At 59.0% G+C, this 226,405-nt stretch carries 217 protein-coding genes, 5 tRNA genes and 3 pseudogenes (1 of these 225 running past the window's edge); 66 read left to right on the top strand and 159 right to left on the bottom strand.

Going from position 1 to position 226,405, the window contains the following annotated elements:
- Window positions 1-605 carry the 5' portion of a thiolase family protein gene (locus tag AC3ISI_RS07445; RefSeq protein ID WP_489336194.1) on the bottom strand. Its footprint begins 580 nt before the window's first position, so the window shows 605 of its 1,185 coding nt (coding positions 1-605); its start codon is at window positions 603-605; the stop codon falls past the left edge of the window.
- A 102-nt stretch (window positions 606-707) separates the two neighbouring features.
- The gene (gene pap / locus AC3ISI_RS07440) at window positions 708-2,222 is read right to left on the bottom strand and encodes a polyphosphate:AMP phosphotransferase (RefSeq protein ID WP_489336193.1); all 1,515 of its coding nucleotides are present in this window, start codon (window positions 2,220-2,222) and stop codon (window positions 708-710) included.
- A 129-nt stretch (window positions 2,223-2,351) separates the two neighbouring features.
- Between pap and mnmC the strand changes: the two genes are divergently transcribed.
- The 5 genes from mnmC to AC3ISI_RS07415 all read left to right on the top strand — a co-directional run bounded on the left by mnmC (window position 2,352) and on the right by AC3ISI_RS07415 (window position 9,744).
- The gene (gene mnmC / locus AC3ISI_RS07435) at window positions 2,352-4,331 is read left to right on the top strand and encodes a bifunctional tRNA (5-methylaminomethyl-2-thiouridine)(34)-methyltransferase MnmC2/FAD-dependent 5-carboxymethylaminomethyl-2-thiouridine(34) oxidoreductase MnmC1 (protein ID WP_489336192.1); all 1,980 of its coding nucleotides are present in this window, start codon (window positions 2,352-2,354) and stop codon (window positions 4,329-4,331) included.
- Window positions 4,332-4,520: 189 nt separating this feature from the next.
- On the top strand, window positions 4,521-6,293 hold the full coding sequence (locus AC3ISI_RS07430) for an N-acetylglutaminylglutamine amidotransferase (protein WP_489336190.1): 1,773 nt from the start codon (window positions 4,521-4,523) through the stop codon (window positions 6,291-6,293).
- A 3-nt stretch (window positions 6,294-6,296) separates the two neighbouring features.
- Window positions 6,297-8,045 (top strand): N-acetylglutaminylglutamine synthetase, encoded by a 1,749-nt coding sequence (gene ngg / locus AC3ISI_RS07425; RefSeq protein ID WP_489336189.1) that lies wholly within the window; start codon window positions 6,297-6,299, stop codon window positions 8,043-8,045.
- 161 nt (window positions 8,046-8,206) lie between these two features.
- On the top strand, window positions 8,207-9,397 hold the full coding sequence (locus tag AC3ISI_RS07420; protein WP_489336187.1) for an osmoprotectant NAGGN system M42 family peptidase: 1,191 nt from the start codon (window positions 8,207-8,209) through the stop codon (window positions 9,395-9,397).
- Window positions 9,398-9,516: 119 nt separating this feature from the next.
- Window positions 9,517-9,744, top strand: a complete 228-nt coding sequence (locus AC3ISI_RS07415; RefSeq protein ID WP_003199186.1) for a YheU family protein — start codon at window positions 9,517-9,519, stop codon at window positions 9,742-9,744.
- 5 nt (window positions 9,745-9,749) lie between these two features.
- Here AC3ISI_RS07415 and csrA read toward each other — a convergent pair whose 3' ends face one another.
- From csrA to AC3ISI_RS07400, 3 genes are all read right to left on the bottom strand, one after another.
- Window positions 9,750-9,935: a carbon storage regulator CsrA gene (gene csrA / locus AC3ISI_RS07410; RefSeq protein ID WP_489336186.1), complete on the bottom strand. Its 186-nt coding sequence runs from the start codon at window positions 9,933-9,935 to the stop codon at window positions 9,750-9,752.
- Between the two features lie 153 nt (window positions 9,936-10,088).
- The gene (locus tag AC3ISI_RS07405; protein ID WP_489336185.1) at window positions 10,089-10,421 is read right to left on the bottom strand and encodes a YnfA family protein; all 333 of its coding nucleotides are present in this window, start codon (window positions 10,419-10,421) and stop codon (window positions 10,089-10,091) included.
- Between the two features lie 64 nt (window positions 10,422-10,485).
- A complete protein-coding gene (locus AC3ISI_RS07400) occupies window positions 10,486-11,301 on the bottom strand; it encodes an SDR family oxidoreductase (protein WP_489336184.1) in 816 nt (271 codons plus the stop codon).
- A gap of 280 nt (window positions 11,302-11,581) precedes the next feature.
- Between AC3ISI_RS07400 and AC3ISI_RS07395 the strand changes: the two genes are divergently transcribed.
- Window positions 11,582-11,740: a DUF3309 family protein gene (locus AC3ISI_RS07395; protein ID WP_172825980.1), complete on the top strand. Its 159-nt coding sequence runs from the start codon at window positions 11,582-11,584 to the stop codon at window positions 11,738-11,740.
- Between the two features lie 71 nt (window positions 11,741-11,811).
- On the opposite strand, the gene AC3ISI_RS07390 is transcribed toward AC3ISI_RS07395, so the two are convergent.
- The 11 genes from AC3ISI_RS07390 to AC3ISI_RS07340 all read right to left on the bottom strand — a co-directional run bounded on the left by AC3ISI_RS07390 (window position 11,812) and on the right by AC3ISI_RS07340 (window position 23,175).
- Window positions 11,812-13,905, bottom strand: a complete 2,094-nt coding sequence (locus AC3ISI_RS07390; RefSeq protein ID WP_489336183.1) for an LTA synthase family protein — start codon at window positions 13,903-13,905, stop codon at window positions 11,812-11,814.
- 283 nt (window positions 13,906-14,188) lie between these two features.
- Window positions 14,189-14,794, bottom strand: a complete 606-nt coding sequence (locus AC3ISI_RS07385; protein WP_489336182.1) for an START domain-containing protein — start codon at window positions 14,792-14,794, stop codon at window positions 14,189-14,191.
- A gap of 41 nt (window positions 14,795-14,835) precedes the next feature.
- Window positions 14,836-15,090, bottom strand: coding sequence for a YkgJ family cysteine cluster protein (locus AC3ISI_RS07380; protein WP_489336181.1), 255 nt, complete (start codon window positions 15,088-15,090; stop codon window positions 14,836-14,838).
- 165 nt (window positions 15,091-15,255) lie between these two features.
- A complete protein-coding gene (locus AC3ISI_RS07375) occupies window positions 15,256-15,717 on the bottom strand; it encodes a translation initiation factor 2 (protein ID WP_489336180.1) in 462 nt (153 codons plus the stop codon).
- An 82-nt stretch (window positions 15,718-15,799) separates the two neighbouring features.
- Window positions 15,800-17,239, bottom strand: coding sequence for an aminotransferase-like domain-containing protein (locus AC3ISI_RS07370; RefSeq protein ID WP_123432724.1), 1,440 nt, complete (start codon window positions 17,237-17,239; stop codon window positions 15,800-15,802).
- A 212-nt stretch (window positions 17,240-17,451) separates the two neighbouring features.
- On the bottom strand, window positions 17,452-18,264 hold the full coding sequence (locus AC3ISI_RS07365; RefSeq protein ID WP_489336178.1) for an OmpA family protein: 813 nt from the start codon (window positions 18,262-18,264) through the stop codon (window positions 17,452-17,454).
- Window positions 18,261-18,617 carry a DUF4398 domain-containing protein gene (locus AC3ISI_RS07360; protein ID WP_489336177.1) on the bottom strand — a complete coding sequence of 119 codons (357 nt, stop codon included), beginning with the start codon at window positions 18,615-18,617 and terminating at the stop codon, window positions 18,261-18,263. Before AC3ISI_RS07360 ends, AC3ISI_RS07365 begins: the two co-directional genes overlap by 4 nt.
- A gap of 9 nt (window positions 18,618-18,626) precedes the next feature.
- Complete coding sequence (locus AC3ISI_RS07355) at window positions 18,627-19,454, bottom strand: substrate-binding periplasmic protein (protein WP_489336175.1); 828 nt, start codon at window positions 19,452-19,454, stop codon at window positions 18,627-18,629.
- A 243-nt stretch (window positions 19,455-19,697) separates the two neighbouring features.
- Window positions 19,698-20,990, bottom strand: a complete 1,293-nt coding sequence (ltrA, locus tag AC3ISI_RS07350; protein WP_489334740.1) for a group II intron reverse transcriptase/maturase — start codon at window positions 20,988-20,990, stop codon at window positions 19,698-19,700.
- A gap of 505 nt (window positions 20,991-21,495) precedes the next feature.
- Entirely contained in the window at window positions 21,496-22,425 is a 930-nt protein-coding gene (locus tag AC3ISI_RS07345; RefSeq protein WP_489336174.1) for an electron transfer flavoprotein subunit alpha/FixB family protein, read from the bottom strand.
- The gene (locus AC3ISI_RS07340; protein WP_007945693.1) at window positions 22,426-23,175 is read right to left on the bottom strand and encodes an electron transfer flavoprotein subunit beta/FixA family protein; all 750 of its coding nucleotides are present in this window, start codon (window positions 23,173-23,175) and stop codon (window positions 22,426-22,428) included. It lies immediately after the preceding gene.
- Window positions 23,176-23,725: 550 nt separating this feature from the next.
- Here AC3ISI_RS07340 and AC3ISI_RS07335 point away from each other — a divergent pair.
- Window positions 23,726-25,390 (top strand): electron transfer flavoprotein-ubiquinone oxidoreductase, encoded by a 1,665-nt coding sequence (locus tag AC3ISI_RS07335; protein WP_489336173.1) that lies wholly within the window; start codon window positions 23,726-23,728, stop codon window positions 25,388-25,390.
- A 110-nt stretch (window positions 25,391-25,500) separates the two neighbouring features.
- Here the strand turns inward: AC3ISI_RS07335 and AC3ISI_RS07330 are convergent, their stop codons facing one another.
- The 6 genes from AC3ISI_RS07330 to AC3ISI_RS07305 all read right to left on the bottom strand — a co-directional run bounded on the left by AC3ISI_RS07330 (window position 25,501) and on the right by AC3ISI_RS07305 (window position 31,330).
- Window positions 25,501-26,304, bottom strand: coding sequence for an IclR family transcriptional regulator (locus AC3ISI_RS07330; protein ID WP_489336172.1), 804 nt, complete (start codon window positions 26,302-26,304; stop codon window positions 25,501-25,503).
- Between the two features lie 60 nt (window positions 26,305-26,364).
- Window positions 26,365-27,675 (bottom strand): MFS transporter, encoded by a 1,311-nt coding sequence (locus tag AC3ISI_RS07325; RefSeq protein ID WP_489336171.1) that lies wholly within the window; start codon window positions 27,673-27,675, stop codon window positions 26,365-26,367.
- Window positions 27,676-27,865: 190 nt separating this feature from the next.
- Complete coding sequence (gene dgoD, locus AC3ISI_RS07320) at window positions 27,866-29,014, bottom strand: galactonate dehydratase (protein ID WP_007903915.1); 1,149 nt, start codon at window positions 29,012-29,014, stop codon at window positions 27,866-27,868.
- Between the two features lie 45 nt (window positions 29,015-29,059).
- Window positions 29,060-29,680, bottom strand: a complete 621-nt coding sequence (locus AC3ISI_RS07315; RefSeq protein WP_489336170.1) for a 2-dehydro-3-deoxy-6-phosphogalactonate aldolase — start codon at window positions 29,678-29,680, stop codon at window positions 29,060-29,062.
- Between the two features lie 19 nt (window positions 29,681-29,699).
- Window positions 29,700-30,692: a 2-dehydro-3-deoxygalactonokinase gene (locus AC3ISI_RS07310; RefSeq protein WP_489336169.1), complete on the bottom strand. Its 993-nt coding sequence runs from the start codon at window positions 30,690-30,692 to the stop codon at window positions 29,700-29,702.
- A gap of 155 nt (window positions 30,693-30,847) precedes the next feature.
- Window positions 30,848-31,330, bottom strand: a complete 483-nt coding sequence (locus AC3ISI_RS07305; protein WP_489336168.1) for a GNAT family N-acetyltransferase — start codon at window positions 31,328-31,330, stop codon at window positions 30,848-30,850.
- 115 nt (window positions 31,331-31,445) lie between these two features.
- Here AC3ISI_RS07305 and AC3ISI_RS07300 point away from each other — a divergent pair, with 115 nt between their 5' ends.
- The 4 genes from AC3ISI_RS07300 (at window position 31,446) to AC3ISI_RS07285 (ending at window position 34,138) form a co-directional block, all read left to right on the top strand.
- Window positions 31,446-32,099: an HD domain-containing protein gene (locus tag AC3ISI_RS07300; protein WP_489336167.1), complete on the top strand. Its 654-nt coding sequence runs from the start codon at window positions 31,446-31,448 to the stop codon at window positions 32,097-32,099.
- A gap of 112 nt (window positions 32,100-32,211) precedes the next feature.
- On the top strand, window positions 32,212-33,417 hold the full coding sequence (locus tag AC3ISI_RS07295; RefSeq protein WP_489336166.1) for an MFS transporter: 1,206 nt from the start codon (window positions 32,212-32,214) through the stop codon (window positions 33,415-33,417).
- Window positions 33,418-33,500: 83 nt separating this feature from the next.
- A complete protein-coding gene (locus AC3ISI_RS07290) occupies window positions 33,501-33,839 on the top strand; it encodes a hypothetical protein (RefSeq protein WP_489336165.1) in 339 nt (112 codons plus the stop codon).
- A 44-nt stretch (window positions 33,840-33,883) separates the two neighbouring features.
- Entirely contained in the window at window positions 33,884-34,138 is a 255-nt protein-coding gene (locus AC3ISI_RS07285) for a hypothetical protein (RefSeq protein ID WP_489336164.1), read from the top strand.
- Window positions 34,139-34,335: 197 nt separating this feature from the next.
- Here AC3ISI_RS07285 and araH read toward each other — a convergent pair whose 3' ends face one another.
- The 22 genes from araH to AC3ISI_RS07175 all read right to left on the bottom strand — a co-directional run bounded on the left by araH (window position 34,336) and on the right by AC3ISI_RS07175 (window position 54,379).
- Window positions 34,336-35,304, bottom strand: a complete 969-nt coding sequence (gene araH / locus AC3ISI_RS07280; RefSeq protein ID WP_489337645.1) for an L-arabinose ABC transporter permease AraH — start codon at window positions 35,302-35,304, stop codon at window positions 34,336-34,338.
- Between the two features lie 12 nt (window positions 35,305-35,316).
- Window positions 35,317-36,861: an L-arabinose ABC transporter ATP-binding protein AraG gene (gene araG / locus AC3ISI_RS07275; RefSeq protein ID WP_489336163.1), complete on the bottom strand. Its 1,545-nt coding sequence runs from the start codon at window positions 36,859-36,861 to the stop codon at window positions 35,317-35,319.
- A 64-nt stretch (window positions 36,862-36,925) separates the two neighbouring features.
- Window positions 36,926-37,930, bottom strand: a complete 1,005-nt coding sequence (locus AC3ISI_RS07270; protein ID WP_489336162.1) for a substrate-binding domain-containing protein — start codon at window positions 37,928-37,930, stop codon at window positions 36,926-36,928.
- Window positions 37,931-38,053: 123 nt separating this feature from the next.
- Window positions 38,054-38,872, bottom strand: coding sequence for an SDR family oxidoreductase (locus AC3ISI_RS07265; RefSeq protein WP_489336161.1), 819 nt, complete (start codon window positions 38,870-38,872; stop codon window positions 38,054-38,056).
- A gap of 196 nt (window positions 38,873-39,068) precedes the next feature.
- Window positions 39,069-39,944 carry an SMP-30/gluconolactonase/LRE family protein gene (locus tag AC3ISI_RS07260; protein WP_489336160.1) on the bottom strand — a complete coding sequence of 292 codons (876 nt, stop codon included), beginning with the start codon at window positions 39,942-39,944 and terminating at the stop codon, window positions 39,069-39,071.
- Between the two features lie 131 nt (window positions 39,945-40,075).
- Window positions 40,076-40,792 carry a FadR/GntR family transcriptional regulator gene (locus AC3ISI_RS07255; protein ID WP_489336159.1) on the bottom strand — a complete coding sequence of 239 codons (717 nt, stop codon included), beginning with the start codon at window positions 40,790-40,792 and terminating at the stop codon, window positions 40,076-40,078.
- Window positions 40,793-41,023: 231 nt separating this feature from the next.
- A complete protein-coding gene (locus AC3ISI_RS07250; RefSeq protein WP_489336158.1) occupies window positions 41,024-41,584 on the bottom strand; it encodes a DUF1285 domain-containing protein in 561 nt (186 codons plus the stop codon).
- 16 nt (window positions 41,585-41,600) lie between these two features.
- Entirely contained in the window at window positions 41,601-42,206 is a 606-nt protein-coding gene (locus tag AC3ISI_RS07245; protein WP_489336157.1) for a DUF4823 domain-containing protein, read from the bottom strand.
- 168 nt (window positions 42,207-42,374) lie between these two features.
- Window positions 42,375-43,343, bottom strand: coding sequence for a GTP 3',8-cyclase MoaA (locus AC3ISI_RS07240; RefSeq protein ID WP_489336156.1), 969 nt, complete (start codon window positions 43,341-43,343; stop codon window positions 42,375-42,377).
- A 139-nt stretch (window positions 43,344-43,482) separates the two neighbouring features.
- A complete protein-coding gene (locus tag AC3ISI_RS07235) occupies window positions 43,483-44,121 on the bottom strand; it encodes a TetR/AcrR family transcriptional regulator (RefSeq protein ID WP_489336155.1) in 639 nt (212 codons plus the stop codon).
- 342 nt (window positions 44,122-44,463) lie between these two features.
- Window positions 44,464-45,249, bottom strand: a complete 786-nt coding sequence (locus AC3ISI_RS07230; protein ID WP_489336154.1) for a TatD family hydrolase — start codon at window positions 45,247-45,249, stop codon at window positions 44,464-44,466.
- 94 nt (window positions 45,250-45,343) lie between these two features.
- Complete coding sequence (locus AC3ISI_RS07225; RefSeq protein ID WP_489336153.1) at window positions 45,344-46,330, bottom strand: DNA polymerase III subunit delta'; 987 nt, start codon at window positions 46,328-46,330, stop codon at window positions 45,344-45,346.
- Window positions 46,323-46,955 (bottom strand): dTMP kinase, encoded by a 633-nt coding sequence (gene tmk, locus AC3ISI_RS07220; protein WP_489336152.1) that lies wholly within the window; start codon window positions 46,953-46,955, stop codon window positions 46,323-46,325. Before tmk ends, AC3ISI_RS07225 begins: the two co-directional genes overlap by 8 nt.
- Before the next feature lie 19 nt (window positions 46,956-46,974).
- Window positions 46,975-48,216, bottom strand: a complete 1,242-nt coding sequence (mltG, locus tag AC3ISI_RS07215) for an endolytic transglycosylase MltG (RefSeq protein WP_489336151.1) — start codon at window positions 48,214-48,216, stop codon at window positions 46,975-46,977.
- Window positions 48,217-48,219: 3 nt separating this feature from the next.
- The gene (pabC, locus tag AC3ISI_RS07210) at window positions 48,220-49,035 is read right to left on the bottom strand and encodes an aminodeoxychorismate lyase (protein WP_489336150.1); all 816 of its coding nucleotides are present in this window, start codon (window positions 49,033-49,035) and stop codon (window positions 48,220-48,222) included.
- The gene (fabF, locus tag AC3ISI_RS07205; RefSeq protein WP_489336149.1) at window positions 49,035-50,279 is read right to left on the bottom strand and encodes a beta-ketoacyl-ACP synthase II; all 1,245 of its coding nucleotides are present in this window, start codon (window positions 50,277-50,279) and stop codon (window positions 49,035-49,037) included. The genes pabC and fabF overlap by 1 nt, the downstream gene beginning before the upstream one ends.
- Before the next feature lie 109 nt (window positions 50,280-50,388).
- A complete protein-coding gene (gene acpP / locus AC3ISI_RS07200; protein ID WP_003442511.1) occupies window positions 50,389-50,625 on the bottom strand; it encodes an acyl carrier protein in 237 nt (78 codons plus the stop codon).
- Between the two features lie 191 nt (window positions 50,626-50,816).
- Entirely contained in the window at window positions 50,817-51,560 is a 744-nt protein-coding gene (fabG, locus tag AC3ISI_RS07195) for a 3-oxoacyl-ACP reductase FabG (protein ID WP_223518981.1), read from the bottom strand.
- 16 nt (window positions 51,561-51,576) lie between these two features.
- The gene (gene fabD / locus AC3ISI_RS07190; RefSeq protein WP_489336148.1) at window positions 51,577-52,515 is read right to left on the bottom strand and encodes an ACP S-malonyltransferase; all 939 of its coding nucleotides are present in this window, start codon (window positions 52,513-52,515) and stop codon (window positions 51,577-51,579) included.
- A 125-nt stretch (window positions 52,516-52,640) separates the two neighbouring features.
- Window positions 52,641-53,651, bottom strand: a complete 1,011-nt coding sequence (gene plsX / locus AC3ISI_RS07185) for a phosphate acyltransferase PlsX (protein WP_489336147.1) — start codon at window positions 53,649-53,651, stop codon at window positions 52,641-52,643.
- A 4-nt stretch (window positions 53,652-53,655) separates the two neighbouring features.
- A complete protein-coding gene (gene rpmF / locus AC3ISI_RS07180; RefSeq protein ID WP_003179396.1) occupies window positions 53,656-53,838 on the bottom strand; it encodes a 50S ribosomal protein L32 in 183 nt (60 codons plus the stop codon).
- Window positions 53,839-53,851: 13 nt separating this feature from the next.
- The gene (locus AC3ISI_RS07175) at window positions 53,852-54,379 is read right to left on the bottom strand and encodes a YceD family protein (RefSeq protein WP_008152342.1); all 528 of its coding nucleotides are present in this window, start codon (window positions 54,377-54,379) and stop codon (window positions 53,852-53,854) included.
- Window positions 54,380-54,485: 106 nt separating this feature from the next.
- On the opposite strand from AC3ISI_RS07175, the gene AC3ISI_RS07170 reads away from it, so the two are divergent.
- Entirely contained in the window at window positions 54,486-55,064 is a 579-nt protein-coding gene (locus tag AC3ISI_RS07170; protein ID WP_489336146.1) for a Maf family protein, read from the top strand.
- Window positions 55,065-55,141: 77 nt separating this feature from the next.
- Here the strand turns inward: AC3ISI_RS07170 and AC3ISI_RS07165 are convergent, their stop codons facing one another.
- Genes AC3ISI_RS07165 through rluC form a run of 3 tightly spaced genes read right to left on the bottom strand, consistent with a single transcriptional unit; the run spans window position 55,142 to window position 57,767 of the window.
- Complete coding sequence (locus AC3ISI_RS07165) at window positions 55,142-56,131, bottom strand: S49 family peptidase (protein ID WP_489336144.1); 990 nt, start codon at window positions 56,129-56,131, stop codon at window positions 55,142-55,144.
- 24 nt (window positions 56,132-56,155) lie between these two features.
- Window positions 56,156-56,818 carry an HAD-IA family hydrolase gene (locus tag AC3ISI_RS07160; protein WP_489336143.1) on the bottom strand — a complete coding sequence of 221 codons (663 nt, stop codon included), beginning with the start codon at window positions 56,816-56,818 and terminating at the stop codon, window positions 56,156-56,158.
- On the bottom strand, window positions 56,805-57,767 hold the full coding sequence (gene rluC / locus AC3ISI_RS07155; protein ID WP_489336142.1) for a 23S rRNA pseudouridine(955/2504/2580) synthase RluC: 963 nt from the start codon (window positions 57,765-57,767) through the stop codon (window positions 56,805-56,807). Before rluC ends, AC3ISI_RS07160 begins: the two co-directional genes overlap by 14 nt.
- Before the next feature lie 699 nt (window positions 57,768-58,466).
- Here rluC and rne point away from each other — a divergent pair.
- Window positions 58,467-61,670, top strand: coding sequence for a ribonuclease E (rne, locus tag AC3ISI_RS07150; RefSeq protein ID WP_489336141.1), 3,204 nt, complete (start codon window positions 58,467-58,469; stop codon window positions 61,668-61,670).
- Between the two features lie 175 nt (window positions 61,671-61,845).
- On the opposite strand, the gene AC3ISI_RS07145 is transcribed toward rne, so the two are convergent.
- The 12 genes from AC3ISI_RS07145 to AC3ISI_RS07090 form a co-directional block, all read right to left on the bottom strand.
- Window positions 61,846-62,442 carry a nucleotidyltransferase family protein gene (locus AC3ISI_RS07145; protein WP_489336140.1) on the bottom strand — a complete coding sequence of 199 codons (597 nt, stop codon included), beginning with the start codon at window positions 62,440-62,442 and terminating at the stop codon, window positions 61,846-61,848.
- Window positions 62,439-63,422: an XdhC family protein gene (locus AC3ISI_RS07140; RefSeq protein ID WP_489336139.1), complete on the bottom strand. Its 984-nt coding sequence runs from the start codon at window positions 63,420-63,422 to the stop codon at window positions 62,439-62,441. Before AC3ISI_RS07140 ends, AC3ISI_RS07145 begins: the two co-directional genes overlap by 4 nt.
- Entirely contained in the window at window positions 63,422-65,752 is a 2,331-nt protein-coding gene (locus AC3ISI_RS07135; RefSeq protein ID WP_489336138.1) for a xanthine dehydrogenase family protein molybdopterin-binding subunit, read from the bottom strand. Before AC3ISI_RS07135 ends, AC3ISI_RS07140 begins: the two co-directional genes overlap by 1 nt.
- A complete protein-coding gene (locus tag AC3ISI_RS07130; RefSeq protein WP_489336137.1) occupies window positions 65,749-66,219 on the bottom strand; it encodes a (2Fe-2S)-binding protein in 471 nt (156 codons plus the stop codon). Before AC3ISI_RS07130 ends, AC3ISI_RS07135 begins: the two co-directional genes overlap by 4 nt.
- A gap of 240 nt (window positions 66,220-66,459) precedes the next feature.
- The gene (gene murB / locus AC3ISI_RS07125) at window positions 66,460-67,479 is read right to left on the bottom strand and encodes a UDP-N-acetylmuramate dehydrogenase (protein WP_489336136.1); all 1,020 of its coding nucleotides are present in this window, start codon (window positions 67,477-67,479) and stop codon (window positions 66,460-66,462) included.
- Window positions 67,476-67,940: a low molecular weight protein-tyrosine-phosphatase gene (locus AC3ISI_RS07120; protein WP_489336135.1), complete on the bottom strand. Its 465-nt coding sequence runs from the start codon at window positions 67,938-67,940 to the stop codon at window positions 67,476-67,478. The genes murB and AC3ISI_RS07120 overlap by 4 nt, the downstream gene beginning before the upstream one ends.
- Window positions 67,940-68,704, bottom strand: a complete 765-nt coding sequence (gene kdsB / locus AC3ISI_RS07115) for a 3-deoxy-manno-octulosonate cytidylyltransferase (RefSeq protein ID WP_489336134.1) — start codon at window positions 68,702-68,704, stop codon at window positions 67,940-67,942. The genes AC3ISI_RS07120 and kdsB overlap by 1 nt, the downstream gene beginning before the upstream one ends.
- Entirely contained in the window at window positions 68,701-68,886 is a 186-nt protein-coding gene (locus AC3ISI_RS07110) for a Trm112 family protein (RefSeq protein WP_007945752.1), read from the bottom strand. The genes kdsB and AC3ISI_RS07110 overlap by 4 nt, the downstream gene beginning before the upstream one ends.
- A gap of 25 nt (window positions 68,887-68,911) precedes the next feature.
- Window positions 68,912-69,922 carry a tetraacyldisaccharide 4'-kinase gene (gene lpxK / locus AC3ISI_RS07105; protein ID WP_489336133.1) on the bottom strand — a complete coding sequence of 337 codons (1,011 nt, stop codon included), beginning with the start codon at window positions 69,920-69,922 and terminating at the stop codon, window positions 68,912-68,914.
- Window positions 69,922-70,353 (bottom strand): ExbD/TolR family protein, encoded by a 432-nt coding sequence (locus AC3ISI_RS07100; protein WP_489336132.1) that lies wholly within the window; start codon window positions 70,351-70,353, stop codon window positions 69,922-69,924. The genes lpxK and AC3ISI_RS07100 overlap by 1 nt, the downstream gene beginning before the upstream one ends.
- On the bottom strand, window positions 70,350-70,985 hold the full coding sequence (locus tag AC3ISI_RS07095) for a MotA/TolQ/ExbB proton channel family protein (RefSeq protein WP_489336131.1): 636 nt from the start codon (window positions 70,983-70,985) through the stop codon (window positions 70,350-70,352). The genes AC3ISI_RS07100 and AC3ISI_RS07095 overlap by 4 nt, the downstream gene beginning before the upstream one ends.
- A gap of 97 nt (window positions 70,986-71,082) precedes the next feature.
- Window positions 71,083-73,317, bottom strand: coding sequence for a DNA internalization-related competence protein ComEC/Rec2 (locus AC3ISI_RS07090; protein WP_489336130.1), 2,235 nt, complete (start codon window positions 73,315-73,317; stop codon window positions 71,083-71,085).
- 135 nt (window positions 73,318-73,452) lie between these two features.
- On the opposite strand from AC3ISI_RS07090, the gene AC3ISI_RS07085 reads away from it, so the two are divergent.
- A complete protein-coding gene (locus AC3ISI_RS07085; RefSeq protein ID WP_489336129.1) occupies window positions 73,453-73,968 on the top strand; it encodes a DUF2062 domain-containing protein in 516 nt (171 codons plus the stop codon).
- 72 nt (window positions 73,969-74,040) lie between these two features.
- Here the strand turns inward: AC3ISI_RS07085 and AC3ISI_RS07080 are convergent, their stop codons facing one another.
- The 4 genes from AC3ISI_RS07080 to AC3ISI_RS07065 all read right to left on the bottom strand — a co-directional run bounded on the left by AC3ISI_RS07080 (window position 74,041) and on the right by AC3ISI_RS07065 (window position 77,207).
- Window positions 74,041-74,820: an ABC transporter permease gene (locus tag AC3ISI_RS07080; protein ID WP_489336128.1), complete on the bottom strand. Its 780-nt coding sequence runs from the start codon at window positions 74,818-74,820 to the stop codon at window positions 74,041-74,043.
- On the bottom strand, window positions 74,817-75,749 hold the full coding sequence (locus tag AC3ISI_RS07075; protein ID WP_489336127.1) for an ABC transporter ATP-binding protein: 933 nt from the start codon (window positions 75,747-75,749) through the stop codon (window positions 74,817-74,819). The genes AC3ISI_RS07080 and AC3ISI_RS07075 overlap by 4 nt, the downstream gene beginning before the upstream one ends.
- A 131-nt stretch (window positions 75,750-75,880) precedes the next feature.
- Window positions 75,881-76,504: a glutathione S-transferase gene (locus AC3ISI_RS07070; RefSeq protein ID WP_489336126.1), complete on the bottom strand. Its 624-nt coding sequence runs from the start codon at window positions 76,502-76,504 to the stop codon at window positions 75,881-75,883.
- 43 nt (window positions 76,505-76,547) lie between these two features.
- The gene (locus tag AC3ISI_RS07065; protein WP_489336125.1) at window positions 76,548-77,207 is read right to left on the bottom strand and encodes a transglutaminase-like domain-containing protein; all 660 of its coding nucleotides are present in this window, start codon (window positions 77,205-77,207) and stop codon (window positions 76,548-76,550) included.
- 248 nt (window positions 77,208-77,455) lie between these two features.
- On the opposite strand from AC3ISI_RS07065, the gene AC3ISI_RS07060 reads away from it, so the two are divergent.
- Window positions 77,456-79,903: an acyl-CoA dehydrogenase gene (locus AC3ISI_RS07060; protein WP_489336124.1), complete on the top strand. Its 2,448-nt coding sequence runs from the start codon at window positions 77,456-77,458 to the stop codon at window positions 79,901-79,903.
- A gap of 83 nt (window positions 79,904-79,986) precedes the next feature.
- Window positions 79,987-80,394 carry a PA2817 family protein gene (locus AC3ISI_RS07055; protein WP_027924016.1) on the top strand — a complete coding sequence of 136 codons (408 nt, stop codon included), beginning with the start codon at window positions 79,987-79,989 and terminating at the stop codon, window positions 80,392-80,394.
- 58 nt (window positions 80,395-80,452) lie between these two features.
- Here AC3ISI_RS07055 and AC3ISI_RS07050 read toward each other — a convergent pair whose 3' ends face one another.
- Complete coding sequence (locus AC3ISI_RS07050) at window positions 80,453-81,451, bottom strand: LysR family transcriptional regulator (protein ID WP_489336122.1); 999 nt, start codon at window positions 81,449-81,451, stop codon at window positions 80,453-80,455.
- Window positions 81,452-81,541: 90 nt separating this feature from the next.
- On the opposite strand from AC3ISI_RS07050, the gene AC3ISI_RS07045 reads away from it, so the two are divergent.
- From AC3ISI_RS07045 to AC3ISI_RS07035, 3 genes and pseudogenes are all read left to right on the top strand, one after another.
- A complete protein-coding gene (locus AC3ISI_RS07045; protein WP_489336121.1) occupies window positions 81,542-82,168 on the top strand; it encodes an alanyl-tRNA editing protein in 627 nt (208 codons plus the stop codon).
- Between the two features lie 92 nt (window positions 82,169-82,260).
- A pseudogene (locus AC3ISI_RS07040) lies at window positions 82,261-83,030 on the top strand (2OG-Fe(II) oxygenase).
- A gap of 1 nt (window position 83,031) precedes the next feature.
- Window positions 83,032-83,670 carry a LysE family translocator gene (locus tag AC3ISI_RS07035; RefSeq protein WP_489336120.1) on the top strand — a complete coding sequence of 213 codons (639 nt, stop codon included), beginning with the start codon at window positions 83,032-83,034 and terminating at the stop codon, window positions 83,668-83,670.
- A 116-nt stretch (window positions 83,671-83,786) separates the two neighbouring features.
- Here the strand turns inward: AC3ISI_RS07035 and AC3ISI_RS07030 are convergent.
- The 4 genes from AC3ISI_RS07030 to AC3ISI_RS07015 form a co-directional block, all read right to left on the bottom strand.
- Window positions 83,787-83,862, bottom strand: a tRNA-Gly gene (locus AC3ISI_RS07030).
- A gap of 3 nt (window positions 83,863-83,865) precedes the next feature.
- Window positions 83,866-83,941 (bottom strand) — tRNA-Glu (locus AC3ISI_RS07025).
- Between the two features lie 105 nt (window positions 83,942-84,046).
- Window positions 84,047-84,122, bottom strand: a tRNA-Gly gene (locus AC3ISI_RS07020).
- 2 nt (window positions 84,123-84,124) lie between these two features.
- Window positions 84,125-84,200, bottom strand: a tRNA-Glu gene (locus tag AC3ISI_RS07015).
- A gap of 379 nt (window positions 84,201-84,579) precedes the next feature.
- On the opposite strand from AC3ISI_RS07015, the gene AC3ISI_RS07010 reads away from it, so the two are divergent.
- Window positions 84,580-85,350, top strand: a complete 771-nt coding sequence (locus AC3ISI_RS07010; protein WP_489336118.1) for a hypothetical protein — start codon at window positions 84,580-84,582, stop codon at window positions 85,348-85,350.
- Between the two features lie 142 nt (window positions 85,351-85,492).
- On the opposite strand, the gene AC3ISI_RS07005 is transcribed toward AC3ISI_RS07010, so the two are convergent.
- The 4 genes and pseudogenes from AC3ISI_RS07005 to AC3ISI_RS06990 all read right to left on the bottom strand — a co-directional run bounded on the left by AC3ISI_RS07005 (window position 85,493) and on the right by AC3ISI_RS06990 (window position 89,905).
- Window positions 85,493-86,359 carry a methyl-accepting chemotaxis protein gene (locus AC3ISI_RS07005; protein ID WP_489337643.1) on the bottom strand — a complete coding sequence of 289 codons (867 nt, stop codon included), beginning with the start codon at window positions 86,357-86,359 and terminating at the stop codon, window positions 85,493-85,495.
- A pseudogene (locus AC3ISI_RS07000) lies at window positions 86,357-87,409 on the bottom strand (HAMP domain-containing protein); the annotation flags it as partial. The gene AC3ISI_RS07005 and the pseudogene AC3ISI_RS07000, both read right to left, overlap by 3 nt.
- Window positions 87,410-87,568: 159 nt before the next feature.
- On the bottom strand, window positions 87,569-88,960 hold the full coding sequence (locus AC3ISI_RS06995; protein ID WP_489336117.1) for an aminotransferase-like domain-containing protein: 1,392 nt from the start codon (window positions 88,958-88,960) through the stop codon (window positions 87,569-87,571).
- A 183-nt stretch (window positions 88,961-89,143) separates the two neighbouring features.
- Entirely contained in the window at window positions 89,144-89,905 is a 762-nt protein-coding gene (locus tag AC3ISI_RS06990) for an SDR family oxidoreductase (RefSeq protein ID WP_489336116.1), read from the bottom strand.
- 236 nt (window positions 89,906-90,141) lie between these two features.
- On the opposite strand from AC3ISI_RS06990, the gene AC3ISI_RS06985 reads away from it, so the two are divergent.
- Window positions 90,142-91,146: an NADP-dependent oxidoreductase gene (locus AC3ISI_RS06985; protein WP_489336115.1), complete on the top strand. Its 1,005-nt coding sequence runs from the start codon at window positions 90,142-90,144 to the stop codon at window positions 91,144-91,146.
- A 70-nt stretch (window positions 91,147-91,216) separates the two neighbouring features.
- Here the strand turns inward: AC3ISI_RS06985 and pyrF are convergent, their stop codons facing one another.
- The 11 genes from pyrF to AC3ISI_RS06930 all read right to left on the bottom strand — a co-directional run bounded on the left by pyrF (window position 91,217) and on the right by AC3ISI_RS06930 (window position 100,736).
- Window positions 91,217-91,915 (bottom strand): orotidine-5'-phosphate decarboxylase, encoded by a 699-nt coding sequence (gene pyrF, locus AC3ISI_RS06980; RefSeq protein ID WP_027924005.1) that lies wholly within the window; start codon window positions 91,913-91,915, stop codon window positions 91,217-91,219.
- 130 nt (window positions 91,916-92,045) lie between these two features.
- Entirely contained in the window at window positions 92,046-93,101 is a 1,056-nt protein-coding gene (locus tag AC3ISI_RS06975) for an AI-2E family transporter (protein WP_489336113.1), read from the bottom strand.
- A 68-nt stretch (window positions 93,102-93,169) separates the two neighbouring features.
- Complete coding sequence (locus AC3ISI_RS06970) at window positions 93,170-93,976, bottom strand: DUF4892 domain-containing protein (protein ID WP_489336112.1); 807 nt, start codon at window positions 93,974-93,976, stop codon at window positions 93,170-93,172.
- 8 nt (window positions 93,977-93,984) lie between these two features.
- Window positions 93,985-94,644 (bottom strand): glutathione S-transferase family protein, encoded by a 660-nt coding sequence (locus tag AC3ISI_RS06965; protein ID WP_489336111.1) that lies wholly within the window; start codon window positions 94,642-94,644, stop codon window positions 93,985-93,987.
- 50 nt (window positions 94,645-94,694) lie between these two features.
- Window positions 94,695-95,549, bottom strand: a complete 855-nt coding sequence (locus tag AC3ISI_RS06960) for an alpha/beta hydrolase (RefSeq protein WP_489336110.1) — start codon at window positions 95,547-95,549, stop codon at window positions 94,695-94,697.
- Window positions 95,546-96,352, bottom strand: a complete 807-nt coding sequence (locus AC3ISI_RS06955; protein WP_489336109.1) for an alpha/beta fold hydrolase — start codon at window positions 96,350-96,352, stop codon at window positions 95,546-95,548. Before AC3ISI_RS06955 ends, AC3ISI_RS06960 begins: the two co-directional genes overlap by 4 nt.
- A gap of 173 nt (window positions 96,353-96,525) precedes the next feature.
- Window positions 96,526-96,969 (bottom strand): hotdog fold thioesterase, encoded by a 444-nt coding sequence (locus AC3ISI_RS06950; RefSeq protein WP_489336108.1) that lies wholly within the window; start codon window positions 96,967-96,969, stop codon window positions 96,526-96,528.
- 32 nt (window positions 96,970-97,001) lie between these two features.
- Entirely contained in the window at window positions 97,002-98,669 is a 1,668-nt protein-coding gene (locus tag AC3ISI_RS06945) for an AMP-binding protein (protein ID WP_489336107.1), read from the bottom strand.
- Between the two features lie 212 nt (window positions 98,670-98,881).
- Window positions 98,882-99,334 (bottom strand): phosphohistidine phosphatase SixA, encoded by a 453-nt coding sequence (gene sixA, locus AC3ISI_RS06940; RefSeq protein ID WP_489336105.1) that lies wholly within the window; start codon window positions 99,332-99,334, stop codon window positions 98,882-98,884.
- Window positions 99,331-99,678 carry a DUF4389 domain-containing protein gene (locus AC3ISI_RS06935; protein WP_489336104.1) on the bottom strand — a complete coding sequence of 116 codons (348 nt, stop codon included), beginning with the start codon at window positions 99,676-99,678 and terminating at the stop codon, window positions 99,331-99,333. The genes sixA and AC3ISI_RS06935 overlap by 4 nt, the downstream gene beginning before the upstream one ends.
- 32 nt (window positions 99,679-99,710) lie before the next feature.
- Window positions 99,711-100,736, bottom strand: coding sequence for an NAD(P)H-dependent glycerol-3-phosphate dehydrogenase (locus tag AC3ISI_RS06930; RefSeq protein WP_489336103.1), 1,026 nt, complete (start codon window positions 100,734-100,736; stop codon window positions 99,711-99,713).
- A 406-nt stretch (window positions 100,737-101,142) separates the two neighbouring features.
- Between AC3ISI_RS06930 and AC3ISI_RS06925 the strand changes: the two genes are divergently transcribed.
- The 5 genes from AC3ISI_RS06925 (at window position 101,143) to AC3ISI_RS06905 (ending at window position 106,536) form a co-directional block, all read left to right on the top strand.
- Entirely contained in the window at window positions 101,143-102,075 is a 933-nt protein-coding gene (locus AC3ISI_RS06925; RefSeq protein ID WP_489336102.1) for an ABC transporter substrate-binding protein, read from the top strand.
- Window positions 102,072-103,973, top strand: a complete 1,902-nt coding sequence (locus tag AC3ISI_RS06920) for an ATP-binding protein (protein ID WP_489336101.1) — start codon at window positions 102,072-102,074, stop codon at window positions 103,971-103,973. Before AC3ISI_RS06925 ends, AC3ISI_RS06920 begins: the two co-directional genes overlap by 4 nt.
- Before the next feature lie 247 nt (window positions 103,974-104,220).
- Window positions 104,221-104,736, top strand: a complete 516-nt coding sequence (fabA, locus tag AC3ISI_RS06915) for a 3-hydroxyacyl-[acyl-carrier-protein] dehydratase FabA (RefSeq protein ID WP_223519708.1) — start codon at window positions 104,221-104,223, stop codon at window positions 104,734-104,736.
- Window positions 104,737-104,747: 11 nt separating this feature from the next.
- Window positions 104,748-105,968, top strand: a complete 1,221-nt coding sequence (fabB, locus tag AC3ISI_RS06910; RefSeq protein WP_489336099.1) for a beta-ketoacyl-ACP synthase I — start codon at window positions 104,748-104,750, stop codon at window positions 105,966-105,968.
- A 388-nt stretch (window positions 105,969-106,356) separates the two neighbouring features.
- Complete coding sequence (locus AC3ISI_RS06905) at window positions 106,357-106,536, top strand: hypothetical protein (RefSeq protein ID WP_489336098.1); 180 nt, start codon at window positions 106,357-106,359, stop codon at window positions 106,534-106,536.
- Between the two features lie 70 nt (window positions 106,537-106,606).
- On the opposite strand, the gene AC3ISI_RS06900 is transcribed toward AC3ISI_RS06905, so the two are convergent.
- The 8 genes from AC3ISI_RS06900 to AC3ISI_RS06865 all read right to left on the bottom strand — a co-directional run bounded on the left by AC3ISI_RS06900 (window position 106,607) and on the right by AC3ISI_RS06865 (window position 116,212).
- Window positions 106,607-107,149: a DUF2058 domain-containing protein gene (locus AC3ISI_RS06900; RefSeq protein ID WP_007949507.1), complete on the bottom strand. Its 543-nt coding sequence runs from the start codon at window positions 107,147-107,149 to the stop codon at window positions 106,607-106,609.
- 28 nt (window positions 107,150-107,177) lie between these two features.
- Window positions 107,178-108,011 (bottom strand): nucleoside triphosphate pyrophosphohydrolase, encoded by an 834-nt coding sequence (mazG, locus tag AC3ISI_RS06895; protein WP_489336097.1) that lies wholly within the window; start codon window positions 108,009-108,011, stop codon window positions 107,178-107,180.
- A gap of 139 nt (window positions 108,012-108,150) precedes the next feature.
- The gene (relA, locus tag AC3ISI_RS06890) at window positions 108,151-110,394 is read right to left on the bottom strand and encodes a GTP diphosphokinase (protein ID WP_489336096.1); all 2,244 of its coding nucleotides are present in this window, start codon (window positions 110,392-110,394) and stop codon (window positions 108,151-108,153) included.
- 123 nt (window positions 110,395-110,517) lie between these two features.
- Window positions 110,518-111,870 (bottom strand): 23S rRNA (uracil(1939)-C(5))-methyltransferase RlmD, encoded by a 1,353-nt coding sequence (gene rlmD, locus AC3ISI_RS06885; protein ID WP_489336095.1) that lies wholly within the window; start codon window positions 111,868-111,870, stop codon window positions 110,518-110,520.
- The gene (gene cysM / locus AC3ISI_RS06880; protein WP_489336094.1) at window positions 111,870-112,772 is read right to left on the bottom strand and encodes a cysteine synthase CysM; all 903 of its coding nucleotides are present in this window, start codon (window positions 112,770-112,772) and stop codon (window positions 111,870-111,872) included. The genes rlmD and cysM overlap by 1 nt, the downstream gene beginning before the upstream one ends.
- Window positions 112,773-112,880: 108 nt before the next feature.
- The gene (locus tag AC3ISI_RS06875; protein ID WP_489336093.1) at window positions 112,881-113,891 is read right to left on the bottom strand and encodes a PDDEXK nuclease domain-containing protein; all 1,011 of its coding nucleotides are present in this window, start codon (window positions 113,889-113,891) and stop codon (window positions 112,881-112,883) included.
- Between the two features lie 181 nt (window positions 113,892-114,072).
- The gene (locus tag AC3ISI_RS06870; protein WP_489336091.1) at window positions 114,073-115,503 is read right to left on the bottom strand and encodes a histidine kinase sensor domain-containing protein; all 1,431 of its coding nucleotides are present in this window, start codon (window positions 115,501-115,503) and stop codon (window positions 114,073-114,075) included.
- Window positions 115,490-116,212, bottom strand: a complete 723-nt coding sequence (locus tag AC3ISI_RS06865) for a response regulator transcription factor (protein WP_489336090.1) — start codon at window positions 116,210-116,212, stop codon at window positions 115,490-115,492. The genes AC3ISI_RS06870 and AC3ISI_RS06865 overlap by 14 nt, the downstream gene beginning before the upstream one ends.
- A gap of 203 nt (window positions 116,213-116,415) precedes the next feature.
- On the opposite strand from AC3ISI_RS06865, the gene AC3ISI_RS06860 reads away from it, so the two are divergent.
- From AC3ISI_RS06860 to AC3ISI_RS06845, 4 genes are all read left to right on the top strand, one after another.
- Window positions 116,416-119,169 carry a response regulator gene (locus tag AC3ISI_RS06860; protein WP_489336088.1) on the top strand — a complete coding sequence of 918 codons (2,754 nt, stop codon included), beginning with the start codon at window positions 116,416-116,418 and terminating at the stop codon, window positions 119,167-119,169.
- Between the two features lie 80 nt (window positions 119,170-119,249).
- Window positions 119,250-120,239, top strand: coding sequence for a 2-hydroxyacid dehydrogenase (locus AC3ISI_RS06855; protein ID WP_489336087.1), 990 nt, complete (start codon window positions 119,250-119,252; stop codon window positions 120,237-120,239).
- A 155-nt stretch (window positions 120,240-120,394) separates the two neighbouring features.
- On the top strand, window positions 120,395-120,829 hold the full coding sequence (locus AC3ISI_RS06850) for a hypothetical protein (RefSeq protein WP_477793060.1): 435 nt from the start codon (window positions 120,395-120,397) through the stop codon (window positions 120,827-120,829).
- Entirely contained in the window at window positions 120,829-121,233 is a 405-nt protein-coding gene (locus AC3ISI_RS06845; protein ID WP_489336086.1) for an META domain-containing protein, read from the top strand. The genes AC3ISI_RS06850 and AC3ISI_RS06845 overlap by 1 nt, the downstream gene beginning before the upstream one ends.
- 45 nt (window positions 121,234-121,278) lie before the next feature.
- On the opposite strand, the gene AC3ISI_RS06840 is transcribed toward AC3ISI_RS06845, so the two are convergent.
- On the bottom strand, window positions 121,279-121,746 hold the full coding sequence (locus AC3ISI_RS06840; RefSeq protein ID WP_489336085.1) for a TlpA disulfide reductase family protein: 468 nt from the start codon (window positions 121,744-121,746) through the stop codon (window positions 121,279-121,281).
- 114 nt (window positions 121,747-121,860) lie between these two features.
- On the opposite strand from AC3ISI_RS06840, the gene arsC reads away from it, so the two are divergent.
- Genes arsC through AC3ISI_RS06825 form a run of 3 tightly spaced genes read left to right on the top strand, consistent with a single transcriptional unit; the run spans window position 121,861 to window position 123,234 of the window.
- Entirely contained in the window at window positions 121,861-122,214 is a 354-nt protein-coding gene (gene arsC, locus AC3ISI_RS06835; RefSeq protein ID WP_489336084.1) for an arsenate reductase (glutaredoxin), read from the top strand.
- Complete coding sequence (gene wrbA, locus AC3ISI_RS06830; protein WP_489336083.1) at window positions 122,211-122,807, top strand: NAD(P)H:quinone oxidoreductase; 597 nt, start codon at window positions 122,211-122,213, stop codon at window positions 122,805-122,807. The genes arsC and wrbA overlap by 4 nt, the downstream gene beginning before the upstream one ends.
- Window position 122,808: 1 nt before the next feature.
- Window positions 122,809-123,234: a DUF2069 domain-containing protein gene (locus AC3ISI_RS06825; RefSeq protein ID WP_489336082.1), complete on the top strand. Its 426-nt coding sequence runs from the start codon at window positions 122,809-122,811 to the stop codon at window positions 123,232-123,234.
- A 90-nt stretch (window positions 123,235-123,324) separates the two neighbouring features.
- Here AC3ISI_RS06825 and AC3ISI_RS06820 read toward each other — a convergent pair whose 3' ends face one another.
- Entirely contained in the window at window positions 123,325-123,999 is a 675-nt protein-coding gene (locus AC3ISI_RS06820; RefSeq protein WP_489336081.1) for a DNA-3-methyladenine glycosylase I, read from the bottom strand.
- Between the two features lie 131 nt (window positions 124,000-124,130).
- The gene (gene ttcA, locus AC3ISI_RS06815; protein ID WP_489336080.1) at window positions 124,131-124,955 is read right to left on the bottom strand and encodes a tRNA 2-thiocytidine(32) synthetase TtcA; all 825 of its coding nucleotides are present in this window, start codon (window positions 124,953-124,955) and stop codon (window positions 124,131-124,133) included.
- A 288-nt stretch (window positions 124,956-125,243) separates the two neighbouring features.
- On the opposite strand from ttcA, the gene AC3ISI_RS06810 reads away from it, so the two are divergent.
- Complete coding sequence (locus tag AC3ISI_RS06810) at window positions 125,244-125,846, top strand: Yip1 family protein (RefSeq protein WP_489336079.1); 603 nt, start codon at window positions 125,244-125,246, stop codon at window positions 125,844-125,846.
- Between the two features lie 160 nt (window positions 125,847-126,006).
- Complete coding sequence (locus AC3ISI_RS06805) at window positions 126,007-126,501, top strand: SprT family zinc-dependent metalloprotease (protein ID WP_489336078.1); 495 nt, start codon at window positions 126,007-126,009, stop codon at window positions 126,499-126,501.
- Between the two features lie 113 nt (window positions 126,502-126,614).
- Here AC3ISI_RS06805 and AC3ISI_RS06800 read toward each other — a convergent pair whose 3' ends face one another.
- Together AC3ISI_RS06800 and AC3ISI_RS06795 are read right to left on the bottom strand one after the other, a co-directional pair.
- Window positions 126,615-127,796 (bottom strand): CaiB/BaiF CoA transferase family protein, encoded by a 1,182-nt coding sequence (locus tag AC3ISI_RS06800; RefSeq protein ID WP_489336077.1) that lies wholly within the window; start codon window positions 127,794-127,796, stop codon window positions 126,615-126,617.
- Window positions 127,797-127,939: 143 nt separating this feature from the next.
- Window positions 127,940-129,274, bottom strand: coding sequence for a dicarboxylate/amino acid:cation symporter (locus tag AC3ISI_RS06795; RefSeq protein WP_489336076.1), 1,335 nt, complete (start codon window positions 129,272-129,274; stop codon window positions 127,940-127,942).
- Window positions 129,275-129,615: 341 nt separating this feature from the next.
- Here AC3ISI_RS06795 and AC3ISI_RS06790 point away from each other — a divergent pair, with 341 nt between their 5' ends.
- Window positions 129,616-130,614: an AraC family transcriptional regulator gene (locus AC3ISI_RS06790; protein WP_489337641.1), complete on the top strand. Its 999-nt coding sequence runs from the start codon at window positions 129,616-129,618 to the stop codon at window positions 130,612-130,614.
- Between the two features lie 161 nt (window positions 130,615-130,775).
- Here AC3ISI_RS06790 and AC3ISI_RS06785 read toward each other — a convergent pair.
- The 5 genes and pseudogenes from AC3ISI_RS06785 to AC3ISI_RS06765 all read right to left on the bottom strand — a co-directional run bounded on the left by AC3ISI_RS06785 (window position 130,776) and on the right by AC3ISI_RS06765 (window position 136,517).
- A pseudogene (locus AC3ISI_RS06785) lies at window positions 130,776-131,132 on the bottom strand (DUF6124 family protein).
- Window positions 131,133-131,528: 396 nt separating this feature from the next.
- Window positions 131,529-133,967 (bottom strand): immunoglobulin-like domain-containing protein, encoded by a 2,439-nt coding sequence (locus tag AC3ISI_RS06780; protein ID WP_489336075.1) that lies wholly within the window; start codon window positions 133,965-133,967, stop codon window positions 131,529-131,531.
- Between the two features lie 169 nt (window positions 133,968-134,136).
- Entirely contained in the window at window positions 134,137-135,483 is a 1,347-nt protein-coding gene (locus tag AC3ISI_RS06775; protein ID WP_489336073.1) for an ATP-binding protein, read from the bottom strand.
- Window positions 135,480-136,157, bottom strand: a complete 678-nt coding sequence (locus tag AC3ISI_RS06770; protein ID WP_489336072.1) for a response regulator — start codon at window positions 136,155-136,157, stop codon at window positions 135,480-135,482. The genes AC3ISI_RS06775 and AC3ISI_RS06770 overlap by 4 nt, the downstream gene beginning before the upstream one ends.
- Window positions 136,158-136,211: 54 nt before the next feature.
- Complete coding sequence (locus AC3ISI_RS06765; RefSeq protein WP_489336071.1) at window positions 136,212-136,517, bottom strand: hypothetical protein; 306 nt, start codon at window positions 136,515-136,517, stop codon at window positions 136,212-136,214.
- Window positions 136,518-136,660: 143 nt separating this feature from the next.
- Here AC3ISI_RS06765 and AC3ISI_RS06760 point away from each other — a divergent pair, with 143 nt between their 5' ends.
- Window positions 136,661-137,452 carry a dienelactone hydrolase family protein gene (locus AC3ISI_RS06760; protein ID WP_489336070.1) on the top strand — a complete coding sequence of 264 codons (792 nt, stop codon included), beginning with the start codon at window positions 136,661-136,663 and terminating at the stop codon, window positions 137,450-137,452.
- A 75-nt stretch (window positions 137,453-137,527) separates the two neighbouring features.
- The gene (locus AC3ISI_RS06755) at window positions 137,528-138,253 is read left to right on the top strand and encodes a 4'-phosphopantetheinyl transferase family protein (RefSeq protein WP_489336069.1); all 726 of its coding nucleotides are present in this window, start codon (window positions 137,528-137,530) and stop codon (window positions 138,251-138,253) included.
- 126 nt (window positions 138,254-138,379) lie between these two features.
- On the opposite strand, the gene AC3ISI_RS06750 is transcribed toward AC3ISI_RS06755, so the two are convergent.
- Window positions 138,380-139,990, bottom strand: coding sequence for an ATP-binding protein (locus AC3ISI_RS06750; protein ID WP_489336068.1), 1,611 nt, complete (start codon window positions 139,988-139,990; stop codon window positions 138,380-138,382).
- Window positions 139,987-140,709, bottom strand: a complete 723-nt coding sequence (locus AC3ISI_RS06745; RefSeq protein ID WP_489336067.1) for a response regulator — start codon at window positions 140,707-140,709, stop codon at window positions 139,987-139,989. Before AC3ISI_RS06745 ends, AC3ISI_RS06750 begins: the two co-directional genes overlap by 4 nt.
- 734 nt (window positions 140,710-141,443) lie before the next feature.
- Here AC3ISI_RS06745 and AC3ISI_RS06740 point away from each other — a divergent pair.
- Window positions 141,444-144,338 (top strand): ribonucleoside-diphosphate reductase subunit alpha, encoded by a 2,895-nt coding sequence (locus AC3ISI_RS06740; protein WP_489336065.1) that lies wholly within the window; start codon window positions 141,444-141,446, stop codon window positions 144,336-144,338.
- A 138-nt stretch (window positions 144,339-144,476) separates the two neighbouring features.
- Here AC3ISI_RS06740 and AC3ISI_RS06735 read toward each other — a convergent pair whose 3' ends face one another.
- From AC3ISI_RS06735 to AC3ISI_RS06725, 3 genes are read right to left on the bottom strand one after another with little or no spacing between them, the layout of a single operon-like run.
- Complete coding sequence (locus AC3ISI_RS06735; protein WP_489336064.1) at window positions 144,477-145,481, bottom strand: 4-hydroxythreonine-4-phosphate dehydrogenase PdxA; 1,005 nt, start codon at window positions 145,479-145,481, stop codon at window positions 144,477-144,479.
- Window positions 145,478-146,434, bottom strand: coding sequence for an amidohydrolase family protein (locus AC3ISI_RS06730; protein WP_489336063.1), 957 nt, complete (start codon window positions 146,432-146,434; stop codon window positions 145,478-145,480). Before AC3ISI_RS06730 ends, AC3ISI_RS06735 begins: the two co-directional genes overlap by 4 nt.
- The gene (locus tag AC3ISI_RS06725; protein ID WP_489336062.1) at window positions 146,427-147,767 is read right to left on the bottom strand and encodes an MFS transporter; all 1,341 of its coding nucleotides are present in this window, start codon (window positions 147,765-147,767) and stop codon (window positions 146,427-146,429) included. The genes AC3ISI_RS06730 and AC3ISI_RS06725 overlap by 8 nt, the downstream gene beginning before the upstream one ends.
- A gap of 377 nt (window positions 147,768-148,144) precedes the next feature.
- On the opposite strand from AC3ISI_RS06725, the gene AC3ISI_RS06720 reads away from it, so the two are divergent.
- The 4 genes from AC3ISI_RS06720 to AC3ISI_RS06705 all read left to right on the top strand — a co-directional run bounded on the left by AC3ISI_RS06720 (window position 148,145) and on the right by AC3ISI_RS06705 (window position 152,285).
- Window positions 148,145-149,161 (top strand): Bug family tripartite tricarboxylate transporter substrate binding protein, encoded by a 1,017-nt coding sequence (locus AC3ISI_RS06720; RefSeq protein WP_489336061.1) that lies wholly within the window; start codon window positions 148,145-148,147, stop codon window positions 149,159-149,161.
- A 52-nt stretch (window positions 149,162-149,213) separates the two neighbouring features.
- Entirely contained in the window at window positions 149,214-149,747 is a 534-nt protein-coding gene (locus AC3ISI_RS06715; protein ID WP_489336059.1) for a tripartite tricarboxylate transporter TctB family protein, read from the top strand.
- The gene (locus AC3ISI_RS06710; protein ID WP_489336058.1) at window positions 149,744-151,273 is read left to right on the top strand and encodes a tripartite tricarboxylate transporter permease; all 1,530 of its coding nucleotides are present in this window, start codon (window positions 149,744-149,746) and stop codon (window positions 151,271-151,273) included. The genes AC3ISI_RS06715 and AC3ISI_RS06710 overlap by 4 nt, the downstream gene beginning before the upstream one ends.
- Window positions 151,274-151,343: 70 nt before the next feature.
- Entirely contained in the window at window positions 151,344-152,285 is a 942-nt protein-coding gene (locus AC3ISI_RS06705; RefSeq protein ID WP_489336056.1) for a LysR family transcriptional regulator, read from the top strand.
- Between the two features lie 40 nt (window positions 152,286-152,325).
- Here the strand turns inward: AC3ISI_RS06705 and AC3ISI_RS06700 are convergent, their stop codons facing one another.
- The 4 genes from AC3ISI_RS06700 to cysK form a co-directional block, all read right to left on the bottom strand.
- Window positions 152,326-153,189 carry a DMT family transporter gene (locus AC3ISI_RS06700; protein ID WP_489336055.1) on the bottom strand — a complete coding sequence of 288 codons (864 nt, stop codon included), beginning with the start codon at window positions 153,187-153,189 and terminating at the stop codon, window positions 152,326-152,328.
- Between the two features lie 95 nt (window positions 153,190-153,284).
- The gene (locus AC3ISI_RS06695) at window positions 153,285-153,449 is read right to left on the bottom strand and encodes a hypothetical protein (protein ID WP_489336054.1); all 165 of its coding nucleotides are present in this window, start codon (window positions 153,447-153,449) and stop codon (window positions 153,285-153,287) included.
- A 484-nt stretch (window positions 153,450-153,933) separates the two neighbouring features.
- Complete coding sequence (locus AC3ISI_RS06690; RefSeq protein ID WP_489336053.1) at window positions 153,934-154,872, bottom strand: aspartyl/asparaginyl beta-hydroxylase domain-containing protein; 939 nt, start codon at window positions 154,870-154,872, stop codon at window positions 153,934-153,936.
- Window positions 154,873-155,086: 214 nt separating this feature from the next.
- The gene (gene cysK, locus AC3ISI_RS06685; protein WP_489336052.1) at window positions 155,087-156,061 is read right to left on the bottom strand and encodes a cysteine synthase A; all 975 of its coding nucleotides are present in this window, start codon (window positions 156,059-156,061) and stop codon (window positions 155,087-155,089) included.
- Between the two features lie 129 nt (window positions 156,062-156,190).
- Here cysK and AC3ISI_RS06680 point away from each other — a divergent pair, with 129 nt between their 5' ends.
- The 3 genes from AC3ISI_RS06680 to AC3ISI_RS06670 all read left to right on the top strand — a co-directional run bounded on the left by AC3ISI_RS06680 (window position 156,191) and on the right by AC3ISI_RS06670 (window position 159,469).
- A complete protein-coding gene (locus AC3ISI_RS06680; protein ID WP_489336051.1) occupies window positions 156,191-157,267 on the top strand; it encodes an AsmA family protein in 1,077 nt (358 codons plus the stop codon).
- 165 nt (window positions 157,268-157,432) lie between these two features.
- The gene (locus tag AC3ISI_RS06675; protein WP_008153159.1) at window positions 157,433-158,278 is read left to right on the top strand and encodes an AAA family ATPase; all 846 of its coding nucleotides are present in this window, start codon (window positions 157,433-157,435) and stop codon (window positions 158,276-158,278) included.
- Window positions 158,279-158,290: 12 nt separating this feature from the next.
- A complete protein-coding gene (locus AC3ISI_RS06670; RefSeq protein ID WP_027925858.1) occupies window positions 158,291-159,469 on the top strand; it encodes a vWA domain-containing protein in 1,179 nt (392 codons plus the stop codon).
- A gap of 119 nt (window positions 159,470-159,588) precedes the next feature.
- On the opposite strand, the gene AC3ISI_RS06665 is transcribed toward AC3ISI_RS06670, so the two are convergent.
- From AC3ISI_RS06665 to AC3ISI_RS06650, 4 genes are read right to left on the bottom strand one after another with little or no spacing between them, the layout of a single operon-like run.
- Window positions 159,589-160,515 (bottom strand): 5-oxoprolinase subunit C family protein, encoded by a 927-nt coding sequence (locus tag AC3ISI_RS06665; RefSeq protein WP_489336050.1) that lies wholly within the window; start codon window positions 160,513-160,515, stop codon window positions 159,589-159,591.
- Window positions 160,512-161,216 carry a 5-oxoprolinase subunit B family protein gene (locus AC3ISI_RS06660; protein ID WP_489336048.1) on the bottom strand — a complete coding sequence of 235 codons (705 nt, stop codon included), beginning with the start codon at window positions 161,214-161,216 and terminating at the stop codon, window positions 160,512-160,514. The genes AC3ISI_RS06665 and AC3ISI_RS06660 overlap by 4 nt, the downstream gene beginning before the upstream one ends.
- Window positions 161,213-161,965, bottom strand: coding sequence for a 5-oxoprolinase subunit PxpA (locus AC3ISI_RS06655; RefSeq protein ID WP_489336047.1), 753 nt, complete (start codon window positions 161,963-161,965; stop codon window positions 161,213-161,215). The genes AC3ISI_RS06660 and AC3ISI_RS06655 overlap by 4 nt, the downstream gene beginning before the upstream one ends.
- 44 nt (window positions 161,966-162,009) lie before the next feature.
- Window positions 162,010-163,296: an MFS transporter gene (locus AC3ISI_RS06650; RefSeq protein ID WP_489336046.1), complete on the bottom strand. Its 1,287-nt coding sequence runs from the start codon at window positions 163,294-163,296 to the stop codon at window positions 162,010-162,012.
- A 148-nt stretch (window positions 163,297-163,444) separates the two neighbouring features.
- Here AC3ISI_RS06650 and AC3ISI_RS06645 point away from each other — a divergent pair, with 148 nt between their 5' ends.
- Complete coding sequence (locus tag AC3ISI_RS06645) at window positions 163,445-164,359, top strand: LysR family transcriptional regulator (RefSeq protein WP_489336045.1); 915 nt, start codon at window positions 163,445-163,447, stop codon at window positions 164,357-164,359.
- Between the two features lie 66 nt (window positions 164,360-164,425).
- Here the strand turns inward: AC3ISI_RS06645 and AC3ISI_RS06640 are convergent, their stop codons facing one another.
- Genes AC3ISI_RS06640 through AC3ISI_RS06630 form a run of 3 tightly spaced genes read right to left on the bottom strand, consistent with a single transcriptional unit; the run spans window position 164,426 to window position 166,289 of the window.
- Entirely contained in the window at window positions 164,426-164,968 is a 543-nt protein-coding gene (locus AC3ISI_RS06640; RefSeq protein WP_489336043.1) for a DUF2937 family protein, read from the bottom strand.
- A 13-nt stretch (window positions 164,969-164,981) separates the two neighbouring features.
- Window positions 164,982-165,758 carry a class II glutamine amidotransferase gene (locus tag AC3ISI_RS06635; protein ID WP_489336042.1) on the bottom strand — a complete coding sequence of 259 codons (777 nt, stop codon included), beginning with the start codon at window positions 165,756-165,758 and terminating at the stop codon, window positions 164,982-164,984.
- A gap of 33 nt (window positions 165,759-165,791) precedes the next feature.
- On the bottom strand, window positions 165,792-166,289 hold the full coding sequence (locus AC3ISI_RS06630) for an MFS transporter (RefSeq protein WP_489336040.1): 498 nt from the start codon (window positions 166,287-166,289) through the stop codon (window positions 165,792-165,794).
- A 188-nt stretch (window positions 166,290-166,477) separates the two neighbouring features.
- Between AC3ISI_RS06630 and AC3ISI_RS06625 the strand changes: the two genes are divergently transcribed.
- Window positions 166,478-168,532, top strand: coding sequence for a S9 family peptidase (locus AC3ISI_RS06625; RefSeq protein ID WP_489336039.1), 2,055 nt, complete (start codon window positions 166,478-166,480; stop codon window positions 168,530-168,532).
- A 215-nt stretch (window positions 168,533-168,747) separates the two neighbouring features.
- Window positions 168,748-169,221, top strand: coding sequence for a cyclic nucleotide-binding domain-containing protein (locus AC3ISI_RS06620; RefSeq protein WP_489336038.1), 474 nt, complete (start codon window positions 168,748-168,750; stop codon window positions 169,219-169,221).
- Here AC3ISI_RS06620 and AC3ISI_RS06615 read toward each other — a convergent pair.
- Window positions 169,218-169,508: a hypothetical protein gene (locus AC3ISI_RS06615; RefSeq protein WP_007944005.1), complete on the bottom strand. Its 291-nt coding sequence runs from the start codon at window positions 169,506-169,508 to the stop codon at window positions 169,218-169,220. The genes AC3ISI_RS06620 and AC3ISI_RS06615 overlap by 4 nt on opposite strands.
- 95 nt (window positions 169,509-169,603) lie before the next feature.
- On the opposite strand from AC3ISI_RS06615, the gene AC3ISI_RS06610 reads away from it, so the two are divergent.
- From AC3ISI_RS06610 to AC3ISI_RS06595, 4 genes are all read left to right on the top strand, one after another.
- Window positions 169,604-170,290, top strand: coding sequence for a spermidine synthase (locus tag AC3ISI_RS06610; RefSeq protein WP_489336037.1), 687 nt, complete (start codon window positions 169,604-169,606; stop codon window positions 170,288-170,290).
- Window positions 170,291-170,339: 49 nt separating this feature from the next.
- Complete coding sequence (locus AC3ISI_RS06605; RefSeq protein WP_007898702.1) at window positions 170,340-170,711, top strand: YajD family HNH nuclease; 372 nt, start codon at window positions 170,340-170,342, stop codon at window positions 170,709-170,711.
- A 209-nt stretch (window positions 170,712-170,920) separates the two neighbouring features.
- Window positions 170,921-171,391, top strand: a complete 471-nt coding sequence (locus AC3ISI_RS06600; RefSeq protein WP_008153126.1) for an RNA methyltransferase — start codon at window positions 170,921-170,923, stop codon at window positions 171,389-171,391.
- A gap of 92 nt (window positions 171,392-171,483) precedes the next feature.
- A complete protein-coding gene (locus AC3ISI_RS06595; protein WP_489336034.1) occupies window positions 171,484-171,861 on the top strand; it encodes a YgaP family membrane protein in 378 nt (125 codons plus the stop codon).
- 45 nt (window positions 171,862-171,906) lie between these two features.
- Here AC3ISI_RS06595 and AC3ISI_RS06590 read toward each other — a convergent pair whose 3' ends face one another.
- Entirely contained in the window at window positions 171,907-173,136 is a 1,230-nt protein-coding gene (locus tag AC3ISI_RS06590; protein ID WP_489336033.1) for a hypothetical protein, read from the bottom strand.
- A 36-nt stretch (window positions 173,137-173,172) separates the two neighbouring features.
- Window positions 173,173-173,622 (bottom strand): YcgN family cysteine cluster protein, encoded by a 450-nt coding sequence (locus tag AC3ISI_RS06585; protein ID WP_489336031.1) that lies wholly within the window; start codon window positions 173,620-173,622, stop codon window positions 173,173-173,175.
- Window positions 173,623-173,788: 166 nt separating this feature from the next.
- On the opposite strand from AC3ISI_RS06585, the gene AC3ISI_RS06580 reads away from it, so the two are divergent.
- Entirely contained in the window at window positions 173,789-174,382 is a 594-nt protein-coding gene (locus AC3ISI_RS06580) for a nitroreductase family protein (protein ID WP_489336030.1), read from the top strand.
- 141 nt (window positions 174,383-174,523) lie between these two features.
- Here the strand turns inward: AC3ISI_RS06580 and AC3ISI_RS06575 are convergent, their stop codons facing one another.
- The 6 genes from AC3ISI_RS06575 to AC3ISI_RS06550 form a co-directional block, all read right to left on the bottom strand.
- Window positions 174,524-175,456, bottom strand: coding sequence for a D-2-hydroxyacid dehydrogenase (locus AC3ISI_RS06575; RefSeq protein WP_489336028.1), 933 nt, complete (start codon window positions 175,454-175,456; stop codon window positions 174,524-174,526).
- Between the two features lie 120 nt (window positions 175,457-175,576).
- Complete coding sequence (locus AC3ISI_RS06570) at window positions 175,577-175,870, bottom strand: YcgL domain-containing protein (protein ID WP_007898694.1); 294 nt, start codon at window positions 175,868-175,870, stop codon at window positions 175,577-175,579.
- The gene (rnd, locus tag AC3ISI_RS06565; RefSeq protein ID WP_489336027.1) at window positions 175,867-177,000 is read right to left on the bottom strand and encodes a ribonuclease D; all 1,134 of its coding nucleotides are present in this window, start codon (window positions 176,998-177,000) and stop codon (window positions 175,867-175,869) included. The genes AC3ISI_RS06570 and rnd overlap by 4 nt, the downstream gene beginning before the upstream one ends.
- 123 nt (window positions 177,001-177,123) lie before the next feature.
- Entirely contained in the window at window positions 177,124-177,786 is a 663-nt protein-coding gene (locus AC3ISI_RS06560) for a class I SAM-dependent methyltransferase (protein WP_489336026.1), read from the bottom strand.
- Window positions 177,787-177,857: 71 nt separating this feature from the next.
- The gene (locus tag AC3ISI_RS06555) at window positions 177,858-179,507 is read right to left on the bottom strand and encodes a phosphoethanolamine transferase (RefSeq protein WP_489336025.1); all 1,650 of its coding nucleotides are present in this window, start codon (window positions 179,505-179,507) and stop codon (window positions 177,858-177,860) included.
- A gap of 159 nt (window positions 179,508-179,666) precedes the next feature.
- Window positions 179,667-181,049: a glutamine synthetase family protein gene (locus AC3ISI_RS06550; RefSeq protein ID WP_489336024.1), complete on the bottom strand. Its 1,383-nt coding sequence runs from the start codon at window positions 181,047-181,049 to the stop codon at window positions 179,667-179,669.
- A gap of 412 nt (window positions 181,050-181,461) precedes the next feature.
- Between AC3ISI_RS06550 and AC3ISI_RS06545 the strand changes: the two genes are divergently transcribed.
- Window positions 181,462-182,646, top strand: a complete 1,185-nt coding sequence (locus tag AC3ISI_RS06545; protein WP_489336022.1) for a cyanate transporter — start codon at window positions 181,462-181,464, stop codon at window positions 182,644-182,646.
- Between the two features lie 109 nt (window positions 182,647-182,755).
- Window positions 182,756-183,691, top strand: a complete 936-nt coding sequence (locus AC3ISI_RS06540) for a LysR family transcriptional regulator (RefSeq protein ID WP_489336021.1) — start codon at window positions 182,756-182,758, stop codon at window positions 183,689-183,691.
- A gap of 3 nt (window positions 183,692-183,694) precedes the next feature.
- Here the strand turns inward: AC3ISI_RS06540 and AC3ISI_RS06535 are convergent, their stop codons facing one another.
- Window positions 183,695-184,060: a 5-carboxymethyl-2-hydroxymuconate Delta-isomerase gene (locus tag AC3ISI_RS06535; protein WP_489336020.1), complete on the bottom strand. Its 366-nt coding sequence runs from the start codon at window positions 184,058-184,060 to the stop codon at window positions 183,695-183,697.
- A 57-nt stretch (window positions 184,061-184,117) separates the two neighbouring features.
- On the bottom strand, window positions 184,118-185,044 hold the full coding sequence (locus AC3ISI_RS06530; RefSeq protein WP_489336019.1) for a LysR substrate-binding domain-containing protein: 927 nt from the start codon (window positions 185,042-185,044) through the stop codon (window positions 184,118-184,120).
- A gap of 225 nt (window positions 185,045-185,269) precedes the next feature.
- Between AC3ISI_RS06530 and AC3ISI_RS06525 the strand changes: the two genes are divergently transcribed.
- Entirely contained in the window at window positions 185,270-185,461 is a 192-nt protein-coding gene (locus tag AC3ISI_RS06525) for a YegP family protein (RefSeq protein WP_477789235.1), read from the top strand.
- A gap of 58 nt (window positions 185,462-185,519) precedes the next feature.
- On the opposite strand, the gene AC3ISI_RS06520 is transcribed toward AC3ISI_RS06525, so the two are convergent.
- From AC3ISI_RS06520 to AC3ISI_RS06455, 14 genes are all read right to left on the bottom strand, one after another.
- Window positions 185,520-186,224 (bottom strand): hypothetical protein, encoded by a 705-nt coding sequence (locus tag AC3ISI_RS06520; RefSeq protein ID WP_489336017.1) that lies wholly within the window; start codon window positions 186,222-186,224, stop codon window positions 185,520-185,522.
- 158 nt (window positions 186,225-186,382) lie between these two features.
- Window positions 186,383-187,102, bottom strand: a complete 720-nt coding sequence (locus AC3ISI_RS06515) for an NAD(P)H-dependent oxidoreductase (protein WP_489336015.1) — start codon at window positions 187,100-187,102, stop codon at window positions 186,383-186,385.
- A gap of 53 nt (window positions 187,103-187,155) precedes the next feature.
- Complete coding sequence (locus tag AC3ISI_RS06510) at window positions 187,156-188,571, bottom strand: aldehyde dehydrogenase family protein (RefSeq protein WP_489336014.1); 1,416 nt, start codon at window positions 188,569-188,571, stop codon at window positions 187,156-187,158.
- Window positions 188,564-189,754, bottom strand: a complete 1,191-nt coding sequence (locus AC3ISI_RS06505) for a pyridoxal phosphate-dependent aminotransferase (protein WP_489336012.1) — start codon at window positions 189,752-189,754, stop codon at window positions 188,564-188,566. Before AC3ISI_RS06505 ends, AC3ISI_RS06510 begins: the two co-directional genes overlap by 8 nt.
- A 27-nt stretch (window positions 189,755-189,781) precedes the next feature.
- Entirely contained in the window at window positions 189,782-191,389 is a 1,608-nt protein-coding gene (locus AC3ISI_RS06500) for a 5-guanidino-2-oxopentanoate decarboxylase (protein WP_489336011.1), read from the bottom strand.
- A gap of 10 nt (window positions 191,390-191,399) precedes the next feature.
- A complete protein-coding gene (locus AC3ISI_RS06495) occupies window positions 191,400-193,499 on the bottom strand; it encodes an acetate--CoA ligase family protein (RefSeq protein ID WP_489336010.1) in 2,100 nt (699 codons plus the stop codon).
- A gap of 18 nt (window positions 193,500-193,517) precedes the next feature.
- Window positions 193,518-194,678: an acyl-CoA dehydrogenase family protein gene (locus tag AC3ISI_RS06490; RefSeq protein ID WP_489336009.1), complete on the bottom strand. Its 1,161-nt coding sequence runs from the start codon at window positions 194,676-194,678 to the stop codon at window positions 193,518-193,520.
- A 40-nt stretch (window positions 194,679-194,718) separates the two neighbouring features.
- Window positions 194,719-195,510, bottom strand: coding sequence for an enoyl-CoA hydratase/isomerase family protein (locus AC3ISI_RS06485; protein ID WP_489336008.1), 792 nt, complete (start codon window positions 195,508-195,510; stop codon window positions 194,719-194,721).
- Between the two features lie 323 nt (window positions 195,511-195,833).
- Entirely contained in the window at window positions 195,834-197,246 is a 1,413-nt protein-coding gene (locus AC3ISI_RS06480) for an amino acid permease (protein ID WP_489336007.1), read from the bottom strand.
- Window positions 197,247-197,439: 193 nt separating this feature from the next.
- Window positions 197,440-199,701, bottom strand: coding sequence for an ATP-binding protein (locus tag AC3ISI_RS06475; RefSeq protein WP_489336006.1), 2,262 nt, complete (start codon window positions 199,699-199,701; stop codon window positions 197,440-197,442).
- Complete coding sequence (locus AC3ISI_RS06470; protein ID WP_489336005.1) at window positions 199,698-200,471, bottom strand: substrate-binding periplasmic protein; 774 nt, start codon at window positions 200,469-200,471, stop codon at window positions 199,698-199,700. Before AC3ISI_RS06470 ends, AC3ISI_RS06475 begins: the two co-directional genes overlap by 4 nt.
- 5 nt (window positions 200,472-200,476) lie before the next feature.
- Entirely contained in the window at window positions 200,477-201,193 is a 717-nt protein-coding gene (locus AC3ISI_RS06465; protein ID WP_489336004.1) for a response regulator, read from the bottom strand.
- A gap of 92 nt (window positions 201,194-201,285) precedes the next feature.
- Entirely contained in the window at window positions 201,286-201,933 is a 648-nt protein-coding gene (locus AC3ISI_RS06460; RefSeq protein WP_489336003.1) for a TetR family transcriptional regulator C-terminal domain-containing protein, read from the bottom strand.
- A gap of 246 nt (window positions 201,934-202,179) precedes the next feature.
- Window positions 202,180-202,962, bottom strand: a complete 783-nt coding sequence (locus tag AC3ISI_RS06455; RefSeq protein ID WP_489336001.1) for a class II aldolase/adducin family protein — start codon at window positions 202,960-202,962, stop codon at window positions 202,180-202,182.
- 224 nt (window positions 202,963-203,186) lie between these two features.
- Between AC3ISI_RS06455 and AC3ISI_RS06450 the strand changes: the two genes are divergently transcribed.
- Together AC3ISI_RS06450 and AC3ISI_RS06445 are read left to right on the top strand one after the other, a co-directional pair.
- Window positions 203,187-205,148 carry an oxidoreductase gene (locus tag AC3ISI_RS06450; protein WP_489336000.1) on the top strand — a complete coding sequence of 654 codons (1,962 nt, stop codon included), beginning with the start codon at window positions 203,187-203,189 and terminating at the stop codon, window positions 205,146-205,148.
- Between the two features lie 66 nt (window positions 205,149-205,214).
- Window positions 205,215-205,814, top strand: coding sequence for a cupin domain-containing protein (locus tag AC3ISI_RS06445; RefSeq protein WP_489337639.1), 600 nt, complete (start codon window positions 205,215-205,217; stop codon window positions 205,812-205,814).
- A gap of 42 nt (window positions 205,815-205,856) precedes the next feature.
- On the opposite strand, the gene AC3ISI_RS06440 is transcribed toward AC3ISI_RS06445, so the two are convergent.
- Both AC3ISI_RS06440 and AC3ISI_RS06435 read right to left on the bottom strand, forming a co-directional pair.
- Window positions 205,857-206,189, bottom strand: a complete 333-nt coding sequence (locus tag AC3ISI_RS06440; RefSeq protein WP_489335999.1) for a hypothetical protein — start codon at window positions 206,187-206,189, stop codon at window positions 205,857-205,859.
- 90 nt (window positions 206,190-206,279) lie between these two features.
- Window positions 206,280-206,519: a hypothetical protein gene (locus tag AC3ISI_RS06435; protein ID WP_489335998.1), complete on the bottom strand. Its 240-nt coding sequence runs from the start codon at window positions 206,517-206,519 to the stop codon at window positions 206,280-206,282.
- Window positions 206,520-206,765: 246 nt separating this feature from the next.
- Here AC3ISI_RS06435 and AC3ISI_RS06430 point away from each other — a divergent pair, with 246 nt between their 5' ends.
- The gene (locus tag AC3ISI_RS06430) at window positions 206,766-207,056 is read left to right on the top strand and encodes a DUF3077 domain-containing protein (RefSeq protein ID WP_489335997.1); all 291 of its coding nucleotides are present in this window, start codon (window positions 206,766-206,768) and stop codon (window positions 207,054-207,056) included.
- Window positions 207,057-207,196: 140 nt separating this feature from the next.
- Here the strand turns inward: AC3ISI_RS06430 and AC3ISI_RS06425 are convergent.
- The 5 genes from AC3ISI_RS06425 to dapA form a co-directional block, all read right to left on the bottom strand.
- Window positions 207,197-207,286, bottom strand: a tRNA-Ser gene (locus AC3ISI_RS06425).
- 83 nt (window positions 207,287-207,369) lie between these two features.
- On the bottom strand, window positions 207,370-208,083 hold the full coding sequence (gene purC, locus AC3ISI_RS06420) for a phosphoribosylaminoimidazolesuccinocarboxamide synthase (RefSeq protein WP_007944067.1): 714 nt from the start codon (window positions 208,081-208,083) through the stop codon (window positions 207,370-207,372).
- A 28-nt stretch (window positions 208,084-208,111) separates the two neighbouring features.
- Window positions 208,112-208,870: an MBL fold metallo-hydrolase gene (locus AC3ISI_RS06415; RefSeq protein ID WP_223511337.1), complete on the bottom strand. Its 759-nt coding sequence runs from the start codon at window positions 208,868-208,870 to the stop codon at window positions 208,112-208,114.
- A 4-nt stretch (window positions 208,871-208,874) separates the two neighbouring features.
- Window positions 208,875-209,990 carry an NlpB/DapX family lipoprotein gene (bamC, locus tag AC3ISI_RS06410; protein WP_489335996.1) on the bottom strand — a complete coding sequence of 372 codons (1,116 nt, stop codon included), beginning with the start codon at window positions 209,988-209,990 and terminating at the stop codon, window positions 208,875-208,877.
- 17 nt (window positions 209,991-210,007) lie between these two features.
- Entirely contained in the window at window positions 210,008-210,886 is an 879-nt protein-coding gene (dapA, locus tag AC3ISI_RS06405) for a 4-hydroxy-tetrahydrodipicolinate synthase (RefSeq protein WP_489335994.1), read from the bottom strand.
- Window positions 210,887-211,211: 325 nt separating this feature from the next.
- Between dapA and AC3ISI_RS06400 the strand changes: the two genes are divergently transcribed.
- Together AC3ISI_RS06400 and AC3ISI_RS06395 are read left to right on the top strand one after the other, a co-directional pair.
- A complete protein-coding gene (locus AC3ISI_RS06400) occupies window positions 211,212-211,772 on the top strand; it encodes a glycine cleavage system transcriptional repressor (RefSeq protein WP_489335993.1) in 561 nt (186 codons plus the stop codon).
- A gap of 10 nt (window positions 211,773-211,782) precedes the next feature.
- A complete protein-coding gene (locus tag AC3ISI_RS06395) occupies window positions 211,783-212,256 on the top strand; it encodes a peroxiredoxin (protein WP_489335992.1) in 474 nt (157 codons plus the stop codon).
- 148 nt (window positions 212,257-212,404) lie between these two features.
- On the opposite strand, the gene AC3ISI_RS06390 is transcribed toward AC3ISI_RS06395, so the two are convergent.
- Together AC3ISI_RS06390 and AC3ISI_RS06385 are read right to left on the bottom strand one after the other, a co-directional pair.
- Window positions 212,405-213,475 carry an AI-2E family transporter gene (locus AC3ISI_RS06390; protein ID WP_489335991.1) on the bottom strand — a complete coding sequence of 357 codons (1,071 nt, stop codon included), beginning with the start codon at window positions 213,473-213,475 and terminating at the stop codon, window positions 212,405-212,407.
- A 31-nt stretch (window positions 213,476-213,506) separates the two neighbouring features.
- A complete protein-coding gene (locus AC3ISI_RS06385) occupies window positions 213,507-213,746 on the bottom strand; it encodes a sulfurtransferase TusA family protein (RefSeq protein WP_489335989.1) in 240 nt (79 codons plus the stop codon).
- A 97-nt stretch (window positions 213,747-213,843) separates the two neighbouring features.
- Here AC3ISI_RS06385 and AC3ISI_RS06380 point away from each other — a divergent pair, with 97 nt between their 5' ends.
- Window positions 213,844-215,277, top strand: a complete 1,434-nt coding sequence (locus tag AC3ISI_RS06380; RefSeq protein ID WP_489335988.1) for a M48 family metalloprotease — start codon at window positions 213,844-213,846, stop codon at window positions 215,275-215,277.
- A gap of 74 nt (window positions 215,278-215,351) precedes the next feature.
- On the opposite strand, the gene AC3ISI_RS06375 is transcribed toward AC3ISI_RS06380, so the two are convergent.
- From AC3ISI_RS06375 to rpoE, 4 genes are all read right to left on the bottom strand, one after another.
- Window positions 215,352-216,779 (bottom strand): DegQ family serine endoprotease, encoded by a 1,428-nt coding sequence (locus tag AC3ISI_RS06375; protein ID WP_489335987.1) that lies wholly within the window; start codon window positions 216,777-216,779, stop codon window positions 215,352-215,354.
- Between the two features lie 179 nt (window positions 216,780-216,958).
- Complete coding sequence (locus tag AC3ISI_RS06370; protein WP_489335985.1) at window positions 216,959-217,918, bottom strand: MucB/RseB C-terminal domain-containing protein; 960 nt, start codon at window positions 217,916-217,918, stop codon at window positions 216,959-216,961.
- 8 nt (window positions 217,919-217,926) lie between these two features.
- Window positions 217,927-218,514 (bottom strand): sigma-E factor negative regulatory protein, encoded by a 588-nt coding sequence (locus AC3ISI_RS06365; RefSeq protein WP_489335984.1) that lies wholly within the window; start codon window positions 218,512-218,514, stop codon window positions 217,927-217,929.
- A gap of 30 nt (window positions 218,515-218,544) precedes the next feature.
- Window positions 218,545-219,126, bottom strand: a complete 582-nt coding sequence (gene rpoE, locus AC3ISI_RS06360) for an RNA polymerase sigma factor RpoE/AlgU (RefSeq protein WP_007944079.1) — start codon at window positions 219,124-219,126, stop codon at window positions 218,545-218,547.
- Window positions 219,127-219,681: 555 nt separating this feature from the next.
- On the opposite strand from rpoE, the gene nadB reads away from it, so the two are divergent.
- Entirely contained in the window at window positions 219,682-221,298 is a 1,617-nt protein-coding gene (gene nadB / locus AC3ISI_RS06355) for an L-aspartate oxidase (protein ID WP_489335983.1), read from the top strand.
- Here the strand turns inward: nadB and AC3ISI_RS06350 are convergent.
- Together AC3ISI_RS06350 and AC3ISI_RS06345 are read right to left on the bottom strand one after the other, a co-directional pair.
- Complete coding sequence (locus AC3ISI_RS06350) at window positions 221,267-221,719, bottom strand: protein YgfX (protein ID WP_489335982.1); 453 nt, start codon at window positions 221,717-221,719, stop codon at window positions 221,267-221,269. The genes nadB and AC3ISI_RS06350 overlap by 32 nt on opposite strands.
- Window positions 221,703-221,957, bottom strand: coding sequence for an FAD assembly factor SdhE (locus AC3ISI_RS06345; protein ID WP_007944081.1), 255 nt, complete (start codon window positions 221,955-221,957; stop codon window positions 221,703-221,705). Before AC3ISI_RS06345 ends, AC3ISI_RS06350 begins: the two co-directional genes overlap by 17 nt.
- 149 nt (window positions 221,958-222,106) lie before the next feature.
- Here AC3ISI_RS06345 and ygfZ point away from each other — a divergent pair, with 149 nt between their 5' ends.
- Both ygfZ and AC3ISI_RS06335 read left to right on the top strand, forming a co-directional pair.
- The gene (gene ygfZ, locus AC3ISI_RS06340) at window positions 222,107-223,048 is read left to right on the top strand and encodes a CAF17-like 4Fe-4S cluster assembly/insertion protein YgfZ (protein WP_489335980.1); all 942 of its coding nucleotides are present in this window, start codon (window positions 222,107-222,109) and stop codon (window positions 223,046-223,048) included.
- 35 nt (window positions 223,049-223,083) lie between these two features.
- On the top strand, window positions 223,084-223,905 hold the full coding sequence (locus tag AC3ISI_RS06335; RefSeq protein WP_489335979.1) for an HDOD domain-containing protein: 822 nt from the start codon (window positions 223,084-223,086) through the stop codon (window positions 223,903-223,905).
- A gap of 119 nt (window positions 223,906-224,024) precedes the next feature.
- Here AC3ISI_RS06335 and AC3ISI_RS06330 read toward each other — a convergent pair whose 3' ends face one another.
- The gene (locus AC3ISI_RS06330) at window positions 224,025-225,410 is read right to left on the bottom strand and encodes a sensor histidine kinase N-terminal domain-containing protein (protein WP_489335977.1); all 1,386 of its coding nucleotides are present in this window, start codon (window positions 225,408-225,410) and stop codon (window positions 224,025-224,027) included.
- A complete protein-coding gene (locus tag AC3ISI_RS06325) occupies window positions 225,403-226,074 on the bottom strand; it encodes a response regulator (protein ID WP_140666022.1) in 672 nt (223 codons plus the stop codon). Before AC3ISI_RS06325 ends, AC3ISI_RS06330 begins: the two co-directional genes overlap by 8 nt.
- Window positions 226,075-226,405: the final 331 nt, after the last annotated feature.

Genomic DNA, 226,405 nt, shown 5'->3' with positions numbered 1-226,405 from the left:
TTGTCTTCAACCCGGTACTTCACCGCCATCGGCACGATTTCATCATCGAACAAACCGGCGGCTTGAGCCTGAGCGGTACGCTGCTGACTTTGCAGGGCATACAGGTCTTGATCTTGGCGACTGACGTTGTACCGACGCGCGACGATTTCGGCGGTCTGGCCCATCGGGAAGTAGATGCCTGGCACCTGCTCCTTCAGCAGCGGGTTGATCAGGTTATCGGTATTGACGCTTTTCATGGTCAGGCTGATGGACTCGACGCCACCGGCAACGATGATGTCGCTGCAACCCGACGCAATCTGGTTGGCCGCAATGGCAATCGCCTGCAAGCCCGAGGAGCAAAAGCGGTTAAGGGTCATGCCGGCGACGCCGACGCCCAAACGCGACAACACGGCGACGTTGCGACCGATGTTGTAGCCCTGCGCACCTTCGTTGGAGCCCGCGCCGACGATGCAGTCTTCGACACTGGCCGGGTCGATGCCATTACGTGCCAACAAAGAGTCGACACAATGCGCCGCCATGTCATCTGGCCGGGTCTGATTGAACTTGCCGCGAAAGGATTTGGCCAGGCCGGTCCGCACGCTGTCGACGATCACCACTTCACGCATGGCATACCTCATTGTTGTTATCGGTTGAGAGTGGTCCGAGCATAAGTCCACCTCATAAGGGACCGCGACAATCATTCATCCCGCGTATGCGTAACCATCGACTCAGCTCTTGTGCTTCCTGGCCTTCTTGTCGGACTTGTCGAACGCGGCTTCCAGCGCCCGATTAATCGTGCGCAAGACTTTGACCCGCGCCCAGCGTTTGTCATTGGCCTCCACCAACGTCCAGGGCGAGACCCCGGTGCTGGTGCGATCGACCATGTCACCGACCGCTGCACGGTAAGCGTCCCATTTATCGCGATTGCGCCAATCGTCTTCGGTGATCTTGAAACGCTTGAAGGGAATTTCTTCCCGGGCCTGGAAACGCTCCAGTTGTGTCTGCTTGTCGATGGCCAGCCAGAACTTGACCACGATGACGCCCGAATCGGAAATCTGTTCTTCGAAGTCGTTGATCTCGCTGTAGGCCCGCAGCCAGTCCGTCGGCGGGCAAAAGCCTTCGATGCGCTCTACCAGCACTCGCCCATACCAGGAGCGATCAAAAACCGTGAATTTGCCCTTGGCCGGAAGGTGGCGCCAGAACCGCCACAGATACGGCTGCGCCCGCTCCTCTTCGGTCGGCGCGGCAATCGGCACGATGCTGTATTGACGCGGATCGAGCGCCGCCGCAACTCGCCGGATCGCCCCGCCCTTGCCCGCCGCATCGTTGCCTTCAAACACCGCCACCAACGCGTGCTGACGCATGCGTTTATCGCGCATCAAGCCCGAAAATCGCGCCTGTTCGGTAATCAGTTGTTCTTCGTAATCGTCCTTGTCCAGGTGCAGGCTCAAGTCGAGGCTGTCGAGCAAGTTGATCTGATCGATATGGATCGGTAGCGGCGCGGCATTGACTTTGTCAGGATGGACATCCGAACGTTTCAGCGCATTTTGCAGACCTTCAAGCAGGATCTTGCCCACCGCCAGGCTACGGTAATTGGCGTCCAACCCTTCAATCACATGCCACGGCGCGTAGTCGCGGCTGGTGCGGCGCAACACACGCTCGCCGTATTTCACGAATTTGTCGTACGTCTGGGATTGTTGCCAGTCCAGCGGACTGATGCGCCAGCTGTGCAGCGGATCGTCTGCAAGGGCCTTAAGGCGCGCTTTCATTTGTTTTTTGGAGAGGTGGAACCAGAATTTGAAGATCAGCGCGCCTTCATCGCACAGCATCTTTTCAAAACGCTCGGATTGGTTGATCGACTGATCCAGCACGGCGTCTTTGAACAGGCCATGAACCCGGCCTTGCAGCATCTGGCTGTACCAGTTGCCGAAGAAAATCCCCATGCGACCCGAGGCCGGCAGCATCCGCCAATAACGCCAGGCCGGTGGCCGCGCCAGCTCCTCATCCGTCTGCTGGTCGAAGGTACGGACCTCTATCAGACGCGGGTCCATCCATTCGTTGAGCAACTTGACCGTCTCACCCTTGCCGGCGCCTTCGATGCCATTGATCAGGATGATCACCGGGAAACGTTTTTGCTGCTGAAGTTCGAACTGCGCTTCAAGCAGGGCCTCGCGCAGCGCCGGCACCTCGGCGTCATAGGTTTCTTTGTCGATGGCGTGACCGATTTCGGCGGATTCAAACATTGGACGGCTCCTTCCAGAATTATCCAAGACTAGCGGATTGGGCCGGTCACCCACACAGAAAATTCCCTGCGATGTGGGCTTTTGTGGCGAGGGGGCTAGAATGGCGACCTTGCCGTTGCCGAGCCTGCCATGAAACCTGTATTGCCTCACGCCCAACTCGACTGGGACGACCAGGGTCGCCCGTATTCGCGGGTGTTCGACGACGTGTATTTTTCGGACAAGTCGGGCCTTGAAGAAACCCGTTACGTGTTCCTTGAGCAAAACAATCTGCGTGAACGTTTCGCCGCGTTGCCGGACGGCGGTCGACTGGTCATTGGCGAGACCGGCTTCGGCACCGGGTTGAATTTTCTGTGTGCCTGGCAGTTGTTTGAACAGCACGCGGTGGCGGGTGCGCGGCTGCACTTTGTCAGCGTCGAAAAGTACCCGTTGAACGCTCCCGATCTGCAAAGGGCCCTGGCGTTATGGCCAGAACTCAAACCGTTCGCCGATCAATTGCTCGCGCAATACGTGGCGATCCATCAAGGCTTCCAGCGACTGGTGCTGGACAACGGCCGCGTCACCCTGACGCTGCTGATCGGCGATGCACTGGAGCAGTTGCCGCAACTGGACGCGCAGATTGACGCCTGGTTTCTCGACGGTTTCGCCCCGGCGAAAAACCCCGACATGTGGACTGCCCAATTGTTTGCCGAACTGGCTCGGCTGGCAGCGCCAGCCTCTACCATCAGCACGTTCACCAGCACGGGTTGGGTGCGCCGGTTGTTGAATGCGGCAGGCTTCAAGATGAAGCGCACACCGGGCATTGGCCACAAGTGGGAAATTTTGCGGGGCGTGTTTCTCGGTTGGCCTGGAGATGTCGCAGCCCCTATTGCCGCCAAACCCTGGTTTGCTCGTCCAATGCCTCTGACGGGCGAACGTAGAGCCTTGGTCATCGGTGCCGGCCTGGCGGGTTGCGCCACGGCCGCCAGCCTCGCCACGCGAGGATGGCAGGTCAGTTTGCTGGAGCGTCATGACGCACTGGCCCAGGAAGCCTCGGGCAACCCACAAGGCGTGTTGTACCTAAAGCTTTCCGCCCATGGCACCGCATTGTCTCAATTGATTGTCAGTGGTTTTGGCCACACCCGACGCTTGCTGGAGCATTTGCAACGCGGTGTCGACTGGGACGACTGCGGTGTTCTGCAACTGGCGTTCAATGCCAAGGAAGCAGAGCGTCAGGCGCAATTGGCGGCGGCGTTTCCTGAAGATCTGCTGCACGTGCTGGATCGAGAAAACGCCGAGATTCAGGCCGGTATCGCGCTGCAATCAGGTGGCCTGTTTTACCCCGAAGGCGGCTGGGTGCATCCGCCCGCCCTGTGCCACTGGCAAGCGACGCATCCGAACATCCGGATTCTTACCCATCGTGAAGTGCTGGAACTGCGCCGTGTCGATGGGCACTGGCAAGCCTGGGATGGCGAATCATTATTAGCTGACGCCCCCGTGGTGGTGCTCGCCGGCGCCGCCGAGATCAACCGTTTCCCGTACAGCAGCGAACTGCCGCTCAAACGTATTCGCGGACAAATCACTCGCCTGCAACAGACACCTGAGAGCCAAAGCCTGAGTACCGTGGTTTGCGCCGAAGGTTATGTCGCCCCGGCTCGATTGGGTGAACACACGCTGGGCGCCAGTTTCGATTTCAACAACGATGACCTGACGCCGACAGCTGCTGAACATGCTGGCAACCTGCACATGCTGGAAGAAATCTCGGTGGATCTGGTTGCTCGGCTCGGTGCAGACACCTTGCAACCTGAAGCTCTTGAGGGTCGGGCCGCGTTTCGCTGCACCAGCCCGGATTACTTGCCGATTGTCGGGCCTTTGGCGGACAGCCAGGCGTTTGCCGACGCCTACATCGCCCTGAGCAAGGATGCCCGGCAAACCCCGGACATCCCTTGCCCCTGGCTAGAAGGTTTGTTCGTCAACAGCGGCCACGGTTCACGAGGGCTGATCACCGCGCCATTGTCAGGCGAGTTGCTGGCAGCCTGGCTGGATGACGAACCGCTGCCATTGCCCAGAGCGGTAGCCGAAGCCTGTCATCCAAACCGCTTTGCCTTGCGGCGTTTGATCCGGGGTAAGTGAATCCACTCGACTCATGACGCCCCGGGTCAGGCGCACGGTCCCGATGGCGTTGCCCTCCTTGTCCGTCCCGCGGACTTATTACTTATCGATCTAAAACTCCCTCGCCCCCACTGGGTCAGTTTCTGAGTACCCGCCGTTTTGGCCGGGTATCGATTGACCCTCCCCAACGGAAAAACCGGTAAGGATTTTATGTGCGGATTAGCTGGCGAGTTACGCTTTGATCATCAACCTGCGGACCTCGCAGCCGTTGAACGAATCACTCATCACCTGGCTCCTCGCGGCCCGGATGCCTGGGGTTTTCACGCTCAAGGACCCATTGCCCTAGGCCATCGGCGCCTGAAAATCATGGACCTGTCGGACGGCTCAGCGCAGCCGATGATCGACAGTCAATTGGGCTTGTCCCTGGCCTTCAACGGCGCGATCTACAACTTCCCGGAATTGCGCGCCGAGCTCGAAAGCCTCGGCTATGCCTTCTACTCCGGCGGTGACACCGAAGTGCTGCTCAAGGGCTATCACGCCTGGGGCGAAGCCTTGCTGCCCAAGCTCAACGGCATGTTTGCCTTCGCCATTTGGGAACGCGATGCCCAGCGTCTGTTCATCGCCCGCGACCGTCTCGGTGTGAAACCGCTGTACCTCTCGCGCACCGGCCAGCGCCTGCGCTTTGCCTCGGCACTGCCGGCGTTGCTCAAGGGCGGCGACATCAGCCCGATGCTCGATCCGGTGGCGCTCAATCATTACCTGAACTTCCACGCCGTGGTCCCTGCGCCGCGTACCCTGCTGGCCGGCATTGAAAAATTGCCACCCGCCACCTGGATGCGCATTGAGGCCGATGGCCGCACCGAGCAGAAAACCTGGTGGACCCTGCCCTACGGCCCCCGCGCCGACGAAATGAACCTGACCCTCGAAGACTGGCGCGACCGGGTGCTCGACAGCACCCGCGATGCGGTGGCGATTCGTCAACGGGCGGCAGTCGACGTCGGCGTGTTACTGTCAGGCGGCGTCGATTCGAGCTTGCTGGTCGGGCTGTTGCGTGAAGTCGGTGTGGAAAACCTTTCGACCTTCTCTATTGGTTTTCAGGATGCCGGCGGCGAGCGCGGCGATGAGTTCCAGTATTCGGACCTGATCGCCAAGCACTACGGCACCCAGCACCATCAATTGCGCATCGACGAAAAAGAGATCATCGAGCAACTGCCCGCCGCGTTCCGCGCCATGAGCGAGCCGATGGTCAGTCATGACTGCATCGCCTTTTATCTGCTGTCCCGCGAAGTGGCCAAGCATTGCAAAGTGGTCCAGAGCGGCCAGGGCGCGGACGAGTTGTTCGCCGGGTATCACTGGTATCCGCAAGTCGACGGCGCCGCCGATCCGTACACCGCCTATCGCGAGGCATTCTTCGACCGCAGCTATGACGATTACGCTGCCACCGTGCAGCCGAAATGGCTGACAGCGAATGACGCCGCCGGTGACTTCGTGAAGGAACATTTCGCACAGCCCGGCGCCGATGCGGCGGTCGACAAGGCCCTGCGTCTGGACAGCACGGTGATGCTGGTGGACGACCCGGTCAAACGCGTCGACAACATGACCATGGCTTGGGGCCTGGAAGCGCGCACGCCGTTTCTCGACTATCGACTGGTAGAGTTGTCGGCCCGGGTACCAGGCAAATTCAAACTGCCCGACGGTGGCAAACAAGTGCTCAAGGAAGCGGCGCGCCTGGTGATTCCGAGTGAAGTCATCGACCGCAAGAAAGGTTACTTCCCGGTGCCCGGCCTCAAGCACTTACAGGGCGACACGCTGGACTGGGTGCGCGAATTGCTGCTCGATCCGAGTCAGGATCGCGGTCTGTTCAACCCGGCGATGCTCGACCGTTTGCTGACTGACCCGCAGGGTCAATTGACTCCGCTGCGCGGCTCCAAGCTGTGGCAACTGGCGGCCTTGAATCTGTGGCTCAGTGAGCAAGGAATCTGATCAATGAAACCCCACGCCACGGCTTACGGCCAACGCTTGTTGCGCGGCCAGACACCTTCTTATGAACGCTTACAGGCGCGTCTCGCCGAAGACGGCAGCGAACTGAGTGCCGCACCGATTGCCGTGCATTGCGGCTGGGGCCGGTTGCTGATCGGGCACACTTTTCCCGATCCAGCCAGCCTCGCCCAAGAGTTGCTCAATGAGCAGCCGGGCGAACGTGACATTGCGCTGTACGTTGCCGCACCTCAGCAAATACTGGGGCTTGAACCGGCACAGCTGTTTCTTGACCCGTCCGACACCTTTCGGTTGTGGTTCAGTGATTACCGTCAGGCCACTCGCGTGTTTCGAGGTTTTCGTATTCGTCGTGCACAAAGCGACGCCGACTGGCAGGCAATCAATCAGCTGTATCAGGCGCGCGGCATGTTGCCCATCGATGCGAATCTGCTGACCCCACGTCATTTGGGTGGCCCGGTGTATTGGCTGGCCGAGGACGAAGACAGCGGCGCGATCATCGGCAGTGTCATGGGCCTCAATCACCACAAGGCATTCAACGATCCAGAAAACGGCAGCAGCCTGTGGTGCCTGGCGGTCGACCCTTGCTGCTCGCGGCCCGGTGTCGGTGAGGTGTTGGTGCGGCATTTGATCGAACACTTCATGAGCCGTGGGCTGAGTTACCTCGACCTGTCGGTACTACACGACAACCGACAGGCGAAAAGCCTTTACGCCAAGCTCGGCTTTCGCAACCTCTCGACCTTTGCCATCAAGCGCAAGAACGGCATCAATCAGCCGCTGTTCCTCGGGCCGGGGCCGGAGGCGGAATTCAATCCGTATGCGCGGATCATCGTTGAGGAGGCCCTTCGCCGCGGCATTGACGTGCAGGTTGATGACGCCGATGCCGGCCTGTTCACCCTCAGCCATGGCGGGCGCCGGGTGCGCTGCCGCGAATCGTTGAGCGACCTGACCAGCGCCATCAGCATGAGCCTGTGTCAGGACAAAAGCCTGACGCATAAAGTGCTCAAAGCCGCAGGGCTGAACTTGCCTTCGCAACAAATGGCGGGCAATGCCGATGACAACCTGGCGTTTCTCGATGAGTACGAGCGGGTGGTGGTCAAGCCGCTGGATGGCGAGCAAGGCCAGGGCGTCGCCGTGGATTTGCAGACTATCGAAGAAGTGCAGCAAGCCATCGAAGCGGCTCGCAATTTCGACAGTCGAGTGCTGCTGGAAAGTTTTCACGAAGGCCTCGACCTGCGGATTCTGGTGATCGGGTTTGAGGTGGTGGCGGCGGCGATTCGGCGGCCGGCGGAAGTGGTCGGCGACGGTCAGCATTCCATTGGCGCGTTGATCGAAGCCCAGAGTCGACGGCGACAAGCCGCGACCAGCGGCGAGAGCAAAATCCCGCTCGATCATGAGACCCAACGCACGTTGCATACGGCGGGTTACGACTACAGCAGCATTCTGCCGGCGGGCGAGCACTTGTTCGTACGGCGTACGGCGAATCTTCATACGGGCGGGGTGCTGGAGGATGTGACGGCGATCCTCCATCCGACCTTGGTGGATGCGGCGGTACGTGCGGCGCGGGCGCTGGATATCCCGATGGTCGGACTCGACTTGATGGTGCCCGCTGCCGATCAGCCGGCGTATGTGTTTATCGAGGCCAATGAGCGCGCCGGGCTGGCCAATCATGAGCCACAGCCGACGGCTGAGCGGTTTGTCGATTTGTTGTTTCCGCATAGTCAGCCGGCTGCCTCTTAGTGATGTGTCGTCTGGACTGACGCCTTCGCGAGCAGGCTCGCTCCCACAGTTGACCGCATTCCCCTGTGGGAGCGAGCCTGCTCGCGATGGCGGCCTGACAGGCAATACAAATCCTTTCCCTCATCGAAACCATCGATGTTCTGTACCCATCAGGAGTTTCCATGACCAGCAAAATTCCCGAACCGGATCTCAACTACCTGCAAAAAGTCCTGCTGGAAATGCTCGCCATTCCCAGCCCGACCGGGTTCACCGACACCATCGTGCGTTATGTCGCCGAACGCCTTGAGGAGCTGGGCATCCCCTTCGAAATGACCCGTCGCGGCACCATCCGCGCCACCCTCAAAGGCAAGAAAAACAGCCCCGACCGCGCAGTTTCCGCGCACCTGGATACTATCGGTGCAGCGGTTCGCGCCATCAAAGATAACGGTCGTCTGACGCTAGCCCCGGTCGGTTGCTGGTCCAGCCGTTTTGCCGAGGGCAGCCGGGTCAGCCTGTTCACCGATAACGGCGTGATTCGCGGCAGCGTGTTGCCGCTGATGGCTTCCGGGCACGCCTTCAATACCGCCGTGGACGAGATGCCGATCAGTTGGGATCACATCGAACTACGCCTGGATGCTTATTGCGCCACCCGTGCCGACTGCGACTCGTTGGGGATCAGCGTTGGCGATTTCGTGGCCTTCGACCCCTTGCCGGAATTCACTGAAAGCGGCCACATCAGCGCCCGCCATCTGGACGACAAGGCCGGGGTGGCTGCATTGCTCGCGGCGATAAAAGCCATCGTCGACAGCGGCGAAGAGTTGATGATCGACTGCCATCCGCTGTTCACCATTACCGAGGAAACCGGCAGCGGCGCGGCGGCAGCGTTGCCTTGGGACGTCAGCGAGTTCGTCGGCATCGACATTGCGCCCGTCGCACCCGGCCAGCATTCCAGCGAACACGCCGTGAGTGTGGCGATGCAGGATTCGGGCGGGCCTTATGACTATCACTTGTCGCGACATTTGCTGCGCCTGGCCCGAGACAACGAATTACCGGTGCGTCGCGACCTGTTCCGTTACTACTTCAGCGATGCGCACTCTGCGGTGACGGCCGGGCACGACATTCGCACCGCCCTGCTCGCCTTTGGTTGCGATGCGACGCACGGTTATGAGCGAACGCATATCGACAGCCTGGCGGCATTGAGCCGCTTGCTGGGTGCCTACATTCTGAGTCCGCCGGTGTTTGACAGCGATGCGCAACCAGCGAAGGGGTCGCTGGACCGGTTCAGTCATCAGATCGAACATGACACGCAGATGGAAAGTGATACGCGGGTGCCTTCGGTGGATAGCCTGGTGGGGCAGCGGTCCGATAGCTGATCCGGACATTTTTATTGCCTGATCCGACGATGGGGGCAGACCAGACAACACATTAGCCCGAGGCTAGCCGCCATCGATCATTCGCCGTAGCATCGCGCCATTGTTTAGCCGAGGTGCCTATGCTGATCCCCCACGACCAACTTGAAGTCGACACCCTGACCCGCCTGATCGAGGATTTCGTGACCCGTGACGGTACAGACAATGGCGATGACACGCCGCTGGAAACCCGTGTGTTGCGAGTTCGCCAGGCATTGACCAAAGGCCAGGCGCTGATCGTTTTCGACCCGGAAAGCGAGCAATGCCAATTGATGCTCAAGCACGATGTGCCCAAGCACCTGTTTGACTGAACGATTCAGCGTCCCTTGGTCTTGGCCAGTTTGACCTGGATGCGCTCATAGACCTCAGCCCGATGCACATTGACGCTCAACGGCGCCTCGACGCCAAAACGCACACTGTTGCCGCTGACGTTGAGGATGCGCACTGAAATGTCGTCACCGATGGAAATTACCTCGCCCACAACGCGACTGAGTACAAGCATGGTATTGGTCCTTGAGGATTGCCGGCCCTTGAAGATGCCCGGCGTTTAGCGGGTCTTCAATGCGAGGACAGCAAATCAGTCCAGCCCTACAGCGCCAGACGATCACACCTGACGGAAGCGTCCGACAAATCGATTGAATGCAGGACCGATCCTTCAGGACGCAGAGAAGCGCGGGCCAAACAGAATGATGCTGGCCCCGATCACACACAGCGCCACGCCAATCCAGTCCGAGCTCAATGGTCGGATTCGCTCGACGACTGCCAGCCAGCCAATTGAAGCAATGATGTAAATGCCACCGTAGGCGGCATAGGCGCGCCCGGCGTAGGTGGCTTCGACTCGGGTCAGCAATAACGCGAACAGGGTCAGGCTGAGTAACGCCGGCACGATCCATAAAACGCTTTTGCCTTGGCGCAACCACATCCAGAACGCGAAACAACCGGCAATCTCGAACAGCGCCGCGAGGAAAAACCACAGGTAATTGAGCATATAGGTGCCTCGTGAGGATGGCCGATGGCGGCCACCCTAACGACGCTGCTGCCTACGGGCAAGTTCAGCCAGCGTTTTGTTTGGCCTTGGCGCGCATTTTGTCAGCCATGACGGTCATTTCGTTGTAGAGCAGTTGCGGGTTCTTCTGTTTGATCGCCCAGGCCATGCGGCCTTGTTCGTGAGGCAGGATCATGAATTCGCCGGCGGCCACCTGTTGGTAGATATAGTCGGCAATGTCAGTGGCGGTGATCGGCGAACTTTCCAGCAGCTTACCAACCTGCGCCTTCATCGCCGGGGTCGGACCGCGGAAAGAGTCGAGCAAGTTGGTCTGGAAGAACGACGGGCACACCACATGCACACTCACTTCCTGCTGTGCCAGTTCGATCAACAGGCTTTCGGATAACGCCACCACGCCAGCCTTGGCCACGTTGTAGTTGCTCATGGCGGGGCCTTGCATCAAGGCGGCCATCGACGCGATGTTGATGATCTTGCCTTTGCTGTCTTCCAGCAGCGGCAGGAACGCCTTGCAGCCCTTGACCACTCCCATCAGGTTGATCGCGATCTGCCAGTCCCAGTCCTCCAGCGACAGTTCACTGAAGAAGCCCCCCGAAGCTACACCGGCGTTATTGACGATGATATCGATGCCGCCCAGCTTTTCTTCGCAGGCCTGGGCGAATGCAGTCAGCTGGCTGTAGTCGCGTACATCGCAACGCTGAACAAAACCATCGCCACCGACGTCGCGAACCAGTTTCAGGGTTTCCTGCAGGCCGGGCTCACTGACATCCGACAATGCCAGTTGCCAGCCTTCGCGCGCCCAACGCAGCGCGATTTCGCGACCCAGGCCCGAGCCCGCGCCAGTGATCATCATGCGATTTTGCATAGCAAACAGCCTTGTGGTTCCGGGGAAGATGCGCTGAGTGTAGCGAAGGAGATTGCCCGACCCACGCTCCATCAGATTGCTGAATGGCCCGAGCAAACCGTGGGCGCGTGTGACTCAACTAACGCTGGAACAAATGAAATAAGCCTGACTTCGAAAAACATCAAAAAAACATGGAATTTTCCGACTCGCGCACCAGTCGGACTTTGTAAGCAGCTAGAAATTATTGCCTTCCAGCTGACAGTTTAAAGACAGGTCATTCCAGAACACTTTCAACAAGGAAATAGACATGGGCACAATTCTGATCGTTATTCTGATCCTCTTGCTGATCGGTGGTCTGCCGGTTTTCCCACACTCCAGAAGTTGGGGTTATGGCCCGTCGGGTATCATCGGCGTGGTGCTGGTGGTGCTGTTGATCCTGCTGTTGCTTGGCCGGATATAACGGACATAACAAGTTAACAGACGAAAAAAAAGGCCCTTGAAAAAGGGCCTCTTTTTTATTCCGCCGAATACTTAGTCCGGTTTGCCATCAACTACACCCGCAGTGTTGTCGAGCAGGCTTTTGGTCGCCGTCTGCAGGAACGATTCGAGCTTGAGTTTCAACTCCGCAGTGCGTGGATCGTTAGGAACGATCTCGGAACGCGGATTGGCGCCCAGCTCGTAGCGGTACATCTTAGGCTCCATATCCTTGTCTTTCGGCAGCACCAGAATCTGGTCAGCGGTAAGAATGGCCGTGGTCTGCTCGCTGCCCGAAGGTTTGATCACGCCAAAACCGGCGTCGCCTTCCGGCAGGTTGAGCAGGTCACGACCCCAGCACTGGTGGCGCACTTCGCCACCGATACGGCCCATGATAGTCGGCACGATGTCGATCTGAGTGCCCACGGTATGGTCACGCTGACCGAATTTCTCCTGGATGCCCGGTGCGATCATCAGCATCGGCACATTGAAGCGCCCCAGGTCCATTTCGGTGATTTGCTGCTCGTTACCGAAACCATGGTCACCCACGATCACAAAGAGGGTTTCCTTGAAGTAGGGCTCTTTACGCGCTTTCTCAAAGAACTGGCCCAGCGCCCAGTCGGAGTAACGCATGGCGGTCAGGTGTTCGTTGAGGTTGCCGCGATCGGTCACGCGCTCAACCGGTAAAGGTGTCGGCAAGGCATACGGCGTGTGGTTGGACAGCGTTTGCAGCAAGGCATAGAACGGCTTCCCGTTTTCCCGAGCCTTGAGCTCCACCAGGCCACGGTCGAACATGTCCTGGTCGGACACGCCCCAGGTCGGATCAGAGAACACCGGGTTCACGTAATCGTTACGACCGATGAAGTTGGTCATGCCCTGGTTGCTGAAGAAGCCAGACTGGTTATCCCAGGCGAAGTCGCCGTTGTAGACGTACACGTCCTCGAAGTCACGTGCACTGAGCAATTGCGGCAGGCCGGACAGTTTGTGGCTGCCTTCCGGGGTCTGCATCAGGTATTCGAAACCCGGCAGGTTCGGGAAGCAGGCCATGGTGGCGAACATACCCTGGTGGGTATGGGTGCCGTTGGAGAAGAAGCGGTCGAACAACAGGCCTTCCTTCGACAGTTTGTCGAGGTACGGCGTGATGTTACCCGGTCCGCCCAGCGCGCCGACCGAGTGACCGGCCATGCTTTCCATCAGGATCACGACCACGTTCTTGATCGGCAGGGTCTTGTCGGCCGGTGGCGTGTAATCGCGACGCACGGCGGCTATTTCGGCATCCACCAGTTTTTCGTCTTTCATCACCAACATGTCACGCACGGTCTGCTGAGCCAACGGCTGCGGCAGTGTGGCTTTCCAGATATTGTCGCGATCTTCGGACATCCGGCTCTTTGCCGCCGCGATCAGCGACAGGGTGCCGTTAAGGCCCAACTGGTTGGCAAAGTTCGAATCGGTGGTGTAGACGTCCCCCCAACGCAGCGGTGGGCCCTGACGCAGAGTGCCACGAGCTGCGACCACACAGATCAGCAGGCAGACGACGAACACGCCGACGCGTGCATACCACGGGGCGATCTGGCGTGTGCTGATGCTGCCACCGCTGAACGGGCCACGAGGCCGGGTCGCACGATCCGCACCTTTGAACGCCAAAGTCAGGATCAATGTGCCAAAGGCCCACGCCAGCAGATAGCGAACCACCGGGAAACCGTACCAGAGCATGCTCATCACGGTTTTCGGGTCTTCTTTCACATACTGAAAGACCAGGCCGTTGAGGCGCTGGTGAAACTCGCGGTAGAAGTCCATCTCCATCAGGCCGAGGAACAGCGCAATACTCGAAGCGAGGGTGAGCCAGAAGCGGAAGAACCCGCGAGCGGCCATCGCACGGGCGCTGAACAGCGCCAGCACCAGCGGAACGCAGAGGTAGACCACCAAGCGCAGGTCGAAACGCAGGCCGTTGGCGAACGCTTCAAGAAAGGTCGCAGCCGGTGTATCGAGGATCATCGAGCGGTTGTAGACCAGCAGCGCAACACGCAGCAGGCTGAACATGACCATCATGATCAAGGCGCACAACAGCGTATAGGCCAGATGCGATTTGACGGTCGGTTGCAGCAGGCGACTAGAAGCTCGCTGCTGATTCAGGGCGTCCGGGTTTGCCATGTCGTTTTAGGACCCATTGGAAGTTGAAGTTTCAAAATTACAGCGGCGCCCTGCCCTCTATTGGCCATTAGTTGGCCCCGGGGCTTGCGCGGTGCGCAAATGTTGCACGATCACCCGCCTCATTGCCATTGATTACTGTTTGGCTGACGGATGCGGGCGGATTGTCTTGGAGGCTTTGTGAAAATTTTGTGCAACGCATATCCGGAAACACAATAAAGCCGCGCACGGATAAAAACGCAAACGCCCCGAACCAGTCGGGGCGTTTTGCAGAAAAATGGTGCGATTACTTCTCGGCGCGTTCTTTCAGGTTTTTCAACGTATTGAACGGTGCATCGACCACGAACTTGTTGGCGACCATCGAAGGCACGCTACCGCCTGGCTCGGTGTGAACCTGATAGGTCACTTCAACCTGGTTACCCTTGGGTACGAACTTCCAGAAACCGTCGACTTTGGCGACCCGCACAAAACCTTTTTCTTCCGGAATGTAGTTCGGCACGCCTTCGAGCTTGCGGGTCAGGCTGCCATCGGCGCCTTCAACGGTGGTGATGTGCAAAATCGAATCACGCGGGGTGACGGGCCACGGGGTATTGAACTGAGTGTAGGTCCAGCTCTGATCGCCTTCGCGCTTGAGCAGTTTCTGCATTTTGCACTCGTGGATCCAGGCACAGGCGCCGGCCACGTCTTCCTGCAATGCACGCAGTTTGGCAACGGTGGTCTTCATCAAGGCTACGCCCTGATAGGACTTGTAGTCCGACCCCGGCACTTCAGCCAGAGAGATCTTGATGCCGTCTTCGTTCTTGGCGACCTTCCAGTCTTCAGCCTGGGCGGCCGTAGTGGCCAACACGGCGGTCAATCCACACAACACAGCGATACGATGCAGCGAACCCATGGTTTTATTCCTTATTGTTGAAGTTCCGTTGGTTAAACACATCACGCCGCCGTCATTTGCTCCCACCATCCCAGCAATTTGATCGCCTCGTCACTGCTGCTGCCGCACACTTCAACATCGGCTTCAAATGCCGAACACACTGCGGGGCGTTCGGGGTTACCGAAGATGTTGCACAGGTTATCGACCGAAAGTTGTACGCAACGTTCGCCAGCGGCTTTGCCATTGGGCATACCGGGAATCGGCGAGCTGATGGAAGGGGCTATGCAACAGGCACCACAGCCTTCACGGCATTTCATGATGACGGGCTCCTCACGAGGTGTGATGTGTAAAAGGACGGGACACAGAGTAACCGCTAAAACAGTTGTTTAAAATTACCTGAACCGGGGTTTTTTCGTTCGAATCAACGTGACTGACCAGTCTCCGACAAAGCGCCTGGGCAGCGGGTCACGGACAGGATTGATTTACCGCTTGAACTCGAAATCCAACGCCGCGCCTTCGACTTCGCGACGCTCATCGTTGCGCAGTTGCAGCTGCATTTCATTATTGAGTAGTCGACCGTTGAGCTGAAACGGGCTGCTGCTGGTCTTTTCGCCAAACATGGGTGGTAGCAGCGCATCGTTTTGGGGCAACGGCACCGTACCGATCGGTTTCAGTTCTTGTGCCATTTGCGGGGGCAATTTCAAGTCAAGTTGGGCGGGCGGGAGTTGGGTTTTCACCACTTCGCTGGCCGCTTTTGACTTGGAGGCAGTGGGTGGACGCTTTTTCACCACCTTGACGGGCTCGGCTTTTTTGGCAGGCGCCGGTTCTTCCGCGGTTTCGCCGCTCGCCGGTTTTTCCTGACCAGCCGCCGCCATGACGCCTTCAGCGTGAACGGTCATCAACAGGCAAAAAAACAGGCAGACGGCAGGAAAAATTGCTTTCATGAACCTAACAGCAAAAAACGGCAGAGGGCCATATGCTCCCCTGTTGCACGCTACATGACAAGCACCGCAGTGAACGACCGGCTCAGAAGCCGCCGGCCGTCTCTTGGCAAAGTTGCGTGGCCAGCATCCCCAGGGTCATCAATGCACGTTCGGCTTCACGATTCCAGGGTGTGCCACAGTTCAGCCGAATACAGTGATTGAACTGCTCGGTATTACTGAAGATAAGCCCCGGCGCAATACTGATGCCCTGCTGCAACGCCCGCACGTGCAATTCTTGAGTGTTGACCCGCCCCGGCAAACTGACCCACAAAATGAAGCCGCCGGTTGGTCGGGTCATCTGTGTACCTTCAGGGAAATACTGCTGGACTGCCAGTTGGAAGGCGCTGAGGTTTTTGCGATATTCCTGGCGGATGTAGCGTAAGTGGCGGTCGTAACCACCGTTTTCCAGATAGGCCGCAATGCCCATTTGCGTGACGCTGCAGGCCGAATGGGTACTGAACGTCTGCAAGCGCTGGATTTCCTGCTGGTATTTGCCGGCAATCATCCAGCCGATCCGCACGCCCGGCGACAGGGTTTTGGAAAAACTTGAACAATAGATGACCCGATCCAGCCGATCATAGGCCTTGAGCGATTTGGTGCGCCCCTGCTCGAACATCAGCTCGCCGTAAATATCGTCTTCGACAATCTGGATATCAAAATCCGACGCCAGGCGCAGTAATTGCTTTTGCCGCTCCTCGGGCATGGTCCCGCCCAATGGATTGCTCAGGCGCGTGGTCAGCACCAGCGCCTTGATCGACCACTGATTGGCCGCCAGTTGCAGGGCTTCAAGGCTCATGCCGGTGGCCGGGTCACTCGGAATTTCGATCACTTTGAGACCGAGCAAGTCTGCCAATTGCAGCAGGCCATAATACGTCGGCGACTCGGCAGCGATCAGATCGCCTGGCCGGGTCAGTACACGCAGGGACATCTGCAACGCATCAACACAGCCGTGGGTGATGACCACTTCAGAGGGATCAACCACCACGCCAGCATCGCGCATGCGGATCGCCACTTGCCGGCGCAACGGTTCAAAACCGGGGCTGAACATGTAGCTGAACGCCCGCGGGCTATGGAAACGGGTGACTTTGGCCAATTGCTGATGCAGCGCCCGCACCGGCAGGTAATCGACGCTGGGCACTGCGGCGCCCAGCGGAAAAACACCTTCGCGGCGGGATTCGACCAACACCTGTTGAATGATGCTGCTACGCGTAACCAGCCCCGGACGCTCTACCCGAGCGATGTCCGGCGTCGGCGCGGTCAGGGCTGGCGTTTGGTGAACGTAGTAGCCCGATTGCGGCCGGGCCCGGATCAGCCCCTGGTCTTCGAGATTGGCATACGCCTGCAACACCGTCGCATGGCTGACGTTGAGCTGCGAGCTCATCTTGCGCACCGAAGGCACGCGCTCCCCCGGTTGATAGACACCACGGCGGATGTCTTCGGCCAGTTGTTGAGCAATACGTTGGTAGAGCAAGAGATTGGTCATGACGCAGCACTCGATTTCACGGGCATTTTATTTTTGTACGAAACAATACCGGAACAGTTTAGAAGTGTACGGGGACAGTTGCCACAATAGTCCACCGTACAGTGCAGTGTCAGCAAAATCTGTACTGCTTTTTGCCAAGAGCCCCTGACAATTGGCAGACGCAAAAAAACCCGGCGCTGTCTGGCAGGCCGGGTTTTCCAGAAACGCAGCCCTTAACGGACAGCGCCGAGCTGGCCTTTTTCGTCGGAGAACACAATTTCCACCCGACGGTTCTGCGCACGGCCGCGCTCGGAAGCGTTCACGTCCACCGGGTATTCATCGCCGTAACCTTCGACCTGAATGCGTTTGTCATCAATGCCCAAGTCCATCAAGACGTCGGCTACCGATTGCGCACGGTCACGCGACAGTTTGAGGTTGTCGTGTTTGCCGCCGGTACTGTCGGTGTAGCCCTCGATCCGTACCACACGCTTCGGATTGAGCTGCAGAAACTGAACAACCTTCAGCACCACACGGTTCGCCGAGTTTTTCAGCTCGGCTTCACCCGTATCGAACAACACATCCCCCAATGTCATCACCAGCCCCCGGTCGGTCTGGGTGGTCGCCAACGCGGCAATCTGTTCTTCGAGCCATTTGCCCTGCTGCTGAACGCTGAGCAGTTTGGATTCGCGCAGCTCCAATTGCAGACGCTGACGTTCCAGTTCGAGCTTCGCAGCACGCTCTTCGTTGAGCACTTGATTGGTGTGTTCACGGGCGATTTCGCTGTAGCGCTGGCTCAGGTAGGCGTAATGCGTCACATCCGAACCGCTGCCCCAATAGCTGGACAAACGATCCGCCCGGGCCAGGGATTCACCGGCGCGGATCACGTCTTTGGGCGCGATACGCAGCACATTGGAATCTTCCTTGACCTTCTGGAAGTCGGCTCCTGCTTCCTGCAAAGCAGTTTCACTGTGTTGACCGGCGCAGCCATACAGGCAGGCGAAACCGGCGAGGATCAAGCTACTGAGCACTGTTGACTTGAGGCTCATTGGGCATCTCCCAGTTGCTTGCGCAGACGAGTGATGCGGGTATTGAGCACGTTCAGTTGCTCCTCGCTCTTGAGCGTCAGCACCTTGGCTTCGGCCAGACGCGCGTCCAGTTCGGCCTGCTCGGCCCGCATGCGCGCACGTTTGTAGGACTGATCGGTCATGTTGCTTTGGGCACGAGCGAGTTTTTCTTCGGCCAGTTTCATTTCCGGCATGTCGTCGGCGGTGGCACCTACAGCTTTGGCTTGTACGAGGGCCTGTTCGGTCAGGCGAATCTGTTCATTCGGCGCCGGATCGGCTGCACAACCCGCCAGAGCCAGAACGGCCAGGGCAGCGAAAAGAGGTCGAATACTCACTAAAAATCCCTACTGTTTTGGGGTACTGACAGGTTGTTGCTGTTGCTGCGTTTTCCAACGCTCGATATTGCGTTGCAACGCAGCGTCCGTCAGTCCTGAGGCGGGCAATTCTGTCATCTTTTTGGCCAGCTGTCCGCGCAACCACGGATCGTTGCAGGCGGAGTTATGCGAAAGCGCGAGGTACAGACCGGGCTTGTCGATCGGTTGCGGGTGGGCGACCAGGTCGTTGGCCATGCTCAGCGTCTGCGCGACCGCCGTGCCTGAATAATGTCCGGCGAGGACAAATTCCACCTCACTCAGGAGCAATTTCTGAAAGGCCTGGGTCAGGTTGGGCGTACGGATGAGGGTCAATTGATGCTCGGCAAAAGTGCCAAATGCCGGGGTCATACGAGACTTTTCCGACAACGCGCCGGGGTGACCGTGAAGGTCCTGAGCTTCGTTGTAGATCAATGTCGAATTCTTGCGGGTCCAAACCAGGTAGTCGTTTTCCAGCAGCGGCGGATGAATGTAATCCAGGGTCTCCAGTTCGCTGATAGTCAATGATGCATCGGCCAACATGTCCATGCGCCCGCTGCGCACTTCGTCCAGCGCCTGGGAGCGTTTGCCGGCATAGAGCAACTCGACCTTGACGCCCAACTCCCCCGCCACGTGCTGCAACAGATCAGCACTGGCACCGATCAGGTGTTTAGGATTTTGCGGGTCTTGCCACAGGTACGGCGGTGCGTCCGGGCTGCCGGTCACGATCAGTCGCTCGCACTTGCCCGATGCATTGGCCAGCGTCGGCAACATCGTCAACCCCAGCAGAAATAACCAGCCGTACACACGACGCAGATCCATGGCAACACTCTCCACTAAAACCCTGTTATATCGCCTGTAGGAGCTGTCGAGTGAAACGAGGCTGCGATCTTTTGATCTTCCGCTTGGGATTCGAGCGGACCTGAAAATTCGCAGCCTCGTTTCACTCGACAGCTCCTACAACAGCGCCTATAGAAATCGGCATAGGGGGCAGCCTTCATAGGCCGCTCCCCTGCCACACCACCCGGCATGCGGGTCCGCACCGGGCGGTTCGAGAGATTGAGGTTATGAGAGTCGCACCAGTCCCAGCCTGTCGAACCACGCCAAATCCAACACTCGATTCAGCTCAAATCGGCTGTTACGCCACCAGCTATGCGAGTTGGCCGCCACTTTCCGGGCCGATTGGCTGCTGGCTCCCAACGTCCGCAGTTCGCGGTAGATCGTCGGTCCACGCCTCCATTGCTTAAGCTGGATCGCTCGCAGTCGGTGTCGTATCCATTCATCCAGCTCTCGCCAGATTTTCGGTGTTTGCGACAACCCAAAATAAGTTTTCCAGCCCAAGAGATAAGGGCGTAGATTCTCCACAACTTGTCGCATACTGCGACCGCCTGAGCGACGGGTGAGCTCGCGTATCCGTTGCTTGAACTGCTTGCGCGCCTTGACCGCTACCGCTCTTTTGACGCCTTGTGGAGATGCCCAGAAGGCGTAGCCCAGAAACTTGCGACCATACGCACTCGCCACCGCACTCTTGCTCTCGTTGACGCTCAAGTGCAGCTTGTCATACACACGCTTCAGCAAGGCCATCACCCGCTGCCCTGCCTTGCGACTACGGACATACACATTCGCATCGTCGGCATAGCGCACGAAACAATGACCTCGACGCTCAAGCTCCCGATCCACTTCGTCCAACAGCACATTCGCCAACAACGGCGACAGCGGGCCACCTTGCGGCGCCCCGCAGCGGCTTTTCTCGACCACGCCATTGATCAGCGTTCCTGCATCCAGATACGCCCGAATCAGCCGGATAACCGCCCGATCCGCAATCCGCTTGCGTAAACGATCCATCAAAATGTCGTGGTCGACCCGGTCAAAGAACTTCTCCAGATCCACATCCACCACCACTTTTCGGCCCGAAGACACGTGGCGCTGAGCTGCCAACACGGCGTCTTGCGCGCAGCGTCCCGGGCGAAAGCCGTAGCTGTGTTCACTGAACGTCGGATCGAGTAATGGCTGCAGGACTTGTAGCAGCGCTTGTTGGATCAAACGGTCGGTGACCGTCGGGATACCCAACTCGCGTTGACCGCCGTCAGGTTTGGGAATGACCACACGTCGTACCGGACTGGGCCGGTAGACACCTGAGAGAAGCTGTTCACGAATCGCTGCCCACTGGGTTAACAAGTGTTCGGCAGTCCGTTCAATATCCAGACCATCGACTCCCGCTGCCCCTTTGTTGGCCTTGACCCGCTTCCATGCCCGCTTCAGGTTTTCTCTCGCAAAGGCCCGTTCCAGTAGCCCTTGCCCTGCGTTGTCGGTTTCATCTTGCGGGCGATTGACCTCGTCACTGACGGAGCTTCTCACGGCTTCACCGCTCGCAGTCTCGATCCGCCCCGCGTTTGGCAGGCATCTGACTTCCGGTCGTTCGCATCAACATGGCCTATAACGCTTTCTCTCGTTCGGCCCTTCGTCAAAAAAAAAAGACTACTACGGCCTCTGCTGACTTCTCGCTCCGGCTGGCGCCGTCGCCCTTTCAGGCACGAGGCGAGATCTCCCCAGGTAAGAACGCAATCCTTCCCCGCACAACCGCCGGATTTACGCAGCCTGATCTTTGACCACAAGAGCTTCGCGATTTTTGGCTCGCTCGCCCTGATCGGCTTCGCCTTGTATCCGGTTCTTGTCCATCGGCTCACGGCTTCGATTCACGCTTCCTCCCCACACTCGGTCACCCTCATGCAGTTGCGCTTCACTTCGTTCGCTGTGGTCAGCTTACGGCGGGACTTTCACCCACAAGATTGCGCCCATGCTGGGCGCACGAAAAAAAAAGCCCGACCAAAAGGTCGGGCTCTTTATAAGTCAGGCCGCTGGATTAGACCAGCTTCTCGAACTCGGGGATGGCTTCGAACAGGTCTGCCACCAGGCCGTAATCGGCCACCTGGAAGATCGGCGCTTCTTCGTCCTTGTTGATCGCAACGATCACTTTGGAGTCTTTCATGCCGGCCAGGTGCTGGATCGCGCCGGAGATACCGACCGCGATGTACAGCTGTGGAGCAACGATCTTGCCGGTCTGACCGACCTGCATGTCGTTGGGTACAAAACCTGCGTCGACCGCAGCGCGGGATGCACCGACGGCAGCGCCCAGCTTGTCAGCCAGGGCGTACAGGTGTTTGAAGTTGTCGCCATTCTGCATGCCGCGACCGCCGGAAACGACGATCTTGGCAGCGGTCAGTTCCGGACGATCGGACTTGGCCAATTCTTCGCCGACGAAGCTGGAAGTGCCAGCATCGTGGGCAGCGGCAACCGCTTCAACAGCGGCCGAACCACCTTCAGCAGCCACCGGGTCGAAACCGGTAGCACGCACGGTGATCACTTTGACCGCAGCGTTCGACTGAACGGTAGCGATGGCGTTACCGGCGTAGATCGGACGCTTGAAGGTGTCAGCGCTTTCAACCGAGATGATCTCGGAGATCTGGTCAACGTCCAGCTGCGCAGCAACGCGCGGCAGGATGTTTTTGCCGTTGGAAGTAGCAGCAGCCAGGATGTGGCTGTAACCTTTGCCCAACTCGGCAACCAGCGGGGCAACGTTTTCCGGCAGTTGGTGAGCGTAGGCGGCGTTGTCGGCCACCAGCACTTTAGACACGCCAGCGATTTTCGCAGCGGCTTCAGCCACGGCGCCAACGCCCTGACCTGCAACCAGAACGTGGATATCACCACCGATTTTGGCGGCAGCAGCCACGGTATTCAGCGTGGCCGGGGCCACTACTTTGTTGTCATGTTCTGCAATAACCAAGATAGTCATTTAGATTACCTTCGCTTCGTTTTTCAGTTTCTCGACCAGTTCAGCCACCGACTTGACCTTGATACCCGCGCTGCGTGCAGCAGGCGCTTCGACTTTCACGGTCTTGTTGGTAGAGGCGGTGGAAACGCCCAAAGCGTCCGGAGTCAGCACTTCGAGAGGCTTCTTCTTGGCTTTCATGATGTTTGGCAGGGACGCGTAGCGCGGCTCGTTCAAACGCAGGTCGGTGGTGACGATGGCCGGCAGTTTCAGGGAAACTGTCTGCGCGCCGCCGTCGACTTCGCGAGTCACGGCAACGCTGTCGCCGCTGATTTCAACTTTGGACGCGAACGTGCCCTGACCGTAGCCGCTCAATGCAGCGAGCATCTGGCCAGTCTGGTTGTTGTCGCTGTCGATGGCTTGTTTGCCAAGGATCACCAGCTGAGGCTGTTCCTTGTCCACAACAGCTTTCAACAGTTTGGCAACAGCCAGCGAAGTCAGGTCTTCGGCGGATTCGACGAGGATGGCGCGGTCGGCACCCAGAGCCAGCGCGGTGCGCAGTTGCTCTTGAGCGGTGGACGGGCCGACGGAGACGACGACGATTTCAGTCGCAACACCTTTCTCTTTCAGGCGTACGGCTTCTTCCACTGCGATTTCGCAGAACGGGTTCATCGACATCTTGACGTTGGCGAGGTCGACGCCGGAATTGTCCGCCTTGACGCGAACCTTGACGTTGTAATCAACAACGCGTTTGACAGCTACAAGAACCTTCATGGATTCCTCGTTACTCTCCGGTGAAAAGAAAGTCGCCTAGGCGAACTTGGCGGTTGATGCTCATCGGGCGCAAGGGCACCTCTAAAAACGCAGCGAATTAGTGTCAAGTGACCATCGCTCACAATGATGATGACCATTCGTCAGTGGTGACTGAAGAGTCATTCTTTATCGTGGCGTGTAAACTGAGCGCCATACGTGCGCAGCGCATCACCTTGTACTGCCATCGCCCTGTCTTTAGAGGTGCTCTTGAATCCAACAGTGTGCCTACGGCGAGCGCAAAACCGCCCGTATCTTGACCGGAACGCCTATTCCGGTCAATACGGTAAAATGGCCGTTCGTAAGCCGCGTGACTTTGATTTCTCTGGCTTTGAGCCAATTCAAACAAACGTTTGTATTGGACGCTAGGAGTGGTGTAGATATAATGCGCCACCCAGAGAGAAAGGTGGGCAATCGATTGTCCTGTTCCGCGCTCGCGCAGGGATTCATGGATGCGACACCAAACCTCCAAAATTAGAAAAAAAACTGTTGAGCCTTGAGTAGGAGATAACCTGTGGAACGCGAATACATGGAATTCGACGTCGTCATCGTCGGTGCCGGCCCCGCTGGTCTTTCCGCTGCCTGCCGCTTAAAGCAGAAGGCTGCTGAAGCCGGTAAGGAAATCAGCGTCTGCGTGGTCGAAAAAGGCTCCGAAGTCGGTGCTCACATCCTGTCTGGTGCCGTGTTCGAACCACGCGCCCTGAACGAATTGTTCCCGGACTGGAAAGAACTCGGCGCCCCGCTGAACACGCCAGTCACCCGCGATGACATCTTCGTTCTGAAAAACGCAGAGAGCGCGCAAAAAATTCCTGACCTCTTTGTGCCCAAGACCATGCACAACGAAGGCAACTACATCATCTCCCTGGGCAACCTGTGCCGCTGGCTCGCTCAGCAGGCCGAGAACCTGGGCGTAGAAATCTACCCCGGCTTCGCCGCTCAGGAAGCGCTGATCGACGAGAACGGCGTGGTTCGCGGGATCATCACCGGTGACCTGGGTGTTGATCGCGAAGGCAATCCGAAAGAAGGCCTGTACACCCCCGGCATGGAACTGCGTGGCAAATACACGCTGTTCGCCGAAGGCTGCCGTGGCCACATCGGCAAGCAGCTGATCAAGCGTTTCAACCTCGACAGCGAAGCCGACGCCCAGCACTACGGCATCGGCCTGAAAGAAATCTGGGAAATCGACCCGGCCAAGCATCAGCCAGGCCTGGTGGTTCACACCGCCGGCTGGCCGCTGGACATCATGGGCACCGAGAACACCGGTGGCTCCTTCCTCTATCACCTGGAAAACAACCAGGTGGTGGTTGGCCTGATCGTCGATCTCTCCTACAGCAACACTTACCTGTCGCCGTTCGACGAGTTCCAGCGTCTCAAGCACCACCCGGTGCTCAAGCAGTACCTGGAAGGCGGCAAACGCATCAGCTATGGCGCTCGCGCCATCTGCAAAGGCGGCCTGAACTCGCTGCCTAAAATGGTCTTCAAGGGCGGCGCGCTGATCGGTTGCGACCTCGGCACCTTGAACTTCGCCAAGATCAAAGGCAGCCACACCGCGATGAAGTCCGGCATGCTCGCCGCTGAATCCGTGGCCGAAGCGCTGTTCGCCGAGAAAGACGGCACCGAAGAGCTGACAACTTACGTCGACGCGTTCAAGAAAAGCTGGCTCTACGACGAACTGTTCGCCAGCCGCAACTTCGGCCCGGCGATCCACAAGTTCGGCGCGATCGTTGGCGGTGGTTTCAACTGGCTGGACCAGAACATCTTCGGCGGCAAACTGCCGTTCACCTTGCATGACACCAAGCCGGACTACGCCTGCCTCAAGCTGGCCGCCGACTGCAAGAAGATCGACTACCCGAAACCGGACGGCAAGATCAGCTTCGACAAACTCAGCTCGGTGTTCATCTCCGGTACCAACCACGAAGAAGAACAGCCTTGCCACTTGAAGCTGGCCGACCCAAGCATCCCGATCAGCAAAAACCTGCCGCTGTACGATGAGCCTGCCCAGCGTTACTGCCCGGCCGGCGTGTACGAAGTGATCACCAAGGAAGACGGCGAGAAGCGCTTCCAGATCAACGCCCAGAACTGCGTTCACTGCAAGACCTGCGACATCAAGGACCCTGCACAGAACATCACCTGGGTGACGCCGGAAGGTGCTGGCGGCCCGACTTACCCGAACATGTAAGTCGAACGCCTGAACATCAAGGCTCCCGATTGGGGGCCTTTTTGTTGTCTGCCATTCAATCCACAACACCGCTCAACTAATGTAGGAGCCGGCTCCTACAGGGTGATGTGTCAGACCTTCAGGCCTAACTCCGCCGACAGCCGAGCCGTGACCCCTTTGATCAGGGGAATCAGCTCGGCCATTTTTTCCAGCGGCATGTACGGCACGGTACTGGCGATGCTGATGCCGGCGACAATGCGCTTGCTGGCATCACGAATCGGCGCCGCCACACAACGGATCGACGGTTCGTTGTCTTCCAGATCAAAGGCGAAGCCGCCCGCTACGTACTCAACCATGCGCTGCTGAAACTGCTCCCAGGATTGCTCCGGGTGCTGCGGCCAAAACAGATTTTTCCCACCCGCCGGCAAGCTGATTTCGTACAAACGCTGCCACTCTTCCTGAGTGTCATCCAGCATCAATGCCTTGCCGATTCCGGTGCGTGCCAACGGCATGCGATGGCCGACCCGCGAACGCATTTCCGGGCCATTGCGCCCCGGATTCTTGTGCAGGTACAGCACTTCGTCGCCTTCACGAATTGCCAGGTGAATAGTGTCGCCGGTCAACGCCGACAGCTCATCCAGATACGGCCCGGCCAAGGTCACCAGCGGTAACTCTTCTCGCGCCTGGAAACCCAACTCGATCAGCTTCGGCCCCAACAGGTAGCCGACCTGCGGCACCACACGCAGGTAACGCTCGTCCACCAGGCAACTGGCCAGACGATGGGTGGTGCTGCGCGTCGTGCCGATCAGCCGGGCGATTTCCTTGAGGTCGCGGGCGCCGCTGGCCACGGCCTGAACCACACCCAGACCACGAAGCAGTGTCTGGGTGCCCGTCGGGGCGGCGTCCTTGGCGATTTTTGGGGCGTCTTCCTGCATATCCAGCCTTTACCGTTGAGCGAGTGAACGGGCGGCATTATGGTCGCCCGATGCCTGCGACTACAACTTGATACGCTCGACTTTGCCCACCAGCAAGATGTAGGAAAGTGCCCCAATCAATGCCAGAACCGAGATGTAGGTAATCGCCGGGGCAAACGAATCACCGGAGGCCAGGAAACCGATGACAATCGGCGTGGTGATCGCCGACAGATTGCCGATGAAGTTGAACACTCCGCCGGTCAGCCCCAACAATCTCGCCGGTGCCAAGGTGGAAACCAGCGACCAGGTGATCGACGCCAGCCCGTTGCCGAAAAACGCCAACGCCAGGAAGGCAATCACCAACGGCGTCGACTCGACGAAGTTGGCGCCGATGATCGAGGTGGAAATCAGCAGGCCGCCAATGATCGGCAACTTGCGAGCGAAGCCCACTGTGTAACCGCGACGGATCAGGAAGTCGGAGAAGAACCCCGAACACAGCACACCGATGAAGGCGGCGAGAAATGGCAGCGACGCCAGCAGACCGGACTTGATGAAGTCCATGCCGCGATACTTCACCAGGTAGGTAGGGAACCACGTCAGGAAAAACCACAGCGTCGAGTTGAGGCAGAACTGGCCGAGGTAGATGCCCCACAGTTTGCGTTTAGTCAGGACAATCCCGAGGTCGATCCAGCTGAATTTCGCTTTGACTTTGGCTTGTTCGGCCTGGATATCCACCAACCCGCCGCCCTCGCGGATCAGGTCGATTTCAGCGTCGTTGGCGCCTTTGAAATCCCGGGGTTCGCGGTACACCGCGTACCAGATCACCGCCCATAGAATCCCCACCGCGCCGGTGCTGACAAACACCATGTGCCAGCCAAATTCATGCTGCAACCACGCGAGTACCGGTGTCAGGAATGCCAGGCCTACAAATTGCCCGGAGGTGTAGAAACCGATGGCCGTGGCGCGTTCACGCTCGGGAAACCAGGTGGTGACCACACGGCTGTTTATCGGGTAGGCCGGCGCTTCCAGGGCTCCGACCGCCATGCGCAAGACGAACAGCGCGATGAAACTGCCGGCGAAACCGAGCATGACCGTGGCGATCGACCACAGCAGTAAGGCCACGCTATAGAGGATGCGCGGTGGCACACGGTCCACCAGCCAGCCGCCGGGGATCTGCATGGCGGCGTAGGTCCAGCCGAACGCCGAGAAGATCAGCCCGACGTGGATCGGATCGATGCCCAATTCGCTGGTCAGCGCCGGGGCTGCGATGGACAGGTTGCTGCGGTCCAGATAGTTGATCACCACCGTGATGAACAGCAGGACCATGATGAAAAATCGCTTGCGACTGGGCGTCACCAACGACGCGTGCCCGGCGAGGGTTTGCGGTTGCATGAGGAGTGCCTCTTTTTATGTTTATTGAGGTCAATGTGAAACGCAGATCTCGCTAACCATGGAGATCAAACTGTGGGAGCGAGCCTGCTCGCGAAAGCGTTCTGGCAGTCACATCAAGGTTGGATGTGCCGCCGTCTTCGCGAGCAGGCTCGCTCCCACAGGGGTTATGTGTTGTTGAGTCGGATAGCTCTTACCACTCAGCAAAACTGCCATCGGCATGGCGCCAGATCGGGTTGCGCCAGCGGTGGCCGACCGCCGCGCGTTCGATCACGTATTCCTCGTTGATCTCGATGCCCAGTCCCGGGCCATTGGGGATCTTCACGAAGCCTTTGTCGTAGTCGAACACCCGCGGATCTTTCACGTAATCGAGCAAGTCATTGCTCTCGTTGTAGTGGATGCCCAGGCTCTGTTCCTGGATAAACGCGTTGTAGCAAACCGCGTCCAGTTGCAGGCACGCAGCCAGGGCGATCGGCCCCAGCGGGCAATGCAACGCCAGCGCCACGTCGTAGGCTTCAGCCATGTTGGCGATCTTGCGGGTTTCAGTGATGCCACCGGCGTGCGAGGCATCCGGCTGGATGATGTCGACGTAACCCTCGCTCAGCACACGCTTGAAATCCCAGCGCGAGAACAGCCGCTCACCAAGGGCAATCGGGGTACTGGTCAGCGGCGCCAGTTCCTTCAGCGCCTCGTAGTTTTCGCTGAGTACCGGCTCTTCGATAAACATCAGTTTGTACGGATCAAGTTCCTTCATCAGCACCTTGGCCATGGGCTTGTGCACCCGGCCATGGAAGTCGACGCCGATGCCGACGTTCGGCCCGACTGCGTCACGCACGGCGGCGACGTTGGCCAGGGCCAGGTCGACTTTCTCGAAGGAATCGAGAAATTGCAGTTCTTCGGTGCCGTTCATTTTCACCGCAGTAAAACCACGGGAGACCGCTTCTTTTGCCGCGCGAGCGGTGTCTGCCGGCCGGTCGCCGCCGATCCACGAATACACGCGGATTTTGTCGCGCACCTGACCGCCCAGCAAATCACTGACCGACACGCCCAGGGCCTTGCCCTTGATGTCCCATAGCGCCTGGTCGATACCGGCCAGCGCGCTCATGTGGATCGCGCCGCCCCGGTAGAAGCCGCCGCGATAGAGCACGGTCCAGATGTCTTCGATGTTGCGTGGGTCTTTGCCGATCAGGTAGTCGGACAATTCTTCAACGGCAGCCGCCACCGTGTGGGCGCGCCCCTCAACCACAGGCTCGCCCCAACCGGTCACGCCCTCGTCGGTTTCGACCTTGAGGAAGCACCAGCGCGGCGGAACGATGAAGGTGGTCAGTTTGGTGATTTTCATTTTCTTCTCTCTTATTAGAGGCAGCGCTCACAGCGCCAAAAAGTCTTAGCGAAGGGCTTTCCAGGCAGCCACGTAGGCCTTGGCGTTGACAGCCACGTCCTCTGGGGTCATTCCCGGTTTGAACAATCCGGAGCCGAGACCGAAACCTTTGACGCCCGCGTCGATAAACACCTGCATGTTGTCCGGCGTGATCCCGCCGACCGGCGCCAGGATGGTTCCGGCCGGCAATACTGCGAGCCAGGCTTTGACGACCGCCGGTCCCATCTGCTCGGCGGGGAACATCTTCAGCACGTCCGCGCCTTCGGCCAGTGCGGCGAACGCTTCGGTCGGTGTGGCAACACCTGGCGACAGGAACAACCCCGCCGCTTTCGCTGCGCGCAGCACTTTCGGATCGCTGTGCGGCATGACGATGACTTGTCCACCGGCGGCTTTCACCTGCTCGACCTGCTCCGGTGTCAGCACCGTGCCGGCGCCAATCAGGCAATCGGCGGGCAGGGTGCTGCGCAGGATGCGGATACTGTCGTACGGCTCGGGGGAATTGAGCGGCACTTCGATGACGCGAAATCCGGCGGCGTACAGGACTTCGCCGATGGCTGCCGCCTCTTCCGGTCGCAGGCCACGCAGGATCGCGATCAGGCCGTTTTGCGCCAGGGCGTGTTTGAGCATGTCAGATCTCCAGTCAGGTTTAACGGGATGGGTTGCAAGTGATCAGTCCGGCGGCGAGCGCCAACTGCCACAATCCGCGCTCGGTGGCTTGTTCAGTCAACGTCACCCGGGCAAAACCGCAGGCATCAAGCGCCCGGCTGTAGCGGGCACAGAGTTGGGCATTACCGATGAGGATGATCGAAGGCAGGTGCACGCTATTGCGCCGACGTCGCTGGGCGGTGGCCAGCGCTGACAGCTCATGACCGATCAACAGCCCCGACAAATAATCCGCCTGGGCCATGGCGCTCAGATCACCGGTCAGTCCGAGGCTACGGGCACTGAACACGGTCGACAGCGGGCCGATCTCGCCGTCCCCCGACAAGGCCACTTGCACCCCACGATCAAAAGCCTGCCCATCGAAGGGCGCGCCCTGTTGCTGGGTTCGCCCCAGAATGCTGTGCTCGCTGAGCACGGCGAAGATTTCGCCGGTCATGAAGGTATCGAAATGCACGATGCAGCCGTCGGCCACTTCCACCCATTTCGAATGACTGCCCGGCAAGCCGATCAGCAGATCGTTGCCCGCCTCGCCCTGAAGATTCTGCAGAACGCCCAACACCTGGGTTTCTTCGCCGCGCATGACGTTCGGCAACGGCGAGCGCTGAATCACCCCTGGCACGATGTGCACATCGACACCGCGAAGGCTGCGAACCGTTTGTAGGGAAGTTCCGAGAGTGGCGACGTTCGCCGGCGTATCGCGGTAGGCCGCTTCACGCCAGCCCTGGGCGCTGCCGACCATGCCACAGGCGATCACCGGCAAATCCGGCTGCGCATCGAGCCAGTCACCGCAGGCCTCATCGAAGGCCAGTTCAAAACCGTCAGTGCATGCATGACCATTAATGATTCGCGGCGTCTTGGGCAGCTGCATGATCCCCGCCGATAACGAACGTTGTTCAAGCACCAGGCCATCCGCGGCGAGTTTGTAAGCACGTAATGAGGTTGTCCCCCAATCGAGCGCGATCAATTGCGCCAGCATCGCTTCACCTGTTCTGTTTTATTGGCAGTGAGTGAGCGGAACTATAAACCCGGAAGCGACACAATCTCAATATATAAATATCACTCCCATATAATGGGATTAACGCAAAAAAATCGCAGCCTTAGCTGCGATCTTTTAACTGGTAACACAGTCGATCAATTGCCCTCGGCAAACTCGCGCAATACCTTCCCATCCATCCGATACCGCACCCACTCTTCCTGTGGCTGCGCGCCCAATGATTTATAGAACTCGATCGCCGGCTTGTTCCAGTCCAGCACGCTCCATTCAAAACGCCCGCAATCATTGGCACAGGCGATTTTCGCCAGGTGGCGGAGCAAGGTTTTACCCGCGCCTCCACCGCGTTGCTCGGGGGTGATGTAGAGGTCTTCGAGGTACAGGCAGTTGCTGCCGAGCCAGGTGGAATAGCTGAAGAAGAACACCGCGAAACCAATTGGCTGGCTGTCGCGCAGACAGATCAGGCCGTGAGCGGTGGCGCCTTCGCTGAACAGGCTGCGCTCAATGTCGGCGACACTGGCGATGACTTCATGGCGGGCACGTTCGTAGTCGGCCAGTTCAGTGATGAACCCGAGGATTTGCGGTGCATCGCTGGGGGTCGCCGGGCGGATCTCGATCGTCATGGGGACGTGCCTTCGTCAAAGGTTGAAAACGCCATACTAAGTTGCCACGCTGCGTCCGTCACATGGGAAATTAATCCTGTTTCATGGACCGCGCTTTCACATTCAAAGGAAGGTTATGACCACCAACGCTTTCGTCCCCCTGCAAAACCTCGCGGCTCAATTGCTGTCCCACGCACTGGAACCCTCAGAGGACGGTGCTCACGACCTGTCGCACTTGCAGCGGGTCTGGCACAACGTGCGCACGATTCATGCGCAAGAAGGTGGCGAGCTTGAGGTGCTGCTGGCAGCGGTGCTGTTGCATGATTGCGTGGCGGTGGAGAAGAACTCGCCATTGCGTTCGCAGGCGTCTCGACTGGCCGCCGAAAAAGCGTCCGGCGTGTTGGCCGACCTACATTGGCCGAACGAAAGAATCAGCGCAGCAGCCCACGCTATAGAAGCACACAGCTTTTCCGCCAACGTCACCCCCACCACGCTCGAAGCGAAAATCATGCAGGACGCCGACCGCCTCGACTCCCTCGGTATGCTCGGTGTAGCGCGCACGTTCTACGTAGCCGGGCGCATGGGCAGCTCGTTGTACGACTCCCTCGACCCAGAGGCGAAGAACCGCGACTACGACGACAAACGCTTTTGCCTCGATCATTTCCAGACCAAGCTGCTGAACCTGGCGGACGGTTTCCAGACCGCCACCGGTCGACGCCTGGCGCAGATCAGGCATGAGCGTCTGAAAAGATTCATGGAGCAGTTCAAGGAAGAGATCGGCGTCTGCTGAAGGCAATACTCCGGCCAGCGCTAATCCTGAAATCGCTAACCCAGGACCTAACATCGGCGCGATGCGTGATAGATATCAGACGTTCATTTCTATCGGCTCAAGGAACCGCGTCATGTCCAGCGCTACACCCCCAGTCTCCCGCCGGTTGTTCGGCCTGTTTTGCCTTGCCAGCTATTTGCTGTCGCTGTCCTATGGTTCGACTTTTTTGCTGTCGTTGCTGATCGGCTCACGCGGTGGCAATGAACACGATGCCGGCAGTGTGATTTCGGCGGCCATGCTCAGCACGTTCGCGGCGGTGATCGTCTCGGGGCATTTGTCTGATTGGCTCGGCGCCGCGCGTTCAGTTGCATTGTTCGGCGTCTTGCTGGTGGCGGCCAGCCTCGGCTTCGCCTTGACTCCGGGCTTCGGCAATCTGTTGCTGTTTTTTGGACTGATGCTGGGGCTGGGTTGGGGCGTGTTCTACACCCTCGGGCCGATTATTGTGGCCAGCCTGGTGACACCGGCCCAACGCGCCAAATACTTTGCATTGCTGTCGGGCAGCATGATGACCGGAATCGGCAGCGGCCCGTTACTGGGCCGCGCTGCCAGCGCCCTCGGCTATCCGCTAACCGCCGCGTTTTACCTCGCCGCAATGGCCAGCCTGATTGGCGTTTTACTGTTCTGGCGACTGGATGCACAGCTCAAGACAACGCCCGCGCCCTCCACCTCGGTCGCGCGAATTTCCTGGCGCGCAACGGTTCAGGTACTGTCGTCCCGGGCCGTGTTCCCGATCGTCATGGTCGGTCTCGGTGGCTGCGTGTTTGGCGGTCTGTCGAGCTTCCAGACCAGTTATGCCGCATCCCGCTCGCTGGATTACTCGTTGTTCTTTTTTGGTTTCATGGGCGCGGCGATCAGCAGCCGCATGCTGATCGCCGGCATCGTAGTCAAACGTGACCCGTTCCGCGCATCCTGCCTGTTGTCGGGTCTGATGATGGGGTCGATAGTGCTGTTTGGTTTCGTGGTCGACAGCGGGGTCAGCTATGTACTGGCGGCCATGATGCTCGGGGTCGGATACGGGCTGACCTATTCAGTGATCAACGGCCTGGCGGCCAACGAAGCGCCGCACGGCACAACCTCGCAAGCCTTGCTGTTGTTCAGCCTCTCCTACTTTATCGGTGTGTTTGGGTTTCCCTTGCTGGCAGGGAAAATCATCGTCGAACAAGGGATGCCGGCGCTGCTGTTGACTGTGCTGGCCGTGGCTTTTCTGAACTGGCTGATCACCGTGGGGCGACTGATCTGGCGTCGCGTCGCTCCAGTAAAAGTGGTGCAACAGACCTAGACCGTTCGTCATTCATCAGGCACCAATCCAAACGGGAAGAGGACCAACATCAGGTAGAGACTCTATTAAACGGAGACGATGCCATGTTCATGTCCAGGTTGACCGCCCTCGCTCTCGCCACACTGCTGCCCTTCGCCGCGTTCGCCGCCACACTCGCTGAAGGTACGGGCCCGACCAACCCGGTCGAGGGTCCGAAAGCGCCCGCCATCCAGAGCGCACCCGGCATGGACACTAACGGCACCGGTGTCGACAGCAGCCTGCCGTCCACTACAGGCACTGACCCTCGGACTCAGGGCAACGACGCCGGCCGCCAAGGCGGACTGAACCTGCCCGACACCCAGACAACCGACAACACCGGCATCGGCATCGGCTCGAAAACCACCACCGGTGGTTCGGGCTCCGAGGGCAGCACCAATCAATAGCTCGCCCACGCGAGCGACCTCCCCACATACATCAAGAGGTCCGCATGAACGACGATAAAAACCTGGAAAAAGAAGTCCTGATCCGCCTGTTGCATGCCCACCCGAGTGGCTTGGGCAAAGAGGTTCTGGACAATTATCGAGGGGAGAAAGTTGTGGCCAGTACCCTCGCCGCTTTACAGGACCGGGGGCTGATTCAACACGGCCATGTGTGCTGCAATGAAGCTGGGGAACACACGGTGAATCTGCCGATCAAACTGAGTGCTGCCGGTGTTGAGGCGGCTCGCAAACTGGATTGTTGAACACCCTCGGTAAAATTCAGGATTGTTGTTGAATTGACTGACCCCATCGCGAGCAGGCTCGCTCCCACAGGGGGATTTGCGATCGACATAGATCCACTGTGGGAGCGAGCCTGCTCGCGATGGCGTTGGCAAATCCAACACTAATGCGTTAGACCCACCGCTTTCGCGTGCAGGCCCGCCCTAACAGTAACGGGGTATCAGCGCTGTTTCAGGCGGTCAATGACGACTGCAAGCAACAGAATCGAACCACGAATCACGTACTGATAAAACGTGTCGATGTTCTTCAGGTTCATCGCATTCTCAATAATCGCCAATATCAGCACCCCGGCAATCACGTGCCGAATCATACCGATCCCACCACTCAACGACACACCGCCCAACACACAGGCCGAGATCACAGTCAGCTCAAAACCCTGGCCAATCATCGGCTGCCCGGAGGTCATGCGCGACGCCAGAATCACCCCGGCCAGCGCAGCAATCACGCCATGTACGGCAAAGATGATGATCTTGGTCCGGTCAACGTTGACCCCGGCCAGCAATGCCGCTTCCTGGTTGCCGCCGATGGCCATGGTATTGCGCCCATAGGTGGTGTAATTCAGCAGCCAACCGAAAAACAGGAAGCAGACAATGGTGATCAGAATCGGCACGGGCACGCCAAACAACTGGCCGTTACCGAAGACGAAGAATTGCTCCTGCGACACGCCGACCGCTTTGCCGTTGGCAAAGATATAAGCCAGACCGCGAACGATCTGCATGGTCGCCAGTGTGGTAATCAACGCATTGACCCGCAGCTTGGCAATCACGATCCCGTTGATCAGCCCGACAATCAATCCCATCACCAGCGCGGCACTCACGCCGAGGAACACGCTGTCGGTGTCGCGCATCACCACCGCCGCGACCACGCCGGCACAGGCGATTACCGAGCCCACCGATAAGTCAAAGTGCCCGGACGCCAGGCAATACAACATGGTGCACGCGGCGATCCCGGTAGTGGAAATCGCCAACCCCAGGCCGCGCATGTTCAGTGGCGAGAGGAAGTTGTCGATCAGCAACGTGCAGAGCACGAAGATCCCGACCGCCGCCAACAGCATCACCCAGTCATCGAGAAAGCGCCGCAGGTCCAGAGGTTTGCGCTGGGTAGGCAGAGCGTTGTTTTGGGTTGTCATCATAGTCACCTCTCAGTTCGCCACGCCGTCAGCGCGTTGGCGCGGCAAAGCCAGTTGCAGCAGGTTGGATTCATTGGCTTCGGCGCGAGACAACTCGCCGCGCATCGCGCCTTCGCAGAGCACCAGAATGCGGTCGGAAATACCCATCACTTCCATCAGGTCGCTGGACACCACAATCACCGCGATGCCGCTTTCGGCCAGGTTATGGATGATCTGGTAAATCTCGGCCTTGGCTCCGATGTCGATGCCGCGGGTCGGTTCGTCGAGCAACAGGACTTTCATCGGCATCGACAGCCAACGACCGAGAATGGCCTTCTGTTGATTACCGCCGGACAGGTACATGATTTTCTGCTCGGCGCTGGGCGTCTTCACTTTCAGCGCCTTGATATGTTTTTCGGCGTTGCCCTTTTCCCACAGGCCACGCAACAGGCAGCCGAAGGTGGAGTGGGCGCCGCGTGCGCTGATGTTGATGTTCTCGGCGACACTGCCAAGCGGAATGATGCCCTCCTTCTTGCGGTCCTCGGGGCACAGCAAAATCCCGGCCGCAATCGCATCACGAGGTGAGCGCAGTTTCAGTTCATGGCCGCGTAATTCCAGGCGTCCGGCGCTGTTGCGCTCCAAGCCGCTGAGCAGACGGAACAACTCTGTGCGCCCGGCACCGACCAGGCCGAACAACCCCAGGATCTCGCCTTTGTGCGCCTCGAAACTCACCGGCTCGCGCAAGCCCGGGCCGAGTAGGCCATCGACTTTCAGCGCGACCGCGCCGCGCTGGCGAGGACGGTAATCGTAGATGTCCTGAATGTCGCGACCGACCATGCATGTCACCAATTGGTCGTGGGTCAGTTCATTCATGTCCTCGAATGTGCGCACGTAACGACCGTCCTTGAACACCGTCACCGCATTGCAGATGCGGAACACTTCTTCCATGCGATGAGAGACATAGAGCACCACTTTGCCTTCGTCACGCAGGCGTCCGATGATCGCCATCAAGCGGTCGATCTCGCGGGCCGACAGACTGCTGGTCGGTTCGTCGAACGCAATGACGTGTGCGCCACGGGACAGCGCCTTGGCGATTTCCACCAGTTGCCGCTGGCCGAGGGACAGGCGCCCGACTTTTTCTTGCGGGTCGATTTCATCGGCCAGGCCTTTAAGACAAGCCAATGCCTGTTGGCGCAAAGTACCGCGATTGATCAGGCCGAAACTGGCCGGCAGGTGCCCGAGAAACAAGTTCTCTGCCACGGTCATTTCGGGCACCAGGTGCAACTCTTGATGGATCACCGCAACGCGGCTGGCGATGCTATCGGCGGTGGACTTGAACGCCATCGTCTGCTCGCCGATTTGCAAGTTGCCGCTGCTGGGCGTGTAAGCGCCGCCGAGGATTTTCAGCAGTGTGGATTTGCCGGCGCCATTCTCGCCCATCAAGGCATGAACCTGCCCCGGATGCGCTACGAAGCTGATGCCATCCAGCGCCTTCACCCCGGGAAAGGTCTTGCCGATCCCGTTGAAGCGCAGGCTGCCGCCAACGCGGTGTTCGTGTGTCTGTACGTGCGCGTGCATAAAACCACCTCTTTACAGGTCAGGCAGCCCCGTCGCCGGGGCTACCGTTGAAATCAACCGCGCCTCAGTTCCACAGGCCGATCTTTTCCAGTTCCTGCTTGAAGTTGTCGCGCGTGATCAGCGTCACGTCGTCCATCGCGGTGTATTTCGCCGGTTCAGTGCCAGTGGTGACCCACTCGTACATCATGCTGGCGGTGTTGTAGCCCTCGATGTGGGGGCTAGGCAGCATCGAGCCAAAGAAACCGCTGTGGGCCTTCTTCAGTTCGCCGATGGCGTCGGTGCCATTGATGCCGATCCCAATGACATTGGCAGCAGCGAAACCGGCGCTTTCAGTAGCGCGCACGCCGCCGAGTACAGTGTTGTCGTTCATGCCGCCGATGATCAGGTTTTTCGCCGAGCCCGGCAGTTTAACCAGCGCCGAGTTGGTGGCGTCCATACTGCCCGGTACGTCGAGGGTTTTCAGTGCCGAGAACAGGATGTGGTCTTTGGGCATGCCGGCGTCTTCCAGCGACTTGACCGAACCGTCGGTGCGTTTTTTACCAGTGTCGAGTTCGTTGAAGGTGTTGATCACAGCGTAAGTGTCTTTCCAGTCCCAGCCCCGTTTCTTCGCTTCGGTGGCCATGGCGCTGCCTTGCTTCTGCCCGACTTCGAACGCGGCCATGCCGAGGTATGGAACGTCTTCCATGAACTTGCCGCTGGCATCGACAAAGCGGTCATCGACGGCGATCACTTTCAAACCATTCAGCTTGGCTTTGGCCATGATCGCAGGGCCCAGGGACACGTCGGGCGGGCAGATCACGAAGCCCTTGGCACCGTTGGCGGCGAGGCTGTCGATGGCCGAAAGGGTTTTCTCGCCATCCGGCACAGCGATTTTGATGAGAGTGAAGCCTTTCTCTTTCCCGGCCTTTTCGGCGAATGCCCATTCGGTCTGGAACCAGGGCTCCTCCGCTTGCTTGACCAGAAAACCGATTTTCACTTCCTCGGCCGCCAGCAGCGTACTGCTCAGGCTAACCGCGGTGACCGCCAAAGCGGCACAGCACAGGGAACGGATCCCGCGACGACGATTCATAAGCTGACTCCTTTGTTATTTTTTTTGAGCGTTATTTGATGCCGGTGCAAACGATGAAGCCAATAGTCATATCGTATGATGATTGTATTCCAGACGGAGTTCCGCGCCTGAAAGCCGTTTTGTTCAGTCGTGATACATCACTGAGCGCCCACCATCGATGGTGATGCACGAGGCATTGATGAACGGCGCTTCATCACTGGCCAGGAATACGGCGGTCATGGCTACTTCCATCGGCTGACCGATGCGACGCGGCGGATGCAAGTCAAACGCGCGCTGACGCTCGGCCTGCGGGTCGGCAAAACCGTTCCAGTAATCCACGTTCAATTGGGTTTCGATGTAGCCCGGTGCGATGGCATTGACACGAATGCCCTTGGGCGCGTATTCGATGCCAAGTGCACGGGTCAGGCCGAGTAAACCGTGCTTGGCCACCGGGTACGGGAAGCAGCCCGGGATAATGTGGGAGGAATGGGTCGACGCAATGTTGATAATGCTGCCGATGCCCTGCTCGATCATTTGCGGCAATACCGCCTTGCAACCGAACCAGGCGCCGTCGAGGTCGATGGCAAAACAGCGACGCCAATCTTCTTCAGTCATTTCCAGTGGATCACAGAACACGTTGACCCCGGCGCAGTTGACCAGTACGTCGATCCGGCCGTGCAGGTCGATCGCCAGTCTGGCCATGGCGTGCAGGTCTTGCTGGCGCGATACGTCAGCCTTGATCGCCACCACGTTGGCGCCTTGTTCGCGCCAATGTGCCGCGACTTTCTCGACTTTTTCCGCCTGGATGTCGCTGATGACCAGCTTGGCTTGCTGTGCTGCGAACGTCGCGACGATGGCTTCGCCGATGCCCTGAGCGGCGCCGGTCAGCAGCACCACTTTGTTTTTCAGACGCTCGCCCTTGGGCGGCTCGGGTACAGGTGGCAAGGAAAGAGATTCAGGCATGAATCAACGCTCCTTTTTGCAGGCCCGACAAAAACCGGGCATCTGTCGATATCCGGTCAAAAAGCTGTTTGGAAAATCGCTGCATCACTTCACCTGTTTTGTTTTTTTAAGTGTGAGTGCGTGTAACTGATGGCCGACTATAAACCCGCCCACTAAAAAATCTCAATATATAATTTTGCATCCCATATTTTGGGATTCAACCAGCAAAACGTGTACAGGGCTTTCCAGTCACATCCACTCGAATCGATAACACCGCGCCATCCAGCGGATGGTTAAGCGGGCTCGCAGCACTGGTGATGTACAGGGTTTTCAGGTCTTCGCCGCCGAACACGCAACTGGTGGGACGGCTGACGGGCAGTTCGATGATTCGATCAACCTGACCGTCCGGGGTGAGCCGGAGCAAACAGCTGCCGTCCCAGCGGGCGTTCCACACGTAACCTTCGGCGTCCATGGCAGAGCCATCGGGAACGCCGCGTTTATCGGGACCGAACCAGACGCAAGCGGTGTCGAGATTGCCGTCGGCATGGATGTAATGCCGGTACAGCGTGGCGTCGAGGCTGTCGGCGAAAAACAGCGTCGTCGCGTCATCACTCCATAGCAGCGTGTTGGGGATCCCCAGTCCTCGAAGCAGCGGCGTCACCCGCGCGTTACGGTCGATTCGAAACAGGCCACCGGAGCGACGAGTAACAGGCAGGTCTTCACCGTTTTCGCCGATGTTGTTTTGCATGGTGCCGAGCCAGAGCCGGCCCTGCGCATCGCAACGGGCTTCATTGGGGCGATTGCCGGGTTGCGGGTCGGCTACACAGAGCAAGGTCAGGCGCGGCTCAAGACCCGGTGACTCGAGGTCCAGTCGATAGACGCCACTGCTCAATGCGACCAGCGCATCACCGCTTTCGCAGGGGATGAATGCGGAGATATGTTCCGGCATTTCCCAGATCTCGACGTTGGCGCCGATCAGCCGAAGCGCTTGTTTGCCGGCGATATCAACCCAGTACAACGCCTGCGTGGGCACGTCCCAGAACGGGCCTTCGCCAAGCCGCGCGCGGTGTTGGGTCAGCGCATTCAACGTCATGAAACCTCCATCGTTTTTGTTGTTTTTTTGTGGGAGCGAGCCTGCTCGCGATAGCGGTGTGCCTGTGACATCAATGTCGGATGTGCTGACGCCTTCGCGAGCAAGCTCGCTCTTACAGGGGTTTTTTATGTTCAGCCGGCTTTTTTGTCGGCCATGACTTGTGGGTAGTAACGCTTGATCGCCAGGTCTGCGTTATCGATCAGGGTCATGCAGGCCCACACCCCGCGTGCGGCGTCGCGGGCGGCGATGGCGTCGGCCATGTCTTTGTGAATTGGCAGCGTACGACGCAGCTCGTCAGGGTCGGCGGCGGAGACCTCGAACGAAACCGCTAGCAGCGCGCCCAGGGCCGGGACCATTTGCTCAATGAACTGATTGTGGCTGGCGGCGAGAATGCATTCGTGAAAAATCTGGTCGGCACGGTTGTAATCGACACCGCTTTCCACGGCCCGTTCCAGCGCGTTATAGGCCAGAAGCACGGCCTGCACTTGCTCGACCGTCGCCCGCTCACAGGCCCAACGCACGGCCATGGGTTCGATGGTGCGGCGCAGGTCGAGCAAATCGTCGACGAAGTTTTCCGGCAAACCGCTGCGTGACAGCCAGCCAACGACTTGTGGATCGAAGAGGTTCCAGCGGCGCACTGGCAACACCCGCGTGCCAACTTTCGGCCCGACTTCGAGCATGCCTTTGGCGACCAGGGTTTTGATGGCTTCGCGGATGACCGTGCGACTGACACCGAGCTGTTCGCCCAAGTCGGCTTCGACCTTGAGCGTTTCGCCAGGCTTCACCTGACCAGCGGCAATCCAGCAACCCAGCCAATCAACGGTCGATGCATGAAAGCTGCTGGACATGGAAACCTCGAAGCAGGGACGGCAAAAAGCCGTTCGCGATGGAGGCCTACGCTAATCATCATATGATTGGGTGTCAATTGGATTTTCTATGAGATTCAGCGGCAGTCACATACCACTGGAGGAACGGCGGTGCGACGATTCGATTTGCCCGCGAAGGCGGTATAACAGGCAACATTGAAGTTGAATGTTAACTCCCCTTCGCGGGCAAGCCCGCTCCTGCAGTGTTGTGTATTAAGGTTCGAGCCCGATAGGGAAGAACTCGCCACCGCTCCACACACCAAGCCATCGATGCCCGCCGATTTCACGGGTCACAGCCAGCTCAACCAATTGGTAGAACACGTTGCGATGGATCAGTGCTTCTAGGTTGGTGCGCACGTGGACATAGGGCGCAGGCTCTTGAGTGACCGGATCGATCACCACACGAATCGGGTGCTCCGCGCCGGCCTCGGTAGTTTCATCAACGTTGGTGGTGAACCGCAGAAGCTGAGCTTCACCCTCGCCTTCCACATCCACGGTGATCGCCACAAACGGCACATCATCGACCTTGATGCCAACCTTCTCGACCGGCGTGATCAGAAAATAGTCATCGCCATCGCGGCGAATGATGGTGGAGAACAGTTTGACCATCGGCTTGCGCCCGATCGGCGTGCCCAGGTAATACCAGGTGCCGTCGCGGGCGATGCGCATATCGATGTCGCCACAGAAATCCGGGTTCCACAGGTGAACCGGCGGCAAGCCTTTGGTTTTGGGGATCTGCCCCAACAAATCGTTGGCTTTTTGCGGGTCACTCATTGCGTACTCCTTGAATTTACTGGTCGCTGATCCCGATCAGGCTTCGCGCGTATTGCTGCAGCGGCGGGCCAATCAGGTCTTCTGGCCTGTTGTCGTGGAACGTCAGTAAACCGCCACGACTCTTGATGGTTGCAGTATCAATCAAATACTGGGTGCTGGTCTCGATCAACATGATCTGAATTACGCCGCTGTCGATACCGAGGCGATCCACGTATTCCTGATCGATCCAGTCATCCATGTTGCCGATGCGGTCGTCAGCGTTGGCAAAACGGGTGTAAAGCAGGTAATGGGCACCGACGGCGCGGGCATCAGCCATGGCCCGATCGAGACCCTCGGGTGTGCGGGCGCGGCGTACCATCGGGAAGTATTCGATAAAGCCTTTGAAGGCCTCTTCGGCCACCGCATTAGGGCGCGGATAAGTACTGTCCGGTGGCGCGAAGGGACCTTGGGCGATGTAGATGAACGAGTCCGGTTGAATACGCAGGTTGTTTACTCGACGGCTGTCGCTGTGATCCAGCAGCCCAACGTCGCTCATCTGGTAATGAGTCTCTTCAGCCATGTCGCTGACTTTCATGCAGCCACCCAGCGCCAAAACGGCCAGCAGCAAAACCAGACTACGCATCCTACCCTCCAAGGCCGGTGACGGAAAACCGGCGAATGGCCATTGGATGCAGCTTCCGCGCCAGCTCAAGGATGTAGTTGCCTTATAGATAGCAATCGCGAGCAGGCTCACTCCCACAGTTTTTGTACAACTCATTGTGGGAGCGAGCCTGCTCGCGATGAGAGAGGATCAGCCGCCAATAATCTTCATGACCGTAGCGCCACCCGAAAACGCCACTTCCTGTTTATCACCCAAGGCCTTCACCAACAGCCGTTGCAATGCTGGAAGCGCTTGATGGCGCGGTTTGTCCAGCAAGTCGCCGACATAATGGCGATTACTCGACGACAGGCAGCCATGCAACCAACCCGTGGACGAAAGACGCAAGCGCGAGCAAGTACGGCAGAACGGCACGCTTTCATTGGCGATCACGCCGAAGTGTCCAAGCCCTGGAATTTCATAGCGCACCGCTGTTGCGTCGACTGGCGCATCAGCTTGCAGGTATTCATAACGCTCGCCGATCAGGCTCAGCAACTGCTGGAGGCTGACGAACTGTTGCAGGAAAGCATTGGAGTCGGTGGCCAGGTGGCCCATGCGCATCAGCTCGATGAAGCGCAATTCGTAACCGCGCTCCAGGCAGTAATCGAGCAGCGGCATCACCTGATCAAGGTTCTGTCCGCGCAATGGCACCATGTTGACCTTGATCTTCATACCCGCCGCGCTGGCTTGATCCATACCGTCGAGTACGGTCGCCAGATCGCCGCCGCGCGCAATGCTGCGAAAAGCGCTGGCGTCCAGGGTGTCGAGGGAAACGTTGATACGACGAATGCTGGCATCCACCAGCAACGGCAGCTTTTTCGCCAGCAATTGACCATTGGTGGTCAGGCTGATGTCTTGCAGGCCCATGTTGCCAACGGCGGTCATGAAGGCTTCGAGTTTAGGACTGACCAGCGGCTCGCCACCGGTGATGCGCAAACGCTCGATACCTGCTGCTTCGATCAAATACGCCACGCCACGCGCCATGGCCTCGGCCGACAATTCATCCTGCGCAGCCACCAGCCGCTTACCGTTAGGCACGCAGTAGGTACAAGCGTAGTTGCAGGCTGAAGTCAGACTGATCCGCAAATTGCGAAAACGCCTGCCTTGACGGTCAACGATCATGGAGCACTCCGGCGATGGGAAATTGGAACGCGCAAAACTTGACTCACAATTCAAGTTTTAGCAAGTCCCATGCCTGAGTATATTCCTGCGGTACTGCGCCATATAGCTAAATCATGGCGCAATCAGGCAGCTGAATGATTCAGTTGCTCGGGGTGTCACTATCGCGCTTGCGCTTGTTGCCCATGCGCACGCCGATGTCCATCAGGAACTGGAAGAAACCTTCCTGATCTTCCAGCACATTGCTCCAGAACGGCGAGTGATACAGCGCCACGGCGCCATGCACCAACGCCCAGGACGCGCAGTAATGAAAGTAAGGCGGCACGTCTTCGAGCTTGCCTTCGCTGATCCGGCCTTTGATCAGCAGGGTCAGGCGTTCGAAGTTGGAGGCGCGGATCTTGTGCAGTTCCTCGACCATCTCCGGCACTTGATTGCCCTTGACCACCTTCTCTTCCAGTCGGTCGAACAAACGATAGCGTTGCGGATCGCGCATGCGGAATTCGAAGTAAGCCCGGGACAGCGCTTCCTTGTCCTTGTCGACATCGGCCGAATGCAACAGCTCGTTCAAATCACGCTCGTAATCGAGCATCAGGCGCAGATAAATCTCCGCCTTGGATTTGAAGTGCTTGTAGATCGTGCCCTTACCGATACCGACGGCATCAGCAATCATCTCGACGGTGACACTGTCTTCACCCTGGTCGAGGAACAGCTTGAGCGCGGTATCGAGAATTTCTTGCTCGCGGCGACGAAACTCACGGACCTTACGAGGTTCTTTATGCATAAGAAAAGGTCTGTTTGGGTCAAAATTCGAAGCCGCGTATTATGCCTAACTTACGCAAAAATGCACGGATCATCCGACCATATCTGCGTTTCGTGATGATTTCCAGCAGGGTCGCCCATTGATGAGAACTCTTCCGAAGCGGACGTATTCCAAAATTGTTTAAAAATCGCGACCGGTAAACTGGACTAGGCGCAATAGTGATCAATACTTGAACTGTCGGCGAGACATCTCCCCCAAGTGTTGCGCCGATATTGGTACCAACGGACCGTGTGCCATTGTTTTACTCCTAATGGTCTTAACCCGGATTCACCCCCCAGAACCCGGGTTTTTTTTGCCTGCGATTTAACCTTTCACATGCGCCAGCGGGAACAGCCGCTTGAAGTTCTCAGTGGTCTGCTCGGCAAATCGCTCGTAGGGCTCACCTCGCAACATTGACAGAAATTCCGCTACTTCACGCACGTACTGCGGCAGATTCGGCTTGCCGCGATAAGGGATCGGTGCGAGGTACGGCGAATCGGTTTCCACCAACAACCGGTCGGCCGGCACCTTGCTGGCCACATCGCGTAGCGCGTCGGCATTGCGAAAAGTGACAATACCGGACAAGGAAATGTAATAGCCCATGTCCAGCGCAGCCTTGGCCATGTCCCAGTCTTCGGTAAAGCAATGCAGTACGCCCGCCTGAGGCAGCGCCGCTTCGCGCAACAAGCTCAAGGTATCGGCACGCGCGCCACGGGTGTGGATGATGACCGGCTTGCCGGTCTGCCGGGCCGCTTGCAGGTGCAGGCGAAACGACTCTTGCTGCAACTCGGCCGCTTCCGGTTCGTAGTGATAATCCAGACCGGTTTCACCAATCGCGACCACACGGGGGTGATTGAGCTCACGCAACAGCCAATCCAGCGCAGGCGCAGCGCCCGGTTGCACGTCCAGCGGATGAACGCCGACCGAGCAATCGACATCGTCGTAACGTTCGGCCAGAGCCTTGACGTCGGCGGCATTGTCGACACTGACGCCGATACACAGAAAGTGCCCTACCCCGCGCTGGCGGGCCGCATCGAGTGCAGCATCCAGAGAGCCGTCGTGGGCGGCGAGGTCGAGGCGATCAAGGTGACAATGGGAATCTACGAGCATAAAGGGGCTGCAACTGACATCGTATGAATGGGACGGTCGGACTTGAGGGCTCCGGCCAGATGGGGGCAAATGCATAGAGTCTAGGCGCAGACAGTCACTTGCGGGTAGGCAAGGACGCCCATTGCACCAGCAGCGCTTCCAGCAACAGCGCCGGATTGAGGTTGGCTTTGCTCATGACCTTTTGACGCTGGGCAAGGATCCAGTCCTGGATATTCAAGACCTTATCCTGAGCGGTTTTCTGTGCCAGGTACTGAATAACCTTTCGCATGTCAGTCAATCCCAGACCTTCTTCATCCTGGGTCAGCTGATAGCGCAGGATAAGACTTGACCAGTCACAGAACCAGTCGAACAGCAGCAACTGCGGAATGGTTTTCCATTCTTCAGCCAATTGCGTCGGCGATTGCTCTTGCTTGAGCAACTTCTTCACGCCATCGACCACCAGCGCTCTCTGTTCGCGCACACCCTGTGTCTGCAACTTGACCGCGGCCAGCGGAGAACCGGCGGCCAGCGTCAGCAGCTCCATACGCTCTTCTTCCGAGCTGTCCGGCAAGGCTTTGGCCAGCCAGGCAAGACTCATTGCCTCGCTTGGCAACGGGCAGGCTTGCTGGACGCAACGGCTTTTGATGGTCGGCAACAGTCGACTGGTCTGGTGGCTGACCAACAGCAAAACGGTATCGCCCGATGGCTCTTCAAGACTTTTGAGCAAGGCGTTGGCAGCGTTGATGTTCATCGACTCGACCGGCTCGATCAACACGACTTTGCGCCCGCCCATCTGCGAGGTCTGCACCACGAAGCTGACCAGTTCGCGCACCTGATCGACCTTGATCGCCTTGTCGGCTTCTTCCGGTTCCAGGATGTAATTGTCGGGATGGCTGCCAGCCTTCAGCAGCAGGCAGGATTTGCATTCACCGCAAGCGTCCTGCGCAGTCGGACGCTGGCACAGCAGACTGGCCATCAACCGCTCAGCTAGCGCGCGCTTGCCGATCCCGGCCGGGCCATGCAGCAGATAGGCGTGAGCGTGTTGCTTACGACCGGCTAACTGCTGCCAGAGACTGTCCTGCCACGGATAGGCTTCAGCCACGTGTCAACTCCAGCAGACGGGGCAGCAGAACGTCCAAAGACTGCTGAACCCGCGCCAACGGTTGGGCCGCATCAACCAACACATACCGTGCTGGGTCCGCTTCAGCGCGCTTGAGAAATGCACGGCGTACCGCATCAAAAAAGGTTCGGCCTTCGAGTTCAAAACGGTCCAGTCGACCGCGAGCGCTGGCACGGGCCAGGCCCACTTCCACCGGCAGGTCGAAGATCAGCGTCAGGTCCGGGCGCAGATCGCCCTGGACGAAAGTTTCCAGGGTCGCGATGCGCTCCAACGACAAACCGCGACCGCCGCCCTGATAGGCGTAGGTCGAGTCCGTAAAACGATCACACAAGACCACCGCATCACGGGCCAACGCCGGGCGAATCACCTCGGCCAGGTGTTGGGCCCGTGCGGCGAACACCAGCAACAGCTCGGTGTCGGGGTTCATGACTTCATCAGCCGGTGCCAGCAGCACGTCGCGAATCCGCTCGGCCAATGGCGTACCACCCGGCTCGCGGGTCAGTACCACCTCGATTCCGGCAGCACGCAGGCGCTCGGCCAAGTACTCGCGATTGGTGCTTTTGCCGGCACCTTCCGGGCCTTCCAGGGTAATAAACAAGCCAGTCACGGGCAGTCCTTAGTCAGAATTATTGCGGGGTTTGCGGAGCGACCGCATCCGGCGCGGGCTCAGGTGCAGGGGCCGGTTCAGGGGCCGGTTCAGGCGTAGCTGCAGGAGCCGTTTCTTGCGGCACCACGGATGGCAAAGCCTCGGGATCGGGATCGGGATCGGGCGAAGCCGCCGGGATCGGCGACTCGGTGTCCAACGCTTCGCCATTCACCGTTTCTGATGCAGGGATCGGCGCCGGACTGGAACGATAATCGGCACGACGCTTGAGCTGGAACTCGCGCACCGCGTTGTTATGGGCATCCAGATCATCGGAAAACACGTGGCTGCCATCACCGCGCGCAACAAAATACAAGCTGTTGCCGGCGACCGGGTTCAATGCAGCATGGATGGCTTCGCGGCCGACCATGGCAATCGGCGTCGGCGGCAGGCCCGAGATCACATACGTGTTGTACGGGGTCGCTTCCCTGAGGTGGGCGCGGGTCAATTTACCGCTGTAGCGATCACCCAGACCGTAGATCACCGTGGGATCGGTCTGCAGCAACATACCGATCGCCATGCGTCGAACGAAGACGCCAGCAATCTGCCCGCGCTCCTGCGGCACGCCGGTTTCCTTTTCCACCAGCGAGGCCATGATCAGCGCCTGATAAGGTTCGGTGTATGGCACGTCAGCAGCGCGCTGATCCCACTCTTTGGCGAGGACCTCGTCGAGGCGATCGTAGGCTTTTTTCAGCAAGTCGACGTCGGTCATGCCACGCACAAACCGATAGGTGTCGGGGAAGAAACGACCTTCGGGAAAGATCCCCCGGTGACCGAGCTTCTCCATCACCTGACTGTCACTCAAACCGTCGAGGGTCTGCTCCAGTTTTTCGTCTTTGGCCAGGGCTGAACGAACCTGACGGAAATTCCAGCCTTCGACCAGGGTCAGACTGTATTGAACCATTTCGCCGCGCTTCCACAGGTCGATCAGCCCCTCCACCTTCATGCCCGGAACCATGCGGTACTCGCCGCTGTGCAACGGCTGTTTGGGGAGGTTGAAGCGCCAGTAAACGCGCAGCCAGAACGCGTCCTTGATGACGCCATCGGCTTCAAGTCGATAGAAGGTGCGGGTTGGTGTCGTGCCTTTGGGCACGTCCAGCAGTCTTTCCTGTGTGATGTTCAGCGGCTGTTCCAGCGCCGAATGGATTTTCCAGGCAGAAGCGCCCAGACACAGCCCCGCCAGAACCAATCCGGTTTCCAGCAGCAGCAAGAATTTACGTCTCACGTATCAAACATCCAGTAGCGCGCGGGCAATGGTTTGGAGTTTACGGGTGAGCGGCCCAACCGGCCAGCTCAACGCAGCATAGGCGCGCACCGGCCAAACGCCATACACGCTGTTGCAAACAAAGACTTCGTCGGCCCATTGCAGCTGATCGAGGCTGATGTCGGTGATTTGCGTGGAAATCCCCAGTGACTCGGCTTGAAACATTAATTCGGCACGCATCACGCCGGCAACGCCACAGCGCTTTAAATCGGCGGTGATCAGCACGCCCTCGCGCACCAGGAACACATTACTGAACACTCCTTCGATGACGCGACCAACCTGATCGAGCATCAAGCCTTCGGCATGTTCGGTGTCTTGCCATTCGGCACGGGCAATTACTTGCTCAAGACGGTTCAGGTGTTTGAGTCCGGCGAGCAAGGGTTGCCTGGAAAGTCGCGTAACGCAGGGGAACAAGCGAACGCCCTGCTCTGCATGAACAGCCGGATAAGCAGCAGGAGGACTGCCTTGTAGTATGCGTCGGGCTTGCGCGGAAGGATCAGGGGCATAACCGCGCAAGCTGTCGCCACGCGTGAGAATGAGCTTTAGCACACCCTCTCCGAGCGCCGCGGCGTAGGCCAGCAATTCGTTGCGAACCAGCGCGTGATCTACAGCGATCGCCAGGCGCGAACAGCCTTGCACCAGACGCGACAAGTGCCGGTCCAGCAACAGCGGCTGCCCACCACGCACGACAATGGTCTCGAACAAACCATCGCCGTAAGCCAGGCCGCGATCTTTCAGCGACAGAGTGTCGGCCGGCTGACCGTCGACCCAGCTGTCCATCAGTCAGCGAACCGGCGGAACACCAGCGAGCCGTTGGTCCCACCAAAACCGAAGGAGTTGGACAGCACCACATCGATGTCCAGGTTACGCGCAGTGTGCGGTACGAAGTCGAGGTCGCAGCCTTCGTCCGGCTCATCGAGGTTGATGGTCGGCGGCGCGACTTGGCTGTTGATCGCCAGCACGCTGAAGATTGCTTCGACTGCGCCCGCGGCCCCCAACAGGTGACCGGTCATGGACTTGGTCGAACTGACGGCCAGCTTGTAAGCGTGATCGCCGAACACCGACTTGATCGCACAGGCTTCGGCAAGGTCGCCGGCCGAGGTTGAGGTGCCGTGGGCGTTGATGTATTGAACCTGATCAACGTTGACCTTGGCATCACGCAGGGCGTTGGTGATGCAACGTGCTGCACCCGCACCGTCTGCCGGTGGCGAAGTCATGTGGTAAGCGTCGCCACTGGTGCCGAAGCCGATCAGCTCGGCATAGATGGTCGCGCCGCGCGCCTTGGCGTGTTCCAGCTCTTCGAGCACCAGAGCACCGGCACCATCGGACAGGACGAAACCGTCACGACCCTTGTCCCACGGACGGCTGGCACGGGTTGGCTCATCGTTGCGGGTCGACAGCGCGCGGGCAGCACCGAAGCCGCCCATGCCCAGTCCGCACGCGGCCATTTCGGCGCCGCCGGCAATCATTACGTCGGCTTCGTCGTACATGATGTTGCGGGCCGCCATGCCGATGCAGTGTGTACCGGTGGTGCACGCAGTGGCGATGGCGTAGTTAGGTCCCTGTGCACCCAGGTGGATGGACAGGAAACCGGAAATCATATTGATGATCGAGCCTGGCACGAAAAACGGAGAGATCCGCCGTGGGCCGGAATCATGCAGGGTGCGACTGGTTTCTTCGATATTGGTCAGACCGCCAATACCCGAGCCCATGGCCACGCCGATGCGCTCGCGGTTGGCGTCAGTGACTTCCAGACCGGCGTTGCGTACAGCCTGAAAACCTGCGGCCAGACCGTATTGAATAAACAGGTCGAGCTTGCGAGCTTCCTTGACCGACAGGTACTCCTCGACATTGAAGCCCTTTACCGAGCCGCCAAAACGGGTGGAATAGGCAGAAAGGTCGGTGTGTTCGATCAGACCAATGCCACTGCGGCCAGCCAGAATGCCCTGCCAACTGCTCGGCACATCCGTGCCCAGTGGCGACAACATACCCATACCGGTGACTACGACGCGTCTACGCGACACAGCACTCTCCTTTTTTCAAATGACGACTTTGCATCAGGCCTAAAGAAAAAACCGCACGCCGTGATGGCAGTGCGGTTTTTCCATGACAGCAAGCAACGATTACAAGCTATTAAGCCTGGTGGTTAGTAACGTAATCGATTGCGGCTTGTACAGTAGTGATCTTCTCAGCTTCTTCGTCAGGGATTTCGGTCTCGAATTCCTCTTCCAGAGCCATCACCAGCTCAACGGTGTCAAGGGAGTCGGCACCCAGGTCTTCAACGAAGGAAGCGGTGTTGACCACTTCTTCTTCTTTAACGCCCAGTTGCTCAGCAACGATTTTCTTGACGCGCTCTTCGATGGTGCTCATACCTTGTTTTCACTCCTAATGGACAAATTCAGGCAGCTGGCCAGTGGGTAAGTGTATAGAAAGACTTTTCAGCTTTTCAACTGAAAGCTTCACTCCTCAAACCCGACAGCCCTCTGCCTATAAATAGATTGCAGCTTTATAACGGATTTTAGACAGCTCGTATGACATTTTTTTGAAGCGATCCGTCACATTTAACTCATGTACATCCCGCCGTTCACCGGGATTGTAGCCCCAGTAACGTAAGCCGCACCGTCGGAGGCAAGAAAAGCGACCACAGACGCGATCTCTTGAGCTTGCCCCAGACGGCCCAGCGGAATCTGCGTCTGCAAGGCTTCACGCTGTGCCTCGGGCAGTTCACGGGTCATATCGGTGTCGATGAACCCTGGGGCCACCGAGTTTACCGTAATCGAACGCGAACCGACTTCACGCGCCAGTGCGCGACTGAAACCTTCCAGACCGGCCTTGGCGGCTGCGTAGTTTACTTGGCCTGCGTTGCCCATGGCACCCACAACCGAGCCAATACTGATAATTCGTCCCCAACGGGCTTTGGTCATACCGCGCAAAACGCCCTTGGACAGGCGGAACAGACTGTTCAGGTTGGTATCGACGACGTCATGCCACTCGTCGTCTTTCATGCGCATCATCAGGTTATCGCGGGTGATACCGGCATTGTTGACCAGGATCGCCGGGGCACCGAACTGTGCAGTGATGCTCGCCAGTACTGCCGCAACGGATTCGTCGCTGGTGACATTGAGCTCAAGACCGGTGCCTTGAATACCGTTTTCTTTCAGGGTTGCGGCGATGCGCTCAGCACCGGAAGCGGAGGTCGCGGTGCCTATCACGGTGGCGCCCTGACGACCCAGTTCCAGGGCGATGGCCTGGCCGATCCCACGGCTCGCGCCGGTGACCAGTGCAACTTTACCTTGCAGACTCATGCAAGTTTCTCCTGATTCAGGCCAGCGCTGCACGGGCGGCAGCGAAAGCGTCTGGGGTATTGAGGTTGGATGTCGACACGCCTTCGGCGCAGCGTTTGTTCAGACCGGCCAGCACTTTGCCAGGACCGCATTCGACCAGTTGGGTCGCGCCCTTGGCAGCCAGTGCCTGGACCGATTCAACCCAGCGCACGGGCTTGTAGAGTTGTTCAAGCAGATCACGCTTGAGGGTTTCCAGATCGGCCGGCACATTGGCGCTGACGTTCTGTACCACAGGGATCTGCGGCGCCTGCCAGTCGATGGCGGCGATCGACTCGGCGAAACGCTCGGCCGCCGGACGCATCAGTTCACAGTGCGACGGCACGCTGACCGGCAACGGCATGGCGCGTTTGGCACCACGGGCCTTGCAGCCTTCGATGGCGCGCTCGACCGCCGCCTTGGCACCGGCGATGACCACCTGGCCCGGGGAGTTGAAGTTCACCGCGCTGACCACTTCGCCTTGCGCCGCTTCGGCACAGGCTGCCAGGACATCAGCGTCTTCCAGACCGAGGATCGCGGCCATGCCGCCCTGCCCGGCCGGAACGGCTTCTTGCATCAACTGGCCGCGACGCTCAACCAGCTTCACGGCGTCGCCCAGACTCAGGCTGCCCGCAGCGACCAGGGCGCTGTATTCGCCCAGGCTGTGACCGGCAACATAAGCCGGGCGAGCGCCACCTTCGGCCAGCCACAGACGCCACAAGGCGATCGAGGCGGTCAGAATGGCCGGCTGGGTTTTATCGGTTTGATTGAGTTGCTCTTCCGGCCCTTGCTGGGTCAGCGCCCACAGGTCGTAACCCAGAGCATCGGAAGCTTCTTTGAAAGTTTCGAGGACAACCGGATGTTGCGCGCCCAACTCGGCCAGCATGCCGAGGGACTGCGAACCCTGTCCTGGAAAGACGAATGCGAGGGAAGCAGACATGTAACAAGCCCCTAATGATCTTGTCGTCGGAGAATTGATGTCCCAAGTGGGGGACGCAAGAAACTGACAGTTGGATGGCCAATTGGCCCAAGCGGTCACATTTAAGCATTGTCCGACGAAAACGCCTAAAGCAACAAATCCTCCAGACGACCGTGAATCCGCTCCGGCAGATTTTCCTGAATTTCGATCAACGCACGGGAAATGGCGCTTTGAAACCCCTGAACGCCGGCCGAACCATGGCTTTTCACCACAATCCCTTGCAAGCCGAGGAAGCTGGCACCGTTATGCCGCGCAGGTGCGAGCTCAGCCTGAAGACGCTTCATCAATGGCAACGCCAGGGCCCCCACCATTTTCGAAGCGAGGTTTTTCTTGAACAAGGCTTCGATACGCCCGGCAATCATGGTCGCCAGCCCCTCGCTGGACTTGAGCAGGATATTGCCGACAAAGCCGTCACACACCACCACATCCGCCTCGCCACGGTACAAACCGTCACCTTCGACAAAACCGATGTAGTTGATGCCCCGAGCGGCCTGCAACAAGGTGGCCGCCAGCTTGACCTGCTGATTACCCTTGATGTCCTCGGTGCCGATGTTCAGCAGCGCGACACGCGGACGAGCAATACCGAGCGCTTCCGCCGCCACCGAGCCCATGACAGCGAACTGCAACAAGTGCTCGGCGCTGCAATCAACATTGGCGCCCAGATCGAGTAACTGGCAGTAGCCCTTTTGCGTCGGAATCGCCGCCACCATTGCCGGGCGATCAATGCCCGGCAAGGTCTTGAGCACAAACCGCGACAACGCCATCAGCGCACCGGTATTGCCGGCACTGACACAGGCCTGGACCTTGCCATCACGCAGCAATTCAAGCGCAACACGCATCGACGAGTCGGGCTTGCCGCGCAGGGCCTGCGCAGGCTTTTCGTCCATGGTGATGACTTCAGATGCAGGCGCAATCGAAAGGCGCGAGCGATCCACAGCCAATTGGCCAGAGAGCAATTCTTCAAGAAGGGAGGGTTGACCGACAAGGGTCAGGTGCAGCGAGGGTGTAGCAGACAGGCAAGCGAGGCTGGCCTGAACAATGCTGCGGGGACCGAAGTCCCCGCCCATTGCGTCAATCGCGATGACTTGAGCGGACAAGTGATTACTCGTCAGCGCCCTTGTCGATCACTTTACGGCCACGGTATACGCCTTCTGGCGATACGTGGTGACGCAGGTGAACTTCACCGGTGGTTTTTTCTACAGACAGGGTGCTAGCCTCGAGAGCGTCGTGCGAACGGCGCATGTCACGGGCGGAGCGGGATTTTTTGTTCTGCTGAACAGCCATAATTGATTAACTCCTAAACGTTTGGGTCACGCTTTAACTGCGCCAATACACTGAACGGGTTGGACCGCGTTACCTCGTCCTCGCTCGGTTCGGGCTCATCGAGACCCGCCGGCTGCTGGCATTCTTCCGGATGATGAGCAGGCACAATGGGCAAGGCGAGCAGAAGCTCCTCCTCGATCAGTGACTGCAGATCCAAAGGATCTTCGCCCAGTTCCAGCACGTCATAACCTTTCGGCAACGACTGGGTATTCGCACCCTCCTTCACCACAGCATAACTGCATTCGCTATGGATCGGCAGGGTGACCAGCTCAAGACAACGCTGGCAAACCATTTTGACCTCGGTGTCGATAAAGCTGTGGATGACCACAGATTTACGTTCATCTCGTTCAAAAACGAATTTAGCCTGCACCGTACCGACAGTGTCGGAAAGCGGGTCGCAGAGTCTCTCCAAATCGGCCAGCAGCATTTCACCTTGAAGGGTGGTGCCACGATCAGCCAATTTGCGCGGGTCAACGTGAGGTGGAATCGGGTCATTCAACATAGGCGCAGCATTATAGGGATGCCCCCAGCCATGTCAAAGGAAATTCAGCCCTGTCCGTCACTTGCAAGCCTCCGCTAGAATTCACGCCTGACTTTTGGAGTTGCGCATGCTGCCTTTATTACTCGCTTCAAGCTCGGTGTATCGCAGGGAATTGCTGGCCCGCTTGCAGCTGCCATTCACCTGCGGCTCGCCGGATATCGACGAAAGCCATCGACCGGGTGAGCCGGCCATCGAACTGGTCAAACGCCTCGCCAAAGAAAAAGCCCAGGCACTTGCGGGCAACCATACCGCCCATCTGATCATCGGCTCCGACCAGGTCGCGGTACTCGGCGATTGCATTATCGGCAAACCCTACACCTTCGAAAAAGCCCGCGAACAGTTGCTGGCCGCCAGCGGCGCCAGCGTGACCTTTCTCACCGGCCTGGCGCTGCTCAACAGCCAGACCGGTGAATGCCAGGTTGATTGCGTGCCGTTCACCGTACATATGCGTGTACTCGACCAGGCACGCATCGAGCGCTACCTGCGCGCCGAACAGCCCTACGACTGCGCTGGCAGCTTCAAGGCCGAAGGATTGGGGGTCAGCCTGTTTCAAAGCACCAAAGGCCCTGACGCCACCAGCCTGATCGGTCTACCGCTGATCCGCCTGATCGACATGCTACTGGCCGAAGGCGTGCAAATCCCCTGAGGACCACAATCGTACAGGGACCGCGCAGGTACTAAAAAACCGGCCACTTGGGCCGGTTTTTTCAGCACCGAAGAAGATCAACGCATCGACGGACCGTGAAAACCCATCCACATTGCCAATTGCTCCGCCACGCTGGCACCGAGCTTTTTCGAGAAGCGATCGAACGCCGACTCCTGAACAGTAAAGTCCACCAGCTCTTTCTCGCCAATCACGTCACGCGCCACCGAACTGGCATTACCCAGGCCATCAATCAGACCGAGCGGCAGCGCTTGCTCACCGTTCCAGACCAGCCCGGAGAACAACTCCGGATGTTCTTTGTCCTTGAGGCGATCGCCACGCCCCTTCTTGACGCTGCTGATGAACTGCTGGTGCGTGGTGTCCAGCACGCCCTGCCAAAATTGAGTTTCCTCTGGCTTCTGCGGCTGGAACGGATCGAGGAACGACTTGTGCTCACCCGATGTGTAAGTACGACGCTCGACGCCCAGCTTCTCCATGGTGCCGACAAAGCCGTAGCCAGCCGCCGTCACACCGATGGAACCCACCAGGCTCGCCTTGTCGGCGTAGATCTGGTCCGCCGCACTGGCAATGTAGTAAGCGCCCGAAGCACCCAGATCCGAGATCACCGCATACACCTTGATGTCCGGATGCAGACCGCGCAGGCGGACGATTTCGTCATACACGTAACCCGACTGCACCGGACTGCCGCCCGGGCTGTTGATGCGCAGAATGATTCCTTTGACCTTCTCGTCCTCGAAGGCCGCACGCAGACTGCCAACGATGTTATCGGCACTGGCCGACTCCTTGTCGGCGATCATGCCCGTCACGTCGATCAACGCCGTGTAGTTGGAGCTGCGGGTCGCACTCTTTTCCATGTCCATCAGCGGCGTGAACAGGATCAGCGCGACAAACAGGTACACGAAAGTCAGCAGCTTGAAGAAAATCCCCCAGCGACGCGACCGACGCTGCTCCTGCACACTGGCCAGCAAGGTCTTTTCCAGCAGCTTCCAGCTTTTTTCGTCACCGCTCTCTGCGCTCGCCTTGGCGGGCGCTTTCCATTCGTCGGTCATGACATCTACCCCAGCAAAAATCTATTAAGCCCGCCGATTCAGCCAGGCGTGCAATTCTGAAAAACGATCAATGGCCAATGCCGGCTCGAACAACTTAAGCGCCTCGATTGATTGCGCGCCGTAACTGACCGCCACCGAATCCATGCCGGCATTGCGCGCCATCTGCAAATCGAAGGATGAATCGCCGACCATCAGTGCCTGCTCGGGACGAACCTCGCAATGGGCCAGAATCTGCTCAAGCATCAGCGGATGTGGCTTGCTGGCGGTTTCGTCGGCGGCGCGGGTGATATCGAAATAATCTTCCCAACCGTGCGATTTCAGCACCCGATCCAGCCCGCGACGGGCCTTGCCGGTCGCTACAGCCAAATGATACCCCTCGGCACGGAACGCCTCCATCGACTCGACTACACCATCAAATAGCGGCGAAGGCACGGCTTCGGAGGCGACATAGTGATCCGCATAGTGCTGACGAAATGCGACCAATTCGGCATCGCCAATGTCGGGATACAGGGTACGAATCGCTTCTGGCAAACCCAGGCCGATGATGCCCTTGACGGCAAAATCATCACGCAACGGAAATCCGGAACGCTCGGAGGCGACATGCATCGCCTCCACAATCCGACCAATGGAGTCGGCCAACGTGCCATCCCAATCGAAAATCAGCAGTTTGTAATCAGATGGGCGCACTCAATCGCTCCACGGTCTTGGCCCACATCTCGTCCACAGGCGCCTGCAATTTCAGCTCGCCACCATCGGGCAGCGGCACGGTCAGCATGTAGGCGTGCAGAAACAGGCGCTTGCCGCCCAGGTCACGGATTTCCTTGCTGAAACCTTCGTCGCCGTACTTGGTGTCGCCAGCGATGCAATGCCCGGCGTGCAAGGTATGGACACGGATCTGGTGAGTCCGGCCGGTAATCGGCTTGGCTTCGATCAGGGTGGCAAAGTCGCCGAAGCGGCGCAGGACCTTGAACACGGTCACGGACTCCTTCCCCTCCTCCTCGTCGACCTCGACCATGCGCTCGCCGGAGCGCAGATTGCTCTTGCCCAGCGACGCGCGGACCTGCTTGATCGAGGTCGCCCAGTTACCACGGACCAGCGCCATATAGCGCTTATCGACGCCATCGCCGCGCAATGCAGTGTGCAAATGGCGCAACATGCTGCGCTTCTTGGCGATCATCAACAGGCCTGACGTATCACGGTCGAGACGGTGAACCAGTTCGAGCTCCTTGCAATCGGGACGCAACTGACGAAAGGCTTCGATCACCCCGTAAGTCAGGCCACTGCCGCCATGAACCGCTATGCCGCAAGGCTTGTTGATCACGATCAGCGCCTTGTCTTCAAAGACAATCGAGGCTTCGAGGCGCTGCAGCAGGCCTTGGGCCAGCGGCACTGGCTCGTCGCGCTCAGGTACACGAACCGGCGGCACGCGCACGATATCGCCCGCCTGCAGCTTGTATTCGGGCTTGATCCGACCTTTGTTCACTCGCACTTCGCCTTTGCGCAAAATGCGGTAAATCAGGGTCTTGGGCACGCCTTTAAGCCGAGCGAGAAGGAAGTTATCAATACGTTGGCCGGCATATTCCGGCGAGACCTCCAGCAGTTGTACGGCTGGGGTCGAAGGGGCTGTAGTCGTCATGGCGCGGATGATAACAATTTTTTATGGAATTGAAGCACTTAATCATTGCTGCTATAGTCGCGAACGCCGCCAAAAGCGGCTGGACAGCGGACCAACGGTCAAAAACCGGCCCTGACCAACGCAATTCACCAGGACGCGAGGCCGTCCTACGGGGCTTTCGCTACGTAACGGTGGAGTTTGCAGCTGTAACCAGCGCAGGTGACATGAGGCCTGAATCATGCCGCAAAGCAGAGTTTTAACTCGCCTTGCGAGCAAATATTCACGGCCAGTTCACAAAGTGCAGTCAGCCTCGAACGACCCTGAGCGAACGCTTCGGAAACAACGCCTAAATTAGCCATGATGCGTGACCTCCCCCTTCGGAGCTCACGGTAAATGCCAACCCGCTGCGGATTCTGCGCGCGGCAGCACCCGAATTATCAGGGATACGTGTAGGGTGGAGATGCACAACCGCTGGACTGTGTAGCAATAGGCTTTATCAAGACGCTTCATCTCGTCCACAGCCGCTGGTTGATTCCTCCTCCTGACTGAGTGCTTAAGTAGCCACAGCAAGCAGGACGCGTACGTCGCGACACCGGCCCAATTGGTCGGGGTTCGCTAGACACTGGAGTGGCCAACCACTCCTGACGCACCTGACACCGACCGTGAGAAGTCGTGTGTGCCGAACGCCGTTTCCGGCAGCCCGGAAACCGACGGTACTACATGAAAAGAATGCTGATTAACGCAACTCAACCCGAAGAGTTGCGTGTTGCACTGGTAGATGGCCAACGCCTCTACGACCTGGACATCGAATCCGGTGCACGCGAGCAGAAGAAGGCCAACATCTATAAAGGCCGGATTACTCGCATCGAACCAAGCCTTGAGGCTGCCTTTGTCGATTTCGGCTCCGAGCGCCACGGCTTCCTGCCCCTTAAAGAAATCTCCCGCGAATACTTCAAGAAAGCCCCCGAAGGCCGCGTCAATATCAAGGACGTCCTGAGCGAAGGCCAGGAAGTCATCGTTCAGGTCGAAAAAGAAGAACGTGGCAACAAGGGCGCCGCCCTGACCACCTTCATCAGCCTGGCTGGTCGTTACCTCGTTCTGATGCCGAACAACCCGCGTGCCGGCGGTATCTCCCGTCGTATCGAAGGTGAAGAGCGCAACGAACTGCGTGAAGCCCTGAACGGTCTGGTTGCCCCGGCCGACATGGGTCTGATCGTGCGCACTGCCGGCCTGGGCCGTAGCAGCGAAGAAATGCAGTGGGACCTCGATTACCTGCTGCAACTCTGGACCGCCATCAAAGAAGCTTCGCTGGATCGTTCCGCGCCATTCCTGATCTACCAGGAAAGCAACGTGATTATCCGCGCCATCCGCGATTACCTGCGCCAGGACATCGGTGAAGTGCTGATCGACAGCGTTGAAGCCCAGGACGAAGCCCTGACCTTCATCCGCCAGGTGATGCCGCAGTACGCCAGCAAGATCAAGCTGTACGAAGACAGCGTTCCGCTGTTCAACCGTTTCCAGATCGAAAGCCAGATCGAGACCGCTTTCCAGCGCGTCGTCGAACTGCCTTCCGGTGGTTCCATCGTTATCGATCCGACCGAAGCCCTGGTGTCCATCGACATCAACTCGGCGCGAGCCACCAAAGGCAGCGACATCGAAGAGACCGCCCTGCAGACTAACCTTGAAGCCGCCGAAGAAATCGCCCGTCAGTTGCGCTTGCGCGACATCGGCGGCCTGATCGTCATCGACTTCATCGACATGACCCCTGCCAAGAACCAGCGCGCCGTGGAAGAGAAAGTCCGCGAATGCCTGGAAGCCGACCGCGCTCGCGTGCAAGTCGGTCGCATCTCGCGCTTCGGCCTGCTGGAAATGTCCCGTCAGCGCCTGCGTCCATCGCTGGGCGAAAGCAGCGGCATCGTTTGCCCGCGTTGCAACGGCACCGGCATCATCCGTGATGTTGAATCGCTGTCGCTGGCGATCCTGCGCCTGATCGAAGAAGAAGCCCTGAAAGACCGCACCGCCGAAGTTCGCGCCCAAGTGCCGATTCCGGTGGCCGCCTTCCTGCTCAACGAAAAACGCAACTCGATCACCAAGATCGAACTGCGCACCCGTGCCCGCATCGTCATTCTGCCGAACGATCACCTCGAAACGCCGCACTTCGAAGTTCAGCGTCTTCGTGATGACAGCCCGGAAGCCAGCATCAATCAGTCCAGCTACGAAATCGCTGCTGCCGCTGCCGAAGTCGAAGAAGTCCAACCAGCCGCTGCGACCCGCACCCTGGTTCGCCAGGAAGCCGCGGTCAAGACCGCTCCGGCCCGTGCCAACGCACCAGTTCCGACCGAAGTCGTCGCTGCCGCGCCAGTGGCCGCACCGGTTGCTGCGCCTGAGCCAAGCCTGTTCAAAGGCCTGGTGAAGTCGCTGGTCAGCCTGTTCGCGACCAAGGAAGAGCCTGCTGCTCCAGTCGTGGTTGAAAAACCTGTGACCACCGAGCGTCCGGCCCGTAATGAAGAGCGTCGCAACGGTCGCCAGCAGAGCCGCAACCGTAATGGTCGCCGCGATGAAGAACGCAAGCCTCGTGAGGAACGTGCACCGCGTGAAGAACGCGCACCCCGTGAGCCACGCGAAGCCCGTGAAGAAACCCCGGCCGTAGCCCGCGAAGAACGTGCTCCACGTGAAGAGCGCGCACCTCGCGCCCCTCGTGAAGAACGTGCACCGCGCGCTCCACGCGAAGACCGCAAGCCACGTGGCGATCGTGAAGAGCGTCCGGTTCGTGAACTGCGCGAGCCTCTGGATGCCGTTTCGGCCGCTCCGGCCGCTGCTGCCGCGACTGCTGCCGCTGAAGAGCGCCCGGCTCGCCAGCCACGTGAAGAACGCGCTCCACGCCCACCGCGTGAAGAACGTCAGCCACGTGCAGAACAAGCCGCTGCCGCCGTCGCTGAAGAAGAACTGACCGCCAACGAAGAGCAACTGCAGGAAGACGGTCAGGAAGGCGCCGAAGGCGATCGTCCACGCCGCCGCTCCCGTGGCCAGCGTCGTCGCAGCAACCGCCGCGAGCGTCAGCGTGATGCCAACGGCAACGTGATCGAAGGTTCGGAAGAATCCGAAGGTAACGAAGCTGGCGAAAGCAGCGAAGCGCCAAGCACTTCTGATCTGGCCGCCGGTCTGGCTGTGACCGCAGCCGTTGCCAGTACCGTGATCAGTGCACCGGCTGAAGCACAAGCTCACGAGCAAGCTGAACGCGCCACTGCGGCTGTTCAGGAAACGGCTCCGGTTGAAGCGCCAGTGGTAGAAGCAACGACTCCGGTCGAAGCAACTGCCGCTCCGGAAATCGAAGTGGCTCCAGTTCGTGAAGCACAGCCTGTTGTTGAAGCTGCTGCCGAGCCTGCTACCTTCGCTGAGCCAGCCGCCGCGCCAGTAGTTGCTGCAGAGCCAGCTGCCGAAACCGTCACTGAAACTGTGACCGAAGTTGTCCGCGAAGTTCGTGAAGAACAAACTGCGTTCAACTGGGTTGCCGAGCCGGTTGCTGTTGAAGCACCTGCACCGGTTGCTGAAGCGGAAGTCGCTGAAGCCATGGTTTCCGAACCAGTGGTTGTAGCAGCCGAACCTGCTCCAGTCGTTGAAGCGCCAGCTCCAGTGGTTGCCGAAATGGCTGTTCCAGCAGTTGAAGTGGCCCCGGTCAGCGCCCTGACGCCAAGCGGCCGTGCGCCTAACGACCCGCGTGAAGTGCGTCGTCGCAAGCGTGAAGAAGAGCGTCTGCAGAAGGAAGCCGAACAGGCTGCCACTGTTGCCCCGGTCACAGCTGAAGTGGTCGAAGCGGCACCTGCCGAATCGGTCATCGAAGAAGCACCACGCTCCGTTCAGGAAGCCGTGGAGCAACACGAACAAGCCCAGGAAAAAGAGCACGAGCCTAAACCCCTCGTCTAATCTCCTAGGCCATTAAAAAGCCCCGCCTGGTAATCCCAGGCGGGGCTTTTTTTATGTCTCCGAACATCACCGCAATCCATGTGGGAGCGAGGCTGCTCGCGATAGCAATTTATCGCTCAACATTGATGCAGACTGATCCACCGCTATCGCGAGCAGGCTCGCTCCCACAGGGGATTTATGCTGGCTTGAAGGTCAGTGATTCAGGCACATCAACGTCCCACAGCACTCCCGGATCATCCACCGCCACCTCAACCACCCTTCCCTGCGCAAACAACAGCTTGGCACCGTGATCACCGGACAATCCCGCCAACCCCGACCCAAAGCTGCGACCGAACCCGACCGGATGCCCGTACTCGCCCGCATGCACCGGCACACTGACGCAATCTGCAGCAATTCCTTCCACCACCCGCTCAATACTCGACGGCAGGATAAACGGCATATCCCCTAGCACAATCAACCAGCCAACAAGCTCCGGGCATGCCGCCACGCCAGCTGCAATGCTGTCGCCCATACCGCTCGACTCGATCAACACAATCTCGAAACCGTAGGCCTGAGCCATGCGAATCACTTGTGGACGATCCTCTGTGGTCACCAGCACGCGTTTATCCAGCGAAGTCGGCACGTTCACCAGCACCTGCTCGATCACCGAACGCACAGCGCCGTCGCGCCCCGTGCAATCAGCCAACAGTTTGTCCTTGTCGGCCCCCGCCACCTGGCGAAAACGACTGCCCTGCCCCGCCGCCAGCACAATGACGCCGATGGATTCACTCATATAGCCTCCTGCAATGGTTTCTTTTGCTTCAGCTCGACGCCGTTCTTGATCGCGACAATTTCGGCCAACAGTGACAAAGCGATTTCCGCCGGACTATGGCTGCCAATGTGCAACCCAATCGGGCCATGCAGGCGCTCGATCGCCTGTGGCGACAAGCCTAGCTCGGCAAGGTTTGCCCGGCGCTTCAGGCTGTTGATCCGCGAGCCCAGCGCACCCACATAAAAAGCCTTGGAATCGAGGGCCGTGAGCAGCGCCATGTCATCCAGGCGAGGATCGTGAGTCAGGGCGACGATGGCCGTGCGCTCGTCGGCCTGAATGGTCAGCACCGCCTCATCAGGCATGCCTGAGACAAAGCGACCCTGCTGCTCCTCCCAACCATAAACGAACTCGGGGCGTGGATCGCAGATCAGTACTTCAAAGTCCAGCAGCCGAGCCATCTCGGCGACGTAATGGGACAATTGCCCCGCGCCGATCAGTAACAAGCGCCAACGCGGACCATAAATCGCGCGCAGCGTGTTGCCGTCGAAATTCAGCACATCAGCCTTGTGCGCTGACTGCAACACCACTTCACCCGTCGCAATATCAAGCGCACGAGCGACAATTTCATGCGCCTCACAGCGCGCCAGCAATTCGGCAACCCAATGTGGATCGCCGACCCGCTCCTCAGTCAGGCGCAACGTACCGCCACAGGGCAATCCAAAACGCGCAGCCTCCTCGCGAGTGACGCCGTAGGTGATCAACTGCACCGGCGGCCCATCCGCCGGGTTACGTCCGTCATGCAGCCGGGCAATCAGATCATCCTCGACACAACCGCCCGACACCGAGCCAATCACCACGCCATCTTCACGCAGGGCCAGCATGGCGCCAGGTGCCCGAGGCGCGGTGCCCCAGGTCTGGACCACGCTGTACAGCACCACCCGCTGACCGGCGCGGCGCCATTCGAGCACGCTGCGCAGGACATTCAGATCGACGCTGTCCATCAGGCTTGTGCCTTCTGCCAACCTTGCAGTTGATAGCGAACCGGCAGGCTGCGGATGCGTTTACCGGTGGCGGCGAAGATCGCGTTGCACAGCGCTGGCGCAATCGGCGGCACGCCCGGCTCGCCGACACCGCCCAATGGCACAACGCCTGGTGGGGTGACCAGATGAACGGCGACTTCCTTGGGTGCCAACGACATGCGCGCCACTTCGTACATGTGGAAGTTGTCCTGTTGGACCTTGCCGTCCTTGAAGCTGATCTCCCCCAGCACTGCGTTGCCCAGCCCCATGACGCAGGCGCCCTCAAACTGCGAGCGGATGCGCTCGGGGTTGATCTGCGGCCCGCAATCGACGGCGATGTCAGCCTTGTGCACGATCAGTGTGCCGTCGTCTTTGACTTCGACCTCGATCACCGCCGCCACATAGGTGACGAAGCTGTATTGCACCGCCAGCCCCAAGCCTCGGCCTTTCGGCAACTCGCGCCCCCAACCGGCGGCTTTGGCGGCGGTTTCCAGCACCGTGCGCAGCCGTGCAGTATCGATCGGATAACGCTCAGGGGATTCGCCGTAGTTCCACTCGTCACTCAAGGTGCGCGGATCGATCTGACGGTCCGGGCCGAGCAATCTGATCTGGTACTTGAGCGGATCCTGCCCGGCCTTGTGCGCCAGTTCATCGACAAAACTTTGAATCGCAAAGCCGTGCGGGATGTTCGACACCGAGCGATACCAGCCGACACGGGTATGAGCCGTCGCCTCCGGGTTTTCCAGGCGCACGTTGGGAATCGCGTAGGCCATATTCGTGAACCCCATGCCCAGCTCAAACGCCGCTTCATGGTTCATGCCTGGTGCAAACAACGCGGTGATGCTTGGCGCCACAGTGCGGTGCAGCCAGGCGGACGGCAGGCCGTCCTTGTTCAGGCCGGCTTTGAGGTATTCCGCCGACACGGTATGGAAATAGGAACAGTGGATATCGTCTTCACGGGTCCATTGCACCCGCACCGCCTTGCCGGGGAACTCCTTGGCAAGGATCGCCGCTTCAATGATGAAGTCAGGCTTGGATTTTCGACCGAAGCCTCCACCGAGCAAGGTGACGTTGAACGTGACGTTATCGAACGGGATGCCGAGGCGCTCGCCAATCCGTGTACGGGTGACCTGCGGCGCCTGACTCGGCCCCCAGGCTTCACAGACACCGTCCTTGAAACGGGCAATGGCGACCATCGGTTCCATTGGCGCCTGCGCCAGGTGCGGCAGGTAGTAGGACGCTTCGAGGATGCTGTCGGCGCTGCCCATGGCCTCCTCGATGTTGCCGGTATTGCGCACCACTTTGCCGGGTTTGAGCGACGCGGCTTCCAGCTCCTTGCGATAGGCGATCGAGTCATAACTGGCGTTCGGGCCGTCATCCCACTCGATCTTCAGGGCCTCGCGGCCCTTGATTGCCGCCCAGGTGTTCTTGGCCACCACGGCCACGCCACCCAACGGTTGGAATTCGGACGGCACCGGGCTGGCGCCAATCTGCAACACCTTAATCACGCCGGGGACTTTCATCGCTGCGCTGGCATCGAAGGTTTTGACCTTGCCGCCGTACACCGCCGGACGCGCAATGGTGGCGTAGAGCATGCCGTCGAAATGCACATCGGCCCCGTAAATGGCACGGCCGTTGACGATGTCGGCGCCATCAATGGCCTTGGTGCCTTCCTTGCCGATGTAGCGAAACTGCGACGGATCCTTGAGCCGTACGCTGTCGCGAGCGGGCACCGCCAGCGCACCGGCCGCCACGGCCAGCTCGCCATAACCCAACTCACGACCGGTCGGTGTATGAATGACTTTGTGCAATTGCGCATGGCACTCGCCCACCGGTACTTTCCATTGATCGGCGGCGGCCTGTTCCAGCATGGTTCGAGCGGCGGCACCGCACCGTCGCATTGGCTCGTACCAGTGACGCATGCTGCGCGAGCCGTCAGTGTCCTGGTTGCCGAAACGCACTTCGTCGCCCGGCGCCTGTTGCACTTTCACCCTCGCCCAGTCGGCATCCAGTTCATCGGCCACCACCATCGTCAGGCTAGTGCGCACGCCCTGACCCATTTCCGAGCGGTTGCAAACCACGGTCACCGTGCCATCGGTGGCGATGCTGACGTACACCTTGGGATCGTCAATCGCGCCGTGGGGCATGCCGTCGGCGCCGAACTTCTTCGATGCCTCTTCGGCGAAAGCGTCCTGCCAACCCCAACTGGCCGCCAGCACCAATGCACTGGTAGCGCCGACGCCTTTGAGGAAACCGCGCCGGCTCAGGTTGCTGAGATTGCTCAGGGCAAAATCATTCGGTAACTGGCTCATGCCTTGGCCTCCTTCAAGTGAGAGGAAGCCTGACGGATGGCGATTTTGATGCGGTTGTAAGTCCCGCACCGGCAAATATTGCCGACCATCGCTTCTTCAATTTGCGCGTCGGTGGGGTTCGGATTGGTTTTAAGCAGCGCTGTCGCCGACATGATCTGCCCGCCCTGGCAAAAACCGCATTGCGCGACGGCGGTATCAAGCCAGGCTTGTTGGACCACCTGCCCGATCGGGTCGACGTGCAAGTTTTCAATGGTGGTGACGTTCTGCCCGACCACCGAGCCAATCGGCGTGATGCAACTGCGCGCGGGCGATCCGTCGATGTGAATCGTGCAAGCACCGCACAGGCCCATGCCGCAGCCGAACTTGGTGCCGTTGAAACCGGCCACGTCGCGGATGGCCCAGAGCAGCGGCATTTCCTCGGTGACGTCGAGTGGATGGTCTTGACCGTTGAGCTTCAGGGTAATCATGGGCACGCCCGCATAGTGCTTGGGTTATGGGGTCGAGCAATCTGCCGTGGGATCTTGGTTCGTGACACGCAGATCAACTCAGGCTAATGAGGCTCTCTTGTGCGACGGGAACGTCTGCACCGGGCCTTTGGTGGAGCAAATGTTTGCATCGTCAGGTGGCTAAGTTAACCCGGCATTAACAAAAAAGCCCTGCACAGTGGAAGTGTGCAGGGCTTTGAGATCAGACCTGAAAGCTTAGCTTCAATACTGGTTGGGCTCCATTTCCAGATCGACATGAAAACGTTCCGAAATGTCTTTCTGGATTCGCTGCGCCAGGTTGAGCAATTGCAGGCCCGTGGCACCGCCGTAATTGACCAGCACCAGCGCCTGTAACTTATGCACGCCGGCGTCGGCGTCACGGAAACCTTTCCACCCCGCCCGCTCGATCAACCAACCTGCCGCCAGCTTCATTTGCCCGTCGGGTTGCTGATACGCCACCAGATCAGGGTATTCACCCTTGAGCTGCGCGACCAGTGCCGCTGGCACCAAAGGGTTTTTGAAGAAGCTGCCGGCATTGCCCAGTACCGCCGGGTCCGGAAGCTTTTCATTGCGGATGCTGCAGATCGCCTGGCTGACATCCGTGGCCGTCGGTTGCTCGATGCCTTGCTCGGTCAGGCGCTGACGCACCGGGCCGTATTCCAGATGCAGGTGCGCGGCGCGGTCGAGGGTGAAACGAACGCGAAGAATCAACCAGCGTCCCGGCTCTCGCTTGAACAGGCTGTCGCGGTAAGCGAAGTTGCACTCAGCCAACGTGAAGTCCCGCAGCTCGCCGGACTGGCGATCCAGCGCAGTCAGGCCGGCGAACACGTCCTTGATTTCGACCCCGTACGCGCCGATGTTCTGCATTGGCGCCGCACCGACGGTGCCGGGGATCAGGCTGAGGTTTTCCAGGCCCGACAACCCCAGCGCCAGGGTGTGCTGGACGAACGGATGCCAAGACTCGCCGGCCTCGGCTTCGATCACGACTTTACTGCCGTCATCACTGAGGATGCGAATCCCGCGTGTGGCCATGCGCAGTACCAGCGACTGAATATCGGCGGTCAGCAGCAAGTTGCTGCCGCCACCAATCACCAGCAGTGGCACATCATGTGCGGACGCGTAAGCCAGCGCTTCACGCACGTCGGCATCGCTGTGGGCCTCGGCGAACAGGCGAGCCTGAACGTCGACACCAAAGCTGTTGAACGGTTTGAGTGAAACCTGCGATTGAACCTGCAAACTCATAACCGTCCCTTCAATTCGATCACTAACAAGTCACTGGCGCGCTCGATCAGGTCCAGCACCTGTTCGAAGCCCTGGTCGCCGTCGTAGTACGGGTCCGGCACTTCATCGAGTTCCGACTGGAAGCGACGCAGGAACAAGTCCAGCTCGGCTTTACCGTTGGCCGGTTGCAAGGTCTTGAGGTGACGCAGGTTGCTGTTGTCCATCGCCAGGATCAGGTCGTAGGTAGCGAAATCGGCGCGGGTGACTTGCTGGGCGCGCTGGGCGGACAGGTCGTAACCGCGCAATTTTGCCGCGGCCTGGCTGCGCTTGTCCGGCGCCTTGCCGACATGCCAGTCACCGGTGCCAGCGGAGGCAACTTCAATCTGATCGGCCAGCCCCGCTTCGCGCAGTTTGTGCCGCAGCACGCCTTCGGCCGTTGGAGAACGGCAAATGTTGCCCAGGCACACGAACAGAACGCGCATCAGGCTTCCAGCAGGCGACGAACGCGCTCAAGGTCTTCAATGGTATCCACACCAGCAGGCGGCGCGATGAGCGCGTCGGCGACATGAATCCGCACGCCATGCCACAGGGCACGCAGTTGTTCCAGGGCTTCAGTGTTTTCCAGCCAGCATGGGCCCCAGCTGACGAAGTCATGCAGGAAACCGGCGCGGTAGGCATAGATGCCGATATGGCGGCGATACGGCACGCCTTCGGGCAATTGCTCGCGGCTTTGGGCGAACGCGTCCCGCGCCCACGGCAATGGCGCGCGACTGAAGGTCAGTGCCAGGCCATTGAGGTCGCTGACGACCTTGACCACGTTTGGGTTGAACAGGGTTTCCACGTCTTCGATGGGCTCGGCCAAGGTGGCCATGCGCGCTTCGGTATGGGCAGCAAGGTTGGCCGCGACCTGATCGATCACGCTCGGCGGGATCAGCGGTTCGTCACCCTGGACGTTGACCACAATGGCATCGGGCGCCAAGCCGAGTTTCGCTGCCACTTCGGCCAGGCGGTCGGTGCCGGAATTGTGGTCTTCGCGGGTCATCACGACTTCAGCGCCAAACGAGTTGCATACCTCGGCAATGCGCGCATCGTCAGTGGCGACCACCACGCGCTGTGCGCTGCTTTTGCTGGCCTGTTCCCAAACATGCTGGATCATCGGCTTACCGGCGATCAACAGCAGTGGTTTGCCCGGCAAACGGGTGGAGGCGTAACGCGATGGAATGACAACGGTAAAGGCAGTGGTCATTTATCCAGACGCTCGTCGGTGGTCAGGGTGCGCGCTTCGGTTTCGAGCATCACCGGGATGCCATCGCGGATCGGGTACGCGAGGCCTGCGCCCTTGCTGATCAGCTCCGTCTTGTCGGCGCTGAGCTTGAGTGGGCCTTTGCAGACCGGGCAAGCGAGGATGTCGAGCAATTTGGTGTCCATGAGCATTCCCTGGGTAAAAACGGAGTTAAGGCAAAAGGCGATCCGGTAACAGGCGCATCAGCTGCGTATCGAACCAGGCCACGAAGGCTGGCGATGGCACAGCATCGACCGCCAGGTACCACCAATCGGCGGCGGCGAAGGCACGGCACTTCACCGCGTCCTTTTCTGTCATCACCAACGGCAATGACGGTGTGAAATTCAAGGCCTGCACACTGTATTCGGCGTGGTCGGCAAACGCATGAGGTATTGGCTGCCAGTGTAGCGTTTCGAGGGTTGTGAAGAAACGCTGCGGATTGCCGATCCCGGCCACGGCGTGCAGCGCCTGGCCTGCGGGAAAGTGGTCGAGGGGACGTCGCTCACCGCTTTGCAAATTGATCAGGGCGGTGGGCTGCAGCTGGAAGGCAAATCCTCCCTCGCGATCATCTGCGGCACCGTTGTAGAGCACCGCGTCGACGCTTTGCAGGCGCTCGATCGGCTCGCGCAGTGGTCCAGCAGGCAGGCAACGCTGGTTGCCCAGGCCTCGGGCGGCATCGATCAGTACCAGTTCCAGATCGCGCGCCATGCGGTAGTGCTGCATGCCATCGTCAGAAAGAATCAGGTCCAGCGGTTCGCTCGCAAGCAGCGCTTTGACCGCGCGGCTGCGTTGCGGGTCGATCATCAACGGCACGCCGGTGCGCTGGACGATCAACAGTGGTTCGTCGCCCGCCATATCCGCGCTTTGATCGGCTTCCACGCGCCACGGCAGTTGCGGCGGTTTGGCGCCGTAACCGCGACTCACCACGCCAACCCGCAAACCGCTGCGCTGGCAATGCTGGATCATCCACAGAATCAGCGGCGTCTTGCCGGTGCCACCCACCGTGATATTGCCGACCACGATCAGCGGCACGGGCGGCTGATAGATCTCGCCCTCACCGGCCAGGAATCGCTTGCGCTTGTTCATGACCACCCGTCGATACAACCACTCCAGTGGCTGTAACAGCTTCAGGGCCGGATGACCTTCGTACCAGGCGGCGAGCAAACGATCAGACATGGCCATCAGGGCGCGGGCGGCGCCGCCTCGACAGTGGTCATGCGCAAGTGGCTGAAGCCGAGCTTGCCGGCGGCGTCCATGGCGGTGATGACGGACTGATGTTGAGTTTTGCCGTCTGCGCTGATGGACAGCGGCAGGTTGGTGTCGCCGTTGGACTCTTTCTGCAGCGCTTCCATCACTGTCGCCAGGTCGCTCTTGGGCAATACCCGATTGTTCAGCGAGAACACGCCTTCGGCGTTAATACCGATGTCCAGTTGCTTGACCTGTTGATCCTCAGCCGGCGAACCGCTAACCGCTTCCGGCAATTCGACACGCAGCTGGGTTTCACGGGTAAACGTGGTCGTGACAACGAAAAAAAGCAGCAAAATAAACACCACGTCGATCAGCGACGCGAGGTTGATGTCTACCGTTTCCCGCGGCTTGCGGCGGAATTTCACGCTCTGCCCTCAGTCAGGTCCACATCACGATCACCCTGCACCACTTCGACCAGTTTGATCGCTTCCTGCTCCATGCCCACCACCAGTTCATCGATCCGGCGTTGCAGGAAACGGTGGAAGAACACCGACGGGATGCCGACCATCAGGCCTGCGGCCGTGGTGATCAAGGCTTTGGAAATACCACCGGCCAGCACCGCCGCGTTAGTACCCATGCCCGAGCCCATGAACGCGCTGAAAATATCGATCATGCCCAACACGGTTCCCAACAACCCCAGCAGCGGGGCCATGGCCGCGATGGTGCCCAAGGCATTGATGTAGCGTTCGAGTTCGTGAATCACCCGCGCAGCAGCTTCTTCAATGCACTCTTTCATGATCTCGCGACCATGTTTGGAGTTGGCCAGGCCCGCTGCGAGGATCTCGCCCAACGGTGAGTTGGCGCGCAGTTCCTTGAGCTTTTCTTTATTGAGTTGCTTGTCCTTGATCCACACCCAGACCTGCCCGAGCAGATGCTCCGGGGTCACACGGCTGCTTCGCAGGGTCCAGAGACGCTCGGCGACGATCGCCATGGCCGCGATGGAACTCAGAATGATCGGCAGCATCATCCAACCGCCGGATTTGACCAATTCCCACACAGTGACGCCCCCTCGAAAAAGTGCGCCACTCTAACATAGGGGGTGAGCGCACCGAAAACCGTGATGTCGCTTCCGGTCGGGCTTTAATAACTCTCGGCTATTTGTTGATACGCGGTGGAGCGCGCCAGAAACGCCGATCCAGACGCATTGTCCACGGTGGCTTGAAACGCCCCAGCTGCAGATGAATGGCACCTTGCTCGGCGCTGTCGTAAATCACCATGCCGCGTTTCTGATAGCGCGCAACGACCGTGGGGTGCGGATGGCCAAAAGAATTGCCCTGGCCACGGGAAATCAACACCGCATTGGGTTGCAACACGCTCAGCAGTGCCATCGACGAGGAACTGCGGCTGCCGTGATGAGGAGACTGCAGCCAATTGGTGGCCACCGCCAGAGGACTCTCAAGCAAGGCCCGTTCGGCAGCGATGTCAATATCGCCGGTCAGCAACAGACGCTCGCCGCTGGCCTCTATTTGCAAGACGCAGGACTTCTGATTGCTGTCATGGGCTGACGTCCATTGCCACAGTTGGAAATTAACACCGTCCCAGCTCCATTGCCGGCCACTTTCACACTTTTGGCCTTGCAGTTCGACAGGCAAACCCTCGGGATCGCCACTGACTACCTGCTTGACAGGCAAGCCATTGGCCACAGCTCGAGCACCGCCGGCGTGATCGGCATCGGCGTGACTGATCAGCATCAGATCGAGCGCCTTTACCCCGAGTTTGCGCAACGATGGCAGCACCACCCGTTCACCGAGGTCGAGATCGCCAAAACGCGGTCCGGCGTCATACAACAGCGTGTGATGTCGGGTACGCACGAGGATAGCCAACCCTTGGCCGACGTCCAGCTGCCAGACATCAGCCATGCGTTCAGGCAACAACGGCCGAGGCGGAAAAACCAGCAACAGCATCAACGGCCACCCTAACGGGCGCAGCGGTACGCCTCGCGGCAGCAAGAGTAGAAAGGCCCCCAAAGTACCGAGTCCCCAACACCATAACGGTACGGCCACCGGTACCCATGCGGGCAATTGCCCTGCCATTAATGCCAGCGCCTTGAACAGCCCGTCGATCAAACCGCCTGCCAGCCACAACAACCCTTCGCCCGCATAAGGCACAGGCAACAACAATGTCCCGAGCAAGGCGGGTGGCAACACCACCAGACTGATCCAGGGCACTGCCAGCAAATTGGCCACCGGCCCGCTGATGCTGATTGGCAGGCCGAGCACCAGCAGCAACGGGCACAGACCGATTGCGATCAGCCATTGAGCCCGGGTCCAGGTTTGCCACCATCGCCAGGGGCCCAATCGCCCGCCAAAGGTAAAGATCAACACCGCCACGGCGGCGAAGGACAACCAGAAGCCAGGTTGCAGACTGGCCAACGGGTCCAGCAGCAAAACGCCATTCAGCGCCAGTAGCAGCGGCCACCAGGCCCCAAGGTGACGAAAACGCAGCCGCCACAACAACACCAGACCGACCATCACACAAGCGCGTTGCACCGGAACGTCGAAGCCGGCCAGCAGCCCATAAGCCAACGCTGCCGAGAAGGCCAGCCCGCACGCCCAGGGCAACCACGGCAAACGGCCTGGCCACAGACCAAAACGTGCCAGCCCGGCGATCAGCAGGTAGACCAATCCCGCCAACAATCCGATGTGCTGCCCGGAAATCACCAGCAGATGCACGGTGCCAGTGTCTTGCAGTACTTGCCACTCCTCACGACTCAGCCCGGCGCCATCTCCGAGTACCAGCGCCGTCAACGCTGCGGTTCGGCCCTGGGCATCGACCGCTTGTAAACGCTGTCGGATGCTGTCGCGCCAGGCCCCTCGGGCTTCGTTGAGGCGCACACCCGCCTTGACCGTGCCGGTCGCGCCGATGTGTTGCGCCAGCAGCCAGGCGTCGTAATCGAAGGAATGCGGATTGAGCAGCCCGGAGGGTCGCTTCAATTTGACCGCCAGGCGCCAGCGCTCACCACTGTTGACGGACGGTCCGTCGTACCAGGCCAGCCGCAGTCGCGCGGGCAGCTTGGTTCGGCGTGATTGGCTGTCCGTGAGTTCGAATCGCACCACGCCGTCGGCATTCTGCGGCAAACCCGTCACCCGTCCTTCTATCCAGCGGGTTTCGCCATCAAGATCCAGTGGTAGTCGATCATCCAGCGCCCACTGCACATTCGCGCATGCCCAGCTGAAACCGAACAGGAAAAACGCCAACGGATAGGTCCGAAACGGCAACAACATCAAGCCCACTGGCGGCAGTGACATCCATAACCCGACCGGCGGTAAAACCGGCAAAAAACGCAGGGCCAACAGACCCAACGCCAGCGCCATCATCCCTGTGCGCATACACTCGTCCTAGAGAGTCCCCATCTAGGCTTAGCCGGCTAATCGCACAGACGCCGTTAATAATTGTCACAAAGTCTGAATGGGCGGTTCGCAGAATCCAGACATACTTGCCGCCTTAATCGACCGAGAAGCCTTATGCCCCGGCGCTTGTTCAAACGCTACATGCCAGACCCGACCAGCATCAAGGAACACAAATCCTTACGCTTTCTCGGCACCCTGCTGCATGACCCCAACCTCTGGCACCTCAACCGCCACTCTGTGGCTCGTGCGATGGCAGTTGGCCTGTTCGCGGCGTTTTTGCCGATCCCGATGCAAATGCTGCTGGCCGCCGTGCTTGCCATCATGGTGCGGGGCAATATGCCGATTGCGGTAAGTCTCGTCTGGCTGACCAACCCCATCACCATGCCTGCCGTATTTTTCTGCACGTACCAGACCGGTGCCTGGCTGTTGGATGTGCCCACCCGCCAGTTGCCCGACTCATTGTCCTGGGAATGGGTCAGCGGCGAGTTGTCTACGTTATGGCAGCCGTTTTTGCTGGGTTCGGTGGTGACTGGTCTGGTGTCGGGTGCTCTCGCCTACTTCCTGACCATGATGTACTGGCGCTGGTGGGTGGCGCGGCAGTGGAAGCGGCGTAAGAAAAACAGGATGTAGGAATGCAAAACGACCTCCAGTGTGGAGGCCGTTTTTATTGCGGTGTTTGTGTTGACGCCATCGCGGTCTTAATCAGGTACGCATCCCGCGACCACTGACCAGCAACCGTGCGCAACCGACGTACAACACGATAGTCGCCACCAGCATGAAGGTGATCGCGATGCTGATCTTGATATCCGAAACGCCGAGGATGCCGTAGCGGAAAGCGTTCACCATGTGCAGCACCGGGTTCGCCAGTGACACGGTCTGCCAGAACGGCGGCAACAGGGTGATCGAGTAAAACACCCCGCCCAGATACGTTAGCGGTGTCAGCACGAACGTCGGGATGATCGAGATGTCATCGAAATTGCGGGCAAACACGGCGTTGATGAAGCCCAGCAGCGAGAAGATCGTCGCCGTCAGCACGACCACCAGAATCGTCACGCCCAGGTGATGCACCTGCAAATCGGTGAAAAACAGCGACAGCAAGGTCACGATGATCCCGACCATCAACCCACGCAGCACACCGCCCAAGGTGTAGCCGATCAGAATCGTATGTGGCGACACCGGCGACACCATCAGTTCCTCGATGGAACGCTGGAACTTGCTGCCAAAGAAGCTCGACACCACGTTGCCGTAGGAGTTGGTGATCACCGACATCATGATCAGCCCCGGCACGATGTACTCCATGTAGGTGAAGCCACCCATGCCACCAATCTGCTTGCCGATCAGGTTGCCGAAGATCACGAAGTACAGAACCATGGTGATGGCCGGCGGCAGCAGCGTTTGCGGCCAGATCCGGGTAAAGCGCCGGACCTCACGGTAAACGATGGTATTGAGGGCAACGAGGTTGGGTTGAAGCTCGGAACTCATACCGCCACCTTCGACAGATTTTTCTCCACCAGGGACACAAACAACTCCTCAAGGCGATTGGTTTTGTTACGCAGGCTCAGCACTTCAATGTTCTGCTGCGCCAGTTGAGTAAACAGCGCGGTGATGCCCATGGCTTTGTCGACCTGGACTTCCAGCGTGCGACTATCGAGCAGACGGGCCGGGTAGCCGAGCAACTGCGGCGCACTGGTCAACGTGTTTTTGGTATCGAGCAGGAATGTTTCCACATGCAGTTGGCTGAGCAACTGTTTCATGCTGGTGTTCTCGACGATGGTGCCGTGGTCGATGATGCCGATGTTGCGGCACAGCTGCTCAGCCTCTTCCAGATAGTGCGTGGTGAGGATAATGGTGATGCCTTTTTTGTTCAGCTCGGTGAGGAAGGTCCACATCGAGCGCCGCAGTTCGATGTCCACCCCTGCCGTCGGTTCATCGAGGATCAGCAAGCGCGGTTCATGAACCAGCGCACGTGCGATCATCAGGCGACGCTTCATACCGCCGGACAGCGAGCGTGAAGGCGTGTCGCGTTTGTCCCACAGCCCCAGCTGGGTCAGGTATTGCTCGGCGCGTTCCTTGGCGATTTTCGCCGGAATGCCGTAGTAACCGGCTTGGGTCACGACGATATCGAAGGTCTTTTCGAACTGGTTGAAGTTGAATTCCTGGGGTACCACGCCGATGGAGCGCTTGAGCTGCGCAGGGTTCTTGTCCAGGTCGTGACCGAAGATATTCACCGTTCCGCTGGTCTTGTTCACCAGGGTCGAGAGAATGCCGATGGTCGTGGATTTGCCGGCGCCGTTAGGGCCGAGCAAGGCAAAGAAGTCACCTTCGGCGACGTCCAGATCGATACCACTCAGGGCCTGGAAACCGTTGCCGTAGGTTTTGGTTAGCTGCCGGATGGACAGAGCGGAACTCATATCGGATTACGCACCTAGAAGGAAAAAAGGAATAAAAGATGGTCGACGGCGACAGGTACAGCCGCGGCGCATGAGCGCAATGGTGCTTGTCGCCGCCACACAAGTACAGTCAAGTGTGTCGATAGTGAGTATTAAGTCAACGCAGTCATGACGGCTTTTTGATACGCCGGACGCTGTTTCAACCGGGCATACCAGGCCTCAAGGTGCGGCTGCGGAGCGCGCTCGATCGGCATCTCGAACCAGGCATAAATAAAACTGCCGAGCGGGATATCGCCCATGCCGATTTCGTCACCGGACAGGTACGGTTTGGCGGCCAATGCCTGATCGGCCATCGACAGCAGATCTTCACACTCCTTGATAGCGGCGTTGATAGCCAACCAATCCTGCTGGTCTGCCGGGGTGCGCAACACGCCCCAAAATACGGTGCGGAATGGGCCGGCTAAACTAGAGGTGGTCCAGTCCATCCACTTCTCGGCCGTGGCGCGAGCTTTTATATCCACCGGATACCAGGCACTACCGTTGGCATGAAGGGCCATCAGGTAACGCACGATGGCATTGGATTCCCACAGCACAAAACCATTGTCTTCAATCACCGGCACGCGGCCATTGGGGTTCATCGCCCGGTATTGCGGCGTGTCGACGACACCAAAGGCGCCGCCTGCATCAATGGCCTCGTAGGCCAACGCCAGCTCTTCTGCGGCCCACAATGGCTTTTTGACGTTCGACGAGTTTTTCCGACCCCAGATCTTCAGCATGACTGCCTCTTATTCGACAAGTGGGCAGGCAGCATACGCCGGATCAGGCGCGACTCAAATCGCTCTGCATATCCCCTAGCAGCACGGGCAATTGCTCGCTGAACAGATGCGGATAGCACTTTTGAATGTGTTCGAAAAAGAACGCTTCCGGCACATCGGTGAACTGGCCGTGGTCGACCAGGTATTCCATCAACTGCGCGCCATCGCGATTGAACGGATGAAAGACACTGTCGTTGATCCCGTCGAATTCCAGCGGCGCGACATTGAACAGTTCACAGAGTTTTTGGTTGAACGCCGGAGTTGCCTTCACCCAACGGCCATTCAGATAGAGCTCCGTATAGCCGTGCATTGCGAACACATCGCTTTTGAGCAGTTCAAGCAAACGCGGGGTCGACAGGTGATTACGCACATCAGCCAAACCAATCCGCGCCGGGATGCCGCAATGTCGCGCAGCGCCGGCCAGCAATGTGGCTTTGGGCACGCAATAACTTTCCCCAGTGGCCAGCGCATAACTGCCGCGCAGGGACTCTGGATCGCGGCTGAACGTGTAGGGGTTGTAGCGCACGGCCTCGCGTACCGCGTAGTACAAGTGGATCACCTGTTCGACCGGATCTCGACGGCTGCCGCGATGTTGTTCGGCGAACTCCACCACCGAGGGATGGTCACTATCGATGAAGCGGCCGGGACTCAAGTACTCGTGCATGAGAATAATCTCCTTAGGAAGCCCCGAGTCTAACGACAGGTTCAGCACAGAGATAACGACGTTTCGGCCAAACATGGGCGCATTGCCGCGTAGGAAACGAACGATTTCCCGAACGTGTTGCCAACCGAGCCTACAAATTTCATCCAGGGTTTCCCACGATTTCAATCACATCGCTCTGACCACCCTGTTTGGCGGATGCCGTCTAAGCTCTGAAGGTTGGATTTACCCTGGTTCACGGAGGATTAAATATGCTGCTGTTGTGGATACTGGTTCTGGTTGTCGGGATTGCCTGGTTAGCCCATCGTCGCATCGCGCTCCTGCCCGCTCTTTGCATCGTTGCCGTTTACGTGGTGGCAATGGGTGCTTTCAGCCGCGCGCCCGGTTGGCTGCTACTGATCTTCTGGGTGTTGATCGCAGCCATTGCGGCGCCATTGTTGCTGCCCGACCTGCGTCGCAAGTTCTTCAGTGCGCCGCTGTTCAACTGGTTCCAGAAAACCCTGCCGCCGATGTCGCAAACCGAACGCGACGCCATCGATGCCGGCACCGTGTGGTGGGACGGCGAACTGTTCAGTGGTCGCCCCGACTGGGACAAACTGCTGTCCTATCCAAAAGCCCAACTAAGCGAAGAGGAACAGGCCTTCATCGACGGCCCGACCGAAGAGCTTTGCGCCATGGTCACCGACTGGCAAATCGGGCAAGACATGGACCTGCCGGCTGAAGCCTGGACGCATATCAAGGAAAACGGCTTCTTCGCGCTGATCATTCCCAAAGAATTTGGCGGCAAAGGCTTTTCCGCCTATGCCCACTCACAGGTCGCCATGAAGCTGGCCACCCGCAGCGGCGACCTTGCATCCACCGTGATGGTCCCCAACTCCCTCGGCCCCGCCGAACTGTTGCTGCATTACGGCACCGACGAACAACGCAACCATTACCTGCCACGCCTGGCCCGAGGCGACGACATCCCCTGTTTTGCGTTGACCGGTCCACTGGCCGGCTCCGACGCCGGGGCAATGCCTGACACAGGGGTGATCTGCAAAGGTGAATGGGAAGGTAAGGAAACCCTCGGCCTGCGTCTGAACTGGGAAAAGCGTTACATCACCCTCGGCCCCGTGGCCACCTTGCTCGGCCTCGCCTTCAAGGCCTATGACCCGGATCATCTGCTGGGTGACGAAGAAGACCTGGGCATCAGCCTGGCTCTGATTCCAACCGACACGGCCGGTGTTGAAATCGGCCGCCGTCACTTGCCGTTGGGTGCCGCGTTCATGAACGGCCCCAACTCCGGCAAGGACGTGTTCGTGCCGCTCGACTTCCTTATCGGCGGCCAGGAAATGCTCGGCAAAGGCTGGATGATGCTGATGAATTGCCTGTCGGTCGGGCGTTCGATTTCGCTGCCGGCAGTCGGCACCGGCGCGGCCAAGTTCACCAGTCTGGTGACCGGTCAGTACGCTCAGGTTCGCGAACAATTCAACGTGCCCCTGTCGGCGTTCGAAGGGATCCAGGAAGCCATGGCGCGCATCGGCGGCAACGCCTGGATGATGGACGCGGCGCGCATGCTGACTGCCAATGCCGTGGATCTGGGCGAGAAACCGTCGGTGCTGTCGGCGATTCTCAAGTACCACCTCACCGAGCGTGGCCGCGAGTGCATCAGCCACGCGATGGATGTTCACGGCGGTAAAGCGATCATCATGGGGCCGAACAACTACCTCGGTCGCAGCTGGAATGGCGCGCCGATTTTCATCACCGTGGAAGGCGCGAACATTCTCTCGCGCAACCTGATGATCTTTGGCCAGGGTGCGATTCGCTGCCATCCGTTCGTGCTCAAAGAAATAGCCCTCGCTGGCCGCGAAGACAAAGACCAGGCACTCACCGAGTTCGATGGTCTGTTGCTCAAGCACATCGGTTTTGCCGTGAGCAACGCCGCCAGCACGCTGGTGCTGAACCTGGGTTTCGGGCACTTCGAACATACACCGGGCAACAAGCTCAGCCAGGGTTACTTCCGGGCGCTCAACCGTCAGGCCGCGGCGTTCGCCCTGCTGGCGGACCTGAGCATGATGTTGCTGGGTGGCGAACTGAAACGTCGCGAACGCCTGTCGGCACGCCTGGGGGATGTGCTCAGCAACCTGTACCTCGCCTCTGCCGCCCTCAAGCGTTACCACGATCTCGAATCACCGGAGCACATGGCGCCGCTGTTTACCTGGGCCATGGAGGAAAGTCTTGGTCAGTCGGAACGAGCACTGGATGAACTGCTGAGCAATTTCCCGAACAAGGTGTTGGGTAGCCTGTTGCGGGTCATCGTGTTCCCGTTCGGCCGTCGACACAAAGGGCCATCGGACTCACTCGGCGCCGAAGTAGCTGCCGTGATTGGCCGCGCCAAGGGAGACCCGACGCTCGAAGAGTTGCTGGGCGGTTGCTATCGACCGCAATCGGCCGATGACGCCGTAGGGGCTTTGCAACACGCCTGCAATTTGCTCAATGCAGCGCAGCCCCTGCAGAAAAAATTGCACATGGCGCTCAAAAGTGGCCAGCTCAAACCGGCTGCCGGGGAGAACATCATCGATGCAGCGCTGGAGGCAGGCGTTTTGCAGGCAGTGGAAGCGCAGACCCTGCGTGCTGCCGAGGCGGCGCGGCGCAAGGTGATTGATGTCGATGATTTCGATAAAGAAGAGTTGGCGCTGGCGCAAGGAAAGGTCCGCTGATCCAGCCAGACATGTACGCCAATGCAAAATGGGCGCGGGCGCTTTATACTCCCGCGCCCGTTTTGCTCTTGAGGACTTATCTCGTGTCCAACGTCGTTGCCGACCATCTCGTCTTGCTTGACCACTTGCGCAGCATCCTGGTCGCCGTGGGTGAGGCCGAACAGGTTCCCGAAGAAAGCCATGCCTTGTTCCTGGAGCGCTTCGACGAACTGCGTGCGTTGCTGCCGGTCGATCCGATCGAAAGCCAATACCTGGGCCAGGACATTCTCTGCCAGGTGATCACCCGCTACCCGCAAATTGCCCACCTGGTCCCGCGCGACCTGCTGTGGTACTTCGCCGGTGACTGCCTGCATTACATGCCCGATGATGAAATCGATCTGTATCAGGCGCTGGAAGAACGTCGCTTCGAAGCTGAACAGAACGACGAACCATTTGACTGGAACCAGGAAAAACAACTGCTGGCGATGTCGAACGACGACAGCAAGCACTGATCCCGGATCAGTTATACAAAAGGCCCGCATGATTGAACATGCGGGCCTTTTTTTGCGCTCAGAACAAGCCGTCACTCTCCGGCATTTCATATTCCGATGAGGACCAAACCGGACCATTCGACTTGACCGGCTTGCCCAATGTCGGCTCCTTCTCAAGACACGCCACCAGGTAATCAATCAACACCCGTAACTTGGGAGGCAAGTACCGGGTTGGCGAATGCAGCAACCAGGCACCTCCGTGGTAGGACGCCAGAAAGGTCCAGTCCGGAAGGACCTGCACCATCAACCCTTTCTCCAGGGCATGGCGTGCAGTGAAATAGGGCAAGCTGCCAATGCCGATGTGCTGCAACACCGCGCCAAAACGTACGCCGGTATGATTGGCGGCATAACGCCCGCGCACACCGACGGTTACCGATTTGCTGCCCTTCTTGAATTTCCAGCGCGCATCGCTCGGGGTTTCGCCCAGGTAAATGCAACTGTGATTGAGCAAGTCATGGGGGTGAGTCGGCGTACCGTGTTCGGCCAGATACTGCGGTGTCGCGCAGAGCAAATGGTCGATGGTGAGCAACTGCCGTCCCACTAACCCCGCAGGCGGCCGGTCAGTGATGCGAATCGCAAGGTCGACGTTGTCGTCGATCAAATCAACCTGACGGTCCTCAAGCAACAGCTCCACGTCCACTTTGGGATAACGGCGCAAAAATTCCGGCATATGCGGATGAATCACGATCCGGCCTACCGCTTTCGGGACGCTGATACGCACCAGCCCCTCGGGTTCGTCAGTGAACTGACCACTGATTTCCATCACTGACTTGGCCGCGCTGACCATTTCCTGACAACGCTTGAACACTTCTTCGCCACCGTCGCTCAGGCGCAGTTTTCGCGTGGTGCGCTGCAGTAGACGCGTGGCCAGGGCCTTCTCCAGACGCGAAATACTGCGACTCACTGCCGACGGCGAAGTGCCCAATTGACGAGCCGCTTCGGAGAAGCTGCCGGTCTCGACAACCTTGACGAAAATCGCCATTTCACCGAGCAGCGGTAGCGGAAGATTTATGCTCACAGCGCAACAGTCCTTTGATGATTGAACGGATTATCACGCAATTCCACGCTTCATATAATAAAAATAGAAATTTTAATAAGGGCATGGAATATGACGCTTCGCCTCTTTTTCCATAGTGATGACCTCAAAGCCAATGTGGAAGTCCTGGATTGCACGCCCTACGAGAATGAATTTGCTGTGGTACTGCGCGCCACTCTGTTTCACCCACAGGGTGGCGGACAGCCCTTTGATACGGGCTGGATCGGCGATAGCCAGGTACTACGGGTCATCCAGGACCCTGACCGGATCATTCATTTCGTCGACCAACCGGTAGCACCCGGCATGACCCTGATTCGGGTGGACGGGGAGCGTCGCCAGTTCAATACACGCCTGCATTCAGCCGGGCATCTGATCGGCCACTTCGTCCAGGCCAAGGGCTGGATGCCGACCAAAGCACATCACTGGCCGGGCGAAGGGCGGGTGCAGTTCAAGGCACTGGATTGCGCACAAGACGTCGACGCCCAAACCATTCAACTTGGCATCGAACAGTGGGTTACCCAGGATTTTCCACGTCTGACGTCGTTGCGCGAAGGCGCCCGGGAAATCGGTTTCGGTGAACTGCCCGCCTACGGCTGCGGCGGTACCCATGTACGGAGCCTGAAGGAGTTGGGCACGGTCACGATCGCGTCCCTTTCATTGAAGAAGGGAACGCTGTCAGTCCACTACAACGTGGGTTGAGCATTTGGGCGATGTCGACACCATCATCGCCTGACGCAGGGGGAACCTGCGTTCGCGGGTACTGTTGACTATCTGATAGAGGGACCTAAGACATGATGCTTGACGTCGAGCGTCTCGATGAGACGTGCATAAAAAACTGGCTAATGAAGAAGTCCTCGCGATCCGCATCAAAGGCTTGTTGCCCCAACCGCTGGCGATTCAGATTGGCGACAAGATCCTCGCCCCGGGCTTCGAAGGTTATATCAATGCGCCAAGCATCGGCCGCATCGGCATGGCGTTTTATGAAGCGGAAAACCAGCCACTGTTGATCGAGGACTACTTCGAACGCGCCACGCGCAACATTTCAGAGTTGCGTAACCGTTGCGCCCCCTATTCATCCCCGGTCGACACCCTGCGCTGCATGCTCGACGAATCCTGGCCGGCGGGTGCGCACCTGGAAAACCTCTACGGCCGCAAGATGTATGTCGGGCTATCACGGGTGGTGAAACCGGGGGTGTGCTTCCTCGCCCACCACGACATTTTCGCCAAGGACGCCCCGGACAGTTACCAGGCCAGAAGCCTGGAAGCGCAGTTCGCCTGCAACGTTTACCTGAACATGCCGACCGAGGGCGGTGCGCTGCAGGTGTGGGACGACGACATTTCGCCGGATCAGTTCGACAATATGCGTGGTGACAGTTACGGCATCGACCCCGCCCTGCTAGGCCCTCCGACCCTGGAGATTCGCCCTGAACCAGGCGATTTCATCATGTTCAATTCGCGCCGCATGCACTCGGTGACTCCGGGCGTGGCGGATCCGCGACTGAGCCTTTCGTTCTTTGTCGGTTACCGCGGCAATGCTTCCCCCCTTACCTTCTGGAGTTGAGATGCTTTCGAATTACCTGGGCGAATTTCTGGCGCTGGCAACTATTCACTTTCTGGCCGTGGTTGCACCCGGGCCGGATTTCGCCGTGACCATTCGTCAGAGCGTGCGTTTCGGCCGATGGGTGGGCATCTGCACGGCGTTGGGTATCGGCGCGGGAATTTCCGTGCACGTGCTGTACACCCTGCTCGGGGTCGGCGCGCTGATGCATACGACGCCTTGGCTGTTGACGGTGGCCAAGGTCGCGGGCGGCGCCTACATTTTGTACCTCGGTGTCAGCCTGTTGCGCAGCAAACCCAAGTCCGCGCTTGAGAGCGATAAAAACTCGGACGAGCCTATCGCCGAGCAAACGCTGTTGAAGGCATTTACCACCGGTTTTCTGACCAACGCAACCAACCCCAAGGCTACGCTGTTTTTCCTGGCGATTTTCACCACCATTATTAGCGCCACGACGCCGCTCAAGATTCAGGCGTTGTATGGAGTCTGGATGTGCTTCGTGAATGCTTTGTGGTTTGTGATCGTTGCTCTGTTCTTTTCCAGTGCCCGGGTACGAATGCTGTTCATGCGCATGGGCCATTGGTTTGAACGGACAATGGGGGGGATTCTGATCCTGTTTGCCGGGCGCTTGATCCTGTCGATGTAGTCGCCTCAATTGTAAAAGGCCCGCACAGCCTGACTAGCGGGCCTTTTTAGGCATGAACACTAAATCACGCACAAACAAAAACGCCGCTCATTGCTGAGCGGCGTTTTTGTTAAATATGGAGCGGGAAACGAGACTCGAACTCGCGACCCCGACCTTGGCAAGGTCGTGCTCTACCAACTGAGCTATTCCCGCAAATGGCGTCCCCTAGGGGACTCGAACCCCTGTTACCGCCGTGAAAGGGCGGTGTCCTAGGCCACTAGACGAAGGGGACACGCTAACTGAAACACATGGTGTGTATTTCAGTGCCCAAATCCGCATCCGAAGATATCGGTTCTGGTTTCACTCAACGTCGCCCGAAAGCAACGCCGCTTAAAAATGGAGCGGGAAACGAGACTCGAACTCGCGACCCCGACCTTGGCAAGGTCGTGCTCTACCAACTGAGCTATTCCCGCATTGGCGTCCCCTAGGGGACTCGAACCCCTGTTACCGCCGTGAAAGGGCGGTGTCCTAGGCCACTAGACGAAGGGGACACACGTACAACATTCACTCCCTACCGCGTTTCGCTGTGTGCTTTCCGCTGTAAGTGGCGCGCATTCTATGGATGGATTGAGGGGTCGTCAACCCCCAGTTATAAATTTATTTAAATCAATGACTTCGCCCTGCTTTGAGACAGGTTTCAGGCTTTTCCTCAGCCAAGCCTTTGACGCCTATTTTCCGACATCCATCAAGGCGCTATAGTCCATGCGGTCAAAATGATGGCAACTCGAAACCTATTTGCCACCATTTATCTAAGCAGGACAACGGCCGATACATAGATAAGCCATAGCTGATTCAAGTGATCGAGCGGCCTATGCGCCCCCGACGCCGAGCCACTACTCTCGAATGCGAACCCTATAAGAGGTTTTACCGGTGACACCACTCATGATCACCCTGCTCGTCGTAGCAGGGATCGCTCTGTTGATCGCCATTGGCTATATGAACCATGTGGTGGAAAACAACAAGCTGGAAAAGGCCCGCACCAAGATTGAGCTCAACGACCGCCTGCGCCGCTGCGGCGAAATCACCGAGACCTTTCCCGGTCAGTTGATGACACCGGCGCTCAAGTTGCTGTTGACCCGCCTGGAACTCAACGTCTGCCAGCGCCTGCTCAACCTGGAGAAAACCAGCGCCAACCTCAAGGCGCGGATTGCCGAGCTGGAGACGCTTGCTGATCAGGGTGAATCGATCACGGTCAACAACCCGCCGGCACCGATCCAGACCGAAGCCAAGGCCAAGGATGTACGCTTCCTGCTCGAAGCCTTGCATGGCCAAATCACCCGCGCCGCCCAGGACGGTTTCCTGCCGACCAACGAAGCCAAGCGCTGGATCCGCGAAGTCCGACATATCCTGGTGCTGCTGCACATCGAGTTCTTCAACAACCTCGGCCAGCATTGCTTGCAACAGAACCAACCGGGCCAGGCGCGCCTGGCGTTCGAACGTGGCGTGCAGTACCTGCGCAAACAACAAGAGCCACAAGTCTACGCCGAGCAGCTGGAGTACCTGGAGAAACTCCTGGCTCGCGCCAACGCCATGGTGATGGACAACGTCGCTGCGGTTGAAAATGAGGCCAACCAGTTGAACGTAGGCCTCAAGCAAGTCGACGCCGATGCCGACTGGAAAAAGAAAGTGATCTACGACTGATCAGCACAACAGAAAAGCCACCTGCTAAGGTTAATGCCGATCAGTTAAGGCGTTGAGCGCCGCAATCCTTGTGGGAGCGAGCCTGCTCGCTCCCACAAGGATTGGAGTTATCCGCGGGCCGCTTTCGCTGGCAAGCCAGCTCCTACAAGAGCCGGAAGTGCCCCACCATCCCCTTCAACTCAACGCCCAGCTGAGCCAGTTCAATGCTGGACGCTGCGTTGCCCTGCATCGCCAGCGATGACTGATCCGCGCTCGCACGAATACTCGTAACGCTGCGATTAATCTCCTCAGCCACCGAACTCTGTTCCTCGGCTGCTGCGGCAATCTGCTGATTCATCTGCTGAATCAACGATACCGCCGCAGCAATACTTCCCAACGCGCTCTCAGTCTGCAACGCATCACTGACCGCCAGCTTTACGAGCTCGCCGCTGTTCTGAATCTGCTGCACCGACGATTTCGCGGCCGAGCGCAAGGCACCGACCAGACGTTCGATCTCTTCGGTCGATTGCTGGGTACGCTTGGCCAGTGCCCGGACTTCATCGGCCACCACGGCAAATCCCCTGCCCTGCTCGCCAGCCCGTGCGGCCTCGATAGCCGCGTTGAGCGCCAGCAGGTTGGTCTGCTCGGCGACACTTTTTATCACGCCGAGCACCGTACCGATGTTCTGGATCTCTGCACTCAAGCTTTCGATGCTGGAACTGGCCGACGTCGCCGAATCCGCCAATTGCTCGATGCGCGCCATGCTCTGGCGTACTACTTGCTGGCCACTTTCAACCTTGCCATCTGCAGTCTGGGCAGCCTGGGCGGCCTCCTCGGCGTTACGCGCCACGTCGTGTACCGTCGCGGTCATCTGGTTCATCGCCGTGGCAACCTGCTCGGTTTCTTCTTTCTGGCTGCTGACTTCCAGGTTGGTCTGCTCGGTCACCGCCGACAGCGAATGCGCTGAATTCGCCAATTGTTCGATACCGGCCTGCAAGCCGCTGACGATACGGCTGAGCCCGGCACCCATCTGTTGCATTGCCTGCATCAATTGGCCGATCTCGTCACGCCGCGTGACTTGAACCGTCGCACTCAAATCACCTGCGGCGATCTGCTGCGCCACACGGATCACACTGCGCAGCGGTGTCACGATCAACCGGGTAATTACCCACGCCGCCACCAGCCCGACCAGCAACGCCAGGGCCGAGGAGCCAAGGATCAGCAACGCGTTCTTTTTCAGCTCGGCCTGCATCGACCGGTCTTCGGCGACATAGGCTTGATCGACCCGCTCAACTACTTGCGCTGCACGCTGATGCAGTTGTTCGTAGACGGTTTTCTCCTGAGCCAACAGACCGGTGTACTCCGTGAGTTTTTCGCTAAAACTGCCGATGTGGCCGGTTACTTCATTGAGGACCGTCTGATAGCCCTCATCCTTGACCGTGGTTTTCAGCCGTTCGGCCTGAGTCAGCGCCTGATCCGCCTGCTCGATCTTGCCCTGGCCCGCACTGTCGTCGCCCTTGCGGCTCTGGTCCAGACGCACACGTGCTTCGTTCATGGCTTGCAACATCAACCGCGAGACCTGGCTGACCTGACTGGCCTGTTCGAGAAACTGCCCTCCGTCCTTGCCCTCGGATTGCTTCAAGGTATAGGCGCCGTCATCGGCCAGGCCGGCTTGCAGCACATCAAGGTTATTGGCCACGCTGGACACCGACCAACTGGCCATTTCCAGCGCCAGGTCCTTGGCCTGACTCAGCGAGACGAACTCATCGAACGCCTTGCGATAGGCACCCAGCGACTGCTCGACCTCATTCATCACTGGCACGTTAGCCGTCGATGCCGCCTTAAGCCCCGTTGCCAGAGCAATCAAGCCATCAACGCCTTCGTGCAGGGCATCGGCGGTTTTCGGGCTTCCGTGCAAGGCGTACTCCTGCTCAAGCAGTCGCACTTTGAGCAAACCACTATTGAGCGATGACATCTGTTTGAGCCCATCGAAGCGCTGACTGATGGTTTGCAGGGACCCTACGCCGATGGCAGCAACCAGCGCTGTCAAAAGCAACACCAGTACAAACCCGACACCCATTTTGTATGCCATACCGAGGTTGGCAAAACGTCCTTGCGCGGCCGAAATCATGGCGCGTATTCTCCTGACATAATCTGTTGACACAGGGTCGCAACGGGCCTGTGCCAGCACAAGTCTCTGGCGTCGCAATAATGGCAAAAAGCTACGCCCGCGTCGTTTTCAGAACGCCTGAGGTCGATTCAGCGCAGTGGCCTGAAAAAATGCCCGCGCCCGAGGATCACAGGCGTAGGCCACGTTGATGCGCTGCCAGTCCGTGGCCTCGCCGCCAGGGCTGAATGCTGTAGCTGAAGACAGCAACACCCCAAAGCGTCGGGCCTGTGCGCGCACCTGCGCGAAGTCGGACTTGCGGGATCGCGCCCAGATGAACAGACCGCCCACCGGCTTGCCGAAAACTTCCCAATCGGCATCTTCGAGGACTTGCAGGGCTGCCTCTCTGTCGGTATTCAATCGCTGGCGCTGACGCTGAACCAGTTTGCGATACGCACCTCTGGCCAACAGACAAGCCAGCACCGCTTCACAGAACCTTGAGGCGCCCATGCTACTGGTCATCTTGACCTCGGCCAGTCGCGCAACAACCGCGTCACTGGCCACGACAAAGCCGACGCGTAATGAACTGCTGAGGGTCTTGGAGTAACTGCCGACGTAAATCACATTGTCGTCTATCCCCATTGCAGCGAGTCGAGTGCCGGGGCCACTGTGCAAATCGGCATAGACGTCATCTTCGATTACCTGCACGCCATGATCTTTGGTCAGTTGCAGCACCTGCTGCGCCACCAAGGGTGTCAGGCTGCTGCCCGTCGGGTTGTGGTAGAGGCTATTGATGAAGAGCGCACGGGGCCGGTATTTCACCAACAGCGCTTCAAGCGTCTGCGTATCAGGCCCACGCGGGGTGCGCGGCACCTCGATCATCGTCACGCCGTTGAGCCTGAGCAGATCGAACAACAGTGAGTACCCCGGACTTTCCACCACCACGCAATCACCCGGTTTGAGCAGTGTACGCACGATCAGATCGAGCCCGTGAGTAGCCCCATTCGTGGTCACAATCCTTCTTTTATCCACTTCAATGTCGAGTTGCTGGAGACGTTTGAGGATTTGCTCCCGCAAGGCAGGCAAACCCAGTGGTGTGCTGTAGTTGAACAACCCGGCCATGTCGGTGCGGCTCACCTGACGGATCGCGTAGGTCAAATCGTCAGTTTCACGCCAGCTTTCGGGTAGGCCGCCCCAGCCCAGCTTGAGTTGGCCCGAGACGTCGCCCTGCGTCATTTCTGCCGCTTCGAACCAAGGGCCATCCTGTCGCCCCTCGGTGGCCAGCGCAGGTATGGCAACAATGAAGCCGGCGCCCTGACGCGGCGCCAGCAAGCCTTGTGCCACCAGGCGTTCACAGGCTTCGACGACGCAGGACTGACTGAGCAAATTGACCCGTGCAATTTGCCGCGCAGAAGGCAAACGCGCCCCCGGCAGTATCCCGTCCTGACGGAGCCAGCCGGCCAACGCGTCGACGATTTGCTGCACGACCGGCACCAACGCCTGTCGATCGATTCTCAATTCCATGAGCAAGCACACTCCTGTCCGTTTTGCTGGAGACAGTTAATCACAGGAGCGCTGGATCAGATGTGCGACAACGCCGCTAAATCCCTCGGTTCTAACCGTTTGAAACACATTGCTCCGCCCCGTCACGGAACTGTAAAAAAACCCGCAAAAATACGGGTTTATTCCTACGTAGCAGCCCCTGATTCAAAACGCGGTAACGCCACCATCCACTGCCAGCGAATGGCCGGTGGTGAACGCTGCGCCGTCGCTGCACAGGTACAGCACAGCGCTGGCAATTTCCTCGACTTTGCCGATGCGCCCCACCGGATGCATGGCGTTGGCAAACTCACCCTTCTTGGGGTCCGCTTCGTAGGCACGGCGGAACATGTCGGTGTCGATCACTGCCGGGCATACCGCGTTTACACGAATTTTTTTCTTGGCGTATTCGATGGCGGCCGACTTGGTCAGCCCGATCACTGCATGCTTGGACGCCGCGTAAATACTCATCTTCGGCGCAGCCCCCAGGCCCGCCACCGAAGCAGTGTTGACGATTGCACCGCCGCCCTGGGCCAACAACAAAGGCAATTGATACTTCATGCACAGCCAGACGCCTTTGACGTTGACGCCCATGATTGCGTCGAACTCATCCAGCGTGCCCTCGGCGAGTTTGCCTTTCTCGATCTCGATGCCGGCATTGTTGAAGGCATAGTCCAGACGGCCGTAGGTTTTCACCACTTCGTCCATCAGATTCTTTACATCGCGTTCCAGCGTGACGTTACAACGCACAAAGGTCGCTTCCCCACCCGCGATACGAATTAGTGCCACGGTGCCTTCGCCGCCGGCGGTGTCCAGATCGGCGACCACTACCTTCAGCCCTTCGGCGGCGAACGCCTGGGCGGTCGCACGACCAATACCGTTGGCTGCGCCAGTCACCACAGCGACCTGGCCGGAAAACGTCATGCTCATTGTTATGTCCTCGGTGAGAAGAATACGGGGGATTGCCTGTTTTCAGTCTAGGCATAGAGGACTTCAGCACGGCAGCACTATCAGAAGGCCGGTTGGGCGGCCATGAGTGGGAGTGATAGAACACTAGCCTCGACTATCACTGCATTGGATCGATGTGCATTCGCCTCATCAGCCAAACTTGCGGCATTGCCCATGAAGGGCTATCTACAAGGCTTCATTCATCTTGAGTGCCTGTCATGACTTCCCAGACCAATCGCCAGTTCCTGCTCGCCAAACGTCCGGTGGGCGCGGCCACCCGCGAGACCTTTACCTATCAGGAAGTACCGGTCGGCGAGCCGGCGGCGGGTCAGATTCTGGTCAAAAACGAATACCTGTCACTGGACCCGGCCATGCGCGGCTGGATGAACGAGGGCAAGTCCTATATTCCACCGGTGGGTCTGGGTGAAGTGATGCGCGCATTGGGTGTCGGCAAAGTCGTCGCCTCGAATAGTCCAGGTTTTGCCGTCGGGGACTACGTCAACGGTGCCCTCGGCGTGCAGGATTACTTCCTCGGCGAACCACGAGGTTTCTATAAGGTTGATCCGACACTGGCGCCATTGCCGCGCTACTTGTCCGCCCTTGGCATGACCGGGATGACCGCCTACTTCGCCCTGCTCGATGTCGGTGCGCCGAAAGCCGGGGACACCGTGGTGCTGTCGGGCGCTGCCGGCGCGGTGGGCAGCATTGCCGGGCAGATCGCCAAGATCAAAGGTTGCCGCGTGGTCGGGATTGCCGGCGGCGCAGACAAGTGTCAATTCCTGATCGACGAATTGGGTTTTGACGGCGCCATCGACTACAAAAACGAAGACGTCATCGCCGGTCTTAAACGCGAATGCCCAAAAGGGGTCGATGTGTATTTCGATAACGTCGGCGGCGACATCCTCGACGCAGTGCTGAGCCGACTGAACATGAAGGCGCGCGTGGTGATTTGCGGCGCAATCAGCCAGTACAACAACAAGGAAGCGGTCAAGGGCCCGGCCAATTACCTGTCGCTGCTGGTCAACCGCGCGCGGATGGAAGGTTTTGTCGTGATGGACTACGCAGCCCAGTTTGCCGCCGCCGGGCAGGAAATGGCCGGCTGGATGGCCAAGGGGCAGCTCAAGAGCAAGGAAGACATTGTTGACGGACTGGAGACATTCCCGGAAACGCTGATGAAATTGTTCAGCGGCGAGAATTTCGGGAAGTTGGTGTTGAAGGTTTAACTACAAATTCGAAATACACCCAAAATCAGTGTGGGAGCGGGCTTGCCCGCTCCCACAGGTTTAGCAGTGTTTAGGCGAGTTCGGCCACTACGGCGGCGAGCGCCTTGGCTGGATCCGCCGCCTGGCTGATCGGACGACCAATCACCAGATAATCGGAACCGGCGTCCAGTGCCTGGCGCGGGGTCAGGATGCGGCGTTGATCGTCTTGCGCACTGCCCGCCGGACGAATGCCCGGGGTCACCAGTTGCAACGACGGGTGCGCCGACTTCAAGGCCTGGGCCTCCAGCGCCGAGCACACCAGACCGTCCATCCCAGCTTTTTCCGCCAGTGCGGCCAGGCGCAGCACTTGTTCCTGCGGCTCGATGTCCAGACCGATACCCGCCAGGTCTTCACGTTCCATGCTGGTCAGCACGGTCACACCGATCAGCAGCGGTTTAGGCCCGGTGCGCTGGTCCAGCACTTCACGGCAGGCCGCCATCATGCGCAGACCGCCGGAGCAATGGACGTTGACCATCCACACGCCCATTTCCGCGGCGGCTTTGACGGCCATGGCGGTGGTGTTCGGGATGTCGTGGAATTTCAGGTCCAGGAACACTTCGAAACCCTTGTCACGCAAGGTGCCGACGATTTCCGAGGCGCAGCTGGTGAACAGTTCCTTGCCGACTTTTACCCGGCACAGTTTCGGGTCCAACTGGTCGGCCAGCTTCAGTGCGGCGTCACGGGTGGGGAAATCCAGGGCGACGATGATAGGAGTCTGGCAGACGGACATGTGCGGGCTCTCAGGCAGGACGAAATCGGCGCGCATTGTAGCGGAACCAGCGGCGCTGCGGGACCCGATGATCGGTAATTCGTCATCGGCGCTCAAGCAAGACTAGTCTTTTGGAACCGCAACAAACACTTTAAGGCCGATGATCTTCCACCCGCGCCTGACTCTTGCTCCAGTCCGTCAGCAAGCTATAAGCCACGGCCAGCAAAGTCGGGCCGATAAACAACCCGATAAAGCCAAACGCAATCAACCCGCCAAACACCCCCAGCAGCACAATGACCAACGGCAGGTTTCCACCCCGACTGATCAGGTACGGCTTCAGCACGTTGTCGACGCCACTGATGATGAACGTACCCCAGATCCCCAGAAATATCGCCATTCCGTACTCACCCTTCCAGGCCAACCAGGCCGTGGCCGGGATCCATATCAGCGGCGGCCCCATCGGAATCAGACTGAGCAAGAAGGTCCCGATGCCCAGCACCAACGCGCCAGGCACCCCGGCAATCAGGAAACCGATCAACGCGAGCACCGCTTGCGCCGCTGCCGTACCGATCACACCGTTCACCACCCGCTGCACCGTGCCCGCCACCAAATCGATGTAATACTCGGCACGCTGACCGATCAGGCGCTCCAGCAACCCATGAACAAACACCGCCAACCGTGGGCCGTCGCGATAGAAAAAGAACACAAACACGATGCTCAGTGTCAATTCGAGAATACCGCCGCCAATCTGTGCACTGCGCGCCAGCAGCCAGTTACCGACCTGTCCCACATAAGGTTTGAGGGACACCATCATTGCGGCGCCTTGCTGATCGATGCTGTTCCAGATCACCACCAGCCGTTCGCCAACTAAGGGAATGCTGTGCAGCCACGCCGGAGCTTCAGGCAGACCGCCAACCTGTACATCCTTGATAAACACCGTGGCGTCACGCACATGGTCAGCCAGGTTGAAACCCATCCATACCAGCGGCACCGCCACCAGCAACATCCAGCCGAGGGTCAGCAATGCGGCCGCCAGGGATTCACGGCCATTGAGCCAACGGGTCAACAAGCGCATCAACGGCCAACTGGCAAACGCCAGCACCGCGCCCCAAAACAGCGCCGACCAGAAGGGCGCCATCACCCAGAAGCTCGCGCCAAACAGCACCAGGAGCAGAATCTGCACCAACAGGCGATCGTTATTGGGCATGTAAAGTCTCAAAAAAGTCAGTCAAAAAAAGGGTAGACGAACGCGCAATCCACGTTCGCCTGTACAGCTTATCGCAACAGCTCGATGTGCAGGCCAGAGCCTTCGACGTTACCAGCCTCCATTCGCGCCGCACGTACGCCCTGGGTGATCAGTGCCTCGCGCCAGGCTTCAGCCTTGGCTCCGGAAACACTGACTCGCAAGGTGGTGTCCAGGTTCAAACCGCGAGAAATCAGACGTAGCCATGTGTCATCGGGACCGGTGCCCAATTTTTGAAAATCGAGTACACCAGTGCTTTTGAGCTGGCGCAGCAAAGTAGCGGAAGTCGGCAACAAGTCGCCCAAGGGCGCCGCCGCATCGAATTGTTCGACGTGCAGATAGGCTTTGCGATTACCACGAGTGATGCTGTAAAGCGCCACCAGCGAGTTGTCCTGCGGCGCCGCCAGTCGCAGCAATAAATACGCCTGCTGATCGTCGGCACCGTAGAGCTTGGCGTTGCCGAAGACTTCGTTGGCCCACAGACTGCTTTCGCCGCAATCGCGGGCCTGGCACCAGAACAACAACTCGGCGCCCTGCTTTTGCAAGGCTTCACGCGCAGCCGTAAAGGCTTCGGTGGAGGAGTGTTCCGGTGGCAACTCATAGGTGACCGACGTGGTTTTCCCACGGGCCGTGACCTGACCGTCAAAGCGCAACTGGCCGCTGATCTTGCGGATAGACCCCAGCGGGTAGATCCGTTCAAGCTCTACGCCCGGACGATAATCGACGATCTGCGCATCGTCCATGCGCGGAAGGATCAACAGGTCCTGACTGCCGGGGACATCGGCAGCCAGCGACAAAGGACTAAAACAACACAGCGCCAGCAGACTGAGTGAACGCATGGATAGGCTCATCGGATCAGCATGGCCTGGGCACCCTTGACGACGCTGGCATCGTCGATGCGTTCCGGCACCAGCAAACCGCGCTGCACCCCAGGGCGCGCCGCCATGGTTGCCATCCAGCGCTGCAAGGCAGTCAAACCGTCGACCTCGACCCCGGACCACTCATGACCACGGACCCACGGATACGTGGCGATGTCGGCGATGCTGTACTCGCCAGCCAGAAACTCTTCGGTTTTCAGGCGGGTATCTAGCACCTCATAGAGGCGTCGGGTTTCATGTTGATAGCGGTCGATGGCACCCTGAAGTTTTTCCGGAAAGTAGCGGAAAAACACGTTGGCCTGACCTTGCATCGGACCGATGCCACCCATCTGGAACATCAGCCATTGCAACACCACCGAACGCCCTTTCGGGTCCAGGGGCATCAGTTTGCCGGTCATTTCAGCGAGGTAAATCAGGATGGCGCCGGATTCAAACACGGCGAAATCGCCATTGGCGCGGTCGACAATCGCCGGTATCCGGCCATTGGGATTGATCTTGAGAAAGTCCGCGGACTTCTGTTCCTTTTTGTCGAAACTCAGGGCATGCACCGTGTAGGGCAGGCCGAGTTCCTCGAGCACGATAGAGACCTTGTGGCCATTCGGGGTCGCAGCGGTGTAGAGATCTATCATGGTTGTCTCCCATTTCAACCCGCCCAGCCTCGACAGTTGCCGGGCGCAAGTCAAGGAACGGCGAAGAACCGATTGAAACAGTCTGCGACAAGGTCGGCACCGGGTTCGTCATTCAGGTGCAAATGATGACCGCCTGGCAGCTGTTCACGGCTAAAGGGTAGACGCTCCAGCAACTCAGGATGTTTGGCGAGCATGCCTTGCGCCGCAACCACCAATTTGGCAGGACAACTGATCCGCTGGACAAACGCCATCGCCTGTTCGGAGGTCATACGCAACGGCGATGGCAGTGTCAGCCGGTTGTCGGTACGCCAGGTGTAACCGCCCGGTACCGGCATCAAGCCACGCTGTGCGAGCAGCTCGGCCGCTTCGCGACTGACGGCCACCAAACCCTTCATACGCGCTTCAATGGCGCGGTCCAGGGTGGCGTAGACCGGTTTGTGTTTGTCCCGCAGATCCAACTGCGCTTGCAGGGCCATGCCCATGCGCTCGGCAGCATTTTCGCCTTTGTCTGTAGGAGGAATGATGCCGTCGATCAGGGCCAGGTGGGTGACGCGCTCCGGCATCGACCCGGCAATGATCAGAGAAGCGATCGCCCCCATGGAGTGTCCCATCAGCGCAAATTTCTTCAGACCAAGCTGTTCGGCAACTTGCAGCACGTCATGAGCGTAATCCCACATCGCGTATCCGGCACCGGGCGGGCGATGCCCGGAATGACCGTGACCGGCCATGTCCAGGGCGATGATACGCAGGCCTTTGAGCTTGGGCGCCAGGCGGGCAAAGCTGTTGGCATTGTCCAGCCAGCCATGCAGTGCAATCACAGGAAGGCCGTCTTCAGGACCAAACAGGTGCGCCGCCAACTCGATGTGTGGCAGGCTCAGGCGGACTTCTTCGACGGCATGGCTCATGCGCAATCCTGTTGGCTGCGACCGTCCCACCGGCTGAACAGGTTTTTCAGCAGCGTAGCCGTGTCGTGTGGACGTTCAAGAGGAAACATGTGGCCACCGGGCACGGTCAGGGATTCACCCAGCGGCATGCGTCCGACGGAGCTCGCATGATGACGCATCACCACGCGGCTCTTGTGCCCGCGCACCACCGCAAGCGGCACTTTCAGCTGACGCGTGCGACCGGGGCTGGTGTGGGGCACGCCACGGTAAATGCTGATTTCCGTAGCGGGATTGAAACGCAGGCGCAGTTTGTCCCCGACCTTGTGCAAACCATGTTGCAGGTAGGCATCAAAGCATTCCGGATCAAAACTGCGGAACAGGGTTTTGCCCGCGAAATAGCGGCGGGCGCTTTCGATGTCAGCGAACTCTTCCCGGCGCCCCAGGGTGCGGCCGGCCGGGGTCAAACGGTCGATAAAACCGAAACGCTTGGCGGCGCGGATGACCCATCGATCGGTCAGGGTCAGGACCGGAGAGTCGAGCATCACCACGCCGCGATACAACTCAGGGCAACGCAGCGCCGCGTGCAAATGCAGCAAGCCACCAAAAGAATGGCCGACACCCCACACCGGTTCCGCTTGTTGCTTGAGGTGATGGATCAGCTCATCCACCAGGTTGTACCAATTGTCGTCCGCCGGAAAACGCGGATCATGAGCGTGCTGCTCCAGATGGGTCACCTGATACTCGGGCGCCAACGCCGCAAACAACTTGCCGTAGGTCCCTGAAGGAAAGCCATTGGCGTGGGCGAAAAATATCTGTTGCGACATACCGGTAAATCCATGAGCGAGAACAGGCGTTGATTGTCCGTAAGACGACGACTGACAGCAATGACTGTAAGTGACAGGAATGATGACAGTCCGGTCAAGCCTATGGAGTGGAGCCATTGTGGCGAGCGAGCTTGCTCTCTCGCCACAAAAGGCCAAGCAGATTGCCCGGGACTTCAGCGCACTGGCGGGTTCTCGCCCAACGGCACAACCGCCATGGTCAACCGCGACACGCAACTGGCCTTGCCTTCATCGCTGCTCAAGCGAATATCCCAAACGTGCGTCGTACGGCCAATGTGGATCGGCTTGGCCACGGCAGTCACTCGCCCACTGCGCAGTCCGCGTAAATGGTTGGCGTTGACTTCCAGCCCCACGCAGTAAAACTTGCTGGCGTCGATGCACAGGTAGCTGGCCATTGAGCCGACCGATTCGGCCAGCACCACCGAGGCACCGCCATGCAGCAGGCCGTATGGCTGGTGAGTGCGGTGGTCAACGACCATGCTTGCGGTCAGGGACTCTTCGTCGAACGCTTCGAAGCGAATATCCAGCACTTCGCCGATGGTGTTTTTCTGGATTGCGTTCAACTGCTCAATGTTCGGAGTGGTACGCCACAGACTCATCGCAACTTTCCTTTGTGGGTGTCGTTCGTCGCTCAATCCTGCCACAACACCGCCTCGCTGCGCTCGCTCCATTCTTCGAAGCGGGCTCCGTAGGCCGCTTCGATCACGTTGCGCTTGATCTTCAGGGTCGGCGTCAGGAAACCGTTTTCCACGGCCCAGCTGTCCTTGACCACCACCAGACGCCGCAAACGCTCATGTTTGTCGAGGACGCCATTGACCTCATCCAGCAGTTTTTCGAGGCTTGAATGCAGCCCCGCCCTCGCCATCCCGCTGGCGTCTTGCTGCCCGACCGCTGACAACACACACAGCCCCAGCGGCGCACTCAAACCATCACCGACCACGCACACTTGCTCGATTCGGGAATGCACCGCCAGACGATTTTCGATCGGTGCCGGCGCCACGTATTTACCCTTGCTGGTCTTGAAGATTTCTTTCAGCCGCCCGGTCAGGCGCAGGTTGCCTTCAGCGTCCTGCTCGCCCTTGTCGCCGGTGCGCAGGAAGCTGTCTTCGGTAATGGTTTCAGCGGTTTTCTGCGGTTCCTTAAAGTAGCCGAGCATGGTCGCGCCACTGCGCACCATGACCTCGCCCGACTCGTCGATCCGCACTTCAACCTCCGGGCAAGGCCTGCCGATCCAGCCGGGTTTGTGCTCGCCGGGGCGGCAAATGTGGGAGTAGCCGCAGCTCTCGGTCATGCCGTAGACCTCAAGCACATCCAGCCCCAGCTTGCGGTACCACAGCAGCAAGGTGTGTGGCACGGGCGCCGCGCCGGACAAGGCGACGCGCAATGCGTCCAACCCCAGACCGGCAAGGACTTTATGCCCGATCCGCTTACCAACGAAGGGCAGGCCAAGCAGAAAATCGAGGCGTTTTGCCGGGATCTTGTTGTATACACCCATCTGGAATTTGCTCCAGATCCGTGGCACCCCGAACAAGGCAGTGGGCCGTGCGCGCTTTAAATCCGTCAGGAAGGTGTCGAGGCTTTCGGCAAAGAACACAGTTTGCCCGGTGTAAATCGATGCCATCTCAACGAACATCCGCTCGGCAACGTGACACAGCGGCAAATAGGACAGCAGTCGATCCGACTCGTTGAGGCCAAACAACTGCGTACCGTGCGTAGTAGCAAATCCCAGATTGCCAAAGCTGTGCATCACGCCTTTTGGCAGCCCGGTGGTACCGGATGTGTAAATAATGGTCGCCAACTGCTCGGCGCTGGGTTTGGGGTCATCCTGGATGGGCGAGCTGCGCTGCAAATCGGCCCAACTGAAATCGAAACGGCCCGGCGGATGCAGCGGCAGACTGATCGTCGGCAAGTCAGGGCTGACACCATGGGACATGCTCGGCCAGTCATCGAGTTTGCCGATAAACGCCAGCGCCGCTTCGGAGTGGTCGAGCACCTGGGCCACCGACTCGGCGGTCAGATTGGGGTACAACGGCACAGAGACATGCCCGGCCATCCAGATCGCCAGGTCGGCGATGATCCAGTGGGCACAGTTTTTCGAGATCAGAGCGATATGGCTGCCTTGCGGCAAATCACGCGCCCGCAGCCAATGCGCGGCGCAACGCGCCTGATGGCCGACGTCGGCCCAGGACAGAATCTCGACCTGCCCGCCGCCCGTGGGCTGGACCAGAAAACGCTGGCGTGGATGACGGGCCTCGCGCTCGTAGAAGACATCCAGCGGCAAACGAAAAGCAGCAGACATGCGACTCGCTCCTGATTTTTTTGTTCTGGAGCAAGCGTAGTCAACCAAGCAGTTGCTTGGTTGACTATTTCACACAAAAATCAGCAACACCGCCGCACCCGGTAGGAGCTGGCTTGTCGGGTCGCCGCATCGCGGCGAAGGCAGTGTGTCTGGCACACCGCATGGAAATCTTCGCCGGCAAGCCGGCTCCTGCAAAAGCCAAAACAAAGTGGTTATGGGTGTTTGATGCCCTTGAGCTTCATCGACCCGATCAGCAACTCATCACCCTTGATCTCCGCCAGCCCTGCGGTGGAGACTTTTTCCGGCGGATGCCCGGCGCCGTGTTGCAGGTAGCTCAGCAGGTTTCCCACCAGCGGGTTATGACTGACCAACAGGACATTGCTCACTGACACGAGTTGCTCGGCCACCTTATCCGGGTCAGTTTCCGGGGTCAGCCATTCGACCGTGCGGATCTCCGGTTCGAATCCGAGGGCTTCACGCACCAACTGCGCAGTTTGCTGCGCACGCAGGTAAGGGCTGGCGTAGATCGCGGTAATTGGCTGACCAATCAAATGCGCAGCACTGCGCAGCACTTCTTCGCAACCATGAGGGGTCAGTGCTCGTTCCGAATCGGGACGCGAGCCATACGGTTCAGCCTCCCCATGACGCAATACCCAGAGTTTCATAGCTTGGGTTCCTCATCTCGGGCCGGATGCGGCGCGGGCGCCACGACATGTGGCGCTTCACCTTCCGGTGTCCGCGGCGTCGGCCAGTCGGCGAACGGCCAGGGTTTCTGGTCGCTGTGAAAGCTGGCGAAACGCCCGATCTGCGCCAGGAACTGGCTCAGGCTGTCACCGAAGTTCATCAGGCTGGCGCTCGGGGCGCCATAGAACAAACGATAGATCAGTTGCACCAGCACCAATGCGCCAAGGATGAACTGCGCCACTTGCCAGACCAACAGGAAGACGACCATCCACAGCACCCGCAGCAGAATGGATTCGTACTTGGTATCTAATTTCGGATCGGTCATGTCGCGCTCCCCTGCTTTTTTGTAAAGCGTACTTAGTTGAAACCGCTGGTTGAAATAAAGTCGACGTCGGTTTTCGGTTCGCCGCGCATCAACAGCTCTATCACCTGATCAAGCGTGCGCCCTTCGAACAGGATCGCGTGCAGCCCGGCGACCAGCGGCATGTAGACGCCAACCTCCTGAGCCTTGGCCTTGAGCACTTTCAGCGTGTTCACACCTTCGGCCACTTCGCCCAGACGGGTGACCGCGTCTTCCAGACTCAGGCCCTGGCCCAGGGCGAATCCGACCTGGTAGTTGCGGCTTTTCGGTGACGAGCAGGTGACGATCAAATCGCCTACACCGGCAAGACCGAGAAAGGTCATCGGGTTGGCACCCTGATTCACCGCAAAACGGGTCATTTCTGCCAGCGCCCGGGTGATCAGCATGCTCTTGGTGTTTTCACCCATGCCCAGCGCCACTGCCATGCCGGCAATGATCGCGTAAACATTTTTCAGCGCCCCGCCCAACTCGACGCCAAACCGGTCGGCGCTGGCGTACACGCGAAAGGTCCGGCCATGCAGCGCTTCCTGTACCCGTTGGCACAGCTCTTCGTCTTCACTGGCGACCACGGTGGCGGTCAGCGCGTGTTCGGCGATTTCACGGGCCAGGTTCGGTCCGGACAGCACGCCGATGCGCGCTTTCGGGGCGATTTCCTCGAGGATCTCGCTCATCAACTTAAATGTGTGTGCTTCGATGCCTTTGGTCAGGCTGACCAGCAGTTTGCCGCTCAACAGTTCGGTGTGCGGGACCAATACCGAACGCAATGCACTGGAGGGCAGTGCGACGAAACACAGGTCGCAGGCTTCCAGCGTGGCGTGCAGGTCCGTCACCGGTTCTACTGCCGGAAGAATCTTGATGCCTTTGAGGTAACGCGGGTTCTCGCGATGGACCCGAATGGCCTCGGCCTGTTCAGGGTCACGCATCCACTGCCGGACCTGATGCCCGTTCTCGGCCAGCAAATTAGCCACGGCGGTGCCAAAACTTCCGCCTCCCAGGACCGCAATTGGGCGCTGTTCAGTCATATGCAATCCGTTAATCCATACCAGTGGCGATCTCGGCATTATACGGAGCGGCCCCGTGGCGGCCAGCCCCCGCTTCAATTACCAACACCTGTAAGAAGAAGACCAATAAATCCTAGGAAAATGCCGGCATCGTGAATGGAAAAGTCAACGAGCTCGGTTAACATGCGCACCAGCTCATCACGTTCAAGGGTATGACGTGTCGTTTGGTTCTCCTTCACCCCGCTCGCCGCTGGTGATGGCGCTGATCTTCAGCCCGTCCATGCTTGCCGACGACTTGTTTCTCGACAATGAATCTCGCGCCACATCAGCGAACGGTGTGGCGACATCGATCAGAGCTCCCGAAAATCGCGCGATGACATGGAAGTGCAAGACACCCTCAGCCTGTCCGACAGTCTGCGAGTTTTAAATGCGGCCTCGTCTGGCACGGAAATCGCCGCCACTGTGGCGCCTGCTGGCCCGGCTGTGCCTGGTGGCTGGCTGCCTGCTCTTCGCCCTGGCGACACAGGCCGCCGACATTCTGTTGACCGGTGCCGAAGACAATCCCGGCGTGCAATCCTTCGTCCGCGCGCTAAGCGACATGCGCCCTGCCGACAGTGTGCGTTTCCAGCCACTGGCGAGCCTTCCATCGCCAGGTAAACTGCCCGCCGCCACCCGCCTTATCCTGCTTGACCTGCCCAGTCTCGACTGGCGCGAGCAAGAGACCCAAGGTCCGGCGACGCTGGTGCTGCGTATCAGCCGCTTGCAAGCCCAGCAACGTTTCGGTGTTAACGTTCCACCCCACCTCAGCCTGCTTTGGAGCGATCCACCGCTGGACCGGCAATTGCGCCTGACCCGACTCATCCTGCCCCAAGCGCAGCGCGTCGGTGCGCTATACGACAATCACAGCGAATTCCTGGTGAAAGAGTTGCGCCTGGCCGCCCTTGGACTTGAGCTTGAAGTGGTCACCGAGCGCTGGGATAACACCCAAGACAGCCGCCCCTTGCAAACCTTGCTGAAAAATTGCGACGTGCTGCTGGGCCTCGACGATCCTGACCTCTACAACCCGAAAACCGCAAAAAACCTGCTGTTGAGCAGCTATTCCCGGCAGCTCGCATTGATCGGCCCCAACGCCGCTTTCGTCAAGGCGGGCAGCCTGGCCAGCACTTACAGCGATCAGAGCGACTGGCTGCAGGTGCTCGACGAATTGCTCGATTTACCGGCGCCGAGTTGGCCACGTGCGCTCTATCCGCAACACTTCAAAGTATCAAGTAATCCGCAGGTGGCTCGCTCATTAGGTATCGAACCGATAAATGAAGCAGCTGTTGCCACCCAATTGGCTGAAGGAAAAAGCCTGCCATGACCTACCGACGCCCCTGGGATATCAGCACCCGCACCCAGATGATCAGCCTTGGCCCTGCCCTGCTGTTGACGTTGCTGCTGATCAGCTTCTTCACCTTCGTGCGGATCCAGGACCTGCGTCAGGAGCTCAACCGCACCGGGCAATTGATCGCCAACCAATTGGCACCCGCCACCGAATACGGGGTGATTTCGGGTAACAACGAGGTGCTTGAAAATTTGCTCAAGGCAACACTCGCCACGCCGAACGTGCGCTTTCTGGAGGTTCAAGACAACGCCAATCGGATCTTGGTGTATGTCGAGCATCCGTCGGAAACCTACAGGCGTTCGCAGCAGGTCGAAGTGTTCCAGGCGCCAGTGCGGCTGCAGCGGATAGCGCTCAACAATGATTTCCTGCAGGGCCCCAAAACCGCCAGCATTGGCCCCAGCGAGGACTATCTGGGACGGGTGATCGTCGGACTGTCGAATGACGCCTTCAACCAGCGTCAGCAGGAAATCCTCTTGAAAGCCGCCATCCTTGCGCTGTTCGCCCTGCTGTTTACCTTTTTGGTGGCCCGGCGACTGGCGGGCAGCCTGTCGCAACCGATCCGCGATATTGGCAACGCGGTGAAGGCGATTCAGGACGGCGATTACAAAACACCCCTGCCGATTGTTGACGACACCGAGCTCGGTGCACTGTCGCAGCATATCAACAACCTCGCCGCCGGCCTCGAACAAGCCAGTCGCGAACAGCATCAGGCGATGGCGCAATTGATCCAGACGCGCGAGGAGGCAGAAAAGGCCAACAATGCCAAATCCGACTTCCTGGCGATGATGAGCCATGAACTGCGCACGCCGATGAATGGCGTGCTCGGCATGCTGCAGTTGCTGGAAACCACCGACATGACCGAGGAGCAGATCGAATACGCAGCGCTGGCCTCGGAGTCCACCGAACACTTACTCAAGGTCATTAACGACATTCTCGACTTCTCGCGCATCGAGCGTTCGGAGCTGGAACTGGAGCACATCCCGTTCAACCTCGCGGACCTGATCAGCAGTTGCGCCCAATCGTTCCAACACAGCGCGTCGCAGCGCGAGCTTGATTTGCAGTTACTGATCCCCGAAGACATGCGCGCCCTTCAGGTTCAGGGCGATCCGACACGGATCCGGCAGATTCTGGTCAATCTGGTTGGCAACGCATTGAAGTTCACCGAGCAGGGCTGCGTCAGCATTGAGCCGCAGTGGCAATCACTGGATCACGAACTGCTGTGGTTTACCTGCACGGTGCGCGACAGCGGCATCGGTATTCCGGCTGAAAGCCTGGATTTGATGTTCAATGCCTTCCAGCAGGCCGACAGCTCTATTTCAAGGCGCTACGGTGGCACCGGTCTGGGCTTGCCGATCGCCCGCACCCTGGCTGAGCGCATGGGCGGCACCTTGCGGGCGCAAAGCGAAGAAGGCCAAGGCTCGGTGTTTACCCTGGAAATCCCGCTGGCGCTCTATAAGCAGTCGCTGCCGGTACTGACAGCCCGGACACAGACGGGTAACGATAATGGTGCAGGTCGCAATGTTCTGCTGGTCGAGGACAACCTGGTCAATCAGACCGTCATCGAAGCAATGTTGCGCAGCCTGGGCTTTACTGTCAGCGTCGCGATCGACGGAGCGCAAGCCGTGCGCAGCGCCGAGAGCCTTATTTTTGAAGCGATTCTGATGGACTGCCGACTGCCGATCGTCGACGGCTACGAGGCGACTCGACAGATCCGCCAGCTGCCCGGATGCGCGGACTTGCCGATCATCGCTTTGACCGCCAATGCCTTGCAGGGCGACCGCGAGTCCTGCTTGTCGGCAGGCATGAACGATTATCTGGCCAAGCCCTTCAAACGGACTGATTTGCAGCAAATTCTGCAGCGCTGGGTGCAGTAGTACAGGCCTTTCGACCATCTGCGACTGGCGTGAAAGGCGAAAGTGCGGCAGTCTTAGGCACCCGAACAGGCCCGAAAAGGGGCTTGAATAATAATTTCAGTGCACAAGTGTACATTCATGTCCTTGGTGCTGTGACTTTCACCACAACGCAATAGTCTATGAGTAGGCTGCTGACTCGAGGCATGAACGCTTCGATCGGCCGGGAGATTTGCCCCACCCTGCCGCATGGGACTATTGAGGAGCTCGCATGACCCAACAAAACGCCTTTACTCGGGAAGACCTGCTGCGCTGCAGTCGCGGTGAGCTGTTCGGCCCAGGTAACGCACAACTGCCCGCCCCGAACATGCTGATGGTGGATCGCATCACCCATATCAGTGCCGAGGGTGGCAAGTACGGCAAAGGTGAATTGGTCGCCGAGCTGGATATCACTCCGGACCTGTGGTTTTTCGCCTGCCACTTCGAAGGTGATCCGGTGATGCCGGGCTGCCTGGGCCTTGACGCCATGTGGCAACTGGTCGGCTTCTTCCTCGGCTGGCAAGGCCTGCCGGGCCGCGGCCGTGCGCTGGGTTCGGGCGAAGTGAAATTCTTCGGCCAGGTCCTGCCGACCGCCCAAAAAGTCACCTATAACATTCAGATCAAGCGCGTGTTGAAAGGCAAACTGAACCTGGCCATTGCCGACGGTTCGGTCAGCGTCGACGGCCGCGAGATCTACACCGCCGAAGGCCTTCGGGTCGGCGTTTTCACCTCCACTGACAACTTCTAAGGGTTATCCGCATGCGCCGCGTCGTTATCACTGGTCTGGGCATCGTTTCGTGCCTGGGCAATGACAAAGAGACCGTCTCCGCTAACCTGCGTGCAAGCCGCCCTGGCATCCGGTTCAACCCGGAATATGCCGAAATGGGTCTGCGTAGCCAGGTTTCCGGCTCCATCGACCTTCCCCTCGAAGAGCTGATCGATCGCAAGATCTATCGCTTCGTTGGCCACGCGGCGGCTTACGCCTACCTGGCCATGAAAGACGCCATCACCGACTCCGGTCTGACCGATGAGCAAGTCTCCAACCCGCGTACCGGCCTGATCGCCGGTTCCGGTGGCGCCTCCACGCTGAACCAGATGGAAGCGCTGGACATCCTGCGCGAGAAAGGTGTGAAGCGCGTTGGCCCATACCGTGTAACGCGGACCATGAGCAGCACCGTTTCCGCTTGCCTGGCCACCCCGTTCAAGATCAAGGGCCTGAACTACTCCATCGCTTCTGCCTGTGCCACCAGTGCCCACTGCATCGGTACTGCCATGGAACAGATCCAGATGGGCAAGCAGGACATCGTGTTCGCCGGCGGCGGTGAAGAAGAGCATTGGAGCCAGTCGTTCCTGTTCGACGCCATGGGCGCACTGTCCAGCCAGTACAATGAAACCCCGGAAAAAGCTTCCCGTGCCTACGACGCCAAGCGTGACGGTTTCGTCATCGCTGGCGGTGGCGGCATGGTCGTGGTCGAAGAACTGGAGCACGCTCTGGCTCGCGGCGCGAAGATCTACGCGGAAATCGTTGGCTACGGCGCGACCTCCGACGGCTATGACATGGTCGCCCCAAGCGGCGAAGGCGCTATCCGCTGCATGCAAATGGCCATGTCCACCGTTGACGCTCCGATCGACTACCTGAATACCCACGGCACCTCGACTCCGGTCGGCGACGTCATGGAAATGAAAGGTGTGCGCCAATTGTTCGGCGACAAGGCTCCGGCCATCAGCTCCACCAAGAGCCTGTCGGGTCACTCCCTGGGCGCCGCCGGCGTTCACGAAGCGATCTACTGCATGCTGATGATGGAAGGCAACTTCATGGCGGGTTCCGCCAACATCGACGAACTGGACCCGGAAGTGGCAGACATGCCGATCCTGACCAAGACTCGCGAAAATGCCACCATCAACACTGTGATGAGCAACAGCTTCGGTTTCGGTGGCACCAACGCCACGCTGGTACTGAAGCGCTGGGCAGGTAAGTAATACCTCACCGTTTCGCTGCACAAAAAAAACGCCCCGACTGGTTCGGGGCGTTTTTTTTGTGCCTGAATAATGGAGAACACCACTGACCCTGTGGGAGTGAGCCTGCTGGCGATAGCGGTATTTCGGCCGACATCACTGGTAACTCACCTACAGTCATCGCGAGCAGGCTCACTCCTACTAGGGTCTGCGGTGCGACCTGAAGATGAAGCTTTTGTCATGCAACCAAATGCCCTGCGACTGAATGTCGCGGATTTGGCGGGCTGCAGGATTTTATTCAAATTTGCAAAAGTCTGTTTCCAGATCCGTGAGTTTACTTAGCAACCTAACAAACTCTATAACAAAGATCTGCACACGCCTTGGTGCAGGTAATTGAGATTGGAGCTAGCAGATGACTGTAAAAGTAACTGAACGCGACGATTCACATAAATCCCATGAGGGCGTAGCCGCCGGTATCCGTATCTGGGATGTCCATCAACAAGACCTGTTGGTGGGGATGTTTCACTCCGAGACTGACGCGCACAACTACAAAGCCGAACTGGAAATCCTGGAGCGGCAACGCTGCGTCTGAGCAACTACAGCATTGAAAACGACAAACCCCGCCATGAGCGGGGTTTGTCGTTGTTGAAGCCTTTAACGGCTTACCACATCAGATCGTCCGGGATCTGATAGGCCGCGTACGGATCGTCCTCGGCGGCCACTTCTTCAGTCTTCACGTTCATCTGCACGATGCGCTGCGGATCGCGCTCCTGAATCTTCAGCGCCGCTTCACGCGGGATCACTTCATAACCGCCGGCGTGGTGCACGATGGCCAGGAAGCCATTGCTGAGCTGGTTACGCATCAACGTGTTGACGCAGAGGCGCTTGACCTTCTTGTCGTCAACGAAGTTGTAGTAGTCCTCGGTGGTCAGCTTGGGCAGACGCGAGACTTCGATCAATTGCTTGATCTGAGCGGCGCGGGCCTTGGCCTCGACCTTTTCCTGCTGCTGACGGTTCAGCTCCTGGTCGCGCTTGACCTTCTCGGCCATGGCTTCCTGGGCTGCACGCTGCTGCGAGTCATCCAGTTCGATCTGCCCCTTGTGGGCCAGGCGCTGTTGTTTCTGCTTCTCTTTGCCGACCTGTTTGGCCTGCTTCTGGTTGACCAGCCCTGCTTTGAGCAACTGGTCGCGAAGGGAAATGCTCATGGTGCTTGTTTCTCACTTAGGCAACTGCTCAACCGCAGCTGGTCAAATTCTTTTCCTGACGTTTGGCTTCGCCCCACAAGGCGTCCAACTCTTCGAGGGTGCAATCTTCTATGGGACGGTGGGTGTCGCGCAATGCCTGTTCGATAAAACGGAAGCGTCTTTCGAATTTGCTGTTGGCGCCACGCAGCGCGGTTTCCGGATCAACCTTGAGATGACGCGCCAGATTGACCACCGAAAACAGCAGGTCACCGACCTCATCGGCAATCGCTGCCGAGTCGTTGTCGGCCATGGCTTCAAGCACTTCATCGAGCTCTTCGCGAACCTTGTCCAGCACCGGCAAAGCATCCGGCCAGTCGAAACCGACCTGCCCGGCGCGCTTCTGCAATTTCGCCGAACGGGACAAGGCTGGCAGCGCAGCCGGTACGTCGTCAAGCAACGACAACTGCAACGGTGCCGCTGACTTCTCGGCGCGCTCCTCGGCCTTGATCTCTTCCCAGCGCTGCTTGACCTGCTCTTCACTCAGGCGCGGGATGTCCATAGGCGCATACAGATCACCGGTGGGAAACACATGAGGATGCCGACGGATCAACTTGCGGGTGATGCTGTCGACCACACCGTCGAATTCGAAGCGCCCTTCTTCCCTTGCCAATTGGCTGTAATAAACCACCTGAAACAGCAAATCGCCCAATTCCCCCTGCAAGTGATCGAAGTCACCGCGCTCGATGGCGTCAGCGACCTCGTAGGCTTCCTCAAGGGTGTGCGGGACGATGGTGGCGTAGGTTTGCTTGATGTCCCACGGGCAACCGAACTGCGGGTCGCGCAGTCGGTTCATCAAGTGCAGCAGGTCTTCAAGTGAATACATCAATCCGTCTCTACACAATCCTTGTAGGAGCCTGGCTTGCCAGCGATGCAGACACCTCGGTTTTTCAGGAACACCGAGGTGACATCTTCGCTGGCAAGCCAGACTCCTACAAAAGCACAGCCTGCAATAAGGTGCCCCATCAAGGCGTCCGGTTACGGCGGGTTTCGATGATGTTCGGCAACTGGGAAATCCGCCCCAGCAACCGCCCCAACGCATCCAGCCCCGGAATCTCGATGGTCAGGGACATCAACGCAGTGTTGTCCTCTTTATTCGAGCGAGTGTTGACCGCCAGCACGTTGATCCGTTCGTTGAGCAGCACCTGCGACACGTCACGCAGCAAACCGGAACGGTCGTAGGCACGAATGACGATGTCCACCGGGTAGGTGAGCACCGGCACCGGGCCCCAGCTGACCTGGATGATGCGCTCAGGCTCGCGCCCGCCCAGTTGCAGCACCGAAGCGCAGTCCTGGCGGTGAATGCTTACGCCACGACCCTGGGTGATGTAACCGACGATGGCATCCCCCGGCAACGGCTGGCAGCAGCCGGCCATTTGCGTCATCAGGTTGCCGACGCCCTGGATCTGAATGTCGCCGCGCTTGCCCGGTTTGTAACCGGTGGCTTTGCGCGGGATCAGTTCCAACTGTTCGTTGCCGCGCTCCGGCTCGACCAGTTGCTGCGCCAGGTTCACCAGTTGCGCCAGGCGCAAATCACCTGCGCCCAACGCAGCGAACATGTCCTCGGCGGTCTTCATGTTGGCCTTGTCGGCCAGCTTGTCGAAGTCCACCGCCGGCAGGCCGAGGCGACTGAGCTCACGCTCAAGCAAGGTTTTACCGGCCGCGACGTTCTGATCGCGCGCCTGCAATTTGAACCAGTGGACAATCTTCGCCCGTGCCCGCGAGGTGGTGATGTAACCCAGGTTCGGGTTCAGCCAGTCGCGGCTCGGGGTGCCGTGCTTGCTGGTGATGATCTCGACCTGTTCACCGGTTTGCAGGCTGTAGTTGAGCGGCACAATGCGCCCGTTGATCTTCGCGCCACGGCAGTTGTGACCGATCTCGGTGTGCACGCGGTACGCGAAATCCAGCGGTGTCGCGCCCTTGGGCAAGTCGATGGCGTGACCGTCCGGGGTGAAGATGTAGACCCGGTCCGGCTCGATATCGACCCGCAACTGTTCCGCCAGGCCGCCGATATCGCCGAGCTCTTCGTGCCACTCGAGGACCTGACGCAGCCAGGAGATTTTCTCTTCGTAGTGGTTGGAGCCGGATTTGACGTCGGTGCCCTTGTAGCGCCAGTGCGCGCAAACGCCCAGTTCGGCTTCCTCGTGCATGGCGTGGGTGCGGATCTGCACTTCCAGCACCTTGCCTTCAGGACCAATCACCGCCGTATGCAGTGAGCGGTAGCCGTTCTCTTTCGGGTTGGCGATGTAGTCGTCGAATTCTTTCGGGATGTGCCGCCACAAGGTGTGAACAATGCCGAGTGCGGTGTAGCAATCACGCATTTCCGGCACCAGCACCCGAACGGCGCGCACGTCGTAGATCTGGCTGAACTCCAGCCCCTTGCGCTGCATTTTGCGCCAGATCGAATAAATGTGTTTGGCCCGGCCACTGATGTCGGCATCGACACCGGTGGCCTGCAATTCGTTTTTCAGTTGGCTCATGACGTCGCTGATGAAGCGTTCGCGATCCAGGCGACGCTCATGCAGCAACTTGGCGATCTGCTTGTACTGCTCAGGCTCCAGGTAACGGAAGGACAAGTCCTCCAGTTCCCACTTGATATGACCGATACCGAGACGGTGAGCCAGTGGTGCGTAGATGTCGAAAACTTCACGGGCGACCTGATTGCGCTTCTCGTCGTCGGCGGTTTTCACCGCACGAATCGCGCAGGTGCGCTCAGCCAGTTTGATCAGCGCAACGCGAACGTCGTCGACCATGGCCACCAGCATTTTGCGCAGGTTTTCGACCTGGCCCTGGGTGCCCAGCACCAAGGTTTTACGCGGGCTCAGACTGTCGCTGATCGCCGCCATGCGCTGCACGCCGTCGATGAGCTTGGCCACCACCGGACCGAAGCGCTGGCTGACAGCAGGCAACAGGATCTGACCTTCGCGCACGCCACGGTACAAGATCGCGGCGACCAGTGAATCCTGATCGAGTTTGAGATCGGCCAGAATCTCGGCGATCTCAAGGCCCGTGCGGAAACTCGAGTTCCCTTCAGACCAGAGATTCTTCGCCGCATTGGCCTGTTGTTCCGACATACGAGCGAACTCGCATGCTTCCTTCAAGGCTTCGCGATCCAGTGCCGGATCGACACTGACCGCATGATCGAGCCATGCCTCGAGATTGATACTGCCGTCTGTATTGATCGGCTGGTGTGCTCTCACCTGTACCATCTTGCTTACCTTCCCTATGACGCAGATTCAATGCGTCAAATCGCTGACCTTCGTTGCCCGATTGCCCTCACGGGGCTGATGCGAGAGCTGCACGGGCGGGCCAGTCGGACCAGACGAGCCGTCCTAGCTCGCTTCAAATAACGCCATGGCCTCGACATGTGCCGTTTGAGGAAACATATCGAGAATCCCGGCACGTTTTAACCGGTAGCCCTGCTTGATCAACTCAACTGTATCGCGCGCCAACGTTGCCGGGTTGCACGACACATACACCAACCGTTTGGCGCCCAGGGACGCCAGATTGCGCACCACCTCGAAAGCACCGTCACGCGGTGGGTCCAAGAGTACCGCACAAAAGCCTTCGCGCGCCCATTCGGCGTTAGTCAAAGGCTGGGATAAATCGGCCTGAAAAAACTGCGCATTATTCAGATTATTACTAGCGGCATTAACGGCGGCGCGCTCGACCATGGCCTGCACACCTTCCACCGCCACCACTTCACGAACGGCCTTGGCCAGCGGCAGCGCAAAGTTGCCCAAACCACAAAACAAATCCAGCACCCGCTCATCCGCCTGAGGCTTGAGCCAGTCGAGCGCTTGGGCAACCATGGCTTCGTTGACCCCGGCATTGACCTGAATAAAATCTCCCGGCCGGTAGGCCAGATTCAGATCCCATTGCTCCAGGCGATATCCCAGGGACTGGCCGGCTTCGACCGGTTGCGGTTCGCCCTCTCCGTGTAGCCACAATTGGGCCTCATGGAAAGCGCAGAATTCCTTGAGGATCGTCAGGTCGGCTTCAGACAACGGTGACATGTGCCGCAGCAACACGGCCAACGATGAACCACTGAATAATTCCACATGCCCCAGCGCCTGAGGTTTGCTCAAGCGACGCAGCATCTCCGGCAAGCCGGTCATGATCGGCTGCAAAGACTGTACCAGCACCGTGCATTCGTTAATCGCGACGATGTCTTGACTGCCAGCGGCACGGAATCCGACTTCGAGTTTTTTCGCCTTCATGTCCCAACGCACCGCCACCCGGGCGCGACGGCGGTAACCGAATTCCGGACCACTCAACGGCGCGGCCCACTCTTGCGGTTCGACACCGGCGACCTTGGACAGCTGCTCGGCGAGCATCCGCTGTTTCAGGGCGAGTTGTTCGGTATGAGGCAGATGCTGCACGCTGCAACCGCCACAGCGACCGGCATGCGGGCAGGGTGCCGGACGACGCAATTCGCTGGCCTGGAACACGCGTTCGGTACGCGCCTCGACCACTTTGCCATGGGCGCCCAACACCCGCGCTTCGACTTCTTCACCGGCCAGGGCGCCGATGACAAACCAGGTGCGACCTTCGAAAAAGGCGATACCGCGACCGTCATTGGCCAGGCGCTCGATGCTCAAGCGCTGCTTTTTGCCGGTCGGGATTTGTGGGGCCTTGCTGCCGCCCGTGGGTTGGAAGCGCAGGCCTCTCTCGTGCTTGGCCATCAGTTGGGCGCGTCGAAAATGCCGGTCGACAAGTAACGGTCGCCACGGTCACAGATGATCGCGACGATCACCGCGTTTTCAACTTCTTGGGACAGACGCAGCATCGCTGCCACCGCACCGCCCGAGGACACACCACAGAAGATGCCTTCTTCGCGGGCCAGACGACGGGTCACGTCCTCGGCTTCGCTTTGCGCCATGTCGACGATGCGGTCAACGCGATCCGCTTGATAAATCTTCGGCAGGTATTCCTGCGGCCAGCGACGGATGCCCGGAATCGCCGAGCCTTCCATCGGTTGCAGACCGATGATTTGCACGCCTTCGTTCTGCTCTTTCAAGTAGCGCGAGACGCCCATGATGGTGCCGGTGGTGCCCATCGAGCTGACGAAATGGGTGATGGTGCCCTCGGTCTGACGCCAGATTTCCGGGCCAGTGGTGGTGTAGTGCGCCTCCGGGTTATCCCCGTTGGCGAACTGGTCCAGCACCTTGCCACGGCCTTCGGCTTCCATTCGCTGAGCGAGGTCGCGGGCGCCTTCCATGCCTTCTTCCTGGGTGACCAGGATCAACTCGGCGCCATAAGCCGTCATGGCGGCTTTACGCTCGGCGCTGGAGTTGTCCGGCATGATCAGGATCATCTTGTAACCCTTGATCGCGGCCGCCATCGCCAAAGCAATCCCGGTGTTGCCGGACGTTGCTTCGATCAGCGTATCGCCGGCGTGGATCTGCCCGCGCAACTCGGCGCGAGTGATCATCGACAGCGCCGGGCGGTCCTTGACCGAACCCGCCGGGTTATTCCCTTCGAGCTTGAGCAAAAGGGTATTGCTGGTGGCGCCGGGCAGGCGCTGCAAACGAACCAGCGGGGTGTTGCCGACGCAATCGGCGATGGTTGGGTACTGCAAGGTCATGGCGTATTCGCAATCCAGACTGCGGGGGCGACTATCATACCGACAAACGTTCGCAGGCCATATCACGCAAAGTGTGGTGCTTATGGCTTATGGGAATAAGCAGCTGGATCAGGCCTCTTCTACTTGCGCGATGTTCAAGGCGTAGAACTCGTGCAGCTTGGCCTGCAACAGCTGCTTGTCCGGTAGCTGGACTTGATACTCGGCGATCAGTGCAGGCGACAGACTGCGGTTAAGCGCGTATTCGACCACCTCGTCCTCTTTACTGGCACAGAGCAATACACCGATAGCTGGATTTTCGTGGAGCTTACGCTCCTTGCGATCCAGCGCTTCCAAATAGAAGTTCAGCTTGCCCAAATATTCTGGTTTAAAACGACCGACCTTAAGCTCGATGGCAACAAGACAATTAAGGCCTCGGTGGAAGAACAGCAGATCCAGGGCAAAATCACATCCACCCACTTGCAGCGGATACTCCGAACCGACAAAGCAGAAATCGCGTCCGAGCTCGCTCAGAAACTCTTTGAGGCGCGCCATCAACCCTTTGTGCAGATCGGTTTCGGCATGGCCGCCGGGCAGGTCGAGAAATTCGAGCATGTAGGCATCACGGAATATCTCAAGCGCTGCCGGGTGGGCTTGTCTCAGCACTGCCGAGATTTTTGCTGGTTGGGTCACGCTTCGTTCGAACAGTGCAGTTTTGAACTGACGCTCTAGTTCGCGCTTCGACCACTTTTCCTGAACTGCCAAACGGACGTAAAACTCCCGCTCTTCTGGCCGTTTACTCTGGCTGAAAATGATCAGGTTATGCGACCAGGACAATTGTCGCACCAGTGGTGCGACTTTCTCTTCAGCGTGATAAATCTCATAGAACTGGCGCATGCGAAATAAATTCGACCGGGTAAAACCACGCAACCCTGGTTGGGTCGTGGCCAGATGCTCAGCCAACTGACTGACCACAGAATCGCCCCATTCGGCTTTTTCCAGCTTTCGACTGATGTAAGCACCGACCTGCCAATACAGTTCGATCAGCTGGGTATTCACCGCCTGCATGGCCTGCTGTTTGGCACTTTGAATCAGTGCAAGCACTTCATTGAAGCGGTCGTCGGGGACGCTGGATGGATTCATGCCGAACTCCTTGAGGCTGAGGAAAAACGCGAGTGTATTGCGTCAGGTCAGGCTGGAGGTGTCGGCAATACCCTTTAGGAAAGGTCGTACAAATAAACGGGAACGCTCCGGCAAAACCAGCTTTGGTGGCTGGGAAGGCCTCATCGCGAGAAGGCTCACTCCTACATGGGGATCGGGGTGATCACACCATTTGTGGGCGACACACCTCCACTGTGGGAGCGGGCTTGCCCACGATGGCGTCATCACTCACACCATCAATATCAGCCAGCAACCGCATATTCAGCCGTAACCCAACCCCAGTGTTCTGAGCCCAAAGCTGTCCACCCTGTCGCCGCACCGCATTTCTCGCAATGCTCAACCCCAACCCAAACCCGCCATCCCCCGGTCGCGAGCCATCGAGCCGAATGAAAGGACTGAAGATCCGCTCAAGTTCTGCCTCAGCCACCCCGCCGCCCTCATCTTCCAGCCATAAATGCCAGAAGTCGCCATCGCGCTGTCCACCGAGACTCACCACGCCGCCCTTCGGCGAATGACGAATGGCATTACGCAGAATGTTTTCCAGTGCCTGCGCCAGGGTGTTGAGGTTGCCGCGAACCCAGCACGATGAATCCACCGTGCAATGCAATTGACTTCCTGGCCAGCCACTTTCATAGCAAGCATTTTCCGTGAGCATTTCCCACAGTGCCTGAATCTGGATCGCTTCATCGGGCAACGGTGAACGCTCGGTGTCGAGCCAGGCCAGTTGCAGCGTGTCTTCCACCAGTCGCTGCATGCCATCGACCTCCCGACCGATACGCTCGCGCAACGCTGATAGCCCCTGCTCGCTTTCACTGGCCACCCGCAACCGACTCAGCGGCGTGCGCAGTTCGTGGGACAGGTCGCGCAGCAATTGTTGCTGCAAGGCCACGGTGCTTTGCAGGCGCTCGGACATGTGATCGAAAGCCCTGCCCAACTCACCGAGTTCATCCGAACGATTGGTGGTGCTGCTCGACAAGCGCACGTTCAAGTGGTCCGCGCGCCAGGCGTTGGCCTGTTCGCGCAGACTGTTCAACGGCACGACCAGCAGCCGATACAGGCCCACACATAGCAGCAAGGTGAACAAGCCCGGAATGATGCCGTTGGTGATCACGCGCCAGACCAGCCGGAATTGCCCCGGAACAAAACGCTGGGGCAGTTCGATCACCAGGCTGCCGGCTGCCGGGTCGTTTGGAAAAGGAATTCGCAACCATGGCAAGCCTCTGGTATGGCGACTCGTTGGCCAATCAAGCCCGCGCAAAAAGGTCAGGCGCTGGACTTCTTTTTCCGTCAGCGGATAGCTGCTCAACGACTGCAAATCAGCGCCGATGACACCGACCCAAGACGTCTCGCGCTTGCCGATACCCTGCAGCCAGACATCGATACCTACACGTTGGCGTTGATTCCAGGCTTGCTCGGCTTCGGCAGCGTAGCGCGTCAGCGTGAGCCTGGCCTCTTCGGACAAGAACAGGTTTTTCTGTTCCATGTACCGGCCCCAGGACCAACTCAGCCAGATCATCAGCAGACAAAACGCTACCAACAAACAGGCGAGTTTCCAGAACAGCGAATGCCGGCCTGGCAGGTCAGACCATTTCATCAGCCGCACTCAATACATAACCCTTGCCCCAAACCGTGCGCACTTCCCGCTCCGTATAACCGATGCCTTTGAGTTTGCGACGGATCTGGCTGATGTGCATATCGAGGCTGCGGTCATGGGCGGCGTAACCGCGTTGCAGCACGTGCTGATAAAGGAAGGCTTTGCTCAACACTTCATCGTCATTGCGATTGAGTGTTTCCAGCAATCGATACTCGCTGCGGGTCAGGCCGGCGGCGTGTCCGCCATAGAAAACCTCACACAGTTCATCGTCAAAATGCAGGCTGTCCGCCTCACTGGCCAGCGGTGCCGGCGCCGGACGACGGTCGAGTGCCACACGACGCAGGATCGCTTCGATGCGAACGCGCAATTCGGCCATGCTGAACGGTTTTGGCAAATAATCGTCGGCCCCCAGGCGAAAGCCGCTGATGCGATCTTCTTCGGCGCCCAGAGCGGACATCAGCACCACCGGCGTGGTATGGCTCTGGCGCAACTGCGTCAATACATTGAGCCCGTCCAGGCCCGGCAACAGAATATCCATCAACACCACATCGAAGGCTTGCTGGCGCGCGATGGCCAGGCCTTCCTGGCCGTTCTGGCACCAGGTCACCTGAAAACCGCAACGGCCCAAATGCTCGTGCACATAGGCACCGAGCACCAAGTCGTCTTCGATGGAAAGGATTCGGGGGTGGCCAATCGGGATGGGAGTCATCAGTATCTGCAAATAATTCTCAGTTGGCGATTATTCAAGATTGCCTGCCGCTGGGCAACCCAAGGTTTGCTCTGGAGTTAAAAGCCGACGAATGACGACATCAATTTTACGAAGATTGCCTGCCTGCAACTCGTTACACTGCCCGGGTGGCGCCTACCGGACGTACACGCAGGTCAATCAATCGCTGGATGCAGGAGAGTTGCGTGCTCAAAAAACTGGGAATTAAAGGCCGCGTGCTGTTGCTGACCTTGTTGCCGACGACTCTGATGGCATTGATCCTGGGTGGCTATTTCACCTGGATGCAGCAATCCGACCTGCAATCCCAGCTGCTGCAGCGCGGCGAAATGATTGCCGAACAGCTTGCGCCGCTGGTGGCCCCGGCCATGGGTCGCAAGGACAATGACCTGCTGGAGCGTATCGCCACCCAGTCGCTGGAAACAGCCGACGTGCGCGCAGTGACCTTCCTCGCCCCCGACCGCACGCTGCTGGCCCACGCCGGCCCGACCATGCTCAATCAGGCACCGGTGGGCAATGGCTCGCAGTTGCTGCGTCGTAGCGGCAACGATGCGACGCGTTATCTGTTGCCGGTGTTCGGCAAACACCGCAATCTGGCCGGCGACTTGATTCCCGATGAAGCCAACCGCCTGCTTGGCTGGGTCGAAATCGAACTGTCCCACAGCGGCATGTTGCTGCGCGGTTACCGCAGCCTGTTTGCCAGCCTGCTGATGATCGCCGCCGGTCTGGCCGGCGCGGCGCTGCTGGCACTGCGGATGGGGCGGACCATCAACCGACCGATCAGCCAGATCAAACTGGCGGTAGCGCAACTCAAGGACGGTCACCTGGAAACCCGCTTGCCGCCCCTCGGAAGTCAGGAACTGGATGACCTGGCGTCCGGCATCAACCGCATGGCTGGCACTCTGCAAAATGCGCGAGAAGAATTGCAGCACAGCGTCGACCAGGCCACTGAGGACGTGCGGCAGAATCTGGAAACCATCGAAATCCAAAATATCGAGCTGGACCTGGCGCGTAAGGAAGCCCTGGAAGCGAGCCGGATCAAATCCGAGTTCCTGGCCAACATGAGCCATGAGATCCGCACGCCGCTCAACGGCATTCTCGGCTTCACGCACCTGCTGCAAAAAAGCGAACTGACACCGCGCCAGCTCGACTACCTGGGCACCATCGAAAAATCCGCCGACAGCCTGTTGGGAATCATCAACGAAATTCTCGACTTCTCGAAAATCGAGGCCGGCAAACTCGTGCTCGACAATATTCCGTTCAATCTGCGCGACCTGCTGCAGGACACGCTGACCATCCTCGCCCCGGCGGCCCACGCCAAACAGCTGGAACTGGTGAGCCTGGTGTATCGCGACACGCCCTTGTCGCTAGTGGGCGACCCGCTGCGGCTCAAGCAGATCCTCACCAACCTGGTCAGCAACGCAATCAAATTCACCCGCGAAGGCACCATCGTTGCCCGCGCCATGCTTGAAGAAGAGCATGAAGACAGCGTGCAACTGCGCATCAGCATTCAGGACACGGGCATCGGCCTGTCGAACCAGGACGTGCGTGCGCTGTTCCAGGCCTTCAGTCAGGCCGATAACTCGTTGTCCCGGCAACCCGGCGGCACGGGGCTGGGGTTGGTGATTTCCAAGCGACTGATTGAACAAATGGGCGGAGAAATTGGCGTCGACAGTACACCGGGCGAAGGTTCGGAATTCTGGATCAGCTTGAGTCTGCCCAAGACCCGCGATGACGCCGAAGACCTGCCAGGCCCTCCTCTGCTCGGGCGCCGCGTGGCGGTGCTGGAAAACCATGAACTGGCGCGACAGGCGTTGCAGCATCAACTGGAAGACTGCGGCCTTAGCGTAACGCCGTTCAATACCCTGGAAAGCCTGACTAATGGCGTGACCGGCGCGCATCAGACCGATCAGGCCATCGATCTGGCAGTGCTTGGCATCACCAGTAACGACATGCCGCCGGAGCGTCTTAACCAGCACATCTGGGACCTCGAACACCTGGCTTGCAAAGTCCTGGTGCTGTGTCCCACCACCGAACAGACACTGTTCCATCTCTCGGTGCCTAACCCGCACAGTCAGCTTCAGGCCAAACCGGCCTGCACCCGCAAACTGCGTCGGGCTTTGTCCGATCTGGTCAACCCGCGCCAGCAGCGCAGCGAACCGGGCGAACCTCTGTCCAGTCGCGCGCCGAAGGTGCTTTGCGTCGATGACAACCCGGCCAATCTGTTGCTGGTACAAACCCTGCTCGAAGACATGGGCGCCAAGGTGCTGGCCGTGGAAAGTGGTTACGCAGCGGTCAAGGCAGTGCACAACGAAACCTTCGACCTGGTGTTGATGGACGTGCAAATGCCCGGCATGGATGGGCGTCAAAGTACCGAAGCGATTCGACAGTGGGAAGGTGAACGGCATTGCACACCGCTGCCGATCGTGGCCCTCACCGCCCACGCCATGGCCAATGAAAAACGTGCGCTGCTGCAAAGCGGCATGGACGATTATTTGACCAAACCCATCAGTGAGCGGCAATTGGCGCAGGTGGTGCTGAAGTGGACAGGCCTGGCCCTGCGTAACCACGGGCCGGAACGTTCCAGCGACAACCACGGTGGCGGCCACGATTTGCAGGTGCTCGACCCCGAGGAAGGTTTGCGTCTGGCCGCTGGCAAAGCAGACCTGGCAGCGGACATGCTGGCGATGTTGCTGGCCTCGCTTGAAGCCGACCGCGAGGCCATTCGCACGGCCCGGGAAAGTAAAGACCAGAATGCATTGATCGAGCGCGTCCATCGCTTGCACGGGGCAACCCGCTATTGCGGCGTCCCGCAGCTGCGCGCCGCCTGCCAGCGCAGCGAAACGCTGCTCAAGCAACAGGACCCGAAAGCACCCGGCGCACTGGAAGAGCTCGAACGGGCGATCAATCGCCTGGCTGCTCATGCCCGTATAAATGCTTGATGCAGTGCAATAGAGCGGATCACCATCAGCGGTAAGCTCATGGCCTACAAAAAGCATGACCGAGTTAAATGGAGAACCGCATGCGCACAATTCTTTTCAGCAGCCAGACCTACGACCGCGACAGTTTTCTGGGCGCCGACTTGCCCGCCAACATCGAGTTGCATTTTCAGTCAGCGCGGCTGAGCCTCGACACTGCGGCACTGGCGCAAAAGCACGAAGTAGTCTGCGCCTTCATCAACGATGACCTCAGCGCCCCGGTGCTGGAACGTCTGGCGGCGGGGGGCACACGCCTGATCGCCTTGCGCTCGGCCGGTTACAACCATGTCGACCTAACGGTGGCCAAGCGTCTGGGCCTGTCGATCGTGCGCGTCCCGGCCTACTCGCCTCATGCCGTGGCCGAACATGCGGTGGCGCTGATCCTGGCACTCAACCGCCGCTTGCACCGTGCCTATAACCGCACCCGCGAAGGCGACTTCAGCCTTCATGGGCTGACCGGCTTCGACCTGGTGGGCAAGACCGTCGGCGTGGTCGGCACCGGGCAGATCGGCGCTACGTTCGCCAAGATCATGAACGGTTTCGGCTGCCAGTTGCTGGCCTATGACCCCTTCCCTAATCCGTTGGTCGAAGCCCTTGGCGCTCGCTACTTGAGCCTGCCGGAACTGCTGGCCGAGTCGCAGATCATCAGCCTGCATTGCCCTCTCAACGAACAGAGTAAACACCTGATCAACCGCGAAACACTGGCGCACATGCAGCCCGGCGCAATGCTGATCAACACCGGGCGTGGCGGCCTGGTGGACACTCCGGCGCTGATCGACGCCTTAAAGGACGGCCAATTGGGCTATCTGGGGCTGGATGTGTATGAAGAAGAGGCGCAGCTGTTTTTCGAGGACCGCTCCGACCTGCCGCTGCAAGACGATGTGCTGGCGCGGCTGCTGACCTTTCCGAATGTGATCATCACCGCACACCAGGCCTTCCTGACCCGCGAAGCGCTGGGCGCGATTGCCGCGACAACCTTGCAAAACATCGTGGCCTGGGCCGCCGGTACGCCGCAGAATCAAGTCGAGGGCTGATCGACTCAGTCCTTGGACCTTGTCCATTCCTTAGAAGCACAAAAGCGGCAGTGTGCCATTAGTCATCGGGTCGTTTGAACCTGATCGAAGGTCATCTGCCCGCGCCATGCAGCGCACAGGCCCGTGATAGCATGTCGCGCATATTTGGAGGACCCATGGTCGAACACGATTTCCGCTACACCCTGATGAACCCGCAACACACCCTCACCGAATGCCGCGCCCTGGTGCCGGGGCGTTATCAAGTCACCGGCAACGGCGGCTCGATTCGGATTGGCGACGTGCTGGTAGTGACCCTTAAAGGCAGCAAGGACTTGTCCATGCGCCTGACCGTCGAAACGGTTCGCCACCTGATCAACCCGCCAGGCCAATGGGTCGCGGTGAGCAGTGGCCCGGTGTTCGGCGAACTGGCAATCCACACCTGGGAAGTCAATTGCGACAGCTGTGCCAAAGCGCTGAGCTTTGAGTTCGCGGTCGACGCCAAGCTCGGCAACAAGGCTGAAAAGCCTGCTGCCACGGCGCGGATTGCCGAGTTGGGCTGGACCTCTGTTGGCGAGAAACACCTGTGCCCGAAATGCCAGGAGCCTGCGTGATGAAACGCCTCGCTCTGACCACCATGGTCGGTGCCAGCCTGCTGGGCTGCGCCGCCGAGCCGGTGCAGCTGGAAAAAAATCGTAGCTACATTCTGGAATGGATCGGCGAAAATCCATTGATGGACTACAGCCACCTGACCATCACCCTCGGTGAAGACGGTCGGGCCTACGGCAATGGTGGCTGCAACCATTGGTTCGCGCCGTACACCCTGGAAGGCGACAAGTTGACTTTCGGCAAGATCGGCAGCACCCGCAAGCTGTGTGCGCCTTCGATCATGGAGCAGGAAAAACGCTTCCTGCAAGCGCTGGAAGGCGTACAGCGCTGGGACGTCTCACCGATCGAGCAGATGCGCTTCTGGCCGGCGGAAGGCAAGCCGTTGCGTTGGTGGCTTGAAGAGGGTTGATCCCTCAACCCGATCGTTCCCACGCGCGTGGGAACGATCATACGATCACTTGACTGCCTGCAACGCCTCAAGCTTCGCCATCACCCCCGCCGCCGTCTGCTCGCCCATCAGCTGTTCGCGTACCTTGCCCTTGTTATCGATGATGTACGTCACCGGCAATGCCTCATTGCGCGGCAGTTCAAAAAGATCGGCCGGGTCTGAAGCCAGTACCGTGAACTTGATCCCCAGTTTTTCACTGGCGCTTTTCAGCTCTTCACCCTGCACATTGTCGTAGTTGATCCCAAACACGCCAATTTTCTTGTCCTTCAACTGATCAGCCAACGCATTCATCTGCGGGATCTCGGTGCGGCATGGGCCACACCATTCCGCCCAGTAATTGAGCACCACCCATTGTTTGTCCAGCCGTTCGGACGCAACTTTCTGGCCGTTCTGGTCGACGCCATAGTCATTGCCGCAGCCCCCCAGCATCAACGCCCCGAAAATCGCCAATGCCGCTGCCAGTTGCCTTGTCATGTCGTGTTCCTTGTTCAAAATTGAATGCGCCTGCGACCCATCGCCTCTCAAGGTTCAGGATTGCGCGCTGCACAGTTAGAATAGCTGCCACTTTACGCAAGAAGCGACCCGCCCATGACCGATCTGACGCTTTATCACAACCCGCGCTGCTCGAAATCCCGCGGTGCGCTCGAACTGCTCGAAGCCCGCGGCCTGACCCCGACGGTCATCCGCTACCTCGAAACTCCGCTGGACGCCACGCAAATCCAGAGTTTGTTGAGCAAACTCGGTATCGGCGCCCGACAACTGCTGCGCACTGGCGAGGACGAATACAAAACCCTCAACCTGGCCGACAGCAGCCTGAGCGAAGCGCAATTGATCGCGGCCATCGCGGCTCACCCGAAACTCATGGAGCGCCCGATTCTTGAAGTCGGCGACAAAGCCGTCATCGGCCGTCCACCAGAGAACGTGCTGGAGTTGCTGCCGTGAGCGCACCCTACATTCTGGTTCTGTACTACAGCCGCAGTGGCTCGACCAACGAAATGGCCCGACAAATTGCCCGTGGCGTCGAGCAGTCCGGAATGGAAGCGCGCCTGCGCACCGTGCCGGCGATCTCCACCGAATGCGAAGCCGTGGCGCCTGACATTCCGGACACAGGCGCGCTGTACGCCAGCCTCGATGACCTGAAGAACTGTGCGGGCCTGGCCTTGGGCAGCCCGACCCGCTTCGGCAATATGGCGGCGCCGCTCAAGTACTTTCTGGACGGCACCAGCAACCTGTGGCTGACCGGCGCACTGGTGGGCAAGCCGGCCGGCGTGTTCACCTCCACCGCGAGCCTGCACGGCGGTCAGGAAACCACGCTGCTGTCGATGATGCTGCCGCTGCTGCACCACGGCATGCTGATCGCCGGCCTGCCTTACAGCGAATCCGCGTTGCTGGAAACCCGTGGCGGCGGCACACCGTATGGCGCCAGCCATCACGCCGGGGCCGATGGCAAAAGCGGTTTGAATGAACACGAAGTGGCGCTGTGCCGGGCCTTGGGCCTGCGGTTGGCGAAGACTGCGCAAAAGCTGGGGAACTGACGTGGCCAAGAAGCCGAAAATTTTGCCCTCCATCGAATGGCTCGAACCGCGGGTACGGGCGATGCGCATCGTCAGCCTGCTGTGCTTTTTCGGACTGGTGGGGCTGTTATGCGCCTATTACTTGGTGTTTGCCGACCTGCATGGCGCACGGCCGTGGGTGATTTTGCTGATCGAACTGGTGCCGCTGCTGTTGCTCGCACCGGGGATGATTGTCGGCAGCGCCCGTGGGCATTCGTGGATGTGTTTTGTGGTGAACCTGTATTTCATCAAGGGCGCACTGGCGGCGTATGACCCGAACCGGCAGCTGTTTGGCTTGCTTGAGATGGGCGCGAGCCTGGCGGTGTTTTGCTCAGCGCTGTTGTATGTGCGGTGGCGGTTTCAGCTCAATCGCAAGCTTGCGGGCGAAGGTGAGATTTCCGTCGCCTGATCTGGCGCCTTCGCGGGCAAGCCTCGCTCCTACAAAAGCACCATCTGCCCTGTAGGAGCGAGGCTTGCCCGCGATGGGATCAACTCGGTCTTAATGATTGACGGTGTAGGCAAGCATCATCGAAATCTGGCTCATCGGCCGCCCGCCACTCTGTTCATGCCACTGGTTGAACACATCCTGCACCAAGGCCAGATCCCGCAAACTGCTCGGCACCTTGTCGACGATCTTCTGCGCATTCAACGCCGCGACCACGTCGTAGCTCGGCACAAACGTGTCCTTGCCGACCATGCGCAAGAAACGCGGCGCCGACAACCCGCCCAATTGATGGCCGCGCTTTTTCAGGTACGTCCACAGCCCGACGATATCGGTCACCGGCCAATCGGCAATCAGTGCACCGAAGCTACCCTTCTCATGCGCCACGTCGAGAATGAACTGCGCATTGCGCGGCACGCTCTTGAGCTTGCCCAGGTGGCGGATGATTCGCGCGTCCTGCATCAGGCGCTCTAGGTGTTCGGCGCTCATCAGCACGACTTTTTCCGGGTCGAACTTGAAGAACACTTCTTCGAAGGCCGGCCACTTGGCGTCCACCAGGCTGTGCTTGAGGCCGGCGCGGAAGACACGCAGCGCCATGGTCGAGAGGTAGCGGTCGTCGCTGATCTTGCGCAATTGCGTCGGGGTTTTCGGAACGGGCAGATGGGCTTCCAGTTCAGCTGCCGAACCAAAACGGTTCAGACAGTATTCGTGCAGCCACTTGTAATCACGCATGCCCTCTCCTGATGAATAAGTGAATAGCCCCATGTGGGGGCCAGCCTGCTGGCGATGGCGGCGGGTCAGTCAACAAAGATGTGTCTGCCCCATCGCCATCGCCAGCAGGCTGGCTCCCACAGGGGTTGTGGTTAGAGGTTGACTACGTTGACGAAGCGCGAAGCCGCTGTCTCGTCGATCTTGAGGCTGGTGAAATCAAACAGGTTACGATCCGCCAATTGCGACGGCTGCACGTTCTGCAAGCTGCGAAAAATGCTTTCGGTACGGCCCGGGGTCTTGCGTTCCCAGTCTAGCAGCATGTCCTTGACCACCTGACGTTGCAGGTTTTCCTGAGAACCGCAGAGGTTGCACGGGATGATCGGGAATTGCTTGAGGTCCGAGTAAGCCTGTATGTCTTTTTCGTTGCAGTACGCCAGCGGGCGGATGACGACATTGCGGCCATCGTCGGCGCGCAGTTTTGGCGGCATGGCCTTGAGCGAACCGTTGAAGAACATGTTCAGGAAGAACGTCTCGACGATGTCGTCACGGTGATGACCAAGGGCCATTTTGGTCGCACCGATTTCATCGGCAAAGGTGTACAGCGTGCCGCGACGCAGGCGCGAGCACAACGAGCAGGTGGTTTTGCCCTCAGGAATAAGCTCCTTGACCACCGAGTAGGTGTCTTTCTCGACGATGTGGTACTCGATGCCCAGCTCTTTGAGGTAGGCCGGCAGCACATGCTCCGGGAAACCTGGCTGCTTCTGGTCCATGTTGACGGCTACGATCTCGAACTTGATCGGCGCGACCTTCTGCAAGTGCATCAGCACGTCGAGCATGGTGTAGCTGTCCTTGCCACCGGACAGGCAGACCATGACCTTGTCGCCGTCTTCAATCATGTTGAAATCGGCAACCGCCTCACCGGCCTGACGGCGAAGGCGCTTTTGCAGTTTGTTCTGGTTGACCGTAAGAGTGCCCATGTCGCGAAATCCGTGAGGTGTGACGAAAGGCCGGCATTTTACGCAAAAACCCATCAGGGGCGAAGTGCCCACCGTCTCCATGGAGTGAGCTGCGTGCACAGACCCGTCGGCGATTAACAGAGCTATTTACAGCGCGATTTGCTCTAAGTCCCTATTACCTGTGCGGTTAAGTCCTTCCTATACTGCGACATAAGGTCGCATTCAAATCCAGACCTTTACTTACTTGGCCACTTTGGCCCGTAGGCGCTCCGCTGGGGGGCGACGGTAAAAACAAGAGGAGTGACTGGCATGATCCATCACGTAGTGGGGCTTTTCACCCACCCCGACCAGGAATGGAAAGAGATCCGTGGCGACCACGAGGAAAGCATAAGCCACATGTACCTGACCCACACGCTGATTCTGGCGGCGATCCCAGCCGTGTCAGCGTTTATCGGCACCACAAAGGTCGGCTGGGTGATTGGCAGCCGGGCACCCGTGATGCTGACGCAGGAAAGCGCGCTATGGATGACGATCATGTCTTACGTGGCGATGCTCGGCGGTGTTGCAGTGATGGCCGCGTTCATCCACTGGATGGCGCGCACCTATGACGCCAACCCGAGTCTGGCCCGCTGTGTTGCGTTTGCGACCTATACCGCGACCCCGCTGTTTATCGGCGGACTGGCGGCGCTGTATCCACACTTGTGGCTAGGAATGATCGTCGGGACGGCGGCCATCTGCTACACGGTGTACTTGTTGTATGTGGGGCTACCCACTTTCATGAACATTCCATCAGACGAGGGGTTCCTGTTTTCAAGTTCGGTGCTTGCAGTAGGCCTGGTGGTGCTAGTGGCCATCATGGCGTTCACAGTCATTGTCTGGGGACTCGGCGTGGGGCCGGTCTATACTAATTAGTGATTCTTTCCACCCAAAAACAAGATCTGCCAACACAGGCCGCCGCAAGGCGGCCTTCTAATGTCCAGGGATAGAAAGCGCTGACGACCATTCGGCACTTCGGCGATTCGCAAGACCCCAGGGTTGCGGCATACTCGACGTCTCTGGAGATCCATCAAGCATGCCTGAGCAGCTCAATAACCGCGTCGAAGATTGTTACCAACTCGCTGAATCCTTTTTCAAACGCACTTTCAAACGCCCCGTGGTGAGCCTCAAGCTGCGCGGTCAAAAAGCCGGTGTTGCGCATTTGCACGAGAACCTGCTGCGCTTCAACCTGCAGTTGTACCGGGAAAACACCGAAGACTTCCTCAAGCAAACCGTGGCCCACGAGGTCGCCCACCTGATCGCTCATCAACTGTTTGGCGATCGAATCCAGCCCCATGGCGAAGAGTGGCAACTGATCATGCGCGGCGTGTACGAACTGCCGCCCAATCGCTGCCACACCTACGACGTCAAACGCCGTAGCGTGACGCGCTATATCTACAAATGCCCGTGCGCGGACAGCGATTTCCCGTTTTCGGCGCAGCGCCATGGTTTGGTGAGGCAGGGTCGGCGGTACTTGTGCCGACGGTGCCGGAGTACGTTGGTGTTTAGCGGGGAGATGCGCGTCGAGTAAGTCAGAGTTATGTTGCCTGGTCAGGCCTCATCGCGAGGCAAGCCCTAATGCCAGTCAGTTAAGACGTAATACCTGTGGGAGCGGGCTTGCCCGCGAAGGGGCCAGTAAAGCCGCTATAGAATCACCTTGCCACGCCGCAACTTTTCTATCCGCTGCGCACTAAACCCCAACTCCCCCAACACCTGATCCGTATGCTGCCCCAGCGCCGCGCCAATATGCCGAGGCTCTGGCAAGCCATCTGAAAACTTCAACGGACACGCCATCTGCGCCTGGCTCGTGCCATCCCCACGCGGTACCTCAGTCACCAGCTCCCGCGCCTTCAGCTGCGGATGCTCAATCGCTTCGCTCAAACTCAACACCGGCTCGACACACGCATCCAGTTCGGCAAACAGGCTGCACAACTCATAAAAGTCGTGTTTCTCGAATTCAGTCTTCAGCGCGTTCTTGAGCTTATTCTGGTCCGCAGGTGTTGGCGACAAGCCCAAGGGCGACAACTCCTCCAGACCCAACGCCGTACACAGTTGCTTCATAAATGCCGGTTCCAGACTACCCACCGACAACCAGCGACCATCGCGAGTACGGTAATAGTCATAGAAGCTACCGCCATTGAGCATCTGGTCTTCCCTGCCCGGCTCCGCGCCACAGGCCAGATACCCGGCGCCCGCCATGGCGTTCAGGCTGAATGCACAGTCGGTCATGCTCACATCCAGATACTGGCCCTGCCCGGTCTGCTGCCGAGCGATGACCGCCGCCAGCAGTCCGATGACCCCGTGAAGCGAGCCCCCGGCGACGTCCGCCACTTGCATGCCCAACGGCAGCGGCCCGTCGTCGACGCGACCGGTGTAACTGGCCAAGCCCGCCAGCGCCAGGTAATTAATATCGTGGCCAGCGCGATCCTTGTAGGGGCCGGTCTGGCCGTAACCGGTGATCGACACGTAGATCAGCTTCGGATTGATCGCCTTCAATGCTTCATAACCTAGCCCCAGGCGTTCCATTACACCGGGACGAAACTGCTCCAGCACAATGTCGTAGTCGGCCAGCAGCTGCTTGATCACCTCCAGCGCCTCAGGCTGTTTGAGGTCCAGCGCCAGGCTGCGCTTGTTGCGATTGAGGTAGGCGTGGCTAGCCGACACGCCGTGATCGTGGGGCGGCAACACCCGTAGCAAATCCATGCGGCTCGGCGATTCGATGCGCAACACCTCGGCGCCCATGTCTGCCAGCAACAACGAGGCAAACGGCCCCGGAAGAAGCGTTGAAAAGTCCAGAACCTTGAGTGATGCCAGTGGCCCGAGCATGAGCGATCTCCGTGAACGATGCCTCCAGCCTAGGCAGCCGATGCCATTGCAGCAATCACCCGAAGTGTCAGCAAAGGTGACCGTTACGCTCAAATCCCGGGCATGAAAAACCCGCCGAAGCGGGTTTTTCAGTACAGCGAGGCTTACTTGACGTTGGTTGGGGTTGGGCCTTCGGCCACGCCCAGGTCGTCTTCAGGACGAGTGTTGGAGATGCCGTGACCGCCAGAAGCCAGTTCCGCGTGCATCACGTCTACGTCCAACTCCTTGACCCACTTGGCCACCACCAGCGTGGCAACCGCGTTACCCACCAGATTGGTCAGGGCGCGGGCTTCGGACATGAAGCGGTCGATGCCGAGGATCAGCGCAAGGCCGGCAACCGGCAAATGGCCAACGGCGGACAAGGTGGCAGCCAGCACGATGAAACCACTGCCAGTCACGCCAGCAGCGCCTTTGGAGGACAGCAGCAACACCACCAGCAGGGTGATCTGGTGAGTAATGTCCATGTGGGTGTCGGTCGCCTGAGCGATGAACACGGCTGCCATGGTCAGGTAGATCGCCGTGCCGTCGAGGTTGAACGAGTAACCGGTCGGGATCACCAGACCCACAACGGATTTCTGCGCACCCAGACGTTCCATCTTGATCAGCATGCGCGGCAGCACCGATTCCGACGAAGAAGTACCCAGCACGATCAGCAGTTCTTCACGGATGTAGCGGATGACTTTCAGAATGCTGAAGCCGTGAGCGCGAGCGATGCCGCCCAGTACGACCAGCACGAATATGACACAAGTGATGTAGAAGCACGCCATCAACTGACCCAGTTGCACCAGCGAGCCGACACCGTAGGCGCCGATGGTGAACGCCATGGCACCGAAGGCACCCAGTGGCGCGAGCTTCATGATCATGTTGATGATGTTGAACATCACATGGGCGAAGCGATCGATGAAATCCAGCAGCGGCCGGCCGTAGGAGCCCAGGCGATGCAGGGCGAAACCGAAGATCACCGAGAACATCAACACTTGCAGGATATCGCCGGTAGCGAACGCGCCGAAGATGGTGTTCGGAATGACGTTCAGCAGGAAGCCAACAACGCTTTGATCCGCACCGGCGGCAACATACTGCGCCACTTTGGAGGCATCCAGCGTGGTCACGTCGATGTGCATGCCGGCACCCGGCTGGACGATGTTGACCACCACCAGACCGACCAGCAAGGCGATGGTCGACACGATTTCGAAGTACAGCAGCGCATAACCGCCGGTCTTGCCGACCGATTTCATGTCCTGCATGCCCGCGATACCGCTGACCACGGTGCAGAAGATGATCGGGGCGATGATCATTTTGATCAGCTTGATGAACCCGTCACCCAGCGGCTTGAGGGCCACACCGGCCTGCGGATAAAAGTGACCGATCAAAATGCCGATGATGATGGCAACGATCACCTGAAAATACAGGGATTTGTACAGTGGCTGACGAGTCGTCATTGCAAAGTTCCTCAAGAGTGCCCGGTGACAACATCCACCTGTTGTTCCATGACACCTGAATTGCGAACCCTCCTGCTTCTGGAGGGATTTGTTTTTCGAGCTGCGCGACGGCAGGCATCTGCTCGTTGTATCGCAAGGCCCGTGCCACCTTCGCCGAAATGCCAGCAAGCCTTTTGACATCAAGGGCTGCAGGTTTTTCTTCGTCACTGAGCGGTGACACAGATGTGGCGGATTTCCGCCCATCCCTCAGGCCTCGTCCCGCAATTTGGCGGATATCCGCCTTGTTCGTCGATGGTCAGCGCGGCTACCATCCGTCGTTCAATGGACGGACCTGCCTGCTTATGCGCGAACGCACCATCGCCAGTCATTTCGCCCGCGCCGCCCTCGGTGGCGCGCGCCGGCTGGGTGTCGACACTTCAGACCTGCTACAACAACTGGGCATCAGTCCCGAGTTGCTGGACGAGCCGCGTGCGCGAATCGCACCTGAACAGTTCACGCGATTGATCCAGGGTCTGTGGCTGGCACTGGACGACGAATACCTCGGCTTCGGGCCGGTCCCGAGTAAAACCGGGACCTTCGCAATGATGTGCCACGCGGTGATCCATTGCCGCAACCTGGAAAAAGCACTGCATCGCGGCTTATTGTTTTATAGCTTATTCCCCGAAGGTCCGCGCCTGACCCTGAGCCACGAAGGCGAAATGATCCGCCTGAGCCTCGATGATTCGAAGTTCCAGGACCCGGACCATTTTCTCACCGAAAGTCAGTTGATGGTCTGGCACCGCTTCGGCAGTTGGATGATTGGCCAACGCATACGGCTGGAGCTGGCGACGCTCAGTTACCCAAGGCCTGAACACGGCGCCGAATACGACTTGATGTTCCCCTGCCCGATGCAATTTTCCGCGGTGCAGAGCAGCCTGCTGTTTCACAGTCGATACCTGAACATGCCGCTGTTGCAGGACGAACGTACCCTCAAACATTTCCTCGAACACTCCCCCGCCGACCTGCTGTCGCGCCCGGATGACGGCGACAGCCTGAGCAGCCAATTGCGCCGTTTGCTCAGCAGCGACAGAGCACGCTGGCCGGACCTCGAAGCCGTGGCCGCGCAGATGCACATCAGCCCGCAGACGTTGCGTCGGCATTTGCGCGAGGAAGGCACCAGTTTTCAGGAGTTGAAGGATCAGCTGCGGCGCGATATTGCGATTTATCACCTGGGGCGTGCGGATTTGTCGTTGCAGCAGATCGCCGAGCAGCTGGGGTTTTCCGAGCCTTCAGCGTTTCACCGGGCGTTCAAGAAGTGGACGGGGCTGACGCCTGGCGCCTATCGCGCGCAGGAGAACTGATTTTTGGGTTGAATCGACTGGCCCTTACGGGGGCAAGTCGAATCGTCGCACCGCCGCTCCTACAGGTTTCGGTTTTGAACACAAAATTTGTGAACGACACAAATCCCCTAGGAGCTGGCTTGCCAGCGAAGAACGATGACGCAGGCTACCTGCCTGAACGACTACGGCGGATCAAGCCTGTCCAGCATCCGATTCACCGCCAGTTCCCCCAGCATCACAACCTGCTGAATCCCCAGCACCGTGTTGCGCTGTGTACCCTCCACCAGCCCTGCGAAATTACTCAGCATCACACTCGCCGATGCCATGGATTCACAGGCGTTGACTAGCAGGGTTTCATCATCAGTGTCGGGCCCGACGAAGTAGATCGTGCTGGGTTTGCGCGGGGTGTCTTTGGGAATGACCGGTTTGAGATAGTAATCGAGGGCGCGGTCGGCGGCTTCGTTGAGCTTTTTGGAATCGGGGGTTTAGTAGGGGGAAACATCGTCGGTTTCGGGCGGGTTGGGTGTGATCTTGAACATATGAAGCTCCTAGAGTAATGGAGCCGCTACACATCGCTGCTAGACGAAAATAGGGTGGCGGCTATGCGCGGGTTAGCAGACCAGGACTCTAGAACCCGGCGCACCGAAGTGCCCCACGCAAAGCCGCCATAAAATCGACGACTGACGTTGTACGTCTAGAGATGAGCCGGGCTGCTAAACCCGATCGCTGAAAATCAGCGACCGGGAAACGATAGAGCCCACGCCCCAGACGCACAAGCCGGCGGATTCTGGCGCAGTCGTAGGCAGCGGCGCAAGGAGGTGTAGCCTGAGTGAGTGTCTGGAGATATGTTTTAAACATCTCCGTTTAATACTCACTCAGGCCTCACGGGGCACAAGATCGGCTAGATATCTTTCCTGTGCTCTAGATCAAATCAATTAACTAGACGGTTTATTAGTCCAATAGTCGACAAATGTCGTTCCGTCCGCATGGAGCGTAGCAACACCGAATCGCGGTTCTTCGCCCTCGGCATTTTTCGCAATTGTTATCTGTCCTTGGTAAGGAGGTGGCACCATGATTCCTATTGGGATGGTATGCGCACTTATCCGCCTAGACGCGATTTGCACCCAGCGATTTGTCAAGCTATTGGCAATCATAAAACCACCTACCTGGCTTATGTATGCTCTGGCAGCCGTTAAAGTTGTTCGTGGGGTGCGTTCGATGTGAGTGACATTAGCGGTTTCCACATCAAATGACTTTTGCTGACCCGCAGCATCGCGAACCGAGATTGTGGTACGACCGTTTCCTTCACTACGAACCACCCCTTTGCTATCGACTGACGCTATTGTTCGGTCGAGTGACTCGTAGGTATACGGAGGAACTCCTCCGGACGCGGCCCGGCTTGCAGCAGTGTTAATGGCATCGTCACCTGTGTACTCAACGTGGAACCACCGGAAAGTGTAATTCTCCCCTTTCAAGCTCAGAAGCGATGTATCCACAATCAGCTCCGGAAGAGTAGGCGTTGCCTTGACCGTATAAGTGCGCACCGGAAACGCCACCGCCGTTAGCAAGTCGCGCGCCCCGGAATAGTTGACCCAGAGCGTAATCGTGACTGCGGTGCCATGCTTGAGCGTTTTAAACCAATCCACCAATGCCTGCCCGATCGGCCGCGTCAGTCCCTGCGCTTCGTTGTGCGGCACACCAATGAGGTCATCGAAGAATATCGGCGCCCCACTGCTGCTAAACCCGTCATAACGCAACCACACATACTGCCCAGCCACTTGAAGCAGCCATTGCGCAATACTCAACAGATCGGTAACCACCAGTTTTGTGACATCCAGCTCCTGCCCGAGCTGACCGGCAATGACTGGTGTCGGAAGTCGCGTATCACCATTGGCAATCCCGCTCACGTTCAACACCAACGGCCCGGACCGGGCAATCTCCTTGCCACCCCGAATCAGCGCCCATAAAAACTGTACGGCTGTGCCGTGCCACGCCCCGAGAAACAGCGCTTGAAGGTTAAAGGAGGCTTGATGATTCGCGTCAAGCGGCAAATCGGAAAACGTAGGTGGGTTCGGTAGAGGGTCGACCAAGACCAATCGAGCCTGATCCCCTGGCAGCGATGCCGCAAAGGCAACCTGAATGGTCAGACCTTGAGGGTAGGCCAACGGGTCAACGGGATTGGCAGCCGGGACAGGTGGATTGAGGGTAATTGTGTCGCTACCAATAACCTGCGCCGTGGCAGTTTTAGAACTGGCGATCACCGTACCGCCTCTTTTCAGCGTAAATGCCACCTTTACCGTGCTGTCAGTGATGACCTTATCGTTCGCCACCTGGAGGATGCAGGGCTTTTTTTGCCCGAACTCATCCGTTTCGACGTTTCCTGTGACGATCACCACCACATCGGGCTGCCCCGGGATTGTCGCGGTGTACGTTGCCTCAATGAGGTCGCCTGCCCGAAAGCGCGGATCGCCTGTCAAGACAATCACTAACAACGGATTACCCGCCAGTTTGTCCCGATCGATAATGCCCGGATCGTCCGTAGGATCATTCTGGATTTCCCGCAGGATCGGCGCCGGCAGGCGGGTCCCGGCCAGATCCACATCTACGATTTGCGAAGCCGACCACGGCGAATCGGGGTCCGGGCTATTACCGAGCTGATCGGTGACCGTGTAGGAAAATACGAACTCAGCGCTGTCGCCACCACTGGCCAAATCAGCGCGGGTCACGGTGAAGCACACCGTCACTGGGGTATCCGAACCCGGCAGTGGCGCTTCGCTCGCCGTCACCGTATGAAAAACGTTATGCCCGTTACAGTTCAGTCGAATGACATCGTAGGCGCGACAATAAGGGTAGGACACACAGACTTGCGCCCCTGCGACCGGGAAATCGGGGCCGACGCCATTTTTGATGGCATCCGGTAGCAACAACACCAGTCGGGAATGGCCCTCGACACCGGGGTCAGTATCTTCGTTGCCGGGGCGAATGGCGTTGTACAACACCTCCAGGGGCTCGGACGTGCCCATGTTCTGGCTCCCCCGCGTCACGGTAAAAGTGAGGCGGTTGACGAAATCGGGAAACAGCAGTTTTTTGGGCAGGTACAAGGTAACGGTGTCGTTTTCACTCTGAGTCAGCTTACTGACAATATCCGGTTGGCCGTTCAGGTTGAGTGCCACTTTATCGCCTGACTGCTGGCCCAGATACGGGTCAACGGAGACTTCCAGCCCCATGGGCTCCAGATCATAAATGTGTAAAGGGACGCCACACTGCCCGCCCACCACCGGCTGAGTCCCTCTCGGAACCCGCGGTGCATACAGCACCAAAACGGAGCTCTCCATCGGGGCACTATCAAGTGAATTGCCGGACGGGACTGTCATGAAAGTGCTCCTTTAAAGAAGGATGCCGCTGACCATTAATAGCCGGCGGTCGGGAGCTCATCACACAGGAAAGCGGAATGATTCGACTACTGTCAGATCTGACAGTAGCGACGAAAGGCTAGAAGGAAAAAAGGGTGCATTGTTTCCCCCTATATCTGGAACTCCAGCCTCAAACCACCGGAAAATGAATCCGAAACGCCGCCCCACCCATCGGCGAGTCCCCCAGCGTCAGCTTCGCGCTGTAGCTCTCGATAATGTCCTTGACCACCGCCAGCCCGATCCCCTGTCCCGGATGCTGACGATCCAGCCGCTCGCCCCGTTCGAGAATCCGTGCGCGTTGATCCATTGGCACACCGGGCCCATCGTCCTCAACACACAACTCAACCCCGCCCAACGTTTCACGCACGCTGATGCGCACTTCACCCAGACACAGCCGATAGGCGTTTTCCAGCAGGTTGCCCATCATTTCCAGCAAGGCGCCCTGCTCGATCGGTACGTAACACTGCGGCGGCAGATCGAAAGCAACGCGCACTCGTTTGTCGCGATAGACCTTGTCAAGCGTGTCGCACAGGCTTTGCAGCACCGGTTGCAGGCGCACCTGATGGCGCACCAGACCGCTTTTGCGCAGGCTGGCGCGTTGCAGTTGGTAGCTGATTTGTAGGCTCATGCGTTCAATCTGGGTTTGCAGCACCCAGGCCTGATCGCGGTCTTGCGGGCGTTGGGCCATGTCTTCGCTGACGCCTTGCAGCACGGTCAACGGGGTTTTCAGGCTGTGGGCCAGGTCGTCGAGCGAGTCGCGATAACGGCTGCGCTGTTCGCGCTCGCTGTGCAGCAAGCGGTTGAGGGAGCCGGTCAGGCGCAACAGTTCGCGCGGGTGTTGTTCGCTGAGGCTTTCCCGGGCGCCGCTTTCGATTTCGTCCAGTTCCTGACTGAGCCGGCGCAAGGCCTGCAAGCCCCAGGTCAGACCGATCCACAGCAATGCGAGCAACACCAATAGCGCCGCACCGAAGCCCAGGTAAAGGTTTTCGCGCAGGCCTTCGACGGTGACTTCGTATTCGCGTACCGGTTGCAGGGCGACGATGCTGAACGCCGCACTTTTGCCGCCGAGCAGTTTGACTTCGACGTCGTATACGAAGAATTCCTGGCCATTGGCCTCGCGAATGCGCGCGAACTCATTACCACGTCCATCGTAACGCGGCGTGTAGTTGATCATTTCTTGGCCGGTGGCCTTCGAACGCCAGACAAGGTGACCTTCGCGGTCAAAGATGTAGCCAAGCAACCGACTGTCCGTCAGGTTGAAACGTTCATCCGGCAACTGCGCCGGCATAAGCAGTGTGTTGTTTTCCACGCGCGCGGCGGAGATCAGCGTGGTGACGTCCGAGGCCAGGCGTTGCTCGATCGAATCCTGCAACGCCAGGCTGAACGCGCCTTGCATCGCCGGCAACAACGCCAACATGAACAACACCGCCAGCAAAGTGGCGGCGAGCATCAAGCGGACACGAAGAGAACGAATCAAGTGCAGCGCTCATTGAACAGGTAGCCGAGGCCACGCACGGTGTCGATCGGTTTGAAACCGGCAGGGCCTTCGAGTTTGCGGCGCAGACGGCCGACCAGCACTTCGATCACGTTCGGATCGCGCTCGTCGTCGTCCGGGTAGAGCTGTTCCATCAAGCGGTCCTTGGCCACCACTTGCTGGTGATGACGCATGAGGTATTCAAGGATCCGGTACTCATAGGCGGTCAGGGCCAGCGGTTGTTCACCGAGCGTAGCCTGTTTGCGGTTGAGGTCGAGCAGCAGTGGCCCGGCGACGATGGTCGACTGGGTGAAACCGCTGGAACGGCGCAGCAAGGCATTCAATCTGGCGTCGAGCTCTTCGAACTGGAACGGCTTGACCACATAATCGTCGGCACCGGCGGCGAGGCCTTCGACCTTGTCCTGCCAGTTACCGCGCGCGGTAAGGATCAGGATCGGGAACGTCTTGCCCCGCGCGCGCAGCTGACGGATCAGATCGAGCCCGCCCATGCCTGGCAGGCCGAGGTCAATCACCGCCAGGTCATGGTTGAACTGCTCGGTCTGGTACAGCGCCTCTTCGGCGTTGGCCACGGATTCGACCACGTGACCACTGTCCGTCAGGCGGGTTTGCAGGTGATGGCGCAACAGCGCTTCATCTTCGACGACCAGCAGTTTCATAACGCTCTCCCAGGCAAAGCGACCTCTCCAATGGCACAACGGCGCATCCAACAGTCAAGACAAATCATAGCGGCCCTTGAGGTCTTCCTGACGGAGTTTAAAGCCATTGTGCGAGACCGACACGTTGGCGTAACCGGCGGAGTAATCGCGCGGGTTGTTCAGTTGGCCCAAATGCGTGCCCCAGGCACTTTCATTCCCCATCGGGCTGACCCTGCTGAAGCTGTTCAGGGTCAGGGACTTTTTGACCTTCTCGTTGGTTTTTCCAAGCGCAAGGCTGGCGACGATGTCATCGGAGGCGAGCGCTGCGGTGCTCGCGCTCAGAACGGTGAAAGCCAGTATCAGGTTTTTAAAGCCAGTCATTAGGGAATTTCCTCATGCGCAGGTGCTTTGGGTAAGAGTCACCTTACTCATCCGCCCCTGAACTGCCCCTGAACACAGACTGAACCCAAGCTGAATAAGATCGACTAGGCTGTCTTGATGACTTTCTTGCAGGAGATCCGACCATGCGCACCTTCCTCGCCCTCTGCTTGCTGGTGTTGAGTGGGCTGTCTCAAGCCGCCATCAAGACTCAGGAAATCCCCTATAAAAGTGTCGATGGCACAAAAATGATTGGCTATTACGCCTACGACGACGCCATCAAAGGCCAGCGACCCGGTGTCCTGGTGGTGCATGAATGGTGGGGGCTGAACGACTATGCCAAGCGCCGAGCCCGTGATCTCGCCGGTCTGGGCTACAGCGCGCTGGCCATCGACATGTACGGCAACGGCAAAAATACCGAACATCCAAAGGACGCCATGGCGTTCATGGAGGAAGTGCTGAAAGACAGCTCGGCGGCCGCTGCGCGCTTTCAGGCCGGGCTTGAACTATTGGAGCAACAACCACAAACCGACCCGAATAAAATCGCGGCGATTGGCTACTGCTTCGGCGGCGCAGTGGTGCTGAATGCAGCGCGTCAGGGTTTGCCACTGGCGGGCGTGGTGAGTTTCCATGGCTCGCTGGCAACCAAGACCCCGGCTGCACCTGGCACTGTGAAGGCGAAAATTCTCGTGGAACATGGGGCGATGGACAGTATGGTCACGCCGGAAAACGTGGCGGCGTTCAAGGCTGAAATGGACAATGCCGGCGCCGACTATAAATTCGTCAGCCTTGAGGGCGCCAAGCATGGGTTCAGCAATCCGGATGCGGATCGGTTGAGCCACGGCGATCATGGCGGGCCGGATATTGGTTACAACAAGGCAGCGGATGAACAATCCTGGGCGGATATGCAGGCGTTTCTCAAAAAGATTTTTAGTTGATCAGGTAGACCGTGGCGCGGCTAATCCGAACCTTTGCACTACCCAGCGTTAGAGCAACCCGGCAAAATGCCCGGCATGAATCCCGCGCCCGCCCTACCCGCCTGCTGCACCCCACTCGACGCCCATTGGCCGCTGCCGCTTGTGCTGCCCGATACGGTGCTGCTGAGTACCCACTTCGATAGCACACAACTGGTCAGCGATGACTTTCAGCGCAGCGCCATCGAGCCGCCAGCGAGCATCCAGCGTTCAGTCGCCAAGCGTCAGGCCGAATATCTCGCTGGCCGGGTGTGTGCTCGAGCCGCGTTGCAACAATTGGAAGGGCTGAGTTTTATCCCGGCCATCGGCGAAGACCGTGCGCCGGTATGGCCTGCGCACATCGCCGGTTCCATCACCCACAGCACCGGCCGGGCAGCAGCAATTGTCGCGCGCAAAACCGCTTGGCGAGGCCTGGGCATGGACCTGGAAAACCTGCTTAACCCTGATCGGGCCCAGCGCCTTGCGGGAGAAATCCTCACGCCACCGGAGTTGCAGCGCATGGCGGCCGGCCGTCGTGATGATCTGGCGCTGCTGGTGACGCTGACGTTTTCGGTGAAGGAAAGTCTGTTCAAGGCGCTGTACCCGATTGTTCAGCAGCGCTTTTATTTTGAACACGCCGAGTTGCTGGAGTGGACCGAAGCGGGTGAGGTGCGTTTGCGGTTGCTGGCGGATTTGTCGGGCGAGTGGCGCAATGGCACCGAGCTGGAGGCGCAGTTTGGGGTGCTGGATGGGCAGTTGTTGAGTCTGGTCAGTATAAAGGCTTGAGCTTATATAGCGCCTGTAGTGGCCCCTTCGCGGGCAAGCCCGCTCCCACAGTGGATCTATGTAACGCCCGAGATCCCTGTGGGAGCGGGCTTGCCCGCGAAGGGGCCCGAACATTCACCACAAATCTCAGCGTTTCTCCTGATTGCGCGGCCAACTCAAGCTAAAGCATGCCCCCCCCAGGCTCTTGCTCTTGCTGATCAGCGCCCGCCCGTCATGCCAATGGATAATCCGCCGCACGATGGACAACCCCAACCCATGCCCGCCCGAAGCGCGGGTACGGCTGTCATCCAGCCGCAGGAACGGCGTGAAAACTCGTTCCCATGCCAACTCCGGCACACCCGGCCCGTCATCCTCGACGTCCACCCGGCAACGCTGCTGTCCCACCTGATAACTGACCGTCACCCGCGATGAGGCGTGGCGCATGGCGTTGCTGACCAGGTTCTGAAGGGCCCGATGCAAATAACGCGGTTCAGCCTCGACCCAGGCGTCATCGCAATCAGCGGCCGACAGACATAAGCCGCGCTGCACCGTGACCTCGGCGCGCAATGGCGCCAACTCTTCGATGACTTGATTGACCAGGGCATCCAGATCCATCCGCTGGAAATTCAGTGCCGGCGAGCCCTGCTCCAGCCGCGCGTAGGTCAGCATCTCGTCGACCAGTTTGTCGAGGTCTTCGATGTCATGGTCCATGCCCTCGCGGTATTTCTCCAGTTGCTGCGGCGTGGTAGCCGAGCCGATCATCTCCAGGCCGAAACGCAGGCGAGCCACCGGTGTGCGCAACTCGTGAGACACGGCGCGCACCAGTTCTCGCTGGATCGCCAGCAATTGCTGCAAGTGCTCGGCCATGCCGTTGAACGCCGCCGCCAGTCGCCCCACCGAGTCGGCGCCGCGTGCCGGTACGCGGGTTTCCAGGCTGCCTTGGGCAATACGCGTGGCGGCCGCTTCCAGACCGCGCAAACGACGCTCCAGTTGCCGCACCAAGAGGTAGACGATCAGACCGATCAAGCTCAAACCGAGGGCGGCGATCAACACTAGCCACTCTGGCGGATAAGGATTCATCTGGTACAGCGGGCCGATTTCCAACACCCACGGCGTACCGACCATGCCGGCAAACACCCGGATCGAGTCGCCGCCCTTGCCCAGCGCCATCACCGTATCGCCCTCGGACACCCGGCGGCTCTGGTCTTCGTCCATGTCCGCCTGCTCGACCTTGACCAGGCGCAAGTCGAAACCAAAGCTTTTCTCTTCTTTCAACTGCGCCAGCCGCTGGGGTTGCTCGGCCACCGGGTAGCGCACCAGCTCATCGGCCAGCAGATAAATAGTGGCGCGGGCCAGTTGTTCGCTGATCTGCTGAACCTCACCCACCAGCACAAGCTGTTCCTTGTCGCTGACCAGCCGATAGACCTTCGCCGCGTGCGGGCCGGTCTGTTCCACCAGCGCCTGGCCGCGCACCACGCGGGTGCGCTGGGTGAGGTCGAGGTCGGTCTGGGCAAACGTGGTCAGCGCCAATGGAATCCCGAGCAAGCGCTCCCAGACCAGCAAGGCGCGATGGCGCTCGGTTTCGTTCATCGGATTGAGGTTGTCGGCCATCAACGAAAACGTACCGTGGGCCAGGCGCTCGCGGTATTGCTCGCCGCGCACCTCGTTGAGCAAGTGCAACGCCAGCACGCCCAGCACCGCGACCAAAATCAGCGCCGCACACATGCCGCCATAAATGCGCAGGAAGATCGAATTCACAGCGACGGGTCTACGCAAGCTTCAGGAACAAACAGATAACCTTTGCTGCGGATGGTTTTGATCAGCCGCGGGTGCTCCGGGTCATCGCCGATTTTCGGGCGGATGCGCGAGATTCGCACATCGATGGACCGGTCCTGACCGTCATAACCGACGCCGCGCAAGGCGGTGAAAATCTCTTCACGGGACAGGATGCGCCCGGCGTTGGCCACCAGCAGCCAGAGCAGGTCGAACTCGGCGCTGGTCAGCTCGATGCTGTTGTCATGCAGCCAAGCTTCCCGCAACGCGTTGTCCACCACCAGCGGACCAAACTGCAGGCGCCGCGGTTTTTCCGGGGTGGCTTCCAGTGCTTCGCTGCGGCGTAACAGAGCCTGGATGCGCGCCAGCAACAGGCGCGGGCGCACCGGTTTGCACACGTAGTCGTCGGCACCGAGGTCGAGACCGAGGATTTGGTCGGTGTCGTCGGTGCGGGCGGTGAGCATCAGGATCGGGCCGTCATACTGGTCGCGCACCTTGCGGCAAATGCTCAAGCCGTCTTCGCCGGGCAGCATCAGGTCGAGAATCACCAGGTCCGGCTTCTCCTTGATGATACGAGCCGCTGCCAGCGCCCCATTGCCTTCGATCGAGACGCGCAGGCCATTGGCCTCCAGGTAGTCGCGGGTCAGTTCGGCCAGGCGCTGGTCGTCCTCCACAATCAATACCTGCCAGGCTTCTTGCTCCACGGTGACCTCTACTTGCCAACAACACTAATAAGGAAGGATCCGCCCGTTTTTTTGTAATGATTGGGAGGATAAGAATGCGTAACCATGGGGCGATTGTATAAACGCCGCCTGTCGAGAACACAAGCCGGAAAATGCGTTCGGACATGTCGGTTTTTTGTGGTAGGGTTCGCGCCCTTAAAAATCCGGACGGCTGTTTTCAATCCTTGAAAATCGATGAAAAATGCCTCGGTCCCGCTAGGTCGCGGCCTACACGCCGGTTCCACCTTTCACACACAATTTACACACAGGTTTATCCACAGGCAGTACGTTGCAACACCTCCAAAAACGCACTATCTTGTACCCCGGCGCTAAAAAAACCCTACATGTAGGGTTTTAGCTTAAAAGCCCAACCACATTTCAGACCAGAAACTCAAGCGCTTTATTGCCTGTTTATGGTTGAACACAGCGTGATTTTACAAGACCAAACCGCACTGGCGGATGGCACCGTTTTTTCAGGCCCGAACAGCCAAAACGGTACGGGTGTTGCAGTCAGTACTGGCACCCCGAAAGGAATCCGGTTTCGAGCCCAGGCTCGCAACCAAAAGACTTCGGCAAGGACGCGGCCTCATTAGCCTTTTTCCTACTGTCCCGAAGTTGTTATGCCCGACACCACGTCGGTTGTAGTGCTTCAGGACAGAACGGTGGGCGCCGTGATGGTGCCCAAACAAACATAGAGAATGTGGAGACAACCCCCCATGCAAACCGACACAACTCGCGAGAACCCGCAGGGCACCTTGCCGCAGGCCGCTGATTCGACTTCGGATCTGTCCGCCACCGCGCCTGGCCAGCTGCGCGTGATCAAGCGTAACGGCACTGTCGTTCCTTACACCGACGACAAAATCACCGTCGCGATCACCAAAGCGTTTCTCGCAGTTGAGGGCGGCACCGCTGCCGCCTCGTCGCGAATCCATGACACCGTTGCCCGCCTGACCGAACAAGTCACCGCGACCTTCAAGCGTCGCATGCCATCGGGCGGCACCATCCACATCGAAGAAATCCAGGACCAGGTTGAACTGGCCCTGATGCGTGCCGGCGAGCAGAAAGTAGCCCGCGACTACGTGATCTACCGTGACGGCCGTTCGAAACAACGCGCCGCCCACGCACCGGCCGAAGAAGCCGTCAACGCTCACCCATCGATCCGGATCACCCGCGCCGATGGCAGCTTTGCACCTCTGGACATGGGCCGCCTGAACACCATCGTCACCGAAGCGTGCGAAGGCCTGGAAGAAGTCGACGGCGACCTGATCCAGCGCGAAACCCTGAAAAACCTGTACGACGGCGTGGCCCTGACCGACGTCAACACCGCCCTGGTGATGACTGCCCGTACCCTGGTTGAGCGTGAGCCGAACTACTCGTTCGTCACCGCCCGCCTGCTGATGGACACCCTGCGTGCCGAAGGCCTGAGCTTCCTGAACGTTGCCGAAAGCGCGACCCACCACGAGATGGTCGATCTGTACGCCAAGGCGCTGCCTGCGTACATCGCCAAGGGTATCGAATTCGAATTGCTGAACCCGGTCCTGGCAACTTTTGACCTGGAAAAACTCGGCAAGGCGATCAACCACGAGCGCGATCAGCAGTTCACGTACCTGGGCCTGCAAACCCTGTACGACCGTTACTTCATTCACAAGGACGGTATCCGCTTCGAACTGCCGCAAATCTTCTTCATGCGCGTGGCCATGGGCCTGGCGATCGAAGAGAAGCAGAAAGAAGACCGTGCCATCGAGTTCTACAACCTGTTGTCGTCCTTCGACTACATGTCCTCGACTCCAACCCTGTTCAACGCCGGTACCTTGCGTCCACAGCTGTCGAGCTGCTACCTGACCACCGTGCCGGATGACCTGTCGGGCATTTACCACGCAATCCACGACAACGCGATGTTGTCGAAATTCGCTGGTGGCCTGGGCAACGACTGGACGCCGGTTCGTGCACTGGGTTCGTACATCAAGGGCACCAACGGCAAATCCCAGGGCGTTGTACCGTTCCTCAAAGTAGTGAACGACACCGCCGTCGCCGTTAACCAGGGTGGCAAGCGCAAAGGCGCTGTGTGTGCCTACCTGGAAACCTGGCACATGGACATCGAAGAGTTCATCGAACTCCGTAAGAACACCGGTGATGACCGTCGTCGTACCCACGACATGAACACCGCCAACTGGATCCCTGACCTGTTCATGAAGCGCGTCTTCGATGACGGCAAGTGGACCCTGTTCTCGCCATCCGAAGTGCCGGACCTGCACGACCTGACCGGTAAAGCCTTCGAAGAGCGTTACGAGTACTACGAAGCCCTGACCGAATACCCAGGCAAGGTCAAACTGTTCAAGACCATCCAGGCCAAAGACCTGTGGCGCAAAATGCTGTCCATGCTGTTTGAAACCGGCCACCCATGGCTGACCTTCAAAGACCCGTGCAACCTGCGCAGCCCGCAGCAGCACGTCGGCGTGGTTCACAGCTCGAACCTGTGCACCGAGATCACCTTGAACACCAACAAGGACGAGATCGCCGTTTGCAACCTGGGCTCGATCAACCTGCCGAACCACATCGTCAACGGCAAGCTGGACACCGCCAAGCTGGAACGCACTGTAAACACTGCCGTTCGCATGCTCGATAACGTGATCGACATCAACTACTACTCGGTGCCACAAGCGAAGAACTCCAACTTTAAGCATCGTCCGGTTGGTCTGGGCATCATGGGCTTCCAGGATGCTTTGTACCTGCAGCACATTCCTTACGGTTCCGACGCTGCCGTCGAGTTCGCCGACAAGTCGATGGAAGCGGTCAGCTACTACGCGATCCAGGCTTCTTGCGACCTGGCCGACGAGCGTGGCTCATACGAGACATTCCAGGGTTCCCTGTGGTCCAAAGGCATTCTGCCACTGGATTCGCAACAAATCCTGATCGAACAACGTGGCCAGAAGTACATCGACGTTGACCTGAACGAATCCCTGGACTGGGCACCGGTGCGTGCCCGCGTTCAGAAAGGCATTCGTAACTCCAACATCATGGCCATCGCGCCGACCGCGACCATCGCCAACATCACTGGCGTCTCGCAGTCGATCGAACCGACCTACCAGAACCTCTACGTGAAATCGAACCTGTCGGGCGAATTCACCGTGATCAACCCGTACCTGGTTCGCGACCTGAAGGCTCGCGGTCTGTGGGACGCGGTCATGATCAACGACCTGAAGTACTACGACGGTTCGGTGCAGCAAATCGAGCGCATCCCGCAAGAACTCAAAGAGCTCTACGCGACTGCTTTCGAAGTGGACACCAAGTGGATCGTTGACGCGGCAAGCCGTCGCCAGAAGTGGATTGACCAGGCTCAGTCGCTGAACCTGTACATCGCTGGCGCATCGGGCAAGAAGCTGGACGTGACCTACCGCATGGCCTGGTACCGTGGCCTGAAAACCACTTACTACCTCCGTGCCCTGGCCGCGACCAGCACCGAGAAGTCGACCATCAACACCGGCAAGCTGAACGCTGTTTCCAGCGGCGGCAACCACGGTGATGATTCGGTCCTGGCAGCACCTGCCGGCCCTGCTCCAGTGCCGAAGGCTTGCGCCATCGACGAGCCGGATTGCGAAGCTTGCCAGTAAGCTGAGCCGGTAGGCGCCGCAAGGCGCTTAGTCAAAAACCCCCGATCAGTCCTCTGGATTGTCGGGGGTTTTCTTTTGCCTCAAGGAAAGCGTCGACTGTGCTGACACCATCGCGAGCAGGCTCGCAGCCACAAAGTGTCAGTAGCTGTTGATGCCCATCCGGCACGCAATCTCGAACGCCTGGCGAATCGCCCCGACGTTCGCCTTACCCTGCCCCGCGATATCAAACGCGGTTCCGTGCGCCGGGGTGGTAATCGGAATTGGCAAGCCGCCCTGCACCGTCACCCCACGGGAGAACCCCATCAACTTGATCGCGATCTGCCCCTGGTCGTGATACATCGTCACCACCGCGTCAAAAGCACTGGCATCGCCCTGCACCTTGAGGAAAATCGTGTCGCCTGGGTACGGCCCTTCCGCCGCAATCCCCAACGCCTGGGCGGATCGCACGGCGGGGCCGATGATGTCCAGTTCTTCGCGACCGAATGAACCGTTGTCGCCGTTATGCGGGTTCAAGCCACACACGCCGATGCGCGGTTTTTCCAGACCGTTGCGCTTGAGCGCGGTGTCGATCAATTGAATGGCTTCCACCACCCGCGCTTGCGTGAGCATGCCTGGCACTTCTGCCAGCGCCACGTGGGAGGTCACCCTTGAAGTCCAAAGGTTGTCGAGCACGTTGAACTCGCAGAACGGCCCGTGGAAATCCAGCAACTCGGCGAACCAGTGCAGCTCATCGTTATGGGCCATGCCGGCCATGTGCAGCGAGGTCTTGTTCAGCGGTCCGAACAGCACTGCGTCGGTGATACCGGCCTCGGTCAGACGCAAGGCTTTTTCCAGGGTATCGAGGCTGTAGCGGCCGCCGATGATACTGGCCTCATTGCGCGCAAATTCGCCAAGGGTGTCGCCGCGAAAGTCATAGAACAGCGGTGTGTCATCGACAAACGACAGCTGCTCCAGCGACGCCACACGACGATAAGGGAACTCCGTCTCGGCGATGCGCATACCGCGACGCATTTCCGCCTCGTCGGCAATCAGGATGACATTGGCTTGACTGCGCACCTCGGGCGCGGCGAGCAGGCGTGCGATCAGTTCCGGGCCGATGCCTGCCGGGTCGCCCAGGACCATCGCGATGGTGGTTTTGTTCATGCTTCACTCCTCAAGGGTTCGGGCCATGTCCGGTCAATGGCGCAGGGCTCGCAGCGATAGACTTGCTGCGCGTTGCTGTAGAAAAGCCGTTGCTGATCGGCACTCGGAAAATCGGCAACGATGGATTTGAAACCGCTATAGATGTCGTCGAACGAGCCGCACAGGCTGTCCACGGGGAAGTTGCTGGCGAACATTGCCCGGTTGCTGCCGAACATGGCGATGACTTCGCGCACGATCCAGGCATTGTCTTTGGCTCGCCAGCGTTGACCGCCCTGCCCGAGGCCGGAAATCTTCACCCGCACATTCGGCCACTGCGCCAGCCGCGCCATCGCCAGGCGCCAACCTGCCAGCCCTTCGGCGCTGCGGTCGTTGGGCAATCCGGCGTGGTTGAGAATCAACGTGATGCCGGGAAAGTCCCGGGCCAGGCGCTCGGCTTCGTGCAGGTTCCACCAGGGCGTCTGCAAATCGAAATGCAGGCCCAGGCCTTCGAGCGCGGCGTAACTGCGGCGCCAGAGTTCGTTGCTCATCAGGCTGCGAGTGTGCCCCACCTGCGTAGGCGCGATCGGGCCGCCGGGCTTGTGGCGCACGCTGCGCACGCACTTGAAACTCGCTTGCTCGGTGAGCACTGCGATGGCGTCCGGATGGTCAAGCCAGGCTTGTGCGACGATGGCGTTTGGCACGCCGTAGCGAGCGGCCAACCCCTCGATAAAACGGGTTTCTCCGATGGGGTCTTGCGGATTCCACTCGGTCTCGACGTACACCGTTTGCACAACGTTATGGGAGCCGGTGTCCTTGAAGTAATCGTCGGGAAAATAGCGACGCTTGATCGCGCTGTAATCACCGTAGCGAAACGGGATGTTGGCCTCGGGCGCGAGCCACGGATGGTCGTTGATCGAGGGGTCCCAGAAATGGTGGTGGGCGTCTACGATCGGGCCGTTCCACAACTCATTCATGACGCACCTCATCCAGGCTGATAAGCAACGTGGCCAAAACGAAGACTGCCGAGCACGCCGCAAAGAAGCCCAGCACGGGCGCAAACCCGCCGGCCATTTGCACAATGACGCCCACCAGAATCGGCACCGCAATGCCGCCCGTGCTGCCGGCCATGTTCATCACGCCGCCGATCAAACCGACCCGCGCCGGTGCCGCCAGCAACGCCGGGAAGCTCCAGTAGAGGCTGCCCCACATCAGAAAAAACGCGGTCATGGCCAACAACGCCACGGCCGCAAATGAATCGCTCAGGGTCGGCAACAACAAGAACGCGCCCAGGGCCACGACACCGGAAAACGCCAGCAGGCTCTTGACCGCGACGCCCCGGCTTACCCCTTTACGGATCAGGCCGTCGCAGAGAAAACCACCGGTCAACGAACCCAGCGCACCGCAGATGAAAATTACGAACGTGGCCGCGCCAATGCCTTTGATGTCGAAGCCGCGAGCCTGCGCCAGGTAACTCGGGCCCCAGGTCAGCAAGCCGAAATACACCATCGCCCAACTGGCACGCCCGATCAGCAATCCTGTCAGTGAGCGGGCCGCAATACCCAGCCCCTTGACCGGCGCACGTGCGGCTTCGGCGGCAGGCGTGGCACGTCCGGCGTTGATCTTCTCCAACTCTTCGGCATTCACTTGTGGGTGCGTGGCCGGGTCATCGCGCAGATAACGCCGCGCCAGCCAGGCCAGCACCAATGTCGCGATGCCGGCGATCACGAAGGCCAGACGCCACGAATCCAGCGAAGCAATCAAATACGCAATGATCAAACCGCCCAGTGCCACACCCAGCGGGCTGCCACTGTCCATCAGCACCGCGCCGCGACTGCGCTCGCTCGGTGCCAGCCACAGGGAAATCAGCTTGCCCCCCGAAGGAAACAGCGGTGCTTCGGCGGCGCCTAACGCCACCCTGGCGAACAACAATGACAAGCCGCCCGTGGCAAACGCCGCCAGTACCTGAAATGTGCCCCACAAACCGGTGGACCAACTGATGACCCGGCGCGGACCAAAACGGTCGATCAACCAGCCGCCAGGAATCTGCAACAGTGCATACGCCCAGAAGAAGCTGCTGAGGATCAGCCCTTGCAGACTCGGCGACAGGGAAAATTCATGGGCGATGGTTGGCATCGCGATGGATAACGACACCCGATCGATCAGGTTGACCATGGTCAACGCAAAGATGATCGCGAAGATCCGCCAGCGCACGCTGCTGGCCTTGGTGGTGCCGGTCAGCGGAGTTGCCGCTGCCGCTGATTGAATACCTGCGTTGTGCAGATGCAGGGAAGCACTGGGGCGAGCCATGGTGCGTACCTCGATTTATTATTTTTGTGGTGACGACATTGCCGCTGCGTCGCGGCATTGGTGAGCACTATCGAAGGCCCAGTGATAACCGTCTAATCAAAACTTGAAATCAGGCGATAGCCTCGAGTTATGGCATGCCCTGCTTTCGCACAGCTTTCAACGGGGCTCGCCCTTTCGACTTTCCTCGAAAAACGCTCTGGCGCAAAGCCTTGAGCGATAGCCGCCTTTTTCAATGAGCAGACCTATAACCTCAGGCTATCGGTGTATGTATTGTTTTGACTAGACGCGGGGCCGGAGGCTTCCCACACTCAGGCCAGGCTTGCAGCTTTACCGCTCCGACAAGTCACTTATAACAACTACAAAAACGAGGCCATTCCATGCGAAATGCATTCGTCCGTCGCACCTCCCGTCTGTTTCTCGGTTGCACGCTGGTCGCCGCTGGCGCCCTTCCCGCTCTCGCTAACGCCGCCTGGCAGCCGGACAAGAACGTCGAAATCGTTGTCGCGGGTGGCCCCGGTGGCGGTACCGACCAACTCGGTCGCCTGATCCAGTCGATCATCACCACCCACAAGTTTCTCGATGTGAATACCATCGTCCTGAACAAGGGCGGCGGCAATGGCGCCGAAGCCTTTCTCGACCTGAAAATGAACAAGGGCGATCCGGAAAAACTGGTGATCGGCACCAATAACATCTACTTGTTGCCGCTGGTGTCCAAGCTCGGTTACGAGTGGCAGGAACTGACGCCTGTTGCCGCCGTGGCCGAGGATGACTTCATTCTCTGGAGTTACAAAGACGCGCCCTGGAAGGACGCCAAAGGCTTCTACGCAGCGGTCAAGGCTGACCCATCGAACCTGCGCATGGGCGGCAGCCAGTCCAAGGATGTCGACCAGACCCTGACCCTGCTGTTGAACCAGACCAATAACAGCAAACTGGTGTACATCCCATTCAAGAGCGGCAGTGAAGCCGCGACCCAACTGGCCGGCAAACACATCGCCGCCAACGTCAACAACCCCAGCGAAAGCATCAGCCAATGGCGTGGCGACCAGGTCGAGCCGCTTTGCGTCTTCAGTAAGGAACGCATGAGCTACACCGAGAAAGTCGCCGGTGATAAATCCTGGGCCGATGTCCCGACCTGCCACGAAGAAGGTCTGGGCATCGATCAGTACCGTTTCCCGCGCACTGTGTTCATGCCCGGCGACGTCACCGCCGAGCAGCGCGCGTTCTATGTCGAGCTGATGCGCAAAGTCACCGAGACCCCGGAGTTCAAGGCCTACGTCAAACAGAACGCGCTGGTGCCGACCTTCCTCGAAGGCGAGCCGCTGACTGCCTACATTGAGAAAGACACCGCCCGCGTAACGCCGGTGTTCAAAGAAGCCGGCTGGCTGAAAAACTGAGTTGCCAACGGCCGTCCGCCTGCGCACGGCCGTCACCTCTGGAGGTGTTTTCATGTCTCATTCTTCGGATTCACCGGCGCTGGTCGGCACCCGCTGGGTCGAACTCGGTCTGACAGTTTTCACCACGCTGATCGGCGTGGTGGTGATGTTCGGCAGCGTCGAACAAGGTATCGGCTGGGGCGATTCCGGCCCCGAGCCGGGTTACTTCCCCTTTTACATCGGCCTGCTGTTGAGCGCCGCCAGCGTCGGCAACGGCATTTTGACTGTGGTGCGCTGGCAAGCCCTGAGTATTTCATTCGTCAGCCGCAGTGCGTTCAAACAAGTGTTGTCGGTGTTCATCCCGATTGCGCTGTTTGTCGGCGCGATGCCCTTCACCGGCATCTACGTGGCTTCGGCCTGTTTCATCGCCTGGTTCATGTGGCGTGACAAGGTCCGCGTCAAACCCTACGGCAAGTTGATGATCGGCACGGTGTCGCTAGGCGCGGTGCTCGCCAGCTACCTGATTTTCGCGCTGTGGTTCAAGGTCCCGCTGGATGCCGGTCCGATGGGCGACTGGATTGCCCTGGCCGGGAGAAATTTCAAATGAACGAGTTCGATTCCCTGCTGCAAGGCATGAACCTGATCCTGACCCCGGGTCATATCGGCCTGATGGTGATCGGCGTACTACTGGGCATTCTGGTCGGTGTATTGCCCGGCCTCGGCGCCCCCAATGGCGTGGCGTTGTTGCTGCCGCTGACATTCACCATGTCACCGGTGTCGGCGATCATTCTGCTGTCGTGCATGTATTGGGGCGCGCTGTTCGGCGGCTCGATCACTTCGATCCTGTTCAACATCCCCGGTGAGCCCTCATCGGTGGCGACGACGTTCGACGGTTACCCGATGGCCCGTGAAGGTCGTGCCGCCGAAGCCCTGACCGCCGCGTTCAGTTCGGCACTGATTGGCGCACTGGCCGGGGTATTGCTGCTGACGTTTCTGTCGACCAGGATTGCCGCGTTTGCCATGTCGTTCAGCTCGCCGGAGTTCTTCGCGGTGTACCTGTTGGCGTTCTGCACTTTCATCGGCATGAGCAAAAACCCGCCGCTGAAAACCGTGGTCGCGATGATGATCGGTTTCGCCATGGCGGCAGTCGGAATGGATACCGTGTCCGGCAACCTGCGCCTGACCTTCGACCAGCCGATCTTGATGACCGGCATCAGTTTCGAAGTGGCGGTGATCGGCCTGTTCGGCATCGGTGAAATCCTCTGCACCGTCGAGGAAGGCCTGGTGTTTCGCGGCGAGCATGCGCGCATCACACCGATGGTGATCCTGCGAACCTGGGCCAAGTTGCCGCGTTACTGGTGGACGATTGTGCGCAGCACACTGGTCGGCTGCTGGATGGGCATCACGCCGGGCGGGCCGACTGCGGCCTCGTTCATGAGCTACAGCCTGGCGCGGCGTTTCTCGAAGAATCGCGAGAACTTCGGTAAAGGTGAACTGGAAGGCGTGATCGCCCCGGAAACCGCCGACCACGCAGCAGGCACCAGCGCCCTGCTGCCGATGCTGACCCTGGGCATTCCCGGTTCGGCCACGGCAGCGGTGATGCTGGGCGGCTTGATGATCTGGGGACTGCACCCTGGCCCGACGTTGTTCGTCGAGCAGCATGATTTTGTCTGGGGCCTGATCGCCAGCATGTACCTGGGCAACGTGGTCAGCCTGATCGTGGTGTTGGCCACCGTGCCGCTGTTTGCTTCGATCCTGCGCATTCCATTCTCGATCATTGCGCCGATCATCATCATGGTCTGCGCCATCGGTGCCTACTCGGTGCACAACTCGTTCTTCGACGTGGTGCTGATGCTGGGCTTCGGTGCGCTGGGTTATCTGTTCAAGAAACTCGGTTACCCGATTGCACCGCTGGTATTGGCGGCGGTGTTGGGCGACAAGGCTGAAGACGCGTTCCGTCAATCGATGCTGTTTTCCGACGGCCATTTGGGGATTTTCTGGTCCAATCCGCTGGTGGGCAGCCTGACCACGGCGGCGCTGTTGATGTTGTTCTGGCCGCTGATTTCCAAGGTACTGGGAACCCTGATGGGCCTGCGCAAAACCCACGTCGGCAAAACCAAATCGGTGCTGTGACACAGCAATGCTGGCAACGCCTGACATTTGTTGTCAGGCTTGCCGCAGACTTTCTTGCGAGCCACGGCCCATGACCCGAATTCCTGCTGCCAATGTGATCCACAGTCGACTGCGTCTGCGCCAACTGCGGCTGATGCTGGCATTGCAGGAGTTCGGTTCTTTGCGTCGCGCCGCCGATCATATCGGCATGACCCAACCGGCCGCGACCAAAATGCTCCACGAGGCAGAGGACTTGCTCGGCGTCGAACTCTTCGAACGCCTGCCTCGGGGCATGCGCGCCACCCCGTTCGGGGAAACCGTTATTTACTATGCGCGCATGGTGTTCGCTGAACTCAGCGGCATGCGTGAAGAACTGGTGGCACTGGAATCCGGCAACCTTGGCCGGGTGGCGGTCGGTGCGATTCCGGCGCTGGCGTCGGGGCTATTGACCCGAACCATCGCAACCTTGAAACAGAGCCATCCGCGGTTGTCCATGAGCATCCAGGTCGACACCAGCGACGTGCTGGTGCAGGCGCTGTTGCAGGATCAACTGGATATCGTGCTGGGGCGGATTCCGGCCGGGGCGCGGGCCGAAGAGTTGCTGTTTGACAGCCTCGGTGAAGAAGCCTTGTGCGTGATCGCCGGCGCGAAAAATCCACTGGCCCAGGAAAAACAGCTGAGCTGGGCGGAACTGCAACACATGACCTGGGTGCTGCAACAGCATCCAAGCCCGATGCGCGCCATCATCAATCAGGTGTTTCACAACGCACGGGTCGACATCCCCAACAGCATTGTCGAAACCACCTCGATCATGACTTTGCTCTCGCTGGTGCAGCAGACCGATATGCTAGGCGTTACGCCAGTGTCGGTGGTGGAGGATTATCCCGGTCGTGATTTGCTAGCCATTTTGCCGATCAGTTTCGAAGCACGGCTGCCGCCCTATGGGCTGATCACCCGGCGCCATCGCATTCAATCGTCGGCCATGCAGGCGTTCATGAATTCGGTGCGGGCCGAGCACACGCTGGCCAAATAAAAAAGCCCGGAGCTTTGAGTGCTCCGGACCTTTTTTCGGTTTACGCGCTTTTACGGAACACGAAGACCAGACCGACGATAATCAGCAGCATGCCCAGCAGGCTCAACGCCGCCAGCTTGTTGCCGAAAATCAGATAGTCCATCACCGCCGTCACCGCCGGCACCAGGTAAAACAGACTGGTGACATTCACCAGATTGCCCTGGGCGATCAGGCGGTACAGCAGTAACGTCGCCAGCACCGACACCACCAATCCCATCCACAACACTGGCACGATAAAACCGGTGCTATGTTCAAAGTGAAAGGGCTGGAACGGCACGAAGATCCCGCACAGCAACATCCCGGCCAGGTATTGCACCGGCAGTGTGCCGAGGGGATTGTCGGTGATGCGTTTCTGCATGATCGAGCCGAACGTCATGCTCGCCAGCGCCAGCAACCCGAAGAGCATGCCAGCCATCGACATGCCGGCCAGGCCGATGCCCTGATACACCACCATGATTAATCCGGCCAAACCCAACCCCAGACCGAACATCCGACTGATAGAGCGCTGACGCTCCATGATCACCACGGTGAGAATCGGCTGTACGCCCATGATCGTCGCCATCACCCCGGGAGTGACTTTCAGGTCCAGGGCCAGCAGATAGAAAATCTGATAAGCCCCCAGCAACACCACGCCCGTAGCCATCGCATACAACATCGGCTTGCCGCCCTTGGGCAACTTCAGCTTGAGCAACGGCACCAGCAGCACCAGACCGCACAAGGCGATGGCGAAGCGCACCAGTAAAAAAGCAAAGGGCGACGCGTGCGCCAGCCCCCATTTGGAGAAAATCGCCCCGCTGCTCCACAGCAGAACGAACAGACTCGTGGATGCCGCCGCGAGCGCGGATTGTTTCGAAAGGACAAACATGAATACCACCTGTAGTCAGGCAAAAGCCAACTCAGCCGAAGCTGAAATCCAGTAGTTTTTCAGACGGGCAAAGGGCAACAGCAAAGAGAAGCTGATCAGCCCGAAATGCCAACGCCCGGCGGTGATACGACTGCGTACACCGGCGTGCTACGGACAGGTGGAGGGTAAAGACTGATCTGCGCAGGCTGCTGATTCCCGCACGGCACGACGCCAGCGTTGACCGCTGAATCGACTACCGCGTTGATGAGGGATACAGGCATGGGCTGATCTTTTTGGGTGAGATGGACGGCGGGTTGGACATCGCCGTGCGCCGACTATAACCAGCGACTGACATGGATTGCAATGACTTGGACAAAGGGCCAGTAACGACAGTCAAAGAAGCGCTGCTTGTTCTGAGTGAGCACCTTGTATGTTGACTACTGACCAATTAGTGACCAACAGCGGAGGGGATATGCGCAACGTAATCAAGAGGCCCTCCACGAGGAAAAGCTCGCGCACTACGCAAGGCAAAACAATCGCTGTAGAACTGACTGCCAGTCAGCAGCGTCTTTTACAAATACTTGTCACGGACACCAATGCCGACGAGCCGAGCCTGCTCGCGATGACGGTGGCACAGCCAACACCTGCGTTGCTTGCCAGTCCGCAATCGCGAGCAGGCTCGCTCCCACAAGGATTTCGGCGTTCAACGCCTTAACTGATCGGCATTACTCACAAGGAGCGCTTTTTTTTGTGCCGCGGCCAGAATTACCCAAACAACCAATACCCCAGCAACGCCAGCACCACCGCCGCCGCCACCGGCCGCAGCACGCGGTAAGCCTTGGGATTGCGACGCTTCCACTGTTTAACCACCCCACTGAACTTGTCACTGGAGTTCTTGCTCCAGGCGTACGCCCGGTTTATCCCGCCGACGCGTTCATCATCAAGGTTTTGAGGGGCTGTGGCGCGACCGAGAAAACCGCTGATCCCGCGGTTGATCTGGGTCATAACGCGGCTGCTCAATGGGCGTTCGATGTCACAAAACAGAATCACCCGGGTCTTCTCTGTTTCGTTTTTGACCCAGTGCACATAGGTTTCATCGAACATCACGTCTTCGCCATCGCGCCAGGCGTACACCTGGCCGTCAACGAAGATGCGGCAATCATCAGAGTTGGGGGTCGACAGCCCCAAGTGATAACGAAGAGAACCGGCAAATGGATCACGGTGCGGATTGAGGTGGCTGTCACCTGGCAGTAACGCAAACATCGCACCCTTTACGTTGGGAATACTGTTGACCAGTTCCACGGTCTTCGGGCACAGGGCTTCTGCCGAGGGCAGTGCCTTGTCGTACCACTTGAGGTAAAAGCGCTTCCAGCCTTTTTTGAAAAACGAACCGAAACCGGCGTCGTTGTTCCTTTCGGCCGCACGGATATAGCCCTCGTCGAACAAGTGCATGGCTTCGTCGCGGATCACTTCCCAGTTGTCCTTGAGCACGTCCAGCTCCGGAAACTTGCTGCGGTCCAGATAGGGTTTGGACGGCACCCCGGAGAACAGGTACATCAAGGCGTTGTAGGGAGCGAACAACGCCGAGTGATTGACGAATTGCCGTAAAACCGGCAATCGCGCCTGGCCACGCAAATGGACATAGAGCGTACTGCCAAGAAACAGCAGCAACACCGACGCTTTCGCGACAATGGAAAAGCTCATCTACAACTCCTTGAGAACAGGCTCATCGCTCAACACCCTTTACCCGACGTAGCAGCGAGCCATCATAAACATTCCCACCCATGGGAAACACCCGCTTGTCGCAACATTCAGTAATAATCGCGCAACAAAGCAATTCTTAGCATATGAAACCTGAACGAGGACTGACCTTGATCAATCCCGCCAGCTCATCTACAGACGCGTCGGCCCGACGCGCTTATTGCTGATTCTCCTGTTCGGTAAACAGGTCGCTGAACAGCATGCTCGACAGGTAGCGTTCGCCAGAGTCCGGCAGGATCACCACGATGGTCTTACCTTGCATTTCCGGGGTTTCCGCCAAGCGAACAGCAACAGCCATGGCCGCGCCACACGAAATACCACACAAAATCCCCTCTTCCTGCATCAAGCGCAAAGCCATGGCCTTGGACTCGTCGTCGGTGACCAACTCAACCCGATCAACCATCGACAGGTCCAGGTTTTTAGGCACAAAACCGGCACCAATGCCTTGAATTTTGTGCGGGCTCGGCTTGATTTCTTCGCCAGCGATGGCCTGGGTAATCACCGGCGAACCCGCAGGCTCAACAGCCACCGAGATAATCGGCTTGCCCTGGGTATTCTTGATATACCGCGAAACACCGGTAATGGTTCCGCCCGTTCCAACACCCGCCACCAATACATCGACCGCACCGTCGGTATCGTTCCAGATTTCCGGACCGGTGGTTTTTTCGTGGATGGCCGGGTTGGCCGGATTGTCGAATTGTGCCGGCATGAAGTACTTGGCCGGGTCGCTGGCAACGATGTCGCCGGCTTTCTCAATCGCGCCCTTCATGCCCTTGGCCGGTTCGGTCAGCACCAGTTCCGCGCCGAGTGCCTTAAGCACTTTGCGTCGTTCGATACTCATGGATGCCGGCATGGTCAGCATCAACTTGTAGCCACGGGCAGCGGCGACAAACGCCAGGCCGATACCGGTATTGCCCGAGGTCGGTTCAACGATGGTCATGCCAGGCTTGAGTTTGCCGCTGCTTTCTGCGTCCCAGATCATGTTCGCTCCGATCCGGCACTTGACTGAATAACCGGGGTTGCGCCCTTCGATCTTGGCCAGGATGGTCACGCCACGCGGGGCAATGCGGTTGATCTGCACCAAGGGCGTATTACCGATGGAGTGGGCGTTGTCAGCGAAGATACGGCTCATGTCTGGGTCCTTAACTGCAGCATGGAAATAGCGCATCAAGGTAAGCCTCTTGCCCCTAGGCGTCCAGTCAGGTCGAACGTCCGGTGTTCAGCGCAGTCAATCGATTTACATCGCCAGAGATTTACCGCCATGAAACGTCGATACAGTTGGCCCCTGTGGACTCTCGCCGGCCTTTTTGTGCTGCTGATTGCCTTGCACATCGCCCTGCCCTATATGGTGCGCGACTACCTGAACGACAAACTGGCAGACATGGGTGACTACCGTGGCCAAGTCACTGACGTGGACCTGGCCCTGTGGCGCGGCGCTTACAAAATCAATGGACTGAAAATCGTCAAGGTCGAAGGCAAGGTCCCGGTGCCGTTCGTCAATGCACCGCTCATCGACCTCTCCGTCAGCTGGCATTCACTCTGGTATGACCATGCGGTGGTGGCCCAAGTGCAGTTCTTCAACCCCGAGGTGAACTTTGTCGACGGCGGCGCCAATAAGCAAAATTCGCAAACCGGTCAGGGCACCGACTGGCGCGCGCAACTGGGCAAATTGTTACCCGTCACCCTGGACGAAGTGCGGATCCACGACGGCAAACTCAGTTTTCGTAACTTCAACTCAAAACCTCCCGTCAACATGAACGCGACGCAGGTCAATGCCAGCATTTATAACCTGACCAATGTGGTCGACAAAAAAGGCAAGCGCGATGCTCGCTTCGAAGGTAAGGCCCTGCTGCTCGGGCACGCCCCTCTGGAAACCACCGCGACGTTCGATCCACTGAGCAATTTCGAAGACTTTGAGTTTCGTCTACGCGCCAAAGGCATCGAACTCAAACGCATGAACGACTTCGCCTCGGCCTACGGCAAGTTCGACTTCAACGCGGGTCATGGCGACGTGGTCATTGAAGCGCAAGCCAAAAAAGCCCAATTGACGGGCTACATCAAGCCGCTACTCATAGACGTCGACGTGTTCAACTGGCAGCAGGACGTTGAAAACAAGGACAAAGGGATTTTCCGATCGATCTGGGAGGCCATCGTGGGTGGCTCTGAAACCGTTCTGAAAAACCAGGGCAAAAATCAATTCGCGACCCGAGTGGAACTGAAAGGCAATGTGCATCGCCAGGATATCAGCGCGTTCCAGGCGTTTTTGCAGATTTTGCGCAATGGTTTCATCCAGGCGTTCAACGCCCAGTATGAGCGTCCGAAGCCGGAGGCCGGCTAAAGCTGCAAGCAGCCAAGACAGAGTCAATATGTGACGCCCCATTCAGAGACTGAATAAGTCGTCTGCGTTCACAGTCGGCCGGCCAGCGCGGTATAGTCGGGCATCACCATTATTGCGTCCCGCCCTGCCCCGTTCAGGTCGGCGTTACCGTTCGAGGATTAGCAGATGAAGTTCGAAGGCACCCAGGCCTACGTCGCCACCGATGACCTGAAGCTGGCGGTCAACGCCGCCATTACCCTGGAGCGTCCGCTGCTGGTGAAGGGCGAGCCGGGCACGGGCAAAACCATGCTGGCCGAGCAACTGGCCGAGTCCTTCGGCGCCAAGCTGATTACCTGGCACATCAAGTCCACCACCAAGGCGCATCAGGGCCTGTACGAGTACGACGCGGTCAGCCGCCTGCGTGACTCGCAACTGGGCACGGAAAAGGTCCACGACGTTCGCAACTATCTGAAAAAGGGCAAGCTCTGGGAAGCCTTCGAATCCGAAGAGCGGGTGATTCTGCTGATCGACGAGATCGACAAGGCCGACATCGAGTTCCCGAACGACTTGCTGCAAGAACTCGACAAGATGGAGTTCTACGTTTACGAGATCGACGAGACCATCAAGGCCAAGAAGCGCCCGATCATCATCATTACCTCCAACAACGAGAAAGAGCTGCCGGACGCCTTCCTGCGTCGTTGCTTCTTCCACTACATCGCCTTCCCGGATCGCACCACGATGCAGAGGATCGTCGATGTGCACTACCCAAACATCAAGAAAGATCTGGTCAGCGAAGCGCTGGACGTGTTCTTCGACGTGCGCAAAGTGCCGGGCTTGAAGAAGAAGCCATCGACCTCCGAACTGGTGGATTGGCTGAAGCTGCTGATGGCCGACAACATTGGCGAAGCGGTACTGCGTGAACGCGATCCGACCAAGGCCATTCCGCCGCTGGCCGGCGCGCTGGTGAAGAACGAACAGGACGTGCAGTTGCTTGAGCGCCTGGCGTTCATGAGCCGTCGCGGCACCCGCTAAGAGGCTGATGCCATGCTGCTCAACCTGTTCAATGAAATGCGCGCCGCCAAGGTGCCAGTCTCGGTGCGCGAGCTGCTGGACCTGATCAACGCGCTGAAACAACGCGTGACCTTCGCCGACATGGACGAGTTTTACTACTTGTCCCGGGCGATTCTGGTGAAGGACGAAAAGCATTTCGACAAGTTCGACCGGGCGTTCGGGGCTTACTTTAATGGCCTGGAAAAACTCGACGATCACCTTCAGGCTCTGATTCCTGAAGACTGGTTGCGCAAGGAATTCGAACGCTCCTTGACTGACGAAGAGCGCGCGGCGATCCAGTCCCTCGGCGGCCTGGACAAACTGATCGAAGAGTTCAAGAAACGCCTCGAAGAACAGAAAGAACGCCATGCCGGTGGCAACAAGTGGATCGGCACCGGCGGCACCAGCCCGTTCGGCTCAGGTGGTTTCAACCCGGAAGGCATTCGGGTCGGCGATGCCGGCAAACGCCAGGGCAAAGCGGTCAAGGTCTGGGATCAGCGCGAGTACAAGAACCTCGACGACTCGGTGGAGTTGGGCACGCGCAACATCAAAGTGGCGCTGCGCCGCTTGCGCAAATTTGCCCGTCAGGGTGCAGCCGAAGAGCTGGACATCGATGGCACCATTGACCACACCGCCAAAGATGCCGGGCTGTTGAACATCCAGATGCGGCCGGAGCGGCGCAACACCGTCAAGTTGTTGCTGCTGTTCGATATCGGCGGCTCGATGGACGCGCATGTGAAAATTTGCGAGGAGTTGTTCTCGGCCTGCAAAACCGAGTTCAAGCACCTGGAGTACTTCTACTTCCACAACTTCATCTATGAGTCGGTGTGGAAGAACAACATGCGTCGCACCTCCGAACGCACATCGACCCAGGACTTGCTGCACAAGTACGGTGCCGACTACAAAGTGATCTTCATCGGTGACGCCGCCATGGCCCCTTATGAAATCACCCAGGCGGGCGGCAGTGTAGAGCACTGGAACGAAGAAGCCGGTTATGTGTGGATGCAACGGTTCAAGGAGAAGTACAAGAAGCTCATCTGGATTAACCCGTATCCGAAGGATACGTGGGGCTATACCTCATCGACCAATATTGTGCGGGATTTGATCGATGACCAGATGTATCCGCTGACCCTTCGGGGGTTGGAGGAAGGGATGCGGTTTCTGTCCAAGTAATCTTCTCAGCCAGTTCGGACCCCATCGCTGGCAAGCCAGGCTCCTACAGGTTTCAGGTGGTTCACAAGTTATGTGAGCAACCTCAATCCCTGTAGGAGCCTGGCTTGCCAGCGATGCTTTTAGCGGTTCAAAAACCTGCGCAAATACTCGACCTGTTCACGATGCGCCACCTCCTGCACCACCGGCCGCAATCGCACCTTCGCCCCCGGCAAGCACTGCGCCAGCCGCGCCAGCGCCAACGGCGTCAACGCCCCCAGTCGCGGATAACCACCAATGGTCTGACGATCATTGAGCAACACAATCGGCTGCCCGTCCGGCGGCACCTGCACCGCGCCGAGCGGGATGCCTTCGGAAATCATCGGTTTTCCCTGGTACTGCAACACCGTCCCCAGCAGGCGAATGCCCATCCGGTCGGCGCGGCTGTCGAGGGTCCACACACTGTTGAACGCGTCGAACAGACTCTGCCCGCTGAACTCGCCAATCTGTGCGCCCAGTACCAGATCCAGCGGAGAATTGTCGGTGAAGTCCGGTCGCTGTTCCACTGGCAACTCCCGCAGCAATAGCAACGCACTCCCGCAATAACTCAGCTGCGCACCTTTGGCTAACGCTTGGCCCATCCCATCCAGACCGCCAAGTTCCTCACGGACCACCGTTGAACGGCTGCCCAGGACGTTTGGCGCATCAAACCCACCGGGTGCCGCGAGATAAGCCCGAGCCCCGAGCAGCGGCTGGGTGAATTGCAATCGCTGACCTTTTTGCAGTCTGAAACTGCGCCATGGCGCCAGCGCCTCGCCTTCGACCTGAGCCCCAAGATCCGCACCGGTCAACGCCAGCATACAATCCTCTTCGGCCACCACCGTGAACCCACCGAGGGTAATTTCAATCACTGGAGCATTCAGGTCATTACCCAGCAGCCAGTTGGCCCAGGACATTGAACGCCAATCCAGCCCTCCCCCCTGCGTCACGCCCAGATGCCGCACGCCAAAACGCCCGGCATCCTGCAACAGGCACAGGGGCGTACTCGCTTCAATTGATAAGCGGCTCATGCCTGCGCCTCCAATGGTGTGTCGTTGCCGCCCAAATTGATGAACTCGGCATGGCTGACCGCTTCAAAGCGCACCGTGTCGCCGGGTTGCATCAAGCTGTAGCCGTCGCGTTCGCGGTCGAACAGTTTGGCCGGGGTGCGGCCAATCAGGTTCCAGCCGCCGGGAGAGACAACCGGATAGGCGGCGGTTTGGCGCTCGGCAATGCCGACACTGCCGGCCGCGACTTTTTTGCGCGGGGTGTTCAGGCGTGGCGCGGCGAGTACTTCCTCGACCAATCCCATGAAGGCGAAACCCGGCGCGAAGCCCAAGGCAAACACCTGATACTCGCGCCCGCTGTGACGGCGGATCACCTCCTCAATCGCCAAGCCGCTGCGTTGCGACAACAGGCTCAGCTCCGGGCCGACGCTCACGTCATACCAGACCGGCAGCACATGACATTTACCGCCGGTGCGGGTGTTGGGCGACAAGTCGATCAGCGCTTGAGCGATCAACTCCCGAGCCTGAGCCGGGCTTAGCGCGGTCAAATCGTAATGCACCATCAACGTCGTATAGGACGGCACCAGATCAATGAGATGCCCGCCGAACGCAGCCCGCAGGTTTTCGCTGGCCGCCAGCATCCACGGCATGTTGGCCTCGCTGATCTCATCGAACAGACGCACCATCAGACAATCCAGCGCCACCACCTCTACCCGCAGTTTCATGGTGCGCTCTGCTGATCAAGGGCTTCGCGAATCCGTTGCACCGCGGCAACTGAACTGGAGTTGTCGCCGTGTACGCAAAGTGTGTTGGCCTGCAAGTGCAATGCACTGCCGTCGCTGGCAGTGAGGGGATCGCCACGGGCGATGATCAGCGCCTGCTCGATGACTTTCTCGGGATCATGATGCACCGCGCCCGGCAGTTGTCGCGAAACCAGCATGCCTGCGTTGTCGTAGGCGCGATCGGCAAAGGCTTCGAACCACAAAGTCACGCCATATTCATCGCCCAGTAGCTGCGCAGCACTATTGTCGCGTGTCGCCATTAACATCAGCGGCAACGTTCGGTCATAAGACGCCACGGCCTGAAGCACCGCACGCAATTGTGCGGGATTGGCCATCATGTCGTTGTACATCGCGCCGTGGGGTTTGACGTAGCTGACACGCCCACCTTGAGCCCGACAAATGCCGTCGAGGGCGCCAATCTGGTAATGCAGAATGTCCTGGAGTTCCTGGGCGGTATACGCCATCGAGCGACGACCGAAACCGACCAGATCCTGATAGGCCGGGTGCGCGCCGATCTGCACGCCGTTGCTCAATGCCAGGCTGACGGTCTTGCGCATGATGCTCGGGTCGCCGGCGTGAAAGCCGCAGGCGATGTTGGCGCAATCAATGTAGGGCATGATTTCGGCGTCCAGACCCATGGTCCAATTGCCGAAACTCTCGCCGATGTCGCAGTTCAATAGCAGGCGGCTCACGGAGAACGCTCCTGTAGGTTTTATTCTTTTTAGAGGCAGGCAGATTACTGCGCATCCAGTTGTTTGCCACGGGTTTCCGGCAGGCTCAGCGCCGCGAGGATCACCACCCCGTAGGACACTGCCGCAAACGCCCCGATGCCTACGCTCAATGGCACCTTCTGGCTAAGCAAACCGATCAACAGCGGAAACAATGCCGCCAGCGCCCGACCGATGTTGTAGCAAAAACCCTGGCCCGAACCGCGAATCCGTGTCGGAAACAACTCAGTCAAGAACGCGCCCATACCGCTGAAAATCCCCGAAGCGAAGAAGCCCAGCGGGAAGCCCAGCCACAGCATCACGCCATTGCTGACCGGCAATTGGGTGTAGAGCAACACGATGGTGAACGAGCCAACGGCGAACAGGATGAAGTTCTTCTTGCGCCCGAGAATGTCAGTCAAATAGGCGCTGATGACGTATCCGACGTAAGAACCGACGATCACCATCGCCAGATAACCGCCCGTGCCGAGTACGCTCAAGCCCCGCTCGTTCTTCAGAAATGTCGGTAGCCAGGACGTGATCGCGTAGTAACCGCCCAGGGCGCCGGTGGTCAGCACCGAAGCGCGAATCGTGGTGAAGAGGATACCGGGGGCAAAAATCTCGTAAAACTTCGCCGGGTTGCTCGGTTCCTGTTTGGCCTTGGCTTCGCGATAGATTTCCGGGTCCTTGACCAGACGACGAACGAAGATCACAAAAATCGCCGGCACGATGCCGAGAATGAACAACGCACGCCAGGCATCTTCTGGCGGCAACAACGAAAACAGCAGCGCATACAGAATCGCCGTCAGCCCCCACCCCAGCGCCCAGCCCGATTGCACCATGCCCACCGCTTTGCCACGGTCCTTGGCACGAATCACTTCGCCCATCAGCACCGCACCGGCGGTCCATTCGCCGCCGAAACCGAAACCCATCAGGGTGCGGCTGATCAGCAGTTGCTCGTAGTTTTGCGCAAAGCCGCAGAGGAAGGTGAAGAAGGCGAACCACAGCACCGTCAGTTGCAGGGTGCGCACACGACCGATGCGGTCCGAAAGTATCCCGGCCACCCAACCGCCAATGGCCGAGGCGATCAGGGTGCTCGTGTGAATCAGCCCGGCTTCGCCGGTGGTAATGCCCCACATCGCAATCAGTGTCGGTACCACGAAGCTGAGCATCTGGGTGTCCATGCCGTCCAGGCCATAGCCGATCTTGCAGCTCCAGAAGGTGCGGCGTTCCTGCTGATTGATGTTGCGGTACCAGTCAAAAGGTCCCGGACGGGCCGTGATTTTGGGGATATCGAGCGTGTCGGGCGCACTCATGGCAAATCTCCGCGCTAGTTTTTATTGGTATTGTTCTGAGCCCCGACGACGCCTATCGTGGGAACCGGATGTGCCGATTTTTGGGTTCCCGGCCCTGTTGCGTCCAACTAATAAAAACCGGGCTTAGGCATAAGAAAAAGTTGATCCCATGAATCTGAAGTTTCTCGAGACCTTTGTCTGGGTCGCCCGACTCAAGAGTTTTCGCCTGACCGCCGACAAGCTCTTCACCACCCAGGCCTCGATTTCCAGCCGCATCGCCGTGCTCGAAAGTGAGCTGGGGGTGAAGCTGTTTTTGCGCGATTCACGGGGCGTCAGCCTGACGCCCGAAGGCCTGAAAGTGCTCGACTATGCCGAGCAGATGCTGGACACCATGCAGGCGCTCAAACAGTCGATCGAGACCCGTTCAAGCAAGATCGGGCGGGTGCGGATCGGCGTCATGGACACAGTCATCCACACCTGGCTGAGTCCGCTGGTGGCGCAGATGACGGATCTCTATCCGTTGGTGGAAATCGAACTGGTGGCCGATACCTCGCTCAACCTCTGCGATCAGCTGCAAAAAGGCTTTCTCGATCTGATTCTGCAAACCGACTTGATGCGTCAGGAAAGCGTGCGCAGCCTGGAGCTGGCCAGCCACCCCATGGGCTGGATCGCGGCGAGCAATTCCCTCTATAACCGCGACTATTCGGGCATAGCCGATCTGGCGCGCGAGCGGATCATTACCTATTCGAAAAACTCCCATCCGCATCAAGAGGTGCTCGCCCTGATGCAGACCAATGGCGTGATGACGCCACGCCTGAACTGCGTGAATTCGGTGTCGGCGATCACCCGGTTGTTGCGCGATGGTTTTGGCATTGGCGCGCTGCCGCCGGTGCTGGTGGCGGCGGAACTGGCGCGGGGGGAATTGACGTTGCTGGCCATTGATCAACGACCACCTAATTTGCAGGTGGTGGTGTCGTGGCGCACGGGCGTTGAGTGGGTCGAGGAGATTGTGGCGTTGTGTCAGCAGGTGCTGGAACGGTATGCGCAGGAGATGGGCGAGGATTACATCGTTCTTGCACGCTAGTAAAACCCCTGTGGCGAGGGAACCCCTCATTACCAAAGCTCCCCTCGCCACAGGAGAACTGATCAGTCAGAGCCCGCGCACATCCCGGTCTTCAATCGGCCGGCTCTGGCGCAGGCGTTTGCCGCCCAGCACCACCCAGTCGATCAACCGGAACAGGCATTCAATGCCGAACGACAAAAACAACGCGCCGCTCATGCCCCAGATCATCGCTTGCGGCGTCAGCAGGATCTGGTAGCTGTAGCCATTCCAGGTTTCCTTGCGGATGTCCGGGTCGGCGGCCAGCACCACTTGCAGGAAGCGGATGTACCAAGGGCCTTGCATGGCCTGGAATTGCTTGTCCAACGCCAGCTGACGGGTCAGCAGGTTGCTCAGGCTGTCGGCATCGCTGCGAAAGATCGGGTCGTCACTGGCGCGGTAATGGGCGACCAGCGCCTGCATGTCGCCCTTGAAGAACTCATTGGCTGTTCCCTGGAAACCGCTCAACCCGGTCTGCGCCTCGATCAGGTGCGCCTCGACCCGCTTGGCGTAATCACTGATAAACCCCGGCACCTGGACACCGATCAACAGGCCCGCCGCAAATAACACCAGCCGTAGATAACTGAGCAACATCGAGGGGAGATCCTTATTCGGTCTTGCCTAGACTGACGCATTCGCCGCGTCGCCAGAGGCTCCATTGGCCCGGTTCGTAGCGGGTCCAGGTTTCGTTTTCGGTCAGGGGTTCGGTGGCAATCACTGTCACCACGTCGTTGGGCGTGGTTTCAGCCTGGAAGTCGACGATCACATCGACATCCTTCAAGCGCGCAGGGCCGAAAGGCGCCCGACGGGTAATCTGGGCCAATTTGCTCGAGCAATAGCAGAACAGCCAATCGCCGTCGCTGAGCAGGCAGTTGAACACGCCTTTGCTACGGTATTCGGCGCAGGCCGCCACCAGGTCGGGCAGCAATTTTTCCACCTCGACCGGTTCCGGAAACGCCGCGCGCACGCGGTTGAGCAGATCACAGAACGCCGCCTCGCTGTCGGTGTCACCTACGGGGCGGTAGAAGCTGGCGGTCGGTTGAAAGTCAGCGAGTTGGCCGTTGTGGGCGAAACACCAGTTGCGCCCCCACAGTTCGCGCACGAACGGATGCGTATTGGACAGGCAAACCTTGCCGACATTGGCCTGGCGGATGTGCCCGATGACCACTTCACTTTTGATCGGATAGCGCTGCACCAGATTCGCAACTTCAGACTCGCTGCTGGCGGCCGGGTCCTGAAACAATCGAAGACCGCGACCTTCATAGAACGCGATCCCCCAGCCATCACGGTGCGGGCCGGTACGGCCGCCGCGCTGCATCAGCCCGGTGAAGCTGAACACGATGTCGGTCGGCACATTGGCGCTCATGCCCAATAACTCACACATGTTCGGACTCTCGATGAAAAGGCAGGGGCAAGGTTACAAACGCGGCTCGACTCGCAATCGCTGAGGATTGCTCGGAACTGGCGGGCGGCCGTAACGATCATCGCCGGCACCGCCGAAGGGATGTTCGTCATCCGGGTCTTCGGCCTTGGCCGCAGCCTTGGCGGCAGCTGCCTGTTCCTTGCGAGCGTTGGAGGCACGCTCGATGGGGAAGCGGATTGCTACCATGACCAGATAAAGACCAAAGGCGATCATGCCGTACATGAGCAAATCGGAAATCGCCCGCCACGCGTTGTTGCCGACCTTGAACAACAAGTCGAGCGCCGTGATGGCGATGGCCGGCGCGACTTTATCCTTCACCGGATCGATGATCGTCGGGCTGAACAGCAACACGGCCACCAGCAGCCGCAGCGGCTCGCGCAGCCAGCGCCACATCCAGCGGGTCAAGCGCATCCACACCAACAGGCAGCCCAAAGCGGCAAAGGCGTAGAAGCCCCAAGCGATCAGATAGTCGTTCTCGGTCATGGTGTCCATGGCAAGGCAGGCAAAGAGGCGCTTATAGTAACGACTTTTCGCACATCAGGCTTGTCCTTGTGGGAGTGAGCCTGCTCGCGATAGCGGTAGATCCGCCAACATTGATGTTGAATGTAATGGCCTCTTCGCGAGCAGGCTTGCTCCCAAAGGTGCGCCCCCCAAATTCGTACAACGTTCGAGAGTCTTTCATGCCCTTATCCGCCAACGTTTCCGACGCACCCATTGCCCACAAGGCCGAAGGCTCTGATCCGTATGCCTGGCTACAGGAGCGCGACACGGACGCGGTGCTCGACTACCTCAAGGCTGAAAACAGCTATCAAGAGGCGCAAACTGCCGACCAGGCCGGCCTGCGCGAAACCCTGTACGAAGAGATCAAGGGCCGGATTCTCGAAACCGACTTGTCGCTACCCTCCCCTTGGGGCCCGTACCTGTATTACACGCGGACCACCGCCGGTGACGAATACGCCCGGCACTACCGCTGCCCACGCCCGGCCGATGACAGTCTGCAACTCGACGAAAGCCAGGAACAGCTGCTACTGGACCCGAACGAGTTGGCCAACGGCGGCTTCTTTTCCCTGGGGGCGTTCAGCATCAGCCCCGATCACCAGCGCCTGGCCTACAGCATCGACGCCAGCGGCGACGAGATATACACGCTGTTCGTGAAGGAATTGTCCGACGGTCGCGTCAGCGAACTGGAGTTTCAAGACTGTGACGGCAGCATGACCTGGGCCAATGACAGCTTGACGCTGTTTTTCGGCGAACTGGACGAGACCCATCGCCCGCACAAACTGTTCCGTTATCGGCTGGACGGCACTGCCGCCGAAGAAGTGTTCCATGAACCGGACGGACGCTTCTTCCTGCACTGCTACCGTTCAAGCTCCGAACTGCAACTGCTGCTGTCCCTTGGCAGCAAGACCACCAGTGAAGTCTGGGTGCTTGACGCCTCCTTGCCGCACCAGGCTTTCACTTGCCTGGCGCCACGGGTTGAAGACCATGAATACGACGTCGACCACGGTGCCCTCGACGGAGAATGGACCTGGTTCATTCGCACCAACCGCGACGGCATCAACTTTGCCCTGTACAGCGCCGTCGACACCGGCGTGGCGCCCATCGAAGCCAGCTGGCAAAACCTGATCCCCCACAGCGACACCGTGATGATCGAGGGTATGAGCCTGAACACCGGCGCCATGACCCTGAGCCTGCGCGAAGGCGGCTTGCCGATTATCGAAGTCCACCCGCAAGGCCTGACGCCTTATCGGGTGCAATTGCCGGATGCAGCGTACAGCCTGCACGTCCAGAACAGCCTGGAGTTCGTCAGCGACCGGATCCGCCTGCGCTACGAGGCGTTGAACCGCCCAGCGCAAATTCGCCAACTTGAGCTGAATAGCGGCGAGCAGAAAGTGCTCAAGGAAACCCCAGTGCTCGGCCCGTTTGATGCCGATGCCTACGTCAGCCAGCGCCTGTGGGCAACCGCACCGGACGGTACACAGGTGCCGATCAGCCTGGTGGTCAAACGCGCACATCTGGGCCAACCCGTGCCCCTGTACCTTTACGGTTATGGCGCTTATGGCGAAAGCCTCGACCCGTGGTTCTCCCACGCCCGCCTGAGCCTGCTGGATCGCGGCATGGCCTTCGCCATCGCACACGTGCGTGGTGGCGGTGAATTGGGCGAAGCCTGGTATCGCGCCGGCAAGCAGGAGCACAAGCACAACACCTTCAGCGACTTTATTGCCTGCGCTGAACATTTAATTGCCAATGGCTTCACCACCGCCCCACAACTGGCGATCAGCGGCGGCAGTGCCGGTGGTTTGCTGATTGGCGCGGTGCTCAATCAACGGCCGGAATTGTTCGGCGCGGCGATTGCCGAAGTGCCATTCGTCGACGTGCTCAACACGATGCTCGACCCAGACCTGCCGCTGACCGTCACGGAATACGACGAATGGGGCAATCCTGAAGAGCCGGACGTTTTTGATCGAATCAAGGCCTACGCCCCGTACGAAAACGTCACCGCGCAAGCCTATCCGGCGACACTGGTAATCGCCGGCTACAACGACAGCCGTGTGCAGTACTGGGAAGCCGCCAAGTGGGTAGCGAAATTGCGCGCGACCAAAACCGACAGCCATCTACTGTTGCTCAAAACGGAATTGGGCGCCGGACATGGCGGGATGAGCGGTCGTTATCAGGGATTACGTGACGTAGCGCTCGAATACGCATTTTTGTTCAAGGTTTTGGGCATTGCCTGAGGAACTTGGCGCGGTGTTCTGGTCTTAAGACCAGCCCCCAGGCCCGGCATTCACTCCATCCCCTGTGGGAGCGAGCTTGCTCGCGATAGCGGTGCGTCATTCAACATTGATGTTGAAAGTGATGGCCTCATCGCGAGCAAGCTCGCTCCCACAAGGATTAGCGGTGAGCTCAGGGCCTTGAACAGCAACAGACACAAGAAAAAGACCGTGACGACATGTCAGAACCGACCTTACTGAACAACGAAATTCGCGACTGGCTGATGGACTGTGGCCTGTTCAATCAATTGCTGCCCGCCGATTTTGCGGCGGCCTCGGGCTATTTCAGCATTAGCACCGTGGCGCAAGGCGAGGAGATTTTCCACGAGGGTGATACCGGCAGTTTCATGTGCATCATTCACACAGGCCAGGTGGCGGTGCAAAAAACCAATGGTGACGGGCAACTGGTGACCATGGCCACGTTGCGCAGCGGTCGCTCGTTCGGCGAGATGGCTGTGCTGGACGGTGAACGGCGTTCAGCCAGTTGCGTGGCCGCGAGCAACTGCCAGTTGCTGAACCTGGGCAAGGACTCGCTGGAAAAGATGATCAACGACGCGCCGAAAATCGCCGCCAAGATCATCCGCGCCCTCGCTGTCTCTCTCTCCAAACGCTTGCGCATGGCCGACGGGCAGCTGCTTTCGCAGCAGGTTTAACCGCCCGGCGATTTGACTTTCGTCGGGTTTTGCTCGATCCCCGGCACTGGCTGATCCTTGGTCGGCGGGCTCGGCATTTCAATCGGTACCAACGGCGGACCGCTACTGCCGGGGCCGGTTTTTGGCAAAGAGGGCGCGGTGATTTGCGGGTACGGCGTCGGCGTCGCGGTGCCTGGCGAACCGGGCATGGGAGCGGGGCTGACGGGGATCGTTTGCAGCGTTTGCGCCTGCACTGCAGTAATCGAGAGCGCGGCCAGAGCAATGGCCGTTAGAATAGTGCGCTTCATCAATGGCTCCGTTGGCCTTGTTGTCCCTTTCAGGCTACTCCCAACTGCGTCCGTTTGCCCTCCCAGTTTATGCAAGACTTTCTCAAGAGAGCCCCATGAAACGTTTCGTCCTGCTCGACACCACGCCCATTCCTGAAAACGGCGGTGCCCTGTGCCTGTTCGAATATGGTGAGGATTTCGTCATCAAGATCCAGGGTGGCGACGGCGGGCAACTGATGAACACCCGCATGCACGGCTCCGAAGACGCGCTGGCCGAGATCCCCTGCCGCAAAGTGGCGGGCCGGCCGAATTCGCGCGTGCTGATCGGCGGCCTGGGCATGGGCTTTACCCTCGCCTCGGCGCTCAAGCATTTGGGCAAGACCGCAGAAGTGGTGGTCGCCGAGCTGGTGCCGGGCGTGGTGGAATGGAACCGTGGGCCGCTGGGCGAGAAAGCCGGCAACCCGTTGCTCGACCCGCGCACCGTGATTCGCATGGAAGACGTGGCTAACGTGTTGCAGGCCGAGCCGCAAGGGTTCGACGCGATCATGCTCGACGTCGACAACGGTCCCGAAGGCTTGACCCAGAAAGCCAACAGCTGGCTCTACTCCGCTGGTGGCCTGAGTGCCTGCGCCAAGGCCCTGCGGCCCAAGGGCGTGCTGGCGGTGTGGTCGGCCAGCGCCGACAAGCAGTTTTCCGACAAATTGAAGAAGGCCGGTTTCAAGGCCGAGGAAGTCCAAGTCTTCGCCCACGGCAACAAGGGCACGCGCCACACCATCTGGATTGCCGAGAAGCTCAAGGGCTGAGCTAAACTCACGTCATAACCGTCATTAGTCTTTTTACAAAGGTGAACCCATGAGTTCGTCCACCCCGACCAATACTTCGAAGCTGGACCGCATCCTCGCCGACAACCAGCGCGACAAGGAAATGGGCTACCGCGACAAGGCCCTGAAGATGTACCCGCACGTGTGCGGCCGCTGCGCCCGTGAATTTTCCGGCAAGCGCCTGAGCGAGCTGACCGTACACCACCGCGACCACAACCACGACAACAACCCGCAGGATGGCTCTAACTGGGAACTGTTGTGCCTGTACTGCCACGACAATGAACACTCGCGGTATACCGATCAGCAATACTTCGACGAAGGCTCTCTGAGTACACCGAAAATCGCCAAGGCGACGCATAACCCGTTTGCGGCGTTGGCGGGGTTGATGAAAAAAGAAGACTGAAGGTCTTCAGTGCTTCCACCGGCCTCATCGCGAGCAGGCTCACTCCCACAGGGATCTTGAGTGGTCACAAATAATATGTGCACTGAAGATCCAATGTGGGAGTGAGCCTGCTCGCGATAACAATTGTCCAGAGACCACCAATCTACAAACTGCCCCCATTCTCCAATCCCCCGTATAATCGCGCCTTTTCCCCCGAAGGCACCCCGCTCGTGGCAGACAAACGGTACAGCTGCATTGGTTTGTACAACCCTAAATCACCGGAAAACGTCGGTTCGGTCATGCGCGCCGCCGGCTGCTATGGCGTGGCGTCCGTGTTTTATACCGGCAAGCGTTATGAACGCGCCGCCGACTTCGTCACCGACACCAAGCGCGTCCACTACGACATCCCGCTGATCGGTATCGACGACCTGAAAAAAATCCTGCCGCTGGGCTGCGTTCCGGTTGCCGTGGAACTGGTCGAAGGCGCCCGTTCCCTGCCGGAATACACTCATCCGGATCGTGCGCTCTACATCTTCGGCCCGGAAGACGGCTCGCTGGATAAAGAGATTCGCGACTGGTGCGAAGACGTGGTCTATATCCCGACCACCGGTTGCATGAACCTGGCGGCCACCGTCAACGTCGTGCTCTACGACCGCATGTCCAAAGGCCTCAACACCCGTTCCGGGGCGAAATTTCGCTGATTCAACGTACATCCGATGGAACAAGCCGCCGGCCTCGGCAGTCTGCTTAACTATCCACGACTGAAGCAGCCATTCCTGCCAGGAGAAAGATCATGAGCGAACTCAAACGCGTACAGCGCATTGAATCCACCCCGTTCCAGTCCCCTTCCGAACAGAACGTTCACGGCTGGGAACGCGCCGGCTCCGTGGCCGGTGGCATCGTGATGATGGGCAAGGGCCTGCGTCGCGGCGGTATTTTCGGCTTGATTCAAGTGGCGATCGGCGGTGTGGCACTGGCTCGCGGGATTACCGGGCACAGTTCGGTCAAAAGTATGATCGAGAAAAGCCGTCAGGACATGGACAATGTGCGGGCGAAGATTGAACGGGCCGGGGAAGAGTTGAACACGTTGAAGGCGAATGCCGAGGCGGCGACCAAGACGGCTACCGTGACGGGGAATGATTCGTTGGAGTCGCCGAAGACTGGGGTTTGATCCGGAAGATGTAGTGAGGCTTAGGGCCTGCTCGCGATGGCGGTGTTACTGAAGCAACTCTGTATCAAGGACTTTGGAGGGCTCACCAATGACGCTCTCGGCCAGCTGAACAAACTCCTTGGTATCGACGCTTTCCAGATGCATCACCCCGCGCAAAACATCATCCAGCGAGCGCTTGTTGCGTGTCTTCAAGCGTATCTCGCGGTCCAGCTCTTGTAACAACACCGCCGCTTTCGACACCTGCGCCGGGTTGATCTGTTCGCCACGCAGGGTCGTGACCTTTTGGCCGTCCTTGACTAACTTGCCGTGCAAACTTTCATAACGCTCATCGCTTATGCCGCCGGCGCGGCGCACCAGTTCGATGGCGTAATACTCGGCAAAACCTTCAGTAATCCAGTCGCTGCGCTGTTTATCGTTGATCCGCCCGAACACCTGCACCAACTCACGCACCAGCGCACTGCTGCCGCTTTCGCTGACCAGCGGCAGACGCGTGTTCAGGTAGATCGATTCGTGTGCGGCCAGGCTGCCGCGCCACATAGGGTCGTTGGCGCCGACAATCAGCAGTTTGCTCGGATGACGCGGGAACACGGCCTGGACTTGTGGCCAGACAAAGGTCAACAGGGTCAGCACGTCCATGCGGCGCATGCCCTGACCCTGGGGAGACGCGACGGTGACTTCGGTTTCCCCCAGCCGCGTGCGACGACTGCCGAGGTGGCCCGCGAGCATCCAGCCGGTGGGCCGGTCGAACAGTCGGGATACATTGTCGATGCGGAATTTGTTCTTGCCGATTCGCGGCCAAGCGGTTTCGACGCTTTTCCAACCGCTGGGCAACTCGAATTCAAGACGCGACACCAGCTCGACGTCGTCCTGCTGATCGAGTCTGGCTGGCGGCACTAGCTCGTCACCGCGCATCAGCGCCCAACCGGGCGTCATGCGCGTATCGAAGCTGCCGTTCTTGCGCCCGTGGCTGATGCGCACGCGGTAGGTCAGGCTGGCCTTGTCAGCGGCAGGATGCCAGACCCCACGCGCCACGTTGCCCGGTGTGAGTTGCCATTGGCCGTCAGCCTTGAAGTCGCTGTAGTGGCTGCCGTCGCCCAGATCAAAATCCAGGCTGCGTACCGCTGAACCCTGCGCCAGCGTCAGGCGCACCTCAGCTTGATCACTTTGTGGCAACAGGCGCACGTGGTAATCCAGATCGACCTTCTTCACCGCCCACGCGGACGAACTCAGGGCCAGTAGCCCAACGCCCAACGCCAGCCGCCATCCCACAGCCATACACACTCCTTCGTGAAAAGCTAAAATCGTCGGCGATTAACCCGCGCGAAATATCAGGTAGTCTTCCCAATCATCTTCGGCCACGCAGCCTTCGGCGAGCATGCGCCCGGATTGTGAAATACGCTCGTGGTGCACCGCATCACGGTCACCGCACACCAGATGGTGCCAGAGCGGCAGGTCCTTGCCTTCACTGACCAGGCGATAACCGCAGGTCGGTGGCAACCATTTGAACTCGTCGGCCTTGCCTGGCGTGAGCTGGATGCAGTCCGGGACGAAGTCACGCCGATTGGGGTAATCAGTGCACTGGCAGGTTTTCAGGTCGAGCAGTTTGCAGGCGATACGCGTGTAATAGACGCTGTTGTCGTCTTCATCTTCGAGCTTTTGCAGGCAGCACAGGCCACAGCCGTCGCACAGCGACTCCCATTCCTCTTGATCCAGTTGATCGAGGGTTTTGCGTATCCAGAACGGTTCGACTTTGGCGGCCATGGCTCAAGCATCAACATCAGGTGGTGAAAAGGCCGCCAGTCTAGTGCCAAGGCCCGTATGGGCCAAGCATTGGCGACTGCCGGTAGAACAGGCTTGTCAGTTTTTACGCCGCCCAGTAGGGTTTCGCGTCGCTCCCTCACTTTCAAACATAGCAAGGAAACTCTTGATGAGTGCTAATCCACGCGTCGCCGACTACGCCATCCACCCGCAGTTCACCGATCGCTGGTCACCCCGCGCGTTCACCGGCGAGGCTATCCCGGAAGAAACCCTGCTGAGTTTCTTCGAAGCCGCGCGCTGGGCACCCTCGGCCTATAACTCGCAACCTTGGCGGTTTCTCTATGCACGTCGCGACACGCCAAACTGGGAGCGTTACCTGGGCCTGCTCAACGAGTTCAACCGTGGGTGGGCACAACACGCCTCTGCGCTGGTGATCGTGATCTCGAAAACCACCTTCACCGTGCCGGGCGCGACCGAAGAAACCCCGGCCCTGTGGCACACCTTCGATACCGGTTCGGCGTGGGGTCACCTGGCGTTGCAAGCGAGCATCAGCGGCTGGCACACCCACGGCATGGCCGGCTTCGATCAGGAACTGACCCGCAAGGAGCTGAACATTCCTGAAGGTTATGCGCTGCACGCGGCCATTGCGGTGGGCAAACTGGGCGACAAGGCATCGCTGGCGGACTACCTGCAAGCGCGTGAAGAGCCGAGCCCGCGTCGCCCGTTGAGCGAGTTGGCCGCCGAGGGCGACTTCATCCTCTAATCAACACCGCAAAACAAATGTAGGAGTGAGCCTGCTCGCGATGGCGGTGTCACAGTCAACATGGATGTTGAATGTGCCGGCCGCATCGCGAGCAGGCTCACTCCCACAGGTTTTTGTGCGATGTTCAAGCGAGCGGCGGTTTTAATAACCGCGACTGAAATCCACTTCCCCGCGCAATGCCTCACCCGCCAGATACGCCCGCAGGTTTTCGACAAACAGGTTCACCATCATCGAAGGTGACGTCGGCGCCGAGCTGTGGCCGGTCAGCAGCAAGCCCCAGGCAGTCCAGAACGGATGACGTTGCGGCAGCGGCTCCTGACGGCAGACATCAATCACCGCACCCGCCAGATGCCCTTCCTTCAACGCTTCCACCAGATCCGCATCGACCACCGCGACACCGCGACCGACGTTCATGAACAACCCGGTCGGCTTGAACTGCTTGAACAGTGCCGCGTCGTACAGGTCGTGGGTATTGGGGGTGTTGGGCAGCAGATTGACTACGTAATCGACTTCCCCGACCAGGCGCGGCAAGTCCGCCAGCGTACCGACTTCAACAAACGGTGCCTGTTCGCGAGCTTCGCTGGCAATGCCGTACAACTCGACGCCAAACGGCACCAGGAACTTCGCCACTGTCCGCCCGATGTCACCGCTGCCGACGATCAATACCTTGCGCCCCGCCAGGCTCTGGCCATGGCGGCTGTCCCATTTGCGTTCGACCTGGCTGACCAGCCGCGCCAATACTTCGCGCTCGTGGCCAAGCATGTAGGTCAGCACGTATTCGGCCATGACCTGACCGAAAATGCCGACCGCACGGGTCAGACGATAGTGACGTGGCAAACCGTCGGCCAGCAGTGGCGTGATGCCCGCCCAGGTCGATTGCAGCCATTGCGGCTCGTGGCCCTGACGCAACAGGGTGGCCAGCAGATCAGGCTGCCCCAGCCAGACCGGGCAATCAGCTGCCAGACGAGCCAGTTCAGCGGAGTCTCCACTGGTGAGCACTTCCAGCTCAGGCGCCGCCTGACGCAACAATTGTGCATACACCGGGTGGTCGTGTTCAGCAATCAGAACGCGCATGTTTCAAACCTTTCAAAAACCGTGCAGACGACCGCGCACGGAGCATCGCTCTCTCGTCACGGCCATCGCCAAAAATCATTCAGTGTTTCACACAGACTCTGAATAGAGCCTGTCTGCGGGTCACATCGGATCGTTGCGGCGCAGCAATTCTTCCGGCAAATGTTCGATGTACTCGTCTTCGGCGGGCGGCATTTGCAGGTGATAGCCCTGCTTTTCAAGGTTTTCCAGGACCACGGTAATGTCCTCGCGCGACAGCTTGCGCTCGGGGGTCAGCACCAGGTCGAATGCGTGGTGCGGTTTGCCGAAGGCGGCCATCAATGATTCCGGGACGCGCTCTAGTGCATCACTTTTGAGCACATAGAGGTACATCTCGTTTTTCTTCAGGCTTCGGTAGATCGAGCAAATACGTTTCAAGGCTGTTCTCCGGCGGTGGCCAGGCTATCGAGCAACGCCTGGCCCATCAATTCGCGGCGCCAGCCACGTAGCGAATCAGGCAATTGGTAAGGACCATTGGGGAAGCCGCTCTTGAGCAGCGCTTCCAGTGTTTTCTTGCGCAGCATCAGTTCCGGCGCAATGTTCAAGCGTTCGGCTTCGGCCTGACCAATGGCGCGCAGCTGTTTGACCAGCACGGCGGCATCCACCGGCAGCGGCTCTGGCACGGCGGGCGGCCATTGATCGGGCGACACACTGCCAGCGCGCTTGATCAGATCCAGCAGAAACTCGCCATCCTGACGCACGGTGCGCGGGTGCATGTCTTCGATTTTCGCCAGTGCGCCAAGGTTGTCCGGCTGAGTCCGCGCCAGCGGCCACAGGGAATGCTCACGAACGATGCGGTTGCGCGGCAGATCGCGGGCACGGGCTTCACGCTCACGCCAAGCGCACAGCTCGCGCAATACGGCGAGTTGGGCGCGGGACAGCTTCCAGGCCAGTTTGGCTTCGCGGTAGACCTCGTACGGGTCGACCTCGCGGCGCAGGTTGGCTACCAGCTCGGCGCCGTCCTCCAGGACCCAGGTGTACTTGTCGTCAGAAAGCTTCGGGCGAAGCTGTACGAAAACTTCCGCCAGGTGCAAAGCATCTTCAGCGGCGTAGCTGATTTGCGTGTCGGAAAGCGGACGTTGCAGCCAGTCGGAACGGGTTTCGCCTTTGGGCAGGTCGATGCCGAGCACCTCTTGCACCAATCGAGAGTAGCCCATGGAGAAACCCAGGTTCAGGTAAGCCGCCGCCAGTTGCGTGTCGAACAGCGGCGCCGGCAGGCTGCCGGTCAGGCGCAACAGGACCTCAAGGTCTTCGCTGCAGGCATGGACGACTTTGACTACGGCCGGGTTTTCCAGCAACGCGGCCAAGGGTTTCCAGTTGTCGATGGTCAGCGGGTCTATCAGGTAAGCGCGTACGCCATCGCCGATCTGCAGCAGGCCGGCAATCGGGTAAAAGGTGTCGACCCGCATGAATTCGGTGTCGAGGGCAACGAATGGCAGCTGCTGCCACTCGGCGCAAAACTGACCGAGGCTATCGTTGTCGCGAATCCAGTGAATATCGATGGCCACACGGCTCTCCCTTGAAGAATGGCGCGCAGTATATATCGCCGCTGGCGATTTCCGCGCATCCACTGAACAGGAGCTTTAGCGAAAAGACCTGCCTGACAGCAAGAATTGTCTGACAAGCGGGGCCTAACTGGTCTTACTCAGCACATAGACCCGCATCCACGTGCAGCCCGGCAGGAAATCCTGATGGCTCAGCACGCTGAAACCGGCCTGCCTGAATTCAGCTTCAACCTCGGCCTTGCTGACCGGTGGCGGAGCGTGAGTGACCTCCGCCTCTGATCGGCGCAGGTTGAAAAAGCCGTCGACCCGTACTGCCACAATCACGGTATCGCGGCTGACCCGGTGGAACTCCCGAAGCATGGCCAACCGAGGTTCGGAGCAGGTGATGTGCTGAAACAGTTGCATGCAAAAGATGCAGTCCACGGCATTGGCGGACAAACCAAGGGTGAAGGCTGAGCTCTGGAAGGTCTTGATCCGCTTGAGCAGACTCTGCGGATGGTGAGTCTGTGCATGGTTGAGCATGTCCTGAGACGGGTCCGACGCGAGGATCACGCGGTTGGCGTGCTCGGCCAGCACCGGCCAGAAGCGCCCGGCGCCGCACGCCACGTCAAGAATCAACCCCGGCTCGCCAGCCTCCTTGAGCGCACTGCGCACCAGGTTTTCCTCGCGCCAGAACGCCAGACGCCCCATCAGGCTACGCGGTTGCGGCTGCTGACAGACGCGGGCGTGCTCCTGATGGTAGCGCCGGGCGAACTCAAGCTCGATGGCGGATGTGGGTTGCGCAGACATGTGCAATGACTCTTGGTGGTGACTCTACCCGCCGCGGGCTAGCGGCCGTTGTGTAATAAAGGGCGAAGCATTCAATCTTTGGCCAACACGCCATCGATGACCGCACCGCGACATCCGGCGAACATATCCAGGTCATGGTTGTAGACCTTGCTGCTGACTTCCAGCAGCCCCAGCATCGAATGGAACAGGTTGTCCTGGCTCAATGGCTTGTTGCGAGTCTGTTGCAGGCACTGAGTGTCCACCGAGAACGACTTCTGATAGCTATCGGAGAACCACGCCAGCATCGCTACGTGCTTCTGTTGTTCTGGCGCCAGCATGTAAGGCGTGCCATGCAGGAACAAGTTGTATTCACCCAGCGACTCTCCGTGGTCGGACAGGTACAGCATCGCGGTGTCCACTTTTTCCTGGTTCTTGCGCAACAGATCGATCAGGCTCGACAGCACATGGTCCGTATACACCAGCGTGTTGTCGTAACCATTAACGATACTTTCGCGACTGCAGTTGTTTAGCGCGTTACTTTCACAAACCGGGGTAAACCGCTCGAATTCTTTCGGGTAGCGCTTGAAGTATTCAGGGCCATGGCTACCCATTTGATGCAATACCAGCACGGTGTCTTTATCGAGTGTGTCGATAAAGTGCTGCAATCCTTTGAGCAGGATTTCATCGCGGCATTCGCTGTTGGCGCACAGTATCGGGTCTTTCAAGTTGCTCACGTCTTCAAGGGTGACGCGGTCGCACGTGCCTTTGCAGCCCGACTGGTTGTCACGCCAGATCACGTCCAGACCGGCACGTTTAAGCACGTCCAGCAGGCCTTCTTCATTCTTTGCCTTGCTGGCGTTGTAGTCCTTGCGGCCCATGTTAGAGAACATGCACGGCACGGACACGGCGGTTTCCGTGCCACATGAATGCACATCGGTGAACGCGATCAGGCCGGCTTCTTTACTCAGCTTCGGGGTGGTGTCGCGGTCGTAACCCAGGATGCCGAAGTTCTCGGCACGGGCACTCTCGCCAACCACCAATACCGTCAGGGATTTGCGGTCATGAGCTTGCCAGACCGGATTCTTCTGCGCGTCCTCGCCAATTTTGACAAAGGGTTGACGGGCAGAAACCACTTGTTCACGCAAATAGCCGGCCGAGGCACCGATGTAGTTGCTCGGTACCACCATCAGGCGCAACTCGTGGTGATTGCGAAACAATGAGGACAACCCCTGATAGTTAATCAGGGCAACACCGCCAATGACGACAACCGAGGCAACGCTCACCAACACCTTGCTTAATAACTCATGGTGCCAGCGGCGGTAATTAACCGGTGTTTTCCATAACAACCATGACGGCAATACACCCAAGAACAGGATATAAGCCAACATCTTTAATGAGAGTAAGTCCCGTACTTCCGTCGCATTGGTTTGAGCAAAGTTACGCAACATGCCGGTGTCAATCAGCACACCGTACTGACTCATGAAGTAGGCCACGCTGGCGCTGATCATGAAGATCAGCGTCAGGACCGGCTTCAACACACGCTTGAAGGCCAGAAAGGTCAGCACAATGTTGAAAGCCGCCAGGATCATCGCCCCGAATGCCACGCGCAGGACGATGCCTTTACCGTCGGACGCGGTGATTTCAAACAAGTGCTGCCACAGCACAAAATTGAAAGCTGCTAACAAAAAAGCGCTGGCAATCAGTGTCACCCATTCCGGGCGCACGGCTTTAATCTTCAACATGGTGGTCGGTTGTTCCTAAAAAGAGTGCCTACGGCAAATGTGAAAATTTCATTGACCGCGACACTACTGATGTTAGGCACCCAACCATCAATTTTTTGTGAAAAAGAAGCCAACGATTAGTTGGCTTATGAAATCTGCGACCAACGTTTTGTCCCGGGTTCAGGCCTGATTCAGATACCAGCGCCAATCCTGCTCACCGACCTCGCCCATGAACTGTCGGTATTCGGCGCGCTTGACCGCCAGGTAAACGCCAAGGAAAGGTTGCCCGAACGCCTCACGCGCCCAGGTCGAACCCTCCAGCGCACGCAATGTGGTCAGCCAATCGGTTGGTAGCAATTGCGTGGCCTGGGCGTACCCATTGCCTTGCACCGGCGCACCCGGGTCGAGTTGCTCGCGGATACCGCGATGAATACCGGCCAGAATCGCCGCGGCCGCCAGGTACGGGTTGGCATCAGCACCGCAGATACGGTGTTCGATGTGCCGGGAGAACGCCGGCCCACCCGGCACGCGCAAACTCACCGTGCGGTTGTCCACGCCCCAGGTCGCGGCGAGAGGCGCGTAGCTGTTGGTCTGGAATCGACGGTAGGAGTTGGCGTTCGGGCAGAACAACAGCAACGAATCGAGCAACGTACTGAGCATGCCGCCGACCGCTTGCCTGAGCAACGGCGTGCCGTCCGGGGCTTCGCTGGCAAACAGGTTGTTGCCCTCTCTGTCCGCCAGGCTGACATGCATGTGCATGCCGGTGCCCGCCATGTCGTCGAAGGGTTTGGCCATAAAGCAAGCGGTCATTCCGTGCTTGTGGGCCACGCCTTTGACCAGTCGTTTGTAACGCACGGCTTCGTCCATCGCCTGCAGGGCATCGGTGCGGTGTTCTAGGGTGATTTCCACTTGTCCCGGCGCGTATTCGGAAATCGCCGTGCGCGCCGGAATGCCTTGCAGCTTGCAGGCGCTGTAGAGATCGGCCAAAAACGGTTCGATCTGCTCCAGCTCACGCAGGCCATAGACTTGCGTGGTGCGCGGCCGCCCGCCATCGATATCTCGCGCCGGTTGCGGCCGCCCGTGGCTGTCGCGCTGCTGATCCAGCAGATAAAACTCCAGCTCTGCCGCCATCACCGGGTAATAACCGTCGGCCTGCAGGCTTTCGATCACTTTCGCCAACAAATGTCGGGGATCGGCGATCGTCGCCGGCATGCCTTCTTTCGGGTGCATGCTGACTTGCACCGCCGCTGTCGGAATCAACCGCCACGGCATGCGCGTCAGACTACCGCTGACCGGATAGGCGCGGCAGTCAATATCGCCAACGTCCCAGACCAGTCCGGAGTTTTCAACGTCGTCGCCATTAATGGTCAGGCCAAGAATGGTGCTCGGTAACGGCCGGCCACTGTCGTACACCGCCAGCAGTTCATCGCGATGCAACAACTTGCCCCGGGGCACGCCGTTGTTGTCGAGGATGAACAGCTCGAACATTTCAATGTCCGGGTTCTGTTCGAGAAAGGTCTGGGCTTCTTGCGGGGAGGCAAACGATGTCGTGGCACAACTCATGGCAATTCTCTTTTTTCCGCGTCAGGCAAACGCACAGGCGTCGCCGATTTGATCCAGCGCATGACGCGGGACCTGTCAGAACAATCAACGGGAAATGCAGGAATCCGGTGGGCGAGCGTGACGACAGTGCCACAGCGCCCAGAAGGCCAACTCGGAGGGAAGTGCGACGGGACAATCGCCCATAGGTAAAACCGTAGAGGACAGATGAGCGGCAGCGTCACACGGGCGCTCAGGTCTTTAAATCGGGATTTGAAGAACCTTGGTTGCGGATGGACTAAACAATCATCCACTTAACACCCTAAATCCCTTGTGGTTTAGGTATTTAATTTTTAAATAGTGCTGCGGAGTATCTGATTTGCGGCCGCCAGCCCTGGCGCGCCTAATCGGGGCCTTGTTTTGGAAGGCCTATTTGATGGAAAACGTTCGCGCCACGACCCGCCCTGCCCTTTGGCTGATGTTGGGCATCATGCTCGTCGCCCTGAACCTGCGTCCGTCGATGGCGGCGGTCGGGCCCTTGCTTTCGTCGATCCGCGCGGACATTGCGCTGAGTTTCAGCACGGCCTCGCTGCTGACAATGCTGCCGGTAATGGCCATGGGCTTGGCGATGTTTTTCGGCTTGCGGGTGAGCCAACGCCTCGGCGAACAGCGCACCGTAGTGCTGTCGCTGTTGATCATTGGCGTGGCCACTGCGTCGCGGCTGTTGCTCGATTCAGCCGCTGAACTGATCCTCAGCGCGGTGCTGGCGGGCATCGGTATTGCGCTGATCCAGGCCCTGATGCCGGCGCTGATTAAAGCCCGACTCAGTGACAACGTTGCGATGTGCATGGGGCTCTATGTCACGTCGATCATGGGTGGCGCGGCGATTGCGGCCTCCTTTGCGCCGCTGGTCATGAACCAAAGCAGCAGCTGGCGTATCGGCCTGGCGATCTGGGCGGCGCTGGCCGTCGTGGCCCTGCTGCTGTGGTCTGGCCAGGGCGATGGGGCAGCGGCACGTCCGACGCCATCAGCCCGCCAGCCCAGCTTCTTTGCCAACTCCCGTGCATGGTTACTCGCAATCTTCTTCGGTCTGGGCACCGCGTCCTACACCTGTGTGCTGGCGTGGCTCGCGCCGTACTACGTGGAAAAGGGTTGGAGCGAGCAACACGCGGGGTTGCTGCTGGGCTTTTTGACGGCCATGGAAGTGTTGTCGGGGCTGGTGACGCCCGCCATTGCCAATCGCAGCCGTGACCGGCGTCTGGTGCTGGTGGTGTTGCTGGCGTTGATCATGGCCGGTTTCTGCGGGCTGATTCTCTGCCCGCAACAGCTGAGCCTGCTCTGGCCGTGCCTGCTGGGGCTCGGCATCGGCGGACTGTTCCCGATGAGCCTGATTGTGTCGCTGGATCACCTCGACGACCCGCAACGCGCCGGCGCCCTGACGGCATTCGTGCAAGGCATTGGGTACTTGATCGCCGGCCTCTCACCGCTAATGGCCGGGATGATGCGTGACCAATTGGGCAGTTTCGAATGGGCCTGGTGGGCGCTGACCGGGGTCATGGGGTTGATGATCCTGATGGTCCTGCGCTTCAACCCACGGCATTACCACCAACACATCCACTGATCGGCGCAGAAACTTCTTACAAGGCATTCTCCTGGCACCATCGTTCCGTTAGGATCTTTCGCACACGTTAGCGCACTGATCGCGCACGGAGCACAGCGAGACAGAACGGATGCTGAACAGTAACTTGCTTAGAAAGCTCGACATGCAGGACCTCATGGTGTTTGTCGCCGTGTACGAGCAAAGCAGCGTCACCGGTGTGTCGGAGGCGCTCTGCGTCAGCCAGTCCACGGTGAGTTACTGCCTGAAAAAGCTGCGGACCAGTTTTGAAGACGAGTTGTTCATCAATACCCGCACCGGTATGCGCCCCACCTACAAAGCCAGCACCATGTACGCGCATGTGCTGAAAATCCTCGAAAGCATCAACTTGTGCCACGCCAGCGCCCAAGCGTTCGACCCGACCTTGCAAGCGGTGACGTTCAATATCTGCGCGCCGGAGTACTTTGAGCAGCTGATTCTGCCGCGTCTGCTCAAGCGCTTCGATTTCGCCGACCTGCCGGTGATGGTCAACATGCACAAGTTCGAAACCGACATCCCGGCGGACGAATTGCGCGATGGCCGTCTCGACCTGGTGATCTGTTTTGGCCCGAATTTTCATCGCAGCCACACCGATTTCAAATCCCGGCTGTTGCTGGAGGACGACCTGGTCTGCGTGTTCGACAAGCGCGCCACGCCGCTGGAGCCGCGGTTAAGCCTGCAAGCCTTTGTGCAACGCCGGCATGTGTTTCCAACCCCATGGACATCCAGCACCAATATGGTCGACGGCTGGCTGGCGCAACAGGCGCACAAACGGCAGATTGTCGCGCGAGCCAACAGCTACAGCGCGGCATTGAAGATGATCACCGGCACCGACTACATCCTGACCCTGCCCCGCCGCATCCAGCAATTGTTGGCCAACGAGGCGATCTTCAATCATTGCGAAGCCCCCAACGGCCTGCCGGGTTTCACCCTGGACATGCAGTGGAGTCAAAGTGCCGATCAGGACAGTGCTAACACCTGGCTGCGCGAGCAGGTAATCGAAGTCTGCGCCGAGCAGGCACTGCTCTGAAATTCAGAGGTTGATGGCGGTCTTGGCGTAGGACTCGCGATCAATATCGAGGATTTCCACGCACAGCTGCACATCGACACCCGTTGGCCATTCACACAGGTCCTGAACCACGGCCAGCAGGCTCGCCGACAACTGCTGTTTAATCTGCGGTGAGCGACCGCTCAACAATGCCAGCTTCACATGCACAAACGCTCGTTCACCCAACGCAGTACCGACCTTGAAGGTCTCGACCTTCAGCGCTCGGCTTTTGATGTCGGACTCCGCCGCAAACTGACCGGAAGCCACCAAGGCATTATTGAGTCGCATCAATGCCACGTCAGCGTTCAACTCGGGCAGATTGGCGGTGTATTCCATGTGCAGGTGTGGCATGTGGCGGCTCCAGATAGAGGGCAGAAAGATCCTACGTATAACACAGCACCGTCTTACTCACTGGGGCGCCGGCAATGGCGAGCGCTCACTCATGAACACTTCCAGACGCGAACGCAACCAGCGTTCGGCGGGGTCGGTATCGACATGGCTGAGCCAGACCATCGACAGGTCGAGGGTCGGGGTCTTGAACGGGAACGGTTCCTTGAACAGCAAACCGGATGCCGCCATGGCTTCGGCCGTGTAATCGGGGAGGCTGGCGATCAAATCGGTGCCGGCGAGCAACGCTGGCAACGAGCTGTATTGCGGCACGGACAGGACCACCTGGCGTGTCCGGCCAATCTCGGCCAGCCACTCATCGGCGTAACCGCTAACGTTCGCGGTGTGGGAAACCAGCACATGAGGGCGTGAGCAATATTCATCGAGCGTCAGCGGTGTGTCGGACGCATCGGCGCGCAGGATGCTTGGCTGAATGTGGCGCAACAATTTGCGCTTGGCGTTGGCCGGCAGGCCGCGGGTCTGGCTGATGCCGACCGTGATGTCGCCGGCCGCCAGCAAATCGGGAATACGCCAGTAATCGACATGCTGAACCACAAAAACCACCTTCGGCGCTTCCTGGCGCAAGGCGCGCAAGAGCGGCGGGAGCAGGCCGAACTCGACGTCATCCGACAGTCCGATACGAAAGGTCATGGTGCTGCTGGCCGGGTCGAAACTGTGGGTCAGGCTCAACGCCACCGACAACGAATCCAGCGCCGGCGACAGGTATTGAATCAACTCCTCGGCACGGGCCGTCGGCTCCATGCGGTGGCCGACGCGGATGAACAGCGGATCGTTGAACATCGTCCGCAGGCGGTTGAGCGCGGAGCTGATGGTCGGTTGACCGAGAAACAGCTTCTCTGCCGCCCGCGTCACGTTGCGCTCAAGCATCAACGTTTCGAACACCACCATCAGGTTGATGTCCGCCTTGCGCAGTTCATTGCGATTCATTCCTTGCCCCCGGTCCCCGACACTTGAGGCAGTGTAGAAAGGCCCGACGGAGGCGTCTATGTCCAGCGGAAATCAATTGGCGACCCATCGTCCCGCAGCGTCGGTGGAAATATTTTCAAATGCCTGGAAACAAATGCCTGATGGCCAAAAAAACCAGCTCCGCTAGGCTTGCCCCCGATGCGTCACACAGGTTGTCGCAATTACCCATCGCATGGAGCGAGCAGTATGTATTTCGAGATTTACAGGCAATCCAAAGGCACCCCGAGCACTGGCAAAGGACAATGGCGTTGGCGCCTGAGGGCGGGGAACCACGAGACCATCGCCAGCGGCGAGTCGTATGTGAACAAAGCCGATTGCCTGCACGCCATTGGGTTGATCAAAGGTGTTGAAAGTGAAACGCCGGTGAAGGAAATCTAAATCTGATAGCCAATGCCGAAGCTGTTCAGAGATCAGGAACAGCTTCGGCCCGATCAGGTTAAAAAAAAGCGTCGAGCGGCATTAGCGTTTCGCGAGTTTTGCCCTGATCCAGTTTTTTCTGAAGTTGTTCCGGGTCTGGAGCGAACTGGAAAAGCGTGGGGCTTACACCCTGTTTTTTGGCGCATTCAACTTCCTTCTGCGCGACACCACCACCCCCCAGGATATTGAATTCGCCGTGTTTCTCAGCGGCATAAGCCGTGTAGGAATGAGTGCCTTCCTGGTTCAGGACCTCCCAGGTGTTATTAGGGTCAGGAACGAAAATTATATTTTCGCCACATTCCTTCGCCAACGAGTGGGGGCACTGTTCTTTTACCACCTCGGAAACCAGGCCAATAAGCTGTACCTGCGAGAAATTAGGGTCGTTTTTTGCTAATGCGTAACCCATGCCTATCCCATCATTGGTTCCGCCAATGACCAGAGCCACGCCTTCTGGATGATTTTTTATAGCCTCATTGAGTAACTCAGTAATTTTTTGCCCAACCGCTGTTGGATGTTCATAACCCAAACCAGAAAAACCGGCCAGTACGACGGCATATCGCTCGCCTCTTAAGGCATCAAATTTTTTAGTAATGTCGTCAGGTGGGGTTCGTGAAGGCTCAGCTGCCGCGAGGATTTTTACTTCTTTCGGAGAGGTCACCGTGGAAGTCGAGAATGCAGGTTGTGTAACGGAAACTGAACCGAAGGATGAACTTACGCTGATCATCTGAATTCCAGATTAATGGTTAACAAGAGCGAAGCGTAGAAATGCACAGGCAATCCGACTATCAAAAACCGCCAGTTTTTTAGCCAAGGGAGCTTTCACATAGAGGGGGAAGGCATTTCGCGATATTCCTCAACCCTCCCCCTCTGCGACCATACGATTCAGCCAACCACGCGCGAACCGGACAACGGATACAACGCCTCATCAAACTGAGCCAAACGCGGAAACTGCATCGGCTGGTCATCGCTGATGTGTTTCAGCCGTTGCTGATAGCTCTTCAGAAACTCCTGACGTGCCTCGTCGCTGATGTAAGGCACATGCCAGGCCACGAATGGTTGCAACACGTCGAAGCCGACATACGCCAGCGTGCCACGCAGGATAGGCCGCAGCATGTCTTCCAGCGGACCGTGAATCGCGCCGTCACCGAACATGTGTTCGCGCCCACCCAGGGTGACGGTGACGAGCGCCTTCTTGCCGCTCAAGCCGCCTTGATCGTAAAAGCGTTTGCCTCCGTAGCAGATCCCGGACACCAGCACCCGGTCGATCCAGCCCTTGAGCATGGCCGGGGCGGAGAACCAGAAAATCGGGAAATTGAGGATCAACAGGTCAGCCCACAGCAATTTGTCGAGCTCCTGCTGGATGTCCGGTGCCAACGACTGGCTCTTCACCCCAAGACGTTGTTCCAGCGCGTACACCAGATATTCCGGGTTCTCCCGCGAAGAGAAATCATCGGCGCTGGCCACCGGGTTCCAATTCATCGCGTACAAGTCGCTGACCTGAACCTCATGCCCTTGGGCTTCCAGGGTCGCGACAGCCTGGTCGCACAACGCGGCGGTAAAGGATTTTGGCTCTGGATGAGCGTGGATGATCAGTACTTTCATGACAATTCCTTGAGACGATTGAAGTCGGTAATGCGCGCGTGGTCGTTGGACGATTACACCTGAATCGCCTTCACTTCAACAAACTCGTTGAGCCCTTCTTCGCCCCATTCCCGGCCATTGCCCGACTGTTTGTAGCCACCGAACGGCGCCTGATAATTGAACGCCGCACCATTGAGAAAACACTGCCCGGCACGCAGCTGCCGCCCCAGGTGCAAGGCGCGTTCAGCGCTGCCGGCCCAGACGCCACTGGACAGGCCGAACGGCGAATCGTTGGCGAGCTGAATCGCCTGCGCTTCATCGCTGTAGGGAATCAGGCAAAGCACCGGGCCGAAAATTTCTTCCTGGGCGATGCGCATCCGGTTGTCGACATCGGCGAACAGCGTCGGGCTGACGTAGAAACCGCGCTCGAATGCGTCGGCCGTGTCACCGCCGCACACCAGCCGTGCGCCTTCCTGCTGGCCGACCTGAATGTAGTCACGCACCGTACGCCGTTGCGCCGCCGAACACATCGGCCCGAGGAAACTCTGCGTGTCCAGCGGATCGCCCATGCGCAGGCTTTGGGTTTCGGCGATGGCCACTTCCACGGCTTCGGCGTAACGACTGGCCGGCAGCAGCATGCGGGTCAACGCGGTGCAGGTCTGCCCGGAGTTGATCATCACGTCCTGCACGCCGTAGCGCACAGCGGCGGCGAGGTCGGCGTCTTCGGCAATCAGCAGTGGCGACTTGCCGCCCAGTTCCAGGCACACGCGCTTCACCGACGGCGCGGCGGCTTGCGCCACGCGAACCCCGGCGCCGGTGGAGCCGGTGAACGACACCATGTCGACGTCCGGGTGTTTGGCCAGCGCTTCACCGACCTTCGAACCCGGCCCGCTGACCAGGTTGAACACGCCGGCCGGCAAGTCGATGGCTTCAATCATCTGCGCCAGCAAAAAGGCGTGCAGCGGGGTTTCCTGACTCGGCTTGACCACCACGGTGCAACCAGCGGCCAGCGCCGGGGCGAGCTTGCCGATCAGTTGGTGCAGCGGGTAATTCCACGGATTGATGAAGGCGCATACGCCCACCGCTTCACGCATCACCAGCGAGTTACCGACCTCACGCACTTCGTCCATCAGGCCGGCGAGTTCGATGTAGTGCTCCAGCCCGATGATCGGCCCGTCAACCTGCACCGAGCGGCACCATTGCACCGGCATCCCCAGTTCAGCGGTGATGACCGAAGCCATCTCGTCAGCTCGCGCGCGCAACTGCTCGGCGAGGGCGCGGATGTAGCCGGCACGCACATTCGACGGCGTCCTCGACCATGAACTGAACGCCTTGCGTGCGGCGGCCACCGCGTTGTCGACATCACGCTCATCGCCCAGCGGCACTGAGCCTGCGATCTCTTCAGTGGCCGGGTTGATCACCTCGGCGATGCCCTGCCCCGACGGGTTTTGCCAGCGGCCATCGATAAACAGCGTTGTGTGGTTATGCATGGACGTGAGCTTCCATCAGTTCAGTGGCGCACCGGGTGATGCGCTGGCAGGCGTCACGCAACGGTTCCGTGTCCAATACCAACCCAAGGCGAATGTGCCCGGCGGCGCTCGGGCCGAAGGCTTCACCGGCCAGCACCGACACGCCATGGCGGTCGAGCAAGCGGTCGGCAAACGCCTGGGCGCTGAGCCCGGTGTCGCGGATATCGACCATCACGAACATGCCGCCATCGGGTTTCAAGGCACGCACGCCAGGGCAATCGGCCAGGCATTCGCAAACCAGATCGCGGCGCTGGCGGTAGGCTTCGCGCATCGCCTCCAGCTCTGGCAAATGGCTTTCGAGGGCGACGACGGCGGCGTCCTGCACAAAATCCGGCAAGCCGTAGAGCATGCACAGCGCGAGGTTTTCCAGGTGCGCAGCGAGGGCGGGTGGTGCTATCGCCCAGCCGATTCTCCAGCCGGTCATGGCGTGGGATTTCGACAAGCTGTTGAGCGTTGCTGTGCGCTCGGCCATGCCCGGCAAACTCGCCGGGCTGACGTGCTCACCGTCGAACAGCAACTCGCTGTAGACCTCATCGGAAATCAGCCACAGGTCGTGGGCGATGCACAGGTCGGCCAACGCTTGCCAGGTGGCGCGCGACAAGCTGGCACCGGACGGGTTGTGCGGGCTGTTCAGCGCCAATGCGCGAGTGCGCGGTGTGATGCGGGCGGCGACGTCTTCGGGCTGCACGCGGAAACCGTTTTCCGGACGCACCGGCACCGGCACCACCACCGCGCCACAGGCACCAAACACTGCTTCATAGGTCACGTACATCGGCTCGGCGACGATCACTTCATCGCCGGGATTGAGCACGCATTGGGCGACGCTGAACAACGCGCATTGCGCGCCGGCCAGCACAATGACCTGATCGGCCGAGACCTGCTGGCCGCTACGCCGTCCGTAGTGTCTGGCGATGCTTTCACGCAGGGCGCGTTTGCCACGCACGTCGGCGTAGTGGGTGTTGCCGGATAACAGGCTGTCGATGGCAGCCTGCACAATCGGCGCCGGGGTGTCGAAATCCGGGTCGCCGACCGACAGCAGCAGAATGTCTTCGCCCTGTTCTTGCAGCGCGAGCGCACGGTAATGAATGTCCCACGCGGCAGCGCCGTCACCGGCGATACGTTGAGTCAGATCGGAAAAGCGCATGGCGATACCTCAACCAGAAAATGAAAATCAGTGCGCGCACGCGTGCTTGAGTTCGATCAGGGTCACGCCGTTGCGCTTGAAGCCGTGGCGCAGATCGGTTTGCAGCTCGGCCAGACTCTGTGGCTGGCTCACGGTGCAGCCGAAGGCGCGACCGAGGGCGGCGAAATCCGGGTTGCGTGGCAGTACGCCAATCGGTTCGATGTCGAGCCCGAGCATGTCGTCGCGAATTTGGCCCAGCGCGTCGTTGTTCCACAGCAGTACCACCAGCGGGCTGTCGAGTTCTTCGACGGCGGTCGCCAGCTCTTGCGCGGTGTAGAGGAAACCGCCGTCGCCAACCAGCACCAACCCCGGACGCTGCGGCGCGCCGAACTTGGCACCGATGCCCGCCGGCAAGCCGTAGCCCAAGGTGCCGTAGCCGGTCGGGTGTAACCAGCTGCGTGGTGCCAGGCTGTGGAAGGCGTAGTTGCCGGTGTAGGCCAGTTGGGTCATGTCGGTGCTGATGAACGCATCCTCCGGCAACTCGGCGGCGATACGGTCGAGAATGGCCTGGTGAATCGACTGCAACGGGCCATGGCTTGCCTTCACGGCTTCGCGCAATGCTGCGACGGCAGCCATCGCCGCGCTGGCATCACGCGCGGTGGACGGCAGTCGCTCCAGCAATGCGGTGAGGGTTTGCTGCGCATCGCCATGCATCGCCACCGCGCACGGGTAGAAGTCGTTGAACTTGCGCGGGTCGATGTCCACGCGCAGCAGTTCGGCATTCAGCGGCAAGCGTTCGCGCCAGAAATCGGTGTCGGCCATTTCGGTGCCGACCGCCAGCACTACGTCGGCCTCGGCGATCAGGTTCCAGCCGGGTTCCACGCACAAAGTCGAGCCGGCGTTCAGCGGTGCATCCGGAGGTAACAAACCTTTGCAGGCGACGCTGGTGAACAGTGGCGCGGCGAGTCGGGTGCTGATGTCTTGCAGTGCTTGCTGAGCATTTAATGCGCCACCACCGGCAATGATCATCGGCCGCTTGGCGTTTTTCAGCTTGGCCACGGCCTCGTCCAGCGCCGTGGTTGAGGCGGCGCCACGACCCGGGCGACGGACCACGTCGTTGCTCCAGTCACGGGTGATTTTTGCGGACAGCACGTCCAGCGGCACCGAGATGTGCACCGGGCGCGGGCGCTCGCTGTCGAACACCGCATAGGCGCGGGCGATCAGCTCGGGCAAGTCTTCGGCGCTCAACGCGACCGCCGAGAACGCGGTGATCGGTGCGGTAATTGCGCGTTGGTCCTGGGTTTCGTGCAAGCAGCCCCAGCCCTTGCCAAGGCTGGCGGTGTGATTGACGCTGGAAATCACCAACATCGGAATCGAGTCGGCATACGCCTGGCCGATGCCGGTTGCGGCATTGGTCACGCCCGGCCCGGTGATGATGAAACACACGCCCGGTTTGCCGCTGACCCGCGCATAGCCGTCGGCCATGAAACTGGCGCCTTGCTCGTGGCGAGTGAGGACATGGCGAATGCCGCTGCCCGGAAGGCCGCGATACAACTCCAGCGTGTGTACGCCGGGAATGCCGAACACGGTGTCGACGCCGTAGTTGGCCAGCAGACGCACCAGGGCCTGGCCGCCGGTCAATGTTGTGGTTTGCATATTCAATTCCTCATTCGTGGCCGAGGCGAATCAACGCATCGACCGCAGTCGTGCCAGCGGCACCGACCAATAATGGGTTCACATCGAGTTCCAGCAACAGCCCGGCGTTTTCGCAGGCGTAATCGGCCACCGCACGGATCGCCGTCACCAGCGAATCCAGATCCGCCGCTTCGCGCCCGCGAAACCCTTGCAGCAAACTCGCGCTGCGCAGGCTCAATACGGCCTTGCGAATGGCGCCGTCGGTGGTCGGCAACAGCAGGCTGCGACTGTCCTTGAGCAACTCAACCAGAATCCCGCCCGCACCGATGACCAGGGCCAGGCCGAAGTCGTTTTCACGCTTGATGCCGACGATCAATTCAGCCAAGGGCGGTTTAGCCATGGGCTCCAGCAGCACTTGATCGAACGGCACGTGCGGTGCGTAGTCGGCAATGCTTGCGCGCATTTTTTTCAGTGCCGCGCTCAGGGCCGCGGCGTCCTTGAGGTTCAGCGCCACGGCGCCGGCTTCGGTTTTGTGTGGCAGTTGCGCGCTGACCGCTTTGAGCACCAGCGGATAACCCAGCACATTGGCGTCACTCAGCGCTTTGTCCGGCGTACTCAAAACGCCGTTGGGCGTCGGCAGGCCAAAGGCGCGCAATGCTTTTTTCGAATCCCACTCGTTGAGCAGGCGTCCTTCGCCGACCAAGGCGTGCGGACAGTGCGGCACCAGCACCGATTCACCGAGCGCCAGCAGTGCCTGACGATTGCGCTGATAACCGGCAATGCGCCCCCACGCCGCCAAGCCGTCTTCCACGCCTTGCAACGCGGCCACGCCTTGCGCATGCAGACGTTCACGAGCATGGGCAGGCAGCAGTTCCGGAAACGCCGAGGTGACGAAACCGGTCTTGCCGTGGCGCACCAGTGCGGCGCAAAACAGCTCCAGCAGCAGGTCGCATTCCTTGCGCTCACCGGTGAACTCAGCCGGGTAATCGAGCACTAGCATCGCGGCGTCGGCTTCGATGCGCAGGGCGCTGTCGAGCATGCGGTTCAAGGCTTCACCATCGCCCCAGATTGCCGTGGTGAAATCCAGCGGATTGACCAGGTTGGCGTAGCTTGGCAGCACTTGCGCCAATTCCTCGACTTGGCCTTCATCGAGCTTGGGCAGACTCAAGTCATTGCGTTCGGCGTAGTCGGCAATCAACCCGGCGTCACCACCCGAGCAGGCCAGCGCGATCAGGCTGTTGCCCGCGGGCAGCTTGCCGCACGCCGCAGCTTTCAGGGTTTCGACAAAACTCACCGGGCCACTGACACGGATCACGCCGAGGCGTGCAAACAGGCTGTCATAGAGTGCATCAGAGCCGGACAGCGAACTGGTGTGACTGAGCGCCAGTTCGGCACCGATCTGCGACACGCCGGTTTTCAGGGCGATGATCGGGATGCCTTTCTCCAGCGCCTTGTGCGCGGCGCGGGCGAAACCCGGTACGTTTTTCAGGCCTTCGAGGTGCAAGCCGATGGCCGTGACGCGCGGCTCATCGAGTAACACGTCCATCAGTTCGGCGATGCCCAATTGCGCCTGGTTGCCGACCGACGCCATGTAGGCCACCGGCAGCGAGCGGTCGCTCATTGACAGGTTGTAGGCGAAGTTGCCGCTCTGGGTCAGCACGGCAACACCCTTCTCCACCGGTTTGCCGCCATGGGCCACCGGCCACAGTGCGGAGCTGTGCAGGTAGTCGAGCAAGCCGTAGCAGTTGGGGCCGAGCAAGGCCATGCTGCCGGCGGCTTTGAGTAATTGTTGCTGCAAGGCCAGGCCTTCGGCACCGGTCTCGGCGAACCCGGAGGCATAGCAGATCGCCCCGCCTGCACCCTTCGCCGCCAGCTCGGCGACGCAGGTCAGGGTCAGCTCGCGGTTGGTCGCGATGAACACCGCGTCCGGGCCGCACGGCAGCTCGGCGATGCTGCGCACACACGGCACGCCTTCCAGCGTGTCGTGCTGCGGGTTGACCAGCCACATCTCGCCCAGGTAGCCACCTTCGGCGCAGCGCTTGAGGGCGCGGGCCATGCTGCGGCCACCGACAAACGCCAGGTGGCGCGGCGCGAGCAGGCGTTTGAGGTTGTCACGAATCGTCTGCGACATAAAAATTCTCCGGGCCGATCAGCGCAACAGCGGCCGCAGCAATTCGCGGGAAATAATGTGGCGCTGGATTTCCGAGGTGCCTTCCCAGACACGCTCGATTCGCGCGTTACGCCAGATGCGTTCCACCGGACATTCATCCATCAGGCCCATGCCACCGAAAATCTGTACTGCCTCATCGGCCACTTTGCCGAGCACTTCACTGGCGAACAGTTTGGCCATGCCGGCCTCGCCATCGGTCATGGTGCCCTGGTCCATTTTCCAGGCGGTGTGCAGGGTCAGCAGTTCGGCCGCGCGGATCTGCGTGACCATGTCGGCGAGCTTGAACGAGATGCCCTGATAGGTGCCGATCGGCTGGCCGAACTGCTTGCGATCCGCCGCCCATTGCAGCGACACATCCAGCGCGCGTTGTGCCTGACCGACGCAGTTGGCGGCGACCATGACACGCCCGGCGGTCAGCCAGGCGTTGGCCACGTCCCAGCCCTTGCCGACCTCGCCGAGCACTTTGGAAGCGGGGACGCGGCAATTGTCAAAGAACATTTCGAAGGTGTGATAACCGCGATTGCTGACGCACTTCGGACCACGGCGGATGGTCATACCCGGTGTGTTGCGGTCGACCAGGAACGAGGTCACGGCGTTGCGCTTGCGGCCGTTGTGCTCGTAGGTATCGGTCACCGCGAAGACGATGGCGAAATCGGCGTGGCCGGCGTGGCTGATGAAGTGTTTGCTGCCATTCAGAATGAAGTCATCACCGTCGCGGACGGCGCGGGTCTTGATCGCGTTGGCGTCGGACCCGGCACCCGGTTCGGTCAGCGCGAAGCAGTCGATTTTCTCGCCCTGAATGCACGGCAACAGGTAGTCGTTGATCTGATCGCCGGTGCAGGCCATGAGGATTTTCGACGGCCGCGCGACGAACACATGCAACGCCCATGAAACCTTGGACAGCTCACGTTCGATCAACGCCTGGGACAGGTAGTCCAGACCGCCACCGCCGACTTCTTCCGGCATGTTGAAGGCATAAAAACCCGCCGCAATCGCCTTGCCGCGAATCTGTGCCGCCAGCTCCGGGGAGACTTCGTCGGCACGGTCGACCGCTTCCTCATGGGGTAGCAGTTCCTTGGCGACAAAACTGCGTACCGCGTCCACCAACATTTCTTGTTCTTGGGTCAGTTGGAAATTCATGGGGCTACCTGTTGTTCGTGTACTGAATTGGGGTCAGGGCTTATCGACCGATAAAACTGGCCGGGCGTTTTTCGCTGGAGGCGCGCAGGGCTTCGTTGCCGTCTTCGCTACGACCGCACAACAGGCCGGCGGCCAACTCGGCTTGAAGTTGTTCCGGCAGGTTGCGCTGGGCGCCTTCGCGCATGAGTTTTTTGGTCTGGGCGAAGGCGAAGGTCGGGCCGTTGGCCAGGCGTGTGGCCAGTTCAGTGGTGACGTCGAGCAGTTGCTCATCGGCGCAGACTTCGCCGACCAGGCCGGCGGCCAATGCGCGATCGGCGCCCCATAATTCGTCGAGGAACAGCAGGCGCTTGGCTTGTTCGGTGCCGATCAGCCGTGGCAGATGCCAACTGGCACCGGCGTCCGGCGAGTAGGCCATGCTGGTGTAACCGGCCTTGAAGCGCGCCGATTGCGCAGCGATGCGTAAGTCGCAGCACAGCGTCAGGTCCATCCCGGCGCCGACGGCGGTGCCGTTGATGGCAGCGATGGTGGGTTTTTCCAGGCTGTACAAACGGCTCATCAAGGCGTGGGCGGTTTCCGTCCAGCCGTAGGTTTCGAGAGCGCCACGGGCTTCGGCTTCGGCCCACTCGGCAAGGTCAGCACCGGCGCAGAAGCTGCGACCGCTGCCGGTCAGGACTACCGCGCGCACGACGGGGTCGGCGTTGTAATTGTCCAGCAAGGCGTGGAGGTTTTTCAGGGTCGGAATGTCCAGCGCATTACGCTGGGCAGTGCGATTGAGGGTGATCCAGGCAACGCCGGCTTCGACCTGACTGAGCAGAGAAGATTGAGTAGTCATGCGAATCCTCGAATTATTTTGATTGGTCTGAGGTGATGCGACTTGAGGCCATACTAAACGAGTGTTCAGTAAGGCGGCAATCAGCAAAAAAATTGGCTGTAACAGCCTAAAAAATAATCTATCTATTTGTATTTAAAGGATTTATTCAGAAAGTCAGGGCTAGCAAGGATCGCACTGTTACAACTTCGAACAACTGCCTACAGCCCGCCGCAAAACAACTGTGGGAGCGAGCCTGCTCGCGAAGAGGGCATCACATTCAACATATCTGTTGACTGATCCACCGCTATCGCGAGCAGGCTCGCTCCCACAGGAAAAACACTGAATCAAACGGTCGGCAAACTCGGCGCCAACACCGCTTCGCGCTTGCGATGAATCAGGAAGTACGCGCCATAGCACAGCGCAATAAATCCAAAGCCCCAGTACAGAGAAGGCCGTTGCGTTTCATCCAGCGCCAGGAACACAAACAACGAGCAGCACAACGCGATGCACGTCAGCGGCAGCAGCGGGAACCACGGCGCGCGGTATTTCAGATCACTGAGCTTGCCGCCATCACGCAGATACGCCCTGCGGAATTTGTACTGCGCCAGCGCAATCACAATCCAGGTCACAGTGCCGGACATGCCGCTCACTGCCATCAACACCATGAACAACGTGTCTGCCGCGACAAAACTGGTCATCAGCGACACCAGCGCAAAGCACAATGTAATACTCAGCGCGCGCAGCGGTACGCCGCGTTTACTCAAGGGCGACAGGCTTTTCGGCGCCATGCCGGTCTTGGACATTGCCCACAGAATGCGCGTCGAGGCATACAGACCGGAGTTACCCACCGACAGAATCGCCGTGAGGATTACGAAGTTCATCAGGTCAGCGGCGTACGGAATGCCGACCATGTCGAACACTTGCACGAACGGACTTTCCATCAACCCGGCCTGCTGCCACGGCACGATTGCCGACAACACCACAATCGCCAGCACATAGAAAATCAACACGCGAAACACCACATTGCGCACCGCGCGCGGGATGCTTTTTTCCGGTTGATCGGTTTCACCAGCGGCCACGCCCATGATCTCGCAACCCTGGAATGCGTAGACCACGGTCATCATCACCGCGAACACCGCTGACAGGCCATTAGGGAACAACGAGTCGCCGATCAGGTTACTCATCATTGGCGCCGGAGCACCGCTGGTCAGCGGGATGGCGCCGAAGATCACCAGCACGCCGACGACGATGAAGCCAAGAATCGCCGCGACCTTGATCCCGGAGAACCAGTACTCCGCTTCACCGAAGGCGCGGGTTGCCAACGCATTCAGGCCGAACAGCACCACCACGAACAACGCCGACCAGTACCAGATCGGCACCGCAGGAAACCAGCGCGTCATCAACATGCCCGCCGCCGTGAACTCCAGCCCCACGGTGGTCGCCCAGCTCATCCAGTACACCCAGCCGATCATGAAACCGGTGGCCGGCCCGATGAATTTGGTCGCGTGGGTTTGAAACGAGCCGGACACCGGCATTTGTACGGACAGTTCGCCCAGGCACACCATCACCAGGTACATCAGGAAACCGGCAACCAGATACGCCAGAATCGCCCCCACAGGGCCGCCCTGATTGATGGTCACGCCGGAGCCCATGAACAGCCCGGTGCCAATCACGCCGCCTAGCGACAACATGAAAATGTGCCGGCTTTTCAGGGCGCGGGTCAGTTGGATGCCTTTGGTTTCGGTAGATTTGCTCATGTCTGCACCTCAATAATCAGCAAGGTGCGCGGCATGGCGCGGGGAAAGATCAGCTTTACGGCAGTTCATTATTATTATCTCCAATAAGCTTCGAAGACCGCGCTGTGGCGGTTGCCTCGATTATTGGAAGACCATGTAAGGTCCCGTTGACCGTTAAGATCGAAGTTGTAAAAAGTCGTAACAAACTTGTACGTCAGCGGTGCAGCAACTCAGCCAGCGTCTGTTGCGAACGCTGCAATTGCGCATGAATCTGCGGGGCCAAGGCCCGCAAAGTCTGCTCATCATTGGCCATCGCGGCCTCCTCCAAGGCGCGCAGCACATTGGCCAACGCGCGAAAGCCCAATGAGTCGCTGCTGCCGGCCAGTCGATGCGCGAGGTGTGCGACTTCGGTACAGTCGTCGGCCTCGATGGCTTCGCTCAGTGCTTCGCGATGCTGATTGATCGAGTCGCGCAACACCGCCAGCAAGCCCTGAAATTTCTGTTCACCGAGCAAGGTGCGATGGGTGTCCAGCAGCGGCCAATCCATCGCCTCGTCATCAACGTGTGGCGCCGATACCGGCAAGTGCCCGGCCAGCGCTTGTCGCAGGTTTTCGAGCTTCAGAGGCTTGGCGAGAATGCCATCCATCCCGGCCTCCAGATAACCGCGCATCAACGCCGGCTGCACGCTGGCGGTCAGGGCAAAGATCCGGCTATGGCGGTTCGGGCCTTCGTTTTTGCGAATCAACTTGCAGAGTTCGACACCGCTGATACCCGGCAGGTGCACATCGAGCAGGATCAAATCGAAAGTCTGCCCAGCACATTGCACCAGCGCCTGCTCCCCTTCTTCGGCGAGCCAGACCTGATGCCCGTCGCGCTGCAACAAGCCGCGGACCACTTCACGGTTCAGCGCTACATCCTCGACCACCAGAATATTCAGTGCCCGCACGGTTTCGCTGTTCTGCACCACAACGGTAATGCCGGTAGACGCCTGCAACGTCAGCTCGAACCAGAAACAACTGCCCAGCCCGGTTTCGCTTTCGACGCCAATTCGCCCACCCAATTGCTCCACCAGATGCTTGCTGATCGCCAGCCCGAGCCCGGTTCCGCCAAAGCGTTGCGCCACCTCTTCGCTGGCCTGGGTGAAGCGCTCGAAAATCTTTTCCTGCATGGCCGGGGCGATGCCGATGCCGTTGTCCGTTACGCTCACGCGCAAGCGTTGCCCGCTCTGTTCCGGGGCTTGAGCCAGCAGCGCCACCTCGACCTCAACCCTTCCTCCTTCAGTGAACTTGATCGCGTTGGCCAGCAAGTTGCTCAACACCTGACGCAGGAATTGTTCGGCTCCGTGGTGCCGCTCGGCGACTTGCGGATCGATTCGACAGTGCAACGTCGTGTCGTTGCTCAGCGCGCGCGGTTCCAGCAGCGTCAGTACCTCATCGAGCAATTGCCGGATCGAGAAATCGACCGGCTCCGGATGGCTGACGCCCTCCTCCAGTCGGGCGAAATACAGCACTTCGTTGAGAATCGACAGCAACCCTTCACCGGCCTTGTACAACGCATCCAGACGTTTGCCGTCGAGCTCGTCCAGACGTGCGCCACGCAGCAACTCGGCCATGCCGAGAATGCCGTTGAGTGGGGTGCGCAACTCGTGGCTCATGGTCGCCAGAAAACGCGACTTGGCGAGGTTGGCGGCCTCGGCCTCGTCCTTGGCGCGCATCAGGCTGGCGGTGCGGCGCTCGACCAGCCTGAGCAGTTCATCGCGGTTGTCTTGCAGGGCCAGTCGATCGGTTTCGCGGCGGTCAATGTCACTGAGAATCGCCCGGCGCATATCGTCGAGTGCATGGGCCACGGTGTCGATTTCGTCTTCGTGGGCGTGGCGGCGCTTGTCCAGGTGCAAGGGCTCATGCCAGTCGCCGCCAGCGATGCGTCGGGCAAACTCAGCCATGACTTGCAGGTGCCGCGTAACCAAGCGGTAAAACAGTCCCGACAACGTCACCGCCAGTCCGCACAGAAACACGCTCATCCACAACAGGCTGGTCAAACCGGTGGCGAACAGGCGCTGATGCACCGCGCCCAGATCGGTACTGACTTCCAACTGGCCAAGGTGCCGTGAAGGACCGGTCGGCGGTTGATAATTCAGTTCAAAACGCTCGATGCGCAACGGCCCGACCGGGTCGGAATTGCCTTGCAGCAGATCGAAATCGGGGCTGGTCAAATGCACCCGCGCCACGTCGGAAAAGTCCACCAGCCCCCGCAACTGCACGTTCAGTTGTTCCTGGTTCAAGTCCCAGAGACTGCGCTCCAGACTGGCCAGGTAACCGGCACGAATCAGTTCCATTCGCGAGTCGATGTCGCGCATTTCGCGGCGGTATTCGAAGTACAGTTGCACGGTGCTCGCCAGGACGGTGAAGCACAGGCTGAACAACAGAATGAACAGCAGCAAGCGCCGCAACAGGCCACCCGGACGCGCACGGATCATTTTGAGTTCGCCGGCAGGTTGATCATGTCGCGGTAGGTGACTTCGCTTTCATTCAACAAACGCTCGATCTCCCCGGTATCGACCATGTGTTTCAATTGCTCATCGATGTCCGACATTCGATTGGCCAAGGGCGACTTACGCGACACAGCCACCCGTAAATAGTCCACGCTCAAGGCATTGGGCAGCGCGACGATGTCTTGCGCGCCTGGCAGGTTCTCGACGTACAGCTGCCCGGTGCGTCGCTCCGAGGTGATGAAATCGATGCGTCCGCGTATCAGTTTGCCGAAGTTCTGACCGCTGTCTGAGACCCATTCGATGTTCTGATGCGCTGCCACCAAACGGTCGAAATCCACGCCGTAACTTTCGCCGAACAGCAACCCGCCACGGTAATTGGCCAAGTCCTCCAGACGCTCGAATTTCACCGGGTGCTGACGATTGATGAACAATGCAACTTCCTCACGCAACACCGCTACCGTCGAAAAAACCATGCTCTGTTCGCGTTGCGCAGTGCTGTAGGCCAACACCACATCGACCCGGCCTTCGGCGGCGTCGAGCAGGCAGCGTTTCCAGTTGCCGAGCACGACAATTTCGACGTCGTAGCCCAATTGCCCAAAGAGGTTTTTCACCACGCTCGGTGCCAGGCCGCGCACTTGTTTGCCGTCACTCCAGGAGATCGGCGGGTACACCGGGTAGTCGCAGTAGCGAACCTTTTCCGCTGCCAGCGCGCTGTTCGCGGCCAACGCCAACAGCAGGCCAAACACCCGCCACATCGGGCTCAGGCCGCCACGCTGGCGGTAAACAGGTAACCGGCGCCGTGAATGGTAATGATCAATTGCGGCTCGGCCGGATCGTCGTGCAACTTGCGACGCAAGCGTCCGACCAGCACGTCGATGGAGCGGTCGTTGGGCACCCATTCGCGATTGCGGATCTGGTCCATCAGTTGATCGCGACTCAAGGTGTGGCCGCTGTTGCGCAGGAACACGCTGAGCAACTGGTACTCGCCGTGGGTCAGCAGGGTTTCGCTGCCAGTCTGGTCGATCAACCGTCGGCGGTCGGTGTCCAGCGCCCAGTCGGCGAATTGTTTGACCGGTTTGGCGATGGCCGCTGCCGGTTGCGGCGTCTGCGCGTGACGAACCCGGCGAATCAGGTTTTTCGCCCGGGACACCAGTTCACGCGGGTTGAGCGGTTTGATCACATAGTCATCGGCGCCGCATTCAAGGCCGACGATGCGGTCGATTTCGTCGTTGCGCCCGGTGATCAGAATGATCCCGACTTCCGAACGCACCCGCAGCTCCCGGGTCAGGGTCAGGCCGTCCTTGCCCGGCAGGCGGATATCGAGCATCACCAGATCGACTGTCTGGCTCGCCAGGAAGGTTTCGGCCTGCTCCGCCGTGGCGGCGCAATGCACTTCATAACCGTCCTGGGACAGGTAGGCGTGCAGCAGTTCGCGTATCAGCGGATCGTCGTCGACGATCAATACCCGAGGAGTCATCGCATGGTGTCCCGCGTATGCCCGAAGGCGTGTTTCTTATTAGAGTGGTTTGTTGCTTTGGCGCCAGAGAGTATCGACAGCTGAACGACCGATCAACAACCCGTCGTCTGGACGCAAAACCGCTGACGACCGCCGGCCTGCAATCCGTCGACCCAGGCTTCGCAAATCTGGATGCCTTGCTCCGGGGTGAAGGTGCCGGGGTTGAGACCCGACTCCAACCACAAACCGTCGAGCAAGGCGCTGAGGCTGATGGCGGCCAGATCGGCATCGAAATTTTCCCAGCTTTCTTCCAGCGCCAGCTCGGTCAGGACCTTGCGCAAGATGCCACGGTACTCACCATAGGAATGTTCGTGCGCAAGATTGATTGACTCTGCCGTGCGCACCGCGCCCCAGAATGCCAGCCAGGCATCGATCAATTGCGGATCGAGCAATTCGGCGGAAAACGAGCCGCGGAAGAACGCCGACAGACGCTCGCGGGGGTTGGGCGCCGCGTGTGCCATGGCGTCGCGCAGCAAGCTCATGACGCGGCCAGTAATCGCCCTGTAGGCCTCGGCCACCAGTTCATCCTTGCCGGAATAGTGATGGCTGATCAGCCCGACCGAAACACCGGCCTCGGCAGAAATCTTGCGGATCGAGGCGCCCTGGAAACCGTGGCGCTTGAGGCACACCAACGTCGCCTCGATCAGATTGGCCTTGCGCAACTCCGGCTCCATGCGGGAAAAACGGGCTTCCTGACTCATGCGCGACACTCTCCGTGGATCAATCGTTGGGGATGCGGTTGGATAATCCGCGCGCTGAACGACTGTACAGCAAGAACGTGGCAAGTCTCCAGTCAGATGCCTGGCTCTGAGACCGTGTCGCGGCCATCGCGGGCAAGCTACGCTCCCACATTTGATCTGTGTGTTTTCATTGTTTGCGTCCAACACAAAACCCTGTGGGAGCGAGCTTGCTCGCGATGGGCCAGCCCATCAATACGAATCCGCAGGTCAATCCCGATAACCCGATGCCACCCGATCAAGCAATCGCAGCATCGCAGTCCAAGCCAATTGCATGGCATCCGGGTCACTCAACTCGCCTTCCTCCAGCGGTCGGCCTGGGTCGTTGAACTGACGCTCGGTGTGTTCGCAGACCTCCGCCGGGGGCAAAACCAACTCACCCGCTGCCTGCGCGGCAAGCTGGATTTCGCAAGCTTTTTCCAGGTAATACATACGCAAAAACGCCTGGCTCACTGTGTCACCCACGGTCAGCAAACCGTGGTTGCGCAGCATCAACACCGGTTTGTCGCCGAGGTCTTGCACCAAACGCTGTTGCTCGCTCATGTCCAGCGCCACACCTTCATAATCGTGGTACGCAACCCGGCCATAGAATTCCATCGAGATCTGATTCACCGGCAACAACCCGCATTTCAACGCAGCGACCGCACAACCGGATTTGGTATGAGTGTGCAGCACACACTGCGCGTCTTCACGAGCTCCGTGAATCGCGCTGTGAATCACAAACCCCGCCGGATTCACCGGGTACGGCGACGGCTCCACAGCCCGGCCATCCAGGCCGATCTTCACCAGATTGGACGCAGTGATTTCATCGAACATCAGCCCGTACGGATTGATCAGGAAGTGATGCTCAGGCCCCGGCAGGCGCACCGAGATGTGGGTGAAGATCAGATCGGTCATACGAAAATGCGCGATCAATCGGTAACAGGCGGCTAATTCCTCGCGCAGGCGTTGCTCGGTGGCGCTGCGCTGAGAAAACGTGGCGATCTCGTTCATTGTTCTAGGTCTCCAGGCTGATCGACTGCGCGAAACAGTAAGGCTGGACGCGCTCCCACGTCCAGCCGCTTGCGGTTACTTGCTGGCCCAGGCCAAATGAATCTAATGCGAGCGCTAGTAAAAAAACAAGTTGATTTTTTACTAAAGGTAAACTTCTATAGGCAAATAATAACAACGCCGAAAACCCGGCCTTTCGGCTTCAGCCTGCCTGGAGTACCCGCACCATGCCGTCCTCTTCCGCCGCTTTTGCACACTTGTTCGAACCCTTGCAGCTGCGGGGCAAACGCCTGAAAAACCGCATCATGTCCAGTGGTCACGACACGTCGATGCCCACCGACAACCTGGTCAACGAGCAACTGATCGCCTATCACACCGCGCGAGCCGAAGGCGGTGTCGGGCTGATCGTGCTGCAAGTGGCCGGGGTGCATGACAGTGCGCGGTACACCTCGCACGTGTTGATGGCGACCGATGACGCGTGCATTGAGGGTTATCAGAAAATCGCTGACAGTTGCCATGCTCACGGCACGGTGGTGCTGTCGCAGATCTTCCATCCGGGGCGCGAAATCATGGAGTCCAGCGATGGCCTGCTGGCCGTCGCGTATTCGCCTTCGGCGGTGCCCAACGAGCGCTTCCGGGTGATGCCGCGTGCGCTGGATCAGACGATGATCGACGAGATCGTCGCCGGTTACGGGGCGGCGGCCGGGCGCTTGTACCAGGCCGGGATCGACGGCGTGGAAGTGGTCGCCAGCCATGGTTACCTGCCGGCGCAATTCATTAATCCACGGGTCAACCGTCGCACCGATGGCTACAACGGCGAACTGGAACAGCGCCTGCGTTTTCTGCGCGAAGTGATCGCCGCCGTGCGCGCCAACACCGATGAACACTTCATCATCGGCTTGCGTATTTCCGCCGATGAACGCGATTCCGAAGGGCTGACCGAAGACGAATCCCTCGCCGCCGTGCAATCGCTGCAACCACTGCTGGATTACGTGCACATCGTCGCGGGCACCTCCGCCTCCTTGGGCGGCGCGGTGCACATCGTGCCGCCGATGGCGATCGAAGCCGCTTACCTGGCCAAGGAGGCCGGAACGTTCAAGGCCGGCCTGTCGATTCCGCTGTTCGTTACCGGGCGCATCAACCAGCCACAGGAAGCCGAATTGATTCTGTCGCGCGGTCAGGCAGACGTCTGCGGCATGACCCGCGCGCTGATCTGCGACCCGCAAATGCCCAACAAAACCGACACCGGCCACGTTGAAGATGTGCGCGCCTGCATCGCCTGCAATCAGGCATGCATCGGCCACTTCCACAAAGGCTTGCCGATCTCCTGCATCCAGCATCCGGAAACCGGGCGCGAATTGATCTTCGGCCAACGGCAAATGGCGGGGCAACGTAAACGCATCATGATTGCCGGCGGTGGCCCTGCCGGGATGAAAGCCGCTGCCGTGGCCGCCCAGCGCGGACATGACGTGACTCTCTACGAAGCCAGTTCGCAACTCGGCGGCCAAGTCTTGCTCGCGCAACTCTTGCCCAAGCGCGCTGAATTCGGCGGCGCCAGCACCAACCTACAACGCGAAATGGAACTGGCCGGCGTGCGCGTCGTGCGCAATACCCGCGTCGACCGGGCACTGGTGGAACGTGAACGGCCGGACATGGTGATCGTTGCCACCGGCGCCGAGCCGTATTGGCCGGCGTTCGAGCGCGGCGGCGAATTGCAGGTGGTAGACGCCTGGCAAGTACTGCGCGATGAAGTACAAATCGGCCGATCCGTGGTGGTGGTCGACTGGCGCTGCGACTGGATCGGCCCCGGCATCGCCGAACGTCTGGTCCGCGCCGGGCATCAAGTGCAACTGGCGGTCAACGGTACCCATTGCGGGGAAAACCTGCCGCTGTACGTACGCGATCAACTGGCCGGCGAACTGCACAAACTCGGTATCCCGATTACCCCTTACGCCCGCCTCTATGGCTGCGACGACAACACCGTCTACCTGCAACACACCGCCAGCGGCGAACCGATGCTCTTCGAAAACATCGACACTCTGGTGCTCTGCCAGGGCCACCAACCGGTCGACTCCCTCGGTGCAGAACTACAAGGCCTGGTGGAGTTTCGCCGCATCGGCGACTGCCTCGCCCCACGCACCGCCGAAGAAGCCATCTACGAGGGGCTGAAAGTCGCCTGGGAGCTTTAAGGCTGTTTATACTCCGGGGTTTTGACAGATCCCGGTTTGGAGCACGCCATGAGCAACAGCAGCAAGATGCAGCCTGCCAACGGCGCGCCCACACAGGACAGCGCCACCGCTGAGCCGCACTTCCTCGGCACACGAATTCGTGGCTTGCGTAAGCGCCGGGGCATGACCTTGGCCGAGTTGGCGCAATTGAGCGAATTGACGGCGGGCTACATCAGCCAGCTCGAACGCAACCTCGCCTACCCTTCCATCCCTGCCCTGTTCAACATCGCCCGGAGCCTGGGCGTGACCATTCAATGGTTCTTCGCCAGCGAAACGCAAACGGCGCCGGAAGACGACGGCATTGTCGTGCGTAAAAACACCCGGATGAGCGTGCATTACGAAGATGGCATTGTGGATCACTTGCTGACACCGCAACCGAATCGGCAGCTGGAGATGCTGCACTCGCGGTTTCCGCCGGGGACGTATAGCCAGCAGAGTTATAGCCATGAAGGCGAAGAAGCTGGGTATTTGCTGTCGGGGAGTTTTGAGTTGTGGGTCGGGGAGCGGCACTTTTTGCTGGGTGAAGGGGATAGTTTCAGCTTCTCCAGCCAGGAACCGCATCGGTATGGGAATCCTGGGGATGTGGATGCGGTGGTGATTTGGGTGGTTACGCCGCCTACGTTTTGAGCATTTGGCATCGTAAAGCAGCGCGGAGTATCTGTTGCAGACTCACAGATTCTTCTGTTGAGCTGAATCGTCAGCAGACAAAATGATTGGCTGCTCCGCTGTCAGCCCCGCATCGTTCTCAGCCTCCGCTTCAGGCTGGGGTTTGGCAGTGACAAAAAGGGCAACTAGACCCCGCACGCCCCTTTCAAGCAATGAGAGGAGTCCAAAGGTGACGAAGCCGAAGATCAGCCCGACAACCAGAATACTCAACGGGTGGATTTGCTCTGCGTCAGAGCTGTCCATCATGTAGAAAAAAGCCAGTACACCAGCGGCCAAACAGGCCGCTGCGGCTGCTATCAGCTTCACAGACAACCATAGCCGTTGCCATTTGTTCATGCATCCTCCATTATCCGGTAATTTGCTGTGTATTGCATGATAGCTAATGACGTGGATTTGCCTTCGAGCTGTCGCTTCCTGTTTTGGCGTTCAGGTTTTGTGTTGCACGGTTAGCAGACTATCCGGGTGACTCTTGATGAAGTTGTAGGCAAAATCCGAGAGTTGCGTAAGGGGGTACGCTTGCTGTGCTTTTGAGCAGGTTGCCACCTTGTTGGCCATATATTCAGCGGGATACTCTCCAGACGTCGCTGCACATTCAGCGATCGGGCTTGGTAACCCGGTGGAATATGGCGTAACAGCGCTCCCAACGAACTGCAGACGTTTTTTCATCTGCGATTCCGTTTTGGCGGCTGTGCGTGGGACGTCTTCGGACGTGCCGGTTTCCTTGATTCCCCGGTTTACCAACCTGCGTACAGCTGCCACCCATTCGCTTGGTATCGAATGCGGCAGCTCCTCAAATCAAGGGAACTGAACAATGCGCAGTACAAATCCGCTCAAAATACAGCATCACCCTCAAATCGATTCCGAGTCACTGCTCCCCTTCTCCCGCCGCATCTCCCTCACTGGAGGTGGCAAATGACCGAACCAGCAGAAGCGAAAACTATCGGCTTCACCCCCATCTACTGCTCGGACAATGCAATGTTCCACGTCAGCGCGGGTGTGCCCATCAGTGTTGCATTGGCACAGGCCTCGGATTTCCTGTTCCTGGCCAAGGCGCTCACTGAGGACGCAGCTTATGCAAAAGACACCGACCGTCATGCTTGGGCTGCGCACTATTTGACGGCGATGGGAAAAGCGCTGATCGATGATGTGGTGAAGGCTGTTTCGCCACGACCTGTTTGGAAGAGTGAAAAGACAGCAGGTTAGTGGCTCGCCATTCTGAGTATTCGCCCGAGATATCAGGGGCCTCCAACTCTGGTTGAAAGCGCAGCTAAAAATACCCTGAACGAAACGCCAGAAACGAAAAAGCCCCGTAACTTTTCAGCTACGGGGCTTTTTCTATGTAATGGCGGAGAGATAGGGATTCGAACCCTAGGTACCGGTGAAGGTACAACGGATTTCGAATCCGTCCCATTCGGCCACTCTGGCATCTCTCCAACGGCGCGCATCATAACAACACTTTCGCCGGAAGCGAACCCCCTAAGCGAAATTTTTCCGTGCTATCAGATGCTTGCGTCGATTAAAGCGGTACGCCCAGACGATTGGCGACTTCTTCGTAGGCTTCGATGACGTCACCGAGGCCCTGACGGAAGCGGTCCTTGTCCATTTTCTTGCCGGTGGCCTTGTCCCACAGGCGGCAGCCGTCCGGGCTGAATTCGTCGCCCAGGACGATGGAGCCGTCGTGGAATACGCCGAATTCAAGTTTGAAGTCGACCAGCAACAGGCCGGCGTCGTCGAACAGTTTGCTCAGGACTTCGTTGACCTTGAGCGACAGTTCTTTCATGCGAACCAGTTGCTCGGCTGTGCCCCAACCGAACGCCACAACGTGGGATTCGTTGATGAACGGGTCGCCCTTGGCGTCGTCCTTCAGGAACAGTTCGAAGGTGTAAGGGTTGAGCTTCATGCCTTCTTCGACGCCCAGACGCTTGACCAGGCTGCCGGCGGCGTAGTTACGCACGACGCATTCGACCGGGATCATGTCGAGTTTTTTCACCAGGCATTCGTTGTCGCCCAGCAGTTTGTCGAACTGGGTCGGCACGCCGGCGGCTTCGAGTTTCTGCATGATGAAGGCGTTGAACTTGTTGTTCACCATGCCTTTGCGGTCGAGCTGCTCAATGCGCTTGCCGTCGAACGCCGAGGTGTCGTTGCGAAACAGCAGGATCAAGCGGTTAGCGTCGTCGGTCTTGTAAACCGATTTGGCTTTGCCGCGGTAGAGTTCTTCACGTTTTTCCATGATGGGCTCCGCTTGCTAAGTAGGTGGGCTAGGCGATGTGTCGCCAGTCGAGCCCTGAATCTTGATCGGCCAGTTGCAGCCAGTCCGGATCGCACCCGAGGGTGTCGACAAAACATTGCCGGGCCAGCTGCGGCAGGTTGTTCTTACTGCTCAGATGGGCCAGGACCAGGTGTTGCAGGCCTTGCCAGCCCAACTCGGACACCAGGAATGCCGCCTGGTGGTTGTTCAAATGTCCCAGTTCACCACCCACCCGCTGCTTCAGAAAATACGGGTAGTGACCGCGAGCCAGCATGTCACGGCAATGGTTGGACTCGATCATCAACGCATCGAGGTCCCGATAGCCGTCCAGCACCTTGTTGCAATACGAGCCCAAGTCGGTCAGCAGGCCGAAGCGTCGCTCACCGTCGCTGAAGACGTATTGCGTCGGCTCCTGTGCATCGTGGGCCACGGCAATGACGCCAATGCTCAGAGCACCGATCTGCAGTTGCTCGCCGCCGGCCAGAAGGCCAGCCGGTTCAATCGGTTTGCGCATCCCGCGCAGGGTCCCGCGACTTAGGTAGACAGGCAGATTGTAGCGCCGAGACAGCAAACCCACGCCATGCACGTGGTCGGCATGTTCGTGGGTCACGAGTATCGCGCTCAGCTGCGCAGGGTTTACACCCAGGCGCAGCAGGCGTTTTTCGGTTTCTCGCAGGGAAAAACCACAATCCACCAGCACATACGTGTCATCGCTGGCTATCAGCGTGCCGTTCCCTTGGCTACCGCTGCCGAGAACGGCAAAACGCATGTGATCAGCCCAGTTTGTCCTGAATCTCGCTCAACACTTTGCGCGCCACGTCTGCCGGCGCCACGGTGTTGATGTTTTTCTCGACGGTGACCTGGACGTTCTCGCCGACCTTGCTCAGGCGAACCTGATAACGCTCGGCACGGGCTTCCACTTCTTCCTTGCTCGGCGCGCTGCCGAACAGGCTGCTGAAGAAGCCAGGCTTCTCGTCTTTCTTCTCGGCTTTTTCGGACAAGTTGATGTAGTACAGGCCCAGGCTGCGGTTGATATCTTCAACGCGCCACTCGCCCTGTTCCAGCGCACGACCGACGCTCGACCAGGCACGATCCAGGTCGTTGCCGACGTTCAGAACCGGGTTGCCGCTACCGTCTTCGCTCAGGCTGATACGACCTGGTGTATCAAAATCACGTGAAGCCAGCATGGAGACCGAACCGCCCTTCTCCGAAATGCGGCTCATGCTCGCGAGCAAATCGTTGGTCAGTGCCGCATCCAGGCCGGTGTTGAGCGAACGGTTGGTGAACTCCACGTCGGCAGTGCTGCCCGCAGGACGTTCGGCGCTGACCACATAGATTTCACTGGTGTTGCGCTGCACGCCCGGCTCGATACGTACCCGAACGCGGGTTTGGCTATCGGTGCTGACGCCGGCTGCGCTCAGGCGCTTGGCCATTGCGGCGGCCAGTTCGTCGGAATGCTGCCAGGTGGTGGTGAATTCGCCGGTTTGCGGACGCTGTTCATCCAGACGGAAACCGTTGTCCTGGAAGAACTGCACAGCCACAGGCCAGATTTCGGCCGGTGGGTTCTGTGCCAGGATCGAGCGCGAATCGCCGACTTTCTGCAGCGAGTAAGGACTGGCATCGGCCGACGCCGCCAACGGCTGTGGACGAGGAACGATGTATTCGCCCTTGGCGGTGTCATCAGCCACGTTACGCGGGATCGGCAACAGCGGTTCCAGACGTTTGGCGTCTGTGATATTCGCTGGCAGTTGCATCGGTGCAGTCTGTTGCGCTTCCAGGTAATCGCTACCACGGTCACGGAAATAACCTTCCGGGCCCCAGACCCATCCACAGCCACTGGTGCTGGAGATAATCAAGGCAAGTGCGGAAAGTCCGGCCATTCGCTTCATGCGTTGTACTTCCTCAATTAAACCAGGACGCCGGACTGGCGCATGGCCTGACGCAGCGGTTCGTGACAGGCAGCACTGAGCCAGGTGAGCGGCAGACGGATACCGTCCGGCATCAAGCCCATTTCATGCAGAGCCCATTTCACGGGAATAGGGTTGGATTCGATAAACAGGGTTTTATTGAGCGGCATCAGCTTTTCGTGAATTGCGCGAGCGGTCACGGCGTCGCCTTTCAGGGCAGCGTTGCACAGGTCGCTCATGTCGCGCGGCGCAACGTTGGCGGTGACCGAGATGTTGCCTTTGCCGCCGAGCAGGATCAGCTCGACTGCGGTGGCGTCGTCACCGGACAGCACCACGAAATCTTTGCTCACGCCATCAATGATGGCCTTGGCACGGCTCAGGTCGCCAGTGGCTTCCTTGATGCCGATGATGTTTTTCACGGTCGACAGGCGGATCACGGTTTCTGTCAGCATGTCGCAGGCTGTACGGCCGGGCACGTTGTAGAGAATTTGCGGGATATCGACAGCTTCGGCGATGGCCTTGAAGTGCTGGTACAGGCCTTCCTGGGTCGGCTTGTTGTAATACGGAGTCACCAGCAGGCAAGCGTCGGCACCGGCGATCTTCGCATTGGTGGTCAGCTCGATGGCTTCGCGAGTCGAGTTTGCGCCAGTCCCGGCGATCACCGGAATGCGCCCTGCAACCTGCTTGACCACGTAACGAATCACTTCGATGTGCTCGTTCACGTCGAGGGTGGCCGATTCACCTGTAGTGCCGACCGCCACGATGGCGTGGGTGCCGTTTTGCAGGTGAAAGTCCACCAGTTTGCTCAGGCTGTCCCAGTCGAGATTACCTTTTGCATCCATGGGTGTGACCAGTGCCACCATACTGCCCGCAATCATGCAACCGCTCCTGCCGGAAAAAGAGAGCCGTAATGGTACTGGCGCCAAGATGCTTGTACAAGCGAAGTACTACGCTGCCGCCATTCCCCTTGGCGCTGCTTTTCGCTACCCTTCAGACTTTGATCGGTACTGATAAGCTCGTACGCCAGTTTCCAGCCTCCATTTACGGCATCACAAGCCCTGCTCCAGCGTTGCCGACCCTCGCTCCTGCCTTACTGGAGCATGTTGCAACCTTGTAGCTCGGTTTTTTGAATTCGCATCCGCAGGCTCGTTCCCGGAAAAAGCCCTTAGACGTATCGACCGCTCATCGCTTTAGGAATGCTGCATGTCCACCCCCACAGTTCGCGAACAATTCCTTGTCATCAGTGCCCTCGGCGCCAACCCCATGGAGCTGACTAACGTCCTGTGCCGCGCCAGCCATGAAAACCGCTGCGCCGTGGTCACTTCCCGCCTGACCCGTCATGGCGAATGCAGTGCGTTGGTCCTCGAGATTTCCGGCAGCTGGGACGCCCTGGCGCGCCTGGAAGGCAGCCTGCCGAGCCTCTCCAAAAAGCATGCGTTCACTGTCAATGTGGTGCGCAGCGCGGCGCTGGAGAATCGCCCTCAGGCGCTGCCTTACGTGGCTTATGTCAGTTCGGCCTATCGCTCGGACATCATCAATGAGCTGTGCCAGTTCTTCATGGACCACAACGTCGAGCTGGAAAACCTGACCTGCGACACGTATCAGGCGCCGCAAACCGGCGGCACCATGCTTAACGCCACATTTACCGTGACCTTGCCGGCTGGTGTGCAAATCAGCTGGCTGCGTGATCAGTTCCTGGATTTCGCCGACGCGCTGAACCTGGATGCCCTGATCGAACCGTGGCGCCCACAAAATCCAATGTAAGGAAGCTTTCATGGCCGTTGCCATCGACCAACCGGTCGCCGACTTCGAAGCACCCGCCACCAATGGACAGACCGTCAGCCTCACGGGCCTTAAAGGCAAGCAGGTGGTGATTTACTTCTACCCGAAGGACAGCACCCCAGGCTGCACCACTGAAGGTCAGGGCTTTCGCGATCAGCTAGAGGCTTTTAAAGCGGCCAACACCGAAGTGTTCGGCGTATCCCGTGACAGCCTCAAGTCCCATGAGAACTTCAAGGCCAAGCAGGCGTTCACCTTCGAGCTGATCAGCGACAAGGAAGAAGCGCTTTGCCAGTTGTTTGATGTGATCAAGTTGAAGAAGCTGTATGGCAAGGAATACATGGGCGTTGATCGCAGCACATTCCTGATCGACAAGAACGGTGTGCTGCGTCAGGAATGGCGTGGTGTGAAGGTGCCGGGGCATGTGGATGCGGTGTTGGCGGCAGCTCAGGCGTTGAACAAGGACTGATTCATTCGGCGCCTGTTGGACCCCTTCGCAGGCAAGCCGGCTCCCACAATTAATCTGTGTGAACACAAAACCATGTGGGAGCGGGCTTGCTCCGGGCGGCGTTCCGACGAAGAGGTCATCAGCCTCACCCTATAATCAGGGCTGAGCGTTAAAGCAGAGGCGCGACTTCCGGCTCCTTGCGCGGCCACGCGTCAAGTACGGCTTTGAACAGCGTCGCCAGCGGAATCGCAAAGAACACTCCCCAAAATCCCCACAACCCGCCAAACAACAGCACCGCACAAATGATCGCTACAGGGTGCAGGTTGACCGCTTCCGAAAACAGCAACGGCACCAGCACGTTACCGTCCAGCACCTGAATGATCCCGTAGACCGCCATCAAGTAAATGAACTGATCGCTCCAACCCCATTGGAACAGCGCAATCAGCAGGACCGGGACGGTCACCACCACGGTTCCGACGTAAGGCACCACCACCGACACGCCCACCAGCAAGGCCAGCAGCGCCGCGTAGTTAAGCCCCAGAACGACGAAGCCGATGTAGGTCGCACCACCGCAGATGAAGATCTCGATGACCTTGCCGCGAATGTAATTGGCGATCTGCCGGTTCATTTCGTGAGCGACTCGGGTGATCAGTGCCCGCTCACGGGGCAGGTAACCGCGTACCCACTGACCGATCATTTCCCGATCCTTCAGAAAGAAGAACACCAGGATCGGCACCAGAACGAGGTAGATCATGATGTTCACCAGCAGCGGCAGACTCGACAGGGAAAACGTCAGCGCCCACTGGCCGAACTTGCCGATTTCGCCGCGCGCCACTTCGATGAACTGCAATACCTGTTCATCAGACACCATATGCGGGTAGCGCTCGGGCAACAGCAATAACAGGGACTGCCACTTGAGGAGCATGCCGGGCAACTCGTTGAACAACGTCATCAACTGATTCCAGAGCAACGGCACCACAACAATCAAGAAGACCAGCAGTGCGCCCATGAACAGCGCGAAGACCAGCCCCACCGCCACACCGCCGGGCATACGCAAGCGTTCGAGAGTGGCTACCAGGCCTTGCATGAGATACGCCAGCACCATCCCGGCCAATACCGGCGCGAGCATGCCGCCCAAAGTGAGTACGGCGGTGAATGCCAGAAACAGCAACACGGCCAGTACCACGGCTTCTTCATCGGAAAAGTAGCGCTGAATCCAGTCGCGTAACACTTTGAACATCAAAATTCCTTAGAAACGAACGCCGCAGGTTTCAGGCTTTTTTTATCCAGTAGCGGTAAACACCCGCCTCATCTTCTTCACGAAGCAGGGTATGACCGGCCAATCGGGCAAAGGTGCGAAAGTCGCGCTGAGAACCGGCATCCGTGGCGATCACCTTGAGCACCGCGCCACTGGCCATGAGATTGAGTTCAAGCTTGGCCTTGAGCAACGGCAACGGACAATTCAGGCCGCTGGCGTCCAGTTCGGCGTCATGGGCTACAGCATCGGTCATTACTTCACTCCGGGGACGTGGTTGAGAGGCTTAGAATATCTGGTCGCAAGCCCTGTGTCCGGCTACAGTAAGGTCTTTGTCGACTAAGGCTTTGTGCATGACTTTTTTGCGCCCTACCCTGCTGACGCTCGCTTGCCTGCTTGCCTCACCGGGCTTTGCCGACGACCTGCCGTCACTTGGCGACGCCAGTTCTGCCATCGTCTCACCGCAACAGGAATACCAACTGGGCCGTGCCTGGCTGGCACTATTGCGCAGTCAGGTCTCGCAACTCAACGATCCGCAACTCAAGGATTACGTCGAATCCAGCGTTTACCGACTGGTGGAAACCAGCCAAGTGAGTGACCGGCGACTGGAATTCATCCTGATCAACAGCCCGCAGCTCAACGCCTTTGCGGCGCCGGGCGGGATTGTCGGGGTCAACGGCGGCTTGTTCCTCAATGCGCAGACCGAGGGCGAATATGCGTCGGTGCTGGCTCACGAACTGGCTCACTTGTCGCAACGCCACTTTGCCCGTGGCATTGAAGCCCAACAGCGTATGCAAGTGCCGATGATGGCTGCCCTGCTGACCGGGATCGTGATTGCGGCAGCCGGTGGCGGCAACGCCGGGATTGCGGCCATTGCGGGTACTCAAGCGGCGGCCATTCAGGAGCAACGGCGTTTCTCGCGCCAGAACGAACAGGAAGCCGACCGCATCGGCATTCTCAATATGGAAAAAGCCGGTTACGACCCACGCGCGATGCCGAGCATGTTCGAGCGCTTGGCGCGCCAGTACCGCTTCGACGCCAAGCCGCCGGAATTTTTGATGACTCACCCGGTTACCGAATCGCGGATTGCCGATACCCGCAACCGCGCCGAACAGGCTCCACCGGGCGGCATCGAAGACACCCTGCGTTATCAGCTGATTCGTGCACGAGTCCAGTTGTTCTATGAAGAAACCCCAGGCCTGGGCGCCAAGCGCTTCCGTGCCGAGCTTGACGAAAACCCGAAAAGTGATGTCGCACGCTATGGTTTGGCGATTGCCCAAATCAAGGGAGGCCGGCTGAATGAGGCTCGAGAGAACCTCAAGCTACTGCTGGCAAAATCGCCGAACGAGATCATCTACAACCTGGCGCAGATCGATCTGGACATGACCAACAGTCGACTACCGGATGCTCAATCTCGTGTTGACCGGATGCTTACTCAGTACCCCGGTAACTATCCGCTCAATCAGATACGTGTCGATTTGCTGCTGAAACAGGACCGCACTGCCGATGCTGAAAAGGCACTGGAAGGCCTGCTCAAGTCGCGTCCTGACGATCCCGACGTGTGGTATCAGGTGGCCGAAACTCGCGGCCTGTCAGGCAACATCATCGGCCTGCATCAAGCTCGCGCAGAGTACTTTGCATTGATCGGCGACTATCGCCAGGCCATTCAGCAACTGGATTTCGCCAAACGTAAAGCCGGCAGCAACTTCCCGCTGTCTTCGCGCATCGATGCGCGTCAACGTGAGCTGATGGAACAGGAGCGCATGATCAAGGACATGATGGGCTGACGTTCCGCTGTAAAAGCCGAGCACAAAAAAACCGCCTCTTTCGAGGCGGTTTTTTTATTCAGCCAACAACCGGTTTAATCCGCCAGTTTGAAGGTGATGAAGCTGGCACGACCTTGGCGCAGAACCCGCATCGAAACCGACCGGTTCTTTGGCAGTGCCTTGGCAATTTCGGTGAACTCCTTAGTGGAGCCGATGGCCTGGTTGTTCAGGTGAGTGATGATATCTCCTGGCTGCAAACCAATCAGGGAGGCCGGGCCATCCTGAACTTCCTTGATCACCACACCACCTTTGAGGTCGTAGGTTTTCTTCTGTTCATCGGACAGCTCGACGACGGAGACACCCAAACGATTACTGCTGATTTCAACGCCCGACTTAGGCATCGTATCCATATCTTTTTCTTCGTCAGGAATCGCGCCAACCGTTAGCTCGACATTCTTGCGCTTGCCTTCGCGAATCACTTCAAGATTGGCCTTGGAGCCCGCCTTCAACGCGCCCACCAGATGTGGCAAATCGGCCGACATGATGATCGGCTGGCCGTTCATGCTCAGAATGACGTCGCCGACTTGCAGACCACCCTTGGCAGCCGGGCCGTCGTCCTGGATCTGAGCTACCAGCGCACCGGCCGGTTTCTCAAGACCAAACGACTCGGCCAGGTCCTTGTTCACTTCCTGAATCACCACTCCCAACCAGCCACGACTGACTTTGCCGCCCTCTTTCAGTTGATTGGAAACATCCATGGCAACGTCGATAGGGATCGCGAACGATACACCCATGAAGCCCCCTGACCGGGTGTAGATCTGCGAGTTGATCCCGACCACTTCGCCATTCAGGTTGAACAGCGGACCACCGGAGTTACCCGGGTTGATCGGCACGTCGGTCTGGATGAACGGCACATAGTTTTCGTTCGGCAGACTACGCCCGATGGCGCTGATGATGCCTTGGGTCACGGTGTGATCGAAACCAAACGGCGAACCAATGGCCACAACCCACTGACCGGCTTTCAGGTCCTGGGATTTACCGAGCTTGAGAACCGGCAGGTCCTTGCCTTCGATCTTCAGCAGCGCCACGTCGGAGCGCGGGTCGGTGCCGACCAGTTTGGCCTTCAGTTCACTGCGATCAGCGAGACGCACGAGAATTTCGTCGGCATCGGCAATCACATGGTTGTTGGTCAGGATGTAACCATCAGGCGAGATAATAAAACCCGAGCCCAAGGACTGCGCTTCACGCTGGCGATCACCGCGAGGTGAACGCGGCTGTTGAGGCATGCCCCTTTCAAAGAACTCGCGCAGCGCTGGCGGCAAGCCTTCGAGGTCCGGCATTTGCCCGGAGACTTTGCGGTCAGGCAGTTTCTGAGTGGTACTGATGTTCACCACGGCAGGCGAGGCCTGCTCGACGAGCTGAGTAAAATCAGGCAACTCGGCTGCTTGAGCAGTGACCGCCTGACCGAGAACCAGCACGGTGGCAAAAATGGTGAGGTAAGACTTTAAGCGTGGTATCGACATACGGCTCCCGTTACGACGAGCAGGGTTAAGCGATATGGAGCAAGGAACACCGGGAACAATACGCCGGTATTTATGTTCCGCAAACAACAAAACAAGGCCAGAGCAGTGAGGCTCTAACCTATAGAAAAATTCAGTATTTTTTGCAAATTGAAATGTTCACCAAACATTTCGACATTCGCTCACTGCTTGGTTGCAGTGGTATCGGTGCGCATGGACAGCGCAATCCGTTCAGCAGTGCCTATCGGGATCTCACCGACGACGGTCACCATCATTTCGCCTTGAGGCGTGGTCAGGCGCCGGGATACAGCGACAGTAGGACCCAACTGTGTCCGGGTGTCCGTCACGGTTGCGCCATTCAACGGCTCAAGAAATACCGAGAAACGTGCCAGACCGTCGTCATACATCAGACTATTGACCTGGGTTTTGGTCTCCGGGTCCTTGCGAGCGCTGCTGCTGATCAATTCAAAACCAGGTGGTAACCAATCCGAATGCCAGACTTGAGCCGCTTTAATGGCGGAAGCCTTGTCACTGTCGAGAGTGACAGCCTTGCAATCGTCACCTGCCTGCAAGTCGCTGTCAGACGGCACCTTGGAGGTATCCAATTGCGTAAACTGGAATCGCTCCAGCAACTGCCCTTTGTCATTGAGCAACAATGACTTGAGCGGCAGGCCGGTTTCTTTATCCAGATGAAGCTCAAAACCGTAACGGTGCTGATCACGTGGCGTCAGCGAAACGATCACTGCCGCACGTCCAGCCACACGCGACTTGCCGATGACGGCAAGGTCATACCAATTCTTTAACTTTTGTGGATCCAGTGCACGAGCAGCAGAATTGGGTGAATCCCCCAGTCCTGCCATCAGGGTGCCGCTGACGCATTGAGTATGCCCATCAATGCGCACGACTTCCTGTGCTGAGCCATCGAGCTGGAGTAAACGCTCTCGGACTTTGCCATCCTGGACGCGATGCCAGATGTTATGGGTAGAAAAACTACCGTTACGCTCGTAAACGAAAGTACCGCGAAAACTTTGCTGTTGCTCGGCCTGACCCAGACGGGTCAACCAATCCTGGGCCTCATCAGCGTAGGCTGGAACAACAAACCAGCCTGCAAGCAGAAGCGAAAGTAGAGGTATGGAGCGCATGATCCTCCTTAACGGTTTTCCAGGCTTGCTGCACGAGCATAAGGCAACGCACTTTCAGTGCCTTTCAATGCAGCCTGTTGAGCATGTTGGCGCAAGTAACCTGGCAGACGCTGATCATGCCAGCCTGGCTGACCTTGCAATACGCCGTTGGCCATAGGGCCAGTGGCATCCGAACTCTCATTGTAGCCTGCTAATACAGCGGGGCCTTTAACTTGAGGAACGGCCAGACCTGGTTGATTGGATTGCTGAGCCAGTTCGACACCAGCGATCTCGTCCTGATTATACAAACGAACGCCAGCCAGTACAGCCAGTGTGACTGAAGCGGCAACTGCCAGACGCCCCAGGCTGCGCCATGGACCACGGGAGACTTTTGCCGGCACAGCTTCGTCGGCCAACGCAGCAGACACTGCCGCAGCGATATCCAGCCGTGGAAGCAGCAAGTCCTTGTGCATGACTGCCCGAGCGATTTGGTAACGAGCCCAGGTTTCACGGGTTTCAACATCGTCCAAGGCATTTAATACCCGACGCAATTCCAGTTCGTCCGCTTCGTTATCCATCACTGCGGACAGCGATTCCTGCAGGGCTTCACGACTCATGGCGTTCCTCTCTTGGCTATCGCCGCTGTCTCAGTTTTCCTGCAACAACGGCTGCAGGGCTTTATCGATGGCTTCCCGAGCGCGGAAAATCCGGGAGCGCACGGTACCCACCGGACACTGCATGACTGCAGCAATGTCCTCGTAACTCAGACCATCGAATTCACGTAAAGTTAAAGCCGTACGCAAATCTTCTGGCAGTTGCTGAATGGTTCGATGAACGGTGCCTTCGATCTCATCCCGCAACAACGCGCGTTCTGGCGACTCGAGATCCTTGAGGCCATGATCGCCATCGTAGAACTCTGCATCCTCGGAACTGACATCGCTATCCGGCGGCCGACGGCCGCGTGAAACCAGATAGTTTTTCGCCGTATTGATGGCGATGCGGTAAAGCCACGTGTAAAACGCGCTGTCTCCGCGAAAATTTCCAAGGGCTCGGTACGCCTTGATAAAGGCTTCCTGCGCCACATCCTGGGCTTCATGGGTGTCGTGCACGAAACGCACGATCAACCCGAGAATTTTGTGCTGGTATTTCAGCACTAGCAGATCGAAAGCTCGCTTGTCGCCACGTTGAACGCGCTCGACCAGTTGCTGATCCTCTTCCTGGGTTAGCATGAACACTCCTCGATAAGCTCGGAGGAGGCTTGCATATCTGAACGACCAGGCTTGCAAACATAGACTCGGGCTTTTCGCAAAAGTTCTCCCCTCCAAGCAAGTTTCCTGCGGGCTCTGATTTGGCACGCACGAAAAGCGCAGCGCGGGTTACCCGGCTGCGCGAATAATCTTGTCATCGGATTCGCCAGCAAGGATCAAACTACAGATCCCGCCCTGAAGCCGACACTGTCCCTTGAATCTGGCAACCGTCTATTGATCTTGGGCCTTTGGCAAAAGTTCCATATTTAAAAATGGACGGCACCGAGATTGTGCAACCCTGAATAGAAAAATACTGTTAAATCGACGATACAGTCGTCTTGTCGTCGATTCGACCAAAAAACCATCCGACGAAGCGTCGGGTATTTCCCGTCACAGTAGTTTCACAATGCCATATGTGCTCGGGTATTGTGCCGCGCGCCCCCTCTATATACTAGTGGGCTTTGTGGCCGACCAGACTCGCCGTTCCAGCAGTCTTGCGCCACCCCCGACCCGGGTCGCTTTGAGCGGAATCCTGAAATGAGCCAACAGTTTCAACATGATGTTCTGGTGATTGGTAGCGGTGCTGCCGGTTTGAGTCTTGCGCTGACCTTGCCCGATCATTTGCGCATCGCGGTACTGAGCAAAGGCGACCTCTCCAACGGCTCGACTTTCTGGGCCCAGGGTGGCGTCGCGGCCGTTCTGGATGACGCCGACACCGTCGAGTCTCACGTCGATGACACCCTCAATGCCGGCGGCGGCCTGTGCCATGAAGACGCTGTTCGCTTTACCGTCGAACACAGCAAAGAGGCGATCCAATGGCTGATCGACCAGGGCGTGCCGTTTACCCGCGATGAACAATCCGGCACCGAAGACGGCGGATTCGAGTTTCACCTGACCCGTGAAGGCGGCCATAGTCATCGGCGTATCATTCATGCCGCCGATGCCACGGGCGCCGCGATATTCAGAACATTGTTGGCCCAGGCAAAACAACGGCCTAACATCGAACTGCTGGAACAGCGTGTCGCGGTGGACCTGATCACCGAAAAACGTCTGGGTCTGGACGGCGACCGCTGTCTTGGCGCCTATGTTCTCAATCGCGGAACCGGCGAAGTCGACACCTACGGTGCACGCTTTGTCATCCTCGCCTCCGGTGGCGCGGCCAAAGTCTATCTCTATACCAGCAACCCCGACGGCGCCTGCGGAGATGGCATTGCGATGGCCTGGCGTTCTGGCTGCCGGGTGGCGAACCTGGAGTTCAACCAATTCCACCCCACCTGCCTTTACCACCCGCAGGCAAAAAGCTTCCTGGTCACCGAAGCCCTGCGCGGCGAAGGTGCACACTTGAAGCTGCCTAACGGCGAGCGCTTCATGCAACGCTTCGACCCGCGCGCAGAACTGGCACCACGGGACATTGTTGCCCGGGCCATCGACCATGAAATGAAGCGCCTGGGTGTCGACTGTGTCTATCTGGACATCAGCCACAAATCCGAAGCGTTCATCAAGACACACTTTCCAACGGTGTACGAACGCTGCCTCGAGTTTTCCATCGACATTACCAAGCAGCCGATCCCGGTGGTTCCGGCTGCGCACTACACCTGCGGTGGCGTGATGGTCGATCAGAACGGTCGCACCGACGTGACAGGGTTGTATGCCATTGGGGAAACCAGTTTCACCGGCCTGCACGGCGCCAACCGCATGGCCAGCAACTCGCTGCTGGAGTGTTTCGTCTACGCCCGCTCAGCGGCGGCGGACATTGTTGAACAGCTACCGCACGTGTCGATGCCAGTCACCCTGCCCATTTGGGATGCGAGCCAGGTCACCGATTCTGACGAAGACGTGATCATTGCGCACAACTGGGACGAACTGCGGCGATTCATGTGGGACTACGTCGGTATCGTGCGCACCAACAAACGCTTGCAACGGGCCCAGCACCGTGTGCGGCTGTTGCTGGACGAAATCGATGAGTTCTACAGCAACTACAAGGTCAGCCGCGATTTGATCGAGTTGCGCAACCTGGCTCAGGTAGCAGAACTGATGATCCAGTCCGCCATGGAGCGTAAGGAAAGCCGGGGCCTTCATTACACCCTCGATTACCCCAATATGCTCCCGGTGGCCTTGGACACTATTCTGGTGCCGCCCACCTACGTCGACTGAACGCAAGTCGAACCCGCAGGCGTCGGTGCACATCCGCCGCCTGCGAGTCGTGGGGTATGCAGATCGATCTGACCCGCCGTTCGCCGCGCAGGCGAAACCGTAGCACCACGATCAATGGCAGCGCGAGGCTGTCCGGTCGCAGCTGCACCGGCTGCCAACCCTGAGCCTGATTCCATAACTGCCAACCCTCGGCGTCGCGTCGCAAGCCGCGAAATGCCTGCGGGTGCGTCAGTGAAATCTGACGCGGCAATGCCCAAACGCCATGCGCCAGACAGCAAAAAGCGCCGAGCAGACTGGCCCAGACCGGTATAGACAGCAGAAACAACGAACCCAGCGCGAATAGCTGGGCCAGGAGATACGCCGCCAGCAACTGCCGTGAGGCATGCCAGCGGCATTCGAACGTTTTACTTGGGCTGGACACGGTCCAGGATCATGCGAACCATGCGCTGGAGCTCCGGATCTTCGGATTCGGCGCGTTCCATGAACCAGCCAAACATGTCCTGATCCTCGCACTCTAGCAGCTTGCGGTAGCAATCGCGGTCGACATCATTGAGGTGCGGGTAGACCTCTTTTACAAACGGCACCAGCAATACGTCCAGCTCAAGCATGCCGCGGCGGCTGTGCCAGTAGAGGCGATTCAGTTCAACATCTTCGACCATGGAGCGCTCCTCAAATAGGCGGCAAGTATACAGCCCCGGGCTGCCTCGAACAGTCAGCTTTGGTCGGGCTATTCCGACCTTTTGTGAACTACCCATTTCACGGGCGCCCCCTTATGATGTCCCCCAGACTCTTTACCCTGCGATGACCCATGGCCGATTCTGCTTTTTTCTGCACCCTGTCTCACGAAGGCGTTCTCGCGGTCCGCGGCGCGGATGCCGGCAAATTCCTGCAAGGCCAACTGACCTGCAACCTCAATTACCTGAGCGATACCCTGGCCAGCCTGGGCGCCCGCTGCACGCAAAAAGGCCGGATGCAGTCGAGTTTCCGCATTCTGCTGGAAGGTGATGGCGTTTTGATGGCGATGGCCACCGAACTGCTGGAACCGCAGTTGGCTGACTTGAAAAAATACGCCGTTTTCTCCAAATCCAAGCTGACCGACGAAAGCAGCGCTTGGGTCCGCTTCGGCCTCGACCATGGTGATGCCGCGCTGAGCAGCCTCGGTCTTGAGTTGCCGGCAGACACCAATAGTGTCGTGCGTCATGACGGTCTGATCGTCATCCGTGTTTCACCGGATCGCGCCGAACTGTGGGTCGCTGCCAATCAGGCCGACGCCATCAAAGGCAAGCTGTCCGCCCTGTTGGCCGAAAGCCCTCTGAACCAATGGTTACTGGGCCAGATCCGCGCAGGCATCGGCCAGGTCATGCCACAGACACGCGAACTGTTTATCCCGCAGATGCTCAATCTACAAGCCGTCGGTGGCGTGAGCTTCAAGAAAGGCTGCTACACCGGCCAGGAAATCGTTGCTCGCATGCAGTACCTGGGCAAACTCAAGCGCCGCTTGTATCGCCTGACTCTGGATGCCAGCGCACTGCCCGCCCCCGGCACGCCACTGTTTTCCCCGTCCCATGGCAGTTCTATCGGCGAAGTGGTCCTGGCGGCCAACGCGGAACAAAACATTGAACTGCTGGCCGTGCTGCAAGCCGAAGCAGCTGAGGGAGGTGACATTCACCTAGGCACCCTCGAAGGACCGGCCTTGAACTTGCTCGACCTGCCTTACTCACTGGATCGCGACCGCGAAATCCAGCGTTAACCGCAGCATTTGTTGCAACACCCTAGAGAAACGAAATGAGCGATCTGGCGGAAAAGGTCCAACAGGATTTGGTTGAGGCCATCGATAACGATGACCTGGTTCTGCCAACATTACCGGAAGTGGCCATGCAGATTCGCAAGGCTGCCGAAGACCCGGAAATCAGTGTCAGTACACTGAGCAAAGTGATCGGCCGCGATACGGCGTTATCGGCGCGCCTGATCAAAGTGGTCAATAGCCCGCTGCTGCGTGCGACTCAAGAGGTGAACGACCTGCACACGGCAATCACGCGACTGGGTGTCAACTACAGCAGCAACCTGGCGATCGGCTTGGTGATGGAACAGATTTTCCACGCCCGCTCCGAAGTGGTGCAACAGAAGATGCGCGATGTCTGGCGCAAAAGCCTGGAGATCGCCGGGGTCAGCTATGCCTTGTGCCGCCACTACACACAACTCAAACCCGACCAGGCCGCCCTCGGTGGTCTGGTGCATCAGATCGGTGTGTTGCCGATTCTGACCTACGCCGAAGATCACTATCAGCTGCTGTCTGACCCGGTCAGCCTCAACCATGTGATCGATCAGATTCATCCGTTGATCGGTGACAAACTGCTCAGGGTTTGGGAGTTTCCGGAAAAGCTGGTGAAGGTGCCAGGGCAATACCTGGACTTCAAGCGTCAATCTGAGCGGCTTGATTATGTCGATCTGGTGCAAGTGGCCAGTCTGTATTGCCACAAGGACACCGATCATCCGCTGGCTCAAATCGATGTGCTCAACGTGCCGTCGTTCAAGAAGCTGGGAATCGATCCCCAGAACGAAGCGATGTGCAGGGATCTGGAAGAATCGCGGTCGATGTTTTACTAGCCGAGACCGTGTCGCTGCCATCGCTAGCAGGCTCGCTCCCACAGGGGATCTTCAGCGTTACGCAGATCCATTGTGGGAGCGTGCCTGCTCGCGAATGGACCAGTCCAGACAATACAAAACTACCCGGCAATAAAACTCACCCGAACCTTCAACCCCGCCGTCTCACCATCATGCAGGCTGATCTGAGCCAGGTGCGCGCGGCAGATTTCGCCAACAATCGCCAACCCCAGTCCCGACCCGGCAACCTGTTGATTGCGTCGGTAAAAGCGCTCGAACACCCTCTCCCGGTCTTCAACCGGAATCCCCGGCCCGTCATCCTCAACCTCCAGGATCGCTGGTGCAGTGACCCGCAGAATCACGTTACCGCCGGACGGCGTATGGGCCAGTGCGTTGTCCACCAGATTACTCAGCAATTCGTTCAACAGCATCGGTTCACCGCGTAGCCACACCGGCTCGTCCGCTTCCAGTGCCAGGGCAACACCGCGCGCATGGGCCAGCGGCGCCATGGCCATGCCCAACTCCCGCGCCAACTGACTCAAATCCAGCAACTGCGCCCCGCCCTCGGCAATGGCCCGAGCACCGTTTTCGACCCGCGCCAGCGAGAGCAATTGATTCGCCAAGTGCGTCAATCTATCCGTGCCCTGGGCAGCGGTTTCCAGAGTGCTGCGCCAGGTTTCAGGCTCACTTGCCCGCAGGCCAAGCTCAAGCCGCGCCTTGAGCGCCGCCAACGGCGTACGCAATTCATGAGCGGCATCGGCGATGAACTGAGCCTGACGCTCGAACTGCTCGCGCAGCCGCTCGGTAAAGTGATTGAGCGCGCGTACCAGCGGCCACAACTCGTGTTGCACTTCCACTATCGGCAATGGCCGCAGATCATCCGATTGGCGCTCTTCCACTGCCGTGCGCAAGCGTTCCAGCGGGCGCAACGCCGCACTCACGGCAAACCACACCAGCAGCAACGCGCCAATCGCCAGCATGCCCAGCCGCAGCAACGTATCCGCCGCCAGACTGCGGGCCATACTGACCCGTGCCTCATCGGTTTCCGCAACGCGAATTTCCGCCATGCCATTCATGTTCGGCTCGCTGACCGGCTTGAGCAGGCTGACCACCCGCACGTTCTGCCCGCGATACGTGGCGTTGTAAAACCGTGCCAGCGCCGGGTAGTCATCGGTACGCGGCGTTCCCGGAGGTGGCGCAGGAAGGTTTTCGTAACCGGAAATCAAATTCTGGTGGATGTCATTGACCAGGTAAAAAATTCGCCCCTCACTGTCGTAGGCAAACGTATCCAGCGCCACGTAGGGCACGTCGGCACTGAGCGTGCCGTCACGCTGGGTGACACCCGCCGCAATAGTTCGCGCCGACGCCAGCAAGGTGCGGTCATAGGCTGTGTCGGCCGCTTCGCGCCCATTCCAGTACGCGCTCAAACCGCTGGCCAGCATTAACACCACCAGCAACAGCGCGAGGTTCCACAGCAACCGCCAGCGCAGGCTACTGGGCTTATGCATCGCGGCTTTCCAGCAAGTAGCCAAGACCACGAAAGGTCACGATCGCGACCGGTTGGCCGTCGAGTTTTTTGCGTAAGCGATGCACATAGATTTCGATCGCGTCAGGGCTGGCTTCTTCGTCCAGACCGAACACCTGGGAGGCCAGTTGCTCCTTACTCATCACTCGACCGGGCCGGGCGATCAGCGCCTCGAGAACGGCCTGTTCGCGGGAGGTCAGGGTCAGCAATTCTTCGCCAAGGGTGAAGCGCCGGGTGTCCAGATCATAGACCAGCACACCGCAGCGCTGTTGACGCTCACCGCCCAGCACACTGCGGCGCAACAAGGCTTTGACCCGTGCTTCGAGTTCGGTCAGTTCAAAGGGTTTGGCCAGGTAATCGTCAGCACCAAGGTTCAGGCCATGGACCCGATCCTTGACGTCGCTGCGAGCGGTCAACATCAGCACCGGCAGGTTTTTCCCCCGGGAGCGCAAGCGCGCGAGCACTTCAAAACCGTCCATGCGCGGCAGGCCGACATCGAGAATGGCCATGGCGTATTCCTCGCTGCTCAAAGCCAGGTCTGCGGCCACACCATCATGCAGCACGTCCACCGTCAGCCCGGTGCTCTTGAGCGCCTGGGCGACACTTTCGGCCAGCTGCAAGTGGTCTTCGACGAGCAGAACACGCATGGATCTTTACCTCAATCAGGGGATGGTCGACGCCATTCTTTGGCGCGGAGTTTACAGCCGCATCCGCTGCTGTGAAGCCCGTAAACCGTGAAACCCTGCTGAAAGGTTAGTGAAAGGTTGTCCCGTTAGAGTCGGCCCACGGAGGGTTTCGAATGCCGGCCCTCCAATAGTGCTTTGAAATGTAGCGCCCGAAAAACGCCATGACGCGTTTTCGTCAATAAGAACAATAAACGAGGTACTGCACCATGCTGTCCACACAGCTTCAGGCTAGCCCGTCTCGCCCTTCCTTTAAAATCCCATCGTTTACGCTTGCCAGCACCGCTGCCGGCTG

This window comes from Pseudomonas sp. GL_139_B (genome assembly GCF_057834475.1).
Note: the sequence above shows the minus strand (reverse complement) of the source record. Positions and strands in the feature narration are given on the sequence as shown.

What these genes read in the sequence shown, in the direction of transcription:
- pap (WP_489336193.1), bottom strand. Translation starts at nt 2,222, where the DNA reads ATGTTTGAATCCGCCGAAATCGGTCACGCCATCGACAAAGAAACCTAT.
- mnmC (WP_489336192.1), top strand. Translation starts at nt 2,352, where the DNA reads ATGAAACCTGTATTGCCTCACGCCCAACTCGACTGGGACGACCAGGGT.
- AC3ISI_RS07430 (WP_489336190.1), top strand. Translation starts at nt 4,521, where the DNA reads ATGTGCGGATTAGCTGGCGAGTTACGCTTTGATCATCAACCTGCGGAC.
- ngg (WP_489336189.1), top strand. Translation starts at nt 6,297, where the DNA reads ATGAAACCCCACGCCACGGCTTACGGCCAACGCTTGTTGCGCGGCCAG.
- AC3ISI_RS07420 (WP_489336187.1), top strand. Translation starts at nt 8,207, where the DNA reads ATGACCAGCAAAATTCCCGAACCGGATCTCAACTACCTGCAAAAAGTC.
- AC3ISI_RS07415 (WP_003199186.1), top strand. Translation starts at nt 9,517, where the DNA reads ATGCTGATCCCCCACGACCAACTTGAAGTCGACACCCTGACCCGCCTG.
- csrA (WP_489336186.1), bottom strand. Translation starts at nt 9,935, where the DNA reads ATGCTTGTACTCAGTCGCGTTGTGGGCGAGGTAATTTCCATCGGTGAC.
- AC3ISI_RS07405 (WP_489336185.1), bottom strand. Translation starts at nt 10,421, where the DNA reads ATGCTCAATTACCTGTGGTTTTTCCTCGCGGCGCTGTTCGAGATTGCC.
- AC3ISI_RS07400 (WP_489336184.1), bottom strand. Translation starts at nt 11,301, where the DNA reads ATGCAAAATCGCATGATGATCACTGGCGCGGGCTCGGGCCTGGGTCGC.
- AC3ISI_RS07390 (WP_489336183.1), bottom strand. Translation starts at nt 13,905, where the DNA reads ATGGCAAACCCGGACGCCCTGAATCAGCAGCGAGCTTCTAGTCGCCTG.
- AC3ISI_RS07385 (WP_489336182.1), bottom strand. Translation starts at nt 14,794, where the DNA reads ATGGGTTCGCTGCATCGTATCGCTGTGTTGTGTGGATTGACCGCCGTG.
- AC3ISI_RS07380 (WP_489336181.1), bottom strand. Translation starts at nt 15,090, where the DNA reads ATGAAATGCCGTGAAGGCTGTGGTGCCTGTTGCATAGCCCCTTCCATC.
- AC3ISI_RS07375 (WP_489336180.1), bottom strand. Translation starts at nt 15,717, where the DNA reads ATGAAAGCAATTTTTCCTGCCGTCTGCCTGTTTTTTTGCCTGTTGATG.
- AC3ISI_RS07370 (WP_123432724.1), bottom strand. Translation starts at nt 17,239, where the DNA reads ATGACCAATCTCTTGCTCTACCAACGTATTGCTCAACAACTGGCCGAA.
- AC3ISI_RS07365 (WP_489336178.1), bottom strand. Translation starts at nt 18,264, where the DNA reads ATGAGCCTCAAGTCAACAGTGCTCAGTAGCTTGATCCTCGCCGGTTTC.
- AC3ISI_RS07355 (WP_489336175.1), bottom strand. Translation starts at nt 19,454, where the DNA reads ATGGATCTGCGTCGTGTGTACGGCTGGTTATTTCTGCTGGGGTTGACG.
- AC3ISI_RS07345 (WP_489336174.1), bottom strand. Translation starts at nt 22,425, where the DNA reads ATGACTATCTTGGTTATTGCAGAACATGACAACAAAGTAGTGGCCCCG.
- AC3ISI_RS07340 (WP_007945693.1), bottom strand. Translation starts at nt 23,175, where the DNA reads ATGAAGGTTCTTGTAGCTGTCAAACGCGTTGTTGATTACAACGTCAAG.
- AC3ISI_RS07330 (WP_489336172.1), bottom strand. Translation starts at nt 26,304, where the DNA reads ATGCAGGAAGACGCCCCAAAAATCGCCAAGGACGCCGCCCCGACGGGC.
- AC3ISI_RS07325 (WP_489336171.1), bottom strand. Translation starts at nt 27,675, where the DNA reads ATGCAACCGCAAACCCTCGCCGGGCACGCGTCGTTGGTGACGCCCAGT.
- dgoD (WP_007903915.1), bottom strand. Translation starts at nt 29,014, where the DNA reads ATGAAAATCACCAAACTGACCACCTTCATCGTTCCGCCGCGCTGGTGC.
- AC3ISI_RS07315 (WP_489336170.1), bottom strand. Translation starts at nt 29,680, where the DNA reads ATGCTCAAACACGCCCTGGCGCAAAACGGCCTGATCGCGATCCTGCGT.
- AC3ISI_RS07310 (WP_489336169.1), bottom strand. Translation starts at nt 30,692, where the DNA reads ATGCTGGCGCAATTGATCGCGCTCGATTGGGGGACAACCTCATTACGT.
- AC3ISI_RS07305 (WP_489336168.1), bottom strand. Translation starts at nt 31,330, where the DNA reads ATGACGATCGAGATCCGCCCGGCGACCCCCAGCGATGCACCGCAAATC.
- AC3ISI_RS07300 (WP_489336167.1), top strand. Translation starts at nt 31,446, where the DNA reads ATGACCACCAACGCTTTCGTCCCCCTGCAAAACCTCGCGGCTCAATTG.
- AC3ISI_RS07295 (WP_489336166.1), top strand. Translation starts at nt 32,212, where the DNA reads ATGTCCAGCGCTACACCCCCAGTCTCCCGCCGGTTGTTCGGCCTGTTT.
- AC3ISI_RS07290 (WP_489336165.1), top strand. Translation starts at nt 33,501, where the DNA reads ATGTTCATGTCCAGGTTGACCGCCCTCGCTCTCGCCACACTGCTGCCC.
- AC3ISI_RS07285 (WP_489336164.1), top strand. Translation starts at nt 33,884, where the DNA reads ATGAACGACGATAAAAACCTGGAAAAAGAAGTCCTGATCCGCCTGTTG.
- araH (WP_489337645.1), bottom strand. Translation starts at nt 35,304, where the DNA reads ATGACAACCCAAAACAACGCTCTGCCTACCCAGCGCAAACCTCTGGAC.
- araG (WP_489336163.1), bottom strand. Translation starts at nt 36,861, where the DNA reads ATGCACGCGCACGTACAGACACACGAACACCGCGTTGGCGGCAGCCTG.
- AC3ISI_RS07270 (WP_489336162.1), bottom strand. Translation starts at nt 37,930, where the DNA reads ATGAATCGTCGTCGCGGGATCCGTTCCCTGTGCTGTGCCGCTTTGGCG.
- AC3ISI_RS07265 (WP_489336161.1), bottom strand. Translation starts at nt 38,872, where the DNA reads ATGCCTGAATCTCTTTCCTTGCCACCTGTACCCGAGCCGCCCAAGGGC.
- AC3ISI_RS07260 (WP_489336160.1), bottom strand. Translation starts at nt 39,944, where the DNA reads ATGACGTTGAATGCGCTGACCCAACACCGCGCGCGGCTTGGCGAAGGC.
- AC3ISI_RS07255 (WP_489336159.1), bottom strand. Translation starts at nt 40,792, where the DNA reads ATGTCCAGCAGCTTTCATGCATCGACCGTTGATTGGCTGGGTTGCTGG.
- AC3ISI_RS07250 (WP_489336158.1), bottom strand. Translation starts at nt 41,584, where the DNA reads ATGAGTGACCCGCAAAAAGCCAACGATTTGTTGGGGCAGATCCCCAAA.
- AC3ISI_RS07245 (WP_489336157.1), bottom strand. Translation starts at nt 42,206, where the DNA reads ATGCGTAGTCTGGTTTTGCTGCTGGCCGTTTTGGCGCTGGGTGGCTGC.
- AC3ISI_RS07240 (WP_489336156.1), bottom strand. Translation starts at nt 43,343, where the DNA reads ATGATCGTTGACCGTCAAGGCAGGCGTTTTCGCAATTTGCGGATCAGT.
- AC3ISI_RS07235 (WP_489336155.1), bottom strand. Translation starts at nt 44,121, where the DNA reads ATGCATAAAGAACCTCGTAAGGTCCGTGAGTTTCGTCGCCGCGAGCAA.
- AC3ISI_RS07230 (WP_489336154.1), bottom strand. Translation starts at nt 45,249, where the DNA reads ATGCTCGTAGATTCCCATTGTCACCTTGATCGCCTCGACCTCGCCGCC.
- pabC (WP_489336150.1), bottom strand. Translation starts at nt 49,035, where the DNA reads ATGGACAGCTGGGTCGACGGTCAGCCGGCCGACACTCTGTCGCTGAAA.
- acpP (WP_003442511.1), bottom strand. Translation starts at nt 50,625, where the DNA reads ATGAGCACCATCGAAGAGCGCGTCAAGAAAATCGTTGCTGAGCAACTG.
- fabG (WP_223518981.1), bottom strand. Translation starts at nt 51,560, where the DNA reads ATGAGTCTGCAAGGTAAAGTTGCACTGGTCACCGGCGCGAGCCGTGGG.
- fabD (WP_489336148.1), bottom strand. Translation starts at nt 52,515, where the DNA reads ATGTCTGCTTCCCTCGCATTCGTCTTTCCAGGACAGGGTTCGCAGTCC.
- rpmF (WP_003179396.1), bottom strand. Translation starts at nt 53,838, where the DNA reads ATGGCTGTTCAGCAGAACAAAAAATCCCGCTCCGCCCGTGACATGCGC.
- AC3ISI_RS07175 (WP_008152342.1), bottom strand. Translation starts at nt 54,379, where the DNA reads ATGTTGAATGACCCGATTCCACCTCACGTTGACCCGCGCAAATTGGCT.
- AC3ISI_RS07170 (WP_489336146.1), top strand. Translation starts at nt 54,486, where the DNA reads ATGCTGCCTTTATTACTCGCTTCAAGCTCGGTGTATCGCAGGGAATTG.
- AC3ISI_RS07165 (WP_489336144.1), bottom strand. Translation starts at nt 56,131, where the DNA reads ATGACCGACGAATGGAAAGCGCCCGCCAAGGCGAGCGCAGAGAGCGGT.
- rluC (WP_489336142.1), bottom strand. Translation starts at nt 57,767, where the DNA reads ATGACGACTACAGCCCCTTCGACCCCAGCCGTACAACTGCTGGAGGTC.
- rne (WP_489336141.1), top strand. Translation starts at nt 58,467, where the DNA reads ATGAAAAGAATGCTGATTAACGCAACTCAACCCGAAGAGTTGCGTGTT.
- AC3ISI_RS07145 (WP_489336140.1), bottom strand. Translation starts at nt 62,442, where the DNA reads ATGAGTGAATCCATCGGCGTCATTGTGCTGGCGGCGGGGCAGGGCAGT.
- AC3ISI_RS07140 (WP_489336139.1), bottom strand. Translation starts at nt 63,422, where the DNA reads ATGGACAGCGTCGATCTGAATGTCCTGCGCAGCGTGCTCGAATGGCGC.
- AC3ISI_RS07135 (WP_489336138.1), bottom strand. Translation starts at nt 65,752, where the DNA reads ATGAGCCAGTTACCGAATGATTTTGCCCTGAGCAATCTCAGCAACCTG.
- AC3ISI_RS07130 (WP_489336137.1), bottom strand. Translation starts at nt 66,219, where the DNA reads ATGATTACCCTGAAGCTCAACGGTCAAGACCATCCACTCGACGTCACC.
- murB (WP_489336136.1), bottom strand. Translation starts at nt 67,479, where the DNA reads ATGAGTTTGCAGGTTCAATCGCAGGTTTCACTCAAACCGTTCAACAGC.
- AC3ISI_RS07120 (WP_489336135.1), bottom strand. Translation starts at nt 67,940, where the DNA reads ATGCGCGTTCTGTTCGTGTGCCTGGGCAACATTTGCCGTTCTCCAACG.
- kdsB (WP_489336134.1), bottom strand. Translation starts at nt 68,704, where the DNA reads ATGACCACTGCCTTTACCGTTGTCATTCCATCGCGTTACGCCTCCACC.
- AC3ISI_RS07110 (WP_007945752.1), bottom strand. Translation starts at nt 68,886, where the DNA reads ATGGACACCAAATTGCTCGACATCCTCGCTTGCCCGGTCTGCAAAGGC.
- lpxK (WP_489336133.1), bottom strand. Translation starts at nt 69,922, where the DNA reads ATGGCCATGTCTGATCGTTTGCTCGCCGCCTGGTACGAAGGTCATCCG.
- AC3ISI_RS07090 (WP_489336130.1), bottom strand. Translation starts at nt 73,317, where the DNA reads ATGCGCACAGGGATGATGGCGCTGGCGTTGGGTCTGTTGGCCCTGCGT.
- AC3ISI_RS07085 (WP_489336129.1), top strand. Translation starts at nt 73,453, where the DNA reads ATGCCCCGGCGCTTGTTCAAACGCTACATGCCAGACCCGACCAGCATC.
- AC3ISI_RS07080 (WP_489336128.1), bottom strand. Translation starts at nt 74,820, where the DNA reads ATGAGTTCCGAGCTTCAACCCAACCTCGTTGCCCTCAATACCATCGTT.
- AC3ISI_RS07075 (WP_489336127.1), bottom strand. Translation starts at nt 75,749, where the DNA reads ATGAGTTCCGCTCTGTCCATCCGGCAGCTAACCAAAACCTACGGCAAC.
- AC3ISI_RS07070 (WP_489336126.1), bottom strand. Translation starts at nt 76,504, where the DNA reads ATGCTGAAGATCTGGGGTCGGAAAAACTCGTCGAACGTCAAAAAGCCA.
- AC3ISI_RS07065 (WP_489336125.1), bottom strand. Translation starts at nt 77,207, where the DNA reads ATGCACGAGTACTTGAGTCCCGGCCGCTTCATCGATAGTGACCATCCC.
- AC3ISI_RS07060 (WP_489336124.1), top strand. Translation starts at nt 77,456, where the DNA reads ATGCTGCTGTTGTGGATACTGGTTCTGGTTGTCGGGATTGCCTGGTTA.
- AC3ISI_RS07045 (WP_489336121.1), top strand. Translation starts at nt 81,542, where the DNA reads ATGACGCTTCGCCTCTTTTTCCATAGTGATGACCTCAAAGCCAATGTG.
- AC3ISI_RS07035 (WP_489336120.1), top strand. Translation starts at nt 83,032, where the DNA reads ATGCTTTCGAATTACCTGGGCGAATTTCTGGCGCTGGCAACTATTCAC.
- AC3ISI_RS07005 (WP_489337643.1), bottom strand. Translation starts at nt 86,359, where the DNA reads ATGGGTGCCGGGCTCAGCCGTATCGTCAGCGGCTTGCAGGCCGGTATC.
- AC3ISI_RS06995 (WP_489336117.1), bottom strand. Translation starts at nt 88,960, where the DNA reads ATGGAATTGAGAATCGATCGACAGGCGTTGGTGCCGGTCGTGCAGCAA.
- AC3ISI_RS06990 (WP_489336116.1), bottom strand. Translation starts at nt 89,905, where the DNA reads ATGAGCATGACGTTTTCCGGCCAGGTCGCTGTGGTGACTGGCGCAGCC.
- AC3ISI_RS06985 (WP_489336115.1), top strand. Translation starts at nt 90,142, where the DNA reads ATGACTTCCCAGACCAATCGCCAGTTCCTGCTCGCCAAACGTCCGGTG.
- pyrF (WP_027924005.1), bottom strand. Translation starts at nt 91,915, where the DNA reads ATGTCCGTCTGCCAGACTCCTATCATCGTCGCCCTGGATTTCCCCACC.
- AC3ISI_RS06975 (WP_489336113.1), bottom strand. Translation starts at nt 93,101, where the DNA reads ATGCCCAATAACGATCGCCTGTTGGTGCAGATTCTGCTCCTGGTGCTG.
- AC3ISI_RS06970 (WP_489336112.1), bottom strand. Translation starts at nt 93,976, where the DNA reads ATGCGTTCACTCAGTCTGCTGGCGCTGTGTTGTTTTAGTCCTTTGTCG.
- AC3ISI_RS06965 (WP_489336111.1), bottom strand. Translation starts at nt 94,644, where the DNA reads ATGATAGATCTCTACACCGCTGCGACCCCGAATGGCCACAAGGTCTCT.
- AC3ISI_RS06960 (WP_489336110.1), bottom strand. Translation starts at nt 95,549, where the DNA reads ATGAGCCATGCCGTCGAAGAAGTCCGCCTGAGCCTGCCACACATCGAG.
- AC3ISI_RS06955 (WP_489336109.1), bottom strand. Translation starts at nt 96,352, where the DNA reads ATGTCGCAACAGATATTTTTCGCCCACGCCAATGGCTTTCCTTCAGGG.
- AC3ISI_RS06950 (WP_489336108.1), bottom strand. Translation starts at nt 96,969, where the DNA reads ATGAGTCTGTGGCGTACCACTCCGAACATTGAGCAGTTGAACGCAATC.
- AC3ISI_RS06945 (WP_489336107.1), bottom strand. Translation starts at nt 98,669, where the DNA reads ATGTCTGCTGCTTTTCGTTTGCCGCTGGATGTCTTCTACGAGCGCGAG.
- sixA (WP_489336105.1), bottom strand. Translation starts at nt 99,334, where the DNA reads ATGAAACTCTGGGTATTGCGTCATGGGGAGGCTGAACCGTATGGCTCG.
- AC3ISI_RS06935 (WP_489336104.1), bottom strand. Translation starts at nt 99,678, where the DNA reads ATGACCGATCCGAAATTAGATACCAAGTACGAATCCATTCTGCTGCGG.
- AC3ISI_RS06930 (WP_489336103.1), bottom strand. Translation starts at nt 100,736, where the DNA reads ATGACTGAACAGCGCCCAATTGCGGTCCTGGGAGGCGGAAGTTTTGGC.
- AC3ISI_RS06925 (WP_489336102.1), top strand. Translation starts at nt 101,143, where the DNA reads ATGCGGCCTCGTCTGGCACGGAAATCGCCGCCACTGTGGCGCCTGCTG.
- AC3ISI_RS06920 (WP_489336101.1), top strand. Translation starts at nt 102,072, where the DNA reads ATGACCTACCGACGCCCCTGGGATATCAGCACCCGCACCCAGATGATC.
- fabA (WP_223519708.1), top strand. Translation starts at nt 104,221, where the DNA reads ATGACCCAACAAAACGCCTTTACTCGGGAAGACCTGCTGCGCTGCAGT.
- fabB (WP_489336099.1), top strand. Translation starts at nt 104,748, where the DNA reads ATGCGCCGCGTCGTTATCACTGGTCTGGGCATCGTTTCGTGCCTGGGC.
- AC3ISI_RS06905 (WP_489336098.1), top strand. Translation starts at nt 106,357, where the DNA reads ATGACTGTAAAAGTAACTGAACGCGACGATTCACATAAATCCCATGAG.
- AC3ISI_RS06900 (WP_007949507.1), bottom strand. Translation starts at nt 107,149, where the DNA reads ATGAGCATTTCCCTTCGCGACCAGTTGCTCAAAGCAGGGCTGGTCAAC.
- mazG (WP_489336097.1), bottom strand. Translation starts at nt 108,011, where the DNA reads ATGTATTCACTTGAAGACCTGCTGCACTTGATGAACCGACTGCGCGAC.
- relA (WP_489336096.1), bottom strand. Translation starts at nt 110,394, where the DNA reads ATGGTACAGGTGAGAGCACACCAGCCGATCAATACAGACGGCAGTATC.
- rlmD (WP_489336095.1), bottom strand. Translation starts at nt 111,870, where the DNA reads ATGGCCAAGCACGAGAGAGGCCTGCGCTTCCAACCCACGGGCGGCAGC.
- cysM (WP_489336094.1), bottom strand. Translation starts at nt 112,772, where the DNA reads ATGACCTTGCAGTACCCAACCATCGCCGATTGCGTCGGCAACACCCCG.
- AC3ISI_RS06875 (WP_489336093.1), bottom strand. Translation starts at nt 113,891, where the DNA reads ATGAATCCATCCAGCGTCCCCGACGACCGCTTCAATGAAGTGCTTGCA.
- AC3ISI_RS06870 (WP_489336091.1), bottom strand. Translation starts at nt 115,503, where the DNA reads ATGAAATGGTCTGACCTGCCAGGCCGGCATTCGCTGTTCTGGAAACTC.
- AC3ISI_RS06865 (WP_489336090.1), bottom strand. Translation starts at nt 116,212, where the DNA reads ATGACTCCCATCCCGATTGGCCACCCCCGAATCCTTTCCATCGAAGAC.
- AC3ISI_RS06855 (WP_489336087.1), top strand. Translation starts at nt 119,250, where the DNA reads ATGCGCACAATTCTTTTCAGCAGCCAGACCTACGACCGCGACAGTTTT.
- AC3ISI_RS06850 (WP_477793060.1), top strand. Translation starts at nt 120,395, where the DNA reads ATGGTCGAACACGATTTCCGCTACACCCTGATGAACCCGCAACACACC.
- AC3ISI_RS06845 (WP_489336086.1), top strand. Translation starts at nt 120,829, where the DNA reads ATGAAACGCCTCGCTCTGACCACCATGGTCGGTGCCAGCCTGCTGGGC.
- AC3ISI_RS06840 (WP_489336085.1), bottom strand. Translation starts at nt 121,746, where the DNA reads ATGACAAGGCAACTGGCAGCGGCATTGGCGATTTTCGGGGCGTTGATG.
- arsC (WP_489336084.1), top strand. Translation starts at nt 121,861, where the DNA reads ATGACCGATCTGACGCTTTATCACAACCCGCGCTGCTCGAAATCCCGC.
- AC3ISI_RS06820 (WP_489336081.1), bottom strand. Translation starts at nt 123,999, where the DNA reads ATGCGTGATTACAAGTGGCTGCACGAATACTGTCTGAACCGTTTTGGT.
- ttcA (WP_489336080.1), bottom strand. Translation starts at nt 124,955, where the DNA reads ATGGGCACTCTTACGGTCAACCAGAACAAACTGCAAAAGCGCCTTCGC.
- AC3ISI_RS06810 (WP_489336079.1), top strand. Translation starts at nt 125,244, where the DNA reads ATGATCCATCACGTAGTGGGGCTTTTCACCCACCCCGACCAGGAATGG.
- AC3ISI_RS06805 (WP_489336078.1), top strand. Translation starts at nt 126,007, where the DNA reads ATGCCTGAGCAGCTCAATAACCGCGTCGAAGATTGTTACCAACTCGCT.
- AC3ISI_RS06800 (WP_489336077.1), bottom strand. Translation starts at nt 127,796, where the DNA reads ATGCTCGGGCCACTGGCATCACTCAAGGTTCTGGACTTTTCAACGCTT.
- AC3ISI_RS06795 (WP_489336076.1), bottom strand. Translation starts at nt 129,274, where the DNA reads ATGACGACTCGTCAGCCACTGTACAAATCCCTGTATTTTCAGGTGATC.
- AC3ISI_RS06790 (WP_489337641.1), top strand. Translation starts at nt 129,616, where the DNA reads ATGCGCGAACGCACCATCGCCAGTCATTTCGCCCGCGCCGCCCTCGGT.
- AC3ISI_RS06780 (WP_489336075.1), bottom strand. Translation starts at nt 133,967, where the DNA reads ATGACAGTCCCGTCCGGCAATTCACTTGATAGTGCCCCGATGGAGAGC.
- AC3ISI_RS06770 (WP_489336072.1), bottom strand. Translation starts at nt 136,157, where the DNA reads ATGAAACTGCTGGTCGTCGAAGATGAAGCGCTGTTGCGCCATCACCTG.
- AC3ISI_RS06765 (WP_489336071.1), bottom strand. Translation starts at nt 136,517, where the DNA reads ATGACTGGCTTTAAAAACCTGATACTGGCTTTCACCGTTCTGAGCGCG.
- AC3ISI_RS06760 (WP_489336070.1), top strand. Translation starts at nt 136,661, where the DNA reads ATGCGCACCTTCCTCGCCCTCTGCTTGCTGGTGTTGAGTGGGCTGTCT.
- AC3ISI_RS06755 (WP_489336069.1), top strand. Translation starts at nt 137,528, where the DNA reads ATGAATCCCGCGCCCGCCCTACCCGCCTGCTGCACCCCACTCGACGCC.
- AC3ISI_RS06740 (WP_489336065.1), top strand. Translation starts at nt 141,444, where the DNA reads ATGCAAACCGACACAACTCGCGAGAACCCGCAGGGCACCTTGCCGCAG.
- AC3ISI_RS06735 (WP_489336064.1), bottom strand. Translation starts at nt 145,481, where the DNA reads ATGAACAAAACCACCATCGCGATGGTCCTGGGCGACCCGGCAGGCATC.
- AC3ISI_RS06730 (WP_489336063.1), bottom strand. Translation starts at nt 146,434, where the DNA reads ATGAATGAGTTGTGGAACGGCCCGATCGTAGACGCCCACCACCATTTC.
- AC3ISI_RS06725 (WP_489336062.1), bottom strand. Translation starts at nt 147,767, where the DNA reads ATGGCTCGCCCCAGTGCTTCCCTGCATCTGCACAACGCAGGTATTCAA.
- AC3ISI_RS06720 (WP_489336061.1), top strand. Translation starts at nt 148,145, where the DNA reads ATGCGAAATGCATTCGTCCGTCGCACCTCCCGTCTGTTTCTCGGTTGC.
- AC3ISI_RS06715 (WP_489336059.1), top strand. Translation starts at nt 149,214, where the DNA reads ATGTCTCATTCTTCGGATTCACCGGCGCTGGTCGGCACCCGCTGGGTC.
- AC3ISI_RS06710 (WP_489336058.1), top strand. Translation starts at nt 149,744, where the DNA reads ATGAACGAGTTCGATTCCCTGCTGCAAGGCATGAACCTGATCCTGACC.
- AC3ISI_RS06705 (WP_489336056.1), top strand. Translation starts at nt 151,344, where the DNA reads ATGACCCGAATTCCTGCTGCCAATGTGATCCACAGTCGACTGCGTCTG.
- AC3ISI_RS06700 (WP_489336055.1), bottom strand. Translation starts at nt 153,189, where the DNA reads ATGTTTGTCCTTTCGAAACAATCCGCGCTCGCGGCGGCATCCACGAGT.
- AC3ISI_RS06695 (WP_489336054.1), bottom strand. Translation starts at nt 153,449, where the DNA reads ATGCCTGTATCCCTCATCAACGCGGTAGTCGATTCAGCGGTCAACGCT.
- AC3ISI_RS06690 (WP_489336053.1), bottom strand. Translation starts at nt 154,872, where the DNA reads ATGAGCTTTTCCATTGTCGCGAAAGCGTCGGTGTTGCTGCTGTTTCTT.
- cysK (WP_489336052.1), bottom strand. Translation starts at nt 156,061, where the DNA reads ATGAGCCGTATCTTCGCTGACAACGCCCACTCCATCGGTAATACGCCC.
- AC3ISI_RS06680 (WP_489336051.1), top strand. Translation starts at nt 156,191, where the DNA reads ATGAAACGTCGATACAGTTGGCCCCTGTGGACTCTCGCCGGCCTTTTT.
- AC3ISI_RS06675 (WP_008153159.1), top strand. Translation starts at nt 157,433, where the DNA reads ATGAAGTTCGAAGGCACCCAGGCCTACGTCGCCACCGATGACCTGAAG.
- AC3ISI_RS06670 (WP_027925858.1), top strand. Translation starts at nt 158,291, where the DNA reads ATGCTGCTCAACCTGTTCAATGAAATGCGCGCCGCCAAGGTGCCAGTC.
- AC3ISI_RS06665 (WP_489336050.1), bottom strand. Translation starts at nt 160,515, where the DNA reads ATGAGCCGCTTATCAATTGAAGCGAGTACGCCCCTGTGCCTGTTGCAG.
- AC3ISI_RS06660 (WP_489336048.1), bottom strand. Translation starts at nt 161,216, where the DNA reads ATGAAACTGCGGGTAGAGGTGGTGGCGCTGGATTGTCTGATGGTGCGT.
- AC3ISI_RS06650 (WP_489336046.1), bottom strand. Translation starts at nt 163,296, where the DNA reads ATGAGTGCGCCCGACACGCTCGATATCCCCAAAATCACGGCCCGTCCG.
- AC3ISI_RS06645 (WP_489336045.1), top strand. Translation starts at nt 163,445, where the DNA reads ATGAATCTGAAGTTTCTCGAGACCTTTGTCTGGGTCGCCCGACTCAAG.
- AC3ISI_RS06640 (WP_489336043.1), bottom strand. Translation starts at nt 164,968, where the DNA reads ATGTTGCTCAGTTATCTACGGCTGGTGTTATTTGCGGCGGGCCTGTTG.
- AC3ISI_RS06635 (WP_489336042.1), bottom strand. Translation starts at nt 165,758, where the DNA reads ATGTGTGAGTTATTGGGCATGAGCGCCAATGTGCCGACCGACATCGTG.
- AC3ISI_RS06630 (WP_489336040.1), bottom strand. Translation starts at nt 166,289, where the DNA reads ATGGACACCATGACCGAGAACGACTATCTGATCGCTTGGGGCTTCTAC.
- AC3ISI_RS06625 (WP_489336039.1), top strand. Translation starts at nt 166,478, where the DNA reads ATGCCCTTATCCGCCAACGTTTCCGACGCACCCATTGCCCACAAGGCC.
- AC3ISI_RS06620 (WP_489336038.1), top strand. Translation starts at nt 168,748, where the DNA reads ATGTCAGAACCGACCTTACTGAACAACGAAATTCGCGACTGGCTGATG.
- AC3ISI_RS06615 (WP_007944005.1), bottom strand. Translation starts at nt 169,508, where the DNA reads ATGAAGCGCACTATTCTAACGGCCATTGCTCTGGCCGCGCTCTCGATT.
- AC3ISI_RS06610 (WP_489336037.1), top strand. Translation starts at nt 169,604, where the DNA reads ATGAAACGTTTCGTCCTGCTCGACACCACGCCCATTCCTGAAAACGGC.
- AC3ISI_RS06605 (WP_007898702.1), top strand. Translation starts at nt 170,340, where the DNA reads ATGAGTTCGTCCACCCCGACCAATACTTCGAAGCTGGACCGCATCCTC.
- AC3ISI_RS06595 (WP_489336034.1), top strand. Translation starts at nt 171,484, where the DNA reads ATGAGCGAACTCAAACGCGTACAGCGCATTGAATCCACCCCGTTCCAG.
- AC3ISI_RS06590 (WP_489336033.1), bottom strand. Translation starts at nt 173,136, where the DNA reads ATGGCTGTGGGATGGCGGCTGGCGTTGGGCGTTGGGCTACTGGCCCTG.
- AC3ISI_RS06585 (WP_489336031.1), bottom strand. Translation starts at nt 173,622, where the DNA reads ATGGCCGCCAAAGTCGAACCGTTCTGGATACGCAAAACCCTCGATCAA.
- AC3ISI_RS06580 (WP_489336030.1), top strand. Translation starts at nt 173,789, where the DNA reads ATGAGTGCTAATCCACGCGTCGCCGACTACGCCATCCACCCGCAGTTC.
- AC3ISI_RS06575 (WP_489336028.1), bottom strand. Translation starts at nt 175,456, where the DNA reads ATGCGCGTTCTGATTGCTGAACACGACCACCCGGTGTATGCACAATTG.
- AC3ISI_RS06560 (WP_489336026.1), bottom strand. Translation starts at nt 177,786, where the DNA reads ATGTCTGCGCAACCCACATCCGCCATCGAGCTTGAGTTCGCCCGGCGC.
- AC3ISI_RS06555 (WP_489336025.1), bottom strand. Translation starts at nt 179,507, where the DNA reads ATGTTGAAGATTAAAGCCGTGCGCCCGGAATGGGTGACACTGATTGCC.
- AC3ISI_RS06550 (WP_489336024.1), bottom strand. Translation starts at nt 181,049, where the DNA reads ATGAGTTGTGCCACGACATCGTTTGCCTCCCCGCAAGAAGCCCAGACC.
- AC3ISI_RS06545 (WP_489336022.1), top strand. Translation starts at nt 181,462, where the DNA reads ATGGAAAACGTTCGCGCCACGACCCGCCCTGCCCTTTGGCTGATGTTG.
- AC3ISI_RS06540 (WP_489336021.1), top strand. Translation starts at nt 182,756, where the DNA reads ATGCTGAACAGTAACTTGCTTAGAAAGCTCGACATGCAGGACCTCATG.
- AC3ISI_RS06535 (WP_489336020.1), bottom strand. Translation starts at nt 184,060, where the DNA reads ATGCCACACCTGCACATGGAATACACCGCCAATCTGCCCGAGTTGAAC.
- AC3ISI_RS06530 (WP_489336019.1), bottom strand. Translation starts at nt 185,044, where the DNA reads ATGAATCGCAATGAACTGCGCAAGGCGGACATCAACCTGATGGTGGTG.
- AC3ISI_RS06525 (WP_477789235.1), top strand. Translation starts at nt 185,270, where the DNA reads ATGTATTTCGAGATTTACAGGCAATCCAAAGGCACCCCGAGCACTGGC.
- AC3ISI_RS06520 (WP_489336017.1), bottom strand. Translation starts at nt 186,224, where the DNA reads ATGATCAGCGTAAGTTCATCCTTCGGTTCAGTTTCCGTTACACAACCT.
- AC3ISI_RS06515 (WP_489336015.1), bottom strand. Translation starts at nt 187,102, where the DNA reads ATGAAAGTACTGATCATCCACGCTCATCCAGAGCCAAAATCCTTTACC.
- AC3ISI_RS06510 (WP_489336014.1), bottom strand. Translation starts at nt 188,571, where the DNA reads ATGCATAACCACACAACGCTGTTTATCGATGGCCGCTGGCAAAACCCG.
- AC3ISI_RS06505 (WP_489336012.1), bottom strand. Translation starts at nt 189,754, where the DNA reads ATGCGCTTTTCCGATCTGACTCAACGTATCGCCGGTGACGGCGCTGCC.
- AC3ISI_RS06500 (WP_489336011.1), bottom strand. Translation starts at nt 191,389, where the DNA reads ATGCAAACCACAACATTGACCGGCGGCCAGGCCCTGGTGCGTCTGCTG.
- AC3ISI_RS06495 (WP_489336010.1), bottom strand. Translation starts at nt 193,499, where the DNA reads ATGTCGCAGACGATTCGTGACAACCTCAAACGCCTGCTCGCGCCGCGC.
- AC3ISI_RS06490 (WP_489336009.1), bottom strand. Translation starts at nt 194,678, where the DNA reads ATGAATTTCCAACTGACCCAAGAACAAGAAATGTTGGTGGACGCGGTA.
- AC3ISI_RS06485 (WP_489336008.1), bottom strand. Translation starts at nt 195,510, where the DNA reads ATGACTACTCAATCTTCTCTGCTCAGTCAGGTCGAAGCCGGCGTTGCC.
- AC3ISI_RS06480 (WP_489336007.1), bottom strand. Translation starts at nt 197,246, where the DNA reads ATGAGCAAATCTACCGAAACCAAAGGCATCCAACTGACCCGCGCCCTG.
- AC3ISI_RS06475 (WP_489336006.1), bottom strand. Translation starts at nt 199,701, where the DNA reads ATGATCCGTGCGCGTCCGGGTGGCCTGTTGCGGCGCTTGCTGCTGTTC.
- AC3ISI_RS06470 (WP_489336005.1), bottom strand. Translation starts at nt 200,471, where the DNA reads ATGTGGCGGGTGTTTGGCCTGCTGTTGGCGTTGGCCGCGAACAGCGCG.
- AC3ISI_RS06465 (WP_489336004.1), bottom strand. Translation starts at nt 201,193, where the DNA reads ATGACTCCTCGGGTATTGATCGTCGACGACGATCCGCTGATACGCGAA.
- AC3ISI_RS06460 (WP_489336003.1), bottom strand. Translation starts at nt 201,933, where the DNA reads ATGAGTCAGGAAGCCCGTTTTTCCCGCATGGAGCCGGAGTTGCGCAAG.
- AC3ISI_RS06455 (WP_489336001.1), bottom strand. Translation starts at nt 202,962, where the DNA reads ATGAACGAGATCGCCACGTTTTCTCAGCGCAGCGCCACCGAGCAACGC.
- AC3ISI_RS06450 (WP_489336000.1), top strand. Translation starts at nt 203,187, where the DNA reads ATGCCGTCCTCTTCCGCCGCTTTTGCACACTTGTTCGAACCCTTGCAG.
- AC3ISI_RS06445 (WP_489337639.1), top strand. Translation starts at nt 205,215, where the DNA reads ATGCAGCCTGCCAACGGCGCGCCCACACAGGACAGCGCCACCGCTGAG.
- AC3ISI_RS06440 (WP_489335999.1), bottom strand. Translation starts at nt 206,189, where the DNA reads ATGAACAAATGGCAACGGCTATGGTTGTCTGTGAAGCTGATAGCAGCC.
- AC3ISI_RS06435 (WP_489335998.1), bottom strand. Translation starts at nt 206,519, where the DNA reads ATGAAAAAACGTCTGCAGTTCGTTGGGAGCGCTGTTACGCCATATTCC.
- AC3ISI_RS06430 (WP_489335997.1), top strand. Translation starts at nt 206,766, where the DNA reads ATGACCGAACCAGCAGAAGCGAAAACTATCGGCTTCACCCCCATCTAC.
- purC (WP_007944067.1), bottom strand. Translation starts at nt 208,083, where the DNA reads ATGGAAAAACGTGAAGAACTCTACCGCGGCAAAGCCAAATCGGTTTAC.
- AC3ISI_RS06415 (WP_223511337.1), bottom strand. Translation starts at nt 208,870, where the DNA reads ATGCGTTTTGCCGTTCTCGGCAGCGGTAGCCAAGGGAACGGCACGCTG.
- bamC (WP_489335996.1), bottom strand. Translation starts at nt 209,990, where the DNA reads ATGAAGCGAATGGCCGGACTTTCCGCACTTGCCTTGATTATCTCCAGC.
- dapA (WP_489335994.1), bottom strand. Translation starts at nt 210,886, where the DNA reads ATGATTGCGGGCAGTATGGTGGCACTGGTCACACCCATGGATGCAAAA.
- AC3ISI_RS06400 (WP_489335993.1), top strand. Translation starts at nt 211,212, where the DNA reads ATGTCCACCCCCACAGTTCGCGAACAATTCCTTGTCATCAGTGCCCTC.
- AC3ISI_RS06395 (WP_489335992.1), top strand. Translation starts at nt 211,783, where the DNA reads ATGGCCGTTGCCATCGACCAACCGGTCGCCGACTTCGAAGCACCCGCC.
- AC3ISI_RS06390 (WP_489335991.1), bottom strand. Translation starts at nt 213,475, where the DNA reads ATGTTCAAAGTGTTACGCGACTGGATTCAGCGCTACTTTTCCGATGAA.
- AC3ISI_RS06385 (WP_489335989.1), bottom strand. Translation starts at nt 213,746, where the DNA reads ATGACCGATGCTGTAGCCCATGACGCCGAACTGGACGCCAGCGGCCTG.
- AC3ISI_RS06380 (WP_489335988.1), top strand. Translation starts at nt 213,844, where the DNA reads ATGACTTTTTTGCGCCCTACCCTGCTGACGCTCGCTTGCCTGCTTGCC.
- AC3ISI_RS06375 (WP_489335987.1), bottom strand. Translation starts at nt 216,779, where the DNA reads ATGTCGATACCACGCTTAAAGTCTTACCTCACCATTTTTGCCACCGTG.
- AC3ISI_RS06370 (WP_489335985.1), bottom strand. Translation starts at nt 217,918, where the DNA reads ATGCGCTCCATACCTCTACTTTCGCTTCTGCTTGCAGGCTGGTTTGTT.
- AC3ISI_RS06365 (WP_489335984.1), bottom strand. Translation starts at nt 218,514, where the DNA reads ATGAGTCGTGAAGCCCTGCAGGAATCGCTGTCCGCAGTGATGGATAAC.
- rpoE (WP_007944079.1), bottom strand. Translation starts at nt 219,126, where the DNA reads ATGCTAACCCAGGAAGAGGATCAGCAACTGGTCGAGCGCGTTCAACGT.
- nadB (WP_489335983.1), top strand. Translation starts at nt 219,682, where the DNA reads ATGAGCCAACAGTTTCAACATGATGTTCTGGTGATTGGTAGCGGTGCT.
- AC3ISI_RS06345 (WP_007944081.1), bottom strand. Translation starts at nt 221,957, where the DNA reads ATGGTCGAAGATGTTGAACTGAATCGCCTCTACTGGCACAGCCGCCGC.
- ygfZ (WP_489335980.1), top strand. Translation starts at nt 222,107, where the DNA reads ATGGCCGATTCTGCTTTTTTCTGCACCCTGTCTCACGAAGGCGTTCTC.
- AC3ISI_RS06335 (WP_489335979.1), top strand. Translation starts at nt 223,084, where the DNA reads ATGAGCGATCTGGCGGAAAAGGTCCAACAGGATTTGGTTGAGGCCATC.
- AC3ISI_RS06330 (WP_489335977.1), bottom strand. Translation starts at nt 225,410, where the DNA reads ATGCATAAGCCCAGTAGCCTGCGCTGGCGGTTGCTGTGGAACCTCGCG.
- AC3ISI_RS06325 (WP_140666022.1), bottom strand. Translation starts at nt 226,074, where the DNA reads ATGCGTGTTCTGCTCGTCGAAGACCACTTGCAGCTGGCCGAAAGTGTC.